Genomic DNA, 214162 nt, shown 5'->3' with positions numbered 1-214162 from the left:
CGGTGCGTCCGGCAGCGCGCATCCACTTGCCGGTGCCCCCTTGACTCTCTGCATGACCTGGCAACACTTGAATGCATCGCCTGTTTCAATAACTTCATGCTGGGCAGGAGGCGCATGGACCGCCGCAAACTCATTCTGAACGCTGCGCAACTGGGCGCTGGCCTGGTCATGGCGCCGCTGCTGACCGTCGCTGCTGCGATGGCGCAATCCCCATCCAGTCCCGCGAAAGGGTCCGCCATGACGCCCGCTCAACGAAGCGCCGGACGAAAGTCCCGCATCTTCATCACCGGCTCGTCCGATGGTCTCGGCCATGCCGCGGCGCGGACGCTGCTCGGCGACGGGCATGAGGTGGTGGTGCACGTTCGCTCGCAGGCCCGGCTGCCCGCCGTCAGGGAGCTTGTGGAGCAGGGTGCCATCGCAACCATCGGCGATCTTTCCGACCTGGCGCAGACACGTGACCTGGCCCGGCAGGTCAACGCCATTGGCACGATGGACGCCGTGATTCATAACGCGGGGATCCTGTCCGGGCCCGGCGTTCTGGTCGTGAACGTCGTCGCGCCGTACCTGCTGACGGCACTGATCCGGCGGCCCAGGCGGCTGATCTACCTGAGCAGCAGCATGCACAAGGGTGGCCGGGCTAGTCTTGACGGCATCGACTGGTCCGGGCGTAGCGGGACAGCTGCCTATTCGGAAAGCAAGCTTTTTATCACCACCCTGGCGGCAGCCGTGGCGCGGCTGTGGCCCGACGTGTACAGCAACGCAGTCGATCCCGGCTGGGTTCCCACCAAGATGGGTGGCGCGAATGCGCCAGACGACCTTCGACAGGGACACCTGACCCAGGAGTGGCTGGCGACCAGCAACGATCCGCGGGCGCTGACCAGCGGAGGGTATTGGTACCACCAGCGGCTGCAGCAGCCGCACGCCGTCGTCCACGACACGAAATTTCAGGACCGGCTGCTGGGCGAACTGGCCCGCGTGACAGGAACAAGACTGGTCTGATGCCTTTGGGTTTATATCCTGGAAACAGCTGAGATCACAGCGTTCAAGATATCAAAACAACCCTCCAAGTCAGGAAGGCCACGAGCTACGCTGCAGCTACTCACTCGCCCCTTCCTGTCATGACCGCCCAACCCCACACCACTTTCGAGACAATCCGCTACGCCGTGTCCGACGGCGTTGCCACCATTACGCTGCACCGGCCGGAAAAAATGAACGCGTTCAATCCGCGGATGGCCGACGAACTGATCGCAGCGTTCGATGCCACCGACGCCGATGACGACGTCCGCGCCGTGATCGTCACCGGCAGCGGCCGTGCCTTCTGCGCCGGTGCCGATCTCTCCACCGGCGGCGCCACGTTCGACTACGAGAAGCGCTACGGCACCGCGCGCGACGCCATCAAGCGCGACAACGGTGGCCGCCTGACGGTGCGCATCTTCCGCAGCCTGAAGCCGGTCATTGCCGCAGTGAATGGCGCCGCAGTCGGTGTGGGCGTCACGATGCAGCTGCCGATGGATATTCGCATTGCCTCAGCCGACGCCAAGTTCGGGCTGGTGTTTGCCCGGCGCGGCATCACCCCGGAGGCCGCGTCATCATGGTTCCTGCCGCGCGTGGTGGGCGTGTCGACAGCGCTGGAGTGGTGCTATTCCGGGCGCGTGTTTGGCGCGCAGGAAGCGCTCGAACGGGGGCTGGTGCGCTCGCTGCACGCACCCGAGGCGCTGCTGCCGGCGGCTAATGCCATTGCCAGGGAGATCGCGGACAACGCGGCGCCCGTGTCTGTGGCGGTGACCCGCCAGATGATCTGGCGCATGGCCGGGGCCGCGCATCCGATGGAGGCGCACCAGATGGACAGCCGCGCGATCCAGTCGCGCGGCCAGTCCGCGGATGCCAGGGAAGGCATCGCCAGCTTTTTGGAAAAGCGTCCGGCGCAGTTCCCGGACCGGGTGTCGGCCCAGATGCCGGATTTCTTTGACTGGCAGGGCGAACCGGATTTCGAGTGAGCCGCCGGACAAAACGAGGAGACGACGAGATGAACGTCATCCGCAGGGTCTCATCGTGCCGGGGCCGCCGGCGGGGGGCACCGACATCCTCGCCCGGCTACTGGCCGAGCAGTTGTCCAAGGCGTTCGGCAAGCCGTTCGTGATCGAGAACAAAGCGGGCGCCAACGGCATGATCGGCAGCGAGACGGTTGCCCATGCAGCGCCGGACGGGCACACGCTGGTGTTTTCCTACGCCGGAGCGATGGTCGTCAATCCGTCGCTCTACGTTCGCGCTGGATTCGCTCAAGAGCTTCGAGCCGGTCGCGCAGATCGGATCCTTCGGCAACCTGCTCGTGGTTTCACCCGCGCTGCCGGTGCATGACCTGCGGGAGCCGGCCGACGAGCGTATGGTGAAGATCTCGGGCGCGAAGGCGCAATAGCCGCGCCAAACCACGGGAAAAACAGGCCGCAGGCGGTTTCCGCCTGCGGCCTGTTTCTGTCAATAGCCGTTCAGCGCGGCCCAGCGGGCCCCGTGGAAATGGGTATCGCCAAAGAGCTCCTGGACGGTGCGGACGCGTTTCATATACAGGCCGATATCGAGTTCATCGGTCATGCCGATGCCGCCATGCATCTGCACACCCTCCTGCACCGCCAGCGTTGCCGTGGCACCGGCCCGGGCCTTGGCGGCCGACACCGTGGCGCGGGCGTCGGCGGCGGCGCCGTCCAGCTGCTGCTGGCAGTGCAGCACCAGCGCGCGGGTCAGCTCGATCTCGGTGAACAGCGCCGCGGCGCGATGCTGCAGTGCCTGGTATTCGCCGATGATCCGACCGAACTGCCGGCGTTCCTTCAGGTACGCCAGCGTGCGGGCAAAGGCTTCGTCGGCGATGCCCGTCAGCTCGGCCGCCAGTGCCGAGCGCGCTACGTCGAGCGTTTCTTCCAGGGCCGCCCAGCCCGCGCCGGCCTCTGCAATCAATGCGTCAGCGCCGACGCGCACCTTGTCGAAGCCGATGCGCGCGGCGTTGCGGGCGTCGACCATCGCGGTCCGCTCGATGCGGATGCCGGGCGTGTCGTGGTCGACCAGGAACAATGCGATGCCGGCGACGTCATCCGCCCCGGCGATGCGGGCAGCCACGATCAGGGTGTCGGCCACGTGGCCGTCGACCACGAACAGCTTGTTGCCGTCCAGCACGAAATCACTGTCGGTGCGCGTGGCCCGCAGCGCCATCCGGCGCGGCTGATGGCGGGCATGCTCGTCCACCGCCAGTGCCATCAGCCTGGTGCCCGCGGCGATGCCCGGAAGGAGGGACTGCTTCTGCGCTTCGCTGCCGTGCCGCGCGATCAGATGAGCGGCGACGACGGAGGTGGAGAAGAACGGTGTTGCCGCCAGCGTGCGGCCGATCGCTTCCATGATGATGCCGGCTTCGACCATGCCGAGCCCACTGCCGCCGTAGGCTTCCGGCACCAGCACGCCAGCGAAGCCGAGTTCGGCGAACTGCCGCCACAGGTCGCGCGAGAAGCCGGTCTCATCGCGGCTGTCGCGCAGCTTGCGCAGTTGCGCGGTGGGCGCCTGCTCGCGCAGGAACCCCAGCGCGCTGTCGCGCAACATTTCCTGTTCGTCGTTCAAGACCAATGCGATTGCCATTGCCTTTGTTCCTTTCTTGTCGCCCGCGCCGCTCAGGCGCGGGGCAGGCCAAGCAGGCGCTTGGCGATGATGTTGAGTTGTACCTCGGTGGTGCCGCCTTCGATCGAATTGGCCTTGGTGCGCAACCAGCCGCGCGCGAGCTTGCCTTCGTTGCTGCGCGCGCCCTCCCATTCCAGGGCATCACTGCCGCCGGCGCTCATCAGCAGTTCGTAGCGGCGCTTGTTCAGCTCGGCGCCGTAGTACTTCAGGACCGAAGAGAAGGCGGCCAGCCCGCCTTGTCCGGCCAGTTCGGCCGCGCGTCTGCGCAGGCAGGCGAAGGCCGCCTCGTCGATCTCGAAGCTGGCAACTTGCGCGCGCAGCATCGGATCGTCCAGTTCGCCGAGCGCATTCAGGCCGATGCCGGCCACCGCCGTGGCGCCAAGAGGCCGGTCGGTGCTGCCGACGGCACCCGCTGCATTGCCACCGATCATCTCGCGCTCATGCGTCAGCAGGTATTTCGCGATCTCCCAACCGGCATTGATCTCGCCGACGAGGTTGGATTTCGCCACGCGCACATTGTCGAAGAACGTCTCGCAGAACGGCGACTTGCCGGAGATCAGCGTGATCGGACGCGTCTGTACGCCGGGCGTCTCCATGTCGAACAGGATGAAGCTGATGCCGGTGTGCTTGCGCGAGGTAAAGTCCGTGCGCACCAGGCAGAAGATCCAGTCGGACTTGTCGGCGTAAGAGGTCCAGATCTTCTGGCCGTTGACCAGGAAGTGGTCGCCCAGGTCGTCGGCACGGGTCTGCAGGGCAGCCAGGTCGGAGCCGGCGTTGGGTTCGGAGTAGCCCTGGCACCAGCGTATCTCGCCGCGCGCGATGCACGGCAAGTGCTCGCGCTTCTGCGCTTCGGTGCCGTACTTGAGCAGGGCCGGGCCGAGCATCGAGATGCCGAAGCTCTTCAGCGGCGCGCGGCAGTTGAGCGCGGCCATTTCCTCGCGCAGCACCTGCGCCTGGGCGCGGGTGAGGCCGCCGCCGCCGTATTCGTGCGGCCATTCGGGCACGGTCCAGCCACGCTCTGCCATGCGCACCAGCCACTGGCGTTGCGCCTCGGACTGGAAGCGGAACTTGCGTCCGCCCCAGCAGAGGTCTTCGTCGCTGCGCATCGGCTCACGCATTTCCGGCGGGCAGTTCGCCTCAAGCCAGGCCCTTGTTTCCTGGCGGAATTCAGTCAGGTCTTCCAAACTATCTCCTCGTTGCTGCGGCTATCGGAATGGGTGGCGGTGCTAGCGCATGCCGAGCCGTGCTTCCAGCTCTTGCACAAGCGCGACCAGTCGTGGCGCTGCCTCGCGTTCCAGGGCGGAAAACGTCTTCTGCTGCGCGGGGATGGCGCAATTGACGACGAACAGCCGCCCGTCGAGCGCGCGCGACAGCGGCACGGCGAAGGCGTAGACGTCCTCGCGCCACTCTGCGCGGCAACTGCAGAACCCGTTCTGCTCGAGAGCGCCGCGGATGCGCGCAAACTGCGCGGCAAAGCGCGCATAGCCTTCGGGGTCGGCCAGCTTCAGGCGGTTGAGGGTCTCGTCGCGTTCGCGCACGGGTGCGCGGCAGAGCCAGGCGCGGCCTATTGCGGTGGTCAGGATCGGCAGCGTCGCGCCGATATCCGGCGTGTAGCGGAGCCGGTCGGTGGAGCGTGCGGTTTCCACGTAGACCATGCTGATGCGGTCGCGGAGGCCCAGGGATACCGCACCGCCAAGCTCGTTCGCCAGCGCTTTCATCAGCGGTTGGGCGATCTGGCGCACGTGCATGCCTGCCAGCAGCGAATAACCGGCCGTCAGCACCGCGGCGCCCAGCCGGTACTTGCCTTGCGCGGCGTCGCGGCGCAGGTAGCCGAGCGTGGTCAGCGTGTGCGTCAGGCGTGCCACGGTCGGCCGGGACAGGCCGGTGCGCTCGGCGAAGTCCTTGTTGCCCAGCAGGGATTCGCCCACGCGGTAGGCAAGCAGGATGTCGATGCCGCGCGCCAGCGTGGTCGCGAACTGCGGGTCGCGCGCCTGGCCGGCGTCGTCGTCGGCGAAGCCGGGAAGTTCGGGGCGTGCAGTCATGGCGCCGCCATCTCCGATTCGATCTCGCGCACCATGCGCACCAGCAGCGGCCCCATCTCGCGCTCGAGCTTGCGCGGCGTCATGCGGGCGCGCGGGACGCCGCAGTTGAAGACCAGGAACTCCCCCTCGGTCTCGACGCGCAGGGGCACGGCAACGCCATGGACGTCCTGCAGCCAGCTGGCCTCGCAGACGCAGTAGCCATGGGCCGCAAAGGTCTCGCTGGACAGCGCCAGCGCTTCCTTGTGGCGCGTCCACTGGTCCGGTGCTTCCTTGCGGATGGCAGCGATCACGTCGTCGCGCAGCGCCGCCGGTGCCTGGCACAGCCACGCGCGTCCCATCGCAGTCGCCAGCATCGGCAGCGCGCCGCCGATATCGGGGCGGAATCCGCTCGATTCATGGCCCCTGCTGGTTTCCACGTACACCATCCGGGTGCCGTCGCGCATGCCGAGCGATACCGAGCCGCCGACGCGGTCGGCCAGCTGCGCCATGCGTGGCCGGGCCAGCTGGCGCACGGTCAGGCTGGCGAGCAGCGGATAGCCTAGCGACAGCGCGGTCGAGCCAAGCCGGTAGCGGCGCAGGTCGGCGTCGTACAGCAACAGGCCCCGCGCGGCCAGCGTGTAGGTCAGCCGGCTGACCGTCGCCTTGGACAGGCCGGTGCGATCCGACAGCGCCTTGTTGCTGAGCGCGCCGTCGCCAAGGCCGAAGCACTGCAGCAAGGCGAGGCCGTGCGCAAGCGTCGTGGCGAAATCTGGGTCTGGATGGTGGGGGCGCGCAGACATAAGCCGTATCCGGCACGTACGTTGATGTCGGAATTCATCATAGCGCCGGGAGCGCGCTTTGCGTCAGGGTGTCGTTCAAGATATCGAAACACAGGCCCATGTTCCTGCTTCCTCTTGATAGCCTGAACCTGCCCCAACGCTGCGCCGCAGCGGCGGCTTCAAGGAGTAAGAACCATGACCAGAGAGCGAGGGTTTTCCCTGGCGCTTGGCGCCATATCGGCGCTTGCGGGAGCAAGTGTCGATGCTGTGACCGCCGGCTGTTCCGCCTGTACGTGGAATACCGGCATGGATCAACTTGCGCTCGCCAGCTGCACGATGGCGCTGGCAGCGCAATAACGGCGGGCCATCATGACGCGTTTCCTCGCCTACCGCCTGCATGCCAGGGACACCGGCGCGCGCCCCGACGGCCGCATCACCGAGCTCACCTTCGCCGACTTGCCGCCCGGCGAGGTGCTGATCCGCGTTGCGTACTCCAGTGTCAATTACAAGGACGCGCTGGCGGCTGCCGGCCGCAACGCGATCATCCGGCAGTATCCGCGCACGGGCGGCATCGACCTCGCGGGCCACGTCGCGGCGTCGGACGATCCGCGCTTTCGCGAGGGCGATGCGGTGATCGTGCATGGCTTTGGCATCGGCGTCGATCATGACGGTGGCCATGCGCAATACGCCCGCGTGCGCGCCGACTGGGTGATGCCGCTTCCCGCCGGCCTGACCCTGCTCGAAGCCAGCACCCTCGGCGTGGCCGGCTACACCGCCGCGCTGGCCCTGCACTGGATGGAACACAACGGCCTGGCGCCGGACCACGGGCCGGTTCTGGTAAGCGGCGCCTCCGGCGGCGTCGGCAGCGTTGCCGTCGATATCCTCAGCACTCGCGGCTATGAGGTTTGCGCCATGAGCGGCAAGGAGGGGGAGCACACCTACCTGCGCGAGCTTGGTGCGAGCAGCGTGATCGCGCCGGAGGTCGCGGCGCAACGCGGCAAGCCCCTGGAGACCGCGCGCTGGGCCGGGGCCGTGGACGCCGTCGGCGGTCCGGTGCTGGCCTGGCTGCTGCGCACGATGCAGCCGGATGGCGTGATCGCGAGCTTTGGCAATGCGGCCGGTCCGGAACTGGATGCCACCGTGCTCCCCTTCATCCTGCGCGGCGTGCGCCTGCTCGGCATCAATGCCAACAGCCCGATGGCGCTGCGCCAGCGGGTCTGGGCCAAGCTGGCGGCGGAGTATCGTCCGCGCAGGCTCGCCAGCATCGGCCAGGTCATCGGGCTGCAGGAGCTTCCCGAGGCGATGGACCGGATGCTGTCGCGCGGCACGCGCGGCAGGGTGGTGGTCCGCATGGCTGACTGATCTCGTTCAGCCGGCGGTGCGCGTCGCGGACGGTGATGACTCCGACTCCGCTCGCGCCAGAGGCGGGCTGGCGCCATCGCGCGCAGTCCCGCCGTCGTCCCTGCATCGGCAGGCTGCGTACCCTTAGAACACCTGGCGCACGCCCGCCGTCACGCCAACCATGTTTTTCTGGCCGGCCATGGAAAGCGGCAGCACCGTATTTGCTCATCTTGCCGGGCTGCCCCGTGACGGCCGCAGGCCGCCAGATATCGGCGCCGAGTTGCGGCCCGGGGGTTGGAAGCTGTAGACGATCGCCGAAGCAGTGCGGAGCGCGAAGTGACCAATCCGCGACGACGGCCTTCCTTTGCACGTCAAATCCGGTTAGATCGGTTGTCGAAAAGATTCACTTCCCCCACACCCGCGTCGCTGCAAGCATGAATGGATGCCTTGCAATCACCGCCGGTGCATTCCCCGAACGGGGACCGCATCGGCGTTGCCGCTATTCAGCCCCCGGGAGGTCCCACATGGTGCGCATCGCGATCGTGAGCTTGATGGCGTTTTCTCTGGCGGCGTGCGGCACGGCACCGCCGGCTGCCGAGCCCCGTACCGTCAGCACGGCGCCGCCTGGCCCAGGTACACCTGCGCCTGCCAGCCAGGCAGCACCCGCGGCGAAAACCGTGGCGAACCCGGTGGACCCCGCCGCGGTCCAGGCGCTGCGCGACATGGGCAGCTACCTGCAGACACTGAAGCAGTTCCAGGTCGTGGCAGATGTGTCCGGCGAACGGGTGCTCACGGATGGACAAAAGCTGCTGCACACGGCCAGCGCGAAACTGGACGTGCAGCGGCCGGACAAGCTGCGCGCGCAGATGCGCAGCGCGCGCTCGGCGCGCGACCTGATGTACGACGGCAAGACCGTCGTCATGTACATGCCGGAGCAGAAGTATTACTCCAGGGCGCCATTCAACGGCAATCTCGCCGAACTGGTCGAACGCCTGCGGCAGCGCTTTGGCGTGGAAATTCCCATGGCCGACCTGTTCCTCTGGGGAACCCCCCGCGCACCGCTGGACAGCATCAGTTCGGCAATGAATGCCGGCCAGGACATCGTCGAAGGCACGCTCTGCGATCACTATGCCTTCCGCCAGGGCGATATCGACTGGCAGGTCTGGATCGCCACCGGGTCCCGTCCGCTACCGCGCAAGCTTGTGATCACGAACCGCACCGATGAGGCGCGGCCGCAGTCGCTGACATTGATCCGCTGGAATCTCACGCCGCGCCTGGCGGAATCGGCCTTTACGTTTACGGCGCCTGCCGGGGCCACCTTGGCAGAGTTCGTGCCCCTGAAAACCCAGTGAAGGAGGTGCCATGAGACATTCCCTCGCAAAGCACTGCGCCCGGTGTGTCGCCGCCGTCGGACTGGCGAGCGCCCTCTGCATGCCCACTGCTGAGGCACGACCTGGAGGCGGTGGGGGGCACGGAGGCGGCGCCCGCGCCGCGGCGCACGGTGGCGGGGCTGGTGGCGTCGCGGCTGGCGGCCGCCATGTCAACAACCAGCGAGCGGATGCGCGCACCAACAATGTACGCAGTACCAGCGTCAACAGTGTGCAGGCCAACCGCAATGTCAACGTCAACTCGAACCGCAATGTGAACGTGAACGTCGAAGGCGGCTGCTGTCACGGTGGCTGGGACAACGACTATCACCCGATAGCGACGGCAGCCGCCGTCACCGCGACCGTCGCCGTGACCTCGGCAGTGGTGGGGTCGATGGTGCGTTCAGTGCCGCCGAACTGTGTGCCGGTCAACTATGGCGGCATGGTGTACCAGCAATGCGGCGGGACCTGGTACCAGCCGCAGGGCGCGCAGTATGTCGTGGTGAATGCGCCGTATTAGTAACGGCGGCGTTTCTCGCGTCTGGTGTCTTGTGATCCGTCGTGCCCTCGACCAGCGATTTTGTGGTGTTCCGGCATACGTACTTTCACCTAATGCTGCATTGCGACAATTCCTTTGCTACAATCAGGGAAAACCCCATAAGGGTAATCCCGAAAGGAAGGACGCCATGAACACTCAATCCGATATCAAGCTGACCGATCAACTGGAACGCCAACTCATCGAGCGCGAGCTCGGCACCCAAAGCCTGGGCTTTGCCCACGACGTCAAGCGCGCCATCGCCGCCGTGCAGTCGGTGATCGAGCGCCTGCAGACCCAGGCCCGCAAGGCCAAGGTGGTCTACGCCAACGGCTGATTGCTGGCAACGGCAGTACGGTAGTTGCGGCCCGTCAGGGCTGCGTTGAAGAACCGGCCATACGTGCGCCCGCCCGGGTGAAACGCGGCCGGTTTTGTTTTGCCTGCGGACGTTGGGGTGCTTTGTGAGTAACTCTCACAAAGCTTGCCAGCGCTTTTCGTTTTGCCGCGGCGGCGGTCACGGCTATCTTCAATGCCTTCACCGAACACCGTCCGCCCCATGTCCCCGCTTGTCCTGCTGTGCCTGTTGATCACCTATGTGGTCTGGGGCACGACCTACCTGGCGATCCGCTTTACGCTGGAGAGCTTTCCGCCGCTGTTCATGATGGGCACGCGCTTCCTGTGCGCGGGCCTGCTGCTGGCCGCGTGGCTGGCATGGCGGGGCACGCCGATGCCGTCGGCGCGGCAGCTGCGCCATTGCGCGGTGCCGGCGTTGTTTCTGCTGGTGGGCGGCATGGGTCTGACTGCGATTGCCGAGCAGACCATTTCCTCTGGCGCCACGACGGTGATGATCGGGTCGATGCCGATCTTCGCGCTGATCTGGGGGGCGTGCTTCGGCAACCGGCCGAAGTGGTATGAGTATGTGGCGATCGCGATCGGCAGCGCGGGCATCCTGGTGCTGACCGCGGGCGCGGAGTTCCGGGTCAGTACCGGCGGTGTGGTGGCGCTGCTGCTGGCGGTGGCAAGCTGGTCGTTCGGCTCGCAGCTGGCGCGCCGGCTGGACCTGCCGCCCGGCGCGGCGGCGTTTGCGGCGGAGATGGTGATCGGCGGCGCGGTGCTGATGGCGCTGTCGTTGCTGAAGCAGGAGCCGTGGCCGTCTTCGGTCAGCGCGCAGGCCGGCTGGGCCTGGGTCTACCTGGTGGTGGCGGGATCGCTGGTGGCGTTCTCGGCTTACATGTACCTGGTTTCGACGGTCAGCCAGACGCTGGCGGCAAGCTATGTCTACGTGAACCCGCCGGTGGCGCTGGCCATGGGCGCATGGCTGGGCGGCGAGCAGATCGCGCCGCAGACGCTGGGGGCGGTGGTGCTGATCCTGGCGGCGCTCGTCGTGCTGAGCCTGGGCACGCTGCGCACGGCGCGGACCCAGGCGGCCTGAGGGCGCCGCGCGGTTGGGCGGGCCTCAGCTCCCCGACTGTTCCTGGATCCACAGCGACAACCGCACCTTGTAGGCCTGCTGGATATGCCGGCGCGCGATCTGCTCGGCCAGCGCCGGGTCGCGCTGTTCCAGCGCTTCCACCAGCGAGATATGTTCTTCGTACGAGCTGCGCGCGCGTCCCGGCACCGCCAGCGTGGTGCGCCCGAGCAGCGCCATCGACTCATGCAGCGAGCGCAGCGTCTTCAGCAGGTAGCGGTTGTGGGCGCAGCGGTGCAGGGTTTCATGGAACAGCCGGTTGTTCAGCGCGAGCCGGTCGGGGTCGTCGGCGATGGCGAGGTCGCGCTCGACGATATCGCGCAGCAGCGAGATCTCGACATCGGTGGCATGGCGCGCGGCCAGCGCGGCGGCGGTGCCTTCGAGCACTTCGCGCATCACGTACAGCTCGCTGACCATGCTGGCGTCGAGCTGCGTCACCATCATGCCGCGGTTGGGCTCGTTGACGACCAGGCCCTCGGATTCCAGCCTGGACAGCGCTTCACGCACCGGCGTGCGCGACAAGCCCAGCGATTCGGCCAGTTCCACCTCGCGCAGCCGGGTGCCGGGGGAAAGCTGGCCGGCCTGGATGGCGGCGCGCAGCTGCTGGTAGGCGCGCTCCGAGCGCGGGAGCGATGCAGCCTGGCCGCTCTCGGCGGCGCCGGCGAACTCTTGAGAAATCATGTGAGGCTGGCGGATGCAGTGGAACTGTCGTAGCCAGCCATCATACCCGCTCGCGCACGCCTGACATCACCGCGTCGCAATAAGGTGTAAAGGGGCCGGCGCGGCGCCAGCCCCGCGGGCCGGGGCGTCAGCCCGCCGGCGACTGGAACGGGTGGTACTGGTACAGCCAGGTCTCCGACAGCGGCTTGCCGTTCAGCCGCAGGAACAGGCGCACGTCGACCGGCTGGGTGCCTTCGGTGGTCAGGTCGAACTGGGCGCGCCAGTGCCCGGCCACGCCGTTGGGCACGGCTTCGGTGAAGACATAGGAAAAGGTGCCGCGCGAGGCGGTCAGCACCGCTTCGGGTTTGACGCCGAAGGGCAGCTTCTCCAGCGGCGCGCCCTTGAACTCGACCATGAACTTGCGCACGCCCTTGGGCCGCGGCTGGCCGGGCTGGCCGCCATTGCCCAGCCGCGTGGCCACGCAGCGCGCCAGCGGCGACGGGTAGGGCTCGTCGGCGGCCCAGTGCAGCCGGTAGCGCAGGCGGTAGGTGTTGCCGGCCTTGGCCGGCGCCTTGGGCACCCACATGGCGACGATGTTGTCGTGGATCTCGTCGTCGGTGCGCAGCTCCACCAGCTGCACCGAACCCGCGCCCCAGCCGTCGCGCGGCTCGACCCACAGGCTGGGACGGCGGTCATAGTTGACGCCGTCCTGGTAGTGGTCGAACAGGCGGTCGCGCTGCAGCAGCCCGAAGCCCTTGGGGTTGTCGTCGGAGAAGGCCGAAGCCGTGGTCTGCGGCGGGTTGTTCAGCGGGCGCCAGATATGCTCGCCGGCGCCATTCCACAGCGCCAGGCCGTCGGAGTCATGCACTTCGGGGCGCCAGTCGACCGCGGTGCCCTTGATGCTTTCCGAGAACCAGTACATCGACGTCAGCGGCGCCAGCCCCAGCCGCGCCACGTCCTTGCGCAGGAACAGCACGCACTCCACGTCCATGATCACGGCCTTGCCACGCTGCATGACGAAGCGGTAGGCGCCGGAGATGCTGGGCCCATCGAGCAGCGCGTAGACCGTGACGGTGTCGCTGTTGCCCTCGGGGGTTTCGAACCAGAAGTGGGTGAAGGCGGGGAATTCTTCCTGCTTGCCCGCCTCCGCCACGTCGATGGCGATGCCGCGCGCGGACAGGCCGTACTGGTACAGCTCGCCGATGGCGCGGAAATACGAGGCGCCGAGGAAGGCGACCCAGTCGTTCTTGCGCCAGTCGCGGGTCTTCTGGTCGCCCAGGCGGCTTTCCTGGAAGCGGAAGCCGGCAAAGCCGCTGCCCGGCGGCAGCTTGTGCGCGGGGCTGTCGGCCGGCATGTCGAAGTAGGCATCGTCATAGACGATCTCGCGGGCCTTGCCGGTGCCGCCCTTGGCGCGTTCGATCACATGCATGCGCACCGGCGAGCGGAAATAGGTGCCGAGGTGGAAGAACGTGACCGGGAACTGGCCGGGACCGCTGGCAAAGAGCGCGTCCTCGGTGCGGAAGCGGATCTTGCCGTGGGCGTCGTAGTCGATGCGCGACAGCACGTCCGCGGGCGGCGCGGGCGGCGGCGCGTAAGGCTTGCCAGCCAGCGCGCGGGCGCGCTCGATCAGGGCGTCGAAGCCGAACGGCTGGGCCTCGCCTAGCTTGATCCGGCCGGCTGCCAGCACCGATGGGGTAATGCCGAGCGCGGCAAGGGCGGCAGAGGCGGTGGCGGAGACCAGCAGGGTTCGGCGGTTCATCATGTGGTGAAAGCGTCCTTTTATTGTCCGGGATTGTGCAGAACTGTAAAAGACGCCGGCGCCGCGGAAAAGTTCGGACACCCTCTGTTACAGCGCGTGGCTGCCGCGCCTCATTGCAGCTCGCCCGCCTCTCGTCCTGCGCGGCGTTGCCGGCGCCGCTGCCGCGCCAGCATGTTCAGGCCCTCGACCGCGGCCGAGAACGCCATCGCCGTATAGATGTAGCCCTTGGGCACGTGCGTGCCGAGGCCTTCGGCGATCAGCGTCATGCCGATCATCATCAGGAAGGCCAGCGCCAGCATCACGATGGTGGGGTTGCGGTTGATGAAGTTGGCCAGCGGCGTCGCCGCGAACAGCATCGCCATCACCGCGGCGATGACGGCCACGAACATGATCTGCACATGCTCGGTCATGCCGACCGCGGTGATGATGCTGTCGATCGAGAACACCAGGTCCAGCACCAGGATCTGGCCGATGGCCGAAGCAAAGCTCTGCACCGCCTTGCCGGTGCCGCCTTCCTCGCCTTCTTCGGCGGCGGTGACGTGGTGGTGGATTTCGCGCGTGGCCTTCCAGACCAGGAACGCGCCGCCGCCGATCAGGATCAGGTCGCGCCACGACAGGCCGTGGCCCAGCACGGTGAACAGCGGCTGGGTCAGCGTGACGATGAAGGCGATGGTCGCCAGCAGGCCCAGGCGCATCAGCAGTGCCAGGCTGATGCCGATCTTGCGGGCTTTCTCCCGCATCTCGATGGGCAGCTTGTTGGTCAGGATCGAGATAAAGATCAGGTTGTCGATCCCCAGCACGATTTCCATGGCCACCAGCGTGGCCAGTGCCGCCCACGCGGCGGGGTCCTGCAGCAATGCCAACGACGCTTCCATGAGGGCTCCGAAGGGATGGGAGGGCGCATGCAGGCTTCATGTTAGCGCAGCGTCGCTTGGCCGCGCAGCCTGACACAGAAAGATAAAGGCGGGTTCGACGGGGCGGCGATGCAGGTTGCTATGTACTGGCATGGAATATAGTATGTGATATATCAAAAGATCCAATCGAGCCATCAAGGAGGCAGCATATGAAAGTCTGTATCTACGGCGCCGGTGCCATCGGCGGCTATGTCGGGGCGCAGCTGGCGCGTGCGGGGGCCGAGGTCAGCTTCGTCGCGCGCGGCCCCCACCTTGCGGCGATGCAGGAGCACGGCGTCAAGCTGCTGATCGACGGCGACGAGCGGGTGGCGCAGGTGCGCTGCACCAGCGATCCACGCGAACTCGGGCACCAGGACTATGTGTTCATCACCCTCAAGGCGCATTCGGTGCCCGGCGTGGTGGACCAGATGCAGCCGCTGCTGGGGCCGGACACCGCGATCGTGACCGGCGTCAACGGCATTCCTTACTGGTATTTCTACAAGCACGGCGGCGACCTGGCCGGGCGCACGCTGGAGAGCGTCGATCCCGGCGGGCGCCAGTGGCAGCGCCTCGGGCCGGAGCGCGCCATCGGCTGCGTGGTCTATCCGGCCGCCGAGATCGTTGCGCCGGGCGTGATCAAGCATGTTTACGGCAAGAAGTTTCCACTGGGCGAGCCTGACGGCAGCCGCTCTGCCCGCGTGACCCGGCTCAGCGAAATGATGATGGCCGCCGACCTCGACGCCCCCGTGCGCGACAACATCCGTGACGAGATCTGGCTCAAGCTGTGGGGCAACCTGTGCTTCAACCCGATCAGCGCGCTGACCCACGCTACGCTGGACGTCATCACCGCCGACCCCGCCACGCGCGCGCTGTCGCGCCAGATGATGGTGGAGGCGCAGGGCATCGCAGAACGCTTCGGCGTGAAGTTCCGGGTCGACGTGGAGCGGCGCATCGACGGCGCCGGCGCCGTGGGTGCGCACAAGACCTCGATGCTGCAGGACCTGGAGGCGGGGCGCGCCATGGAAATCGACCCGCTGCTGACGGTGGTGCAGGAAATGGGCCGGCTCGTGGGCGAGCCGACGCCGATGTGCGACGCCGTGTTGGGGCTGATCAAGCAGCGCGACGCGATGGCGAAGCTTGCCGCCTGAGGAGCAGGGGGACGCCACCGGGTCGGGCGTCCCCGGAGGCGCGAGCCGGGCATGCGGCGTGCTTGCCCGGCTCGCGAAGTCGTAAGGCAGGGCGATTGTGATATACCATATACGACAGGCCGCGCACCGCTTTTGTGCCGATGCATGTGGACTGCGCATCGTTTGATGCGATTTCATAATGGGTCAGGCGTTTTTGCTAAGCTGTGCAGCAATGCGGAGGGCTGCCATTCCGGCCGCCCGGCCGCCGGTCTCACACGAGCACATTCATGTCTGCGCAAAGCCAATCCATCGTCCAGCCCAACGGGCTGGCCCTGTCGGTACAACCGATCAACGCCGGCGCCAGCCTGCGCGACCAGGCCTACGCCATGTTGCGGCAGGCCATCGCCGACGCCGACATCTACCAGTCGCGCGACGAGATCCGGCTGGATGAGCGGGTGCTGAGCGAGGCCATGGGCGTGAGCCGCACGCCGATCCGCGAGGCCATGACGCTGCTGGAGCAGGAAGGCTTCCTGCGCACCGTGCCGCGGCGGGGCATCTACATCATGCGCAAGACCAAGCGCGAGATCGTCGAGATGATCCAGATGTGGGCCGCGCTGGAAAGCATGGCGGCACGGCTGGCCACCGAGAACGCCACCGATGCCGAGATCGCGCAGCTGCGCAGCATGTTCGACAGCTTCCGCGACTCCACCCCGGCCGAGCATATCGAAGAGTATTCCGACGCCAATATCGCGTTCCACCAGGCGATCGTGCAGCTGTCCAAGTCGCAGATCATCATGGACACGATCCGCAATATCTTTATCCACGTGCGCGCGATCCGGAAGATGACCATCTCGCAGAGCGACCGTGCGGCGCGCTCGATCGTCGATCACCTGCGCATCATCGAGGCGCTGGAGAAGCGGGATACCGAACTGGCGGAGCGGCTGGTGCGGCAGCATTCGCTGGACCTTGCCGACTACGTCGAGAAGCACTGCGATTTCCTCGATTGAAACGGTCAGGGCAGGGCGCAGCAGACGGCGGACTTCGGTCCGCCGTTTTGCTTTTTGGGCCCGCATCGGGCTATGCCGCGTCATTTCGCTAAATGGTGTGTGATATATCAATGTGAAAACGGCGATCCGGCTTTATGCCATGCAGGTGGTGAAATAACGCGCTCTTATGCCGTGAAGGACCAGACAAGCGCCCCACTGTTGCGCCGCATCGTCGATATTTGCAGCCGAAGCGCCAAACTCCTCTTGCTCTCTTCTGATATATCACATACCGTATGTCATCAGAGACTACAAATAGCGGAAGAGAGGAGACCTTCGCAATGGAAACCAAAGCCCTGCAAGGTGTGCGCATCCTGGACATGACCCACGTCCAGGCGGGCCCGTCGGCAACGCAGTTGATGGCGTGGCTGGGCGCGGACGTGATCAAGGTGGAGATGCCGGGACGCGGCGACATCACGCGCAGCCAGCTGCGTGACGTGCCGAACGCCGACAGCCTGTACTTCACCATGCTCAACTCCAACAAGCGCAGCCTGACGCTGAATATGAAGACGCCGGAAGGCAAGGCGCTGCTCGAAGACCTGGTCCAGCGCAGCGACGTGCTGATCGAGAACTTCGGCCCCGGCGTGCTGGCGCGCGCGGGCTTCGACTGGGACCACTTGCAGGACCTGAACCCGCGGCTGGTCTATGCCTCGATCAAGGGCTTCGGCCCGGGCCCGTACGCGGACTGCAAGGCCTACGAGAACGTGGCGCAGTGCATGGGCGGCTCGGCTTCGACCACCGGCGAGGCCGATGGCGTGCCCACCGTGACCGGCGCGCAGATCGGCGACTCCGGCACCGGCGTGCATGCCGTGGTCGGCATCCTGGCCGCGCTGCTGCAGCGCGAGCACACCGGCCGCGGCCAGCGCGTGGAAGTGGCGATGCAGGACGCGGTGCTGAACCTGTGCCGGGTCAAGCTGCGCGACCAGCAGCGCCTGGCCAACGGCCCGCTGCGCGAATATCCCAACCAGGAATTCGGCGACCACGTGCCGCGCGCGGGCAACGCCTCGGGCGGCGGGCAGCCGGGCGCCGCGCTGCGCTGCGCGCCGGGCGGACCCAACGACTATGTCTACGTCATCATCCAGCCGCAGGGCTGGGAGCCGCTGATGCGCCTGTGCGGGCGCGAGGACCTGATCACCAATCCGGACTACGCCACGCCCGAAGCGCGGCTGAAGCACCTGGCCGACTGCTTCGCCGTGATCGAGAAATGGACGCGCGGCATCAGCAAGTTCGAGGTGATGGCGGCGCTCAACGAGGTCGACGTGCCGTGCGGCCCGATCCTGTCGATGAAGGACCTGATCGAGGACGAGTCGCTGTACCAGCGCGGCTACCTGGTCGAGCTGGAGCACCCGCAGCGCGGCAACTACGTGCAGCTGGGGTGCCCGATCATGCTGTCGGCGTCGCCGGTGCAGGTCGAGCGCTCGCCGCTGCTGGGCGAGCACACCGAAGAGATTCTCGAGTGGCTGGGACGCACGCCCGCGCAGATCGCCGCGATGAAGCTGGCCGGCGCGGTATGAGGCCCGGCTGAGGCCATTCCCGCGCACGCGGGAATGACCCCTGACGGCGCGTGCCGTCTGGCCTTCCCTTTCTCCAAGATTCCCGCAAACCGATATCGGCGCAGGCGGGCCTCGCTTTGCCTGCGCAAGGAGCAAGCTGTGCAAACCTGGATCCGTTTTCGCCGCGCCGACGGCAGCATCGGCCATGGCCGCATCGATGAAGCCGACCACAACCGCGTCATCGAATATGACGGCGACGGCTTCGACAATCCCAGCCCCACCGGCGCCGTGCACGACCGCGCCGCGCTGACACTGCTCGCACCGTGCGTGCCGGGCAAGGTGGTGGCGCTGTGGAACAACTTCCATGCGCTCGCGCGCAAGCTGGAAAAGCCGGTGCCGACGCACCCGCTGTTCCTGATCAAGCCGGCGTCGTCGCTGGCCGGTCCCAACGACGCCGTGCAGCGCCCCAAGAGCTACGACGGCAAGATCGTCTACGAGGGCGAGCTGGGCATCGTCATCGGCAAGAAGGCGCGCAACGTGACGGTGGCGCAGGCCGGCGCCCATATCTTCGGCTACACCATCGTCAACGACGTGACCGCGGCCGAGCTGATCACGGCCGATCCCAATTTCCCGCAGTGGACCCGCGCCAAGGGCTTCGACACCTTCGGCTGCATCGGCCCGGCCATCGTCACCGGCTTCAACTGGAAGACCGCCAGCGTGGTCACGCGGCTGGACGGCGTCGAGCGGCAGAACTACCCGCTGTCGGACATGATCTTCTCGCCCGAGGAACAGGTCAGCCGGATCTCGCAGGACCTGACGCTGATGCCGGGCGACGTGATTGCCGTCGGCACCTCGCTCGGCGTGGGGTCGATGAAGGACGGCGCGGTGGTCGAGGTGTCGATCGCCGGCATCGGTTCGCTGGTCAACCACGTGCGCGGCTGAGCCGGCGCCCGACTCTTTTCCTGAAACGGTGAATGCCATGCCAATGACGATCGGTGTGCCGCGCGAGGTCCACCCGGGCGAGCGGCGCGTTGCCGCCACCCCGGAATCGGTCAGGGAACTGCTCAAGCTCGGCTACCAGGTGGTGGTGGAGACCGGCGCGGGCCAGGAGGCTTCGTTCTCGGACGACGATTACCGTGCCGCCGGCGCCGCCATTGTCGACGCGGCCAGCCTGTGGGCCTCGGTCGACGTGGTGGCCAAGGTGCGCCCGCCGCAGGTCCACCCCAGCCTGGGCGTGGAAGAAGCGGCGCTGCTGAAGAAGCATGCCACGCTGATCGGCTTCGTCTGGCCGGCGCAGCAGATGCCGATGCTGGAGCGCCTGGCGCAGCGCGGCGCCACGGTGCTGGCAATGGACTGCGTGCCGCGCATCTCGCGCGCGCAGAAGCTGGACGCGCTCAGCTCGATGGCCAATATGGCCGGCTACCGAGCGGTGATCGAAGCCGCGCACGCCTTCGGGCGGCCCTTCGCCGGCCAGATCACCGCCGCCGGCAAGATTCCGCCGGCGCGCGTGCTGGTGATCGGCGCGGGCGTGGCGGGGCTGGCGGCGATCGGCGCGGCGCGCAGCCTGGGCGCGGTGGTGCGCGCCTTCGATACGCGGCCGGTGGTGCGCCAGCAGATCGAGAGCCTGGGCGCGGAGTTCCTGACCGTCGAGATCGACGAAGACGGCAGCGGCAGCGGCGGCTACGCCAGGGAAATGAGCCCGGCCTTTATCGAAGCGGAGATGCGGCTGTTTGCCGGGCAGGCGCGCGAGGTCGACATCATCATCACCACCGCGCTGATCCCGGGCAAGCCGGCGCCGAAGCTGCTCGAGGCCGGCACCGTCGGGCTGATGCGCGCCGGCAGCGTGGTGGTCGACCTGGCCGCCGAGCAGGGCGGCAACTGCGTGCTGACCGTGCCGGGCGAAAGCGTGCGCCGCGACGGCGTCACCATCATCGGCTACACCGACCTGCCCAGCCGCATGGCGGCGCAGGCCAGCCAGCTCTATGCCACCAATATCTGCCACCTGCTGAGCGAACTGACGCCGGGCAAGGACGGCCAGCTGGTGGTCGACATGGCTGACGAAATGATCCGCGGCGCGACCGTGCTGCACCAGGGCGCGGTGACCTGGCCACCACCGCCGCTGACCGTCGCGGTGCCGCAGCAGCAGGCGCCGGCGGAGGTGCCGGTGCCGGCCGAAGCCGCGCCGCCGCGCAGCCGCACCGGCACGGCGCTGGTTGCGCTGGCGCTGGCGGCCGCCGCGTTGCTGGCGCTGGGCGCGGTCGCGCCGCCGGCCTTCATGGCGCATTTCACGGTGTTCGTGCTCGCCATCTTCGTCGGCTACCAGGTGGTGTGGAACGTCACCGCCGCGCTGCACACGCCGCTGATGAGCGTGACCAATGCCATCAGCGGGATCATCGTGGTGGGGGCGCTGGTGCAGCTGGGCAAGCCGTCGCTGCTGACGGCGGTGATCGCGGGCTGCGCGGTGCTGGTGGCCACCATCAATATCGCCGGCGGCTTCCTGGTGACGCAGCGCATGCTGAAGATGTTCCAGCGAGACTAAGGCCAGGGAGACAACCATGCCATCCGGAATCAGCAATATCGCTTACCTCGCCGCGAGCGCGCTGTTTATCCTCAGCCTGAGCGGGCTGAGCCATCCCGCCACCGCCCGGCGCGGCAACATGCTCGGCATCGCCGGCATGGTGATCGCGGTCATGACCACGGTGCTGGCGGGCAGCCCCGACGGCATCGCCATCATCATCGTCGCGATGGTGGTGGGAGGCATTGCCGGCGCGGTGCTGGCCCGGCGCGTCGAGATGACGCAGATGCCGCAGCTGGTGGCGGTGCTGCACAGCTTCGTCGGCCTGGCCGCGGTGCTGGTCGGCTACGCCAGCTACCTGCAGCCGGCCACGCTGGCCGGCGCCGAGAAGGCGATCCATGAGGTCGAAACGTACCTTGGCATCCTGATCGGCGCGGTCACCTTCACCGGGTCGATCATCGCCTTCCTCAAGCTGCAGGGCACCATGGGCGGCAAGCCGATGCTGCTGCCGGGGCGCCACGTGCTCAACGCCGGCGCGCTGGTGGTGTGCGTGTGGCTGGGCTATGCCTTCCTGTCCGCGCCGGACCCGCAGCAGGGGCTGGTGCCGCTGGCGGCGATGACGGTGATCGCGCTGCTGGTCGGCGCGCACCTGGTGCTGGCCATCGGCGGCGCCGACATGCCGGTGGTGGTGTCGATGCTGAACAGCTACTCCGGCTGGGCGGCGGCGGCGACCGGCTTCATGCTCGGCAACGACCTGCTGATCATCACCGGCGCGCTGGTGGGGTCGAGCGGCGCCATCCTCAGCTTCATCATGTGCAAGGCAATGAACCGCAAGTTCCTGGCGGTGATCCTCGGCGGCTTCGGCGCGGTGCAGGCGCAGGGCGCGGCGACCGAGCAGGGCGAGGTGCTGCCGGTATCGAGCGAGGAAGTCAGCAGCCTGCTCAAGGACGCCAGCGAGGTCATCATCGTGCCGGGCTACGGCATGGCGGTGGCGCAGGCGCAGGGGACCATCAGCGAGATCGCGCGGCGCTTGCGGGCGCAGGGCGTCAACGTGCGCTTCGGCATTCACCCGGTAGCGGGCCGCCTGCCGGGGCACATGAACGTGCTGCTGGCCGAGGCGCGCGTGCCGTACGACATCGTGCTGGAGATGGAAGAGATCAACGACGACTTCGAGAAGGCCGACGTGGTGCTGGTGGTCGGCGCCAACGACATCGTCAACCCGGGCGCGCTGGAAGACCCCGCCAGCCCGATTGCCGGCATGCCGGTGCTGGAAGTGTGGAAGGCCAAGACCGTGGTGGTGTCCAAGCGCAGCATGGCGGCGGGCTACGCCGGCGTGGACAACCCGTTGTTCTACAAGGACAACACGCGCATGTGGTTTGGCGATGCCAAGGGCAGTGTCGATGCGCTGTTGCGGCAGTTGGAGGAAGCACCGGCCTGAATCGTGTCGAGGCCGAATGGCAGTCCTGTAAAAACGATGTATGTGATATATCTAGAGCCAGAATTCGACGTTTGAGTCGCTTTCGGATCTAGGAGCGGCATTCGTGCGAAATGCGCATAAATGGCTGGGATTGAGCATTTGCGCTGATTTGAACGCAGATACGGCCACGTTTGCTGCGGTGCACTGACGAAAGTTGGTGGCGGAGATGGAAAATTGCTTGCCGTTCTCTGATATATCACATACCGTATGTCATCAAGACCGGTCGATCCGAACCGGCGCAGACCCAGGCAGGGCACAGCCCCCGCGCACCACGAACAGAAGTCCAACCAGGAGACCAAGCATGTCGGAAGTCGTAGCGAAACGGGCCCACAGCACTCCCGCGGCAGCCTGAACCAGAAAAATTCCCACCCCAGTCAATTTGCATAGAAGGAAGCAACCATGGCAGAAGTCGGAAACGAGCTGCAGCGTCACGCCGCGGAAGCACATCAGGCCCAGACCGATGGGTTTCATCTGGTCATCGACGCGCTGAAGCTGAACGGCATCGAAAACATCTACGGCCTGCCCGGCATTCCGGTCACCGATCTGGCCCGTCTGGCGCAGGCCAACGGCATGCGCGTCATCAGCTTCCGCCACGAGCAGAACGCGGGCAACGCCGCGGCGATCGCGGGCTTTCTGACGCAGAAGCCGGGCGTCTGCCTGACCGTCTCCGCGCCGGGCTTCCTCAACGGGCTGACGGCGCTGGCGCATGCCACCACCAACTGCTTCCCGATGATCCTGATCAGCGGCTCGAGCGAGCGCGAGATCGTCGACCTGCAGCAGGGCGACTACGAAGAGATGGACCAGCTGGCCATCGCCCGCCCGCACGCCAAGGCCGCGTTCCGCGTGCTGCATGCGGAAGACATCGGCGTCGGCGTCGCGCGTGCGATTCGCGCCGCGGTGTCGGGCCGTCCGGGCGGCGTGTACCTGGACCTGCCGGCCAAGCTGCTGGGCCAGTCGCTGGAAGCCGAGAAGGGCAAGCAGTCGCTGATCAAGGTGGTGGACCCGGCGCCGCGGCAGCTGCCCGCGCCGGACTCGGTCGACCGCGCTGTCGCGCTGCTGAAGAGCGCGAAGCGGCCGCTGATCCTGATCGGCAAGGGCGCCGCCTACGCCCGCGCCGAGGCGGACCTGCGCGCGCTGGTCGAGAAGACCGGCATTCCGTACCTGCCGATGTCGATGGCCAAGGGCTTGCTGCCCGATACCCATCCGCAATCGGCCTCGGCCGCGCGCTCGTACGTGCTGGCCGAAGCCGACGTGGTGCTGCTGGTCGGGGCCCGCCTGAACTGGCTGCTGTCGCACGGCAAGGGCAAGACCTGGGGCAAGCCCAAGCAGTTCATCCAGGTCGACATCGCGCCGACCGAGATGGACAGCAACGTCGCCATCGCCGCGCCGGTTGTCGGTGACATCGGCTCGTGCGTCGCGGCGCTGCTCGACAAGGTCGGCAATGACTTCGCCAAACCGGGCGCCGAATGGCTGAACGCGGTGGCGGACCGCAGGGACACCAACCTGGCGAAGATGGCCGAGACCCTGGCCAGGGCCAGGGAAGCCGCGCCGATGAACTTCCACGGTGCGCTGGGCGTGCTGAAGGAGGTGGTCAGGGCCAACCCGGGCATCTCGTTTGTCAACGAAGGCGCCAACACGCTCGACTACGCCCGCGCCGTGATCGACATGTATGAACCGCGCAAGCGCCTGGACGTGGGCACCTGGGGCGTGATGGGCGTGGGCATGGGCTATGCGGTGGCCGCGGCGGTCGAGACCGGCAAGCCGGTGCTGGCGCTGTGCGGCGACAGTGCGTTCGGTTTTTCGGGCATGGAAGTCGAGACCATCTGCCGCTACAACCTGCCGGTCTGCATCGTCATCTTCAACAACAACGGCGTCTACAAGGGCATCGACAAGAACCCCACCGGCGGCACCGACCCGGCGGTCACGACCTTCGTCCCGGGCGCGCGCTACGACAAGATGATGGAAGCGTTCGGTGGGGTCGGAGCCAACGTCACCACGCCGGCGGAACTGGAAGCGGCGGTCAACGAAGCGCTGCGCTCGGGCAAGCCGACGCTGGTCAACGCCGTGATCGACCCCGCCGCCGGCACCGAAAGCGGCCGCCTGACCAACCTGAATCCGCAAAGCTCGGCCAAGAAGTAATTCACCCGAATTTCTCCCCCTAATCCAATAGGAGACGAACGTGAACCTCCCACTCAACGGCATCAAGATCATCGACTTCACGCACGTCCAGGCGGGTCCCGCCTGCACCCAGCTGCTGGCATGGTTCGGCGCCGACGTGATCAAGGTCGAGCGCCCCGGGTCCGGCGACGTGACGCGCACCCAGCTGCGCGACATCCCGGATGTCGATGCGCTGTACTTCACCATGCTCAACTCCAACAAGCGCAGCCTGACGCTGGATACCAAGAAGCCGGAAGGCAAGAAGATCCTGGAGCAGCTGATCCGCGAATCGGACGTGCTGGTCGAGAACTTCGGCCCGGGCGCGCTGGACCGCATGGGTTTCTCGTGGGAACGCATCAACGAGCTGAATCCGAAGATGATCGTGGCTTCGGTCAAGGGCTTCAGCGACGGCCACCACTATGAAGACCTGAAGGTCTACGAGAACGTGGCGCAGTGCGCCGGCGGCGCGGCCTCGACCACCGGCTTCTGGGACGGCCCGCCGACCGTGTCCGCCGCGGCGCTGGGCGATTCCAACACCGGCATGCACCTGGCGATCGGTATCCTGACCGCGCTGATCGGCCGCGACAAGACCGGCAAGGGCCAGAAGGTGGCGGTGTCGATGCAGGATGCGGTACTGAACCTGTGCCGGGTCAAGCTGCGCGACCAGCAGCGCCTGGACCGCCTGGGCTACCTGGAAGAGTACCCGCAGTACCCGCACGGCACCTTCAGCGACGTGGTGCCGCGCGGCGGCAACGCCGGCGGCGGCGGCCAGCCGGGCTGGGTGCTGAAGTGCAAGGGCTGGGAAACCGATCCCAACGCCTATATCTACTTCACCATCCAGGGCCATGCCTGGGAGCCGATCTGCAAGGCACTGGGCAAGCCGGAATGGATTACCGATCCGAACTACGCCACCGCCAAGGCACGCCAGCCGCATATCTTCGATATCTTCAACACCATCGAAGAGTGGCTGGCCGACAAGACCAAGTACGAGGCGGTCGACATCCTGCGCAAGTTCGATATCCCGTGCTCGCCGGTGCTGTCGATGAAGGAAATCGCCGCCGATCCGTCGCTGCGCGCCAGCGGCAGCATCACCGAGGTGCCGCACAAGGAGCGCGGCACCTACCTGACGGTGGGCAGCCCGATCAAGTTCTCCGACCTGAAGCCGGAGATCACCGGGTCGCCGCTGCTGGGCGAGCATAGCGAAGAGGTGCTGGCCGGCCTGGGCTACGGTGCGGAAGACATCAAGCGCCTGCGCGAGGCCCAGGTGATCTGACGCAGTGCCGGCACCCGTGCCGGCGCCAGCGCCGGGGCCGCGCGCACAGCGGGCTCCGGCGTTTTTGCTTGTGGCGCCGCGATGTGGCACGCTACCTTGATGGCACCGGCGTGCCCCGGCCGGCCGCCGTTTGCAGACGACGAGAGGGAATCCCCATGACAGAGCAGATCGACTACGCGCAACTGGTGTCCGCCATCGGCGACGCCATCATCATCTCCGACGCCAAGGGCGCCATCACGCTGTGGAATCCGGCGGCCGAGCGCATGTTCGGCTTCACCCAGGCCGAGGCCATGGGCCAGTCGCTGGACCTGATCATCCCCGAGCGGCTGCGCGGGCGGCACTGGGAAGGTTATGACAAGACCATGGCGACCGGCATCACGCGCTACGGCCATGACCTGCTCAAGGTGCCGGCGGTGGACAAGGACGGCAAGGCCATGTCGATCGCCTTCACCGTGGCGCTGCTCAAGGATGACGCGGGGGCCATCACCGGCATCGTCGCGGTGATCCGCGACGAGACCGTGCGTTTCCAGGAAGAGCGGGCGCTGAAGAAGCGGCTGGTCGAACTGGAGAGCCAGGTCAAGGAGCAAGCCTGAAGCGCCTGCTGCGCGAGTAACCCCGGCACCGTTCCGCTGTGTGTGCGTCGCCCTTTGCTTCGCCCCGCATTAACCCGGCCTTTTCGGTACCAAAAGCATTGACGTGGTACCGAGCGGCCCCTACATTGGGAGCCTGACCAGAACGATTCCAGGGAGACAACATGGCCCGTCAGGCTTCGGCGGCTTCGGTCGTCCACGGCGGTGCGACCGTCGGCCAGCTCTATACCGCGGCGCTGCGCGCGCGGCCTGGCGTACCCGCCGTCGTGGGCGACGACGTCACGCTGAGCTATGAAGCGCTGGCGCAGCAAAGCGCGCGCATCGCACGGCTGTTTGCCGCGCGCGGGCTGGCGCGCCAGGATGTGGTGGCCTTCCTGGTCGGCAATCGCGCCGAGGCCGTCGCGGCCATCATCGCCGCGCAACTGGCCGGACTGAAGGCCGTGTCGCTGCACCCGATGGCGGCGCAGGCGGACCATGCCTTCGTGCTGGAAGACGCGGGCGTGCAGGCGCTGGTGGTCGACAACGCGCGCTTCGGCGAGCGGGCCCGCGCGCTCGCCGCTGGCACCCCGCTGCAGTTGCTGCCGCTGGACGACGGCGAGTTCGGCCCCGGCCTGGCCCGCGCCGCGGCGGCCTTCGACGGCGCCCCCGTGGTCCCCGGCGATGATCCGACCGAGATCAGCAAGCTGTCGTACACCGGCGGCACCACCGGGCGCTCGAAAGGCATCCTGCATACCCACCGCACCTCGGTCACGATGCTGCAGTACATGCTCGCGACCTACGAATGGCCGGCACAGGTGCGCTACCTGGTCACCACGCCGATCTCGCACGCGTCCGGCAGCCTGTTCCTGCCGACGCTGCTGCGCGGCGGCACCATCTACCTGTGCGACAAGTTCAGCCCGGCGGATTTCCTGCGCCGCGTCGCCGAGCACCGCATCAACCTGACCTTCCTGGTACCCACGCAGATCTACGGGCTGCTCGATTGCGACGGTTTGGACACGGCCGACCTGTCCAGCCTGGAACTGGTGCTCTACGGCGCCGCGCCGATCGCACCGGTGCGCCTGGCCGAAGCGCTGCGCCGCATCGGCCCGGTGTTCGGGCAGATCTACGGCCAGGCCGAAGCGCCGATGTGCGTCAGCTACCTGAGCCCGCGCGACCACGACCCGGACCACCCCGAGCGCCTGCGCTCGTGCGGCAAGGTGATCCCGGGCAACCAGGTCCGGCTGCTCGACGCGCAGCTGCGCGAAGTCGCGCCGGGCGAGGTGGGCGAGCTGTGCGTGCGCGGCCCGCTGGTGATGGAGGGCTACCTGAACCGGCCGGAAGAAGACGCCAAAGTCTTTGCCGGCGACTGGCTCCATACCGGCGACATGGCACGCTGCGACAGCGAAGGCTTCCTGTACCTGGTCGACCGCGCCAAGGACATGATCATCAGCGGCGGCTTCAACGTCTACCCGAGCGAAGTCGAGCATTGCCTGGCGCTGCATCCGGCCATCGCCATGTCAGCGGTGATCGGCGTGCCCGACCCCAAGTGGGGCGAGGCCGTGACCGCCGTGGTGGTGGCCCGCCCGGGCACTGCTCTGACCGAGGCCGACGTGATCGCGCACGTGACGCGCCACAAGGGCGTGGTCAACGCCCCCAAGCAGGTTGTGTTCGCCGATGCGCTGCCGCTGACGGCGCTGGGCAAGATCGACCGCAAGGCCATCCGCGGCCGCTACTGGGGCGGCCAGGAGCGGCAGGTGGCCTGAAGCGCCACAGCTACCGCACGGTCCCGCAAGAGGGCCGGCATTCCCGCCTGACCGACCACAATTGGAGGAGACCACCATGGCAAACCACTTGCCGCAACCCAGGGCCATTCGACCAATGCGCGCGCTCCATGCGGTGCGCGCCTGCGTGCTGGCCCTTGGCATCGTCGGCACGTCCGCGCACGCCGCCGACGCGTATCCCACGCGGCCGATCCGGCTGGTGGTGCCGTTCGCGCCGGGCGGCGTGACCGACCTGACCGCTCGGACCTTCGCCAAGTACATGGGCGATGCGCTGGGGCAGCCGCTGGTGGCGGAGAACAAGCCCGGCGCCGGCGCGACCATCGGCGCGAACCTGGTGGCACGTGCGGCGCCGGACGGCTACACGTTGCTGCTCGGCACCAACGTTACCCATGCGATCAACCCACGGCTGATCGCGGCAACGCCCTATGACCCGCTGAAGGACTTCCAGGCTGTCGCGGTATTCGGCTTGAACGGCAATGTGCTGCTGGTCAGCAACAGCTTCCCCGCCAAGACCTTTTCCGAGTTCCTGGCATACGTCAAGGCGCGGCCCGGCAAGGTGAACTACGCGTCGGGCAGCGTCGGCAGCTCCGCGCACCTGGCGGCCGAGCTGCTCAAGCAGGATGTGAAGGGGCTTGAATACACGCACGTGCCCTACGGCGGGCCTTCGGAAGCCATGGCTGCATTGATCGGCGGGCATGTGGACTTCCTGTTCGCCAACATTGGCGCCGCGGTCACGCAGGTGAAATCCGGCAAGGTGCGCGCGCTGGCCGTGACCACCGCGAAACGGGCACCGCAGTTGGCCGACGTTCCCACCATCGCCGAATCCGGCGTGCCCGGTTTCGAGGTGGTCGGCTGGATGGCCGCGTTCGTGCCCAAGGGGACGCAGGCCCCTGTAGTGGCGCGGCTCAACGAGGTCATCAACCAGGCCCAGAAGAACCCGGACCTGCGTACCACGCTGGATGCCGCCGCGCTGATTCCGGTGGTGGCCACGCCCGACGACGCCGGCCGCTTCGTGCAGGACGAGTATGCCAAGTGGGGCCGAGTGATCCGCTCTGCCAATATCCCGCCGCAATAGCGGGGAGGGTGCCGCCGCCCGGGCGCCCGGCTAGGTCTTGCCGGGCGCCGGGCCAGGCCTGCGCAGCAGGCCATTCAGGATGATCTCGTAGAACTCGCTGAAGGCATCCCCCATCTTCAGCCCGGTGTCCTTCAGGAACTGCTGGTTGCGCAGGCGGTGCGCGGCGCCCAGGATGGCCTCGGACACCAGCCGCGGGTTGTGCGCAGCCAGCAGTCCTTGCCGCATGCCGGCCTCGAGCAGGCTTTCCAGCCCGCGCACGCGCGCGAGCTGGTACGCGTCGAACACGGCCCGGCCGCTGTCGATGGCATCGAGGTCGGACAGCGCCGCCTTGCTCAATCCCGAGGTATTCAGCGCGGCGTGCAGGTAGGCCGACACGGCGCGCGCGGCATCGCTCTCGCGGCGCGCGGCGGCGAAGCCGCGCTCCAGGTTGGCCGCCAGCACGTCGCGGCAGATGCCGACGAACAGCGCCTCCTTGGTCGGCGCGATCTCATACAGGCGCCGCCGCGAGCAGCGCAGGCGCTGCGCGATCTCGCCGATGGTCAGCGACGAGACGCCTTCGCTGCACAGCAGGCGTGTCAGTTCCTGGATAAAGTCTTCGTCGGTGCGTCGCGTGGCCATGGAGCGGGCGTGGGGCGGGTGTGCGTCCGGCTGCCGCCGGCGGGTTCGAGCTACGGGCTGGGAGCGGTATGTTACGACGATTCCCGCGCACACGGCAGCACGGCGCGGTCGCGCGTAAAGCTTGCAAGCCGGTACGCCCGCCGCAGCGCCGGAATTACCACGCCGCGCACCGCGTGCGCCGCAGCGAGCGCGCGGCTGCCTTTGCCGCGCGGGAACGATCCTTGCGCTGCGGCAAGTCTGCCGGCACCGCGGTGGTCCGGCCCGTCAGGAGAATGGCGATGGAGCGAGACGGCTGGTTCTGGCGGCGCTGGCGCTGCCATCCCGTGCGCATGGCACTGGGCCTGTTTATCGTCGCCGCGGGCGCCGCATCCATGCTGGCGCGGCTGCTGCCGCCAGCGGTATAGCGGTGCGGGGCGTGCGCTGATGCCGCCAGAACTGGCCGCCGCGCCGCCGGCCTACGCGTGGCGCGACTTCGCGCGCTTTGCCGGACCCGGCTACCTGGTCGCGGTCGGCTACATGGACCCGGGCAACTGGGCCACCGATCTGGCCGGCGGCTCGGCCTACGGCTATCGCCTGCTGTGGGTGGTGGCGATGGCCAGCGCCATGGCCATGCTGCTGCAGGTCATGGCCAGCCGGCTGGGGCTGGTCAGCGGGCTGGACCTGGCGCAGACGTGCCGCCGGCACGCGTCGCCGCTGTCGGCGTGGTCGCAATGGGTGCTGTGCGAGGTGGCGATCTGCGCCGCCGACCTGGCCGAGGTGATCGGCACCGCGATCGCGCTGAACCTGCTGTTCGGGCTGCCGCTGCCCTGGGGCGTGGCGCTGACGGTGCTCGACGTGCTGCTGGTGCTGGTGCTGCAGCAGCGCGGCTACCGGCGGCTGGAGGTCTTTGTCATCAGCATGGTGGTGCTGGTGCTGGGCTGCTTCATGCTGATGATCGCGCTGGCGCAGCCGGCGTGGCCCGACCTGGCGGCGGGCCTGGTGCCGCGCATGGCAGTGCTGGGCGATGCCGGGGCGCTGTATATCGCCACCGGCATCATCGGCGCCACGGTGATGCCGCACAACCTGTACCTGCACTCCGCCGTGGTCAAGACGCGGCTGCCGCATGCGGACCGGCAGGGCACCGAGCGCGCGCTGCGCTATATCGCCTTCGATACGATCACGGCGCTGGCGGTGGCCTTTGTCATCAACAGTGCGATCCTGGTGACCGCCGCGGGCGTGTTCCATGCGGCCGGCCGTACCGATGTCGCGGAAATCCAGGACGCCTATCACCTGCTCAGTCCGCTCACCGGCGCCACCTGGGCCAGCGTGGTGTTCGGCGTCGCGCTGCTGGCGTCGGGGCAGTGCTCGGCCGTGACCGCCACGCTCGCGGGGCAGGTGGTGATGGAAGGCTTTATCCGCACCCGGCTGCCGCCGTGGGCGCGCCGGCTGCTGACGCGCTGCGTGGCGATCGTGCCCGCGCTGGTGGTGGCCATCCTCTTCGCCGAGCGCGGCATGGCGCAGCTGCTGCTGGTCAGCCAGGTCATCCTGAGCCTGCAGTTGCCGTTCGCGGCGATCCCGCTGCTGCGCTTTACCAGCGACCGCAGGCTGATGGGCCGCTACGCCAACTCGCGCACGGTGTTCGTGCTGGCCACGCTGGCCGTCGGCATCATCGTCGCCATGAACGTGGCCATGGTGACGATGACGCTGACGGCCTGGCGGCCGTAGCGGGCGGCTGGCCCGCGTGCGAGTCAGCGCTGCGGGCGCTGCTGCGGGTCATCCGCCTCGGCTTGGCCTGAACCCAGCTCGGCGCCGGTCAGCGGATCGCTCTGCGGATCGGAGGCGCCGCGCATGGCAAAGGCTTCCAGCGTGCCCTGCTGCTCGGCGGGCAGGTCCACCTGCGCGGTGCCGTCGCCGCCGTCGACCGCGGGCGTCGGGGTCTCGACAAAAACAAAATTGCGGTCCGCATTCCAGGGCCCGCGCATGGCCTCGCCCTGCGACATCTTGAAATAGACGTTGGCGAACTGCGGGTCGCCCGGCGTCTTGCCCGGCGGGAAGTTGGGCGTGATCGAGTACAGCGCCTTCTCGAACGACTTCTGGTGCGAGATCTCGCGCGTCATCAGGAAACCCAGCGCCTCCTGCACGCTGGGGTCGTCGGTCACGTTCATCAGCCGCTCGTAGATGATCTTGGCGCGCGCCTCGGCGGCAATGTTGGAGCGCAGGTCGGCGGTGGGCTCGCCGATGGTGTCGACATAGGCCGCGGTCCACGGCACGCCGGCCGAGTTGACCAGCGCCGGCCCGCCGCCGAACAGCACCTGGGTCACGTGGCTGTCGTTGCCGGCGCCTTGCAGCGAGCGGTAGAGCTCGGCCTGCTGGTCCAGCCCTTCCGCCAGTTCACCCTTGGCGCCGCGGTTGAGCATGGCGATGATCGAGCCGATCACCTCCAGGTGGCTCAGCTCCTCCGTGGCGATATCGAGCAGCATGTCCTTGCGGCCGGGGTCTTCCTCGGCCAGGGCCTGCGTGAAGTAGCGGCAGGCCGCGGCCAGTTCGCCCTGCGGGCCGCCAAACTGCTCCAGCAGCAGATTGGCCAGGCCGGGGTCGGGACGCGAAACGCGCACGGTGTACTGCAGTCGCTTGTTGTGCATGAACATGGTGGTCTCTCCGGTTGGGGTGGGCGGGGGCGCGCCGATGCTCAGGTGGGTGGAGGAACGGCGGCCCGGGCCGGGCGCTCGCCGCCGCAACGATCATGCCCGCCCGAGAACTGGCCTGCGGGTGCGCGGTGGCGTGGAGCTTGCACGGCTGGTGTGGCGCGTTGCCGGGGGCAACGCGAAGGGCCGCCCGGCGCGGCGGATACGGTAAAAAGCGGGAGAGCCGTGTGAAAATTACTGGCGCTGCGTGCAGCAGGACGGGCAGGAGCGGAGGACGCGGGGCGGACTCAGGTGGGCCTTCCCGCGCGCCGCAACAGCATCGCTCCCAGCGGCAGCGCCAGCCCGAAGGCCACGTAGACCAGCGCCAGCATGCCGGGCGACAGCCGGCGCTCGAAGCCAGGTGTAAGGCGATGGGGGGTGCACTTCAGGTCGACGAAGCACGCAATGCCGGCTACCGCCAGCCCGCCCAGCACGCGCGCCGGGGCGGCGGGGCGCGCGGCGGGACAGACGGCGCCATGCCTGTTGCCGAAGGCCATGGCGCCTTCGTAGAACGCCGCCCAGAATACCGACATCGCATGATGGATGACGTAGCCCAGCACGGTATGCCGCACCGACGGCCGGTTGGTATGCACCGCCCGTTCGCCCCAGACCCAGTGGCTGACCGCATTGACCGGCGCGAAGGCGCTGCCGCAGTCGACGCTGCCGCCGCAGGCGAGCATGCCGGTGGACAACAGGCTGGCGCAGGTGCCGGAGATCACGGCGCGGCGCAGCACCACCGCCACATCCACCGCGTGCTCGTGCTCGGCGCCAGCGGCTTTATCGGCCGGCACGCCTGCGCCGCCATGCTGGCTGGAGGATTCCATGTGATAGCGGGTGTGCGGCGCGTGCCTGCGCACGATGCACCCGAAGCGCCGCAGCGCGGCCATGCCAGCACGGCAAGCGAATTTCGTGCCGTCGATTTCGCGCGGATGACGGCGGCCGCGGACTGGGCGCCGCTGCTGGCGGACGTCGACGCGGTGGTCAACCTGGTCGGCATTTTTCGCGAGACCGCCACGCAGCGCTTCGACGTGCTGCACCGCGCCGCGCCGCAGGCGCTGTTCGATGCCTGCCAGCGGCAGGGGGTGCGGCTGGTGGTGCAGATGTCGGCGCTGGGTGCCGACGAACACGCGCTGACCGACTTCCATCGCAGCAAGCGCAGCGCCGACCAGCACCTGCTCGGGCTTGGCATCGACGCCGCCGTGCTGCAGCCGTCGCTGGTCTTCGGCGCAGACGGCACCAGCGCGCAGCTGTTCTGCGCGCTGGCGACGCTGCCCTGCCTGGCACTGCCCGGCGGCGGCAGGCAGCCGGTGCAGCCGGTCCATGTCGACGATGTGGCGCAGGCCATCGTGGCCTTGCTGGCGCAATGGGGCGGCGAAGCGCCATGGCGTTGCGGCCGGCTGGCGCTGGTGGGGCCGGCGCCGATGCCGCTGGCCGGCTACCTGGATGCGCTGCGCCATGGCCTGGGTTTGCGCGGCAAGGCCTGGCTGTTGCCGCTGCCGCGCGCGCTGGCCCGGGCGGTGATGCCGCTGGCCGAACGCGCCAGCGGCGGCGTGCTAGGGCGCGATGCGCTGACCATGCTGGAGCAGGGCAACGTGGCCGATCCGTCCGGGCTCGCGCGCGTGCTCGGGCGGCCGCCGCTGGCCGTCACCGCATTCATCCCCCCGGGGCTGCGCAGCGCGTTGCGCGCGCAGGCGCTGCAGCGCTGGATCCATCCGCTGTTGCGCTGGAGCGTGGCGTTCGTGTGGATCGTCACCGCCGCGGTGTCGCTGGGGCTGTACCCGGTGGCCGACAGCTATGCGCTGCTTGCGCGCGCGGGCGTGCCGCCGGCGCTGCAGCCGCTGGCGCTCTATGGCGCGGCGCTGCTCGACCTGGTGTTCGGCGTGCTGTGCGTGCTGCCGCGGCGCCCGCGCTGGCTGTGGCTGGCGCAGATCGCGCTGATCCTGGGCTATACCGCCATCATCAGCGTGCGCCTGCCGGAATTCTGGCTGCATCCCTATGGCCCGCTCAGCAAGAACGTGCCGATGCTGGCCGTGCTGTGGTGGCTGCACCTGACCGAGGAACGGGCATGGACTACGTCACGCTGAAATGGCTGCACATCATGTCGGCCACCTTCCTGTTCGGCACCGGCGTGGGCAGCGCCTTCTACCTGGTCGGCGCGACGCTGACGCGCAATGTCCGCACCGTCGCCGCGACCGCGCGCATGGTGGTGATCGCCGACTGGATCTTCACCGCCTCCACCGCCATCCTGCAGCCGCTGACCGGCTATGCGCTGGTGAAGATGGCCGGGTTCTCGTGGTCGGTGCCGTGGCTGAAGTGGTCGGTGGTGCTTTACGCCATCGCCATTGCCTGCTGGCTGCCGGTGGTCTGGCTGCAGAAGCGCATGCGCGACGTGGCGCTGGAGTGCACCGGCCCTCAGTTGCCGCGCGCTTACTGGCGCCTGTTCTGGTGGTGGTTCGGGCTGGGCTTTCCGGCGCTGTTCTCGTTCCTGGCCATTTTCTACCTGATGGTGGCCAAGGTCAGTTGAACAAAAAACGGCGAGGCCGCGCTAGCGCGCCTCGCCGTGAACCGATCGGGCCCGCTCAGTTGAGGTGGCCGACCGCGCGCAGGTACTCGTTCTTTTTCTCGAAGATCAGCCCGCTGAGGAAGGCGGCGTCGTAGGCGGCCAGCAGGTGAGGGTGGTGTTCCTCGATGTAGCGGGCCACGCGCCCCTTTTCGCATTCGATGCCGCACAGCCATTCATACATGGCGGCGTCCCAGCGAAAGCGCAGTCCCAGTTCGATAAACGCCGCGTTGTAGGCCGCGAGCTGGGTCTCGCGCGGGATCGGCTGGTTGTCGGCACCGACGGTGATGGCGGCGTGGCGGCTTTCCTGCTGGGCGGGGTTCATGCTGGTCTCCTCCGGTGCACGGTGGCGGTTGGGTTGAGACAAGCATAGGGACGGCGGATGATTTACGATAATTAAAGTTTGATAGCGAAACCATAAACGATCGTTTATGCATCGTGGCGGATCAGCCCTGCCACGCCGGTGATGGCCTGGATCAGGTCGGCGCCTTCCTCCATCAGGAACTGCTTGAATGCCAGCGCCACCGGCGGCAGCCGCTTGTTCTTGCGGTGCACCACGTACCAGTTGAGCATCACCGGGAAGCCTTCGATATCGAGCACGGCGAGCTTGCCCGCCTGCAGCTCCAGGCCGACGGTATGGGCCGACAGGAAGGCGATGCCCATATTCGCGATCACGGCCTGCTTGATGGTCTCGGTGCTCTTGATCTCCATCGCGATGCGCATATTCGACAGCCGGCCGGCAAAGCCTTCCTGCATCGAGTTCCAGGTGTCCGAGCCCTTCTCGCGCGAGACAAAGGCTTCGTCGGCCAGCTCGGCAAGCGGGATATCGCGCACGCCCACCAGCGGGTGGCTGGGCGCGGCGACGATCACGTAGGGGTGCGGGGCAAAGGCCTCGTTGACGGTGTCCATGCCCTCGGGCGGGCGCACCATCACGGCCAGGTCGGTCAGGTTGCCGGCCAGCTGGTGCAGCAGTTCCTCGCGGTTGTGCACGGCCAGGTTCAGCGTCACGCCCTCGTGGCGGTCCATGAACTCGGCCAGCAGCCGCGGGAAGAAGTAATCGCCAGCGCTGATCACCGCGACATTGAGGCGGCCGCCCGAGATGCCCTTGAGTTGCGACATGGCGTCCTCGGCTTCGCGGAACTGCTGGATGATGCTGCGGCTGTAATGCAGCATTTCATGGCCCGCCGGCGTCAGGTAGATCTTCTTGCCGAGCTGCTCGAACAGCGGCAGCCCCACGTGGTGCTCCAGTTGCCGCACCTGGGTCGACACCGCGGGCTGGGTCAGGTGCAGTTCCTCGGCGGCGCGGGAAAAGCTCATATGGCGGGCAACGGTCTCGAAGACCTTCAGCTGCCGCAGCGTGGCGTTCTTCATCCGATCTTCATCCCTTGCTCGACCTATAAACGATCCGCTATACAAACGATAAAAAACTTTATGCAGTGCTGATCTTAGATTCAAGTAGCATCAATCGTCAGATTTCCATGTCCCGCCCGAATCCGGCACTCCGGCAGCGCAGGAGCCAGCCGCTGGCCATCCCGATGGCCCATAACAACGATGGCTGCCCACAGCCACGACCATACCAAGGAGACTACCGTGACCGGACCGAACGCAGCCGTGGCTGCCCCCCGGCGCCATGCCGTGCCTGAAGACAGGCCTCGCCTCAGCCGTGCAGTTGCGGGGCAGGGGAGCAGGCCATGAATATCTCGCTGCCGCAACTGAAGGCCTTTGCCGCCGTGGCGCGGCACAAGAGCTTTACCCGCGCCGCGGTGGAACTGGGCCTGACGCAGTCGGCGGTCAGCCGCAGCGTGCGCGAACTGGAAGAAGAGATCGACCAGCGGCTGTTCGACCGCACCACGCGCCAGGTGGAGCTGACCGACGCGGGCCAGCACCTGTCGCAGCGCATCTGCCACCTGATCGAGGAAGTGGAGCAGACCTTGCGCGACAGCCAGAGCGCCAGCCGGCCCTGCCAGGGCCTGGTGCAGATCGCGTCGGACCCGGTGCTGAGTTCGATGTCGCTGCCGACCTGGCTTGCCGGGTGCCGCCAGGCGTGGCCGGCGATCGACATCCACCTGAAGGACCGTTCGCAGGAATCGGTGCTGCAGAGCGTGCGCAGCGGCGAGGTCGATTTCGGCATCGCCACCGATCCGCGCGCCGGCGATGACTTGTACTGCGAGCCATTGTGTGTCGATGACTATCACGCCGTGCTGCCCGCCAGGCACCCGCTGGCCCAGCACGATACCGTAGGGTGGGGGGATTTGTGCGATGCCAGCGTGCTGACGCTGGACCAGCAATGCGGCATGCAGCCCGCGGTCGAAAGGGCGCTCAGCAGCTACCACGTGCGCGCGGGCTCGCTGCAGTTGCTGGGCCATTTTGCCGCGGTGTTCGGCATGGTGGCGCTGGGACTGGGCATCGGCGTGGTGCCGTCGCGGGCGCAGGCCGGCGGCATGCATCCGGCCGCCGTGATGCGGCCGCTGCGGCCACAGGTGACATCGACCGTGATGCTGGTGCGGCGCAAGAGCCGCTCGCTCAAGCCCAACGCGGCCGCGATCTGGGACGCCTTGCGCGGGCAGGAGTACCAGGAGCCGCCGATGCGCCGCCGCGAACCCACGGCGGCATGACCCCGGGGGCCTGCAGCCTGTATGTTGGATTAGTGCAAAACCTCTACTGATATATTACATACAGGATATTTACACATAGTGCGGCGCAGCATATAATGAAAACTCCTGATCACAACGCTACTGGAGTTTTCAAATGGAAGTCGCTCTTCTCGTCGCCCTTGGCTTGGCCCTGATCGCTGTCGGTGTGGGCGTGACCACGCTGCTGGCCACGCGCCTGCCCATGGATGTGCTGGTCACCGCGCAGGACCATGGCCGCTTCGCCGGCCTGGGCTCGGACCAGCAACGCGACGGCGCGGGCCGCGCCAGCGCCTCGCGCATCGTGCCGGCTGCCGGTGAACTGGCCTATGCCTGATTCCGGCCGGCGCGCGGCGCTTTCGCGCTGAAGCGCGCCTCTGGCAAGGGCTGTAGCGGCCGGCATCCCTTGCGACCTTCACGGCAAGCACGGCCGCCACCTCCTTCCCTCCTGCTGTTCACTGGCTGTTTGCTGGCTGGTTTGCCGGCTGTTCCGCAGCGACATCCCTCCAGCGCTTCGCGCGCATCCCCGCTGCGCCAGCTCACGCGTGCTCCCGCGCTCCCTCGCAAGCCCTGGCTAGCGCCACGAAGCCTTGTTCAGATGACCCCCCAGACATTCATGTCTGCATCTAGGGACTTTCCCCAACCGATCGTTTTCCCGGTTTTTCGATAGCGCGATCCCCGGCATGCTTGCGGTTGCCGTGCGTCGGCCGATTGATCCGCCGACGTACGCCAACTGCTTGATTTCCAAAGACTCCGGATGCTGGCGGAGCCGCCTTTGATGCTTCCCGCGCAACAGTCGCGGGCGATGTGAGGCGATTCCGGCACCAGGTAACGCGGCCGGATGCTGCACAGCCGCGACGAATACGCTTGACTTACCTGATATATCACATACCGTATAGCACTAGAACGGCTCAGCTGTTCTTCGACCGAGAGTCACGCAGAGGCGTCTTCAGGCGCCCATCTTCCACCTTGGCGGTTCGCCGCTATAAGGAGACATCATGGAATTGCAGCAGACGGAGTCCACGTCGCGCTTTGCGTCGCCGTGGGTGCAACTGGTATTCGGCGTGATCTGCATGGCGATGATCGCCAACATGCAATATGGCTGGACCCTGTTCGTCAACCCGATCGACGACAAATATGGCTGGGGTCGCACCGCGATCCAGGTAGCCTTCACCATCTTCGTTGTTACCGAAACCTGGCTGGTGCCGATCGAAGGCTACCTGGTCGACAAGTACGGCCCGCGCCCGGTGGTGGTGGGTGGCGGCCTGCTGTGCGCGGTGGCCTGGGCGCTGAATTCGGTGGCATCGTCGCTGCCCATGCTTTACTTCGCAGCGGCCATCGGCGGCCTGGGCGCCGGCGCGGTGTATGGCACGTGCGTGGGCAATGCGCTGAAGTGGTTCCCCAATCGCCGCGGGCTGGCGGCGGGGATCACCGCGGCCGGCTTCGGTGCCGGCTCGGCGCTGACCGTGGTGCCGATCGCCAACATGATCAAGACCTCGGGCTATGAGGCGGCGTTCCTGTGGTTCGGGCTGGGCCAGGGGCTGGTGGTGTTCATCCTGGGCATGGCCCTGTACCCGCCGTCGGCCAGGATCCTCAGCGAGGTCAAGACCACGCTGAAGGCTGCCGCCACCTACAACGCGTCGCCGCGCGAGGTGCTGAAGTCGCCGATCTTCTGGGTCATGTACGCGATGTTCGTGATGATGGCCGCCGGCGGCCTGATGGCCACCGCGCAGCTGGGCCCGATCGCCAAGGACTTCGGCCTGCACGAAGCGCCCATCTCCATCCTCGGCCTGACCCTGCCGGCGCTGACCTTCGCGCTGACCATCGACCGCGTGCTCAATGGCCTGACGCGTCCGTTCTTCGGCTGGATCTCGGACCATATCGGGCGCGAGCGCACCATGTTCTTTGCGTTCGGCGTCGAGGCCGTCGGCATCCTGCTGCTGTCGAAGTACGGCTACCATCCGGTTGCCTTCGTGATCCTGACCGGCGTCGTGTTCTTCGCCTGGGGCGAGATCTACAGCCTGTTCCCGGCCACCTGCGGCGACACCTTCGGGCCCAAGTTTGCCGCCACCAACGCGGGCCTGCTGTACACCGCCAAGGGCACGGCCGCCTTGCTGGTGCCGTTCTCCAGCGTGATCACGGCCGCCACCGGCAGCTGGCATGCGGTCTTCATGGTGGCCTCCGGCATGGCGGCACTGACCGCGGTGATGGCGCTGTTCGTGCTCAAGCCGATGCGCGAGGCGCATGTGCGCAAGTACGTGCATGCCAACACCGCGGCGCCGATGGGCTATCGTACCGTGCCTGAAGACCTGACCTGATGAAGAAAGCAGCACGGCGCCCACCGGCGCTGGCAGTACCCGGACGCGTGCGGCTGCGATGCCTGCACAGCCGCCGCGCCCGGTAGCACAATACGACAACAACAAGGCACGACAGGAGGGTGGCCCGCCGGCCCCTTCCTGATCGCCCACCGCAACCCCACAAACAACATCCAGGCACGCCATGAACCAGGTTGTCATTCCCCTCGAGGCGACGGGGCTCGGCCGGCAGCGCAAGCGCCGCCAGCCCAAGGGCCGGCAGGTCGACGCGGCCGCGCTGGCCGAAGTGCGCGTGGCGCTGGGCGAGATGCCGCGCCGGCGCGACCTGCTGATCGAGCACCTGCACTGCATCAACGACCGCTACGGCCAGCTCGCCATGCCGCACCTGGTGGCGCTGGCCAGCGAGCTGCGCCTGTCGATGACCGAGGTCTACGAGGTCGCCACCTTCTACCACCACTTCGACGTGGTGCGCGAGGACGCCGACGGCCAGATCGCGCCGCCGCCCGCGCTGACCGTGCGCGTGTGCGAAGGCATTGCCTGCGAGCTGGCCGGCGCGCAGGCCCTGATCGACAAGCTGCCGGCGCTGCTCGGCACCGAGGTGCGCGTGGTCGCCGCGCCCTGCATCGGCCGCTGCGAGAAGGCGCCCGCGGCGCTGGTCGGACAGAACCCGGTCGATGCCGCGACCGCCGAGGCCATCGGCGCCGCGGTGCAGGCCGGGGCGGTGCGCCATGCGCCCGAACCCTATATCGACTACGACGCCTACCGCCGCGACGGTGGCTATGCCCTGCTGAAGTCCCTGGCCAGCGGCGCCCTGGACCCGGCCGCGGTGCTGGCCACGATGGAGGATTCCGGCCTGCGCGGCCTGGGCGGCGCGGGCTTCCCGACCGGGCGCAAATGGCGCATCGTGCGCGGCGAGGCCGCGCCCCGGCTGATGGCCATCAATATCGACGAGGGCGAGCCCGGCACCTTCAAGGACCGCGTCTACCTGGAACGCGATCCGCACCGCTTCCTCGAAGGCATGCTGGTCGCGGCGCACGTGGTCGACGTGGCGGCGATCTACATCTACCTGCGCGACGAATATGCCGGCTGCCGCGCGCTGCTCACCGAAGCCTTGCAGCAGCTGCAGCAGGACCCGCCGGTCCCGGGGCTGCCGCGCATCGAGCTGCGCCGCGGCGCGGGCGCGTATATCTGCGGCGAAGAATCGGCCATGATCGAATCGATCGAAGGCAAGCGCGGCATGCCGCGGCTGCGCCCGCCCTATGTGGCGCAGGTGGGGCTGTTCGGCCGGCCCACGCTGGAGCACAACTTCGAAACCCTGTACTGGGTGCGCGACATCATCGAGAAGGGCGCCGGCTGGTTTGCCGCGCAGGGGCGCAACGGGCGCAAGGGGCTGCGCTCGTTCTCGGTCTCGGGCCGCGTGAAACGCCCCGGCGTGCACCTGGCGCCGGCGGGCATCACGGTGCGCGAGCTGATCGACGAATACTGCGGCGGCATGCTCGACGGCCATGCATTCTACGGCTACCTGCCCGGCGGCGCGTCGGGCGGCATCCTGCCGGCGGCGCTGGGCAATATCCCGCTGGACTTCGACACGCTGCAGCCCTATGGCTGCTTTATCGGCTCGGCCGCGATCGTGATCCTGTCCGACCACGACAGCGCCACGCAGGCGGCGCGCAACCTGATGCACTTCTTCAAGCACGAGTCGTGCGGGCAATGCACGCCGTGCCGCAGCGGCACGGCCAAGACGCTCGACCTGATCCGCCAGCCCAAGTGGGACCTGGCCGCGCTGGACGACCTGTCCGCGGTGATGCGCGACGCCTCGATCTGCGGCCTGGGACAAGCCGCGCCGAACCCGGTCGACTGCGTGATCAAGTACTTCCCGCACGAACTGGCCTGATGCCGCCCGAGCCTGAGAGACAGACATGAATGCACTGACCCGCGCCGAACGCGCGCTAGTCGAATCCGCCGAGCCGGCCGTCACCTTCACCCTCAATGGCCGCGAGGTAAGCGCGCAGCCCGGCGAAAGCCTGCTGAAAGTGGCGCAGCGCGAAGGCTTCGACGTGCCGCACCTGTGCTACAAGGACGGCCTCGAGCCCGCCGGCAACTGCCGCGCCTGCATGGTCGAGATCCAGGGCGAGCGCGTGCTGGCCCCGTCCTGCTGCCGCTATCCGGCCGCCGGCATGCAGGTGCAGACCGAATCCGAGCGCGCCCGCCGCGCCCAGCGCACCGTGCTGGAACTGCTGCAGTCGGACATGCCGGAGACCGACTACACCCGCCACAACGAACTGGACCAATGGGCGGCCAGGCTGGAGGTCGGCAAGCCCCGCTTCGCGCCGCGCGAACGCGTGGCGGCAGACCTGTCGCACCCGGCGATCGCGGTCAACCTGGATGCCTGCATCCAGTGCACCCGCTGCCTGCGCGCGTGCCGCGACGAACAGGTCAACGACGTGATCGGGCTGGCGCTGCGCGGCGACGACGCCCGCATCGTGTTCGACATGGACGACCCGATGGGCGCCTCCACCTGCGTCGCCTGCGGCGAATGCGTGCAGGCGTGCCCGACCGGCGCGCTGATGCCCGCGCGCGATGCCGCGCTGGCGGTGCCCGACAAGCAGGTGGAATCGGTGTGCCCGTACTGCGGCGTCGGCTGCCAGCTGACCTACAACGTCAAGGACAACCGCATCCTGTTCGTGGAAGGGCGCGATGGCCCGGCCAATCACCAGCGCCTTTGCGTGAAGGGCCGGTATGGCTTTGACTACGTCCAGCATCCGCAGCGGCTGACGGTGCCGCTGGTGCGCCGCGACGGCGTGCCGAAGCACGGCGATTTCGTCATGGACCCGGACCACGTGATGGACGTGTTCCGCGAAGCCACCTGGGAAGAGGCGCTGGCGCTGGCCGGCGGCAAGCTCGCGCAGATCCGCGACACCCATGGCAAGCGTGCGCTGGCCGGGTTTGGCTCGGCCAAGGGCAGCAATGAAGAGGCCTACCTGTTCCAGAAGCTGGTGCGCACCGGCTTCGGCAGCAACAACGTCGACCACTGCACGCGGCTGTGCCATGCCTCGTCGGTGGCGGCGCTGCTGGAAGGGATCGGCTCCGGCGCGGTGTCGAACCCGGTGATGGATGTCGACAAGGCCGAAGTGGTGATCGTGATCGGCGCCAACCCGACCGTGAACCATCCGGTCGCGGCCAGCTGGATCAAGAACGCCGTCAAGAACGGCACCAGGCTGATCGTGGCCGACCCGCGCCGCTCGGACCTGGCGCGCTTTGCCTGGCGCTTCCTGCAGTTCAAGCCCGATGCCGACGTCGCGCTGCTCAACGCGATGATGCATGTGATCGTCAACGAAGGCCTGGTCGATCGCGACTTCATCGACAGCCGCACCATCGGCTTCGACGAACTGCAGCGCAACGTGGCCGCCTACAGCCCCGAGCTGATGGCGCCGATCTGCGGCATCGACGCTGAAACCATCCGCGAGGTGGCGCGCGCCTATGCCACCTCGAAGGCTTCGATGATCCTGTGGGGCATGGGCGTGTCGCAGCACGTGCATGGCACCGACAACGCGCGCTGCCTGATCGCGCTGGCGCTGATGACCGGGCAGATCGGCCGGCCCGGCACCGGCCTGCATCCGCTGCGCGGCCAGAACAACGTGCAGGGCGCCTCCGACGCTGGCCTGATCCCGATGATGTACCCGGACTACCGGCGCGTCGACGACCCGCTGGCGATCGCCAGCTTCGAGGCGCTGTGGGGCATGCCGCTGGACCGCCAGCCGGGCCTGACCGTGGTCGAGGTGATGCAGGCGATCGAGCGTGGCGAGGTGCGCGGCATGTACATCATGGGCGAGAACCCGGCGATGTCCGATCCCGACGCCGAGCATGCGCGTGAAGCACTGGCATCGCTCGACCACCTGGTGGTGCAGGATATCTTCCTGACCGAGACGGCATACCTGGCGGACGTGGTGCTGCCGGCCTCGGCCTTCCCGGAAAAGACCGGCACCTTCACCAACACCGACCGCACCGTGCAGCTCGGCCGGCAGGCGCTGGACCCGCCGGGACAGGCGCGCCAGGACCTGTGGATCATCCAGCAGATGGCGGCGCAGCTGGGGCTGGACTGGCACTACACCGGCGTCGCCGACGTGTTCGACGAGATGCGCCTGGCCATGCCCAGCATCGGCGGCGTGACCTGGGAGCGGCTGGAGCGCGAGCACGCGGTGACCTACCCGTGCAAGGAAGAGGGCGACCCGGGCGAGCCGGTGATCTTCACGGACAGCTTCCCGACCGCGACCGGGCGGGGGCGCTTTGTCCCCGCCGACATCATCCCGGCCGCGGAGCGTCCCGATGCGGATTACCCGATGGTGCTGATCACCGGGCGCCAGCTGGAACACTGGCATACCGGCAGCATGACGCGGCGCGCAGGGGTGCTCGATGCAATCGAGCCGGACCCGGTGGCGCTGGTGCATCCACTGGATCTGGATGCACTCGGCGGCAAGCCAGGGGACGTGGTCACGCTGTCGTCGCGGCGCGGCGAGGTCACGCTGTATGCGCGCGCCGATGCCGGCACGCCGCGCGGCGCCGTGTTCGTGCCGTTCTGCTACTACGAGGCGGCGATCAACAAGCTGACCAACGCGGCGCTGGACCCGTTCGGCAAGATTCCGGAGTTCAAGTATTGCGCGATCCGGATGACAGCGGGCGGAGCCGCGCCGGTGCAGTCCAGCTATGGCGGCGGGCAGATACTGGAGCCGGCTTCCGCGTAACCAAGGAACGGTGGTGTTTCGCAGCGCAGGCGGGACACCACCTCAGCCTCAGTAATTCATCGTCACGTTAGCGGCGGTGGTGTCCTCGGTGAGAGTCAACCATGTCGAACCTGGCGGCGGCACCCGCTCACATGGTGTCGTCGCGATCCTCGATCACCGAAATATCCCAGCACGAGATAAACAGCGCGGCAATCAGCGGACCTATCACAAAGCCGTTGATGCCAAACACCGACATGCCGCCCAGCGTCGATATCAGCACCACCCAGTCCGGCAGCTTGGTGTCCTTGCCGACGAGGATGGGCCGGAGCACGTTGTCCACGGCGCCAATGACCAGGGTGCCGATGGCAATGAGCGCAATCCCTTTCCAGACCGGGCCCGCCAGCAGGAAATAGATCGCGGCGGGGCCCCAGACCAGCGCAGCGCCAACGGCCGGCAGCAGCGACAGGAACGCCATCAGCGTGCCCCACAGCAACGCACCGTTGATGCCCAGCAGCAGGAAAGCCAGGCCGCCCAGAACGCCCTGGACCACCGCCACGACCACGTTGCCCTTGACCGTGGCGCGGACCACGGTGGTGAACCGGCCGACCAGGCGGCGGGTGTGCGCGTCGCTCAGCGGCATGGCCTCGCGCAAGCGGTGGGAAATCACCGCACCGTCGCGCAGCAGGAAAAACACCAGGTACAGCATGACGCCGAGGCCGACGGCGAACTGCAGCGTGTTCTGGCCGATGGCGACGGCCTGCGCCGCCATGAACTGGCTGATGCGGGCGGCACCTTCGGTCAGCTTCGCCTGCAACCCCGCCACGTCGGCCAGTCCGATTTCATTCAGCCAGGCCTCGACCGAGGCCGGCAGGGCCTGCACGGCGGTCTGGAAGTATTGCCCGAAGTCCCATTTGCCGGTCCGGATCTGCTGGTAGGCAAAGGCCGCTTCCTGCGCGAGCGTGGCAATCATCAGAAACACCGGGACAATCGCCATCAGCACGCAGACCAGCAGCGTGGTCAGCGCTGCCAGGTTTTCCCGGTTGCCGAATCGCACCGTCAGCCTGCGCTGCATGGGATGAAACAGGATGGCCAGGATCGTGCCCCAGAGAATCGCGCTGTAGAAGGGCAGCAGTATCCAGATGAACGCAATGCTGACGGCGACCAGCAGGACGTAGAAACCTTTCAGATTGCGCATCGGGTTGTCCGTGAGTAGATCCGCCCAGGAACGATGCCGATGGAGCCTTGCAATTACCCGTCGGCGTTTGCGGTAGCGTTTGCGGTAGTGTTTGCGGCAGCGTTGCCGAAGGCGTTGCGCTGCAGGATCTGGTGATCCCTGCCATGGATCAGCAAGTCTACCTTGGCACGCCGGGCCTTCTCCATGCCGGTGGCGATCGCATGCGCCATCGACGTGAATCGCTGCTGGTTGCCGCTGCGTCCTTCGGCTTCGACGGCCCACCCGTTATGAGTCGGCACGACATGGATATTCTTGCCTGGCATGACACTCTCCGGAAGTTGGCAGTATGAGTGTCAGTGTTGTGCCGCCGTGCAGATATCGGGCGCCGTCTGACAAAACCGTCGGATTTCCGGAAGAACAAAGCCGTCCTGCAGCGACAACGCCCGCCGGGCGCCATGGCGGGCGTTCCTGGTGACAAGGACAGTGCGAAGGCGGCTCAGCTCAGCTTGCCGATAATCGCCTGCATCTCGTCGACATTGAAGGCGCGCAGCGTTTGCGTGCGCACGTTGCCCAGCGCGCCGACCGCCAGGCCGAACGCGGTCATGCTGGCATCATCCTGGGCCTCGACGGTCAGCACGATGTCGTATTTGCCCAGGGTCCAGTAGATGTCTTTCATCTGCACCCCGAAGCGCGCGCCCATCTCGCGCACCGCGGCGGCGCGCTTGGTGGTGTCCTTGACGGCACGGATGCCCTGGTCGGTGAAGCTGGCTAGCACGATATAGCGGGTCATGGCGGGATCTCCGGTAAGGATCGATCGATCGCCGTCCCGGCTGCGCGCACGCGACCGATCGCAGCAAGCCGGGGCAGTGGTTCAGGGTCTCCCGGTGCGACACCAGGGGCTCCTGAGCAACCCCATACCGACGCATATCGCGCGCCAGACGGCGTGGCGGGCCGCATTGCGGCAGATGGCGCGGGGCGGGCCGCGCGGCGCGGTCCGATGTGTACCAGCTTTGGTACAGCCGGCCCGGTGCTCAGTCGGACCACGGCCGCCGTTGTCGGGAAAACGACGATCCAAGCCGTCCTGCAATTGCGCAATTAACCGCCATGACCGGCCTCCGTCCACCCACGCGCTGCGCGCGCGGCAGGCTGGCAAGTCGAGGTGGGCGAAGCGAGGTGGGCGAAGCGAGGTGGGCGAAGCGAGGTGGCGAAGGCGCGCGGGCGACCGCGCGCGCCGGGGCTACCGGCCAGGGCCGGGATAGCCGTAGCCGCGCGGGGCCAGCCAGCGCCACAGCCGCTCTCGCCATGCGCCGCGTATGGAACCAGCCGCGGGCTTGCAGCGCGTGACATGCAGCGACGCGGCGGTGATCGCATACAGCTCGATGTGGCCGGTATCGGACAAGGTAACGCACTCGCTCGCCGTCAGCGCCGTGTCCTTCGGATCGCCATCGCGAATCAGCCACAACTCACCCGCGGTGCAGCGTACCGCCACCTGTTCGCCGGGGCCGGCGACAAGGCGCAGCGAGCTGCGGGCGGGCAGGGTGGCGGTCATATCGTTGCTGACCAGGTACATGATGGTCTCCCGGCTCAGGCCACGGCCAGGCCGGCCGGTGCCGGCACCTGCCCGTGGTGGGTTTGCGGCCGGACGAAGCCGGCGATGCGCTGGATCACCGCGGGATCGCGCAGCAGGCGGCGATGGCCGAGGCCCGTGGTGGTCTCCAGCCGGGCGCCCGGCCAGGCGCCGGCGATGGCCGCGCCGTCTTCCCAGCGCACTTCCTTGTCGTCGCGGTCATGGATCACCAGCGTCGGCGGCACCGGGCGCGTGCGGCCCAGGTCCGGCACATTGAACGCCGACCATGGCATGCCGAGCCAGCGCTCGCTGCGGCGCTGCATGCGGGCCAGCACTGCGGGCGCCACGCCCAGTTGCCACGCCAGCGCGGCGCATGCGGCGCGCATGTCGGCGGGCGCGCCCAGCAGCACCGCGGCGCTTGCCGGCAGGCCTTCGCGCAGCGCCAGCGCGGCCGCCGCGCCGCCCAGCGAATGCGCCACCACGGCGTGGACCGGGCCGGCGTGCCACGCTGCCGCCAGCAACGAGCGCGACATCTCGAGCACGGAAGTCTGCGCGGCGCCGCGCGCGCCGGCATCGGAGGCGCCATGCGACAGCGCATCGAAGGCGACCACCCGCATGCCTGCTGCCAGCAGGCCATCGATCACCGCATGCCACTGGCCCGCATGGCCGCCCCAGCCGTGGGCGAGCAGCACCACCGGACCTGCGTTGCCCCAGCGGTAGACGCGCACGCGCCGGCTGGGCCCATGGCCGGTCACCAGCGCCCAGTCGGCCCGCGCACCGTCTAGCACGTGCCGGGCGGCGGACGTGGCGGCGGCCCGCGGCGGGCAGAACCAGATGCGCTCGAGCCGGCGTGCCGTCGCCGCCGGCATCAGCACGCTGCCGGCTTGCCAGCGCAGGCGCTGCAGGCCCGTCAGGGCGCGCTGCAAGGTGCCGTCGCCGCTGGCGGTCGGCGCCGCATCGATGGTGCGTAAGGCCTTCGCCGCAGGGGCGGGCGAAGGGGAAACCGGGGAAGGAGAAGAGACTGCTTGCGTCACGACCTGCACCTCCAATGGATTCTGGATTGCGCGGCGTCATCGGGACCGGCCTGGCCGGAGGCGTCTCGCGCTTCTTAAAAGACCGACCAGTCGTGCTTTTTTCGGTACAAAAAAAGCCCGCCGGAGCGGTTTGCTGCCCGCCGGCGGGATAGCGCCGGCGCCGATGTCATGTCCTCACGGGATGGGGTGCGCCGGCAGCGGCGCGTGCCACCAGCGCCGCAAAGGCATGCCGTGCCATCGCTTCCGCATCCTGCCGCCCCAGCAGCTTGAACGACTGCTGGAACGCCATGCCGATGCCGGACAGCTCGAAGGCGAACTGGCGCGGGTCGACGTGCGCGCCGAACTGGCCTTCTTCGATGGCGTCCCCGACCACGCGCGCGATGGTGCTGTGCCAGTCCTTCAGCGACTGCACCACCAGGTCGCGAATCGAGCCGGGCCGGTCGCGGTATTCCTGCCCCAGCGCGGTAAACAGGCACCGTCCCTGCGTCACCGTGCCGCCCAGCCATTCCAGGTAGCCTTCGAACAGCGCCCGCAGGCGCGGCATGCCGCGCGGCTGGCGCATCGCCGGCCGGATCACGATGTCGCCGAAACGCTCTACCGCCAGGTCCAGCACCGCCTGCTGCAGCATCTCCTTGGACTTGAAGTGCGCATACAGGCCGCTCTTGGACATATTGGTGTCGGCCGCCAGCGTGGCCAGCGACAACTGCTCGAAGCCGACCTTGGCGGCGGCGTCCAGCGCCTGCTCGATGATGGCTTTGCGGGTGAGGTGTCCTTTCTGCATGCAGCGAGAATAGCACGACCGGTCGGTTTGTCAACGAAACCGGATGCATGGTAGTTGCCCGGACTTGCGTTGTTGTGCTCGCGCGGCCATAACGTCATATAGCTATGCATGTGACGTCAACGCAAACTGAGGGGGTCCGTTACTGTCAAGGCGGCACGAAGGCGTTGTGCACTGTCCGACGCTTGGATGGACGCCTTCCGGTTGATGCCGGCGCAAGTTGACGGGCCAGCAAGAAATCTGCACAAAGTGTTTCGGCGGTTACATACGGAACGCTTTGCGTGCTCTATACTCGAATGCACGTCCGCGCACTTTTTTTCACTGGTGACTGGAGACCGACATGAACAGTACAGCCGTGCCGAGAGGCGCTAGCGAACCGTTCCGGCAATTGCGGGCGCTGCGCCGCGCGCGCAAGCTCAAGCAGGAGGACGTTGCCCGCAAGGCGGGCATTTCCCGGGAAGCCTACCTACGGGCAGAATCCGGCCAGGCCGACCCGCGCATGTCGACCTTCCTGGCCGCCTGCGAGGCACTGGGCCTGGAAGTGGTGCTGGCGCCGCAACACCTTGCCGCCGACGTCAACGCTTTCATTGCCAGCCGCAACGGCGGCGTGACCGCTGCCTCGATGGCCGGCCAGCCCGCCGGCAGCGCGCCGGCACCGGCCGCGGCGCCGGCATCCGGCGGTGGCTTCGGCCCCGGTACCGGCGAGGGCCACAAACCGGTCTGATCGGGCTTCTGCCGGGCCGGCCCCATGCCTTGCGGGCCGGCCAGGCAGTTGGCCCTCCAGGCCACCCTCAGCAACCGGCGCGTGCCTTGGGTGCGCGCCGGGCCACTGTTGTCCGGAGAGCCGTTTCGCCCCTGGACAGCCATGACGCCGCAGGCCTGACTGCCTGAGCCGGCGCTTTCCACCTTTCCTTCCTTTTGCCGGTTCTGGCGCACGCGCCAGCGGCATCCTGCAATTTCCCGATTCGCGGCCTACAACTGCAAGAGCGCCGAAGTGCGGCCCGCTCGCATTTGCGGTTTGACACGTCCAGTGCCGATCATTACGATATGGTAAATTCATTGCACAATACGTAATTCATGCGCCGTGCGGCCAGCGCTGCGCTGATGGACCCACCCGGAGACGCAAGAGAACACCATGGACCTCACGCATACCCAGCTTGCCGAGCACGGCTATATGTCCGGCTTCGCCAACGAATTTGCCACCGAGGCACTGCCCGGCGCGCTGCCGGTGGGCCAGAACTCGCCGCAGCGCGCGCCCTATGGCCTGTATGCCGAGCAGCTGTCGGGCACGGCGTTCACGGCGCCGCGCGCGCACAACCGCCGCGCGTGGCTGTACCGCATCCGCCCGGCGGCGATGCACAAGCCGTTCACCCTGATCGAACAGTCGCGTTTCCTGAGCCGCTTCGACCAGGTGCCGCCGTCGCCGAACCAGATGCGCTGGAGCCCGCCGGCCATGCCGTCGGTGCCGACCGACTTCGTCGACGGCATCGTCACCATGGCCGGCAATGGCGGCCCGGAAGCGATGACCGGCTGCGGCATCCACCTGTACCTGGCCAACCGCCCGATGCAGGACCGCTTTTTCTACAACGCCGACGGCGAGATGCTGATCGTGCCGTAGCAGGGCAGGCTGCTGATGGTGACCGAGCTGGGCCGGCTCGAAGTCGAGCCGCACGAGATCGTGGTGATCCCGCGCGGCGTGCGCTTCCGCGTGGAGCTGCCCGATGGCGAGGCGCGCGGCTATATCTGCGAGAACTACGGCGCGCTGTTCCGGCTGCCTGACCTGGGCGTGATCGGCTCGAACGGGCTGGCCAACCCGCGCGACTTCCTGACGCCGGTGGCGGGCTACGAAGACCGCGAAGGCGCGTTCGAGCTGGTCGCCAAGTTCCAGGGCAACCTGTGGCGCGCCGACATCGGCCATTCGCCGCTCGACGTCGTGGCCTGGCATGGCAACTACGCCCCGTACAAATACGATCTGCGCCGCTTCAACACCATCGGCTCGATCAGCTTCGACCATCCGGATCCGTCGATCTTCCTGGTGCTGCAGTCGCCGTCGGATACGCCGGGCGTCGACACCATCGACTTCGTCATCTTCGGCCCGCGCTGGCTGGCCATGCAGGACTCGTTCCGCCCGCCCTGGTTCCACCGCAATATCGCCAGCGAATTCATGGGCCTGATCTCCGGCGTCTATGACGCCAAGGCCGAGGGCTTCGCGCCCGGCGGCGCCAGCCTGCACAACTGCATGAGCGGCCACGGCCCGGATGCGGAGACCTTCGAGAAGGCCAGCGCCGCCGACACCTCGACGCCGCACCACATCGAAAACACCATGGCGTTCATGTTCGAAACGCCGGGCGTGATCCGGCCCACGCCGTACGCCGCGCAATCGGCTTCGCTGCAGCAGGAGTACTACACCTGCTGGCAAGGCCTGAAGAAGCATTTCAACCCGAACACCCGCTGATCCCGGGCGCCTGGCCCTCCTGGTTTCCTCCTCTCCTGCTTGCGGGAGAGGGGCCGAGGGAGAAGGCAGGCGCTCGCCAGGCGTGACGCGTCACCGCATGTGACAAGTGCCACCAAAATTTTCGGAGTATCCCGATGACCGCCCCCCAGACCAGCTGGATCGACAGCGCCAACGACGGCAAGACCCATTTCCCGCTGCAGAACCTGCCGTACGGCGTGTTTTCCACCAAAGGCCAGGCGCCGCGTGTCGGCGTTGCCATCGGCGACCAGGTGCTGGACCTCGCCGCACTGGACCAGGCAGGCCTGCTGCCTGAAGCAGCCCGGGGCAGCTTTGCCGCGGCCAGCCTGAACCGCTTCATCGCGCTGGGCCAGCCGGTCTGGACCGAAACGCGCCGGCGCCTGACCGCACTGCTGTCCGGGGCCGACGCCGCGTTGCGCGACAACGCTGCCTTGCGCGACCGGGCGCTGGTGCCGATGCCGGCCGCGGCACTGCACCTGCCGGTCGAGATCCCGGGCTACACCGACTTCTATTCGTCGAAGGAGCACGCGACCAACGTCGGCCGCATGTTCCGCGATCCGGACAATGCGCTGCTGCCGAACTGGCTGGAGATTCCCATCGGCTACAACGGCCGCGCCAGCTCGGTGGTGGTGAGCGGCACGCCGCTGCACCGGCCCAACGGCCAGATCAAGCTGCCGAACGAGGCCCGCCCGGTGTTCGGCGCCTGCCGCAAGCTGGATTTCGAGCTGGAGATGGGCTTTATCGTCGGCAAGCCGTCGGCCCTGGGCGAGCCCGTCAGCACTGCCGACGCGCCGGCGCATATGTTCGGCATGGTGCTGCTCAACGACTGGAGCGCGCGCGATATCCAGCAATGGGAATACGTGCCGCTGGGCCCGTTCAACAGCAAGACCTTCGGCACCTCGATCTCGCCGTGGGTGGTCACCATGGAAGCGCTCGAGCCGTTCCGCCGCGACAATCCCGCGCAATCGCCCGAGCCGCTGCCTTACCTGCGGCAACAGGGCAGGAACGCCTACGACATCGCGCTGGAAGTCGCGCTGCAGCCCGAAGGCGCGGCCGCGCCCAGCACCATCTGCCGCACCAACTTCAAGGCGATGTACTGGACCATGGCGCAGCAGCTGGCGCACCACACCGTGTCGGGCTGCAACGTGCGCGTGGGCGACCTGATGGGCTCGGGCACGATCAGCGGCACCACGCCGGACTCCTACGGCAGCCTGCTCGAGCTGACCCGCAACGGCGCCGAGCCGCTGACGCTGGCCGATGGCAGCCAGCGCGGCTTCCTGCAGGACGGCGACGACGTGATCATGACCGGCTATTGCCAGGGCGACGGCTATCGCGTCGGCTTCGGTACGGTGTCGGGCAAGATCCTGCCGGCGCGCTGAGGCGCCGAGGCGCCGCGGGCGCTTCAGCCCGCGCTATCGCCTACCGCGGCGGCATCCAGGATGACCGCCGCGCGCCCTGACAGCAGCGTACGTCCCGCGGCGCTGACGACAAAGGCGTAGAGCACGGTGGCACCTTCGCCGCTGATGCGTTCTGCCGAGATCTCCAGCGGCGCCGCGATATCGTCGAGCCGTTCCACCTGCAGCACCAGCTTGCGCACGCTGGCAAGATAGCCGGTGCGGGGGCGCTGCCGCGCGCCCTCTGCCAGCAGCGCACCATGCACGGCCATCGCCTGCGCGGCATATTCGATGCCGCACGTCGCCGCCAGCCGGCCCTGCGCGCGCAGCGGATTGTCCGCCTGCGTGTGGCTGGTGGCCGTGCAGCGAACCGATGCCGCATCCCATTCGACGACACCATCGAGCAGGCACATGCTGCCCTGATGCGGAATGCGCGCCGCGATCCAGGCGCGGTCCCTGGTCGCTTCAGGCATGGGCCTGGCTGCCTAGGCTGGTGACGTCGGCTTCGATGCGCAGCGTGTCCAGATAATCCAGCACCACCGTGCCGTTCTCCGCGCGCGCGATGGCGGCGAGCAGCGGCAGCACGCGCGCGGCCGGGGCCGACTTGCGCAGCGCTTCCAGCGCGGCGTCCGGCATTACGCTGGCCGGCGCCGGCGTCAGCGCCACAGAGAGGCGCGCCAGCGAGCGCGCGCCCGGCTGCGGCGTGAGCAGCAGGGCCACGCCGAACGGGTCGGGAATCGGCCTGCAGCTGTGCAGCGGCTCCGGGTAGCCGGTGTCATAGGCAATCAGCAGGCAGGGCTCTGCATCGGCGGTGGCCTGCAGCACGGCTTCCAGCAGCCCCGCGCCGAAGCTGCCGTCCATCGCGCACAGCACGTTCGAGGCACGCATCGCTCCGGCGGCGATTGACCAGTAGCCGGCGGTCGCGTTGTGCACCGAGTTGTGGAAGCGCGTGGGCGACATCAGCGGCTCGGGCTGCGCCAGCGCTTCGCAGATGGCATGGAAGTTGTGGCCATCGCTGCTGGACGAGGTAAAGATGGTCGGCAGTTGCGCGGCATCGCAGCCACTGGCCGCCACCGCCTGCTGGCCCACGCCCAGCGCCAGCCGCACGGTGGGTCCGGTGCGGCGGCGCTCGGCCGGGGGCAGGCCGGCGGGCAGCGGCAGTTCGGTGGCCGCGTGCGCGTAGGGCGCGCGCCCTGCGAGCACGGCGCTGGCTTGCTGCCAGCCGCTCAGGCCGGGGCCGAGCAGGCCGATGCTTTCGATATAGACGGGCTGCGGCATGGCGCTGGCTCAGTAAGACACCGCGTCCGCACGGGCGAACAGCAGGCTGCAGTTGGACCCGCCGAAGCCGAACGCATTGCTCATCGCATAGCGCAACGGCGTGTCCTGGTTGGCGAGCTGGTAGTTCACGCGCAGCGCGGGGTCTACGTGCGTGGTGTTGATGCCGGCCGGCACCAGGCCATGACGCAGCGCCAGCGCGCAGATCACCGCCTCGAGCGCGCCGGCCGCGCCGAGCGCATGGCCGGTGGCGCCCTTGGTCGAGCTGCACGGCGTGCCGGGCAGCACCGCGGCCATGGCCAGCGCTTCGGCGGCGTCGTTGCTGCGCGTGGCAGTGCCGTGCAGGTTGACGTAGCCGACCTGCGCCGGCGCGATGCCCGCGCCGGTCAGCGCCTGCGCCATCGCCATGCGCGCGCCGAGCCCTTGCGGGTGTGGCGTCGACATATGATGGGCGTCGCTCGATTCGCCGATGCCGGCGAGCAGGATGGCATCGTCCGCCACCGCGCCGCTCACGCGTTCGAGCAGGCCGAACACCGCGCCTTCGCCGATCGAGATGCCGTTGCGCGCCACGTCGTAGGGCCGGCACGGCTGGCGCGACAACAACTCCAGCGCATTGAAGCCATACAGCGTGGTGTGGCACAGCGAATCCACGCCGCCCACCACGGCCGCGTCGATCAGCCCGGCTTCCAGCATGCGCCGCGCCGAGCTGAACACCTTGGCCCCCGACGAACACGCCGACGACACCGCCGCCGCAGGCCCTGACAGGCCCAGCTGCTGCCGCAGGAATGCCGGCAGCGAGTAGGGATTGTGCGTGCCGCCGTAGTGGAAGTCCGGCGGCAGCGCGCCGCTGGCCGGGTCGCGCTGGCGGTAGCCCAGTTCCGTTTGCAGCACGCCCGCGGTGCTGGTGCCGAGAAAGACACCAATGCGGTGGGCGCCGTAGCGTGCCGCCGCCTCGCGCACCCGTGCGGCAAAGCCGTCCTGCTGCAGGGCCAGCTGCGCCAGCCGGTTGTTGCGGCAGTCGAACACGGCTAATTCGGCCGGCAGCGTGACGGCGTCGACGCCGGCCACTTCGCCGACATAGGTATCGAGGGCGACGTCGCCGAACTGGCACGGCGCCAGCCCGCCGCGCTGCGCGCGCAGCGCCGCCAGCGTGGCATCGATGCCGGCGCCGAGGCAGCTGGTGGCCGTGAAATGCGAGAACAGGAGCGGGGACACAGCTTCGGTGAGGGGAATGGGAGGATTCTCGGAAGGCAGCGCCAATTGTAACAAGCCGCGGCGCCTCAGCCCGGCGGCACCACGGCGCGCAGCGTCACGCAGCGCAGGCCGGCCAGGTCGATGGCGTCCAGCACGCCCGGCAGCACGGTGGTGCAGTGGGGCCGGCCGGCCGGATCCAGGCCGGGGTTGCCGTCGTGCAGCAGCAGGATGTCGCGCCCGGCCAGCCGGCCGGCCAGGCGCTGCGCCACGCGCGCGGCGTTGTTGCCGCTGCGGGTATCGAAGCCGCGCCGGGTCCAGGCCGCCAGCTGCAGCCCGAGCCGGCACAGCACCGGCTCCAGGAAGGGGTTGCGCAGTCCCGCCGGGGCACGGAAGAAGCGCGGCGCCTGGCCGGTGATCTGCGCCAGCACCTGCTGCGCGGCGGCGATTTCGCGCTGGATGCGCGCGGGCCCGAACAGCGAGAAATGCAGCCGGTGGGACATGCTGTGGTTTTCCACGGCATGGCCGCGGCGCACGATCTCGCGCACCAGTGCGGGATGCGCCGCGGCGCGCTCGCCGATGCAGAAAAACGTCGCGCTGGCGCCGTGCTGGTCGAGCAGGTCGAGCACCCGCGGCGTCACCGCCGGGTTGGGGCCATCGTCGAAGGTCAGCGCCACGCAGCCTTCGGCCGACGGCGGCAGGCGCAGCAGGTTGGGCCCGAGCCAGGTGCTGCGCGGCCACAGGCCGGCCGCGCACATCGCCGCATGGGTCGCGCCGATGCCGGCCACGGCCCAGCCCAGGCCCTGCGGGTAAGCGAGCATCGCCCCGACCGCGCCCACATGCACGGCGGCAGCGCCATAAAGCAGCGGGCTCGGGCGCCACGGCCGGCTGGGGTAGTGCGCGGGCAGCGGCGCGCCCGGTGCGGATAGCGGCTTCATGTTGCACTCCCGGCCGTCCCTGGTGCCGGGGACGAGGCCCCGGGCGCGAGGATGGCCGAAAACCACAGCGCCAGCACGGCGCCGGGGCCTACCGTCAGCCCGAAGGCCTGCAGCAGCGGCAGGCTCGACAGCGCCAGCAGGCCGAACGCGGCGACCGTGGTCAGGTTGGCCAGCAGCAGCGACACCAGCGTGTGCGGCGAAGCGCCAGCCGCCTGGCCATCCGCTGCCGGGCCATTAAAGAATAGCGCGTAGTTGGAGCCGACCGCGGCCAGCAGCAACAGGCCCACCAGGTGCAGCAGCGTCAGCGGCTGGCCCAGCGCCGCCAGCCCGCCCAGCACCACCACCGCCGCGGCGGCCAGCGGCAGCACCGTGGCCAGCACCCGCCTCGGCGAGCGCAGCGCCACCGCCAGCAGGGCGATGATCGCCAGCAGTCCGGCCAGCGACAGCAGCAAGGCCTCGCGCAGGTAGCCGGCGTAGAGCCGGTCCGATTCGCCCTTCAGATCGACGAACAGGGTATCGGGCACGCCGGCGCGCTGGATCGCGGCACGCACCGCGGCGCTGTCGACGCCGTCGGCGGCGCTGGCCTGGTCTGGCGCATGCACGGGCGCGCGCAGCGGCAGCGTCGCGCTCCAGCGGCCGTTGCGCTGCACCAGCAGCGCGTCGACCGCCAGCGCCATCGACGTGCCGCGCAGGCTCTCGCGCTGCAGCAGCGGCCCGGTGCGGGCCGCTTCGGCCTGTGCCAGGAAGGGCGCGAACACCGAGGCGCGCACCGGCTGCGCGGCGATGGCGGACTGCAGGCGCTGCGCCAGCACATCGGGCGGCGGCAGGCTGGCCTGGCGCTCGCGTTGCGTGGCGGCGCTGGGCAGGTAGCGCGCCGGGCTCTCGTAGCCGCCGATAAAGTTCTGCGCCACCAGCGGCTCCAGCTCATGCGCCACGCGCTCCGCGCCCTGCAGCACGGATTCCTGGTCCGGCCCCGACACCACCACCAGGTAGCGCACGTCCGGCGCGCCCAGGTTTTCGCGCAACGAGGTGTCCAGGGCCTGGTCGCTCGCCGATACCGGGCTCAGCGCCTGCAGTTCCCGGCCCCACAGCGTGCCGCGGTGCAGGGCCAGCACCACGCAGGCACCCACGACCAGCAGCAGCACCAGCCAGCGCAGCCGGTGCGCGCGCGCCGTCAGCCATTGCAGCTTGCGGCCCAGCGGGGCGACGTCGCGCAGCTGCAGCGTGGCCGGCACCAGTTGCGGCAGCACGAAGCGCGTCACCAGCGCGGCGGTGACCAGTCCGGCAATCGAATACAGGCCGAGCTGCGCCAGCCCCGGAAAGCCCGACAGCAGCAGCGACGCAAAGCCGCACACCGAAGTCAGCACCCCCAGCCGCACCGTCGGCCAGAAGCCGCCAAGCCACGCGCGCTCGTCGCGCCGGCCCTGGCGCGTGTACTGCGCGGACTGCACGAACAGGTAGATCGAATAGTCGACCGCCTCGCCGATCAGCGTGGTGCCGAAGCCCAGCGTCAGGCCATGCACGGCACCGCCGAAGCCCAGGCTGACCGCGGCGATGCCCGCCAGCGCGCCGCTCAGCACGGGCACCAGCCCCAGCACCAGCAGCGGCACCGAGCGGTACACCGCCAGCAGCAGCGTGACGATGATGGCGAGCCCGATGGTCGAGAGCCGCTCGACATCGTGCCGGATGGTGTCGCGCGCCTTGACCGAGAACACGCCGGGGCCCGTCATCACCAGCTGGTAAGGGCCGCCGGCGTTGGCGCTGGCAAAGGCTTGCTGCACGGCCGCCATCGCCGCTGCCTGCGCATCGGTATCCGAGCCCGCGCCGGCGGTCTGCGCCAGCAGCAGCGCGCGCTTGCCGTCGCGCGAGGCCCATGCGCCGGCGTGCATCGGCACGCGCTGGCCGGCATCGAGCTGCGCCAGCATCGCCGCGACCTCGCCGGTGGGGTCGCGCGGCAGCAATGACTTGGTAAAGAGGCCCGCCGAGGAGGCCAGCAGCGCGAACGAGTCATTCACCGCCTGGGCCAGCCCGTGTTCGCTGAAACGCTCCGGCGTGACCGCGGGACTGAGCAGGTAACGATGCGCGAAGACGTATTCGCGGTCCGCCGCCTGGTTGACCGGCTCGCCGTTCTGCACCGACGCGAAGCGCGGATCGCCGCGCAGCTGCGCCGCCATCGCGCGCGAGACGCGGGCGCGGCCATCGGCGTCGCCGCCTTCGATGCCGACCAGGATCAGGCGCGATACCAGCCCGTCGCGCAGCTGGTCCACCAGCAACTGCTGCTCGGCGCTGGGCAGCCGCGGCAGGAAGGCGGACAGGTCGGCGGTGAAGGTGGTGCGGCTGACCACGGCGGCGCAGGCCAGCAAGGCCAGCACCCACAACGCCAGCGCCAGGCGGCGCGGTGCCGCGCTCATCGGCTCGGCGCCGGCCGGATCTTCATCACCGAGCGGTCACCGTCGGCCTGCCGGATCTCGATCTGGTCCAGCGCATCCTGACGGCCCGCGATGCGCACCTGGCTGACCGCCGCGGCCATGCGCGAATCCGCCGGGGTTAGCGTCAGCGTCCAGCGGCCGGCACGGCCCTCGACGGCGAGCTTGTAGTAGCGCTCCAGCGCATCGCGGTTGCCGGCCAGCGTGGCGCGGATGCTCTCGATAAAGGCGGCGATCTCGGGGTAATTCTGCAGCGGCATGGTGTAGCGCTTGCCGTCGCGCTCGATGGTCAGCATGTCGCCGTCCAGCACCAGGTTTTCCGGCTTGGGCGAGAGCGTGCGCTTTTCCAGGTGGTCGGGCGCGGTGAAGCGCAGTTCGCCCGAGGACTGCACCGGCTTGTCGAGCAGCGCCAGGTACTTGGTCTCGGTGAACAGCACGCGCCCGGACTTGCGCTGCGCCAGCGTCGACATCAGCTGGTCGACGCCGAACGCGGCGGTGGTGGGTGCAGGGGCGGCCGATGTAGCCGCGCCGGCAAGCGGTGCCAGCGCAAGCAGCGCGCTCGCCAGCAGCGCGGACAACGGGTAGCGGAAGGGACGCGCGGAGAAAAACATCAGTGGCGGCTCACGGGTCAGGGCTCGTTCCCCGGCGGCGGCTGCTCGGACAGCGGCGGGCCGGCGTGCCAGAAGTCATAGAAGTTGAACCAGTTGTACGGGGCGCTGCGGCAGAACCGCTCCAGCAGCTGCACGTAGTCAGCCAGCGCCGCCTGCACCGCGCTTTCGCGCTGGCCGCGCGCGGTCTCGGTGAAGTCCGCCAGCGGCACGAAGTGGACGTCGTAGCGGTTGCCGCCGCGGTACAGGCCGGTGATGAAGAACACCGGCCGCCGCAGCATCGCCGCCATGCGCAGCGGGCCGGTGGGGAAGCCGGTCGGCGCGCCCAGGAAGCTGCATTGCTGCACCGGGTCGGTGGCGCGCTGCGACAGCGTGCGGTCGGCCAGCATGCCGATCATATAGCCCCGGTCCAGGTAGTCGCGCACGCGCAGCATGGTGTCGAAGCGGCCCAGCGCGATCACGTCCTGGCGCATCGCCGGGTTGATCGACTGCAGCACGTCGTTGAGCTTGTGCGCGTTCTCTTCGTACATGGTGATCGCGACCTCCATGTCCGGGTGGCGCCGTCCCAGCGCGCGCACCACCTCGAAGCTGCCCAGGTGCGCGCCCAGCAGGATGGCGCCGCGCCCGCGCGCCATCGCGGCTTCGAGCAGGTGCTCGCCATGCAGGCGGATGTCGAACAGGTCGAAGCGGCCGTTGAGCAGGTAGATGCGGTCGTGGATGGTCGAGGCGAAGGTGAACACGTGGCGGTAGCCGTCGCTCCAGCTGGCCGGGCGTCCGAGCACGCGGTCCAGGTATGCACGCGAGGCATGGCGGGCCGCCGGCGCGAACAGCATGAAGTAGGCGGCAATGCCTCGCAGCACCACGCGCCCGGCGGGCCGGCCCAGCGCCAGCGAGATCCACGTCATGACGCGCAGCAGCGTGATGCTGCCGCGCTCTTCGCGGCTGGACCATTCCGCGTCCAGCGGCGCCTGGCGCCGCCACAGCCAGCTCAGCATGGCGCGGCTCCGCGTACCTGCAGCGTGCCGCTGGCGACATCGCGCCCGGCGCTGCGCAGCGTGAAGCGGATGGTGTGGTCGCCATCGGCTGCCGGCTCGGCCTGGTGCAGCACCTCCACGCGCTCGCCCGGGCGCACCGGGCTCAGGAACTTCAGCATGCTGGCCTGCGCGACGGCAAGCGGGCGGCCCAGCGCAGTCCCGAGCGCCAGCACGGCATGGTCCAGCAGCACCACGCCCGGCACGATCGGATGGCCCGGGAAGTGGCCGGCCATGGCCGGGTGGCCGGCATCGATGACAAAGCCCGGCGGCGGCGCGGGAGGGCGGTCCTGCGCGCCGGACAGGGTTGCCACCAGCGCGGCCAGCGCTTCGCGCGGCAGCTTGCCGGCGGCGTTGCGCGGCAGGCGCTCGGCAAAGTACAGGGGCCGCGGCATGAAGGCCGGATCGATCCGTTCGCGCAGCGCCTGCTGCAGCCGGGCCGGCGTCTGGCCCGGGGCTACCACCACGGCCACCAGCCGCACCACGTGTCCCTGCGTGTCGCCTTCATGCGCGTCGTCGGGCATGAAGAAGGCGCCGTCGCGCACGCCGTCGATGGCGGTGAGCTGGTGATTCAGGTAAGCCAGCGAAGTCCGCTTGCCGGCGATATTGAGCAGGTCGGCCTTGCGCCCATGGAGCAGGAAGCGCTGCGCGTCGAGCGGGACGATCGCGTCGCCCAGCGGCACCGGCTGCTCGATATGGCCGCCCTCGGCCCAGGTTTCGGTATCGCCATCGGTGGCGCTGGCGCGCGCTTGCAGGCGCACCCCTGGCACCAGTGTCCACGTCTCTTCCTGTGCGGTGCGGCGGGTGGCCAGCTGGCCGGTCTCGGTGCTGCCGTAGATTTCGCACAGCGGCGCGGCGAACAGCGCCTCGGTCTCGGCGGCCAGCTGGCGGCCGAGCGGAGCGGTGGCGCACAGCACCAGGTCCGCCGCGGGCATGGCCAGCCCGGATTGCACCAGCGTGCGCAGGTGCACCGGCGAGCTGACCAGCGCGCGCGGCGCCGGCACCGCGGCCAGCGCCGCGCTGACATCGGCCGGGTAGAACGCCGGCGCGGCCACCAGCGCCGCGCCGCCCTGCAGCACCAGCATCACGGTGGCTTCCAGGCCGAACATATGCTGCGGCGGCACCGTGCCGGCCAGCGTCCAGGCGCGCCCGTCGAGCAGGCCGAGCCGTTGCGCCGCGGCGCGCGCGCAGCGCGCCATGGCGCCCCAGGTCTTGCGATGCGGCACCGGCGTGCCGGTCGATCCGGAGGTGAACACGTAGGCCATGACCTGCGCCGCCGGGATCTGCGGGATCTTGATGGGGCCGTCTGCGCCAGTGGCCGCCAGGCCGTCGTGGTAGTGCAGCGCCGGCATCCCGGACACGGCATCGGGCTGGTCGTGCAGGCAGAACGCATCGGGCGCGAACGCCAGCAGCTGGCGCACCGTCTCGGGCGTGTGCGACGGCGGCAGCAGCGTGGCCTTGCCCGCCAGCAGCGCCGCGCACAGGCCGACGGTAAAGCGGTAGCGGTCGCTGCAGGCGTTGAACACATGGCCGCCGGCGGGCAGCGCGGCTGCCAGGCGGGCGGCGTCGGCCAGGAACTGCCTCACGGTGACCGGCCGTCCGTGCACCCACGCAACGATGTCGTCGGGCGCGGCGTGGGCAACGAGGGGGAGCGTGGTCATGGACGGAGCCTGTGCTGGTCTTGCGCGATGCCGGGGCCGGATGGCGGCGCCTTAGCGCGGCAACCCGGCGTGAGCTGCACGGGCCGCCATGAGCGCGCGATAGCCATGCACCGCGTCGAGCAGGCCGCCGTGGCGCATGTCCGGAAACGCGATGCGGCGGTACACCGCCTCGCCCGCGAACATCAGCGCGATCAGCAGCGGCGTGGCCAGGTTGGCGAAGCTGGACCAGGCCGCCACCGGCGCCAGCACGAACAGCAACGTCGAGACGCCGACCATGGCCGCGAAGAACAGCGTCCAGGCCTGGGTCACGCGCACCGTGTAGCGCGCATGCGCGGCAGACAGCGTGCCATGGATGGCCGTGGCGATCTGCGTGCACAGCGGGGTGTGGCCGCGGCGCAGGCTGAGCGCGAACATCGCGCCCAGCGCGGCATTGGCGCCCGCGTGCTGCAGGTAGTAGGTCCAGCCGAAATGGCCGGCCAGCGGCGCGCGCCACAGCCACAGGGCGGCGCACGCGGCCAGCAGCGCCAGCAGGGCGGGGATACGCCCGGCCAGCCGGCGGCAGCCAAGAAAGCCGATCAGCAGGAACGGCGCCGCGCCGAGCCACAGCGCGGCCACTTCGGCGCCCGGCTGGTGGGCCGCGCGATGCAGCGCCGATTCGTAGGCCACGAAGCCCGCCACCGCGCCGATCCAGGCATGGCGCCGCCACGACGGGGCGGCGGCGTCCGGCGCGGGCAGGACACCGGCGGCGGCAGGAGGGAAGCGGTCAACGGGCTGGCTCGAAGGCATCTTGTGGAGCTTGGTGTGTTGCGTAAGGCGCTTGGCCTGCGGCGCGCCGGAATGGCGCAGGCGGCAAGCGAGGCGAACGCTTTATACCCCAAAAGACCCTCCGGACGCGATCATGATTCCCCAATAGGTTGTTGATGTTGTTACTAAACTTCTCTCGACTGGTCCGGGAATGCCCCGTTTGATAGCATTCGGGTGCCCGACGCCCACACCGGGATTGACCCGCCCCGGCACGGGCGGCGCAGCGGCGTTCCAGCCATCTAGCAACATGACCGAACTCGAAACCGAACTTGCCCGCCTGATCCTCGACGAACTCGACATCGCCGAACTGCGGCTGGAGGACATCAACGCCGCCACGCCGCTCTATGGCGAGGGCTTCGGGCTGGATTCCATCGACATTCTCGAGATCGCCCTGCTGGTATCGCGCAAGTACGGCGTCGAGCTGCGCTCGGACAATCCCGACAACAAGACCATCTTCACCTCACTGGGCAGCCTGGCCGCCTACCTGGCGCAACACCGCACGCGCTAGCCCAGCCACCATTCCCTTCAGCCCGGACAGGATCACGACATGCCGCAGCAAGCCACGCCCGCGCCGGCGCTGGTGGCAGGCGGCGCCGAGCCTTCGGCGACCCACCTGGTGCTGATCCCCAGCTATAACCCCGGCGTACGGCTGCATGAGGTGCTGCGCGGCGCGCGCGCGGCCTGGACCCCGGTGTGGGTGGTGGTCGACGGCAGCACCGACGGCAGCGCGCAGTGGCTGCAGGCGCAGGCCGCCACCGACCCCGGGCTGCAGGTGCTGGTGCTGCCTGCCAACCAGGGCAAGGGCGCCGCGGTGCTGCACGGCATCGAGCGGGCCGCGGCGGCCGGCTACACCCATGTGCTGGTGATGGACTCCGACGGCCAGCATCCGGCGCACCTGATCCCGGAATTCATGTCGGTATCGCAGCGCGACCCCGGCGCGATGGTGCTGGGCCGCCCGCGCTTCGACGCCAGTGCCCCGCGCGAGCGGGTGTACTGGCGCCGCATGTCGAATTTCTGGGTCGACGTGGAGACGCTGTGGGCCGGGATCGGCGATTCGCTGTTCGGCTTCCGCGTCTACCCGATCGCCCCATTGCGGGCCGTGATGCAGCATAGCCGCTGGATGCGGCGCTTCGATTTCGATCCGGAGGTGGCGGTGCGGCTGTGCTGGCGCGGCGTGCGCCCCGTCAACGTCGACGCCCCGGTACGCTACTTCGATCGGCAGCAGGGCGGGGTCTCTCACTTCCGCTACCTGCGCGACAACCTGCTGCTGACCGGCATGCACCTGCGGCTGCTGGCCGGCCTGGTGGTGCGCCTGCCGCTGCTGCTGTGGCGCCGCTTGCGCCGGCCGGCCCGTCACACCCCGTAGACCCAGGCGAAAACGAACCAGGCCGCACGCAGCGGCCTGGTTGCCCGTCAGCGGTTCGGCGGTCAGTCGCCCAGCTCGTGGCCGATCACACCACCCACCACGGCGCCGCCGATGGTGCCCGCGGCACTGCCGTCGGTCAGTTCATGCCCGGCGACACCGCCGGCCACCGCGCCCGCCGCGGTACAGCCGGCCAGCGCCATGCTTGCGCCTATCAGAAGCGCGCCTGCGAGTTTCCACATGATGTTCTCCTGTGCCGGGCCTGCGCGCCAACAGCAGCGGGCAGGGCCCTCATGCGTCCACTGTAGGCGTGTGACGCGACGCGGCCCTTCCGTGCGGCGCCGATTGCCCTGTAGGAATAGGACGACGGCCCGGGTGGCGCGGCCGTGGCCTCAGCCCTTGCCGCCGTGCTGGCGCAGCCGCTTGATCAGCGACGAGGTGTCCGCGCGGCCACATCCCATCTGCTGCAGGTCGGCATAGAACTGGTCCACCAGCGCCGTGACCGGCAGGCCCGCGCCGTTGCGGCGGGCTTCGTCCAGGCACAGGCCAAGGTCCTTGCGCATCCAGTCCACCGCGAAGCCGAAGTCGAACTTGTTGTCGAGCATGGTGGGGCCGCGGTTCTCGAGCTGCCAGGAACCGGCCGCGCCCTTGCTGATGACGTCGAGCACCAGCGGCATGTCCAGGCCCGCGCGCTCGCCGAAGGCGATCGCTTCGGACAGGCCCTGGATCAGGCCGGCGATGCTGATCTGGTTGACCATCTTGGCCAGCTGCCCCGCGCCGGATTCGCCGATGCGGGTTACGGCGCGCGCATAGGCCGCGATGACCGGCTCGGCCCGCGCAAAGGCCTCGGCGTCGCCGCCGCACATGATGGTCAGGATGCCTTTTTCCGCGCCCACTTCGCCGCCGGAGACCGGGGCGTCGACAAAGTGCAGGCCGCGTTCGCCGGCCGCGGCGTAGAGCTCGCGCGCGACGTTGGCGCTGGCGGTGGTGTGGTCGACAAAGATGCAACCGCTGGGCGCGCCGAAGAAGGCGCCGTCGCGGCCGGTCAGCACCGCGCGCAGGTCGTCGTCGTTGCCGACGCAGGAGCAGACCACCTGCGCCTCGCGCACGGCCTGCGCGGGGGTGGCGGCGGCCTTGCCGCCGAACCGTTCCACCCAGGCCTGGGCCTTGGCGGCGGTGCGGTTATAGACCGTGACCTCGTGGCCTTTGGCGGCGAGGTGGCCGGCCATATGAAAACCCATGACGCCCAGTCCGAGGAATGCGACACGCATGCTGCTGCTCCGTTGCTTGTTTGATGTTCGGGATCGGTGAAGCGCCGCGCGGGTCCCGCGACGCTGGTCCGGGGAGTATACGGCCCGGGTGGCGCCCCGGACAGATACAGAGCCGCCGGCGGCGGGGCATGACAGCCAGCGCGGCGTGTGGAGGTCCTGACAAGTCACAGGCGGGTCAGAACCCGCCTACGCCAGCATCCGCCCTTGTCCTATCCCTCGGGGCGCGCACGCTGCCTACATTGAACTCAGGTTGCACCTCCGAAGGAGCCGACTCATGTCATTCGCGCTATATCTCATCGGCCTGCTGGTCCTGGTGGGCGGCATTGCCTGGGGCCTGTCGACGGCCGGGCTGGCGCCGGTCTATATCGGCATTGCCTGCCTGATCGTGCTCGGTATCGGCATCATGGCGGCCGTCTCGCGTACCCGCACCAAGGACCCCTCCTGACGCCTTTCCTTGCGGGTCCGGCACGGCGCCGGGCCCGCCCGCCTGTTCCGTCACGCCGCGCAGGGGCGGGCGTACCAGGCTGGCGTTCCACGCCTGCTGGATCACCTGGGCGATCTGGTTGAACGCTTCCTTCGAAATCACCGCCTCTTCGCGCATCGTTTCCAGCGACAACTTGCCCCGCCGCAGCGCGAACAGCATCAGCAGGCGCCGCTCCAGCGCCTCGGTATAGTCGCCGAATCTCGCGCGCATGTCGGCCAGGCCTGCCGCGGCCGCCTGCGAGCGGTCTTCCAGCACCCCGTCGAGCACCGTCGCCATGCGCGCGCCGAACACCGGCGTCAGCATCGAGCGGTTGTAGCGGCGCAGCCGGTCCAGCACGGTCTGGCGGCAGATCAGCAGCTCGAAGCGGTCGGCCAGCGCGCGCGCCAGCGGGCGGTCGATGCCGAGCCGGCGGTGCAGGAACAGCGCCACCTTGAAGCCCAGGTGATAGTCCAGGATATGCCGCGCCGCGCGGTTGTAGCCGATGCGCCCCTGCTCGCGCGCCGCGTCGATCATCTGCGCGGTGTTGCGCATCATCGCGTCGAGGTTGGCCACCGAGATCACGCCGTCGCCGTACTCGGGAATCAGCTCGCGCTCGCGCGTGGCCAGCGTGACCAGGCCGATGCTGAGCCGGTCGCGTTCGGACAGCGCGGTGTCGAAATCGAATTCCGCCGAACCCAGCTCGATGCCGCGCCGGTATTGCTGCGCCGCGTCGCGCGCGATGGCAGGGGGCAGGTCGAACGAATCGGCCACGCGCGCCAGCATCGCCTCGACTTCTTCGGTGGACAGGCGGATTGCCTGCAGCTGCAGCGCCCGCTCCTGCGGCGAAAGCTGGTCCAGGCCGAGCCGGTGGATCAGCGCGCGCAGCGTGGTGCCGTTGAGCAGCAGGCTTACCAGCACGAAGCCGGTCGCCAGGATGGCGACAAAATGCCGCGTTTCGTAGGGCAGGTCGCTGTTCTCGGCGATGCCCAGCGCCAGCACCAGCGTCACCGCGCCGCGCAGCCCGCCCCAGGCGATGGCCAGCTTGAAGGCGCCGTCGATGGGCGCGCTCAGCCGCAGCCACGACAGCAGCGGCAGCAGCCCGAACAGCGTCGCCAGCCGCGCCGCCAGCGCCGCTACCACCAGTGCCAGCAGCAGCCAGCCATGATGGCCGGTCACGCCTGCCAGCATCGACGGCACGCGCACGGCGGCCAGCAGGAACACCACCGCGCCGGCAATCCCGGCGAACTGCTCCCACATCATGCGCAGGTGGCGCCAGTTGGCCGGCGCCAGCCGCGTGGGCCCCAGCGCGCTGACCATCAGGCCCGCGCACACCACGGCGACCACGCCCGACACGCCCAGCAACTGCTCGGCCAGCAGGTAGAGCGGGTAGGGCAGCGCCAGCGTCAGCGCGCTTTCCGCCATGGCCAGGCCGGCCAGCCGTGGCAGCAGGTCCGACACCAGCCGGCCGGCCAGCGCGCCGCACAGCACCCCGCCGACAAAGGCCCACGCCAGTTCGCGCAGGCCCGCCGCCAGCGTCGCCTGCGCGCCATGGCCGGTCAGCATCGCCACCAGCACGCCGACGATGGCGATCGCGGCGGCGTCGTTGAGCAGGCTTTCGCCCTCCACCAGCCGGATCAGCCGCGCCGGCGCGCCCACGTCGCGGAAGATCGCGATCACCGCGGCCGGGTCGGTGGTGGCGACCACCGCGCCCAGCAGCAGGCACACCGCCAGCGGCATGCCGCTGGCCGCCGCCGTGGCCACGCCGATCACACCGGTGGCGACCACCACGGCCACCACCGCCAGCAGCAGGATCGGCGCCGCGTCCGGCAGCATGCTGCGCACGTCGGCGGTCAGCGCGGCGTGGAACAGCAGCGGCGGCAGGAAGATCCACAGGTAGGCCTCGGGCGGCAGGGCCGGGTCGATCAGCGGATGCAGGAAGTGGTAGGCAAAGTCGGGGTGGGCCGCGTCGATGGCGACATAGCCCGCGCCGATGGCAATGCCGATGGCCGACAGCAGCGTGGATTCCGGCAGCACCAGCCGTGCCGCGGCCACCTGCACCACGGCGACGATGGCCAGCAGCGCGCCGGCCAGCACCAGGATATCGACGATGATGCTCATGCGCCGGCCTCCGGTGCCGCCGCCGCCGTCGGCGTTACCAGCGGCGGGCTCGCCAGCCGCGCGCGCACGGCCGCGGCCAGTTCGGCCGCCGCCGGCGACAGGCTGCGGTTGCGCGCGGTGACCAGGCCGATCGAGCGCTCGGTGACCGGCGCGGTCAGCAGCCGTTCGACGATGCCGGGCTGGCGCACGGTGCCCGCCGCGATTTCCGGCAGCGCGGCCACGCCGAAGCCGCATTCGACCATGGCGGCGATGGTGGCCAGGCGTTCGGCCTCGAACACCGGCTGGAAGCGGATGCGGTTCTGCAGGAAGGCCCACTCCGCGTACTGGCGCACGCTGCTGGGATGGGTCATCGACACATGCGGCGCGTCGGCGGTATCGGCCCAGCGCAGCGGGCCGGGGCTGCGCGCCAGCGGGTGCGCAGACGGGATCAGCAGCACGAAGCGGTCCGACAGCAACGGCTCGTAGTGCAGGTCGGCCTGCTGCGGGTTGGCGGCGGTCAGCGCGAAATCCACATCGCCGGCGCGGACCAGGTCGAAAGCCGGCCCGGACAGGGTATCGAACACCTTCAGCGCCACCTCGGGCCGTGCCTGGTGGTAGGCCATCAGCACGCGCGGCAGCACCCGCGCCGCCAGCGACGGCAGCGCGGCCACCGCCACCTGGCCGCGCTCGGCGCTGGCGATGCCGGTCACGGCGTCGATGGCGCCGCGGAACGCCGCCTGCAGCAGCGCGGCCTGCTGCATGAAGACCTGGCCCGCCGCGGTCAGGCGCACGGTGCGGGTGGTGCGGTCGAACAGGCGCACGCCCAGCGCTTCCTCGATGCGCAGGATCTGCGTGGACAGCGCGGATTGCGACAGGTGCAGCTGGCCGGCGGCCTGGCGGAAGTTCAGCGTGCGGCCCAGCACCAGCGTGGTTTCGATGTCGCGCATCGACAGGTTGATGTGCATGGCAGAAGCGGTCCGGCCGCATGCGTGGCCGGACTGTCAAGGCGATTGATCTGGTTTGGCGATCATTTTATCCAGAGATTCGACTTCTTCAATCAAAGCGGATTCTCTACACTGGCGCGATGCCAGGAGAAACCATGCCGAACGCCAGCCCCAGCCCAGCCTCCACGCCCGCCATCCTGAGCCGGCCGGGCGCCGCCCATGCCGTGGTGGTGGGCGGCGGCACCATGGGCGCCGATGTCGCCGTGGTGCTGACCCGTGCGCTGTGCCGCACCACCGTCGTCGAACCCGATGCCGGGCGCGCCGGCGGATTGCCAGCACGCGTGCGCGCCAACCTCGCAGCGATCGGCCGCGAAGCCGGCGCGGAGCGGCTCACAGTGGCCGCGACGCTCGACGCCGTGGACTGGTCATCGGTCGACCTGGTGATCGAATGCATTCCCGAGCAACTGGCGCTGAAGCAGGCGCTCTTTGCCGAACTGGTGACGCGCGCGCGCCCGGACACGGTGCTGGCCAGCAACAGCTCCAGCTTCCCGATCAGCGCGATCGGCGCAGGACTCGCCACGCGTGCGCGCATGCTCGGCCTGCATTTCTTCATGCCGGCGCACCTGGTGCCGCTGGTGGAGGTGGTGATGGGCGATGCCAGCGAAGAAAGCTGCGCCGACGCGCTGGCTGCCTTCATGCGCCGCTGCGGCATGGTGGCCGTGAAGGTGCGCAAGGACCTGCCGGGCTTCCTCGCCAACCGGCTCCAGCATGCGCTGTCGCGCGAGGCCTTCAGCCTGATCGACCGCGGCATTGCCTCGCCCGAGGACGTCGATGCGGCGGTGCGCTTCGGCTTCGGCTTCCGCTTCCTGGCGGCGGGGCCGGTGCTGCAGCGCGACCACGCCGGCATCGACGTGCATGCCGCGGCCGGCGCCACCATGTACCCGACCTTCTGCAACGACGACCATCCCGCGCGCTGCCTGTCCGAGCGCGCCGCCGACGGCCGCCACGGCATGAAACGCGGCGAAGGCTTCTATGCGTGGACGCCTGACACGATCGCCGCCGAGCGCGCGCGCTATGACCACCTGCTGCGCGCCGGCCTGGCGCTGATTGCCCCCGAACTACCCGAGATCGAACCATGAACCCCACCCCATCCCAGGCTGGCCCGCAGCGCGCGGCGCTGGCCGATTCGCCGCTGATCGTCACCGTGGCGCCCAACGGCGCCTACAAGCGCGCCAGCGACCATCCCGCGGTGCCGCTGACCGCCGCGGCGCTGGCGGCGGAAGCGCGTGCCTGCCTCGATGCCGGCGCCGCCATGATGCACATGCACGTGCGCGACGCCGAGGGCCGCCATTCGCTTGATGTGCAGACCTACCGCGACGCCCTGGCGGCGGTCAGGCAGGCGGTGGGCGACGCGCTGCTGGTGCAGGTGACCAGCGAGGCCGCCGGCGTGTACCAGGCCGCCGAGCAGATGGCGATGGTGCGCGCGCTGCGCCCCGAGGCGGTCTCGGTCGGCCTGCGCGAGGTGGCGGTTCCCGAGATCGCGGACAGCGAGCTGGCGGCGTTCTTCGCCTGGCTGGCGCGCGAACGCGTGCTGACGCAGGTGATCCTGTACGACGCGGCCGACGTACGGCGCTGGCAGCGCATGCGCGAGCGCGGCATGGTGCCGCCGGGCGCGTGGTCGGTGCTGTATGTGCTGGGACGCTATTCGGCGGGACAGGTGTCGTCGCCGCACGACCTGCTGCCGTTCCTGCAGGCGGCCGAGGGCGGCGATGCGCTGCCGTGGGCCATCTGCGCGTTCGGGCGCGAGGAAAATGCCTGCGTCACCGCGGCGGCCGCGTTTGGCGGCCATGTGCGGGTGGGCTTCGAGAACAACCTGCTGTTGCGCGACGGCAGCCGTGCGCCCGGCAACCATGCGCTGGTGGCGCAGGCGGTGCAGGGCGGGCTGACGCTGGGGCGGCCGATCGCGGATGCGGCCGATGCGCGCCGCATCTACGGCGAGGTGCGCTGAGTCAGGCGGGCCGGGTCAGCCGCGTTGAGTCAGGTGCGCTGAGTCAGGCGCGCTGGCGCGGCACCATCAGGCGCCGTCGCTGAAGCTGTCGCGCGGGCCGTTGGGATTGTGGGCACCATCGGCGAACGGATTGCGCGCGCCGGTTGCGGTGTGCGCGCCGTCGGTAAAGCTGCTGCGCGTGCCGGTGGCGGCGTTGGCACCGTCGGTGAACGGGCTGCGCGAGCTGGTCACGCTGTGCGCGCCATCGCTGAACGGATCGACGCTGCGTGGCGCGGCTTGCGCGGCGCCGGCAACGCCGGCAATAAGGGCGGTGGCGACAAAGACTTGCCTGAGTGCATGCATGGATCGCTTCTCCGTAAGGTTGCCGGCCCGGGATGGGCGGCGGTGTGGCTAGTCTAGGAGGCGCCCACCCACACGAGCATGACCGCAACATGACATTGGCGTCATCCGGCGCGCCGTAGCCGGCACTGCATGCACGCCGCAGACGCTGCCGCCGGGCAAAGGCTGTAGAATCATGGCTGTCCGACCGGCCTGCGGTTCCATCGCCGGTTTTTCATTGCCCGCGGAAATGCAGCGGGCCTCTCACAAGAGTCATGTCCGAGTCTGATTCAGCCAAACTCGCTGCGGTGGCGTGGATCCGCGAGCAAATGGACCGTCATGCCCTGACCCTCGACGACCTCGTCGAGGCCGGATGCTTCGACTACGTTCCGGTTTCGTCCGCGGGCGCCGACGAACCTGCCCCAGCGGCGGTCCCCGCCGCGGCGCCGAAGGCCGCGGGCGCGCGTCCGCTGTACCGCAATGCCCTGGGGCAGAGCTGGGACGGGCAGGGCGAGTATCCTGACTGGCTGCAGCGGGCGGTCAACGCCGGGCAGTCGATCGAATTCTTCCGCGTCGATTAAGTCCCGCCTGAGCCGCGCGCTCAGCAGTGCGTGGGCAGCAGCCGCAAGACGGGCAGCATCGGCAGGATGCCGGTGAATGCCGCCGGCGTGGCCATCGGCGCCACATGCGCGCGGTGCACGAACACCTCGGCGGGAAGCTCGCGCAGCACGTTCGAAGCGGCGGGCGGCAAGGCGGTGTCAGCGGTGCTGTCCTGGGGCGCATCCGGCTCGCCCAGCTGCAATGGCGCGCCGTCGCCGGCCGGCTCGGCCATCACGCGCACGGCGCTGCCGCAACCTGCGTCGCCGTCCAGCGACGCTTCCGCCGCCAGCTTGGCCGCGACATGCCGGTCCGGCAGCGACAGGCCAGCCGCCTGCACCGCGCCGCACAGCGGGGTTGCCGCCGCGGCAGTGCCCGCAGCGGGCAGCGCAAGCAGGGCAAGAGACAGCAACAAGGAGCTAGACAGGCGTTTCATCGCAGCGAAACCGGCAGAATGGAAGACGATGCGCGCGAGTAGTCGCGCGCAGGGGAGGTGAGCGCGCATTCTACCGGTGTTTTGCCTGGCCATGCCGTGGCAACGCGCTGGCATGGCGATGACATTTCTGCAATCTTTACCCATTTGCCGCCATCCTCGGCTAGCGTTACGCCATGGCGGCACTGGGCCGCCGGAAAGTGACTGAATCATGCGTATCCTGATTGTCGAGGACGAACCCAAGGCGGGCGACTACCTGCACAAGGGGCTGACCGAATCCGGCTTCGTGGTGGACCTGGCGCGCGACGGCGCGGACGGCCTGGCCCACGCGCGCGAGCATCCCTATGACCTGATCGTGCTGGACGTGATGCTGCCTGGCCTGGATGGCTGGGAGGTGCTGCGCGAACTGCGCCGCGAGCGCGACACGCCGGTGCTGTTCCTGACCGCGCGCGATGAATTGTCGGACCGCCTCAAGGGCCTGGAGCTCGGCGCCGACGACTACATGGTCAAGCCCTTCGCCTTTGCCGAGCTGGTGCTGCGCATCCGCACCATCCTGCGCCGCGGGCCGCTGCGCGAGAGCGAGTTCATCGAAGTGGCCGACCTGCAGATCGATGCCATCCGCCGCCGCGTGGTGCGCGCCGGCCAGAAGATCGACCTGACCTCGAAGGAGTTCGCGCTGCTGTACCTGCTGGCGCGCCGGCGCGGTGAAGTGCTGTCGCGCTCGCTGATCGCCTCGCAGGTGTGGGACGTCAATTTCGACAGCAACACCAATGTGGTCGACGTGTCGATCCGGCGCCTGCGCGCCAAGGTCGACGACCCGTTCCCGCGCAAGCTGATTCATACGCGCCGCGGCATGGGCTATGTGCTGGACGACGGCGATGAGCGGGTGCACGACGCATGATGCGGCTGCCGTCTTCGCTCACCACGCGGCTGGCGCTGGCGTACGGGCTGGCCACCGCGGCGATCCTGGCCAGCGTGGCGGCGTACCTGTCGAGCGCGCTGTCGGCCCAGCTCGAAGGACGCGATGAAAGCGAGCTGGTGGGCGAGGTGCTGCTGGTGCGCCACCTGCTGCGCGAGGTGCGCAGCGAAGCCGAGATCCGTGCCGATACCCACCGCTTTGCCGATATCGCGATGGGCCACGAGGGCCTGATCCTGGTGGTGCGCACGCGCCAGGGCGAGCCGCTGGTCACGCTGAACCCGCGCAACGAGACCGTGCCGCCGCTGCGCGTGCTGCCGGCCACCACGCAGCCCGAGAAAAGCATGCTGCAGACCTGGCGCCCCAGGAACGGCGTGCCCTCGCGCGGCATTGCCGCGCTCGGCCAGCTGGGCGACTCGGACAAGGCCGTGGAAATCGTGGTGCTGCGCGATGCCGGCTATCGCGTCGCGCTGATCCGCGACTATCGCCACCAGCTGCTGTGGGCCACGCTGTGCGGGGCCGCGGTGGCGGCCGGGCTGGGCTTTGCGCTGGCGCGGCGCGCGCTGCGGCCGCTGCGGCGCATGGCCGCCGACGCCGCCGCGGTGACCACCAGCCGCCTGGCCACGCGGCTCGATGTCGGCAGCGCGCCGGCGGAGCTGCGCGAGCTGGCGGCCGCGCTCAACGACATGCTGGCGCGGCTGCAGGACAGCTTTTCAAGGCTGTCCGAGTTCTCGGCCGACCTGGCCCACGACTTCCGCACGCCGATCAGCAACCTGATCGGCCAGACCCAGGTCACGCTGGCGCAAAGCCGCAATACCGCCGAGTATGAGGCGCTGCTCGAGTCCAACCTGGAGGAATACGAGCGCCTGGCCCGCATGATCGAGAACATGCTGTTCCTGGCGCGTGCCGACCACGCGCAGGTGGCGCTGGACGTGCGCACGCTCGACGCGCGTGAAGAACTCGACAAGATGGCCGAGTACTTCGAAGCGGTGGCGGCGGACCGCGACGTCGCGCTGACGGTCTCCGGCTCCGCCCCGGTGCAGGCCGACCAGACGCTGCTGCGGCGCGCGGTGACCAACCTGCTCGACAACGCGTTGCGCCATGCGCCGGCGGGCAGCACGGTGCGGGTCGACGTGGCGCGCGTGGCCGCCGCGTCCGGCACCGGCACCGGCGCCGGCACCGGCATCCGCGTCAGCAACGCGGGCCCGGCGATTCCGCCGGAGACGCTGCCGCACATCTTCGGCCGCTTCTACCGTGCCGATCCGTCGCGGCGCAACTCTGCGGCATCGACCGGGCTGGGGCTGGCCATCGTCGACACCATCATGCGGCTGCATGGCGGCAGCGTGACGGTGCGCAGCGCTGACGGACTGACCGTGTTCACGCTGCAGTTCCCGGCCGAGCCGATGCCGGTGCCGGCGGCCGCCACCCCCGCCGCCGTGTCCTGAAGCCGTCCTTGCACTGGCCCCGCGCGCGCGCATAATGGCGCGCGTACCGGGCGCGTACCGGGCGCGTACCGGGCGCGTCCGGCGCCGGAGCGCCCGGCGGTTCGAGGTCATGCAACCCGATGGACAACCAGGAGAGCAACATGCAGGTGCAACCCTATCTGGATTTCGGCGGCCGCTTCGACGAGGCGGTGGCCTTTTACGGCAAGGTGCTGGGTGCGCAGGTCACGTTTGCGATGCGCTACAAGGAAGCGCCGCCGGACCAGGGCATGGCGGTGCCCGATGACTGGAAAGACAAGGTGATGCACGCCAACCTCCAGATTGGCGAGAACCAGGTGATGGCCTCCGATGGCCGTCCCGGAGAGCGCCCGGCCTTCAGCGGCTTCAGCCTGTCGGTCGGCGGGGTCAGCCGCGACGAGGGCCGGCGCATCTTCGAAGGCCTGAGCGAGGGCGGCCAGGTGGTGGTGCCGTACCAGAAGACCTTCTGGGCCGAAGGCTTCGGCATGCTGGTGGACCGCTTCGGCATGTCGTGGATGGTCAACTGCGAGCACTAGCGGCCCGCGGTGGCCCAGGCGGCCTCTGCGGCATCAAGCCCCGGGCCGCTTGACTCTGTAGCCACTACAGGGTCTTCAATGTCATCAGGTCAAACCAGCGGGAACAACAAGACATGGCTCGCACGTCATCTGAAGACGCTCTTCCACACGATCACGCCGCAAAGCACGGGGCGCATGGCGACAGCCATGCGCACGACCACGCGCATCACGGTCACGATCACCACGGTCACGATCATCACCACGCCCACGCCCCGGAACCGGCGCCGGCCGCATGTTGCGGCGGCGGGTGCGCGTCCACCGTCGCGCTGACGCCGGCGGCACCGGTCGAGGTCCCGGCCGGCGCCAGCACCGCGGCGTGGCGCATCGACGCCATGGATTGCCCCACCGAAGAAACGCTGATCCGCAACAAGCTGGGCGGCATGGCCGGCATCGCCGCGCTGGAATTCAACCTGATCCAGCGCGTGCTGACGGTGCACCATACGCTGCCGTCGGCCGAGCCGGTGGCAAAGGCCATCGAAAGCCTGGGCATGCGGCCGGTTCCGCTCAGCGCCGAAGCCGCGCAGCAAGTCTTGCCCGAAACGACCGCGCGCAAGCCGTGGTGGCCGCTGGCGCTGGCCGGCGTGGCCGCGCTGGGGGCCGAGGCGACGGAATGGCTGGGCCTGGGGCTGCCGTGGCTGCCGGCGCTGCTGGCACTGGCCGCGGTGGCGCTGGGCGGGCTGACCACCTACCGCAAGGGCTGGATCGCGCTGCGCAACGGCAACCTGAACATCAACGCGCTGATGAGCATCGCCGTGACCGGCGCGCTGCTGCTGCGCCAGTGGCCCGAAGCGGCGATGGTGATGGTGCTGTTCGCGCTGGCCGAGCGCATCGAGGCGGCGTCGCTGGACCGGGCGCGCAATGCCATCCGCGGCCTGATGGCGATGGCGCCCGAGCAGGCCACTGTGCGCCGCGCCGATGGCAGCTGGCAGACCGTGCCGGCCGCCGGCGTCGCCGTCGGCACGCTGGTGCGCCTGCGCCCGGGCGAGCGCGTGGCGCTCGACGGCAAGGTCGTGCGCGGCCAGTCGGCGCTGGACCAGGCGCCCATCACCGGCGAAAGCGTGCCGGTCGACAAGGCCGAGGGCGATGCGCTCTACGCGGGCTCGATCAACCAGTCCGGCGAGCTCGAGTACACCGTGACCGCGCCCGCCAGCGACTCGACGCTGGCGCGCATCATCCACGCCGTCGAGGCCGCGCAGGGCAGCCGTGCGCCCACGCAGCGCTTTGTCGACCAGTTCGCGCGCATCTACACGCCCACGGTGTTCGCGATCGCGCTGGCGGTCGCGGTGGTGCCGCCGCTGGTGGCCGGCGGCGGCTGGGTGGACTGGATCTACAAGGCGCTGGTGCTGCTGGTGATTGCCTGCCCGTGCGCGCTGGTGATCTCTACCCCCGTCACCATCGTCAGCGGGCTGGCCGCGGCCGCGCGGCGCGGCATCCTGGTCAAGGGCGGGGTCTACCTGGAGCAGGGCCGCGAGCTGGCCTGGGTGGCGCTGGACAAGACCGGCACCATCACGCACGGCAAGCCCGCGCAGACCGACCATGCGCTGCTGGCCGACGATGTCCCGCAGGCGCGCGCCATTGCCGTCAGCCTGGCGGCGCGCTCGGACCATCCGGTGTCGCGCGCGGTGGCCACGGCGGCGCAGGCAGACGGCATCGCCACGCTGCCGGTGGAGGCGTTCGAGGCGCTGCCGGGGCGCGGTACGCGCGGCACGGTGCAGGGCGTCGAATACCAGCTCGGCAACCACCGGCTGGTGCACGAACTGGGCGCGTGCTCGCCGGCGCTGGAAGCGCGGCTGGAAGCGCTGGAGCGCGCCGGCAAGACCGTGGTGCTGCTGGCGCGGGTGGATGGCCAGGGCGCGGCCACGGCGCTGGCGCTGTTCGCGGTGGCCGATACCGTGCGCGACACCAGCCGGCAGGCGATTGCCGAGCTGCATGCGCTGGGCGTCAAGACGCTGATGCTGTCCGGCGATAACCCGCACACGGCACAGGCGATCGCGGCGCAGGTCGGCATCGACGAAGCGCGCGGCAACCAGTTGCCGCAGGACAAGGCCGATGCCATCGCCGCGCTGGCCGACGCGGCCCATGCCCGCGGCGGCCGCATCGGCATGGTCGGCGACGGCATCAACGACGCCCCGGCGCTGGCGCGCGCCGATGTCGGCTTCGCCATGGGCGCCGCCGGCACCGACACCGCCATCGAAACCGCCGACGTGGCGCTGATGGACGACGACCTGCGCAAGATCCCGGCCTTCGTCCGGCTGTCGCGCCGCACCGCGAGCATCCTCAGGCAGAACATCGCGCTGGCGCTGGGCATCAAGGCCGTGTTCCTGGTGCTGACGGTGCTGGGGATGGGGACGATGTGGATGGCGGTGTTCGCCGATATGGGGGCGAGCTTGCTGGTGGTGTTCAATGGGTTGCGGGTGGGGGCGCGGCGCGGGGGGTAGGCTACCGAGTCATAAAAACCCGCTCGGTTTGCTCCCCTCTCCCGCTTGCGGGAGAGGGGCAGGGGGTGAGGGCAGGCGCTGGCATACCACAGGTCTCAACTTCGTGGATACGCCCGGCCCTCACCCCAACCCTCTCCCGCAAGCGGGAGAGGGAGCACGCAATCGGTATTCGGGTCGATGCGTCAGCCCAACTGCGGCTGCACAATCAACTCCCCGCTCCGCCCCGGAATCTCCCCCCACGTCACCGGCAGCCGCGGCAGCGCCGCGCAATCCAGCCCGCGATACCACGCCCCCATCGACACCAGCTCGTGCCCCTGCGCACGCCATCCCGCCAGCAGCCGTTCGAACACCGGTGCCAGCTTGCCGCCTTCCAGCTCGGCATGCAGCGTGAACACATGGTCGCGCGTGCCTTCGGTCAGCTTCAGCAGGGCCGTGTGGACGTTGTCCTCGGTCAGGCCGTCGGTGCCGATCAGCTCGTCCAGCGTCGGCAGCGTGGTCGGCATCTGCACATGCCGGCAGGGCACGCCGCCGATGGTGGGGATATAGGGCGCGCTGCCGCGGCCGTCTGACGCGTAGGCCATGCCCCAGATATCGATCTGGCGGAAGGCGGCCTCGTTCATCTGCCAGCCGGCCGCGCCGTGCGTGGCCGGGGGCTCGCCGAAGATCTCGCGAAAGCGCGCGAAGGCGCGCTGCATCTGGTCGCGGGTCCACGCGGTATCGCGCGCGCGCACGTTGTCCTGCCAGTAGACGTGGTCCCAGGTATGGATGCCGCATTCGTGCCCGGCGGCGCGCGCCGCGCGCATCTCGGCGGCGCCCTTGCGGCCGATGTCCGGGCCGGGCAGCAGCACGCCGTACATCAGCGTGCGCAGGCCGTAGTTCGACACCACCGAGGTGCGCGATACCTTCTGCAGGAAGCCGCGGCGGAACACCCGCCGCAGCGCCCAGCCGGTATGGTCCGGACCCAGGCTGAACAGGAAGGTGGCCTGCGCCTGCGCGGCCGCCAGCATCGACAGCAGCCGGGGCACGCCCTGGCGCGTGCCGCGCAGCGTGTCGACGTCAACCTTCAGGGCAATGCGTGCCATGTGCGATATGCGCTCAGTTGCCGGAATCGACCAGCGTGCGGGCCTCGACCACCTTGCCCCGGTACGCCTCGAAGATGCGGCGCAGCGCCGCTTCCATCGTGATCTCGGGCTTCCAGCCCAGTTCCTCGATGGTGTTGTCGATCTTCGGCACGCGGTGCTGCACGTCCTGGTAGCCCTTGCCGTAGAACTCGCCCGACGAGGTCTCGACGATCTGCGTCTTGCGCGCTTGCTGCGCGTATTCCGGGTAGTCGGCGGCCATCGTCAGCATCATCTCGGCGAGCTCGCGCACCGAGTGGATATTGCCCGGGTTGCCGATGTTGTAGATCTTGCCGCTGGCCACGCCGCCCGGATTCTCGATGATTCGCATCAGCGCGTTGATGCCGTCGGCGATGTCGGCGAAGGCCCGCTGCTGCGCGCCGCCGTCGACCAGCCGGATCGGTTCGCCGCGCACGATATGGCCGAGGAACTGCGTCACCACCCGCGACGAGCCTTCCTTCGATTCGAAGATCGAGTCCAGCCCCGCGCCGATCCAGTTGAACGGGCGGAACAGCGTGTAGTTCAACCCTTGCTCCATGCCGTAGGCGTGGATCACGCGGTCCATCAGCTGCTTGGAGCAGGCGTAGATCCAGCGCGGCTTGTTGATCGGGCCGTAGACCAGCGGCGAGGCCTCGGGGTCGAATTCTTCATCGCTGCACATGCCGTAGACCTCGGAGGTCGACGGGAACACCAGGTGCTTGCGGTACTTGACCGCGGCGCGCACGATCGGCAGGTTGGCCTCGAAGTCCAGCTCGAACACGCGCAGCGGCTGGCGCACGTAGGTGGCCGGGGTTGCGATGGCGACCAGCGGCAGCACCGCGTCGCACTTGCGGATGTTGTACTCGATCCACTCCTTGTTGATGGTGATGTCGCCCTCAAAGAAGTGCATGCGCGGGTGGTCGACGAGGTCGCCCAGGCGGTCCGTGTTCATGTCCATGCCGTAGACCTCCCACGGCGTGGTTTCCAGGATACGGCGCGTCAGGTGGTGGCCGATGAAGCCGTTGACGCCGAGAATCAGGACCTTTTTCATCGGTTTCCCTCGTTGGACTGTTCGGGTTGGAGATGCCTGGCAAGCGCCTGCGGCGTGACGGCCGAGCCGTCCTGTGCCAGCAGCTGCGTGACGAGCACCAGGCCGCCGTCGCCGCACAGGCCGACCACATCGCCGTCGCGCACCTGCAGGCCGGTGGCCGCGCCGGCGGGCACCAGCGGTGCGGCGCCCGGCAACGGCCGGCGCGCCTGCGCCACGATGAAGCGCTGCCCGTTGATCTCGGTGAACGCGCCGGGGTAGGGCGGCGCGACCGCGCGGATCAGGTTGTAGACCTCGGCGGCGGGGCGGTTCCAGTCGATGCGGCCGTCCTCGGGCCTGCGCCCCGCGTAGTAGCTGCCTTCGGCCAGCCGGTTCGGGCTGCGGGGCGTTTGTCCCGCCATCATCGCCGGCAGCGCGCGCCACAGCGTCTGCTCCGCCGCCACGGTGACCTTGTCGAACACCTGGCCGGCGGTATCGTCGGGCAGGATCGGCACGGCGGTCTGGCCGACGATATCGCCGGCGTCCGGCTTGGCTTCCATCACGTGCAGCGTGGCGCCGGTCTCGGTCTCGCCGTGCAGCACTGCCCAGTTGACCGGCACGCGGCCGCGGTACTTCGGCAGCAGCGAGCCGTGCATGTTGAACGCGCCCGCCGGTGCCAGCGCCAGCACGCCGGCGGGGATCATGGCGCGATAGTAGAACGAGAAGATGACATCCGGCTGTGCGTCGCGCACGGCCTGTTCGATGGCGGGATCGGCCGGGTCCTCGCCGTAGACGAAGGGAATGCCCAGCTCGGTGGCGGTGTCCGCGACGCGGCGGAACCAGATGTTCTCGTCGGGCCGGTCGCGGTGGGTGATCACCAGCGCCACGTCCACGCCGCGCGCATGCAGCACGCGCAGGCAGCGGTCGCCGACATTGTGGTAGGCAAAGACAACCGCGCGCATCATGGCTCCACGCCGGTGCGGACCGGGGCGGCCTCGAGCACGGCCTTGATGCGGTAGCGCGGGCGATCGCGCACCTCCTGGTAGATGCGGCCGACGTATTCGCCCAGCAGGCCCACCCCGAACAGCAGGATGCCGATCAGGAAGAAGTTCATGGCGAACAGCGTGAACACGCCCTGCACTTCGGATCCCAGCAGGAAACGCCGCACCAGCAGCACCACGAACAGCACGCCGGACAGCAGCGACAGCATGGTGCCGATGGCCGAGAACCACTGCAGCGGCACGATCGAGAAGCCGGTGACCAGGTCGAAATTCAGGCGGATCAGCTGGTACAGCGAGTACTTCGATTCGCCCGCGTGGCGCTGCTCGTGGCCGACCTCGATCTCGACCGGGTTCGAGGCAAAGGTATACGCCAGCGCGGGGATGAAGGTGTTGACCTCGCGGCACGCGTTGATGGTGTCGATCACGCTGCGGTCATAGGCGCGCAGCATGCAGCCCTGGTCGGTCATGCGGATCTTGGTGATGCGCTCGCGCAGCCGGTTCATCGCGCGCGAGGCGTAGCGGCGGAACGCGGTGTCGTTGCGCTGGCGGCGGATGGTGCCGACGTAGTCGTGGCCGGCGCGCATGGTCTCGACCAGGCGCGGGATTTCCTCGGGGGGATTCTGCAGGTCCGCGTCCAGCGTGATCACGATCTTGCCGCGGGTGTGCTCGAAGCCAGCCAGGATCGCCATGTGCTGGCCGAAGTTGCCATTGAACAGCACCACCCGGGTCACGTCCGGGCGCTTGTGGAACTGCGCCGCCAGCAGCTGCGCCGAGCGGTCGACGCTGCCGTCGTTGATGAAGATGACCTCGTAGCTGTCACCGAGGCCATCCAGTGCCGGATAGAGGCGGTCGAACAGGGCTTGCAGCCCGTCTTCTTCGTTGTAGACCGGAATCACGACCGAGACTTGCACCGGGCTCATTGGGAAAGACGTTTGCATGTTTCGCTGAGGGTTGCGCAGACCCGCTCCACGTCAGAGGCTTGCATCGCCGGGAACAGCGGCAGCGTGACGATGCCGCGCCCGATGCGTTCGGCGTGCGGCAGCATGCCTTCGCGCCAGCCGAGCGAGCGGTAGTAGGTGAAAAGATGGACTGGCGGATAGTGCACGCCGGTGCCGATGCCGCGCTCGCGCATGGCTTCCATGAGCTTGTGGCGCGCCTGCGCCGGGCCGCCCTGCATGCGCGCGGTGGGCAGCACCACCTGGAACATGTGCCAGTTGGTGGTGGCCGCGTGCGGGTCCAGCGCCTGCGGCAATTCGATGCCGAGGGCCTGCAGGCCGCTGTCGGCGGCGCAGCGGAAGTAGGTGTCCGCCAGTTCGGCGCGGCGCGCGGTGATGGCGTCGAGTCGCTCCAGCTGGGCCAGGCCGACCGCGGCGTTGACGTCGGTCAGGTTGAACTTGCCGCCGGGCTCTTCGACATCCATGCCGTCCATGCCGGTGCGGATCACGCCCTGCAGCCGCAGGCGCTCGGCGCGCACGGCCTCTTCGGGCGTGTTCATCACCAGGCAGCCGCCTTCGATGGTGGTGATGTTCTTGTTGGCCTGGAAGCTGAAGCTGACCAGGTCGCCGAAGGCGCCGATGCGCCGGCCGCGCCAGCGCGAGTCGATCGCCTGGGCCGCGTCTTCGATCACGCGCAGGTTGTGCTTCGCGGCAATGGCGTACAGGCGCTCCATGTCGACCGGCAGGCCGGACAGGTAAACCGGCATGATGGCGCGCGTGCGCGGCGTGATGGCGGCCTCGACCGCGTCGAGGTCGAGGTTGCGCGTGCGCGGGTCGATGTCGACGAACACCGGCTTCGCGCCCACGGCCACCACCACGTTGGCGGTGGCGACCCACGTGATCGGCGTGGTGATGACCTCGTCGCCGGGACAGATGCCGGCGATGCGCAGCGCGATCTCCATGGTCGCCGAGCCGTTGGCGAAGGTGCGCACCGGGCGCCCGCCGAACAGGTCCGACAGCGCGGCCTCGAAGGCCTGCATCTTCGGTCCGGAGGTGATCCAGCCCGAGGCCAGCACCTTGCCGACTTCGGCAATGGCGGCGGCGTCGATCTCGGGCCGCACAAACGGCAGGAAGGGGGGAGCGGATGCGGTCATGGCAGGCGAAAGAGGCAGCGGCGGTCAGGCCTGGCGAAGGCGCGGGCAGCCTTCAGGAGCGGGCGATCAGAAAGACGCCCGCCAGTATCAGCAGGATGCCGGCGACGCGCAAGGGGCCGATGATCTCGCCGAACAGCCACCAGGCCGCGAGCGCATTGACCACGTAACCCAGCGACAGCATCGGATAGGCGATCGACACATCGACGCGCGACAGGCCCACGATCCAGACGCCCACGCTGACCACGTACAGCGTGAGGCCGGCCAGCACCGGCCATTGTGTCAGCACGCGCAGCGCAGTGACCAGCAGCGTGCCGCGATCCAGCGTGATGGCGCCGACGGCGTTGACGCCGGCCTTGAGCAACAGCTGCGCCGCCGCATTGAGCAGCACGCCGGTCAGGATGAAAGCAAAGGTGGAAAGCGTCATGGCAAGGCGGTTGGCGGATTACTGTGCTTGCGTCTGTACGGGCTGTGCAGGCTGTGCGGGCAGGGCGAAATTGGCCACGGCCACGCGCCGGCGGTCGCCGGCGATCTTGTGCATCGGCACGCCGCGCGCGGACAGCGCGTCGTAGGTTTGCGGCGCCATGATCGCCACCGCGCGCTGGCCGTCCTGCCAGCGCACAATGAACTGGTCGAGGCTCGGAATCCACTTCTGCGGCTCCTGCCTGACGCCGAACTCGAGTTCGTCGGGATGCTCGACCAGGATCGTGGTGCGGCGCAGGTAGAACGGCAGCGTGTGGTCCAGCATCCGCACGCTGTACAGCGGCATGTCCGGCTTCAGCACGGCGCCGATCGCGGGCGCCAGGTCCGCGCCGGAACTGGGCCGGCCCATGACCTCGTGGGCCCGCAGTCCCACCGTGGCGCACAGGAACATCGCCACGGCATAGGCAACCACGCTGGCGAACACCCCGCGCGTGCGCAGCAGCCGGCGTGCCAGCAGCGCGCCGCCCAGCATCACGGCAAAGGCGATGGCGAGCCATTCGGCGAAATCACGATACACCGCATTGGGCGTGCCCGGTTTTTCCATCATGCCGACGAACGGGATCGCGATCAGCCCGATCGCGCCGAGCGCGATCATGGCATCGACCTGCCAGCGCCACGCGCGTTCCGTGGTGGTATCCAGCGCCACGCCGGCGAGCAGCGCCAGCGCCGGGAAGATCGGCACGATATAGCCCGGCAGCTTGGAACCTGACAGGCTGAAGAAGACAAAGATCGCCACCGCCCACAGTGCGGCCAGCAGCGCCGGCTGGAACGGGCGCGGGGCGTTGCCGCGCGCCACGCCGGCGCGCTCGCGCACCGCCTGCCACATCTGCGGCACCAGGCCCAGCCACGGCAGGAAACCGGCCAGCAGCAGCGGCACGAAGAACCAGAGCGAGCCCTCGCGGTGGTGCACGTTGGAGGTGTAGCGCTGCCAGTGCTCGTGGATAAAGAAGAAGCGCAGGAACTCAGGGTTGCGTTCGGCCATCAGCCAGAACCACGGCACCGTGACCGCCAGCAGCACCGCGATGCCGGCCGGCAGATGCAGGCGGCACCACAGCTTCCAGTCGCGCGTCGCCAGCGTGTAGACCACCAGCACCAGCCCGGGCAGGGCCAGCCCGACCAGTCCCTTGACCAGCACCGCCACGCCCATGGCGGCCCAGCAGGCCAGCATCCAGTTGCGCCGCGCCGCCGGCGTGGCCGCGGGATGCTGGGCCAGCAGCATGCAGGCCAGCACGCAGGCCATGGCGCCGGACAGCGTCATGTCGAGCGAATTGAAGTGCCCGGCGACATTCCACATCGGCGCCGACACCAGCACCAGCCCGGTCAGCACCGCCACGCGGCAGCCGTACCAGCGCGCCGCGGCCAGCATCGACACGCCGATGCCCAGCATGCCGGACAGCGCCACGCACAGGCGCGCCTGCCAGTCGCCGACCCCGAAGACGGTGTAGGCCAGCGCCGTCACCCACAGGTGGAAGGGCGGTTTTTCGAAATACTTGAGTTCGTGGTAGCGGATCGTGACCCAGTCGCCGGTGGCGACCATCTCGCGGGCAATCTCGGCGTAGCGGCCTTCATCGGAGCGCAGCAGGTGGCGCATGTCCAGGGTTCCGAACCAGACCAGCAGGATCAGCAGGCTGACCAGCATGACGGTGCTTGCGGTGGCTCCGATGGACGGCGCGGCAAGCCGCGGGGTCGATGAACTACGCATGGATCTCCTGGAAAAGCGCGGCGGACCAGGTCTCGGGCGACGCGCGTTGACGGCGAAGCCATCACAACGCAGAGCCGGGCCTGGCGGTGGACACCGGACGAGCATGTCGACGCGAGCGCACTGCAGGAACACCGTGACCGCCAGGCGCCTGGGACGCCACAACCGCTGGAATACGCGAGGCGCGCAATGGTAGCACGGCGGCCAAGTCACTCCGGCCGATGGCAGAAGGGCTCACAGCGCCAGTTCTGCGAGGGATGAGGTGTATAAGGCATATGCAGCCAGGTGAACCGTCGATGGCTCGCGCCCTCCGTCGCCGGGATGTCCGTTAGACCGCCGAAGGCGTGAAATGACCAGTTACATGCGCAACAAAAACGCGATAATTCCGATGTCGGTCAGTGGACGGCATGGCCGGCACTGATTCGGGGGGCGGGACTATTCAGACGGGGATCGATGTGAAGACAGAGGTTCGGCAGAGCCGGCGGGCCGGCCCGGCAGCGTGTACCGCGCTGACGGTTGGACTATCCGTGGCGCTGGGCGCGGTGCAGCCCGCCAGCGCACAGGGCATGGCGGTGCTGCCGGGCACCGGCGGGGTCGCCCAGGCGGCGGCCAGCCAGGCGCAGGCCGCCGCCGCGGCGGTGCTGTGCAACGCGCCGTGGTTTCGCTCCGGATCGCATGTGCAGATGGAAGGCGACGGCGTGATGCCGATGTCGATCAAGATGACGCTGCGCGACGTGGTGCGCAGCCCGTCCGGCTGTCGCGCCCAGCTCGAGGTCACCTCCAAGTCGGCGCTGTCGGCGCTGATGGGTCCGCCGGTGATTACCAACCAGGTCCACGAGGTGGTGATCGAGCGCAGTGCGCCCGACGCGCAGACCAGCATCGAAAGCCAGCATGCCGTGATCAACGCGCGCGCCCGCTATGCCCGCATGTATGGCGAGGCGGCGTTCCGCGGCAAGGGGGTGTTCAACTACGCCGGCCTGGACCTGCGCGAGGGCACCATGCTGGAAGGGGAAATGTTCAGCTCCAGCGTCTCGCTGAAGGTCTATCCGCTGGGGTCCGACGAAGCGGTCAGCACCATGGACGCGCAGCGCGCGACCATCCATATCGGCTCGCGCCACGTGGGCAAGCTGCAGATGGTCGATACCCTGATGGGGCGCAAGGAATGCCAGCCGATTTCCTACGACAAGCGCACCTCGCTGGGGCCGCTGATGATCGGTGGCGAACTGGTGCAGGTCGAGCCGACCGTGATGCACGTCACCGACTGGTACTGCCCGGCCGAGGCCTTCGTGCTGCGCACCGAGGTGCGCCAGGACGACAAGGTGCAGCGCGTCGACGTCACCGCGCTGGAGCGCGATACGCAGGCGCCGTAGCCACGGCGCCTGCGCGGGACAAAAAAACCCGCCGCGGCGGGTTTTCCTGTATCCGGCGGCAGCCGGTCAGCTGGCCGCCGGAGCGGGGGTGGCTTTCTTCTTGCTGCTCTTGTTGTTCTTTTTCTTGGTGCCTTGCTTGGCCGGCTTCTTGTCGGCGGCCGGCGCGGCAGGGTCGGCCAGGTCGGTGCGGGTGCTCTTGTTCGCGCCCTGGCTGTACGGGTCGAACTTGTCGCCGGCCTTGGCTCCCTGGCTGTACGGGTCGAACTTCTCACCCGACTTGGCTCCCTGGGAATACGGATCGAACTGCTGCTTGCCGCCGGTTTGTGCCTGCACGGCCAGCGATGCGGCGCCAAGGCAGAGTGCGATCGCGGTCGCGACGAACTTGTTCATGGTTTCTCCTGAGATATGCCGCCGTCGGGCGGTCGTGTCTATGGCCTGCCCTGCACAGGGATGGCTCGGGCCAGTGTCGCCAACATCATTGACGACTGTCAACTTGGGGCTTGCCCGGCGCGGCACCTCATGGAAACCCTGAATTGCGGCGCCAGCGCGATTGCGCCTTGCGCCGCCGGCACGCCTTATTCGGTGACCGCGTCGGACGGATGCTTCCAGGCCGCGCGCACTTCGCCCGACGGCGCCAGCGCCAGGTTGATGCCGCGGCTGCCGATGGGCTGCTGGAACCAGCGCTGCTGCAGCGCCGTGACCTCGGCGCCGGCGAAGGTGGTGGCCAGGGTCTGGTCGACCAGGCGCTTCCATTCCGGATCGGCCTTGGACAGCATCAGCGCGTTCTGCTCGACGGACAGCGCCGGTCCCACGATGACATATTGCGAGGGATCCTTGGCGCGCGCGCGCAGGCCGGCCAGCAGCACGTCGTCCATCACGAAGGCCTGGGCCCGGCCCGACTCCAGCAGCAGGAACGATTCGCCGTGGTCCTTGGCGTAGACGTCGTGATAGCCGTACTGGCCCTTGAGGCGGCGCACGTGGCGGTCGCCGGTCGAGCCCGCGCTGGTGACCACGGTCTTGCCGCGCAGGTCGCCGAAGCTGCGGATGCCCGAGTCGGCCCGCACCAGCATGCGCACCGTCGACACATAGTGCGAGACGCTGAATGCGACCTGCTTCTGGCGTTCGAGCGAGTTGGTGTTGGGCGCGCAATCCAGGTCGACCAGCCCGTTCACCACGGCCGGGATGCGGTTCTGCGGCGTCAGCGGCATCCAGCGCACCTTCAGGTCCTTCAGGCCCAGCTTCTGGCGCGCCGCCTCGGCCGCGCGCAGGCACAGGTCGACGGCATAGCCGGCGGGCTGGCCCTTGTCGTCGGCAAACGAGAACGGCAGCGCGGATTCACGGTAGCCCAGCACGATGGTGCCGGCGTCGCGGATCTTGTCGAGCACCGGGCTCTGGGCGCGCGCCGCTGCCGGGGCCAGCAGGGCGGCGGAGGCGGCGCAGGCGAGCAGGATGGCCGCGAGCGGGCGGCGGGCGCGGGAAAGGCGGGCGGGCAGGGCAAAGGCAGACATGCAGGGAAAGGGGGAAAGCAGCCGGCAACGCGGCAAAGGCGCTAGGGTATACCCCAGTCAGGGTGGGGTGAAGGACATTCTGGTCATAAGCAAATTCTGAGGGCCGGCAGCGACGCGGAAGCTGGCATCTCCCAAGCCCTGCGCGCATGCGGCGCCGGCATGGCTGGCCGACGCATTGCTCATGGCGGGGCCCGCTGCCGGTCACGACAATGGAATGGCCCACAGGAGCCTTTCATGTCATGCACTCTTTCCCTGGAAGCGGAATGCCTGGGCCTGCGACTGCGCGCCGGCACCGAACTGATCTGCCGCGGCGGCAAGCTGTGGCTGACCTTCGAGGTGCCGGGACGGCCGTCGCCGGATGTGTTGCTGGCGCCGGGCGAGCGCCATCGCCTGCACGCCGACGCCGAGGTGTTTGTCGCGGCGCTGTACGGCGCCGGCCCGGCGCTGTGCCGGATCGAGGCGCCATCGGGCCGGGCCGGGCCGCTGTGCTTCAGCTGGCTGCGGGGTGTGCGGGGTGCGGGGGCGTCATGACCGTGCGCGCGGCTTCCTCGCAGATCCACTGCGCCACGCGCCTGACGTCCGCGCGCGGCTGCGCGGCGGCCTGGATCAGCCAGTACGCATTCGGGCTTGGCGGTGCCTGCCGTGCGGTCGGCACCAGTGCCAGCTGGCCGCCGTCGACCAGCGGCCGCACCAGTTCGAGCCGCCCCAGCGCGACCCCTTGGCCCGCCAGCGCCGCCTGGATGACCTGGTCATACTGGTTGAAGCGCAGCATGCCGCGCTGGCTGGCCTGGCGCAGGTCGCGCGGGGCCAGCCAGCTGCGCCATTGCAGCCACGGGCGCGGATCGTCGAATTCCAGCAGCGGCAGCTGCAGCAGCGCATCGCCGTGCGGCCCGGGCGCCGCCAGCAGCGACGGATGCGCGATCGGGGCGATGTGTTCGCCGAACAGGCGCACGGCATCGGGCGGCGCCGCGGCGTCGCGGCAGTAGCGCACCGCGAGGTCGATGCCCTCTTCGCGCAGGTCGCTGATGCGGTTGCTGGCCGACAGGCGCACGTCCAGATGCGGGTGGGCTTTCTGCAGGCTGCCCAGCCGCGGCAGCAGCCACAGGCCGGTCACGCCGATGCTGGCGGTGACGGTGACCGGCTGCCGGCCCTCGCTGCGGCGCACCTCGGCCACCACGTCCTGCAGTTGCTGCAGCGCGCTGTCGGCGCTGCGAAACAAGCGTTCGCCCTCGGCGGTGAAGGCCACGCCGCGATGCTTGCGCACGAACAGCTGCACCTTCAGCTGCGTCTCCAGCGCATGGATCTGGCGGCTCACCGCCGACTGCGTCAGGCACAGGTCGTCGGCCGCCTGCGTAATGCTCATGCGCCGGCCGACCGCGACGAAGCCCTTGAGCAGGTCGAGCGAAAACAGGCGAACCAGCGGAACGGACATGCAAAGGCCTCCGGTCGGACGGGCGATGACGCCATTACAGCACGGTCCGGGGAGCTCTTGCCATGCGTGTTGCGCATGGCAGAGCGACCGAAAGATCGTTTGAAGGAAGGCGCGCCGTCGCTTGCAATAGAGCCATCGCGCCTGCGGGCGCCAGGCTTCGGCAAGGGGCTGCCATGACTTTCCATCCGCTGCAATCGACCGGGTCCAGCGCCTTGCGCGGGCTTGCCGCGCCCTGGTGGCGCCAACTCTGGGTGCTGGTGCTGGCGGGTGGCCTGCTGATGGGGCTGGCGCTGGGCGTGCGCCACGTGCAAGGCCTGTTCATGTTGCCCATCATTGCCGAGCGCGGCTGGACCCGCGAGACCTTTGCCTTTGCCATGGCGGTGCAGAACCTGGCGTGGGGGCTGGCGCAGCCCTTCACCGGCATGCTGGCCGACCGCCATGGCTCGTGGAAGGTCATGGCGGGCGGGCTGGCGCTGTATGCCGCCGGGCTCTGTGGGATGACGCAGGCGCATACGCCGGCGGCGCTGGTGTGGTCGGCGGGCCTTTGCATCGGCGTTGCCTTGTCGGGCACCACCTTCGGCGTGGTCTACGGCGCGCTCAGCCGGATGACCGGCGCCGCGCAGCGCAGCCGCGCGCTGGGGCTGGCCGGCGCCGTCGGCGGCATCGCCCAGTTTGCGCTGGTGCCGGGCGCACAGGCGCTGCTGGCCGGGACGGGGTGGGCGGGGGCGCTGCTGCTGCTTGCCGTGGCGCTGGCCGTGCTGTTGCCACTGGCGCTGCCATTCCAGGACCGCGGCGAAGCAGCACCGGACCCCCGCGCGCCGGACCAGGCGGGGGGCCAGCCGTTGCGCGCCGCAGTGCGCGAGGCCTTCGGCCATTCCGGCTTCTGGCTGCTCAACCTGGGTTTTCTTGCGTGCGGCTTCCAGCTTGCCTTCATCGCCAGCCACTTGCCGGCGTATCTGCTGGACCGCGGCATGCGTCCGGCCGACGGCTTGGCCGCGCTTGCCATCATCGCGCTGGCCAATGTCGCCGGCGTCTATGTGTGCGGGCTGATGGGCGGGCGTCACAGCAAGAAGTACCTGCTCGCCGGCATCTACCTTGCGCGCACCGCGGTGATGGCGCTGTTCCTGCTGCTGCCGCTGGGCCCGGCAACGCTGTACGCCTTCAGTGCCGCGATGGGGTTCCTGTGGCTGGGCACGGTGCCGCTGACCAACGGCATCCTGGCGCAGGTGTTCGGCGTGCGCTATCTCGCCACGTTGTTCGGCTTTGTGTTCCTGGGCCACCAGCTCGGCTCTTTCCTGGGCGTGTGGCTGGGCGGGCTGGTTTTCGAGCTGACCCGCTCGTACGACGCGGTCTGGTATGGCGCCATGGCGCTGGGCATCGTTGCCGCGGCGCTGCATTCGCCGATAGACGACCGCCAGATCGTCCGCAGCGGTCTGGCGCCGGCACGGTCATGAAGCCCGGCATACCCGCGCTCGGCGCCTGGCTGTCGGTGCTCGGCCTGGCCGCGCTGTGCGCCGTGGCGCTGGCGGCGTGGCTGGATCCGGCCCACGCCCAGGCCTGGATCGCGCTGATGGCGTTGTGCCAGTAGCCCGCCATCGGGCAACAAGTCTGGCGACTGTGTAACCAATCCGAAAAATGTATGTGTTGCGGCACATTGAGCCAGGGCATAGGGGGTAGAATCGCGCCTTCCGTGCCCTTTGCGTCCCCATAACAATGAGCCCCCGTCCGTCGCGCCTGCCGTGCATCGACGCCCTGAAAGCCGTCAGCTCGCAACTGATTGTCCTGCACCACCTCGCCTTCTATGGACCGATGTCCGACACCGCGTACCGGCTGGCGCCGGGGCTGGTGGACTGGCTCTATGACTACGCCCGCATCGCGGTGCAGGTGTTCCTGGTGGTCAGCGGCTTCCTGGCGGCGCGCAGCCTGGCGCCGAACGGACGGCTCGAGACCCGCCAGCACCCGCTGTCGATGCTGTGGCGCCGCTACCAGAAGCTGGTGGTGCCGTTCGCCGCGGCGCTCCTGCTGAGCATGGCCGGCGCCGCCGTGGCGCGGCACTGGATGGCGCATGACTCGATCCCGGCGTCGCCCACGCCGGGCCAGTTCCTCGCGCACCTGACGCTGCTGCATGACATCCTCGACGTCGACGCGCTGTCGGCCGGGGTCTGGTACGTGGCCATCGACCTGCAATTGTTCGCGCTGCTGCTGGGCACGCTGTGGGCCGCCCGCGCGGTGTCGCGGGGCAGCGCGCGCGCGGGCGTTGCCGTCAGCATCGGCCTGGTGGCGCTGGCGGCGGTCGCGTCGCTGTTCTGGTTCAACCGGGATGCCGCGTGGGATGTCTGGGCGGTGTACTTCTTCGGCGCCTACGGCATGGGCACGCTGGCCTACTGGGCGTCAGCGCCGGGCCGGCCGCTGCTGCCGCTGCTGCTGATCGGCGCGGTGGCGCTGGCCGCGCTGGTGCTGGACTTCCGGCTGCGCATCGCCGTGGCGCTGGCCACCGCGCTGCTGCTGGCGCTGGCGCGCCGCGGCGAATGGCTGGAACGCTGGCCGCGGGCGCGCGTGGTGGGCTACTTCGGGCGGATTTCCTATTCCGTGTTCCTGGTCCATTTCCCGGTGTGCCTGGTGGTCAATGCGCTGGTGTCGCACCTGGCCCCGGGGCAGCCGGTGCTGAACGCGCTTGGCATGGCGGCGGCGTGGGCCCTCAGCAATGTGGCGGGTGCCGTGTTCTACCGCTTCGTCGAAAGCGCGCAGCCGCTCGCGGCACTGCGCGGGATGCTGGGCGGACGCGGCGACGCGGCAGGCGAATCGGGCCCCGGGTCGGCAAGCCGTCCGACCATGTAACCCTTGCAAGCATCGGCGCGCGGCACTACCGCGATCGTCCGCCGGTTGCGTGGCAGCGCGCGGCATCCGGATGGTGCGTGCGCGCCGCCGTCGTGGTGCCGCCGGCACGCCGGGCGGGCATGGCTTTGCCGCGGACTTGCGTTGGGCGCCACACACAGCGGTGCAAAACTGGCGTAAACGGGCATTGGGCGATGGCACAAAGGTTGCCTAGTATGGAATCGTAAACCTGACCAATTGGTCAGGATTCCATCGGCCACCGAGGGTGCCATGTCCGACCATATCGTCCTGACTTCGCACGCGCGCCGCGACAAGCCGGCCGAGCCGATCCACTGGGGCGCCCCGACCGCCGCCGAACGTGGACCGGTCATCGCCAGCCTGGGCAACCCGGCGCAGCGCAACGTGATCGGCACCCATGCCGGCGCCTACGCCATCTACCGGGCGCTGGCGGTCGCCTCCGGAACGCTGCAGCGCGACCATCGCCCCGACCTGACCGACACCGCGCCGGCCGAGGCCATCGGCCCCCATCCGCAGTGGGGCGATCCGGACAAGATCGTTTCGCTCGACCCCTGGGGCCACCTGGTTTCCAGCGTCTTTGCCGACCGCATCGCCGCCGGCGTCGATATCCGCCCGACCATCGCCGTGACCCGCGCGCACATCAATATGCCGGAGCTGGTCTCGGCCATCGCCGCGGGCCGGCTCAAGCCGGACGGCAACCTCTTGCATGCCAATGGCGACGTGCGCGTGACCAAGGCGGCGGTCGATCCGGTGTGGTACCTGCCCGGCATGGCGGCGCGTTTCGGCATCAAGGAAAACGTGCTGCGCCGCAGCCTGTTCGAGCAGACCGGCGGCATGTTCCCGGAACTGGTGACGCGGCCGGACCTGAAGGTATTTTTGCCGCCGATCGGCGGCATGACGCTGTATTTCTTCGGCGATGTCAGCCAGCTGGGCAGGCCCGAGACCCGCGTGGCCTGCCGCGTGCACGATGAATGCAACGGATCGGATGTGTTCGGGTCAGACATCTGTACCTGCCGGCCCTACCTGGCACACGGCATCGAGGTGTGCATCGAGATGGCGCAGCAGGGCGGGGTCGGGCTGGTGGTCTACAACCGCAAGGAGGGGCGCGCGCTGGGCGAGGTGACCAAGTTCCTGGTCTACAACGCCCGCAAGCGCCAGGTCGGCGGCGACCGCGCCGAAACCTATTTTGCCCGTACCGAATGCGTGGCGGGCGTGCAGGACATGCGTTTCCAGGAGCTGATGCCGGATGTGTTCCATTGGCTGGGCATCCGCCGCATCGACCGCTGGGCGTCGATGAGCAATATGAAGCATGGCGCGCTGGTGGCGCAGGGCATCGAGGTGGTCGAGCAGGTAGCGATCCCCGAGGCGCTGATCCCCGCCGACGCCCGTGTCGAGATCGACGCCAAGGTGGCCGCCGGCTACTTCACGCACTACACGCCGCCGGATGCGAACGAACTGGCCCTGGCAAAGGGCAGGGGGTTGAACGAATGACGATGTATCCCGAGGACCGCGGCGCCGGCAACGGGCGCGATGGCAACGGCTGGCTGAACCCGGTGCCGGAAGGGCACCCCGCTGCGGCGCTGCTGTGCGCCGAGGCGGTGCGCACCCATTGCGCGGCGGTCACCGAACACGTGGCCAGCGGCGCGTCCGAACTCTTCACCTGGCACCCGGACCGCGTGCATGCGATTGCCGATTACGTCGCCAGCACCATCCGGCAGCGCTACCCGGACCTGCAGGTGCCTTACCACAGCCGCTGGCGCCATTTCGAAAGCGGCGGCGTCGACCAGCGCGCGGACCGCTGGCAGGTGCTGTGCGAGCGCGCCGCGCTGAGCGGGCCCGAACACCGCGAGGAGCGCGCCCGCATCGGCATCGACCTGGTAATTCCCAGCGTGCTGCTCGACGCGGGCGCGGGCCCGGAGTGGCGCTACCGCGACCCGGGCAGCGACCTTGTTCTGACACGCTCCGAAGGACTGGGCGCGGCCAGCTTCGACCTGTTCGCGCGCGGCGGCTTTTCCGCGGCGCCGGGCGACCCGCTGCGCGCGGATGCCGAACGCCTGCAGCGCATCGACGCCGACAGCATTGCCCACGCCTTCCAGGTCGCGCAGCACAATCCGCTGGTGGGGCTGGAAGGCCGCGCCGGGCTGCTGCGCCGGCTGGGCGAGGTGATGCAGGCGACCCCGGCGCTGTTTGGCCGGCCGGCGCGGCTGGGCAATCTCTATGACTACCTGAAGGCGCACGCCGTCGGCGGCGACCTCGATGCCAGCTTCCTGCTGCGCACTTTGCTGGTCGGGCTGGGGCCGGTGTGGCCGGGGCGGATCGTGCTCGAGGGCGTGTCGCTGGGCGACTGCTGGCGCCATCCGGCGGCGCCGGGCGGGCTGGTGCCGTTCCACAAGCTGACCCAGTGGCTGACCTATTCGCTGCTGGAGCCGCTGGAAGACGCCGGCCTGACCGTGACCGGGCTGGATGCGCTGACCGGCCTGCCCGAATACCGCAACGGCGGCCTGCTGTACGACTTCGAGCTGATGGTGCCGCGCGATCCCGGCTTTGCCGCCGAGCCGCATGCGGTGGACGAGCCCGTCATCGTCGAATGGCGCGCGCTGACCGTCAGCGGGCTGGACCTGGTCGCCGATGGCGTGCGCCAGGCGCTGGGCCTTGACGAAGCGCAATTCCCGCTGGCGCGCGTGCTGGAAGGCGGCACCTGGGCCGCGGGACGGCGCATCGCCGCCAAGCGGCGCCCCGGCGGCGCGCCGCCGTTTGCCATCACCAGCGACGGCACGGTGTTCTGAACGCGCCGCCCGCGCCGCGGGCGGCGTTCCCGGCACGGATGGCTTGTGCAACGTGGCATCAGGAGCGTCACCATGAACGACATGTCCGCTGTTCCCGCAGTCGAGCCCGGCGCGCCGGATTCCGCCGACCCTGCCAGCCTGTCCGGCGTGATGGTGGTCGACCACCCGCTGGTGCAGCACAAGGTCACGCTGGTGCGCAGCGAAGAGACCACCACCGACAACTTCCGCCGCCTGGTGCGCGAGATCAGCCAGCTGCTGACCTACGAAGCCACGCGCGACCTGGCGATGGAAACCGTCGCGATTCGCACGCCGATCGCGGCCACGCAGTCGCGCGTGCTGTCGGGCAAGAAGCTGTGCCTGGTGTCGATCCTGCGCGCGGGCAACGGCTTTCTCGACGGCATGCTCGACCTGCTGCCGGCGGCGCGTGTCGGCCACATCGGCCTGTACCGCGACCCCGAGACGCTCGAGCCGATCGAGTATTACTTCAAGATGCCCGAGGACATCCACGAACGCATGGTGATCGTGGTCGATCCGATGCTGGCCACCGGCAATTCGGCGATCGCCGCGCTGAACCGGCTCAGGGAGGCCGGCGTCACCACCATGAAGTACGTGTGCCTGATCGCGTCGCGCCCCGGCCTGCGCGCGCTGCGCGCCGCGCATCCGGACGTCGGCATCGTTACCGCGGCCATCGACGAGACGCTCAACGAGCACGGCTATATCGTGCCCGGCCTGGGCGATGCCGGCGACCGCCTGTACGGCACGCGCTGATGGACTCGCGCGCCGCGCTTGCGCCGACGCTGCGTACGCCGCCGCTGCGCGAGGCGGGCGGGCGCATCCGGCAGGAGAACCAGGCCATGATCCTGCGCGCGGCCGAGCACGTGTTTGCGCGTGCCGGGTTTGCCGGCGCCACCATGGCCGAGATCGCCATGCGCGCGGGGGTGCCCAAGTCGAACCTGCACTACTACTTCCGCACCAAGCAGGCGCTGTACCGCGCGGTGCTGGCGCACACGCTGCAGCTGTGGTTGTCGGAGGCCGACGTGATCCGCGCCGAGCTGCCGCCGCAGGTCGCGCTGGAGCAGTACATCCGCGCCAAGATGCGGCTGTCGGCCAGCCATCCGGATGCGTCGCGGGTGTTCGCCAACGAGCTGCTGCACGGCGCGCCCGAGATCGGCGAGGTGCTGCGCCACGCCCTGCGCGAACTGGTGTCGCGCAAGGCCGCGGTGGTGCAGCAGTGGATCGACCGCGGCCAGATGGCGCCGGTCGATCCGCAGCACCTGTTCTTCACCATCTGGGCCGCCACGCAGACCTATGCGGACTTTGAATCGCAGGTCTGCGCGGTGCTGGGTATCAGCCGCCTGCAGCCGCAGGACTATGCGCACGCCACCGAGCACGTGGTGGTGATGCTGCTGCGCGGCTGCGGCCTGGCGCCCGTACCGCTGGCCTGAGCCCTGCACGATACCGGATAGCCCGACACCACCCATGCTCGACCTGATCCTGCGGCATTGCAGCCTGCCCGACGGGCGCACCGGCATCGATATCGGCATTGCCGGCGGCCGCATCGCCGCCGTGGAGCCGGCCCTGGCCGCGCGCGCTGGCGAAGAGATCGACGCCGCCGGCCAGCTGGTGACGCCGCCGTTCGTCGACGCGCACTTCCATATGGATTCCACGCTGTCGTACGGGCTGCCGCGCGTGAACCAGTCGGGCACGCTGCTGGAAGGCATTGCGCTGTGGGGCGAGCTCAAGCCGCTGCTGACGCAGGACGCCATCGTCGAGCGCGCGCTGGCCTATTGCGACTGGGCCGTGGCGCGCGGGCTGCTGGCGATCCGCTCGCATGTGGACGTGTGCGATCCGCGCCTGCTGGCGGTCGAGGCGCTGCTGCACGTGCGCGAACGCGTGCGGCCCTACCTGGACCTGCAACTGGTGGCGTTCCCGCAGGACGGCGTGCTGCGCGCGCCTGGCGCGCTCGCCAGCCTGAAGAGCTCGCTGGACCTGGGGGTCGACGTGGTCGGCGGCATCCCGCATTTCGAGCGCACCATGGCGCAGGGCGCGGAGTCGGTGCGGCTGCTGTGCGAGCTGGCGGCCGATCGCGGCCTGCGCGTCGACATGCATTGCGATGAAAGCGACGATCCGCTGTCGCGCCATATCGAGACCCTGGCCAGCGAAACCGTGCGGCTGGGCCTGCAGGGCAGGGTGGCGGGATCGCACCTGACCTCGATGCATTCGATGGACAACTACTACGTGTCCAAGCTGATCCCGCTGATGCGCGAGGCCGGCGTGGCGGCGATCGCCAATCCGCTGATCAACATCACGCTGCAGGGGCGGCACGATACCTACCCGCGGCGCCGCGGCATGACGCGGGTGCCCGAGCTGATGGCGGCCGGCGTGCCGGTCGCGTTCGGCCACGATTGCGTGATGGACCCGTGGTACGGCCTCGGCTCCGGCGACATGCTGGAAGTGGCGCACATGGGCCTGCACGTGGCGCAGATGACGGGGCAGGAGGCGATGCGCGCGTGCTTCGACGCGGTGACGGCGGCGCCGGCGAGCATCCTGGGGCTGGACGGCTATGGCCTGGCGCCCGGCTGCCGCGCCGACCTGGTGCTGCTGCAGGCGCGCGACCCGGTCGAGGCGATCCGGCTGCGCAGCACGCGCCTGCGCGTGCTGCGCGCCGGCAAGACCATCGCCACCACGCCGGCGGCGACCGCGGCGCTGGCGCTGCCCGGCCGCCCGGCGCAGGTGGATTTCCTGCGCGGCGGCGGTGCGGCATAGCGTGCACAAAGTTTTTTGCGGAAGGGTGTTGACAGCGCTGGGGGCGCTCGGCATAATTTCTTTCTTCGCATCGCAGCAGCAATGCAGCGAAACGAAGCCCAGATGGCGGAATTGGTAGACGCACTAGGTTCAGGTCCTAGCGGTGGCAACACTGTGGAGGTTCGAGTCCTCTTCTGGGCACCAAAATTCGGAAAGGCTCGCGCAAGCGAGCCTTTCTTCGTTTACGTCAATCCGGACGGGAACGGGCAATGACAAGACGGTCCGCGCAAGCGGGCTTTTTTTTGCCTGTCGTGCTCAGCGCCCCGGCATCCCTTCCAGGTCCTGCGCCTCGCGCACGCAGTTGCGGCCTTCCGCCTTGGCGCGGTACATCGCCGCATCGGCCGCGCCGAACAGGCGCTGCCAGTGTGCCGCGCCGCCATGGCCGACGGCCACGCCGAAGCTCGCGGTCACGCCAAGCTGCGTGGTGCCGGACAGGTAGACCGGCCGCGATGCAATGGCCGCGCGCAGCGTTTCGGCCAGCGCGGCGGCTGCGCCGGGCCGGCCGTGCGGCAGCCACAGCGCGAACTCCTCGCCGCCAAAGCGTGCCAGCACGCCCTCGGCCGGCACCAGCGCGCGCATCTGCGCGGCGATGTTGCGCAACACCTGGTCGCCGGCGGCGTGGCCGTGGCGGTCATTGATCTGCTTGAAGCGGTCGACGTCGATCAGCACCAGGCTGGCGCTCTCGTGCGCCCCGTACCGGGTTGCGACCAGCTCCAGCGCGCGCCGGTTCAGCAGGCCGGTCAGGCTGTCGGTGCGGGCCTGCTGCTCCAGCTGTGCGGTCAGCGCGGCGCGCTCGCGCAGCTTGCGCCGCAGGATGTCGATGGCATCGAACAGGCGCCGCATCTCGGCGGCCTGGCCGGGGCGCATGGCCTGCACGGCATCGTGCGGGTGGCCCCGGTCCTCGGCCAGCGCGATCACCTCCGCCCGCGCGCGCAGCAGCGGCAGGAACACCGCGCGCCGCGCGAACACCAGCATGTAGCCCAGTATCGCCAGGATCAGCGCCGACGTGCCGCACGCGGCCGCGAGCCGGCGCAGCGCGCGCTCGCGCGTGCTGGTGAAATGCGCCACCACTTCGTCCAGGAACACGCTGCGCAGCCGCTCAAGCGGCTCCAGCGTGGGCACGTAGCGGTTGGTCAGTTCGGTGGGCGTCATCGAGTAGTTGCCCGAGATGCGCCCCTGCGCGACCAGGCTGTCGACCATGGCAACGCCGCGGCCGAAGAACTGGTGGCCGGCGTCGGCATACGCCTGCTCCAGCGCGGGCGCGGCGCCGAACATGTTGTACGCCGGCCCGGCCAGCTGCCACAGCTCCAGCAGCCGTCCGCGCGAGCGCGTCGCATCGACCAGGCTGCGCACCGGGATCGGCTGGCGCGCCGCCACCGGTGCCATGATCTGCGACGCCATGCGCCCGGCGTACTCGCGCAGGTCGCCCAGCATCTTGCCGGTGAGGGCGGGGGCGGCAAGCCCGTCATCGCAAACGGAAAGCTCGCGCACCTGCCAGGCGATGGCCGGCTGCAGCGCGTCGACGACCTCGAACATGCTTTCGATGGCATGGCGGATCTCGTCCATGTCACGCTGCTGCGGCGGGCGCGCGGCCAGTTCGTCGATCTCGGTGCGCGCGCGCGCCAGGCGCTCGCGCACGCGCTCGATCATCAGCGGCGGCAGGTGGTGGCTGTGCAGGCCGAAGGGAGCGGGCGGCGGCGCGGCCAGCCGCGCCAGCGCGGCGTCGCTGCGCGCGCGGAACGCCTGCAGGCGCTCGCGCGCCGCACTGTGCGGCGACGGCGGCTCGCCCAGCACGCTGTTGGCCGGGCCGCGTTCGGCGGACAGCGTATTGGCGGCGTCCAGCACCTCGCGGTACGCCGAGATGTCGTACAGGTTCTGCCGCGCCGTGGCGAAGTCGCCGTACGAGCCGGCGATCACCAGGGCGGCCAGCACCACCGTGCAGAGGCCGCCCACCGCGGTGGCCATCGACAGCTTGCGCTGCAGGCTGCGGCGCGGCGCGCTGCCGGGGCTCATGGCAGTGCCATGGTCGGGATCAGGCCGTCGGGCGCGTTGCCGCAGGGCCATGCTGTCTCGACCCGGCAGCCAGCGGCCGGGCCATGCGTGGAAATTTTGTCATTGCCGACATTATTGTCGAAAAGGCTGCGGCGGCTGTCCAAATCTTCTGCAATTTGCGCCAGCCACGCCGGCCTTCGGAGCTGTTCCGCAACGGCCTGCGGGCGCGCGCCGCCACACATTCGCGGCTAACGCTGGCGGGGCATTTGACCTATGCTCAAGCTCATCGGGCAGGCTCTTATAACGTCCCGAAGGTGGTTGCCATGACTGTGGTCTTGTCATCATCGAGAGAGAGGGAGGCGGGGACGAACCCCGGATGGCACGGCTGTGCCGCGCATCCCGGCATCGTCCACCATCACCTGCATTACTGCGCCATCCTGGCCATGCTGTTGTGTGCGCTGGCCCACGCAGACGAAGCCTTGCCGGAGTTCCACGACGCTGCCGGCGCTGCCCCGCCGCTGCAGGCCAGCCTGGCGCTGCCGGAGCTGGCAGAAGCGGCGCAGGGTCCCGATCAACTCGCCGAAGGCTCCGAGCCAAGCGGCTGGATGGTCCAGCCCCTGGAGCCGGTCGTCGTCGAATACGCGGCGGCGCCGCAGTCATCCCCCTCTGCTTCCCTCCTGACGCGCGCCACGGGCGCCGGGCCCGATGACGATGCCCCGGGCCTTGCCGCCACGGACCGCGACAGCGCGGCCACGTCGGAACGTGCGCGCCGGGTGTCGCTGCATCTCGATGACATCACCACCGCCAGCGGCTTTGCCGACAGCCGCGTGCGCACCATGGCGCTGGCCATGGATGCGGTGGTGCCGCGCGCGGGCGGGCTGACCATCCAGCCGCGCGTGCAGCTGGCCTACCAGCCCGGCACCAGCGCTGATCCGAACATGTTGTCGCAAGCCATGCCTGGCGATGCCAGCGCGACCGGCATCGGCGTGCGCCTGTACGGCGCGCAGCCGACGCGGCTGGCGGGCATCTATCCGTTCGTCGAGGCTGACTGGTGGCAGGAAAGCCGCAAGCAGGTCATCAATATCAACGGCACCAAGATCGATGCCGACCTGCTGCGCGGACTGTTCTCGTTCAATATCGGTGCGCATGGCAATACCAAGACCGGTGTGAAGCTGTGGTTCAAGGTCCGCGCGGGGCGCAACCCGAGCGGAACCGTCGGGGCGCGGTATCGGTGGTAGGGATTCGCAGGGGTGGTGGGGGCAGTGGCGCGCAACAGGCGCGCAGCAATGGAAAAAGGGCTTCCGTTTCCGGAAGCCCTTTTTCTTTCTGCATAGGTGGCGCGGCTGGCAGGATTCGAACCCACGACCCCTTGGTTCGTAGCCAAGTACTCTATCCAACTGAGCTACAGCCGCACACGAGAGGCGCAATTGTATCGCAATTATTGGTTTGCGCAAGCCCCCCGCCGAAAAATCTTCAATGCCGCCGCCGGCGTCAGCCCGCCGCTTCCGACCAGATGCCGTCCGCCTCGCGCGCCTTGCCTTCGTCGCGCAGCTTGATCAGGTGCGCAAGCAGCGAGCGCTGCGCCACCGGGTGCATGCGCGGCGGCACATCGTCATAGACGCGCAGCACCAGCTCGCCAAGCGCGGCAGGACCGAGTTCGCGCAGCGCGCCGGCCACCTTGGCCTCGCGCTGCAGGCGGTGGCGCACCAGGATGCGGATGGCGTCCTGCGGGCGCGCGATCAGGAAACCGTGCCCCGGCGCCAGCCACTCCAGGTCTTCTTCCTGCAGCGCCGCGAGCGAGTCGAGGTAGGCGCGCATGTCGCCATCGGGCGGGCCGATCACGACCGTCGATCCCTGCATCACGTGGTCGCCGGTGAAGAGAGTCTTTTCTTCTTCCAGCAGGTAGCAGAGATGGTTGGACGCATGGCCGGGGGTGTGGCATACGCGCAGCGTGCAGTCTTCGGCCAGGGCCAGGCGCTCGCCGTGCACCAGTTCGCGCTGCGGCGCGAAGCTGGGGTCCTGCCACGGGCCGGCGGGGGCGGCGCGTCCCAGCACGGTGGCACCGGTGGCGGCCTGCAGCGCCGCCGCCGCGGGCGAATGGTCCAGGTGCGTGTGCGTGGCGAGAATCCAGCGGATCGGGCCGGGCGCGGCTTCCAGGATGGCGCGCACATGCTCGCCGTCGTCCGGGCCCGGATCGATCACGGCCCATTCGTTGCGCGCGCCGCCGCCGACCAGGTAGGTGTTGGTGCCCGGGCCGGTCATTACGCTGCCATTGTTGGCCGTGACGCGCCACACCCGTTCGGACAACTGCACCGGCACGCCGGGTGCAAGTTCGTAGCGGCCGTGCACCTTGCCGTCGGGATCGATGCGGCCGATCTCGGCGTAGCACGGCTCGTTCGGCATCACCGGTCGCACCCCAGCCGCGCCGGTGGCGAGCCGCGGCATGATGCAGGCGATGCCGCGCAACTGCGAGAAATAGGCAAAGCAGGCGGCGGCGGTCTCGAACTGCGCGATCGAGCCCAGCGTGCGGCGCGTGACATGCATCATCGGCAGGCCGCTGGCCGGGTCGGCCGCCTCGGCCGGGCGCACCCAGCGGTGCTCGACGATCTCGGTGCCGTCGGGCACGGCAAGCTGGCCTTCGGGTGCGACCGCGACGAAGAAGCGGGTATCGAAACGCTTGGGCAGGCCGGGCGGCGTCAGCCAGTAGCTGTGATAGGCAAGGCGGTCCGCCGCCAGGCGCAGGCCCAGTTGCTCGCAGGCGTGGGCCAATCCCGGGCCGCCGCGCTGCACGGCCTCGCGCAGCAGCGCCTGCTGCGCGGTGTCCAGCTCGTGCGGCGCGCGCAGGCGCCCCTGGTGGTCGCAGGCGAACAGCAGGCCGGCCTCTTCAAAGCACTCGCGCACCGCGGCGAGGTAGAAGTCCAGGCCGCTGGCCGGCAGGCCCAGGCGTTCGCTGGCGAGCACGTCATCGAGGCCGTGGGCGTGCGGGTGCAGGTGCCGGTCTTGCGCATCGAGGGTGCCGCCGGGGAAAACATAAGCGCCGCTGCTGCGGTCGTTGGCGCGTTCGACGCGGCGCACCAGCAGCACTTCCATGCCGGCGGGCGCGTCGCGCACCACCAGCAGGCTGGCGGCCGTGCGCAGCAGCGGCGTGGGGTTGGCGGGGCGGTTGCCGCTTGTCTCTGTGGTTGTCATTGTGTCGGCATCGTGGGTTGTACGTGAGGCGCGCCGGGGGCAGGGCGGGGCACGCCGCGTGCGCTAGTTTAGCCGCGTTCGCGGATTCGAAAGTCCGGGGAATCCCGGCGCCGCGGCGGCCGCCACGGTGACCCCGGGCTTGCGGCGCGGGTGGGCGGGCTTTGGCTTTTCCGGCCGCAGGCAGTAACCTGATAGCTCCGCTTCACTTTCCGGAGCGCCACGCCGGCGTTCCTACCGGAGGAGGTCCGCGTGATCCGAGCTTCTTACCTGTGCCTGCCGGTTGCGTGCCTGCTGGCGGCCTGCGAGACGCCGCCGCAACTGGCGCCGCGCCCGGTGCCGCCGCCCGCCACCCGCATCACCGTCGACCCCCAGGCCATGTCCCGCGCGGCCTCCGCGGCCTGCGAGCCCGCGGTGGCGGAAGCCCTGCAGCGACGCTACCCGCAGCCGGGCAGCGTGATGCTGATGGCCGACCGCGAGCAGTACTACCAGCGTCCCAACGCGCAGACCTCGGTCAACGGCGAAGGCGTGTTCGAGCCCGACAACAGCGAATCAGCGATCGGCTTCCACTACGTCTGCCTGTACAACGCGCGCACCGGCAAGGTCGACGATGTCCAGATGCGGTACTGAACCGCGCCGGCGCCGTGCCGGAACGGCTTGACGGCAAAGTTTCGCGGCGTGGCTTATCATGCACGCATTTGCCATCGCGGCTTGCCATAGGTGTGCCTGCGCGCTTTCCCCGCCTTCGTGGAATTGACAGGCCGGCAGCGCGCGGACAAGATGCGACGGACAGATGCGCCTTCGGGACGACATGCCGGCAGTCATAGCCGCAATGCCCGGAGAACACGCAAGAACTTTGGGAATCGGGGTCATGAAGCCTATCTTTCGTCAACTGGCGGGCGCGGTCACGCTCGCCGTCATGCTGTCCGGCTGCGCCACCGCGCCTGACTATGCCGGCAACCCGGCCGCCGCCGAACAGCCGCCCTCCGACCAGGCCATGAAGGCCTTGTCCGCCGAGGTCTTCACCTTTGCCTATCCGATGGTGCTGATGGACGTGACGCGCGAGCTGATGACGCTGCGCACGCCCGCCAACACCTTCAGCCACAAGCGCACCTTCCCGGATGCCACCTTCACCGAGGTGGTCAGCCCCAATGCCGACACGCTGTACTCGTCGGCGTGGCTGGACCTGTCGCGCGAGCCGGTGATCCTGTCCGTGCCCGATACGCGCGGGCGTTATTACCTGATGCCGTTGATGGATGCGTGGACCAACGTGTTCGCCGCACCGGGCAAGCGCACCACCGGCACGCGCCGCGGCAACTTCGCCATCACCGGTCCGGACTGGCGCGGCACGCTGCCCAAGGGCATGCAGGAGATCCGCTCGCCCACCTCGATGGTCTGGCTGATCGGCCGCACGCAAGCCAGCGGCAAGCAGGACTTCCCCGCGGTGCACCGGCTGCAGGACCAGTACCGGCTGACGCCGCTGTCGGCCTGGGGCGGCGGCCGCCGCGTGCCGGACAAGGCCGCGCCGCGGCCCGCGCTCGATCCCGACAGCGCCCCGGTGGAGCAGGTGGCAGCCATGGACGCGCAGGCGTTCTTCTCGCGCTTTGCCGCACTGCTGCCGGCCAACCCGCCGGCGCCGGCCGACAGCGCCATGGTCGAGAAGATGCGCCGCATGGGCATCCGCCCCGGCGTGCCGTTCAAGACCACGGTGATGGAGCCGTCCACCGCGCGGGCGGTGCAGGAGGGCGCCACCGCCGCGCTGGCGGCGATCGAGCAGGCCGCGCGCAAGGGCAACGCCGACGCCGGCAACGGCTGGGTCATGCATCGCGACCTCGGCACCTACGGCACCAGCTATGGCCGCCGCGCGGTCACCGCGTGGGTGGGGCTCGGCGCCAACCTGCCGGAGGATGCGATCTACGCCTCCACCCGCACCGATGCCAATGGCAAGCCGCTGCAGGGCGGGGCGCGTTACGTGCTGCACTTCGACAAGCACCAGCTGCCGCCGGCGCGCGCGTTCTGGTCGCTGACGCTGTACAACGAGCGCCAGGCCTTCGTGCCGAACCCGATCCAGCGCTATGCCATCGGCAGCCGCGACCGCCTGCGCTACAACCGCGACGGCTCGCTCGATATCTACATCCAGCATGAGCGCCCGGCCGGCGCCAGGGCGGCCAACTGGCTGCCGGCGCCGCCCGATGGCCTGAACATGATGCTGCGCGCGTACTGGCCGGAACAGGCGCTGCTGGACGGCACCTGGATGCCGCCGCCGGTGATGCGGGTGAACTGATCCGCCAGGCGCTGGCAGGCAAACAGGCCGCATGCCCCGACGGGCATGCGGCCTGTTCTTTTACGTGGCGCCGGCCGGCTGGTCAGTGCGCGTGCGTGGCGCAGGCGGTGCAGGCGCCGGCCGCGTGCGGCACCGGCGCGGCCACGGTCGCGCCCGTGCGCTCGACGCGCTTCCATGCCGCGACCTCCGGCGCCGACAGGCGCTGGCGCAGCGCGCGCGCCGCACTGACCATGTTGGCCAGCGCCGCTTCGGTTTCCTCCCAGCCGCGCGTCTTCAGGCCGCAGTCCGGGTTGACCCACAGCCGCTGCGGCGGCACCACCTCGCAGGCGCGATCGAGCAGCCGCTCCATCGCCTGCACCGACGGCACGCGCGGCGAGTGGATGTCATAGACGCCCGGCCCGATCTCGTTGGGGTAGTCGAAGTCGCCGAAGCCCTCCAGCAATTCCATTGCCGAGCGCGAGGTCTCGATGGTGATCACGTCCGCGTCCAGCGCCGCGATCGCGGGCAGGATGTCGTTGAACTCGGCATAGCACATATGCGTGTGGATCTGGGTCTGGTCCTGCACGCCGCTGGCCGACAGGCGGAACGCGGTCACGGCCCAGTCCAGGTAGGCGTCCCAGTCGGCGCGGCGCAGCGGCAGCCCTTCGCGCAGCGCCGGTTCATCGATCTGGATCACGCGGATGCCGGCCTGCTCCAGGTCGCACACCTCGTCGCGGATCGCCAGCGCGAGCTGGCGCGCGGTGGTGGCGCGCGGCTGGTCGTCGCGCACGAAGGACCACTGCAGCATGGTGATGGGGCCGGTCAGCATGCCCTTCATCGGCCGCTCGGTCAGCGACTGCGCGTAGCGGGCGGTGTCGACCGTCATCGGTTCCGGGCGGTACACGTCGCCGTAGATCACCGGCGGCTTGACGCAGCGCGAGCCGTAGCTCTGCACCCAGCCGTTCTCGGTAAAGCCATAGCCGCACAACTGCTCGCCGAAGTATTCGACCATGTCGTTGCGCTCGGCCTCGCCGTGCACCAGCACGTCCAGCCCCAGCGCTTCCTGCTTGCGCACTGCCAGCGCGATCTCGGCGCGGATGCGCTCCAGGTATTCCAGCGCGCCGATCTCGCCGCGCTTGAAGGCGGCCCGGGTCTGGCGGATTGCCGCGGTCTGCGGGAACGAGCCGATCGTGGTGGTCGGCAACAGCGGCAGCGCCAGCGCCGCGCGCTGGCGCTCGATGCGCTCGGCGAAGGGGCTGGCGCGTCGGGCCATCGCGTCGTTCACGCCGGCCAGGCGCTGCTGCACGCGCGGGTTGACCACGCGCCGCGAGGCCCGGCGCGACGCCTGTGCGGCGTCCGATGCGGCCAGGGCGTCGGCGACGGCCGCGTCGCCATGGTCCAGTGCGCGGGCCAGCACCGACAGCTCGTCCAGCTTTTCCGTGGCGAAGGCGAGCCAGGACTTCAGCTCGGCATCGAGCCGCGCCTCCTGTGCCAGCGACACCGGCACATGCAGCAGCGAGCACGACGGCGCCAGCCACAGGCGCTCGCCCAGCGCGCCGTGCAGCGGGCGCAGCAGGGCCAGCACGCGGCGCAGGTCGGTGCGCCAGATATTGCGGCCGTCGATCACGCCCAGCGACAGCACCGCATGCCCGGGCAGCGCGGCCTGCCACGCCGCCAGTTGCGCGGGGGCGCGCACCAGGTCGATATGGAAGCCGTCGACCGGCAGCGCGGCCGCGCGCTGCGCATGGTCGGCGGCGGTGTCGAAATAGGTCGCCAGCAGCAGCTTCGGAGCGGCTGGCTGACCGCCCTCGCGCAGCGCGGCGTAGGCGGTGTCGAAGGCGTCCAGCCAGGCCGGTTCCAGGTCCAGGCACAGCGCCGGCTCGTCGATCTGCACCCATTCGATGCCGCGCGCCTGCAGCTGGGCAAGGATGCGGCGATACGCGTGCAGCAGCCGCGGCAGCAGCGACAGGCGGTCGAAGCCGGGCACATGGCTCTTGGACAGCCACAGGTAGGTGACGGGGCCGATCAGCGCCGGACGGGCGCGCAGCCCCAGCGCCAGCGCTTCATCGGTTTCCTCGAAGAACCATTGCGGTCCGCCGTCGAAGGTGGTGTCGGCGTCCAGCTCGGGGACCAGGTAGTGGTAGTTGGTGTCGAACCACTTGGTCATTTCCATCGCCGGCTGCTCGCGGTTGCCGCGGGCCAGTTCGAAATACTGCGCCAGCGTCAGTTGCGCCGGATCGAAGTCGAAGCGGCGCGGCAGCGCGCCCAGCAGCGCGGTCAGGCTCAGCATCTGGTCGTACCAGGCAAAGTCGCCGGTGGCGACGGTATCCAGGCCGCGCCCGGCCTGCAGTTGCCAGTGGCGGCGCCGCAGCTCGGCGCCGACTGCGCGCAGTTCGGTCTCGCTGCGTTCGCCGCGCCAGAACGCTTCCTGCGCGAATTTGAGTTCCCGGCGTTCGCCGATGCGGGGAAAGCCGAGGATATGGGTGCGTGCCATGGTCTTGCTCCGGTAGAGGTCTGGCGCACAGTGTCGGTTTGCCCATAAAATGAATCAAGCGACAAGTTTTAAACAACGTATGAATCCATTTCATATTAAGCGGGGAAGGTGGCACCGCGGAGGCCAGGCATGATCGAAGTCCGCCATTTGCGTTCACTGGTGGCGATTGCCGAGTCGGGCAAGCTGGCCAGCGCGGCCGAGCGCGTCCATGTCAGCCAGTCAGCGCTGTCGCACCAGATCAAGGCGATCGAGGCGCACTACGGCGTGCCGCTGTTCGACCGCACGCGCCAGGGCCTGCGCTTCACGCCGGCGGGCGAGCGCCTGCTGGCGCTGGCGCGCGAGGTGCTGGCCGCGGTCAGCGCGGCCGACCGCGATATCGAACGGCTCAAGGGCGACACCCGCGGCGAGCTGCGCGTGGTGCTGGAATGCCATACCTGCTTTGACTGGCTGATGCCGGTGATGGACGAATTCCGGCGGCGCTGGCCCGAAGTGGAAGTGGACCTGGTCGCCGGCTTCCATGCCGACCCGATCGCGCTGCTGCGCAACGGCCGCGCCGACATGGTGATCGGCTCGCAGCCGGCGGCGCGGCGCGGGCTGGAGGTGGCGCCGCTGTTCCGCTTCGAGATCCTGGCGGTCATCGCCAACGAACACCGGCTGCGCAACAAGCGCCGCATCGAAGCCGCCGACCTTGCCGGCGAAACCCTGATTACCTACCCGGTGCCCGAGTCGCGCATCGACCTGATCCGCGAGGTGCTCGAACCCGCCGGCATCCACCTGGAGCGGCGCACCGCCGAGCTGACGGTGGCGGTGCTGCAACTGGTGGCGAGCCGCCGCGGCGTCGCGGCGCTGCCCAACTGGGGCGTGAAGAACTATGTCGACCACGACTACGTGCTGGCCAAGCGCATCGGCGCCCGGGGGCTGTGGAGCGAACTCTACGCGACCGTGCCGGCGGCGATGGCGCGGCGGCCCTACGTGGCGGATTTCGTCGCGATCGTGCGCGATACCTGCGCGGCGCAGCTCGACGGGATCGAGTTGCTGGCAGCGGCAGCGTAGGCTGGTCCGCTCAGGCGGTCAGCATCAGCGCGGCGGCGCCGTTGCAGCGGGTGGCCGCGCGCGGCGCCGGTTCTGCCACCGTGTCGTCGTCGGGATCCTCCACGTCCGCGACCAGCAGCTCCACGTCGAAGCCGTTATCGAGCCGGCGCAGGAACAGCCACAGCAGGCCGGCGTCGTCTGCCGTCAGCGTCGCATGCATGACGGCCTGCGGGGCGGTGTCGAAGCGCAACTGCTGCGGCGCCAGGCCGGTACGGCGCGCATTGGCCAGCACCCATTCCATGGCGCCGAACAGGTCGGCGGGGGCGAGACGCAAAGAAAGGCGCAAGGTGGGGAGCGGGCGGGTGGCTGGCATGTGTCGTTTCCGGCAGTCGATCTATGCAGGTAAATTTACCAGCCGTGACGCAGAATTGGCTTTCTAATTCTCTCCATACACGCGTCAATATCAGGAGAATCATCCTGTTCTGATAGAATTTGAGGGAGATTATTCTTGGAAGATGGTATTCGATGGCACAGTCGCCCAAACTCGATGACACCGACCGCCGCATCCTGCGCGAACTGCGGCGCGACGGCCGCCTGTCCAATGCGCGCCTGGCGGAGCAGGTGGGACTGTCGGCCACGCCGTGCTGGAACCGCGTGCGGGCGCTGGAAGAGAGCGGGGTGATAGAAGGCTACGCCGCGCTACTGAACCAGAAGGCGCTGGGCTTGCCCGACACCGTGCTGATCGAAGTCACGCTGGAGCGGCACGACGACGACATGCTGTACCGCTTCGGCAAGGCGCTGGCAGAACTGCCGGAGGTGATGGAGGCCTACCTGCTGACCGGCGAATACGATTACCTGATCAAGGTTGCGGTGGCCGGCACGCAGGGCTATGAGGAGTTCCTGCGGCACAAGCTCTACAAGCTGCCGGGCCTGCGTCACAGCCATTCGACCTTCGTGCTGCGCACGCTCAAGCGCGAGACTTCGGTAGAGCCGTGATCAGGCGGTCCTGAGCACTTCGGCGGTGGTATTGCGCAGCGCACGCAGGGCCTCGTTGCACTGTTGCGGCGTGGTGGGATGCACCAGCACCGCCCAGCGGCCATGCTGAACCGCCTCGCGCACCGGCGTGATCACCAGCTGGTGGTCCGGCCGTGCCGTCATCAAGCCGGCCAGCAGCATGCCGAACATCACCCCGAGGAAAAGCGCCGCGCCCGCCGCCAGGCCCGGGCTCTGCATCACCGCATCGACTTCCTGCCGGTGCAGGATGCCGACCACGGCGAGGCCGACCACGGCGCCCAGCGCCGCCATGATCAGGTGCGAGCGCACCGCGGTGTGAACGATGCCGTCGTTTTCCGGCTCGAGCTTGCGGCCGAAATGCGCCTCGTAGGGGTGTACCAGCCGCACTTGCCCGCGCTTCAGGTGGGCCTCGTAACAGACGCGCTCGGCGGCGTTGCTTGCCGCCAGCTTGGTGTCGAACAGCGCCGCGATCTTGGTGCTGGCTGCCTCGGCGTTGAGTGGATTGTCGGTCATGGCGAACTCCTGCTGCGGCCGTGCCCGGGTGGGCGTTGCGCACTGTCTCCCCGCCTGCCGGAGGAACGGCCCGTGGCCTGTAAACCGAGTCTAGAGATTCGTTTGAAGCGGTTGCATAAGTGGACTGCGCCTGCGCTTGTAGGATTTGGCCGACCACCCCCGACGCCAGCGCTGGCGGGGAATTTCAGCGCGAACGCCCGATTCCGCTCATAATGTCGGCGGTGCCGGGCTGCGCCCCCGCCTTTTGACCAAGAATTCCGGTATGAATGACACAGAAATTGAGCTGATCGACTCGGCACGGCTGCCGACGCGGTTCGGCGACTTCACGGCGCACGCCTTCAAAGGCGCCGATTCAGGCATCGAGCACCTGGCCCTCAGCGTGGGCGATGTGTCGGGCGACAACGTCCTGATCCGCCTGCATTCCGAATGCCTGACCGGTGACGTGTTCGGCTCTTGCCGCTGCGATTGCGGCCCGCAGCTCGAACTCGCCATGGAAAAGATCGCCGCCGAGGGCCGCGGCATCCTGCTGTACCTGCGCGGCCACGAAGGCCGCGGCATCGGCCTGGCCGAAAAGATCCGCGCCTACCGCCTGCAGGATGGCGGGCTCGACACCGTCGACGCCAACCTGGCCCTGGGCCAGGCCATCGACGCCCGCAACTACGCCTTTGCCGCGGACCTGCTGCACCAGTGGGGCGTCAGGTCGGTGCGCCTGATGAGCAATAACCCGCTGAAAGCCGCCGCGCTCGAGAAGGCCGGCATTACCGTCTCGGAGCAACTGCGCCACATCGTGCCGTCCAACGCCGAGAACGAGAAATACCTGGCGACCAAGCGTACGCGGATGGGGCATTTGCTGGATTGAACGTTGCCCGCCGGATTTCGTGCGGGCTTTTTCGCGGCCATTTAGTTGCTAGCGGAAACTATTGCTCATAGAATCTAACGGCCGTCGAACCTTTCCTTATGTCCGCTGACGCTCCCACCCACTCCATCCTCGAATTCATGTCATTCCGCCTGAACCGGCTCTGCGAAATGACCAAGGATTCGGCCTCCGGCTTCTATGAGCGCGAGTTCGGCATCGGCTTGCGGGAATTGCGTGTGCTGCGTTTCGCCGGGCTGGAGCCGGGCCTGACGCTGACGCGGTTGATCGAGCTGGCGCTGCTGGAAAAAACGGTGACATCGAAGCTGGTCACCGCGCTGGCTAAGCGCGGCCTGTTGCGCCGGGAAGTTGGCGAGGCGGATGCCCGGCAGCTGAATCTCTACCTGACGCCGGCCGGCGAAGCCCTGGTGGCGCAGACCTACCAGCGCGGCGACATGCTGGAGAAGATGTTCCTGTCGGTGCTGACCCAGGCGGAAGTGCAGACACTGGACCGCTGCATCGACAAGCTCACCGCAGCACTGATCGCGCACCAGCAAGGCGCGGGGGCATCGACTGACTGAGAAGAGGGCGGCAATACCTGACCAAAAAAATAGATGCAAGGAGACAGCATGTCGTTGAAGCCCCATTGGAAATCCTCGCGGCCATGGCGCCGCCTCGCCGGCGTGGCGCTGGTGCTGGCGAGCGTGCCGGCGTGGAGCCAGCCCGCCGCCAGTGCAGCCAGCGCGGCGCCCGCGCCCGCCGCAGCAGCGACCACGGTCGCGGCGGCACTGGCCACCGACCCGAACGTGCTGGGCTGGATGGAGGGCTTTCCGCCGCCGCCGGACAAGCTGATCACGCATGTGCCGGGGGGCAACAGATTTCCGCGCAACCGCTGGCTGTTTTCGCACGTGCGCGAGCTGGTGCCGACCGCATCGGTATGGCGCGGACCCGGCCCGGCCAGCGCGCTGCCGCGCGCGGAACAGCCCATCGGCGCGATCCCGTTCACCGATGCCGACGGTGCGCGCCGCACCTTCGACGAGATGCTGGCGTTGACCTATACCGACGGCATCCTGGTGATGCACAAGGGCAAGGTCATCTACGAGCGCTATTTCGGCGCGCTCGACAGCCATACGCCGCATATCGCGATGTCGGTGACGAAGTCGTTCGTCGGCACGCTGGCGGCCATGCTGGCGGCGGAGGGCAAGCTGGACCCGGCCGCGCCGGTGACGCGCTACCTGCCGGAGATGGCCGGCACCGCCTACGGCGATGCCACGGTGCGGCAGGTGATGGACATGACCATCGGCGTGCGCTATTCCGAGGACTATGCCGATCCCAAGGCCGAGGTCTGGGACTACGCGCGCGCCGGCGGCATGCTGGCCCGCCCGGCGAACTACAACGGTCCCGGCACGTTCTACGACTTCCTGAAGACGCTGCAGAAGGACGGCAGCCACGATGCCGCGTTCGCCTACAAGACTGTCAATGCCGAGGTGCTGGCGTGGATCGTGCGCCGCGCCTCTGGCCAGTCGCTGGCGAAGCTGCTGTCGGAGCGGATCTGGCAGCCGATGGGCGCGGAGCAGGACGCGTATTTCACCGTCGACAGCATCGGCACCGAATCCGGCGGCGGCGGCCTGAACACCACGCTGCGCGATCTCGCGCGCTTTGGCGAGACCATCCGCGGCAACGGGCGCTTCAACGGCAAGCAGATCATCCCGGCGTCAGTCGTCGCCGATATCCGCCGCGGCGGCAGCCGCGAGCACTTTGCCAGGTCTGGCAGCGCGTCGGTGTTGCCGGGCTGGAGCTACCGCGACATGTGGTGGGTCTCGCACGACAGCCACGGCATGTTCCAGGCCGCCGGCATCCACGGCCAGCGCATCTACATCGATCCGCAAGCCGAGCTGACCATCGTGCGGTACGCCTCGCATCCGGTGGCCGGCAACGGCGCCAACAACGCGATCACGTTCCGGGCCTTCAGGGCGGTGGCGGAAGCGTTGTCGCGATAGTGATCGCACCCGCCATCGCCGGGTAGCAGCCGGCTACGCTGACGGAAGTTCGTGGTCCATGCCTTCGCGCGGGACCACTTCCGCGGCAATGCGCTCGCCATGGTCTCGCTGCGCGACTTTCAGGTCATAAGAGACCTGCAGATTCATCCACGATCGCGCGTCTCCACCGAAGTATCGTGCCAGGCGCAGCGCAGTGTCCGGCGTGATGCCGCGCTGCTCGCGCACGATCTCGTTGATGCGGGCCGGCGTGACGCGCAGCGCCAGTGCCAGCGCATTGGCGCTCATGTCCAGCGGCACGAGGTACTCCTCGCGCAGGATTTCGCCCGGGTGAACGGGGCGCATGCCATTCTCGAATCGAGCCATATTCAATCCCTCAGTGGTAATCCAGCATTTCGACGGCTGCAGGGCCGTCATGCGTCCAGATGAAACAGATCCGCCATTGCGCATTGACGCGAATGCTGAAGCGCCCGTTGCGATCGCCGCGCAGCATTTCCAGCCGGTTGCCCGGGGGAGAGCGCAGCGATTCCAGCGTGGCTGCATCGTCCAGCATGGCCAGTTTTCGCTCGGCAACCCGGTGGCAACTGGCGAAACGCCGAACGTAACGCCCTGCAAACAGGGCAGCGGTGTCGGTACATCTGAATGACTGGATCATATCGTATATCGGTAATCGATAAATAGCAATACTACGAAACCCTCGAAGGGCGAGATCGACCGGCGCAGAGGCCATCAAAACCCATCGTGAATCCGCCCGCACCGTCAGTTGTCTCATTCACCTCGAGGCAATCGATACGAATTCCTTTCCGACCTGATAGACTGTATGGATGTACAGTGGTCCGGGGCGTGTCCCGGCATTCCCTTAACGTCCTGACCCGAAAGAGAAACCGTGTCGAGCAAGCAGCTAATCCGCATTCGCGGCGCCCGCCAGCACAACCTCAAGGATGTCGATCTCGACCTGCGTCCCGGCGAGATGACCGTGGTGACGGGGCCTTCCGGCTCCGGCAAGTCCAGCCTGGTGTTCGACACGCTCTATGCGGAGGGCCAGCGCCGCTACGTCGAGACCTTCAGCGCCTACGCCCGCCAGTTCCTGGACCGGATGGACCGGCCGCAGGTGGAGCGCGTCGATGGCGTGCCGCCGGCCATTGCCATCGACCAGACCAACCCGGTGCGCAGCTCGCGTTCGACGGTCGGCACGATGACGGAGCTGAACGACCACCTGAAGCTGCTGTACGCGCGCGCGGCGGAGTTGTTCGACAAGCAGACCGCGCAGCCGGTGCGGCATGACTCGCCCGAAACCATCTATGCCGAACTGGTCGCGCGCACCGCCGCGGGCCAGCCGCACCATGACGCGCGGCTGGTGGTGACCTTCCCGGTGGAGCTGCCCGAATCGGCCACCGACGAGGAAGTCCAGCAATGGCTGTCGGTCAGCGGCTATACGCGCGTGCAGGCGCAGCGCGTGGTGCCGTCGCCCACCGGCGCGCGCAAGCTGCTCGACGTGGTCGCGGACCGCTTCCGCATCGGCAATGCCGAGAAGGTCCGCGTGGTCGAGGCCATCGAAGCCTCGCTCAGGCGGGGCGGCGGGCGCGTCAACATCTACGTGCTGACGGACGGCGACGACGGCCCGGTCTGGCGCTATTCCACCGGCCTGCACAGCCCGGACAGCGACCTGCGCTATGCCGACCCGCAGCCCGCGCTGTTTTCGTTCAACTCCGCCTACGGCGCCTGCGAGACCTGCCGCGGCTTCGGCCGCGTGATCGGCGTCGACCTTGGCCTGGTGATTCCCGACGCGCGCAAGACGCTGCGCGGCGGCGCGATCAAGCCGATGCAGACGCCGGCGTGGAAGGAGTGCCAGGACGACCTGATGCGCTATGCCGGCAAGGCCGGCATCCCGCGCGACACGCCGTGGTCGGAGCTGACCGAGGCCGAGCGCGACTGGGTCATCCATGGCTCGCCGGACTGGAACGGGCAGTGGAACAAGCAGTGGTACGGCGTGATGCGGTTCTTCAGCTACCTCGAGTCGAAGGCCTACAAGATGCACATCCGCGTGCTGCTGTCGAAGTACCGCAGCTACACGCCGTGCGAAACCTGCGGCGGCGCGCGGCTGAAGACCGAGTCATTGCTGTGGCGCCTGGGCTCGAAGGACAACGCCGACGCCGTGCTGGCGCCGCCGCGCCGCTTCCTGCCGCGCGGCGTGGACTGGGACCGCGCGCAGCTGGAGGCCTTGCCGGGCCTGACCGTGCACGACCTGATGCTGCTGCCGATCGAGCGGATCCGCCGCTTCTTCGATGCGCTGTCGCTGCCCAGCGTGATGCTCGACGATGCGCTCAAGCTGCTGCTGGCCGAGGTGCGCACGCGCCTGAAGTACCTGTGCGACGTGGGCCTGGGCTACCTGACGCTGGACCGCCAGAGCCGCACGCTGTCCGGCGGCGAGGTGCAGCGCATCAACCTGACCACGGCGCTGGGCACATCGCTGGTCAACACGCTGTTCGTGCTGGACGAGCCCAGCATCGGCCTGCACCCGCGCGACCTGAACCGCATCGTCGAGGCCATGCACCGGCTGCGCGACGCCGGCAATACGCTGGTGGTGGTCGAGCATGACCCCTCGGTGATGCTGGCCGCCGACCGCCTGATCGACATGGGCCCCGGCCCCGGCGAGCGCGGCGGCAACATCATCTTCGACGGCACCCCGGCGGATATCCGTAATGCCGGCACGCTGACCGGCGACTACCTGGGCGGACGCCGGCGCGTCGCCGATGCCTCGCACTGGCAGCGCCGGCCGGTCGATGGCACGCAGCCGCGCATCGTGCTGGCGGGCGCGACCGAGCACAACCTGCAGGACGTCACGGTCGAGATCCCGCTGCAGCGGCTGGTGTGCGTGACCGGTGTGTCCGGCTCGGGCAAGTCCACGCTGCTGCAGGACGTGCTGTATCCCGCCATGGCGCGGCATTTCGGCAAGGCCACCGAGGCGCCGGGCGCGTTCCGTGAACTGACCGGCGCGGACCTGGTCGACGACGTGGTCTTCGTCGACCAGTCGCCGATCGGCAAGACCGCGCGTTCGAACCCGGCCAGCTATGTCGGCGCATTCGACGAGATCCGCAAGCTCTTTGCCAAGGCGCCGCTGGCGCTGCAGCGCAGCTATACCGCGGGCACCTTCAGCTTCAACTCCGGCGACGGGCGCTGCCCGACCTGCGGCGGCTCGGGCTTCGAGCATGTCGAGATGCAGTTCCTCAGCGATGTCTACCTGCGCTGCCCGGACTGCGACGGCACCCGCTACCGCCCCGAAGTGCTGGAGGTGAAGATCGAGCGCGCCGCACCCGGCCAGCCGCCACGCCTGCTCAGCATCGCCGACGTGCTGGAGCTCACCGTCAGCGAGGCCGCGGCCTGCTTTGCCGGCGACGCGGCCGTGCTGCGCGTGCTGCAGCCGATTGTCGATGTCGGCCTGGAATACATGAAGCTGGGGCAGCCGGTGCCGACGCTGTCGGGCGGCGAGGCGCAGCGGCTGAAGCTGGCCGGCTTCCTCGCCGAAGCCGCGCAGTCGACGCCGTCGCGCACCCGCGCCAGCACCATGCCGCGCCGGCTGTTCATGTTCGACGAGCCCACCACGGGCCTGCATTTCGACGATATCGCCAAGCTGATGCAGGCCTTCGGCAAGCTGCTCGATGGCGGCCACTCGCTGATCGTGATCGAGCACAACCTGGACGTGATCCGCGCCGCGGACTGGCTGATCGACCTGGGTCCCGAGGGCGGCGACGCGGGCGGGCGCGTGGTCTGCAGCGGCACGCCCGAGGACGTGAAGCGCTGCCGCGAATCGCATACCGGCCAGGCGCTGATCCACTATGACGCGGCGCTCGGCGAAGCCGGCACGCTGGCCGCCGAACGCGCCGAGACCGAAGGCGTGCCGCTGCAGGCCGCGCTGCAGGCGCGGCGCGCGCGCCGCGAGGTGGAGGGAGAGGGCGTGGTGCGCATCGTCAATGCGCACGAGCACAACCTGAAGGCGCTCAACGTCGATATCCCGCACGGCAAGTTCAACGTGGTCACCGGCGTGTCGGGTTCCGGCAAATCGACGCTGGCGTTCGACATCCTGTTCCACGAGGGCCAGCGCCGTTACCTCGAATCGCTCAACGCCTATGCGCGCTCGATCGTGCAGCCCGCGGGCCGGCCCGAGGTGGATGCGGTCTATGGCATCCCGCCCACGGTGGCGATCGAGCAGCGGCTGTCGCGCGGCGGCCGCAAGAGCACCGTCGCGACCACCTCCGAGGTCTGGCACTTCCTGCGCCTGCTGTACGTCAAGCTGGGCATCCAGCACTGCGTGCACGACGGCGCGCCGGTGACGTCGCAGAGCCCGGAATCGATCGCCGCCCAGCTGCTGCGCGACCATCGCGGCCAGCACGTGGGGCTGCTCGCGCCGCTGGTGGTCAACCGCAAGGGCGTCTACACGGACCTGGCCAAGTGGGCCAAGGCGCGCGGCAACACGCACCTGCGCGTCGACGGCGAATTCCTGCCGGTGGACCCGTGGCCGCGGCTGGACCGCTTCCGCGAGCACACCATCGAGCTGCCGGTGGGCGACCTGGTGGTGTCCGCCGACAACGAGGCCGAACTGCGCGCACTGCTGGCGCAGGCGCTGGAGGCCGGCAAGGGCGTGATGCACCTGCTGGCGCCGCTGGACGGACTCGACCATGCCATGCACAACGGCGGCACCGCGCACGTGGGCGCGATCAAGGTGTTCTCGACCCGGCGTGCCTGCCCGCAATGCGGCACCAGCTATCCGGAGCTGGACCCGCGCATGTTCTCGTACAACAGCAAGCACGGCTGGTGCACCACCTGCGTCGGCACCGGGCTGGCACTGACGCGCGAGCAGCGCGCCGCCTTCGACGACACCGTGCTGGCCGATGACAACCGTGGCCGCGAGCAGAGCCTGCCGTCGGAAGAGCAGGAGCCCGAAGGCGTGGTCGACACGCCGTGCCCCGACTGCCACGGCACGCGCCTGAACCCGGTGGCGCGCGCCGTGACCTTCGACCAGAACGCGATCGTCGACGTGGCCCGGTGGACCGTGTCGGATACCCGCCGCTGGGTCGACGGCCTGCGCCTGACAGGGCGCGATGCCGAGATCGCGCGCGACGTGGTCAGCGAGATCGGCAGCCGGTTGCAGTTCCTGGAAGAAGTGGGGCTGGGCTACCTCAGCCTGGACCGCGCCGCGCCCAGCCTGTCCGGCGGCGAGGCGCAGCGCATCCGCCTGGCGGCGCAGCTCGGCAGCAACCTGCAGGGGGTCTGCTACGTGCTGGACGAGCCTACCATCGGCCTGCATCCGCGCGACAACCAGATCCTGCTGGATGCGCTGCGCAAGCTGGGCGACAAGGGCAACACGCTGGTGGTGGTGGAGCATGACGAAGACACCATCCGCCGCGCCGACCATATCATCGATATCGGCCCAGGCGCGGGCAAGCGCGGCGGCACGCTGGTGGCGCAGGGCGGCGTGGCCGAGCTGGCCGCTGCGGCGGCATCGACCACCGGCAAGTTCCTGGCCAACCCCATCATCCATCCGCTGCAGCCGCGGCGCACGGTCAGGCCGGGCGCCGCGGGCAAGCCGGCGGAGCCGCCGCAATGGCTGACGGTGCATGGCGCGTCGCTGCACAACCTGCGCAACGTGACCGCGCGCATTCCGCTGTCGCGGCTGGTGGCGATCACCGGCGTGTCCGGCTCGGGCAAGTCCACGCTGGCGCGCGATGTGCTGATGACCAACCTGCTCGACGCGGTAGGACGTTCGGTGCTGTCGTCGCCCGCAACCCGGCGCGCGCGCAATGCCGTCAAGGACGAGAGGGGGGCGGCGAAGGCCGCCGCCAGGAAGCCGCTCGAGGTCCGGCACAACTGGCATGGCTGCGATGCCGTTACCGGCTGGGAATCGATCGACCGCGTGCTGGAAGTGGACCAGACCCCGATCGGCAAGACCCCGCGCTCTTGCCCGGCCACCTATATCGGCGTGTGGGACACCATCCGCCGGCTGTTCGCCGATACGCTGGAAGCGCGCGCGCGCGGCTACACCGCATCGCGCTTTTCGTTCAACACCGGCGACGGGCGCTGCCCGGCGTGCGAAGGGCAGGGCGTGCGCACCATCGGCATGAGCTTCCTGCCTGACGTGAAGGTGCCGTGCGACATCTGCCACGGGCAGCGCTTCAACCCCGAGACCCTGGCCGTGACGTGGCGCGGCAAGAATATCGGCGAAGTGCTGACCATGGAGATCGACGAGGCGGTGGCATTCTTCTCGGCGATGTCGAACATCGCCCATCCGCTGCAGCTGATGCAGGACGTGGGGCTGGGCTACCTGACGCTGGGCCAGCCTTCGCCGACGCTGTCCGGCGGCGAGGCGCAGCGCATCAAGCTGGTCACCGAGCTGAGCAAGGTGCGCGACGACATCACGCGGCGCGGCCAGAAGGCCCCGCACACGCTGTACGTGCTCGACGAACCCACCGTGGGCCTGCACATGGCCGACGTGGCGCGCCTGATCCGCGTGCTGCACCGGCTTACCGACGGCGGCCACAGCGTGGTGGTGATCGAGCATGACCTCGACGTGATTGCCGAGGCCGACTGGATCATCGATCTCGGCCCCGAAGGTGGCGCGGGCGGCGGCACCATTGTCGGTGCCGCCGATCCCGAGGCGCTGTCGCGCAACCGCGCCAGCCATACGGGGGCGGCGCTGGTGCCGGTACTGGCGCGCGGCAATGCCGAGGCAGGCAAGGTGGGCATCGCCTGAGGCAAGCGGGGCCACGCGAAAGGCGTACGGGCACGCCTTTCGCTTGCCCATGGTTACTGGCGCGCACATCGCGCCCTAACGGAGGTAACCATGAAGCATATCCGCACCAGCCAACTCCTCGCTGCCCTCGCCGTGGCAGCGGCCGCCATTCCCGCCATGGCGCAGACACCGGGTACGCCGCGCGGCTCTTACGACCCGTATTCGCAGGGCGCGCGCAGCACTGACAAGTTCGACCCTTACACGCAGGGCGCCAACGCGCCCACGCGTACTGATCTTGCCCCGACGGCACCGGCCACCGCGCCGGAAGCGCAACCGTCGACCATGCCGGCGCAGCCTGGCATGCCTGGCACTACCACGCAGCGCACGCCGGACCCGTATACGGAAGGCGCCCGCTGGGAAAGCCCTGACCTGGGCCGCCGCATCGGCAAGCCCAGCCAGTTCCTCGACGGGGCCTGAGGACCGCGCTTTACAGACCCTGATCGAGACCGGCCATGCGAATGCAACCGGACTTACCGTCCCTTGTAAATCCTGCCCACGCACGTGAGCCCGGCGACACCCGGGACGTGGCCGCGGCGCCGGCGGCGCTGCACTGTCCGCCGACGCGCGCGGCGGGCCTGGCCCAGATGACGGTGGTCAGCTACAACATCCACCGTGCCGTCGGCACCGACCGCCGCTATCGACCGGACCGGATCGCCGCGGTGCTGGCAGAACTCGACGCCGATATCGTTGCGCTGCAGGAGGTGGAATCGGGCAGCAGCAACGACCATACGCTGGAATACCTGGCCGGGCATACCGGCATGCACGTGGTGTCGGGCTTTACGCGGGTGCGCGGCAGCGTCGATTACGGCAATGCGCTGCTGACGCGCTTCGCCCCCGAGGCGGTGAACCAGATCGACCTGACCGTCAAGGGCTGCGAGCCGCGCGGCGCCATCGACGCGACCGTGGCCTGCACCGCCTCGGGCTGCGCCAATCCGCTGCGCGTGATTGCCACGCACCTGGGCCTGCGCCCCGGCGAGCGCCGCCACCAGGTGCAGCAGCTGTTGAACTACGTCGCCACCGCGCCCCCGTTGCCGACCATCCTGCTAGGCGACGTCAACGAATGGTTCTTGTGGGGCCGGCCGCTGCGCTGGCTGCATGCCTATTTCGAGCACACCCCGCACACGGCGACGTTTCCATCGCGGCTGCCGCTGTTTGCGCTGGACCGGATCTGGGTGTCGCCGCGCGCGCACCTGGTGTCGGTGGCCAGCCACCGCTCGCCGCTGGCGCGCGTGGCATCGGATCACCTGCCGCTGGTGGCCTGTTTCGAGCTGCCGGAGGGCGGATGGGACGAGCGGCGTACCAGCGCGCGTGCGAAGGAGGATTTCAATGAAACACCGTGACAACGATTACCTGCGCAGGCGGCCCGATCACCAGTACGGCAGCAACGAGCAAGGCTACAGCGGCATTCCCGCGCAGGCGCGCAACCGCAGGCAACGCAACCTGACCGCGGGACGCTATGGCAATACCGCGGAGCGCCTGCCGCGCGATGAAACCCGCCCGTTCGAAGCCGATGAAAGCTGGTACGGCGTGGTGGAGTCATGGCGCTGGGGGCCCGGGCCGGAACCCTGGGACGAAGCCCGCTACGAGGATGAATGGTCGCGGCGGCGCCGCGCGCCGTATGGCGAAGAGCGCTGGGCGGCGGGCCGGGGCGACTGGTACGGCGGGCCTGCGGGCCCGCGCTACCGAGGCCCGCGCAGTTCCGGCGGCTATGGTGCGCAAGACTGGGACGAACCGGCGTACCGGCGCAGCGGCCCGAAGAATTATCGCCGCGGCGACGACCGTATCCACGACGAAGTCTGCGACCGGCTCGCGCATGCGCAGGAACTCGACGTCAGCGAAGTGACGGTGCGGGTGCAGGACGGCCTGGTCACGCTGGAAGGACACGTCGGCGATCGCCGCAGCAAGTACGACATCGAGGACATTGCCGAGCGCGTGTTCGGCGTGCAGGACGTCATCAACCATATCCACGTACGGCCCTACGGCATCCTGGCGTCCGAATGACCCATGACGGCTCCGCGCGCAACCGTGCCCGGAGCCGCCTTTCCCGCTCTGATTGCCCTGGTTCAACCCGGCCGTGGCGCCCGCGGCGGGTTCTCTTCACGCTCGTCGGTGCGGTCGGCCTTGTCGACCGGCACTTCGGCGGGCAGGTCTTCGGCCGCGTGCACTACCTCGTCGGCAATCTCTTCCTCAGGGGTTTCCTCTTCTTCCGGCCGGTGCGCGTCTTCGTCGCGCTGCTCGATCTCGTTTTCGATATCGTTGGTTTCCTGCTCGAGGTCAGGGTCGAGCGTGCTGGGGATATTGCCGGCGTCGGCACGCGCCGCGCCGGTGGCGGTGTTCTCGCGCGAACGGCGCCGGCCTGACGCGGCCTGCGCGCCTTCGCGCCGGCCCGCTGGCTGGCTGCCCACGCGATCGGGGCGGATGCCGGCATGCCGGGTCGGGCCGGTACGTACGGTCTTGCTCATCATGCCTCCTGAACGATCAGTAGTTCTCGACCGGCGGCTCGCTTTCCTCCGGCTTGCCACCGGGGCGCTTGACCGAGGGCGGCTCGCCGTTCTCGTCGGGGATGTCGTGCTCGCGCTCGACATCGTGGCGCCGGTCGCGTCCCGGCTTGCCGCGCTCGTGCTCGGTGTCCGGGCCGCCCTTGTGCGGGTCGCGGGGCTCGCTGCGGCGGCGGGTAGTGTCGTGGTCGGGCTGGCGATGGGTGCTCATCACGTCTCCATCAAGGGTGGCATGGCGCTGCCGGTCGAACGACGGGTCAGTCGGTGCCGGCGCGCAGTTCATCCGATACCGCGCTGACGCCGCGCACGGAACGCGCCAGTTCCATGGCCATCGTACGCTGTTTGTCGTCGCGCACGGTGCCTTCCAGCTTGACCACGCCGTCCGTGGTCGAAACCCGGATCTTGCCGGGATCCAGCGTGCGCGCATTGGCCAGGCGCGCCTGGACCTCGGCGGTGATGGCGCGGTCGCTGGCGGCCGCGGTGTCGCGCGGCGCGGCGGTGCGGCCGGTGGAAGAGGGCGCCGCGGGCGCGTCGGTGGCGGCCGCCGCGGCCGGCAGCGGGGCAGCCATGGCCATCACGGCCAGCGGCAGCGCCAGGCCGGCGATGCGTGAGCGTGAGCGTGCGGTCATAGGGGCCTCCTGTCCATGCTGGCGGACCTGCGGTTCGGCCCGCACCTGCCATCTTGCCTGCAAGCTCCGTTCCCGCCAGCGCGCGCGCCCGGGCCCTGGGGCCGGCGGGCACGCGCTGCGCAGCGCCGCCGGCTGTGCGCCACGCGGCGCTGCTGACAGCGTGGCGCGGTGCCGTATGCGCCGTAGTTTTTACAGGCGCTGCAGAAACTGCACGGCGCGCGTGGCGGGGCCGGCGCAGTGCGCTGGCGGCCGCGCGCAAGGCTTCGGCGCGGCGCCTGGCGTGCCGCTTGCGTTCCGTCCTGTGCTGGCGTGCGGTCCTGTCTATAGTGAAGGAAATGCTGGCAATAACTGGCGTGCGGCAGGTGCCGGCGAGCACCCGCAACGCCGGCCTTCCCGCCGCGGCGCAGCTTGCCGCCGTGTGCTGCCGGGCCCGACAGCGGGGGAGCGTATCAGCCGTTGCGAGGAAGCTATGAACCTAGCCAGCATTCTGTCCACCGTGGTCCTGGCCTCGTCGGTATCGGTGTCGTCGGCACCGGTCGAGCGCCAGCTGCTTGCGATCACGCCTTCGGACTTCGCCCAGCGTTTCAACACCGTCGCGCAGGACACCGGTTCCGGCCTGGCGCTGCCCAGCTTCAAGGTCAAGCCGGGATGGCACCGGGCCGCGCCCAGTTCCGGGGTTTCGGTGCTGGTGCGCGCCAGCCGCGCCGGCTACAACATCGATGAAGTGGTGGTGGTGTGCCGCGAGGTCGAACGCTGCTTCCTGACCATCTGCACCGCCGCGCTTGCCATCGACGACAGCGTCAACCCGATGCTGCTGCAGCGCTTTATCGTCGCACGCATCGCCACCGAACTGGGCGAGGTCGGCCTGGTGATGTCGGGGCTCGCGTACATCGTGGTCACGCCCAAGGAAGACGACTACGTGGCCGTGGTGATCCGGCCCTACCAGCCGCAGGAACGCAGCGCCTCGCCGACACAGGCGTCGCGCGGGCCCTTCGCGCCGGTCGTATTGCGCTCGACGGCGCCGCCGCACTCCTGACCCGCAGCGTCACGGTTCGCGCAGCAGCAGCGCGACCGGCAGGCCGCCCAGCACTTCGCGCAGCCGCAGCCGCCCCATGGGGGCGTCAATGACGTGGCCGGTCAGGGCATCGGTCCAGCGGCTGCGCTGCGGCGCGCCGACGTTGAGCGTGGTATCCCCCCACGCCGCTTGCGGAATGCGCGGCATGGCGGGGTCGACGCGCGCGGCGGCCAGGCGGGTCACCACGGTGATGGCCTGGCGCCCGCCGGCGCTGCGCGCGAACGCGAGCACCTGCGGCACCAGCGCCCCCTGCGCGGCCAGCATGCTGTACTGGCCGTCGGCGAACAGCGCCGGATGCGCGCGGCGCACCGCCAGCACCTGTCGCACCAGCTGCTGCTTGATGCGGCCGTCGCGCCAGTGCGCCAGCCAGTGGGCCCAGCCCGCGCTGCAGCTCAGCCGGGCCTGCAGCGCGGCATAGTCCGGCTGGCGCCGGTTGTCGGGATCGACCAGGCTCAGGTCCCAGTCTTCGCAGCCCTGGTAGCGGTCAGGGATGCCGGGCGCGGTCAGCTGCACCAGCACCTGCGCCAGGCTGTTGGCCGCGCCGGCCGCGGCAATGCGCTGGGCGAACCTGCCGATCTGCGCCAGCACGCCGCCATCCCCGCCCACGGCAAGGCCGCGCAGGAAGGCCTCGCACGCGGCTTCGTAGTCAAGGTCGGGGCAGGTCCAGTTGCCATGGCGCTTGGCTTCGCGGATGGCCTTGCGTTGCCACGCGCCAACGCGATCGAGCAAGGGCGCGGCGGCGCCGGCATCGTCGCCCAGGTGCAGGTCCTCCATCGGCCAGGCGCCCACCAGGGTCTGGTACAGCATCAGCCGGTCGCCGGCGTCGGGCGCTTGCGGCAAGGTGGCGCGCAGCGATGCCGAGGTGGCTTCCCACGCGGCCACCGCATCGGCCCAGGCATCCGGCACCTCGCTCAGCACCGCCAGGCGCATGCGCGCGTCTTCGCCGCGCTTGTGGTCGTGCGTGGCCGTGGCCAGCATGGCGTAGGGGCAGGCCAGGCGCCGCGCCGCCATGCGGGCGTGGAACTGCGCCGGCGGCATCGCCAGCCGGGCCGGATCGCTGCCGACTTCATTGCGCGACAGCAGCCGGCCGTAGCGGTAGAACGCGGTGTCCTCGCCGGCCTTGGCCGCCAGCGCGGGCATCAGCTGCTGCAGCCGGCGGCGCAGCGCGCCGGTCTCGCTGTCGGCCGGCGCGGCGGTGCGCAGGCAGCCGCCGATAAAGGCCAGCGCCACCGCTTCGTCGGGCGCCAGGCCGGCGCGCGCGGCCTGCATGGCCTGCTCGAGCATGGCGTCATCGGCAAGCGCCGCGGCGGCATCGCGTGCGTCGGGGCGCGCATCGAAGTAGCTGCGATACACCGGCACCGCCGCCATCAGCGCGGCCAGCGCGCGCCGCAGCGCCGCGCGGGTCAGGTCGCGCGTGCCGGGCTCGCGCTCGGCGCAGTCGCGCAGGCACGCGGCGGCGCCTTCGAATTCCGTCACCAGGTGCCGCTCCAGCACCTGGTGCCGCGCGGCCTCGACATGCGCGGCAAAGGCGCGCGCATCGCCGCCGACCGTCGCCCACAGCGCATCCAGCGCGGGCTCGCCGCTGCCGTCATGCAGCACCGCGGCCACTTCATCCATGAAGTCATAGCCGGTGGTGCCATGCACCTGCCAGTCCGGCGCCAGGCGCTCGCGCGGGCCCAGGATCTTTTCGACCACCAGCCACGGGCGCTCCAGCCGCAGCGTGGGCGGTCGCGCTGCGGCATGGCGGTCCAGTTCGGCGCGCAGCCGGCGGCAGTAGCCGGCGGGGTCGGCCAGGCCGTCGACATGGTCGACGCGCACGCCGTCGATCCAGCCTTCACGCAGCAGGCGCAGCACCAGGGCATGCACTGCATCGAACACCCGCTCGTCTTCCTCGCGCACGCCGACCAGGTCGCTGATCTCGAAGAAGCGGCGCCAGTTCTGCGCGGCGGCCGCGGTGCGCCACCACGCCAGCCGGTAGTGCTGGCGTTCCAGCAAGGCATGGAGCCGGCCGCGGCCATCGGCGTGCGTGGCGTCGTACCAGGCCGGGCCGTCGCGCTCGGCTTCGGCGTCGATGCTGCCCGGCGCCAGCGGCAGCGTGTGGTCGAAATAGCGCAGGTGCGCGGGAACGCCGTTGCAGGCCGGGACCCAGCGCAGTTCGCCGGCGACCACGGTGTCCCAGTACGACTGGCCCAGGACCGGCAGCAGCACCTTGCCGTGCAGCGCCGCGTCGCGCGGGGTCCAGTCGATGTCGAAGGTCGCCGCGTGCGGGCTGCCGCGCCCATGCGCCAGCACGTCGCGCCACCAGGCGTTGTGGGTGGGATCGGCCGCCATATGGTTGGGCACGATGTCGACGATCAGGCCAAGGCCGGCGTCACGGGCGCGCGCGGCCAGCGCTTTCAGTCCCGGCTCGCCGCCAAGTTCGGCGCGCACGGCGGTGAAGTCGGTGACGTCATAGCCATGGGTGGAGCCCGGCCGCGCGCCGCAGATCGGCGAAAGGTAAAGGTGGCTGACCCCCAGCGCGGCGTAGTAGCCGACCACGGCGGCGGCATCGGCAAAGGTGAAGCCCGGGTGCAGCTGCAGCCGGGCCGTCGCGCGCGGCAGGGCTTGCGGCGCGCCGTCAGTCATCATCGCGCGCGTGCCGCGGCGGGCTCGCACACGGTGGCCACGCAGCAGCGCTGCGGCAGCAGCCCAGCCGACAGGGCCGCGGCGGCGCCGGCGCAGCTCTCATGCAGCGCGCTGCTGCGGTCATTGCACGGACGCGTGCATGGCACGGCTTCGCTGCCCAGGTTCAGCCACAGGCTCAGTTCCATGCCGTCCATCAGCCGCCAGCGCGCGCACAGCGCCGCCGGCCCCAGCACATCGACGCCGGCGCTCTGGCAGCCGGGCAGGCGGTGCAGCAGTTCGCGGCGCCGCACGGCGAGCAGCTCGCGGTAGTACGGGGTCCAGTCGCCGTCATCGTCGAAGCGCGGGCGCGACGCTTCGAACGTGGCCGGGTCGTTGGGATCGGGAATGGACGCCGCGCGAGCGTCATCGCGGAACGCGGCGGTGGCGGCGAATTCGCGCCGGCGTCCGTCGCGCACGGCGCGGGCCAGCTCGGGCGGATGGCTGGTGAAATACAGGAACGGCTGCGCGGCGCCGGTCTCCTCGCCCATGAACACCAGCGGCACCTGCGGGCTCAGCAACTGCAAGGCGATCGCCGCGCGCAGCGCGTCGCGGTCGGCCAGCTGCACCAGCCGCTCGCCGAAGGCGCGGTTGCCGGTCTGGTCGTGGTTCTGCAGGAAGCAGACAAAGGCCGTGGGCGGCAGGTGCGCGCTGGGCTGGCCGCGCCGCACGCCGTCCGCCACCGCGGGCGCGGCGGCCGAGCGGAACGCCGACCGTTCTCCCTGGTAGGCAAAGCCTTCGCCCAGCACGCGCGCAAGGTGGCGCAGCGCGGGCAGGCCGCGGCCGGCGGGCGCGCTGTCGCCCTCACTGTCATTGCCGGTATCGAGCGCCGCGGTGTAGTCGCGGTAATAGCCATCGTCTTCGCCGGTCAGCAGCACGTGCAGCGCGTGATGGGCGTCGTCGTTCCACTGCGCGTCGTAGCCCGCGGCCAGCAGCGTGGCGTCGTTGTGGTCGTTCTCCAGCACCAGGTGCAGATGGCGATGGGCGCGATCGCCGTTGGCGAGCGCGGTGCGCAGTTCGCCCGGCAGCGCCGCCAGCCAGCCTTCGTCCTCGATGGCATGCACCGCGTCCAGCCGCAGGCCGTCGAAGCGGAACTGCTCGAGCCAGTAGCGCGCGTTCTCGGTAAAGAAGCGCCGCACTTGCGGCCGGCGGAAATCGATGGCCGGTCCCCATGGCGTCTGGCGGTCCGCGCGGAAGAAGGCGCTGGCATAGCGGTGCAGGTAGTTGCCTTCGGGGCCGAAGTGGTTGTAGACCACGTCCAGCAGCACCATCATGCCCAGCTGGTGGGCGTGGTCGACCAGTGCGCGCAGTTCGTCCGGCGTGCCATAGCCGGACTCCGGCGCGAACGGCAGCACGCCGTCATAGCCCCAGTTGCGCGCGCCGGGAAATTCCGCGACCGGCATCAGCTCGACCGCGGTGAAGCCCAGCGCGGCCAGCCGCGGCAATTGCCGCGCCGCGCCCGCATAGCCGCCGCACAGGCCGACGTGCAGTTCATAGACGATGGCCTCGTGCCAGGGGCGGCCGCGCCAGTCCGGACAGGTCCAGGCAAAGGCTGCGGCGGGATCGCGGGCCGGCACGATGCTGGGGCCGTGAACGTCGTCGGCCTGCCAGCGCGAGGCCGGGTCCGGCACGGTGGTGCCGTCGTCGAGCCGGAACCAGTAGCGCGCCCCCTCGCAGCCGGGCACGATGGCCTCGAACCAGCCGTTGGGCGTGCACGCCATGGCCACCGGCCCCAGCCCGGCGACTTCCACGCGCACCGCCTGCCCCTGCTCGGCCGCGTCGGGCGCCCACAGGCGGAAGCGTACGCGCCCGTCCGGCAACCAGGCCGGGCCGAACAGGTAATCCTGCGCGGCTTCGTCGTTGGAGCAGGGGGCCGATGCCGACGGCGCGGCAAAGCTGTCGAACGGGGCCAGCCGCGGCATGGCGGAGCGGGAGCCGGGAGCGAGGAGAAAGGGGTCGGGGTTCAAGTTCGGCTCCTGCCTGCAGCGGGAATTGGGTCCTTGCGCAATGCGAACTCCATGCCAGCAGAACGACGCATTGGCGGCGGCGCCGGCGAGCCCGCAGCGCGCCGCGACGCGGGCTTAGTTACCTGTGGCATTGTAGAAACTACCCTGCGCTTTGCGCCCATGCCGTCGGCGCACAACCGTTGCGCGCCTCAGGCGGCGCGCGGCCCGCTGACGCCGGCCTCCACCTGCCCCGGCGCGCCGCTGGCGCGGTGCAGCAGCCGCACCGGCACCGGCGCGACGTGCCAGATCCGCTCGCAATATTCGCGGATGGCGCGGTCCGAGGAAAAACGCCCGGAGCGCGCGCACGACAGCACCGACATGCGCTGCCAGCGCGCCTGGTCGGCAAACGCGGCCGAGACCTGCTGCTGGCAATCGATATAAGAGGCGAAGTCCGCCATCAGCAGGTAGGGGTCGTGCCCGCGCTGCGGCTCGAACAGCGGCCGGAACAGCCCGGGCTCGCCGCGCGAGAAGAAGCCCTGCTGGACCAGGTCGATCACGGCGCGCAGTTGCGGATTGCTGTGGTAATACGCCGCCGGGTCGTAGCCGCTGTCGCGCAGCGCGTAGACCTCGGGCGCGGTCAGGCCGAAGGGGAAGAAGTTGTCGTGGCCCACCGCTTCGCGCAGTTCGATGTTGGCGCCGTCCATGGTGCCGATATTCAGCGCGCCATTCATCGCGAACTTCATGTTGCCGGTGCCGGAGGCCTCCTTGCCGGCCAGCGAGATCTGCTCGGCCAGGTCCGCCGCCGGGTAGATGCGCTGGCCGTAGGTGACGTTGAAGTTGGGCAGGAACACCACCTTCAGCCGGTCGCGCACCTGCGGGTCGCGGTTGACCACGTCGGCCACCGAGGTGATAAAGCGGATCATCAGCTTGGCATAAGCGTAGCCGGGCGCCGCCTTGCCGCCGAACAGGAAGGTGCGCGGCTGCACCTGCGCGCCGGGGTCGGACTTGATGCGGTGGTACAGCGCAATCACATGCAGCACCGCCAGGTGCTGGCGCTTGTATTCGTGGATGCGCTTGACCATCACGTCGAACATCGACGACGGGTCGATCACCACGCCGGTGGTGTCGCGCACCAGTTGCGCCAGGTCGGCCTTGTTGGCCAGCCGCGCAGCCTGCCACGCATCGCGGAAGCCGGCGTCGTCGGCATACGGCTCGAGCGCGCGCAACCGCTCCAGGTCCGAGATCCAGCCATCGCCGATCGCGTCCGAGACCAGCCGCGTCAGCCGCGGGTTGGACAGCGCCAGCCAGCGCCGCGGCGTCACGCCGTTGGTGATGCTGGTGAACTTCTCGGGCCACATCTCGTAGAAGTCCTTGAGCACGTCCTCGCGCATCAGGCGCGAGTGCAGCTCGGCCACGCCATTGATGGCATGGCTGCCCACGCACGCCAGGTTGGCCATGCGCACATGGCGCTGGCCATGCTCGTCGATCAGCGACAGCCGCGCCAGCCGCGATTCGTCGCCGTAGAAGCGGATCCGCACCTCGTCCAGGAAGCGCGCGTTGATTTCCAGGATGATTTCCAGGTGGCGCGGCAGCACCCGGCCGAACAGCGGCAGCGGCCACTGCTCCAGCGCCTCGGGCAGCAGCGTGTGGTTGGTATAGGCGAAGGCGTTCTGCGTGATCTGCCAGGCCTCGTTCCAGGGCAAGTCATGCTCGTCGACCAGCAGCCGCATCAGTTCGGCGATGCCGACGGCGGGGTGGGTGTCGTTGAGCTGCACCGCGAACTTCTCATGGAAGCGCGTGACCGGGATGCCGTCGACCGCGAGCAGCCGCAGCATGTCCTGCAGCGAGCAGGCGACAAAGAAATACTGCTGCTCCAGCCGCAGTTCCTTGCCCTGCGTGGTTTCGTCGTTGGGGTAGAGCACCTTGGTCAGGTTCTCGGAGGTGACCTTCTTGCTGACCGCGCCCAGGTAGTCGCCGCGGTTGAAGGTATGGAAGTCGAACGCCTCAGTCGCGTCCGCGCGCCACAGCCGCAGCGTGTTCACGGTATTGACGCGGTAGCCCAGGATCGGCGAATCGAACGGCACGCCGACCACGGTCTTGGCCGGCACCCAGCGCACGCGGTAGTGGCCGCGGTCGTCGGTGTAGTGCTCGGTATGCCCGCCCAGGCGCACCTGCACCGCCCATTCGGAGCGCTGGATCTCCCACGGGTTGCCGTTGCGCAGCCAGGTATCGGTCTTCTCCACCTGCATGCCGTCCATGATGATCTGCTGGAAGATGCCGTACTCGTAGCGGATGCCATAGCCGAGCGCAGGGATCTCCAGCGTCGCCAGCGAATCCATGAAGCACGCCGCCAGCCGGCCCAGGCCGCCGTTGCCCAGGCCGGGCTCGACCTCCTGGTCCAGGATGCGGTCGAGGTCCAGCCCGGCCGCATCCATGGCCTCGTTCACTTCGTCGAAGATGCCCAGGTTGATCAGGTTGTTGCCCAGGTGCGGGCCCATCAGGAATTCGGCGGAAAGATAGGCCACGGTGCGCGACGGCTGGCCCAGGTAGGCTTCGGCGGTGCTGATCCAGCGCTGCACCAGCCGGTCGCGCACGGTATGCGCGGCGGCCTGGTAGAGGTCGTTCTGGCTGGCGTGCCCGGGCAGCTTGCCCTGGGTGTGGAACACGTGGTCGAGAAAGGCCTGGCGCAGGCTGGCGCCGGACAGGGCGGTGCGGGTGTCATCGGCATGCTCGGGCCGGATGGCTTCGTTCATGGCGGGGCTCCTGCGCTTGGGGGTGGGTCAAGCTTAGTGGATCGGACGAGAGTTGCAGGCGCGATTCGCGCGTCGGTTCCGGACACGGCACATTGGCGGCGCGCGGGCGTCATGCGCGCCCGGCCGGATGGCGTGCGCCGTGGCGGCCGCGGCGCCACGCGTCGGCACGCGCGCGCAGCGCCGGCGTGTCGAACCACGCACGCACGTCGGCATCGAGGCGGCGCTGCCAGTTGGGGTGGACGCTGGTGGTGCCGGGCAGGTTGGGCTGCTCGACCTCGCCCAGCAGGTCTTCCACCGGCAGCAGGCGCAGGGCGGTGGGCGCGGTGCCCACCCAGGCGAGCACGGCGTCAAGCGGCGCATGGTCCGGTGCAGGCACCGCGCCGCGGCACAGCCCGGCGTCGCACAGCGCCTGCCATAGCGCCACGCGCTCGCGCGCGCGCCCGGCCTGCGCCTGCGCGAGGGTTTCGCCGGGCGCCAGCAGTTGCAGCCGGTCGCGCCACGCCAGGTCCTGGCCTGCCCACCAGCCGGCGACGGTGGGCAGGTCATGCGTGGTGGTGGTGGCGACGGCGTCCGCGGGCCAGGCCTGCGGCGGCAGGAAGGCCGCTGCATCCGCTTCGTGGCCGGATACGTCGCCGGCATCTGCCGGTGCCTCCTGCCGCGCAGGCGCTTCGCGCTGGAACCACAGCACGTCGATGCCTAGCACGCCGCGCGCCGACAGTGCCGCATTCAGCTCCGGCGGCACCGTGCCGAGGTTCTCGCCGATGATGATGGCGCGATGCCGCCACGACTCCAGCGCCACCAGCCGCAGCAGGTCCTCCAGCGGATAGCGCAGGTAGGCGCCGTCGCTGGCGGGCGCGCCGGCCGGCACCAGCCACATGCGCGCCAGGCCCAGCACGTGGTCGATGCGCAGTCCGCCGGCGTGGCACAGGTTGGCGCGCAGCATTTCGAGGAACGCCGCGTAGCCGTGCCGGCGCAGCCCGCGCGGCGAGAACACCGCCACGCCCCAGTCCTGGCCGAGCGGGTTGTACAGGTCGGGCGGCGCGCCGGCATGGAAGCCGGCCAGCGTTTCGGGCTGGCGCGTCCAGGCCTGGCTGCCGCCGGGGTCGGCGCCGACCGCGAGGTCGCGGATCAGGCCGACCGCCATGCCGGCGTTCCGCGCCGTGCGCTGCGCCCGCGCCAGGCCATCGTCAGCCAGCCATTGCAGGAAGGCATGGAAGGCCACGTCGTCCGCGTGCGCCTGTGCGAAGGCGGCTACCGCGGCATCCGCGGGCGAGCGCAGCGTGACCGGCCAGCAGCGCCAGTCCGGCGCGGCATGGTGGTTGGTGCCGTTGGCGCTGTCGCAAAGCCGTTGGGCCTGGATCGCCTCATAGCAGGCATGCGCATGCAGCGCCGTGCCGCCGCGCGCGCGAAAGGCGGCGCAGTGGTCCAGCGCCGCGCGCGGCAGCAGCGTTTCGCGGCGCTGCCACAGCCAGCGCAGCATGGCGTAGCGCAGCGGCGCCAGCGCGATCCAGTCGATCTCGCGGCGGGCGTCCAGGGCCCGCAGCGTGTCGCCCGCGCCCAGGCCGGCGATGGCGGCATCGACTGCCGCCTGGCCGAACACCGCGGCGGGGTCGGCATAGAGCGGGTTCAGGAACAGCCGGCTGGAAGGCGCATAGGGGCTGTAGCGCTCGGGCAGCGCGGCGAAGGGTGCGTGCAGCGGGTTGATCGCGATGGCGTCGGCGCCCGCGCGCGCGGCGCCGGTGCAGGTGTCGGCCAGCGCGGTCAGGTCGCCCATGCCGCAGGGCGCGCCGCGCCGCAGGCTGTAGAGCTGCACCGCCAGGCCCCACGGCGGCGTGCGCGCAGCGCCGGCCTCGGCGCCGCGGCCGGCATGCCGCAGCGCATCGGCTACGCCGTAGCAGCGCCGCGGCGCTACCGCCAGCGTGGTATGGCCATCGCCCAGGTCCAGCCGGTGGTAGCCGCAGACATCGACGGCGGGCAACTGCATCAGCCCGGGATCGGCACCGGCGCCGCGCACCGCGGTACCGGTGATGATCGCGCCGTCTTCCAGCGTCAGCCGGTAGGCGCGCTGCGGCAGGGTATGCGGCCACGGCACCGCCACCGGCTGGCCGCGCTCCGCGGTGACCAGCGGCGGCAGCGCATGGGCCGCGTCGTCGGCGGCCAGCCACGCGTGCGAGGCGGCACACTGGCCGGGGGTGGCGCAGGGCAGGCCCAGCCCGTCCAGCACGCGCCGCAGCGCCGCGTCGCTGACGGTGCGGGGCTGGTCCCAGGCATCGGTCCAGTGCGGCTGCAGGCCCGCGCGCAGCGCCAGGGCCTGCAGCGGCGAGGGCGCGTCATTGCGGCTCATGCCTGGTCCCCGGGCGCGGTGGGGGCCTGCGCCGACAGCAGCACCAGCGAATGCGCGGCAACCGCCTGGGCCTCCTGCACGGGCACGCCAGCCAGCTCGGCGTCGCTGGCATCGGGCCGGCTGCTGTCGAACAGCAGGGTCCAGGACAACGCGGGCTCGGGCAGCTGGAAGGCGGCATCGCTGTCGCCGGCGTTGAGCAGCAGCAGCGTGACCTGCACCGCGCGCGCGTCCTCCGGCGCGGTGTCCGCCAGCGAGCCCAGCGTCGGGCGCTCCGGCTGCGGCGGAGTGGCCGCGCGGCGCAGCGCGATGGTGCGGATTTCCGGGTCGGCCCATTCTTCCGGCGTGGGCGGCTTGCCGTCGGTATCGAACCAGGCGATGTCGGCAATTCCCGGGGCCAGTTCTTCGCGCCCGTGGGCAAAGCGGTCGCCGCTCAGCGCATAGAGCCGGCGGCGCAGCGCCAGCAGCCGGCGCACCATGCGCTGCAGCGGCTGCGCGGCGGGCGTCTGCGCCTGGGTCCAGTCCAGCCACGACAGCTCGTTGTCCTGGCAATAGGCGTTGTTGTTGCCGTGCTGGCTGCGTCCCCATTCGTCGCCGGCGGTCAGCATCGGCGTGCCTTGCGCCAGCAGCAGCGTGGCCATCAGCGCCTGCGCCACGCGGTTGCGGCGCAGCATGATCTCGGGGTCGTCGGTGGGGCCTTCGACGCTGCCGTCCGGGCTCCAGTTTGCGCTGGCGTTGTCGTCGGTGCCGTCGCGGTTGTCTTCGCCGTTGGCTTCGTTGTGCTTGCTGCTGTAGCTGACCAGGTCGGCCAGCGTGAAGCCGTCGTGCGCGGTGATGAAGTTGATGCTGGCCCACGGGCGCCGGTGGCGGCGGTCGAACAGGTCGGCCGACGCCGCCAGCCGTGCCGCCATCTCGCCGCGGTGGCCGGCGTCGCCGCGCCAGAAGCGGCGGCTGACATCGCGGAACTTGTCGTTCCATTCGGCAAAGCCGGGCGGGTGGTTGCCCAGCTGGTAGCCGCCGGGGCCCAGGTCCCAGGGCTCGGAGATCAGCTTGACGCGGCTCAGCACCGGGTCCTGCATCAGTGCATCGAAGAACCCGGAGCCGGCGTCGAAGCCGTTGCCTTCGCGCCCCAGCGTGCTGCCCAGGTCGAAGCGGAAGCCGTCGACGTGGTAGCACTGCACCCAGTAGCGCAGCGAATCCATCACCATCTGCAGCACGCGCGGATGCGACAAGTTGAGCGTGTTGCCGCAGCCGGTATCGTTGATGTAGTGGCGCTCGTCGCCGGGCATCAGCCGGTAGTAGCTGGCGTTGTCGAGTCCGCGCCACGACACCGTCGGCCCCAGCTCGTTGCCTTCGCAGGTGTGGTTGTAGACCACGTCCAGGATCACTTCGATGCCGGCGGCGTGCAGCCGCCGCATCGCCACCTTGCACTCCTGCAGCTGCCCGGTGCCGAGGTAGGCCGGCTCGGGGGCGAAGTACGACAGCGTGTTGTAGCCCCAGTAGTTGCGCAGGCCGCGCTCCAGCAGGAAGCGGTCCTGCAGGATGGCATGCACCGGCAGCAGCTCGACGGTGGTGACGCCCAGCTGCACCAGGTGGTCGACAAAGCGCGGGTCGCACAGCGCGGCAAAGGTGCCGCGCAAGTTGGGCAGCAGGTCGTCGCGCAGCATCGACAGGCCGCGCAGGTGGGCCTCGTAGATGATGGTGGAGGGCCAGGGCACGGCCGGCGGGCGGTCGTCGCCCCAGTGGAAGCTCTCGTCGACCACCACCGCCTTGGGCATGGTGGGGGCGCTGTCGCGGCGGTCCGGCGTGAGATCGGCGCGCGCGCTTTGCAGGCGGTAGCCGAACAGCGCGTCGGACCAGCGCACCGGTCCGCTCAGCTGGCGCGCGTACGGGTCCAGCAGCAGCTTGTGCGGGTTGAAGCGGTGCCCATGGGCGGGGTCGTAGGGGCCATGCGCGCGATAGCCATACAGCGTGCCCAGCGCCGCGTTGGGCAGGTAGCCATGCCAGATCTCGTCGGTGCACTCCGGCAGCGGCAGCCGGGCCAGTTCCTTGCGGCCGTTGTCGGAGAACAGGCACAGGTCGATGCGCGAGGCGTTGGCCGAGAACACCGCGAAATTGACCCCCAGCCCGTCCCAGTGGGCGCCCAGCGGAAACGGCTTGCCGGGCAGCAGCCGGTCAGCGAACTGGCGCGTCATGTCGCGGCGCCTTCGGTGCCGCCACCGTGGTCGAAGCGCAGCACCAGCGTGGCCAGCGGCGGCAGCGTCAGCGTCAGCGATGCCGGCTGCGCGTGCGAAGGCACCTCGACCGCCGCCACCGCGCCGCCGTTGCCGACGTTGCTGCCGCCGTACACGGCGGCATCGGTATTCAGGCATTCGCGCCAGGCGCCGGCATAAGGCACGCCGACGCGGTAGCCGTAGCGCGGCACCGGCGTCATGTTGGCCACCGCCAGCACCACCTCGCGGCTGTCCGGCCCGGCGCGGCGCAGCCACGCGAACACGCTGTTGTGGTTGTCGTCGCCGACCACCCACTGGAAGCCGTCCGGGCTGTGGTCGCACGCATGCAGCGCGGGCAGCTCGCGGTAGAGCCGGTTCAGGTCGCGCACCAGCGTATGCATGCCGCGGTGCATGGGCTGGTCGAGCAGCGGCCAGTCCAGCTCGGCGTCGTGGTTCCATTCCTGCCACTGCGCCAGCTCGCCGCCCATGAACAGCAGCTTCTTGCCCGGATGCGCCCACATGAAGCCGTAGTACGCGCGCAGGCCGGCAAAGCGCTGCCAGTCGTCGCCGGGGACCTTGCCGATCATCGAGCCCTTGCCGTGCACCACCTCGTCGTGCGACAGCGGCAGCACGAAGGCCTCGGACCACGCGTAGACCAGGCCGAAGGTCATGTTCTGGTGGTGCCAGGCGCGGTGGACCGGCTCATGCGCCAGGTAACGCAGGGTGTCGTGCATCCAGCCCATATTCCATTTGAAGTCGAAGCCCAGCCCGCCGCTGGCGACGCTGGCGGTCACGCCGGGCCACGCGGTGGACTCTTCGGCGATGGTGAGCGCCCCCGGGCAGCGTTCGTGCACCACCGCGTTGAGTTCGCGCAGGAAGTCCACCGCCTCGAGGTTCTCGCGGCCGCCGAAGCGGTTCGGCACCCACTGGCCCGGCTCGCGGCTGTAGTCGCGGTACAGCATCGAGGCGACGGCGTCGACGCGCAGGCCGTCGGCGTGGAAGTGCTCGAGCCAGTGCAGCGCGCCGGCCAGCAGGAAGCCGCGCACTTCGTTGCGGCCGAGGTTGTAGATCAGCGTGTTCCAGTCCTGGTGGAAGCCCTCGCGCGGGTCCTTGTGCTCGTACAGCGCGGTGCCGTCGAACTGCGCCAGCCCGTGCGGATCGGTGGGGAAGTGCGCCGGCACCCAGTCCAGGATCACGCCGAGGCCGGCCTGGTGGCAGCGGTCGATGAACGCGGCGAAGGCCTGCGGCGGTCCCAGCCGCGCGGTGGGCGCATACAGCGACAGCGGCTGGTAGCCCCACGAGCCGCCGAACGGGTGCTCGGTGATGGGCAGCAGTTCGATATGGGTGAAGCCGAGTTCCTGCACGTACGGGATCATCCGCTCGGCCAGCACGTCCCAGCCATGCTGTGTGTCGTTGGCCGCGCGCAGCCACGACAGCACGTGCACCTCGTAGACCGACATCGGCGTGGTGTACGGGTCTAGCTGCTGGCGGCGCGCCATCCAGTCGGCATCGTGCCAGGTGAATGGCGGCGCGCCCTGGCCGGGACCGGCCACCACCGAGGCGGTGGCGGGCGGCGGCTCGGTGGCCAGCGCGAGCGGATCGGCCTTGTCGGGCAGCTCGGTGCCGTGCGGGTCGAGCAGGTCGTACTTGTAGCGGCTGCCCGGCTGCGCGCCGAGCGCGGCGGGGACGAACAGCTCCCAGATACCGCTGGGATGGCGCAGCCGCATCGGATGCCGCGCCGGATGCCAGCCGTTGAAGTCGGCAATCACCGAGACCCGCCGCGCATTGGGCGCCCACACCGCGAAGCGCACGCCGTCGATGCCGTCGACGCGCTGGCACTGCGCGCCCAGGCAGGCGCCCAGCTCGAAGTGCCGTCCCTCGGCGATCAGGTGCAGGTCCAGTTCGCCCAGCAGCAGGCCGAAGGCGTAGGGGTCCGCGCTGCACTGCTCGGTGCCGTCGGACCATTGCACGCGCAGGCGATAGGCCGCGGCGCCGGTGCCGGCCGGGCGCGGCAGCCGGGCGGCGAACACGCCGCCGCCATGCAGCCGCTCCATCTGCGCCAGCGGCGCGCCATCCGCATCGGCCAGCTGCACCGACGCCGCCCCGGGCAGGCAGGCGCGCACCAGCGTGGCATCGCCATCGGGGTGCGGTCCCAGCACGCCGAACGGGTCGGGGTGGCGGCCGCCCAGCAGGGCATCGAGCTCATGGCCGGGCAGCTGGCCTGGCGGCTTGTCGGCGTGCGTGGTGCCGGTGCTGCCAGCGGGGCTCATGCCGGTGCTCCGGTCGGCGCCAGCTTGCGCAGCAGGCGTGCCAGCCCGCTGGCCGGCAGGTCGATCCACGTGACGCGGTTGGCGGCTTCGTATTCGACTTCATACGCCGCGCGTTCCAGCAGGAACAGGTCGAGCAGCGGCTGCAGCTGGTCTGGCGCGACCCATGGCACCGGGGCGGCTTCCATGTGCTGGCGGTAGCAGTTCAGGAAGGCATCGTTGGCGGTGCTGCGAAAGCGCTCCAGCAGCACCGCGCGCCGTTCGGCCAGCTGCGGCGGCAGTTCGCTGTGGGTGCGTTCGCTGCGGTCGGTGCCGACCGTGGCCGCGGCATAGTCGAGCGAGCGCAGCAGTCCCGCCACGTCGCGCAGCGGCGAGGTCTTGCGCCGGCGCCAGTCCAGCGGCAGGCCGGGCTCGCCTTCGAAGTCGACCAGGTAGGTGTCGTTCTGCGCGATCAGCACCTGGCCCAGGTGGAAGTCGCCGTGGATGCGGGTCTGCAGGCTGCCCGGCGCCGCGGCGGCGAGTTGTTCGACCAGCGCGGGCAGCGCAGTGCGCGCGGCCATCAGAGTTTGCACATCGGCCTCGAAGGCCGGACCGGCCGGCTCGGCGCCGGGCCGCGATTGCAGCCGGCTGATGGCGCGCTGCAGCGCCTCCATGGCCTGCCCGGCCCAGGCACGCGCATCGTCCTCGCTGGCCGGCACTGGCGCGAAGGCGTCGTCTTCGGTGGGGCGTGCCAGCACCGCGTGCAGTTCGGCCAGCCGGCGCCCCAGCGTGCCAGCCAGCGCGGCGTAGCCGTTCATGGCCTCGGCGAACTCGTCCTCGCTCTCCTGCGACGGCAGCGCGTCGTCGATGGCGCGGCCCAGGTAGTCCAGGGTCCAGTCCCAGCCGTTGCCCTGGTTCAGGATATAGCCCTGCAGCAGCATCATGGTATGCGGCACGCCGTCGGGCCCGGTGCGCACCACCTCGCCCAGCAGCGCGGCGGCGTGCGCATAGCCCTGCGCGGTCAGGTAGCGCGTCATCTCGGCTTCCGGGTGGATCCCGCCCGAGAGCCGGCGCACCAGCTTGAGCACGGCGGTGTTGTTGTACGACAGCGAGCTGTTGGACTGCTCGGCCGACATGTACTCGATCGGGTCGCGCTCCAGTTCCAGCGCGGCCAGCCCGGGTTCGGCGCGGAAGTGGATCACGTCGTGCCCGGCATGCATCTGCAAGTCGTTGCGCAAGGCGCGCACCACCTCGCGCGCGAACGGTTCGATCACGAAGCCGTCGGTGGCCAGCCCCACGCGGCTGCCCTGGCGCACGCGCGCCATCGACAGACCGTGCGCCAGCTGCGAGACCCCGTCGGCGCTTTCGCGGTCCCACAGGATGCCCACCGGCAGCTGGTAGCGCTCGGTGCGCCCGGGCAGCGCTACCTCGACCTCGCCCAGGTAGATGTCCTCGCCGCTGCCGCCGCGAGTGAACGGCAGCAGGTAGGCCAGCGCGACGCGCTCGATGCGCTCGTGCTTGGCGCCGAACCAGCGGCGCCGGCCGATGTAGTGGGGCAGCACTTCGCTGGCCATCAGCCGGCGCGAGGCCTCGGTCAGTTCGGGCCGGCCGGTGTTCTGCATCACAAGGGTGATCTGGTCTGGCATTTGTTCGGGCGCCTCCACGTGCCACGACGGCGGCTGCGCCTCGTCGCTCAGCACGAACCAGTAAAAGCCGTAGGGCGGCAGCGTCAGCAGGTAGGTCAGCGTGCCGATGGCGGGGAACGGCGTGGCGCCCATCATCTCCACCGGCACGCGGCCGTTGAAGGCGGACAGGTCCAGCTCCACCGCCTGCGGCGCGCGCGACAGGTTGGCCACGCACAGGATGTGCTCGCCCTCGAACTCGCGCAGGTACGCCAGGATCTTGCGGTTGCCGGGAAAGAGAAAACGCAGCGTGCCGCGGCCGAAGGCGCGGTGCTTGCGGCGCAGCGCGAGCATGCGCCGCATCCAGTTCAGCAGCGAATGCGGGTCGCGCGCCTGGGCCTCGACATTGACTGCCTCGTAGCCATAGAGCGGGCCCTGCAGCGGCGGCAGCACCAGGCGCTCGGGATCGGCATGCGAGAAGCCGCCGTTGCGGTCGGGCGACCACTGCATTGGCGTGCGCACGCCGTCGCGGTCGCCCAGGTGGATGTTGTCGCCCATGCCGATCTCGTCGCCGTAGTAGATCACCGGCGTGCCCGGCATCGAGAACAGCAGGCTGTTCATCAGCTCGATGCGGCGGCGGTCGCGTTCCATCAGCGGCGCCAGCCGGCGGCGGATGCCCAGGTTGATGCGCGCGCGCCGGTCGGTGGCGTAGACCTCCCACAGGTAGTCGCGCTCGCTGCTGGTCACCATCTCCAGCGTCAGTTCGTCATGGTTGCGCAGGAAGATCGCCCACTGGCAGTTGGGCGGCACCTCAGGGGTCTGGCGCATGATGTCGGTGATCGGGAAGCGGTCTTCGCGGGCGATGGCCATGTACATGCGCGGCATCAGCGGGAAGTGGAACGCCATGTGGCATTCGTCGCCTTCGGGGTCGGGGCCGGTCAGGCCGAAGTACTGCTGCGCGTCTTCCGGCCACATATTGGCCTCGGCCAGCAGCATGCGGCCGGGGAAATGCTGGTCCAGGTGCGAACGGATGCTGCGGATCACGGCATGCGTCTCCGGCAGGTTCTCGTTGCTGGTGCCCTCGCGCTCGACCAGGTAGGGCACGGCGTCCAGGCGCAGGCCGTCGACGCCCATGTCCAGCCAGAAGCGCATCACCGACAGCACCTCGTTGAGCACCTGCGGGTTGTCGAAGTTCAGGTCCGGCTGGTGCGAGTAGAAGCGGTGCCAGAAATACGCGCCCGCCACCGGGTCCCAGCTCCAGTTGGATTTCTCGGTATCGCAGAAAATGATGCGCGTGCCGGCGTAGGCCTGGTCATGGTCGGACCACACGTAGTAGCGGCGCGCCGCGGAGCCGGGCTTGGCCTTGCGCGCGCGCTGGAACCAAGGGTGCTGGTCCGAGGTGTGGTTGATCACCAGCTCGGTGATCACACGCAGGCCGCGCGCGTGCGCCGCGGCGATAAAGCGCCGCGCATCGGCCAGCGTGCCGTAGTCGGGGTGGACGTTGCGGTAGTCGGCGATGTCATAGCCGTCGTCGCGGCGCGGTGACGGATAGAACGGCAGCAGCCAGACCGTGTCGACGCCCAGGTTGACCAGGTAGTCGAGCTTGCCGAGCAGCCCGGTGAAGTCGCCCACGCCATCGCCGTTGGCGTCGAAGAAGGACTTGATGTGCAGCTGGTAGATGACCGCATCCTTGTACCAGAGCGGATCGGCGTTGAGCAGGGCGGCGCTGGCGGTTTCGGTAAGGCGTTTCATCCGTGTCTCCACGTATGCCGGTCAGGCGCCGTGCGGGTCGGTCGAAACCGGCACGGCAGGCGGGCGCGGGGCGGGACGTTCCAGCGGCTGCACGTGCCAGACCGCGAACGGCAGCTGCGCCGGGTCGAGCCGGATGCGCTGGTGCTTGCCGCGCAGCTCGAAGCGCTGGCCGCGCATCAGGTCCTGCACCGCGATGCCGGCCTGGTCGGGCAGGCCCCATTCCCACAGCGGGATTTCGATATCGGCATCGTGCGCGGTGCGCGGATCCAGGTTGACCGCCGCCAGCAGCACGTCGTCGCCGAACAGGTAATCGGTGCCCGGCACGAAGCGCGCGAACCACAGCACCGCGTCGCTGCCGGCATGGTAGAAGCGCAGCCCCAGGTGGTTCTGCAGCGCGGGGTGGCCGGCGCGGATCTCGTTGAGCCGCGAGATCTCGGCGACGATATTGCCCGGCTGCTGCCAGTCGCGCACGCGCAGCTGGTATTTCTCGGAATCCAGGTATTCCTCGCGCACCTTGCCGTCGAGCACGAAGGGCGCGCTCTCGCACAACTCGAAGCCGCTGTACATGCCCCACAGCCCGGACAGCAGCGTTGCCAGCGCCGCGCGGATCAGGAATGCGGGGCGGCCGCCGTGATGCAGGAAGTAGGGGTTGATGTCCGGCGTGTTGACGAAGAAGTGCGGGCGGAAGAAGTCGCGCAGCGGGCCCTGCGTCAGCTCGGTCAGGTACTCGGTCAGCTCCCACTTGGTGTTGCGCCAGGTGAAGTAGGTGTACGACTGGCTGAAGCCCAGCTTGGCCAGCCGCGCCATCATCTTCGGCCGGGTGAAGGCCTCGGCCAGGAAGATGGTGTCGGGGTGGCGCGCGCGCACGTCGGCGATCATCCATTCCCAGAACGGCAGCGGCTTGGTGTGCGGGTTGTCGACGCGGAAGATGCGGATGCCGTGGTCGGCCCAGAACATCACCACGTCGCGCAGCGCCTGCCACAGCGCGGCACCGGCCGGCGGCGCGGCATAGAAGTCGACGTTGACGATGTCCTCGTACTTCTTCGGCGGGTTCTCGGCGTAGCGCAGCGAGCCGTCGGGCCGGTGCGCGAACCACTCCGGGTGGTCCTTCAGCCACGGATGGTCGGGCGAGCACTGGATCGCGAAGTCCAGCGCCAGCTCCAGCCCGTGCGCCGCGGCGGCGTCGATCAGCCGGCTGAAATCCTCGAGCGTGCCCAGCTCCGGATGCAGCGCATCGTGGCCGCCTTCGGTGCCGCCGATGGCATAGGGGCTGCCGGGGTCGCCCGGCTCGCTGCGCAGGCTGTTGTTGCGGCCCTTGCGATGGGTGCGCCCGATCGGGTGGATCGGCGGGAAGTACAGCACGTCGAAGCCCATCGCGCGGATCGCGGGCAGGCGCGCGATAACGTCGTCGAAGGTGCCATGGCGCTGCGCGTCGTTGCTCTGCGAGCGCGGAAAGAGTTCATACCAGCTGGCAAAGCGCGCGGCCAGCCGGTCGGCCTCGACCGGCATCGCCACCGGATGGCGCGACGCGAACGGGCGACCGGCGGGGGTCTGCATCACCGCGTGCATGGCCGCGGCGGTGCGCTCGGACAGCAGCAGTTGCAGGCGCCGTTCGTCATCGCCGGCGGCGGCGGTCAGCTCGTCGACGATGGCGGACAGTTCGCTGTCGGCGGCGGTGTTCTGGCTGTCCTTCTTGCCGGACTTCCTGCCGTTGCCCGCTTTGCCGTTGCCGGGTTTGCCATTGCCGCCGGGCCGCAGCAGCGCATCGGCCACCAGCCGCGCGCCTTCCTCGGTCTCGAGCGAGACATCGAGCCCCGCCGCGCGCTTCTTGCCGATCTCGTCGAGCCAGCTGGCGAAGGTGTCGCGCCAGGCCTCGACCGTGAATTCATGCCGGCCCAGCGCCACGAGCGGGAAGCTGCCTTGCCAGCGGTCATTGCCGCCTTGCTGCATCGGCGTTTCGCGCCAGTCGGTCTCGCCCGGCGCGCGCCACAGCACCGCGGCGGCAAGCTTGTCGTGGCCATCCATCCAGATATCGGCGCTGACGACGACGCGTTCGCCGACCACGCGGCGCACCGCGAAGCGGCCGGCGTCGCAGGCGGGTTCGACCCGTTCGATGGCGATGCGCGGCGCCTCCATGGCGGCCACCACGCTGCCCAGGCCGGTCGCCGCGAGGGTCTCGTGGCCATGCGGCGCGGTCGCGTCGGCACGCGGCATGCCGGGCCGGGTCAGCGGCACCGGCGGCACTTCGTACAGGCGGATATCCGCCGGCGCCAGCGTGATGCTGGACAGCGCGTCGAGCCGGCTGGTGCCGTCGAGCGTGCCGCCCGGGCCGCCCGCTGCCGGTTCCAGGCGGGCGCTGGCATGCGGCATGGCGCTGAGCACCCGGTCGGCGCCGAGGCTGGCCGGTTCCATCGGATCGGGATTGAGCACCACCGCCAGCGCCGGGCCGCCGTCGGGCACGGCCGGGTCATCGCGGCGCGGCGCGGCATCGGTCCCGTTGCAATGGCCGTCGGGGGCGGGCAGGCGCGCCAGAACGGTCAGCGGCGCGTCGGGGCCGCTCAGCAGGCGCACCGCCAGCGCGGGCGCCGGGTCGCGCGCGGCCAGCCAGGTATTGGCCTCGAGCACTTCATGCGTGATGTCGTAGGGCACGCCGTCAGGTGCGTGGCCGTCCGGCGCCAGCGGGTCGCGCGCCTGTGTGCCGCCGGTTTCGAATCCGGCCGGCACCAGGATGCCGTCGCCGATTGCCGCGGCCGTCCACAGGGCACGCCGCGCGCTGAGCGCGTCGTGGCGCGCGGGCGCCAGTGCCGGCGCAGCGAGCACGCGGCCAAGGCGGCGCAGCCGCGCCATTTCCTCGGTCAGCCAGGCGCTGCGGTAGTCCCACCACGGCAGCGAGCAGAAGGCGCCGTCGAAGCCGGCGGGCACCAGTTCTTCCACCTGCGCCGGCGTGAGCCCCGGGGTCCAGGCCAGGAAGCGCGGCGTGCCGCGCGCCTGTTGCGGCACCGCATCGCCGCGCAAGGTGGCCAGCAGCGCGGTCCAGCACCTGCCGGGCACGCGCGCCGGCGCGCGGCAGCAGAAGCCGGCCGCGCCGGCGGCCCACGCCATGCGCAGCCGCGCCGCCCACCATTGCACCAGCGCTTCGGCGATATGCCGGTCATGCCAGCGCAGGCGGGTGCCGGGGATGTGGTTGTCGGTCTCGTGCGGCGCGAACGCGGGTGCCGCGGTATCGATCCAGGCGGCATCGGGAAGGTCGTCGGTCCCGGCGGCGCCATCCGCCATATAGCGGTCCAGCGAAATATCGAGCAGCGGGGCCAGGCCGTGCCTGGCGCACGCCGCGAGCGTGTCGTCCTCAGGCAGGTGCGGCCAGCCGCCGATCAATACGTGGTCGAACCCCAGCGCCGCCACGCGCTGCAGCGCGTGCTGATCGGCTTCGGGCGTTCCGGTCAGGTCGATCTGGCAGATCCGCACATGTCCTCCCGGTGTTTCGCTCCGGCGGAGCAACAAAAATCCCGGAGCGGCGCCTTGCGGCCAGCCGCCGGGATGGCTCTGCCATGCGAAGTGCGTGCCAGCGCGCCCGCGCGCAGCAACGGGCGGGTTCGGCCAGGCGCCGCAAGGGCGTACGGCGCGGCAAGGCATGTGCGGATTAGGCTACCTCTTGTAAAAACTACTGGTGGCCGCCGCGCCGATGGAAATAACGCGCAGGGCCGCGCGCCGGTTGCAGGCAGGTGCCTTCCCGGTATGTTTCTTGCCCCTGTGAGCCCATGCGTGCCATGGCCGGCACGATGGCAAGCCATCAAAAAGGGGACCCATGGATCAGTGGCTGGAGGCGGCGCAATGGCCGGCAATGGTGGTGACGGTACTGGCGACCTGGCTGGTCGGTTCGCGTTCGATCGCGCGGCGGCGCGCCGGCTTCTGGGTGTTCCTGGCCAGCAACCTGCTGTGGATTGCATGGGGCTGGCACGGCGATGCCCATGCGCTGATCGTGCTGCAGCTGGCGCTGATCGCGATGAACCTGCGCGGCATGCGCGAGGCCCGCAAGGCGTGGCAGGCCGCCGCGCGGCACGCCTTCGCGGCAACTGGCGCCGCGCCGGCCGAGCCGCTATCCTTGGACCAGTCCGGCATGCGCCGCATGCCCGGCGCCAACGCGCAGCCGCCGGCTCCCGCCGGCTCCGATCGCTGACTTCACGGTCCGCCCGCGGACCAGGGCAGGTGTGCCATGGCGAAGAAAAAGATCCTGTTGCTCAACGCACTGATCGCAGCCTCGCGCGAGGGCGAAATTGGCTGCCGCCGCGCCGCCACCGCCGCGGCCAACCCCCATCTCAAGTCCGTGCTGACCAGCCGCGCCAATGCGTTTGCCCAGGCCGCGCATGAACTGCAGGCCTGCCTGCTCGACCTGGGCGAGGTGCCTGCCAGTGGCCTCGCCCCCGCGGCCCCCGCGGCAGCCGGGATCGGCAAGCACCGTTCCGACCGATCCATCGTGCAGGCGATCAGCAAGCGCGAGCACGCCGTGCAGCGGCGCTATGCGCGCGCGCTGCGCACCCATGTGCTGGGCTCGCGCGTGCGCGCCGTGGTGCGCCGCCAGTATCGCGGCGTGCAGGTGAACCACGAACTGTTCCGGGTGCTGCGCGAGCAGTACCGCGTGCCGCAAGCGCGGCCGTAGCCCGGCGCGCATCGGACCACGGCGCTGCCATGCCGGCTGACCTCCCTGCCTTCGAACACGCTGCCCGGCTCGTGCTGATGTACGGGCTGGTGCCGCTGTGGCTGCTGGCGGGCGTGGGCGACTGGCTGTGCCACCGGGCCACGCAGATCGAACGCAATGCCGGCGTCACCGAATCGCTGCTGCACATGCTGATGCTGGCCGAAGTGGGCCTGCCGCTGCTGCTGGTGCTGTTCCTGGAGGTCAACGCGCTGGTGATCGCGGTGGTGCTGGCGGCGCTGGTCATTCATGAGGCCACCGCGTGGTGGGACGTGCATTACGCCAGCAGGCGCCGCCATATCGCGCCGGTCGAGCAGCATATGCACAGCCTGCTGGAAGTGCTGCCGCTGGCGGCGGCGTCATATGTGGTGGTGCTGCACTGGGACCAGTTTCTCGCCCTGTTCGGGCGCGGCAGCGAACCGGCGCGGATGGCGCTGGAATGGAAGGCGCAGGCGCTGCCGCCGGCCTATCTGGCCGGCCTGCTGGTGGCCGTGGTGCTGCTGGCCGGGCTGCCTTACCTGGAAGAGCTATGGCGCTGCGTGCGCTGGCGCCGGCGTGAGCGCGAGGCCCTGCTGGCGCAGGCCACGCGGGCCATGCGCGGCGGCGGCTAGCGTGCCGCGACGCCCATCAAGCTGATGTTCCCATCCGCTTGCCGGCGCCGCGGATGACCCGCCGGCGCGCACGGCGCGCGGCAGGTTGCGGGCGGTACGGTGCTTACTGCTTCGGCGCCGGATCCGGCGAATCCCCCTTGGGCCCGCTCGGTGCATCGGCGGTCGGTGCGGCGGGCGCGCCTTGCTCGCGCGGCTTCTTGCTGCGCGCGCTGTTCGACGCCTTGTCCGACTTGGACTTGGACTTCTTCATGGTGTCCTTGGCGCCGGGGGCGGAAGCGGCGCCCATGTCGGTAGCGGCCGGCTGGTTGCGCGACGCCGGCGGGGAACCTTCGATCGGCGGCACGCTGGGGTTCGGCACATTCGGCGACGCCGGGGCTTGTTGGGCAAAGGCCGGCAGGCAGAGCGCGGTGCCGACGACCAGTGCCGTGGTAGCGAGAGTGCGTTTCATGATGGTCTCCATTGCAAGACTACGTCGGTCGGGCCCAGGGCCCTCGGGGTTGCCGGCGTGCCGTTTCGGCGCGCCGGCGGCTCATGCGCGTTCATGCGCGTTCAGGCGCGCGGGCCGTGTCCTTGCCCGCGCCGCGCCAGTTCGTGGTAATGGCAGATGCGCGCCAGGGCCCAGTCGGCCGCGGCTTCGCGCACGGCGTTGCGCGCGCCGGCAAAGCGGCGGGTTTCGGTAAAGGCCTCGATCCCGGCCACGTGCGACACCACGTCGTGCACGGCATGGCCATGGCGGCGGAACACCCAGGCAAAGCACTGCGTGCCGGCGGGGATATCGCCATCGCCGCCGCCATCGGCAACGCCGGTGTTGGCGATCGCCAGGTCCGCGCCGGTCAGTTGCATGGCGCCGCGCGCCATCGCCAGCGAGACCGCCTCGCTGGTCAGTCCATGGCGCCGGATGGTCTCGGGCGGGACATGCAGCAGCTGCTCCTTGGCCGACGGCGAGTAGGCCACGATCGCGCAGCGCAACACGTCGCCGCAGCCGGGCACTTCAGCGATGCGCGAGGCGATCAGGCCCGCGGTACAGGATTCCGCCGTGACCACGTGCAGGCCATGGCGCAGCAGATAGCGCGCGATGCCGACGTTGTTGCTGCTGCTGTCGCTGCCATGGCTCATCGCAATCACTTGCCTGTTCTCCATTGCGGTATCCGCAGTCGGTTTCCCGCCAGGGCGGCAGGTTCCGTGCCAGCATCGCGCCTGCCGCGCGCGCTGCGCCGCAGGGAGCGCGCGCCGGCTGGCGGCAGCGACCGGGGCAAATGCGGGGAAAAATGTACATGCAGCGCCGGAGCGCGCCTGTAAAACCTGCGCGCCGCGCGCGGCATCGCACTTTGCGCGGGCGGTGGCGCTCATCTTGCATGTCCGGTGCGCAACGACCTGTACGGAGACCGCCATGCCCGAGCAGCCGCCGAAGCCCCCCACGCCCCCCACGCCCCCCGACCGGCCCGCGCACGATGCACCGCGCGCGCCGCGCCACGCCGGCGACCCCGAGGACGTGCGCAAGGGCCAGGTAACCAGCCCGCTGCCGCGTGAAGTCTTTCGCCAGCGCTTCCTGGCGCGCTTTACCGATCCGGCCTACCGGGGCGAGGACGAAGCGCTGGACCGCATCGAGCGCATTGCGTGGGACGCCTATACCGAAAGCCGCAAGGCGCCGCTCACGCACAAGGCCGGCGCCGGCTATGCCGACCCGGATTACGACCTCTCCGACGAATGGCGCGCCGCCAGCGAGGCGGTGCGCGTGGCCCAGCAGCGCCAGGCCGATCCCGCCACGCGCTCGCGCGTGCTGCTGGTGTGCGCGGCCTCGCGCAACGACTACACCTGTCCGGGCGAGATGTCGAAATCGTGGCGCCTGGCCGGGCGCGCGCGCGAACGGCTGGAAGCGCAGGGCATCGAGGTCGACCTGCTCGACCTGAGCCACCTGACCTCCGATGCGCACCTGCATATCCATCCGTGCAAGGGCTGCGTATCGACCGCCATGCCGCTGTGCCACTGGCCGTGCAGCTGCTATCCCAACCACGCGCTGGGCCAGGTCAATGACTGGATGAACGAGATCTACCCGCGCTGGGCCGCCTGCCACGGCGTGCTGATCGTCACGCCGGTGTACTGGTACCAGGCCAGCAGCCCGCTCAAGCTGATGATGGACCGGCTCGTCTGCGCCGATGGCGGCAACCCCGATCCCACCACCACGCACGGCAAGGACGTGCCGCGCGCCAAGGCGATCGAGCTGTCGGGCTGGGACTATCCCAAGCACCTGGCCGGGCGCGCCTACGGGCTGGTGGTGCATGGCGACGTCGCCGGCATCGAAGGCGTGCGCCGCGCGCTGTCGGACTGGCTGGACTGGATGGGACTGATCGATGCCGGCGCCCAGGCGCGGCTGGACCGGTATATCGGCTACTACGAGCCTTATGCCACCAGCCACGTCGCGCTCGACCGCGATACCGGCGTGCAGGGCGAAGTCGACAACGTGGCGCGCGCGCTGGCGTGCGCGGTCGGGCAGCTGCGCCATGGCCAGCTGCGCACGGCGGACCACGGCCTGGTGCCGCCGCGGCAGAAGTAGCGTAACGGACCGAGGCAAGAACGGAGGCAACCATGGATCGCAGAGACAACTGGCGCGGCCGCCCATGGCACGAGAGTGGCGTGCCCGAGGCCGATATGCGCAGCCACTACGTAGGCGCCTATGGGGTCTATGACTATGACCAGCCGGTCGACCCCGGCGAGTTTGGCGGCCGCGGTGGCGGCGAATGGCGGCCCCATGACACCCAGGCGCCGCCACCGCGAAGCATGACCGACCCCTACCGCCAGTTCACCGGCTACAACGAGCGCATGGACCTCTACCGCGGCGGCACGGAGCACCGGCGGCCGGTCGGGCCGCGCAACTACCAGCGCAGCGACGAACGCATCCTGGAAGACCTGTGCGAGCAACTGACGCGCAGCGGCCGGCTGGACCTGAACGAGGTGGAGGTGCGGGTCGAGCAGGGCGTGGTCACGCTGGAGGGCAGCGTGCCGGACCGGCACCAGAAGTACCGCATCGAGGATATCGCCGACGAGGTCTTCGGCGTCAGGGACCTCGTCAACCACTTGCGCGTGGCCAGGCCGGCGCCGTCGCAGGCCCATCCCGGCCATGGCATGCGCATGTACTGAGGCCGCGGCGCGGAGACCCTGCCCATGGCCGATTCCCTGAAGACCGGCAACCCGCGCGGCAACGCCGCCGGCGCCGCGGACACCGCGTTGCAGGCATCGCTGTGCGCGCGCCTGTGGGAGACCGGGCTCGACGTCAGCGAGATTGCGCTGGACGTGGCGCAGGGCCGCATCACGCTGCGCGGCGCGATCGGCAGCGCCGCTGACCGCGACGCGGTCGAGGCCTGCGTGCGCGCCAGTGCCGGCGTGCGCGACGTCGTCAACCACATCGAGGTCGCGCCTGACCGCACCGGAAGCTGAAGCGCTGGCATGGGTTTCGCGACGGCGCCAGTTCCGGCCGCCGCGGCACGCCCGCACGCCGCGCGCCGTTCACGAGGAAGGAGACTGCCATGAGACACACTGCGATCCTTGCGCTGGCCGCGCTGCTGAGCGTGCCCGCGTGGGCCCAGACCACCACCACGCGCCCTGGCGCCGACACGCGTGCGCCGGGCACGTCGGCCTCGGATGTCATGCCGGGCCAGGGCGACACGCGCCGCGCCACGCCCGCCACGCCGGCCACGCCCGCCACCCCGGGCGGCGCCGGCACCCGCGCCACGCCGGCCACGCCCGCCACGCCGGCCAGCCCGGCCGTCAACGAGGGGCCGCAGTCGCCGCAACGGTACGACTATCCGGCGTCGGAACCGAAGGCGCCCAAGAGCCGCAAATAACCACTGGCAAGCGCCTCAGAGGCCGGAGGGCCAGGTCTCGGGGGCGCCCGGGGCAGGCGCCGCCGGCAACGCCGGGACCGCGCTGCTGCGGTCGAACCACGCCAGCACGTCGAACTGCCGTGGCAGGACGGCGCGCGCGTAGTGGCTCTGCAGTTCGGTCTCGGGGCGATAGATCACGCCGATGAAGCGCTCCTGCCGCGCCGGCATCAGCAATTCACGCAACTCGGCGTGCAAGGCGCTGCCGGCAGCGTCGCGCAGGTCGGTCCAGCCCTGCGCATGGCCGGCCGCATGGAACAGGTGTTCGTAGCTGTCGGGCCGTGCGGGACGCACCTGCTTGATTTCCATGGGCCCGTCCCAGGACGTTGCGGCGGCCACGGTGCCGTCATAGGTGCTGAAGCCGACCAGCGCGGCCCCGTCGCCGTAGGCTTCGCGGCATAGCTGGCCGATATTGAGCTGGCCCTGGCTGCCGCCCATCTCGGTGTGCGCAGCATCCCCGATATGCGAGTTGTGCGCCCACACCACGGCGCGCGCTTGCGGCCCATGGGCGTGCAGCAGTTGCGCCAGGGTGTCGAACATATGCGTGTCGCGCAGGTTCCAGCTGTCGTCGCTGCCGTGGTACATGACGCGGTAGTAGCGTTCGGCCGAGGCCACCAGGCGCGCATTCTGCGCGGCATCGAGGAATTCATCGTGCCCGTCGCGCGCATAGGCCAGGCGCTTGTCGAGCAAGGCCTGCAGCTGCTCGACCACCGCGTCCTCGCAGTCGGCATGGGTGCCGTGGAGCACCGCGCGGCCATAGCGCGCCGGATCGCGCCGCCACGGTTCCAGGCAGCCGTAGCGTTCGCGCGCGGCCTGCGCGGCCTGCGGATCGACGCCTTCCAGGTAGGCCAGCACCGCCGCCATCGAGGCGCCGAGGCTGTAGATATCGAGCCCGAAGAAGCCGGCGCGCCGCGCCGGCGCGAGCGCGGCATTGTGCGCGTGCAGCCAGCGGATAAAGCGCGCTACCTCGAGATTGCGCCACATCCAGACCGGGAAGCGCGTAAAGGCGGCGCCGGGGGATTCGGCGGACTGCGGCGAGCGCCCGCGCACGTGGCGGTCCACCGCCGCGGCGTCCGGCCAGTCTGCTTCCACCGCGATGATGCGGTAGCCGTGCCGGGCCACCAGATGTGCGGTCAGTGCGGCGCGGGCGTGATAGAACTCGGCGGTGCCGTGCGTGCATTCGCCGAGCAGCACCACGCGGTGGCCGGCGAGCCGGTCGGCCAGCGCCGCGGCGCCGTTGGCGAAGGCGCCGGTGAAGGGATCCTGCGCGGCGTGATCCACCGCGGGCCACGGCACGGTCGCGGCCGCGATCGCGGCCACGGCGTGCGGGTCGGCCCGGGCTTGTGGCATGGTGGCGCGGACTGCCGGCAGCGTGCCGGCGTCCTCAGCGTTGCGGCAGGAACCGCGGGTCAGCCGTGAATGGCGCGGGGATCGTGGCCGAAGCTGTTGCGCGAGCGGATCTGGCCGTCGCGGCCGTGGATCAGCAGTTCGACATGCTCGCGCTGGGCCTGCGTGGTGCCGGCGGCGACCGCTTCTTCCTGCGTGGCGTGGTGCGATTCGGCGTAGCGTGCGCCTTCGTGGATGACGTCCCAGCCTTCGTCGTGCGGAACGACGTGTATGTTGCTGCCCATGTCGGGTCTCCTCGGATATCGGTCCTTTTATTGTGGTCGATCTGCGCGCGCTGTCTATCCGGCGGCGTCTGACAGGAGCGAAGCGCTTCCGGTTCCACTTTCCGATGGAAATCCCTGGTTATTTGTGCGGCCTCTTGTAAGCTGGACTTGGATCGCAATCAGAGGAGCGGACCATGCGAGCAAGATTTGCCAGGGGGCTGACGCAGTCGCCGGTGACCGTGGTGGCCCGGGCGTTCGACGGAGAAGCGGTGCGCACTCCCCAGGTGGGCGACCTGGTGACGGTGTATAGCCAGGACCAGGACACCGAATTCAATATCCGGCTGTGCGAGGCCGTGGAGCCCGGCCGCTGGCGCGGCGTGGTCTACGCCATCGGCCGCGGACAGGACGTGCTGGTCACCGCCGAAGGGCTGGAGATCGACGATGTGGTCGAGGTGATGCGCGAGGAAATCGCCTCCGTGATTCCCTGCGGCCGATCCCACTGAACGCCGCACCCGTCGGGTGCGGACCATCCGGTATTGCAGTTGCCCGTGGCCGGGTTCATGCCGGCCGCGCGGGCGGTTTCGGCACGCCCAGCCACATCGCCAGGCCGCTTGCCAGCAGCAGCGCCGCCAGCAGGTAGAGGGCATGGTCGAGGCTGCCGGTGCGGGTCTTGATCTGTCCGATCACCCACGGGCTGACAATGCCGCTGGTGATGCCGATGCTGCTGATAAAGGCGATGCCGGCGGCGGTGCCGGCCCCGGGCAGGTAGCCCGGCGGCAGCGCCCAGAACACCGGCAGCGCGGCAAAGATCAGCACCGCCGCCACCGACAGGATAGCCAGCATCGCGGCCAGCCCCGGCAGCGGCAAGGTCAGCGCCGCCAGCGCCAGCGCGCCGCCCGCGGTGCACAGCAGGAAATGGCGATGGCGCTCGCCGGTGCGGTCGGAGTGGCGCGCGATCACGATCAGGCCGACCGCGCCCACCGCGTTGGGCACCACCGAATACAGGCTGACCGACATCACGTCGGTGACGCCGAAATCCCGGATCATCAGCGGCATCCAGAAGCTGAGCGCGAGCGAGCCGCAGGTCAGCGAAAAATAGATAAAGGCGAACAGGTACACGCGCGGGTTGCGCAACACCTGGCGCAGCGCGTGCAGCGAATGGCCGCCGGCCTGCGTGTGCGCGGCGGTGTCGCGCAGCAGGTGGGCGCGTTCGCGCTCGCTCAGCCAGCCGGCCTGCTGCGGCCCGTCGACCAGCAGGCGCCCGGCGGCCAGCCCCAGCAGCACCGCCGGCGCGCCTTCGATCGCGAACATCCACTTCCAGCCCTGCAGGCCCAGCACGCCGGCCATGTCGCGCATGATCCAGCCCGACACCAGCCCGCCCAGCACGCCCGCCACCGCTACGCCGGCAAAGAAGATTGCCATCACCGCGGCACGCCGGCGCGCGGGGAACCAGTAGGTCAGGTACAGCACGATGCCGGGAAAGAAGCCGGCCTCGAACACGCCCAGCAGGAAGCGCAGCGTGTAGAACTGCGCGGGCGTCGAGACCGCCATCATCGCCACCGACGCCACGCCCCACAGCACCATGATGCGGGTGAAGGTGCGGCGCGCGCCGAAGCGCGCCAGCAGCATGTTGCTCGGCACCTCGCACAGCACGTAGCCGACGTAGAACACGGCGGCGCCGAGGCCGTACATGGCGTCGCTGAAGCCCAGGTCGTGCTTCATCTGCAGCTGGGCGAAGCCGATGTTGATGCGGTCCAGGAACGACACCACGTAGCAGACGAACAGGAAAGGGATGATGCGCAGCCAGACCTTGCGGTAGAGCGCGTCCTCGTCGCGCGTGGCCAGTGTTGCCGGAGCCGCGGGGGCTGCGGGGGCCGGGGCGGGGCGCGCCAGGCTGGATAGGGACGAAAGCTCCCCTGAGACCGGATGGCTCATCGATGTTGTCTCCGTGCGGTGGTGGCTGCGGCGGCAGGCAGCCGGGCGGATGCCGCCAGCGGGCCGCGTCTGGTGCGCGTTGGCCCGCGATGTCTTGAAGAGAGGCGCGTGGCGCGGACCCGGCCGCGCCCGCGCCGCGCGATCCGGTCAGGCCGGCGTCGTCTCCGTGCTGGCGACGACGCCCGCGCGCGCTGCGGCCATCGCCGCCAGCAGCACGTCGTGGTCGCCGATATGGTTGGCCAGCAGCAGGATCAGCTGCGCGTTGGCGGCCTGGCTCTGGGCTTCGTCGAGGTCGCGATGCATCTCGATCAGCGCTTCGTAGAAGTCGTCGGGCCGCGCCAGGTTGGGCTGGGTGTTGAGCAGATTGGGCATGGCTATCTCCGTGGGGCAGGGCTGGCGCCGTGTCGATCAGGCGGCCATGCGGCCGGGCTGCGGCGCGCGCAGGTCGGCGCCGGTGGCGCGTGCCAGCGCGGCGCGGATCGCGGCGGGGTCGGGACGGTGCCAGCGCGCGCAGACATGCTGGTCGGGGCGGACCAGGTAGCAGGTGCCCGGCGCGGCGCCGTAGCGCGCCGCCGCCAGGCCTTCGTCGTCGCGCAGCACGGTGGCGTGGGTGCAGGTCATGGGCGGCTGCGCGGCGTCGGTGACATAGACCAGCTGCAGCGGTGCGCCGGCCTGCTTCAGTGCGGCCAGCTCGGCCAGCGTGGCGGCATCGGTGGTCTCCGGATTGCCGAACACCAGCAAGGTGAAATCGCCGCCGAGGTACGACAGCAGCCAGCCCGCGCCCTCCGCACCGGACACCGGCGCATCGCAGCAGACCGCGCCGGGCACCAGGTTGCCGGCGGCATCCGGCGCGGCGTCATCGGTGTTCAGCGGCGAGCCATGCAGCACCGCCGGCACCGACAGCCGGCCGCTGTTCACCAGCGCGCGCGCGAACGCATGGCGCCGGGACAGTGCCAGCACCGCGTCGCGGAACACGCGGCTGGCCGCGCTCTTGGGCGTGATGAAGTCGGTCGAGCGAGTGGAGTTGCGGATGTTCTCGTCGGCGGCGAATTCGCGCTCGCTGGCGTAGGTGTCGAGCAGCCGGTCGCAGGCACGGCCCTGCAGCACGTAGGCCAGTTTCCACGCCAGGTTCTCGGCGTCCTGGACACCGCTGTTGGCGCCGCGCGCGCCGAACGGCGAGACCCCGTGCGCGGCATCGCCGGCGAACAGGATATTGCCGTGGCGGAAGCTGTCCATGCGCTGGCACGAGAAGGTGTAGACGCTGACCCACTCCAGCTCGAACTTTACGTCCTTGCCCAGCAGCGCCTGCACCCGCGGGATCACGCGCTCGGGCGATTTCTCCAGCACCGGGTCGGCGTCCCAGCCGAGCTGGAAGTCGATGCGCCAGACGTTGTCAGGTTGACGGTGCAGCAGCACCGACTGGTGGGGGTGGAACGGCGGGTCGAACCAGAACCAGCGTTCGGCGGGGAAATCCGCCTCCATTTTCACGTCGGCAATCAGGAAGCGGTCGCGGAAGGTCCGGCCCTTGCTGTCCAGGCCCAGCAGCTTGCGCATCGGGCTGCGCGAGCCGTCGGCGGCGACCACGTAGCGCGCGGCCAGCGGGTAGCAGCCGTCGGGGGTCTCGACCGTCAGCACCACGCCGGCGTCGCTGCCGCGCGTTTCCACGCCGACCACCTTGTTGTGCCAGCGGATCTCGATATTCGACAGCGCCTGCGCGCGCTCCAGCAGGTAGCCTTCCAGGTAGTACTGCTGCAGGTTGATGAAGGCCGGGCGGCGGTGGCCGCTGTCGGGCAGCAGGTCGAAGCTGTAGACCTGCTCGTCGCGCAGGAACACCCGGCCGACATGCCAGCGCACGCCCTTGTCGACCATGCGCTCGCCGCAGCCCAGGCGATCGAAGATATCCAGTGTGCGCTTGGAAAAACAGATCGCGCGCGAACCCGTGGACAGGGTGCAGTCGTCGTCCACCAGCACCACGCGCACGCCGCGTTGCGCCAGGTCGATGGCGGTGGCCAGCCCGACCGGGCCGGCCCCGACCACCACCACCGGATGCACCGCCGCGGGCGCGGCCTCAGCGGATTGCCCGGCGCGCTGCTGTTCCGCGCAGGGCTGGTATGCGAACGACAGCCGCTGGTAGTCGATGCTGCTCATGCTTGTGTCTCCTCCACCTGTAAAGCTCTGTTGTGCGATGGCTTGCTGGTGTGCCGGCGTCAGTCCTGCAGCGCGGCCCACATTTCCTGGTCGCGCTGCGCGGTCCAGATGCGCGGATGGCGCATGCCGCTGGCCTCGTCATAGGCGCGCGACACATCGAAGGGCAGGCAGTGCTCGTAGATAAAGACGTGGCCGAACTTGGGGTCCATGGCGCGGCGCGTATGCGCCATCGCCGCCTTCAGGTCGAGCTTTTCCGCCACCGCTTCCTGGCCGGACTTGAACAGCGTGGTGACGAAGTCCTTGGTGTAGGCAATGCCCTTCTTCACGTCTTCGGGCGTGGTCAGCGCGGGGCCGCGGCCGGGCACCAGCTTCTCGGGGTTCAGCGCCTGCAGCGCATCCAGCGTGGCGGGCCATTCGGCCAGTTGCGCGTCGCCGCAGTAGCAGGCGGCGTCGTACTCGACCAGGTCGCCCGAGAACAGCACCTTCTGCTGCGGCAGCCAGACCACCGTGTCGCCCTTGGTGTGGCCCGAGCCCAGGTGGGCGATGCGCACTTCCAGCTTGCCCAGGAACAGGGTGATCTCTTTTTCGAACACCAGCGTCGGCCAGGTCAGGCCGGGCACCGTCTCCACGCCGGCGAACAGGCGCGGGAAGCGTTCGATCTCGGACTTCATGTCGGCCTCGCCGCGCTCGACGATCATCTCGTAGGTGCCGCGGCTGGCGATGACCTGCTGCGCGCCCTCGGCAAAGTAGGCCGATGCGCCGAGCACGCGCACGGCGTGGTAGTGCGACAGCACCACGTACTTGATCGGCTTGTCGGTGATGGTGCGGATGCGCGCGATCAGGTCCTGCGCCATCGCGGGGGTGGCCGTGGTGTCGACGATCAGCACGCCGTCGTCGCCGATGACGACGCCGGAGTTGGGATCGCCCTCGGCGGTATAGGCCCACGCGTTGTCGGACAGCTGGGTGAAGGTGATCTGCTTGGCTTCCAGGTCGGCCTGCGATGCGAATGCCTTGGACATGGCGTCTTTTCCTTTTGTGGGAGGGCAGGACGGCAAGCCCGGGGGAGGCCCGGTGATGCACGCGGCATGGCGCTGGCTGTCTCGCCCCCGTTCGTATGGATTTCCGGTTGTGGCACGGCGGGTCTGCCGTGTCGCGACGGGGTAATGCCATCTTAGGAAAGGTCGTTGAATTAATCAATAGCGAAATGATTCGTCTATGACAAATAATTGGATCGACCCGGATGGTCGCATCGAAGCTGGGGTAAACCCGCATGCGGGCGAATCGGGGAGACGTTCGATTAATATCCGGGTTTTCCGATCTCACAGGACGCGAATGGCCAGACCCAGGGCGGCAACGCCGGCGGCGCGTGCCGACAAGGCGCAGCGCGGCATCCAGAGCGTGGAGGTGGGCGCGCGCCTGCTCGCGGCGCTGGCCGCGGCGCGCGTGCCGATGCCGCTGGCGGCGCTGGCCGACGCCGCGCAACTGGCGCCGGCGCAGGCGCATGCCTATCTGGTCAGCCTGGCGCGGCTGGGCCTGATCAAGCGCGACCACCTGTCCGGCCGCTACGAGCCCGGACCGCTGTCGCTGCGCCTGGGCCTGCTGCACCTGGAGCAGGACGCCGCCTGGCGCGCCGCACTGCCGCGCGCCGACGCGCTGGCACAGGCGCTGGGCTGCAGCGTGGCGATCTGCCTGGCCGGGCCGCAGGGGCCGACCATCGTGCGCTATGTGCCGGCCAGCGCGCCGCTGCACGTCAACCTGCACGTGGGCACGGTGATGGCGCTGGCCGCCACCGCCACCGGCCGCGTGTTCTGCGCGTTCCAGCCGCCGGCGCAGTGGCAGCCGTTGTGGCACGCGCAGCAGCCGGACGCCACCAAGGCGGACCTGGCCGCGTTCAGCGCCAGGCTGGCGGAAATCCGCGCGCGCGGCATCGAGCGCAGCATCGATGCGCCCAGCCCCGCGGTCAGCAGCCTCAGCGTGCCGGTGCTGGACGGCGCCGGCGCGCTGCGGCTGGTGCTGACGCTGGTGGGATCGACCGGCGCCATCGATGTCGACTGGCACGGCGCGGCGGCGCGGGCGCTGCTGGCGGCGGGCGCGCAGATCGGCGCGGCGCTGCGCGAACCGGGCGGTGACCCGGCATGAGCAAAGTGAGCGACGTGAAAGACGTGAAAGACGTGAGCGAAACCCCGCCGGACCTCGACGGCGGCAAGCCGCAGCGCGGCATCCAGTCGCTCGACAGCACCGGCCAGCTGCTCGGCGCGCTGGTGGCCGCGGGGCGGCCGCTGCCGCTGCGCGACCTGGCGCTGGCCGCGGGCATGCCGGCGGCGAAGGCGTTCCCGCACCTGGTCAGCCTGCAGAAGACCGGGCTGCTGGCGCGCGATGCCGCCGGCAACTACGTGTGCGGGCCGCTGGCGCTGGAACTGGGGCTGATCGCGCTGCAGCGCTTGTCGCCGACGCGCGAGGCCGAACCGGAAGTGATCGAGCTGGCCGGAAGCACGGGCCTGAGCGTGGCCATGGCGGTGCTGGGGCCGCTGGGGCCGACCGTGGTGCGGCTGGAGGAGTCGGCGCGGCCGCAGCATGTGAGCCTGCGCGTGGGCACGGTGCTGTCGCTGGTCCACACCGCCATCGGCCGCACCGTGGCGGCGCACCTGCCGGCCAACGTGCTGGCGGGACTGCTGCAGAACGATGCGCTGCGCATGGCGGGCGCGGCCGCAGACAAGGTGTTCGGGCCCGGCGGCAAGCTGGCGCCGTCCTACGCCGCGCGGCTGGCGCAGGTGCGCGCGGCGCGCATCGACCATGCGCTGAGCCACCCGGTGCCGGGCATCGACACGCTGGCCGCACCGGTGTTCGACCACACCGGCAGCCTGGCGCTGGTGATCGCGGTGATGGGCTCCAGCGGCAGCTTCGACAGCAGCACCGAAGGCGCCACCGCCGCGCTGGTGCGGCAGGCGGCGGCGCGGCTGTCGTGGCGCTTCGGCGCGCCGGATGCGGCCTGAGGCCAGCCGTCAGTTATCCAGCTTGATATTGGCGGACTTGATCAGCCCGTCCCACTTGTCGTACTGCGCGCGGATATAGCTGCCGAACTGCGCCGGCGTTGCCGGGAACGGCACTGTGCCCTGGCTGGCCAGCTTGCCGGCCAGGTCCGGCTGCTTCAGCGCGGCGACGATTTCGCCGTTGAGGCGGTCGATCACGGCCTTGGGCGTGCCCGCCGGCGCGGCCACGCCGAACCACGCGGTCAGTTCGTAGCCGGGCACGCCGGCGGCGGCCAGCGTGGGCACGCCGGGCAGCTGGTCGGACGGCTTCTGCGTGGTCACCGCCAGCGCGCGCACGCGCTTGTCGCGGATATACGGCAGCGCCGTCGAGACGCTGTCGAACATCATGGTGATGCGCCCGCCGATCAGGTCGGTCATCGACGCGGCGCTGCCCTTGTACGGAATATGCGTGATGTTCACACCGGCCAGGTGCGTGAACAGCTCGCCCGCCAGGTGCGACGACGAGCCGTTGCCGAACGAGCCGTAGGTCAGCCTGCCGGGCTCCTTGCGCGCCAGCGCCAGCAGTTCCGGCACGGTGCGCGCGGGCACGCTCGGATGCACCACCAGCACGTTAGGCAGGTAGGCCACCGATGCCACCGGCGCGAAGTCCCGGAGCGGGTCGTAGCCGGGCTTGTCATAGAGGCTCTTGTTCACCGCCAGCGAGCCGAAGGTGCCGAACAGCAGCGTATAGCCGTCGGCCGGCGCGCGCGCCACGGCGATCGCCGCCAGGTTGCCGCCGGCGCCGGGACGGTTGTCGATCACCACCGGCTGCTGCAGCCGCGCCGACAGCGCGTTGCCGATCTCGCGCGCCAGCAGGTCGGTGGCCCCGCCCGGCGGGAACGGCACCACCAGCCGCACCGGCTTGTCGGGGTAGTCCGCCAGCGCGGTGCCGGCGGCCATCGCCGCGCATGCAAACAGCAGCCCTGTGGCCGCACGCCTGATCCAACCCTGCATCGCTGTCTCCTTTCTGTGTCTGTTGCGATGGAACGGGCGTCAGTGTGTCGCAGCGGCGCGGCGCGCGGGTTCGGGATTGGCGAAGGCCGGGTTCGGGCCCGGCGGGCCCGGCGGTCAGTCTGGCTGGCGCAGCTGCGCGATGGTGCCGAACAGGGTTTCCAGCTCCACCGGCTTGACCAGGTGCGCATCGAAGCCGGCCGCCTCGGTATGCTGGCGGTCGGCCGGCTGGCCGAAGCCGGTCAGCGCGACGAAGCGGGTGGCTTCGGTGCCGGCGACGCCGCGCATGGCGCGCACCACTTCATAGCCGTCCATGCCGGGCATGGCCAGGTCGATCAGCGCGATATGCGGGCGGCAGCGCGGCGCCACGTGCAGGGCTTCGGCGCCGTCGTAGGCAATGGTGACCTCGTGGCCGCACATCTCGAGCAGCATCGCCAGGCTGTCGGCGGCGTCGCGGTTGTCGTCGACCAGCAGGATGCGCTGTACCCGCACCTCGGGCCTGGCCGGGTCGGCCGGCGGCGCGGCGGCGCCGTGCGGGCTGTCGGACTGGCGCGCGGCCGGCAGCGGCAGGCGTACCGTGAAGGTGCTGCCCAGGCCCGGCCCGGCACTGCTGGCGGCGATGGTGCCGCCGTGCAGCTCCACCAGCGAGCGGCACAGCGACAGGCCGATGCCCAGCCCGCCATGGACATCGGTGCCGGGCCGGCTTTCCTGCACGAACAGCTGGAAGATTTCCTCAATGGCATGCGGCGAGATGCCGCGGCCCTGGTCGGTGACGCGCACTTCGAGGGTACGGTGCTGCACGGCGGTGGTGATCGTCACCACCGTGCCGGGCGGTGAGAACTTCGACGCATTGAGCACCAGGTTTTGCATCACCTGCACCAGCCGGGTCTTGTCCGCATCCATGCGCAGGGTGCCGGACCAGCCCTGCAGGTCCACGCGCTGGGCCTTGGCGTCGAGCGCCGGGCGCGCGCCCTCCAGCGCCAGCGCAATGATCTCGTTGAAATCGACCGGCGCGGTGCGCAGCTCGATCCGGCCGGAGGTGATGCGCCCGATATCGAGCAGGTCGTCCACCAGCCGGCTCAGGTGCGTCACCTGGCGCTCGATCAGGGCCAGGCTCTGGTTGGCCAGCGCGCCGTCGCCGGGTGCCAGCCGCATCGCGGTCAGCGCGCTGCGCACCGGCGCCAGCGGATTGCGCAGCTCGTGCGAAAGCGTGGCGAGGAATTCGTTCAGGCGCTGGCTGGAGCGTTCCAGTTCCTCGCGGCGGCGGCGTTCGCTCATGTCGCGCGTGACCTTGGCAAAGCCGCGCAGCGCGCGGGCATCGTCGTAGACGGCGGTCAGCGTGACATTGGCCCAGAACAGCGAGCCGTCCTTGCGCACGCGCCAGCCCTCGTCCTCGATGCGCCCGGCGCGGCGGGCCAGGTCCAGGTGCCGCGCCGGCTTGCCCGCGGCGAGGTCTTCCTGCGGATAGAACAGCGAGAAATGGCGGCCGATGATCTCGTCGCGGCGGTAGCCCTTGATATACGACGCGCCCGCATTCCAGCTGACGATATGGCCGCCCCGATCGAGCATGAAGATCGCGTAGTCCTTGACGCCCTCGACCAGCAGGCGCAGCGATTCTTCGCTCTGGCGCAGCGCCTCGGCGGCGCGGCGCTGCTCGGTCAGGTCGCGCGTGACCTTGCCGAAGCCGATCAGCCGGCCGTCGGGGTCGCGCAAGGCGGTGATGACGACGTTGGCCCAGAAGCGGCTGCCGTCCTTGCGCACGCGCCAGCCCTCGTCCTCGAAGCGGCCCAGTTCGGCGGCCGCCTTCAGCTCGGCGTCGGGCCAGCGCCGCGCCACCGCGTCGGGCGTATAGAACTGCGAGAAATGCTTGCCCAGGATCTCCTCGCGCCGGTACCCCTTGATGCGGGCCGCGCCCTTGTTCCAGCTCGAGACATGGCCGTCCACGTCGAGCGTGAAGATGGCGTAGTCCTGGACGGATTCCACCAGCGTCCGGTAGGGCGTATCCGCGGCGTTCGGGTGGTCCGGGCCGCCGGCCTGGAGGGGATGGGCCAGGGAGCTGTCGGCGTTTCCGGCCAGGGGTTGCGGATCGTCGGGGCGTCTTGTCATGGAATGGGTAGGGCGACGTGCCGTGTGCCGGCGCATCCTGTCCTGATCGTGCGGTAAGGATACCCCTGCTTGTGCCTGGCTGGCACCCGCGCGGCCCGTCAAGTGCTGCACGGACGTCCCCGGCGCTCCGGCGCAAGCCAAGCTCAGACGCTTCCCTGCCGAGAATCAGAATGTACGGATTGTCCGGCCGGGGCGGCTCCCTAGAATGGACGCACGAGGTTCCCCGGGTCTCCGGTCCCGCAGCCGTCCCGCAGCCGTCCCACAGCCGTCCCACAGCGCCGATGACACAGTCCGATGATCGCCTGCCGCAGCGCGAAGCCATGCCGTGCAGCACCTGCTGCCAGATGGCCGGCGCCTGCCCGGACTGCGCGCCGGGCGGACGCGGCGCGGCCGGCACCGAAGCGTCCCAGCGCATGGTCCGCCTGCGCAAGGGCGAGTTCCTGTACCTGATGGGCGATCCCGTGACATCGGTCTATGCCATCCGGGTCGGGTCGATCAAAACCCATGTCACCACCGAAGACGGACGCACCCAGGTGGTCGCCTTCCACTTTCCCGGCGACATGGTCGGGCTGGACAGCCTGGTGCGCCCGCGCTATGCGTCGTACGCCACCGCGCTCGAAGACACCAAGCTGTGCCTGTTCAGCGCGGACACGCTGCGCCTGGCCGCGGCCACGCTTGCGCCGCTCGGCAGGCAGTTGCTGCTGGCGCTGGACGGCCAGCTGCAGCGCGCGCGGGCGGTGCAGACCATGCTGGCGCTGATGACCGCCGAAGAACGGCTGGTGACCTTCCTGCTGTGGCTGGCCGACAGCTTCGCGTTGCGCGGCTTTTCCTCGTCGGCCTTCGTCCTGCGCATGAGCCGCGAGGAAATCGGCAGCTATGTCGGCCTGACGCTGGAAACGGTCAGCCGGCAGTTCTCGCGGCTGGCGGAATGCGGCCTGATCACGGTACGGCACCGCACCATCACGCTGCTCGACAAGCCCGCGCTGCGGGCCATTGCCGCGCGCCCGATGATCCTTGCCAACGCGCCGGCGCCGCGCTGGCCCGTGGCCGGCGGCGCATCGGCACAGGCGCAGGGCTGACATGGAACCCGCCAGTCCAGCCGGCGCATGCGCTTCGGACTTGCACCGGCAACCGGACGCGGACAGCCTGCGGCAGGTCGAGGCGCTGAACCTGTCCTACCTGCTGCTGGTACAGCGGCTGATGCGCGAGAACGAGGCCGAGGCGCTGTTCCGGCTCGGCCTTGACCGCGAAGCGGGCCGCCTGCTGGCCGCGCTGACCGCGCCGCAGGTCGTGGCGCTGGCGCGCTGCGGGCAGGTGAGGTACCGCTTCCGGCTGGAGGACAGCCTGCTGGTGGCCTCGCTGACCGGGGCCGAGCCGCCGCACGCGCTGCAAGGCATGCATGCCGCCATCGTGATGGCATCGCGGTGCGATTGATACATGACTTCTGCAATCGGAGGGTATATGACGGGCAATGCGATGACGCATGTCGAGCTGAAGCGGATGACCATGGCCGCAGACCGCCGCGGCGGTTGGCTGCCCCAGGTCGAGCGCACCGAGATCGCCGGTACGCTGCAGATGCAGGACATCGTCCAGGCCCTCGGCGCCGAGGCCGCCGAGCAGTGCTGCATCGAAGCCGGACTGGAAACACTGGCCATGGCGGGACACCCGCCGGTGCGGGCGGTGGTCTCGGTGGTCTCGGCGGGCCAGGGCCGGCAGCCGGCGCTGGACTTCTATGTCGACGCCGGCATCCAGGCGTGCTGCGCGCTCGACCGCACGCTGCAGCAGGCCATCGCCAGCCGCTTCACCAGCGTGCTGCCGCCGGGGCTGACGGTGTCGGTGCTGCCGCTGGCGGTCTATGCGGGGGAGTGCGGCGGGCAGGAGCCAGCGCCCGAGGCGCAGGACTGGGGGGATTGCGCGCGCGGGCTGCTGTCCGGCGGCGAGATGCACCGGCGGCTCGCGGTCGTGTGCGCCTACCTGTCGGTGCTCCAGGACGCGCAGGGCCTTGCCGAGCGGCTCGGCTACCTGCAGCAGAACCTGCTGGACCAGGGCCAGGAGGCGCTGTCCTGGCGCCTGCGGCGGCACCGCAGCGTGGAGGGACGCGCGCTGGCGCAGGCGCTCGAAGGGCTGTCGCGCGCTGCCGACGGGGCGCTGTATGAACTCGGCACCCGCTACAGCCGGGCGCGGGCCAGTTACCAGATCGAACAGATGCAGCAGGTGCACGACCAGATCGCGCGCTTTCGGGACAGCTGCCGGCTGGCGCCGCCGCAGCCCGGCCCCCGGCCCGCCGTCGGCACGGCGGGCTGAGGGACCTCTGGATCAGATGCCGGCCATGCAGGTGTACTTGATCACCAGGTAATCGTCGATGCCGTAATGCGAGCCCTCGCGGCCGACGCCCGATTGCTTGACGCCGCCGAACGGCGCGACCTCGTTCGAGATCAGGCCGGTGTTGACACCGACCATGCCGTACTCCAGCCGTTCCGAGACGCGCCAGACCCGGCCCAGGTCGCGCGCATAGAAGTAGCTGGCCAGGCCGAACTCGGTATCGTTGGCCATGGCGACCACGTCGTCCTCGGTGTCGAAGCGGAACAGCGGCGCCAGCGGGCCGAAGGTTTCCTCGCGCGCGACCAGCATGCCGGGCGCAACGTCCGCCAGCACGGTCGGCTGGAAGAAGGAATGCCCGAGCGCGTGGCGCTGGCCGCCCTGCAGCAGGCGGGCGCCCTTGCCGAGTGCGTCGGCGATATGCTCTTCCACCTTGGCCACCGCCTTGTCGTCGATCAGCGGGCCGATGCGCACGCCGTCGTCCATGCCGTTGCCCACCTTAAGCGCCGCCACCGCCGCCACCAGCTTCTGCGCGAACGCCTCGTACACGCCGGACTGCACGTAGATGCGGTTGGCGCAGACGCAGGTCTGGCCGGCGTTGCGGTATTTGGAGACGATCGCGCCTTCGACGGCGGCGTCGAGGTCGGCATCGTCGAACACGATAAAGGGCGCGTTGCCGCCCAGTTCCATCGACACCTTCTTGATGGTGGCGGCGGTCTGCGCCATCAGCTGGCGTCCGACTTCGGTCGAGCCGGTGAAGGTCAGCTTGCGCACCAGCGGGTTGCTGCTCATCTCGCCGCCGATCGCGCTGGCCGAGCCGGTCACTACCGACAGCACCCCGGCAGGGATGCCGGCGCGCTCGGCCAGCGCCACCAGCGCCAGCGCCGTCAGCGGCGTCTGCGAGGCGGGTTTGAGCACCATGGTGCAGCCGACCGCCAGCGCCGGGCCCGCCTTGCGGGTGATCATGGCGGCGGGGAAATTCCACGGCGTGATCGCGGCGCAGACCCCGACCGGTTCCTTCGTTACCACGATGCGCTGGTTGCTGACCGGGGCGGGGATGGTATCGCCATAGACCCGCTTGCCTTCCTCGGCAAACCATTCGATGAACGAGGCCGCGTAGGCGATCTCGCCGCGCGCCTCGGCAATGGGCTTGCCTTGCTCCGCGGTCATGATGCGGGCCAGGTCTTCCTGGTTCGCCATGATCAGCTCGAACCATTTGCGCAGCAGCGCCGAGCGTTCCTTGGCGGTGCGCGCGCGCCACGCCGGCAGCGCGCGATTGGCGGCCTCGATGGCCTGGCGGGTTTCGTCGGCGCCCAGCTGCGGCACCTGGCCGACGCGCTCGCCGGTGGCGGGGTTGGTCACGTCGATGCGGCGCTCGCCATCGATCCAGCGGCCGTCGATCAAGCACTGCTGCCGCAGCAGCGAGGAGTCCTGGAGGTTCAGCATGGTTGTCTCGGTGTATGCCGGCTGTGGTGCCGGGGTTTTATCGTTAAGCCGGAGACAACGATTGTAATCCTGCTACCTGGGGGTGGTCCCGGAAGGTGCCCTGGCGGCCGGCACCTCGATGCCCCAGTCGCCGCATTCGAGCCAGTCATCGCCCAGCAGTTCGATGGGATGCTGGGTGCGGCTGGAGCCATTGCCGCAGCGCATGGCATCGACCGGGCAGTATTTGTCGCAGCCCCAGCAGATGCGCTCGGGATGGCTGGGGTAGAGGGGAAATTTCTTGGCCATGATGGCCCATTATGTCGACGCAGCCGGTGCCCGATCTTGCGCGGGATCAAGGCGGCAGCAGCCGCGCCGTGACGGCGGATCAGCGCCAGCCGTCGGCGTCCAGGCGCGTCCAGCGGTCGGGCGCTTCGCCGTCGTCGGACGCGAGCAGCAGTGTCTCGCCGCAGTGGCCGCAGCGGTACACGAAGGCATTCTGGCCGCTCGCCATGCGCAGCGTCGCCGATATCGCCAGCCGCGGATGCGGCGGCATATGGCCGGGGCGGTCCAGCTGCGACTCGCACAGGTCGCATAGAGACATGGTGGTTTTCCTCCGCGCGAATCGCCGTGCCCCGTAATGCTGTGGTGCAGCATTCGCAGGTTCAGTATAGCGGCGCCGTTGCGCTGCGACAGGTGCGCGAACGCACGTTACTCGCCAAGGAACTCGGCCACCACTTCCATGCCTTCAATGTGATCCGCCACCACCTTGGCGATGGTGATCAGCGGAATCGCGAGCAGCATCCCCCACACGCCCCACAGCCACGTGAACAGCAGCAGTGCCACGAACACCGCCACGGCGTTCATGCGCGCCATGCGGCCGGTCATCCAGGTGGTGATGACCGAGCCGATCAGCGTCGCGATCAGCAATGACCCGCCGGCGGCCGCGGCGGCCATGCCGAGCGTGCCGAACTGCATGAACGTCACCACGCCCAGGCACACGGCAATCGCCAGCGCGCCGAAGTAAGGCACCAGGTGCAGTGCCGCCGCCGCGATCGACCAGCTGCCGGCGTTGTCGACGCCAAGCCATTTCAGCAGCAGCCAGGTGCAGACCCCCAGGCCGGCGTTGGTCACCACCAGCATGCCCATATAGCGGCGGATCGAGCGGTTGACCTCGTCCAGCATGTGCACGCTGATCTTCTTCTCCGAGATCGTGGTGCCCACCATCTTGATGAACTTGCGCTTGAAGGTATCGCCCGCCAGCATCAGGAAATACAGCAGGAACACCACCACCACCGCCTGCGCCGCCATGGTGAAGACGCTGACCGAGCCCGCCAGCAGCATGTTGTTGATCTGGCCCGCCGACTGTTCCACCACCACCTGGGTGCCGCGCGCCGGCGGCGGCTGGCCGGCGCCGCTGAGCACGGTGGCGGCGCGGCGGATCTTCTGCCACATCGAATCGTCGCCGCTGAGCAGCGCACCGACGGAACGCGACAGCTTGCCGGCCACTTCCGGCAGGCTGTTGACCATCGACTCGACCTGGCCCTGCAGCAGGTAGGCGCCGCTGAGCAGAGCGGCGATCAGCGCCAGCAGCACGATGGTGCTGGCCGGCGCGCGCGGCAGCCCCAGCCGCTGCAGCGCGCACACCAGCGGGTCGAGCAGGTAGGCCATCACCACCGCGATCACCACCGGCACCAGGAAGTCGCGCGCCACATGCACGGCGTACAGCGAGAACAGCACCGCCAGCACCATCAGCGCGGTGCTGGCGCGATGCAGCGCACCGGCGACGGCGACGTCGGTCAGCAGCGCCGGCGCGGGCGCGGACGGTTCGGCGCTGGCCCCCGCGGGGTGGCCATCGTCTGCGAGTCGGGGGACGGGCTGCGCGGGCGACAGCCTCGGGGCGCTGGGATCGGGAACGGTCGACATAGCCGGGCGCTTCGGCAAAAGGCCTGGCGCTACCCTCGAAGATAGAGCGTGCCGGCCGCCCGTGGCTGTCGGACGCCGCCGCCTGCGGATGTCAGACAAGCGCGGCAGCGCGTGCGCATGCGCCGCACAAACGACACCGCCCGGCGGCCAGCAGGGCGCTGGCGGCCGGGCGGTGCGTGGCCAGGCGGAGCGGGTTCAGCCGGTCACGGTCTTGGTCTCGAGGAACTCGGCGATGCCTTCGGGGCCATACTCGCGGCCGTTGCCTGACGTCTTGTAGCCGCCGAACGGCGCGGCGAGGTCCATCATCGCGCCATTGATGCGCACGCTGCCGGCGCGCAACCGCGCTGCCAGCCTGCGCGCACGCGCCGGGTCGGACGAGGCCACATAGGCGGCCAGGCCGAAGTCGGTGTCGTTGGCGATCGCCACGGCTTCTTCTTCGGTGTCGTACGGCAACAGGCACAGCACCGGCCCGAAGATTTCCTCGCGCGCGATGGCCATGTCGTTGCGCACATCGGCAAAGACGGTGGGGCGGGCATAGAAGCCGCGCGCCAGGCCGTCGGGGCGGCCCGGGCCGCCGGCAGCAAGCCGCGCGCCTTCCTCGATGCCGACGCCGATCAGCCGCTGCACCTTGTCATACTGGCCGCGGTTGGAAATCGGGCCCATCCTGGTCTCCGGATCGGACGGATCGCCGACCTTCACTGCATTGGCCACCGCCGCCGCGATCTGCACCGCTTCCTCGTAGCGCGCACGCGGCACCAGCACGCGCGTGGGCGCCACGCAGGTCTGGCCCGAATTGACCATACACTGCGCCACCGCGCTGGTCACCGCGGCCTGCAGGTCGGCGTCGTCCAGCACGATCAGCGGCGACTTGCCGCCCAGTTCCTGCGCCACGCGCTTGACCGTGGGGGCGGCGCTGATCGCCACCTCGACGCCGGCGCGGGTCGAGCCGGTGATCGACACCATGTCGACCTCGCGATGCGCCGACAGCGCGGCGCCGACCACGCGGCCCTCGCCAAAGATCATGTTGAACACCCCCGGCGGCGTGCCGGCGGCATCCATGATCTCGGCAAAGATCCGCGCATCGAGCGGCGCGATCTCCGATGGCTTGAGCACCACGGTGCAGCCGGCCGCCAGCGCCGGCGCCACCTTGGCCGCGATCTGGTTCAGCGGCCAGTTCCACGGCGTGATCAGCGCGGCCACGCCGATGGCTTCGCGCAGCACATGGCTCTTGCCGCGCTGGCTTTCAAAGGCGAAGTCGCGCAGTGCCTGCAGCGTGGCCTGCAGCTGCGCCAGCCCGATCGGCGCCTGCAGGTTGGTGGCCAGCGTGATGGGTGCGCCGATCTCCTGGCGCACCGCCTGCGCCAGGTCGGCCATGCGCGCCTGGTAGGCGGCGATGATGCGCTCGAGCAGCGCGATGCGGGTTTCGCGGGTGGACACCGACCACGCCGGGAAGGCCGCGCGCGCTGCAGCCACGGCGCGGTCCACGTCCGCGGCGGTGCCCATGGCGAGCGTGCCCGCGACCGCTTCGGTGGCCGGGTCGATGATGTCGGCCCGGGTGGCGCCCGCTGCGGGCGGCACCCACTGGCCGTTGATATAGAACTTGTCGACGCTATGCATGCCGGTTGCCTCGATGGGTTGGCGTTCGGTCAGACCGGACGGTCGCCGATGATGGTGGCGCGGTTCATGTGGCGCACCGCGGGGAAGTAGTCCTGCACGGCGTAGTGCTGGGTCGAGCGGTTGTCCCACAGCGCGATCGTGTCCGCTTGCCAGCGCAGCCGCACCTGGTACTCGGGCGCGGCGGCCTGGCGGTACAGGTACTGCAGCAGGTCCAGCTCGGCCGGGCGGAAGTCGGAGCCGAAGCGATACGGCTGTTCCTTGGTGAAGTTGGCGAAATGCGTGGTGAAGGCCTCGTTGATAAACAGGATCTTCTCGCCGGTTTCCGGATGGGTGCGCACCACCGGGTGCACCATCGGCGGATACTTGGCACGCATCTCGGCGTACTTTTCCTCGCTAAGCGCCACGCCGAATGCGGGCATGGCGTCGTGCACGGCCCTGAGGCTGGCGATGCGGTCCTTGATCTCCTGCGGCAGGTTGTCGTAGGCCGCGGCCATGTTGACCCAGATGGTGTCGCCGCCCACCTCCGGGCACTCCAGGCAGCGCAGCATCGAGCCCATCGACGGGATCTCGCGCCACGACACATCGGAGTGGTACAGGTTCTCGCGGCCGCGGGTCTTGTCGTTGCGGCCGAACACCACCAGTTCCGGATGCTCCGGATGGTTGTTGAACATCGGGTGGACTTCCAGCTCGCCGAAGCGCCGCGCCACGGCAACGTGCTGGGCCGGCGTGATGGCCTGCTTGCGGAAGAACAGCACCTTGTACTTCAGCAGCGCGCGGCGCAGCGAGAGGTAGGTGTCGTGGTCCAGGTCCTCGCGGAAATCGATGCCCTCGATTTCCGCGCCGATGGTCGGCGTGCAGCGGCGCACGGAGAACGGGAAGGGCGCCTGCTCCAGCTCGCGGTAGGCTTGCGGGCTGATGGTTGCGGGTGCGGTGGCTTGCATGGGGGTCTCCTTGGTTGTGTTGTGCCAATGCAGAGGGGTTCAGCGGTGCGCGGCCCTGATCAGGTCCGCGGCCTTTTCGCCGATCATGATGGCCGGCGCGTTGGTGTTGCCGCCGATCAGCGTCGGCATGATCGAGGCGTCGGCGACGCGCAGGCCCTGCACGCCGCGCACGCGCAGTTCCGGGTCGACCACCGCCATGGGGTCGACGCCCATCTTGCAGGTGCCGACCGGGTGGTAGACGGTATCGGCATGGTTGCGCACGAAGTCCTGGATCGCCGCCTCGTTGCTGCTGTCGGGCCCGAACGCGTCGGTCAGCACTTCGCGACCGCCATGCTGCGCCAGCGCCGGCTGGGCGAAGATGCGGCGAATCGCGCGGACGCCCTCGACCATGCCGGCCATGTCTTCCTCGGCCGAAAGAAAGCGCGGGTCGATCAGCGGCGCCTCGCGCGTGTCCGCGCTGCGCAGCCGCACGTGGCCGCGGCTTTTCGGGCGCAGCACGCAGGCATGGCAGGAGTAGCCGTGGCCAAGATTGCCCAGGTTGCGGTTGCCCAGCAGCGCCACCGCGAAGTGCAGCTGCACGTCGGGAATCTCCAGTTCCGGGCGGCTGCGCAGGAACGCGCCGGCCTCGGCGATATTGGACGTCACCATGCCGGTGCGGGTGCGGCGGTAGCGCATTACCTCGCGCGCGAGCCGCAGCATGCCGCGGCCGGTCTTGCCGAACAGCTCGGTGGTCTGCAGCTGCTTGTTGACGATGATGTCGAGGTGGTCCTGCAGGTTCTCGCCCACGCCCGGCAGGTCGTGGACCACGTCGACGCCGACCTCGCGCAGGTGCGCGGACGGGCCGATGCCGGAGGCCAGCAGCAGTTGGGGGGAATTGAAGGTGCCGCCGCTGACCACGATCTCGCGCCGTGCGCGCAGCACCTGCACCGTGCCGCCGCGGACCACCTCGACGCCGCTCGCGCGCTTGCCGTCGAACACGATGCGCAGCGCCTGCGTATCGGTCAGCACCGACAGCCCGCGGCGGCCGCCGTTCAGCGCGGTGTCGGCGGCATTGCCGCCGTGCAGGTAGGCGCGCGCGGTGTTCCAGCGCTCGCCGTTGCGTTGTGTCACCTGGTACAGGCCCGCGCCCTCCTGGGTGGGTCCGTTGAAGTCGTCGTTGCGCGGCAGCCCCGCCTGCAGCGCGGCCTCGACGAAGCGTTGCGCGAACGGGTTGGGCGAGCGCAGGTCGCTCACGTGCAGCGGCCCGTCGTGGCCATGCAGCGCGTCTTGCTGCGCGCCCAGGCGCGGGTTGCGCTCGCTGCGGCGGAAGTAGGGCAGCACGTCGTCGAAGCCCCAGCCGCGGCAACCCAGCGCGGCCCAGTCGTCATAGTCGCGCCGGTGGCCGCGGATATAGACCATGCCGTTGATCGACGAGCTGCCGCCCAGGCCGCGCCCGCGCGGCTGGTAGGAACGGCGCCCGTTCAGCCCCGGCTGCGGCTCGGTGTAGTAGGCGTAGTTGCGCGGCCCGGCCCTGGGCACCACCGCGGCGATGCCGACCGGCGCCCAGATCGCGTAGTGGTGGTCATGCGGCCCCGCCTCGAGCAGCGCCACGGTGGCGCCGGCGTCCTCGGCCAGGCGCGCGGCGACGGCGCAACCCGCCGATCCCGCGCCGATGACGATGTAGTCGAACTCCGCCGGCGCACTGGCGGTGTGATTTGCCCTGGTATCCAATTGCGTTGTCTCCTCGGTGGCCAGCAAGCGGTGATGGGGCGGGGCGCGGGGCCAGCTGGTGACGACGGATACTGCCATTACCTGTTATAACAGGTCAATAGGTTAAGACGATACCTGTCATGATAGGTATAATCCGCCGCACTGAAATCGGAGCCGCCCGCCGGGGCGGGACATACGTGGCGCTGCCCAGGTTCAAAGAGATCGAAAGCGAGATTCGCCAGCGAATCGCCAGCAATACATGGGGCCCGGGCGCCAAGCTGCCGTCCGAGGCCGAGCTGATGGCCGAATTCGGCGTGAGCCGGATCACCGTGCGGCAGGCCTTGTCCGGCCTGCACAACGCCGGCCTCATCGAGAAAGTGAACGGCAAGGGCAGCTTCGTCACGCGGCCGGCCGACACCCCGAGCCTGGGCGCGCTCACCGGCTTCTATGAGACCGGGCGGGCCCGCGGCCAGCTGGCCTACGGCAAGATCGCATCGGTGCGCCTGTTGCGGGCGCCTCCGCATGTGGCCGCAGCGCTGAGCCTGCAGCCCGGTGAAAAGGTGCTGGGCGTGGCCACGGTGCGCTACTGGGACGACGTGGCGGTTGCATACTTCAACCTGATGGGGCCCGAGCCGCTGATGCGCCGCCTGGTGCAGGAAGATGTCGAGACCAACGACGCCATGGCGCTGTTCGAAAGCCGGCTGGGGTATCGCTTTCGCGACGTGGCGATGGAGGCCAGCGCCATCGCGGCGCCCGCCGACGTGGCCCGCAAGCTCGGCATCGACGAAGGGCTGCCGCTGCTGCGGCTGCGCTGCACGCCGTACGACATCGAAGGCACGCCGCTGTTCTGCGCCGACCTGCTGTTCCGCCCCGACCGCTATGCCTACAAGTGGACGCTGACGCGCTAGCGCACCGCAAACGCGCCCCGACCGGCTTGCCACAGGTACCCGCACGGTAACTTTTACCGGCTGCGCGCACTTCTTACCGCGGGCCGGGCGCGCTGCGGTGCGTGCCGGCTTCGCCGCCGCGCTGCACTCGTCCGTCCCCAATCTGGTACGTCAGTTGCGTCTTCTCGAGCGCAGCGGCGCCATCGGCGCCTCGCCGGCAGGCCGGGCCATGCAGCTAGGCTTGCCGCCAACCTGCCAGATGGAGGAAAACATGAAAACACCGAAAACACCCTTGCGCATCGGCACAGCCTTGCTCGCCCTCGGCATCCTGGCGGGTTGCACCGCCACGGGCAGCACCACCGGCTCGGGCTCGCTGTCCGGATCGGGTTCGGTGACGGAACAGAACCGCAGCCGCAGCGCGCCTGGCGGCAGCACGTCCACCGGCACCTCCGGCGCGACCAGCACTACCAGCCCGGGCGGCACTTCGAGCGGCAGCAGCGGCGCCGCCAGCGGCTCCGGCACCGCCCGCTGACAGCGAACCAGCCGCCCGCGCCAGCACGGGCGGCTGCGTTCTGCTGCGCTGCGCCTAGCGGTCGCGGCCGGTATTGACGCGTTCGTCGCGCCGTGCCGGCACGATACCCTCATCGGCCAGCCGTTGCTGCAGGTCGTTGTTGGCCACGTATTTGAAATCCTTGCCGATCTCCCGGGTGACCACGTCGGTGACGCCAGGCGGCAGGGTCTTGCGCAACAGCCCCAGGAAGCGCGGCGCCGCAATCAGCGCCAGTTCGTCGAAGCGCTGCTTGTTGCGCGCATCGCCAAGGTAATCCGCCACGCGTCGGGCAAACAGCTGCGCCTCTTGGTGCAGCTCGTCCTCGCCCGCCGAAGACGTGACGGTCGACGGTCCGACCTGGTGGGCGCCGGGATGGCCCGCGTCGCCCTGGACGGCAGCCTGGCCGCGGCGGCCATAGGCGTCGCGGCGCAGGTCGGCGCGGTCGGCATGCGCGGCGGCGTCGGTGATCTCCTCGACGACCTCCAGCGGGGCGCTGTCGCCATGCGAGGCAAAAATGCGGGCGACGGATTCGTCCGCTACCAGGATCCAGATGTTCTTCATGATCGCTCCGGTTGCCGGCCCGAACACAGGGCCCTCCAGCCCTTGTTGCAAGGGATACGCCATCCGGTCCGCCGCCCTGCCATGGCCGCAGGCGGCGGCGCGCGCGGCCTGACATGCCGGGCGCGGCACACGGTTGCAGTATCGACAGGCACACCGTGCAAGTTTTTCAGGCAAGCGGCGCTGGCCGCGCCGGGCGCGAGCGGCGGCGATGCGGTTACCAGACCCCGAAGAACACGCCGGCCTGCTTGTACACATTGGTCTTGGCCGCGACTTCCTCGTTGGTCGCCGTCACGCGCGGCTTGAGCGTGCAGAACCAGTCCAGCAGGCGCAGCCGCATGGCGCTGCGCACCGCTTCATGGCCGGGGTCGGCGCCAAGATCGAAGTACTCCTGCGGATCGTTCTGCAGGTCGAACAGCTGCGGCCGGAAGCCCTGCCAGTGCACGTACTTCCAGCGCGCGTCGCGCACCATCCAGGCCCGGCATTCGCCGGGATGGCGGCCCAGCGCCACGCGCGCGCCGCGGTAGGCATAGTCCAGCTCCGAGACCACCGCGTCGCGCCAGGCGCCCGCACCCTCGCGCGCGGCCGCGCGCGTCAGGTCCAGCAGCGAGCGGCCCTCGACGCGGTGGTCGGCGGGCGGCAGGCCCAGCGCATCGAGCACCGTCGGCACCACGTCGACCGCGCTGACCAGGCTGGCCTGCGCGGTGCCGCGCGTGGCATCGGCCTGCGGCGACGGGTCGTAGACGATCAGCGGGATGTTCTGCACGGTGTCGTAGAACTGCTCCTTTTCCCCCAGCCAGTGGTCGCCGAGGAAATCGCCATGGTCAGCGGTGAAGACGATCAGCGTGTCGTCCCAGCGCCCCAGGCGCTCCAGCTGTTCCCACAGCAGCCCCAGCCGGTCGTCGATCTGCTGGATCAGGCCCTGGTAGGCCGGGCGCACCGTATCCGAGACCTCGGCGCGCATGAAGTTGGCGCATTCCTCCTGGGTGCGATAGGCCGACAGCACCGGGTGCGGGTCTGCCAGTTCGGCATCGTGGCGCTGCAGCGGCAGGCAGTCGTCGAGCGTATACGCGGCGTGGTACGGTGCGGGCGCGAGATAGGGCCAGTGCGGCTTGACCAGCGACAGGTGCAGCACCCACGGGTCGTCGCCGCGCGCCGCGATGTACTGCATGGCCTGGCCGACGGTGTAGGCGGTCTCGGAATGCGGCTCGGCCACGCGCGCGGGCAGCCCGGCATTGCGCATGTGCCAGCCCGAGACGATCTCGCCGCGCGCGTTCTCGGCGCTGATCACGTAGTCGGTCCAGGGGTCGGCGCTGTCATAGCCTTGCTGGCGCAGCCAGTCGGCATAGGCGCTGCGCGGCTCGGCGTGATGGCCGTCATGGCGGTCGACTTCCGTGAAGTGGCCGCTGCGCAGCAGCGTTTCCAGTTCCGTGCCGCCGTCCAGGTGCAGCCGCTTCAGGTTGGCGTTGTCCGGCATCACATGGGTCTTGCCCGCCAGCGCCAGCGCGCGGCCGCTGTCCTTCAGGTACTCGCCCAGCGTGATTTCGCCGACCGACAGCGGCACGCGGTTCCAGGTAGCGCCATGGCTGCTGACGTAGCGCCCGGTGTAAAAGCTCATGCGGCTGGGGCCGCAGACGCCGGAGGTCACATAGGCGCGGTCGAAGCGCACGCCGCGCGCGGCCAGTGCATCGATATGGCGCGTGCGCAGCGTCGGGTGCCCGTAGCAACCAAGATGGTCGCGCCGCAGCTGGTCGCACATGATGAAGAGGGTATTGCGGATGGTCATGGCCGGAAGGTAGCGGGAAGCGGGTTGGAGCGCATCAGTCGCCGGTATAGCCGGACGCCTTGACCACCGGCGCCCACCTGGCGGCGTCGGCCTTCAGCACCCCGGCGAAAGCATCGGCGGGGCCGGTGGCGGGTTCGAGCCCGAGCTTCAGGAACTTGTCGCGCACGTCGGGCGACTGCACCGCCTTGACGATGGCGGCGTTGAGCCGGTCGAGCGCCGCGCGCGGCGTGCCGGCGGGCGCCAGCACCCCATAGCGGCCTTCGCCCTCGATGCCCTTGTAGCCGAGTTCCGTGAAGGTCGGCACGTCAGGCAGCGCCACTGAACGGTGCGTGCCGGAGGTGGCCAGCACGCGGATCTTGCCGGCGCGGTGCATCTCGGTCAGGTCGGCCAGGGTATCGACCGACGCCGGCACCTGCCCGCCGACCAGTGCGCTCATCAGCGGCGCCGAGCCGTTGAACGGCACGTGCAGCATGTCGATGCCCACCTGCTTGCCGATCATCAGCCCGAAGAAATGCGGAATGCTGCCGAGCGCTGGCGACGCGTAGGAGTTGTTCTGCGCACCGGCCTTGAGCCAGGCCACGTAATCCTTCAGCGTGCGCGCGGGACTGCCCGGGCCGGTGGCCAGCGCCAGCTGGAAATTGGCGGCCTGCGCCACCGGCGTGAAATCGCGCTGGATATCGTAGTTCAGCTTGCGGTAGACCAGCGGCGCGATCGTCATGACCGCCGAGTTGGCCACCACCAGCGTATTGCCGTCTGCCGGCTGCGTGCGCGCGTAGTCCATCACCAGGCGCCCGCCCGCGCCGGGCTTGTTCTCGATCACCACGGTCTGGTTCAGGGTCTCGCGCAGCTTGTCGCCCACCAGGCGCGCGGCCAGGTCGGCGGTGCCGCCGGCGGGGTAGCCCACCAGGATGCGCAGCGGCCGCTCCGACTGCGCGCCGGCGGGCGCGGACCAGGCCGCGGCGGCGGCCAGCAGGCAGGCGGCAAGGCGGGGAAGGAAGTTGCGGGGGTTCACGGTGTCTCCTGTCTGTTTTGCGCCGGCAGCCGGCATGGACGGGAAGCTAGCACCCGTCGATATAATTGACAAAGTCAACTAAATCGCGGGTGTGGCATGGCACACGACAAGGGCGGCGGCCGCCTGCAGCGGCCGCAGCGGCTGGCCGACTTCATCAACTACCGGGTCTATCACCTGAACCGCGTCGCGCTGGGCGCGGCCGCGCTGCACCTGCGCGCGCGGGCAGGCGTGACGCGGCGCGAATGGCGCATGATTTCCTTCCTGGGCGAGCAGCCCGGCACGCGGCTGACCGAACTGGCGGACAGCGCGGGCCTGGACAAGGTGCTGGCCAGCCGCGCCGTCCATGCGCTGGTGGAGCGCGGACTGGTGCGCCGCGAAACGCGCGCGCAGGACCGGCGCGCCGCCGCCTTCACGCTGACCGAGGCAGGCGAATCGGTCTACCGCGCCGCCTTTGCGCAGGCGCGCGACTTCAATACGCAGCTGGCCGCCTGCCTGACGGCCGAAGAGGCACGCGTCATGTCGCGCTGCCTGGACAAGCTGCAGGCCCGCGCCAGCGCCATGCTGGCCGACGCCCAGGCCTTGCCGCAGCCGGCGGGCGAGGCGCCGGCGTGGGAGCTGCAGCGGGTGTGGCGCGCACAGAAAGGGTAGGGCCGCGCCGCGCGCGGCCGGCTACGTGCCCGCTGATCCCGTGCCCTGTCCCTCGGCAAACGCCACCGCCGCCTCCAGCAGCCAGCTGCGCAGATGCTGCATGGCATGGCTCATCGGGCGGGTATCGGGCAGGACCAGGTAATAGGCGCTGGTGGAACGCAGCGAGCGCGCCACGGGGCTCACCAGTTGCCCGCTCGCCAGATACTCTTCGACCAGGAAGCGCGGCACCAGCCCGATCCCCAGCCCGGCCCGCGCCGCGGCGATGACCATGCTGTGGTGGTCGAAGCGGGCCCCGCGCATGGCGTTGACGTCGTCGATGCCGGCCGCCTCCATCCATTGCTTCCAGCCGAAGCTGCGCGTGGCCAGGTGCAGCAGCGGCGCATGCGCGATGTCGTGCGCGTCGATGCGCTTCTTGCGGCCGAACAACGCCGGGTGGCACACCGCGACGGATTCCTCGCCGAACAGCAGATCGGCCCGCGCGCCCGGATAGACCGCTTCGCCGAAGTGGACCGCCGCGTCGTACGGCGTGCCGTCGAACAGGAAGACGTCGGACTGGGCGCTGATATTGACCACGACCTTCGGGTGCCGCGCGTAGAACTCGGGCAGCCGCGGGATCAGCCATTCGACGGCGAGCGTCGGCACGCACGCCAGCTCGACGGTGCCGCCGGCGCCTTCATGCGCCATCACCTCCAGCGTGTCGCGCTGCAGCTTGCGCAGCATCTCGCGCACCTGGACGCTGTAGAGCGCGCCGGCCGCGGTCAGCGTGATGCGCTGGTTGGCGCGGTGAAACAGCTGCACGCCGAGCAGGCTTTCCAGCGCGGCAATCTGGCGCGACACCGCGCTTTCCGTGATGAACAGGTCAGCGGCGGCGCGGCGCAGGTTCAGGTGCAGCGCGGCCGCTTCAAAGGCGCGCAGGCTGGACAGGCTGGGAAGGCGTTGCCGCATGGCGGGGGAGAGAGGGCGTAGTTGATGACATAAAGTCATCATCCTATACCGAAATCTCGCTTGAACCGGCGAACTTGATGAGAAATGATTCAGCCCTGGTCCCGCGGCCCCACCATCGCGGCACCGCCATAACGACAACCATCAGGTAGACAGGAAAACAACAATGAAACGCTTGTTCAGCGCGCTGGCCGCCGGCACTTTCGCCTTTGGCATGACCCTATCCGGCATCGCCGCCGCCGAGGATTTCCCCGCCAAGCCCGTGCGCATCATCGTGCCGTACCCGCCGGGCGGCACCACCGACATGGTCGCGCGGCTGGTCGGCGAGCGGCTCGCGCTGCAATGGAAGCAACCGGTGCTGGTGGAGAACCGCCCCGGCGCGGGCGGCATCGTCGGCACCGGCGTCGCCGCCAAGTCCACCGCCGACGGCTATACGCTGCTGATGGGCTCGGTGGGCGAGTTCGGCATCAACCCCACGCTGTACAAGAAGCTGCCCTATGACGCCGTTGCGGATTTCGCGCCGGTGGCGATGGTCGCGCGCGTGCCCAACGTGGTGGTGCTGTCGCCGGCCTTTGCCGAGCGCGCGCAGGTGCAGACGCTGGCGGAGTTCATCGCCTACCTGAAGGCCAACCCGAAGCGCGTCAACATGGCGTCGGCGGGCAACGGCACGTCGACGCACCTGGCCGGCGAGCTGTTCCAGCGCATGACCGGCACCGAGATGAGCCATGTCGCCTACAAGGGCAGCAGCCCGGCGATTGCCGATCTGATGGGCGGCAGCGTCGACGTGATGTTCGACAACCTGCCGGCGTCGCTGCCGTTCGTCCGCTCCGGCAAGCTCAAGGCGCTGGCGGTGACCACGCCGGCGCGCTCGTCGGCGCTGCCCAATGTGCCGACCGTGGCGGCGGCCGGGCCGGTGCCGGGCTTCGACGCCAGCCCGTGGTTCGGCCTGCTGGCGCCGCGCGGCGTGTCCAGCGCGGTGGCGCAGAAGATCAGCCAGGACCTGGCGCGCGCGCTCGGCGATCCCGCCGTGCAGGCGCGCATGCGCGACCTGGGCGCGGAACCCGCGCCGGGCACCCCCGAAGCCTTCGCCGAAGTGCTGAAGAAAGACCGCCAGAAGTGGGGCGAGATCGTGCGCCTGTCCGGCGCCTCGGTGGACTGAAAACCGTCATTGATTCCTCTTCCGTCAGCAAGACCTCCCTGCATCATGAGCAATAACATCAAGCAACTCGTTTCCCTGCACCTTGGCGCCAGCGGCGCCGACCGCCTGTCCGCGCTGGTGAGCGCGCCCGCGCAGCTGCCGGCTGGCGCGGCCGGGCGCCCGTCGCGCGCGGAGATCGCCCATGCGCTGAACCTGGTGCTGTTCGCCGGCATCCTGGAGCGCGTGCCGACCGGCAAGGCCTACACCGACGACGTGGCGGCAGCCGGCGGCAAGGTCCACTTCGACCATGGCGCGCTGCGCACCGTGCGCTGGGCTGACCACGGCGCGCTGCCCGCCGGCGAGGCCGCTTTCACGCGCATCCTGCGCCCGCTGGGCTACCGGCTCAACGGCACCTACCCGCTCGACCGGATCGGCATGACCGGCCGCTCGTACGCGCATGAAGACGCGCCGGAAGAGATCGCGCAGTTCTTCGTCAGCGAACTGCATCCGGAGCGCTTCAGCGCAGGTTTCCAGCAGGCGGTCAGCCGCGTGCTCGAGACTTCGGTCGATCCGCTGACGCCGCGCGCGCAGGCGCTGCTGTGGGAACTCGAGCGTGAAGGTGCGTTGCCGCTGGCCGAAGCCGGCGAGCTGATCGGTGCGCTGGCGCGCTGCTTCGAGCGCCAGCACGCGACGCCGCGGCTGGAGGACTATGAGGCCCTGCTGGCCGAATCGGCCGAGATGGCGTGGATCGCCACCGAGGGCAATGCCTTCAACCACGCCACCGACCGCGTCGAAGACGTGTTCGCGCTGGCCGAGACGCAGAAGCGCCTGGGTCGCCCGATCAAGGACAAGGTGGAAGTGTCGCGCAGCGGCCGCGTGCGCCAGACCGCGTTCCGCGCCGACCCGGTGCGCCGCGCCTTCGTCGGTGCGGATGGCGTTGAGGTGGAGCGCGAGGTGCCTGGCTCGTTCTACGAGTTCATCACGCGCGACCGCTACGTCGATGACGCGCAGGCGGTCACGCGCACCGACCTGGGCTTCGACGCCGGCAATGCGCAGGGCATCTTCAAGATGACCGCCGCGGCATGCTGAGGCCCACCCGACCATGAGCGCCGCCTACCCGTTCGTCCCCGCGCTGCGCGAGCCGGAAGGCTCGCCGATCCGCGAGCTGTTCAAGTACCTGTCGGATCCGCAGATGATCTCGTTCGCGGGCGGCTACCCGTCCGCGGCGCTGTTCGATGCCGAAGGCATCGGCGCCGCGTCGGCACAGGCGCTGCGCGAGCGGCCCGCCGAATGCCTGCAGTACGGCGCCACCGAAGGCGCGCCGGCGCTGCGCGACGCGCTGGCGGCACTGATGGCGGAGCGCGGTGCCGCCGTGACGCGGGACCAACTGCTCGTCACCAGCGGTTCGCAGCAGGGTTTCGATTTCCTGGTGCGCGCGCTGGTCGAGCCCGGCAGCGTGGTGCTGGTCGAGGAGCCGACCTATTCGGCGACGCTGCAGGCGCTGCGGCTGGCGGGCGCCGACGTGCGCGGCGTGCCGTCCGATGAGGACGGCATGGACGTCGACGCGCTGGCGGCAATGCTGGCCGACGGCGCGGTGCGCCCGCGGCTGATCTACACGGTGCCGACCTTCGCCAACCCCACCGGCGCCACGCTGTCCCGCGCGCGCCGGCTGCGCCTGCTGGAACTGGCGGCGCGGCACCAGGTGGTGCTGGTCGAGGACGATCCCTACGGCGCGCTGAGCTTCGACGGCGCTGCGCCGCCGTCGTTGCTGGCGCTGAGCGAACAGGTTCCCGGCGCGCGTGCGTGGCTGGTGCACCTGGCCAGCCTGTCGAAGACGCTGGCGCCGGGGCTGCGCATCGGCTGGATGGTGGCCGCGCCGGAGATCATCCGCCGCGCCGTGATTGCCAAGCAGGTATCGGACCTGTGCACGCCGCCGTGGCTGCAGCTTACGGTCACGCAATACCTGGCGGATGGCCGCCTGCCCGCGCAGGTGGTGCGCGAGATCGCGTTCTACCGCGACCAGCGCGACCGGCTGGCCGAGGCGCTGCAGCGCGCCTTCGGCGACCGCATCCGCTTCGCCTTGCCTGCCGGCGGCATGTTCCTGTGGGCCTCGCTTGAGGGCATCGGCGATGCCGCCGCGCTGCTGCCGCATGCCATCGCGGAAAAGGTGTTGTTCGTCCCCGGGGCCGGCTTCTATGCGCAGCGCCGCGCACGGCCTGCGTTCCGGCTGTCGTTTGCCGGCACGGCCCCGCAGCAGATCACCGAAGGCGTGGCGCGGCTGGCGCGTGCCGCAGCGCGGCTCGACGCGGCCGGGTAACACCACCGCGACCACCGCGGGCACCCGACTCGAGCCGGTTCCGGCTCGATCGACTCAATCGACTCAATCGGACTCGTCCTCGCCTGCCGGCAGCATCCGGCCGCGCCGCGGCATTTCGGAGTCGAGCACCAGGCGGCCGTGGACCCGGCCGTTCATGCGCGTGACGTAATGGGTGCACTCCTCCATATGCGCCGACATCAGCGCGCGTACTGTCTCGGCGTCGCGCTGGCGTGCGGCCTCGACGATGCGCTTGTGGAACTTGACGTTGGCCGCGCCGAATTTTTCATGCTCGCAGGCCGGGGTGTCGTTGCCGAACACCACCAGCTGGCGAATCATCTCGTTGATCAGCTCGCATGAGAACCGCAGCATCGGGTTGGGATTGGCCGCGGCCAGGATGTCGTGGAAGGTCAGGTCTTCCTGGCGCTGGTCCAGCAGCGGCGTCGCGGCGGCGGCCGAGGCCGGGTCGCACAGGTCGATGGTGCGTTCCAGCGCCCTGAAATCGTCGTCGGTGAGATGCGGCACCGCGCCGGCGGCAAGCTCCGGCTCCAGCAGCCGCCGCACGGTATAGACGTCTGCAATGCCGACGTCCTTGAAGAACAGGTAGTTCTGCATCAGCTGGAAGGTGCGGTCCAGCGGCACTTCGACAATCGTGCCGCCGCCTGCCGGCCCGGTGCTGACCCGGATCAGGCCCTGCACCTCCAGCGACTTGAGTGCCTCGCGGATGGTGCTCTTGCTGACCGAGAACATCTGCTGCAGCTTGACCTCGTGCGGCAGCTTGTCGCCCGGGCGCAGGTTGCGCTGCGTGATCAGCCGCTTGAGTTCTTCCGCCACCAGGTCCGCGCGCTTCTGCTTGCGGATCTCGAAGGCCCCGGTCTTGCCTTCCCGAAACGTCGCCATTGCTCTTTCCTTGTCATGCGCCCGGGCCATCCAGGCTTGAGCGCTTGCATTCTAGCCACGCGCGGCTGCGGTCTGCGGGCGCCGCTGGCTTGCCCCGTCTTCGTGCATGCGGACCGTTCGCGCACCGCTGCGGCACCGCATTGTCCCGCCGTCGCCGCCATGCAAGGCATCCCCCCGCGGTCCGCGAAGAGGGTGCGTAAACCCTGATCTTCCCTTTGTTGACAACGCTTCCGGCCGACTCCTAAGATGATTCTATTCTATTTATACGTATAAATAGAATAAACAGGTTCGATTCTTGCTCGGGCAGTGTCGGCGCCGGGCGAAAGTCACCAGCATGTCGGGGAGACGGTGCAGCGCCAGCCCAAGGCGTTGGCCAGACTTTCGCCCCGTGCAGCCCGATCCCCACATAACGAGGAGTGAGCCTTGAATCGTCGTGACCTGCTGAAACTGGCGGCGCTGTCCGCCGTCCCCACCTCCCTGATCCATGGCCGCAGCGCCCTTGCCGCGGGCGAGGCACTGGAATTCGGCTGCCCGGTGCCGATGTCGGGCGCCTTCGCCGCCAACGGCAAATTCGCCGACCTGGGCATGCGGCTCGCCGTCGACCAGTACGGCCAGGTGCTGGGCCGGCCGCTGCGCTACAGCGTGCTCGACACAGAAGGCAAGCCCGCCACCGCGGTGCGCAAGGTGCAGGAGCTGGCGCAGCAGAAGGCGGCGCGCTATTTCGCCGGCGGCATCCTGTCGTCCGAATCGCTGGCGATGGGCAAGGAGGCGGAAAAATTCGGCGGCGTGTTCGTCACCACCGCCGGGGCCGACGAGATCACCGGCAAGGACTGCAACCGCGCCACGTTCCGCTGGTCGGTGCCGACCTTCGGCGCGATCGAGCGCACCGTGCGGCCGCTGATCGAATCGATGCCCAAGGCGAAACGCTGGTACACCATCACGCCTCAATACGTGTTCGGCGACGGGCTGCTGTCGGCGGCGAAGGCGATCTTCAAGGAGAAGGGCATCGAGCACGTCGGCAACAGCTACCACGCCCTGACCGAGAAGGAATTCAGCGGCTACCTGACCAATGCGCTGGCGGCCAAGCCCGACGTGCTGCTGATCCTGAACTTCGGCTCGCAGTCCGCCGATACGCTGCGCCAGGCCGTCAGCTTCGGCATGAAGAAGAACACCACCATCCTGCTGGCATGGGCTTCGGGACTGGAGCAATTCGAATCGCTCGGCGCCGACCTGTGCGAAGGCGTTTATTTCGGCGCGCAGTACTGGCACGGCGTGGATACGCCGCTGAACCGCGAGCTGGTCAAGCGCAGCCACGACAAGTTCAAGGCCAATCCCAACTACAGCCTGGCGGGCTCGTACATCTGCACCAAGATCATGCTGGACGGCATGATCAAGGCCGGCAGCGCCGACCCGAAGGCCGTAATCGCCGCGCTCGAAGGCATGAAGTACGAGGGCCTGACCGGGCCGGAGGAAATCCGCGCCGCCGACCACCAGGTGCTGAAGAACTACTACCTGCTCAAGGGCAAGGCCAAGGCGCGCATGAAGGACAAGGACGACTACGCCGAGATCGTCAGCGTCGGCAAGGCCTTCCTGCCGGTCGACCAGACCCAGTGCAAGATGGCCTGACGCGCTGACATTACCGGGCTGACGCCCCGGCGATTCACACACTGAAGCACACCGAAGCACCAGGCCGCGCGGGCTCGCGCGGCGTGGCGGCTTCCTACATCCGTACGACTCATGAACGTCTATCTGTTGCAGGTGATCAACGGCGTCGGCATAGGCATGCTCTACTTCCTGCTGGCGGTAGGGCTGTCGATCGTGTTCGGCCTGTTGCGCTTCGTCAATTTCGCGCATGGCGCGTTCTATGCGCTGGGTGCCTACCTTTGCTTCCAGGCGCTGCAGTTCGGCATGAACTTCTGGATGGCGCTGGTGCTGGCGCCGGTCATCATCGGCGCGCTGGCCTGGCTGACCGAGAAGCTCATGCTGCGCCACGTCTATGCGCAGCCGCACGAGTTCCACATCCTGGTCACGGTGGGCCTGGCGCTGGCGATCCAGGAACTCATCATCGTCGGCTGGGGGCCGCTCGGCGTTGACGTGCCGCCGCCGGACGCGCTGCAGGGCGTGGTGATGTGGGGCGACTTTATCTATCCCAAGTACCGGCTGTTCGTGATCGGCTTTGCCGGCCTGCTGGCCCTCGCCCTGTGGTGGCTGCTGGAAGGCACGCGGCTGGGCAGCGCGGTGCGAGCGGGCAGCGAATCGACCGAGATGGTGTCGCTGCTCGGCATCAACGTGTTCCGCCTGTTCAGCCTGATGTTCGCGCTGGGCGCCGCCACCGCGGCGATCGCCGGCGTGCTGGCCGCGCCGATCCGCGGCGCCGAGCCGTTCATGGGGGTCGAGGCGCTGGGCGTGGCCTTTATCGTGGTCGTGGTGGGGGGCATGGGCAGCTTCACCGGCGCGCTGGTGGGCGGCCTGCTGGTGGGAGTGGTGCAGAGCCTGATGAGCACGCTGTGGCCCGAAGGCGCGCGGCTGATGATCTATGTCGCCATGGCCGCGGTGTTGCTGCTGCGTCCGCATGGCTTGCTGGGGAGGGGATGATGGCTATGCAAAGACAATGGCTCTTGCGCTACCGCTTCTGGTGGCTGGCACTCGGCGTCACGCTGCTGCTGCCGCTGACCATGCGCTCCGGCACGCTCGCCACCGAAGTGCTGATCTACGCGATGGCTGCGATGGCGTGCAACCTGCTGCTCGGCTACACCGGCCTGCTGTCGTTCGGCCAGGGCATCTTCTTCGGGCTGGGCAGCTATGCGGTGGGGCTGGCGCTGACGCGCGCCAGCCTGCCGATGCCGCTGGCGCTGCTGCTGGCGATCGCGATCGGCGCGGCCGCCGCGGCGCTGGTGGGCTGGTTTGCGATCCGCCAGCGCGGCACCTACTTCGTGATGCTGACGCTGGCGTTCGCGCAGATGTTCTACTTCCTCGCCTATACCGCGCCCGGCATCACCGGCGGCGACAACGGCCTGCTCGACATCCCGCGTCCGCCGCTGTCCGTGGCGGGGCATGCGCTGGTGCCGCTGGCGTCGCCATGGCAGTTCTATGGCTTTGTCGCGGTGCTGTTCCTGGCGGTGTTCCTGGCGGTGCTGCGCGTGACCGGGTCCGTGCTGGGCCGCACGCTGCTGGCGATCCGCGACAACGAGGAGCGCGCGCTGGCGGTCGGCTACAACGTCAAGGCGTTCAAGCTGCTGGCCTTCATGGTTTCCGGCGCGGTCACCGGGCTGGCCGGCGCGCTGCACGCCATGCTGACCGGCATCGCGCCGCTGACCAATATCGACTACCACGCCAGCGAGATGATCCTGGTGATGACCGTGATCGGCGGCACCGGCAATATCTTCGCGTCGGTGCTGGGCGCCGCTTTCTATGTGCTGCTGGCGGACTGGCTGTCGACGCTGTGGCCGCGCTGGCTGATGCTGCTCGGCTTCCTGCTGATCGCGGTCAGCCTGTTCATGCAGCGCGGGCTGTGGGGACTTGGGGCCACGGTATGGGAGCGTCTGCGCGGCCTGCGCCGCGCGCCAGTCACGCAGGAGGAACGCGCATGAGCACCGCCACCACCCCGATTCTTGAAGCCACGGGCATCGTCAAGCAGTACGGCAAGTTCATGGCGCTGGGCGGCGTCGACCTGCGCGTGATGCCGGGCACGATCCATTCGGTGATCGGCCCCAACGGCGCCGGCAAGACCACGCTGTTCCACATGCTGACCGGCACCAAGGAAGTCAGCGCCGGCCGCATCGTCTTCGACGGCAAGGACGTCACGGCGGAAGCCGATTACCAGCGCGTGCAGCGCGGCATTGCGCGTTCGTTCCAGGTCACCAGCCTGTTCCCGAACCTGGCGGTGCGCGAGAACCTGCGCCTGGCCGCGCTGGGCACGTCGCCGCGCAAGGCCATGAGCGCATGGCGCTTGCCGGTGGGCGAACTGGCCTGCGGCGAGGTGGTCGACCAGGTGCTGGAGCGCCTGGAACTGACGCGCGTTGCCGACAGCGCCGCGGGAGCGCTGTCGCACGGCCAGCAGCGGCGCCTGGAGGTCGGCATGGCGCTGGCCGCGCGGCCGCGCGCGATCTTCCTGGACGAGCCCACCTCGGGCATGGGCGTCGATGACCTGGGCGCGATGAAGCGGCTGATCCGCGGGCTGGCGCAGGACCACACCGTCGTGCTGATCGAGCACAACATGGACATCGTCATGGATATCTCGGACACCGTCACCGTGATGCAGCAAGGCAAGGTGCTGATGGAAGGGCCGCCCGCGGCGGTGCGCGGCGACCCGCGCGTGCGCGCGGCCTATCTCGGCAACATGATTACCGGAGGCAAGGGATGATGCTCGACGTACAAGAGGTGCACGGCTACTACGGCAAGAGCCATGTGCTGCAAGGCGTGTCGCTGGCGGTCGGCGAAGGCGAACTGGTGACGCTGCTGGGTCGAAACGGCGCTGGCAAGTCGACCACGCTCAAGGCCATCGCCGGCGTGGTTTCGCCGCGCGGCGGGCGCGTCATGTTCCGCGGCAAGGACGTTGCCGGCATGGCGCCGCACCGGATTGCCGCCGAAGGCCTGTGCCTGGTGCCCGAGCACCGCGGCATCTTCAGGCTGCTGACGGTGGAAGAAAACCTCAAGCTGGCCGCGCGCCGCGATTCGCCGTGGCAGCTGCAGGACATCTACCGCATCTTCCCGCGCCTGCGCGAGCGGCGCGGCAACGGCGGCGCGCAGCTGTCCGGCGGCGAACAGCAGATGCTCGCGATCGGGCGCGCCATGATGAATCACCCGCGCCTGCTGATGCTCGACGAGCCGGTCGAAGGGCTGGCCCCGGTGATCGTGGAAGAGATCGTGGCGCAGCTCAGGATGATCAAGGCGGCGGGCGTGCCGATCCTGCTGGTCGAGCAGAACCTCGAGGTGTGCACGCAGCTGGCCGACCGCCACGTGATCATCGAGCAGGGCAGGGTGGTCTACAGCGGCAGCAACGACGCGTTCCGTGCCGATGAGGCGGTCAAGGACCGCTATCTGGGCGTCGGCCTGGCGGCCTGAACCGAGATGAGGAATGACATGACGACTTTGCAAGCTGCGCGCGCGGCAGCGGCCGCTGCCGGCGCGCGCACTGACCTGCGCATCGATGGCCAGCGCCTGTGGGACACCCTGATGCGCCTGGCCGCCATCGGCGCCACGCCCAAGGGCGGCGTATGCCGGCTGGCGCTGACCGAGCTGGACCGCCAGGGCCGCGACTTCTTTATCGCCGAGGCCACGGCGGCCGGATGCACCATCCGCGTCGATGCCCTCGGCAATCTCTTCGCGCGCCGCGCCGGGCGCGATGATGCCCTGCCGCCGGTGATGACCGGCAGCCATATCGACACGCAGCCCACCGGCGGCAAGTTCGACGGCAACTACGGCGTGTTCGCGGGCATCGAGGTGCTGCGCACGCTGGCTGATGCCGGCATCGTCACCGATGCCCCGCTCGAGGTCGCGGTCTGGACCAACGAGGAAGGCTCGCGCTTCGTGCCGGTGATGATGGGCTCGGGCGCGTTCGTCGGCGAGTTCGAGCTGGCGGACGTGCTGCAGCAGCGCGACCGCGATGGCATCAGCGTCGGGCAGGCGCTGCAGGCCATCGGCTATGCCGGGCCGGAGCCGGTCGGCGGGCGTGCGGTCGGCGCCTACTTTGAAGCGCATATCGAGCAAGGGCCGGTGCTGGAGGCCAACGACACCACCATCGGCGTGGTCAGCGGCGCGCTCGGCCAGCGCTGGTACGACGTGGTGCTGACCGGGATGGAAGCGCATGCGGGGCCCACGCCGATGGCGCTGCGCAAGGATGCGCTGCTGGCGGCTTCGGAGCTGGTGGCCATGGTCAACCGCATCGCGCTCGATCATCCCCCGCACGGCCGCGGCACGGTGGGTTGCCTGGCCGTGCATCCCGATTCGCGCAACGTCATTCCCGGCAAGGTGGCGATGACGGTGGACCTGCGCGCCGGCGACGACACCGTGCTGTCGGCGATGGACGCCGCGCTGCGCGCGCAGGTTGCGGCACTGGCGGCGCGCAGCGGCATCGACATCGACCTGCGGCAGGTGGTGTACTTCCCGCCGCAGCCGTTCGATGCGCGGCTGGTCGAGGCGGTGCGCAGCGGCGCGAAGCGGCTCGGCCATTCCGCCATGGACGTGATCAGCGGCGCCGGCCATGACGCGGTCTACCTGGCCCGCGTCGCCCCGGCGGCGATGATTTTCGTGCCGTGCAAGGACGGCATCAGCCACAACGAAATCGAAGACGCGCGGCCCGAGCACCTGGAAGCCGGCTGCAACGTGCTGCTGCACGCCATGCTCGGCGCCGCCACGCGGCCATGACACTGGAACGGACTGCCCGATGAAGATCCTCATTGCCCGGCTCAATCACGAGACCAATACCTTTTCACCGGTGCCGACGCCGCTGGCTGCGTTCACGCCGACTTATGGCGACGCCGCCTGTCGCGCCGCCAGGGGCACCCGCACCGCGGCGGCCGCCTTCATCGACCTTGCCGAGGCCGCCGGCGCCGAGATCGTGGTGCCGGTGATCGCCGCGGCCAACCCGAGCGGCCGCGTCGCCGCCGATGCCTACACGCACCTGTGCGACACCATCATCGCCGCCGCCGAAGGCTGCGATGCGGTGATGCTCGACCTGCATGGCGCAATGGTGGCCGAGAACAGCGATGACGGCGAAGGCGACCTGCTGCGGCGCCTGCGCACCGTGCTGCCGCATGCGCCGGTCGCGGTCGCGCTGGACCTGCACGGCAATATCACGCAGACGCTGGTTGACCATGCCGACATCGCGGTCAGCTTCAAGACCTATCCGCACGTGGACATGTATGAAACCGGCGCACACGCGGGACGGCTGCTGCTGGACATGGTTACCGGGCGCGTGCGCCCGGTGATGGCGTGGCGGCGCCCGCCGCTGATCACGCACACGCTGCGCAGCCGTACCGACGAAGGCGCCATGCAGCGCGCCGTGGCCCTGGCGCGCGAGGCCGAACGGGACGGCATGCTGGCAGTATCGGTGCTGGCGGGCTTCGGCCTGGCCGATATCGCCGCGCCCTGCCTGAGCGTGATCGTGGTCAGCGACGGCGACCCGGCCAGGGCCGACGAGGTCGCCAGCCGGATCGCCGCGCAAGCGTGGGCCGAGCGCGATGGCTTTGCCTACCACGCGGAGCCGCTGGCCAGCTCGATCGCGCGCGCCGCGCAGCTTGCGGATAGCTCCGACGGCGCGGCAAGCGGACCGGTGCTGCTGCTCGACCATGGCGACAACTGCATGTCCGGCGGCACCTGCGACAACATGGCGGTGCTGCACGAGGCGCTGGCGCAGGGACTGACCGGCATCGCGGTCGGGCCGGTGTGCGACCCGGAGGCGGTGGCAGCGCTGGTGGATGCCGGCGTCGGCGCCAGCATCACGCTGCCGGTCGGCGACAAGGTGGCGTTGCCGCAGCTGGAGATCTATCCGGAAAGCAGGCCGCTGACCGGCAAGGTCGCGGCGATCAGCGACGGCGAGTACACCATCACCGGGCCGACCTACACCGGGCAGCGCATCCGCATGGGGCGCACCGCCTTGCTCGATATCGGCGCGGCGCAGGTGATCGTGACCGAGACCCCGCAAGAGCACTGGGACCTGGGCATCTTCACCCATATCGGCATCGATCCGCATCGGGCCAGGTTCCTGCTGCTGAAGTCGCGCATGTACTGCCGGCCGGTGTTCGTGCCGATCGCCAGGGCGGTGGTGGAGTGCGATGGGGAAGGGGTCACCAGTTCGCGGTATGAGCGGTTTCCGTTTCGGAAGGTGAGCAGGCCGGTTTATCCGTTGGATGATGTGGCTGTGTGGCAGGGGTGAGGGCGGTTTGTACGGGGGGATGCGGTTGACTTCGTTGATGCGCCGGCCCTCTCCCCCGGCCCCTCTCCCGCAAGCGGGAGAGGGGAGAAAACCGGCAGCGGCATCATTGCCTCGAGCTTTCCAATTCGCGCTTGGGTACTCCCTCTCCCGCTTGCGGGAGAGGGTTGGGGTGAGGGCGGGGAGCGTCATACGAAGTGAAGGCTGTCGCAATTGCCACCGCCGGCCCTCACCCCCGGCCCCTCTCCCGCAAGCGGGAGAGGGGAGCAAAACAAGCGGGAGCCACTCCAGGCAGACAGCCTTGCTCACCCCCGCACCGCCGCCTCCCGCACCCACTGCGCAAACCGCCGTATCAACCCCTGCTTGGGATTATCCCCGCGCCAGACGATGTAGCAGTTATGGCTGGCAGGAAAGCTGGCCGCCAGCGGCTGCACCAGCCGCCCCGCGGCGATGGCCTCGCGCGCCAGCAACGCACGCGTCAGCGCGAGCCCCATGCCACTGGCCGCCGCTTCGATCAGCAGCGCGCGGCAGTCGAACACGATGCCGTCTTCCGGCTCATCCAGTACCACCCCCGCCGCAGCCCCCCACTGCGACCAGCGGAAGCGTGCGTGCCGCAGCCGCGCCAGGTGCGCAGCGTCGGCCGCGGTCATGCCGGCGTGCCGCTGGGCGAAGGCGGGGCTGCACACCGCGATGATGTCGTCGTCCAGCAGCTTCAGGCACTGGTAGCCGGTAAAGGGCGCGGGCCCGTAGCGCAGGCTGACGTCCAGGTCCGACCGGGCAAAGTCGGGGTCCTCGGTGCTGGCGGCGATGGACAGGTCCAGGCCGGGCAGCGCCTCGCGCAGTTGCGGCAGCCGGGGCACCAGCCACGCGGCGGCCAGTTCGGGACTGACATTGACATGCAGCGACTGCCGTTCGCGCGCGCGCCGCTCGGCCGCGCCGGCCAGCGACAGCTCCACCGCGCGCAGCGCGCGGTCGAGGTCGTCGGCGAGTTCGCGGCCGGCGGCGGTCAGCTCCAGTTGCCGGCCGGCGCGCAGGAACAGGGTGCAGCCAAGCTGTGACTCCAGCGCACGGATATGCCGGCTGATTGCGCCATGCGTCACGCACAGGGCATCGGCGGCGCGCGTCATGCTGCCCGTGCGCGCGGTGGCGGCAAAGGCCTGCAGCACTTGCATCGAAGGGAGCCTGCGGATCATGGCTGTGATCTTGCCTCACAGGTGATGGCAAAACAAGTCGATTGTCCTGCCATGCCGCGCGGCCGATACTGGCCCGCACCGAACCGGCCGCTGCGAAGCCGGTGCGCAACGAGGAGACCCCCATGAAACTGCAGTTGAAGATCAACGGCAAGCGCCACGCCGTCGATGCCGAACGCGACATGCCCCTGCTGTGGGTGCTGCGCGATTACCTCGGCTATACCGGCACCAAGTTCGGCTGCGGGGCCGGCCTGTGCGGGGCCTGCACCGTGCATGTCGACGGCAAGGCCGTGCGCGCCTGCATCACGCCTGTCGGCACCGTCGCGCGTGCCGACATTACTACCATCGAAGGATTGTCGGCCGACAATTCGCACCCGGTCCAGCGCGCGTGGATTGCCGAGCAGGTGCCGCAGTGCGGCTATTGCCAGTCGGGCATGATCATGGCCGCGTGCGCCTGGCTGAAGGACAACCCGTCGCCGCGGCCGGAGGATATCCGCGCCGGCATCACCAACCTGTGCCGCTGCGGCACCTACCCGCGCATCGAGCGCGCCATCCTGCGCGCGGCCACCGCGCAGAACGCGGGCGATCCCAAGGGGAGGGCGTCATCGTGAGCCATCCGCACGCAAGCCGCCGCCGTTTCCTGCAGGCCGCCGGCGCCGTGCCCGCGGCGCTGGTGCTGGGCTTCCACCTGCCGCTGGCGAAGGCCGCCGACGCCAGCGCGCCCGCGCGCGACCCGGACGACATCAACGCGTGGCTGCGCATCGATGCCGACGGCGGCGTGACCATCATGGTGCCGTCGGCCGAGCTGGGCCAGGGCGTGATGACTTCCGCCCCGATGCTGATTGCCGAAGAACTCGACTGCGACTGGCGCCAGGTGCGCGCCGAACTGGCGCCGACCGACCCGGTCTACAACAACCGCATGTTCAAGGTGCAGGCGACCGCCAGCAGCACCTCGGCGCGGTGGTCGTTCGAGCCGCTGCGCCGCATCGGCGCCACCGCGCGCGAGATGCTGCGCGAGGCCGCCGCGCAAGGCTGGGGCGTACCGGTGGCGCAGTGCCGCGCGGTGCAGGGCGTGGTGCGGCATGAGGCCAGCGGGCGTGCGCTGGGCTACGGTGCGCTCGCCGCGCGCGCGGCCACGCTGCCGCGCCCGTCCAGCGTCACGCTGAAGGACCCGCGCGACTGGAAGCTGCTGGGCCGCCCGACGGACCGGCTCGATATTCCGCTGAAGACTTGCGGCGCGGCGGTATTCGGCGTCGACGTCAAGGTGCCGCGCATGCTGGTGGGGTCGGTGATGGCGTGCCCGGCCTTCGGCGGCAGGCTGCGCCGGGTCGATGCGCGGCCGGCGCTGGCGCTGCGCGGGGTGCGGCGCGTGGTGCCGCTGGACGATGCCGTGGTGGTGCTGGCCGACAGCTACTGGACCGCGCGCAAGGGCCTGGCCGCGCTGCGGCCCGACTGGCAGCTGCCGCCGGGCGAACCGGTTGGCGACGCGGCGCTGATGGCCGGCTACCGCGACGCCGCGCGCGGCGCTTCGTCGGTGGCGCTGCGCCACGGCGATGCGGAAGCGCAGATGCAAGGCGCGCAGGCCTACACCGCTGAATACGAAGTGCCGTACCTCGCGCACGCCACCATGGAGCCGATGAACGCCACCGCCGACGTGCGCGCCGACCGCGCCGAGATCTGGGGCCCGACCCAGGTTTGCGGCGAGATCGCGCAGCGGCTGTCGGGCGTGCTGGGCCTGCCCGCCGAACGCATCGTTGTGCATGGGACCTTCGTCGGCGGCGGCTTTGGCCGGCGCGAGGAGTTCGATGTTTTTGTCCAGGCCGCACTGGCGTCGAAGGCCGCGGGTCAGCCGGTCAAGCTGATCTGGTCGCGCGAGGAAGACATCCAGCATGATTTCTACCGCCCGGCGGCGGCGGCGCGCTTCAGCGCGGTGCTGGCGCCGGACGCGGCCGGCATCCGCGCGCTGGAGGCGCGCCTGGCCTGCTCGTCGATCTATGTCCGCAACTTCCCGGACCGGGTCAAGGGCGGGGTCGACCCCAAGTCGGTCGAAGGGGTGGTGGACCTGCCTTACGCGCTGCCCCATCTGTCCGTGCGCCACGCCATGGTCAATACCGCCGTGCCGGTCGGCTTCTGGCGCGGCGTGGGCTATACGCAGAACGCGTTCTTCGCCGAGAGCTTCATCGATGAGCTGGCCCATCACGCCGGCGCCGATCCGCTGCAGTTCCGGCTGCGCCTGCTGGCCGACCGTCCGCGTCCGGCGCGCCTGCTGCAGCGCCTGGCGCAGCACGTCGGCTGGGGCCACGCGCCGGCCGGGCGCTTCCACGGCGTGGCGCTGTCGCAGGCGTGGGGATCGCTGTGCGCCACGGTGGTGGAGCTGTCGGTGCAGGGCCAGCGCATCACGCTGCACCGCATCGTCAATGCCATCGACTGCGGCACCGTGATCAACCCCGCCACGGTCGAGCGCCAGCTCGAAGGCGCCAGCATCTGGGGCCTGAGCGCGGCGCTGTCGGGCGCGATCACCATTGCCGACGGACGCGTGCAGCAATCCAACTTCCACGACTACCCGCTGTTGCGGCTGGCCCAGACGCCGCGCTTCGAGGCAGTGCTGGCGCCCGGCGGCGAGCGCATCGGCGGCGTGGGCGAATCGGCGGTGCCGACGCTGGCGCCGGCGCTGGCCAATGCGCTGTTTGCCGCCACCGGCCAGCGTATCCGCTCGCTGCCGCTGGCGCGGCATGGGTTCGAGCTGGCGTAGCCGGGCGCCGGCGCGTGCGCAAGTGATGCCGCTGCCACGGTCGCCGGCGCGGCGCTGTGTGTCATGCCGCGCACGCCAACCTACGCTGCCAGCCCGGTTCTTCCCTACACTGGATCATGGCGCCTTGCCGCCACCGAAGGGAAAACACCTATGTCGCCCGCGCCTGTCCAAGCCAAGCCCGTGGCGCTGGCCTTGCAAGGCGGCGGCATGCATGGCGCCTTCACCTGGGGCGTGCTGGACCGCCTGCTGGAGGATGGCCGGCTGCAGATCGAAGGCGTCAGCGCCACCAGCGCCGGCGCCATGAACGGCACGGTGCTGGCTTATGGCCTGATGCAGGGCGGCAGCGCAGGCGCGCGCCAGGCGCTGCATGACTTCTGGCAGGGCATCGCCCACTCGGCGCAGCGCTTCAACCCGTTGCGCTGGCTGCCGTGGTTCAAGGGCAGCCATACGCTGGGGCTGAACCATTCCCCGCTGTACGCGATGGCCGACATCACGCTGCGGCTGCTGTCGCCCTACCAGTTCAATCCCGGCAATGCCAACCCGCTGCGCGACGTGCTGCTCGGCCAGGTGGATTTCGCGGCGCTGCGCGAGCGTTGCCCGATCCGGCTGTACCTGTGCGCGACCAATATCGAGACCAGCCGCATCCGCATCTTTGCGCAGGAAGACCTGAGCGTCGACGCGGTGCTGGCCTCGGCCTGCGTGCCGACGCTGTTCCAGGCGGTCCGCATCGACGGCCAGCACTACTGGGACGGCGGCTATGTCGGCAACCCGGCGATCTTTCCGCTGATCTATCACTGCCAGACCCACGATGTCGTGATCGTCCACATCAACCCGATCGTGCGCCGCGGCGTGCCGACCACGGCGGCGGAGATCCTGAACCGCGTCAACGAGGTCAGCTTCAACTCGTCGCTGATGCGCGAGATGCGCGCGATCGGCTTCGTCACCACGCTGATCCAGCAAGGCAAGATCGACCGCAACGAGATGAAGGAGATGTGGATCCATTCGATCCGCTCGGACGAGACCATGGCCGCGCTCGGTGTCTCGACCAAGTACAACGCCGACTGGGACTTCCTGTGCGCGCTGCGCGACAAGGGCCGGGAAGCCGCCAGCGCCTGGCTGGAGCGCAACTATGACTGCGTGGGCCAGCGCTCGAGCGTCGATATCACCGGCGAATTCCTGTAGGCGCCGGCTGCGCCAGCCGCCACGCCAGGTTGGCGCGCGCCTGCGCCTCATAGCGCGACTGGAACAGGTCGGTGGCATAGATGCGGGGACTGTCCAGCAGGCGCTGCAGGAAGGCCCGCTCGGCGGCGTCGTAGGCGGCATCGTCCAGGTCGGTGCGCTCGGCGCGCAGGCGCGCGCCGTTGTCCTCGAAGCGCGCGCGGCTGTATCCCAGCGCGGCCAGGTCGATGTCGGCGGTGAAGCGCCCGGCCAGGCTGGCCGGCACGTCGGCGTGCGTGGTTTCCAGGATCAGCGCGGCAACGCGCCCGGCGGCGGTGACGGTGCCGGCCGACCAGTGCCGCAGCCACGCGGCGCTGCGCGCTTCGTTGTCGGCGGCGCCGGGCACGTAGATGACGTCATGGCACCACAGCGCCAGTTCGACGTCGGCGGCATCCGGTATCGCGCTGCGGGCCCAGTCGAGGTCCTGCAGGCAGCGGCGCACATGGTCCAGCGTATGGTAGTGCCGCGCCGGCTCGCTGTAGCAGCGCGCCAGGTCGGCATACGCATCCGCCGCGCGGGTGCCGCCCGCCAGGGTCCAGAGCGCGACAAAGCGCTCCTGCAGCGGGCAGGCGGGGGCGGTGCTCATGCGCGCGCGGGGCCCGTGTCGCGGGCCGGGTGCCCCGCGAGTTCGGCAAGCAGTGCCTGTGCCTGCAGCCAGTCGGCGCTATCGGTGCCCTCGCTGAAGCTGCCGTGCACGCGCGCCAGCATCTCGCGCGCGGCGTCGCCCTTGCCCTGCCGCTGCCACAGCCGGGCCAGGCTGAGCGCGGCCAGCAGTTCCAGCGGCCTGGCACCCTGGCCGTGCGCAACCGCCAGCGCGTGCTGGTAGCAGGCCTCGGCTTCATGGATGACGGCGGCGCCGGCATCCGGTCCGGCCAGCTGCAGCAGCATGTCGCCCCGCAGCCGGCAGACCGCGGCTTCATCGAGCCGTTCGCCGGTCTCTTCCACCATGGCCTGCGCGCGCGTCAGCACATCCAGCGCCGCGGCCGGCTGGCCGGCCTTGCCGCAGGCCTGCGCCAGCATCGCCAGCAGGTTCGGCATGCCGAGCTCGCCGCCGGTGGCCTCGTAGGCGGCCAGGCCGCGCCGCATCAGCGCGATGCCTTCCTCGTGGCTGCCCTGCTCGGACAACGCCCAGCCCTGCAGCACGGTGCCCCATGCCAGGTAGATCGGGAAGCCCTGCTCGCAGGAAATGGCAATGGCGGCTTCCGCATACTCCCTGGCCTGCGCGGGATCCCGGCGCCACCGGTACTGTTCCGCGGCAAACACGAGGCACAGCGCCAGGTTGTACGCATCCGGGCGCGCGCGGGCCAGCGCCAGCGCCTCGCGGCTGCGCGCCAGGGCCTGGTCGGCAAAGCCCTGGTACCACAGGATCCACGCCAGCGTGCTGGTGGCATGGACCATCGGGTCGCGGCCGTAGCCAGTCAGGAAGTCGTAGGCGGAATGCTCGGGGTGCGGCACGGCCAGCACCGCCTCCATATGCGCGCGCGCCTCTTCCAGCAGGCCCAGGCGGAACAGCGTGGCGCCCAGCGCGCGATGGCCTTCGGCGAGCTGCTTGGGCTTTTGCGACTCGGTGGCAAGCGCCAGCAGGCGCCGGGCCAGCGGCAGCGACACCTGGTATTGCGCGCGCAGCTGGTAGAACGCCCACATGCCCAGCTGCGCCGAGAACACATAGGGCGTCTGCCGGCCTTGCTCGCACAGCGACATCGCGCGCCGGTAATTCGCCTCGACTTCCGGCGAGGCCTGGCCGCGCGCCGCGATCAGCGCGGGCCCCAGCGTCAGCAGCAGCGTCAGCTCCAGGCGCGCGCGCTCGGTGCTGTCGGGCTGGCGCTTGAGCAGGCTGATGGCCTCGCTGAGATGCCGGATCGCTTCCTCCTGCGCGGAACGCTGCAGCGCCTGCTGGCCGGCGCAGTGCAGGTACTCGACCGCCTTCGGCACGTTGCCGCTGTGGCTGTAGTGGTGGGCCAGTTCGCTGCAATAGTCCTTGAGCCGGCCGTGGAACATCGCCTCGATCGCCTGCGCGGAGCTTTCATGCAGCGCGCTGCGGCGCTCGGTCAGCAGCGAGCTGCCGGCCACCTCCTGGGTCAGCGCGTGCTTGAAGGCGTACTCCACTTCGGGGAAGGCCGGGCGTTCGTAGATGAAATCGGCGCTCTGCAGGTCGCGCAGCAGCGGATGGAGCCGCGCTTCCGGCAGGCCGGTGACGCGCAGCACCAGGCCCAGCGGAAACTCCTTGCCGATCACGGCGAGGGTCTGCAGCAGTTCTTTCTGCGCCAGCGGCAGCCGGTCGATACGGGCGGCCAGCACCCCCTGCACGGTGGTGGGGATGTGCAGCAGCGTCGGCGCCTTCTCGATGCGGTAGCTGCCGGGCTGGCCCAGCAGCGCGCCTTCCTCGGCCAGGGTCTGGACCACTTCCTCCATGAAGAAGGGATTGCCTTCGGTCTTGTCGAGGATCAGCCGCTTCAGCGGTACCAGGCTGGGATCGTCGCCGAGCAGCGCGGTCAGCAGTTCCTGCGCCTCGGCCTGTCCCAGCGGCTGCAGCCGCAGTTGCGAGTAATAACCGCCGGCGTCCCAGCGATGGCTGTACTCCGGCCGGTAGTTCACCAGCAGCACGATGCGCGCGCCGGGCACATGGTCGACCAGCATGTTGAGGAAGGCCTCGGTCTCGCCGTCCAGCCATTGCAGGTCCTCGAAGATGACCTCCAGCGGCTGGTTCTGGCTTTCGCGGACCAGCAGCCGCGCAATCGCGTCGAAGGTGCGCTGGCGCCGCAGCGCCGGGTCCATGGTCGGCAGCGGCGAGTCGGGCTCGACCACGCCGAGCAGGTAGAGCAGGTAGGGCAGGTGCTCTTCCAGCGAGCGGTCCAGCGTCAGCAGCCTGCCGGTCACCTTCTCGCGGCAGGCGCGGTCGCCGTCGTGCGCGGTGATCTGGAAATAGTTCTTCAGCATCTCGATCAGCGGCAGGTAGGCAAAGGCCTTGCCGTGCGACACCGAGAACGTCTCCAGCGCCAGGCAGCCCTGCTGCGACCTGACCTTGAATTCATGGAACAGCCGCGACTTGCCGACGCCGGCCTCGCCGACCACCGCGACGATGCGCCCATGGCCGGACTTGGCCTGCTCCAGCGCCGCGTTCAGGTGCGCAAGCTCGTCCTGGCGCCCGACAAAGCGCGCCAGGCCGCGATGCGCGGCCACCTGCAGCCGCGTGCGCAAGGCCCCGGGGCCGATCACCTCGTACACCGCCAGCGGCTCGCGCACGCCCTTCACGCTGGTGGTGCCCAGCGCCGTGAACTCGAAATAGCCTTCGGTCAGCTTGTGGGTCGACTCGCTCACCAGGATCGACGCCGGCGTGGCAATGCCCTCCATGCGCGAGGCGATATGGATGGTACGCCCGACCGGATCGTAGTCGGTGTGCAGGTCGTCCTTGCGGATCGAACGCACCACCACTTCGCCGGTATGGATGCCGATGCGCACCTGCAGCGGAATGCCTTGCTCCAGGCGCACGCGGTCGCTGTGCCGGTGCATTGCATCCTGCATCCGCAGCGCGGCGTACAGCGCGCGCAGCGCGTGGTCCTCGTGCGCGATGGGCGCGCCGAACAGCGCCAGGATGCCGTCGCCCAGAAACTTGGCGACATAGCCCTCGTAGTGGTGGACCGCCTCCATCATCAGCGTCACCACCGGATCGATCAGCCGGCGCGCGTCCTCCGGGTCCAGGTCCTGGGTCAGCGCGGTGGAACCGGCCATGTCGGCAAACAGCGCGGTGATGGTCTTGCGCTCGCCGGCGGTCTCGCCGCGGGCTTCCATCGCCGCCTGCTCGGCCAGGATGCGCCCGGCAAGGTGCGGCGGGGTGTAGTGGACCGGCGCCGGGCTGTCCTGGCGCGGCGCGGCGGGCCCTGCCGCGGCGGGCGCGTCCGGCAGGCCGACGCCGCAGACGCGGCAGAACCGCGCTGCAGCGGTGGCCTCGGCCCCGCATTGCGGGCAGACGCGGACAAGCCGCGCCCCGCACGCCTCACAGAAGTTGGCGCCAGCAAGGTTGCCGAAGCCGCATTGGCTGCAGCGCATGTCGCCTCCCGGCCGTCGTTGCCAGCTTGACGGTACCTATGTGTCGGTACCTAAGCCTATTACAGGCGGGATAGCGGGAGGTGGCAAGGCGGGTCGGATGTGGCGGGGCTGCGCCGCGGCCGCCGTAGTGCTTTAGGGGGATATGCTGCCACCGACATAGCAGGGCAATATCGGCCCTGTCCGAAATGCGCCCGTCCGCACCCAGGAAAGCCCGCCCGCCAGGTCCAACCCGCGGGCGCTTTCTTTTAGGAGAGCCGCGAAGCGATAGCGCGAATCATTCGCGTTTGATCGGCCGCTGCCGGTAGCGCTCGATATCGAACTATCAAAAGAAAAAGGAGTGAGACCGTGCCTGCCCACCAGTCGCCAGTTCACCGCCTTGCGCCTGCACACCCCAACGGTCCCCCTTTACACCCCAACGGTCCCCCTTTGTCGCTCGCCCCCGGTCTGGGCGTGCCGTTTGAAACAGACGCGAAGCCCGCGCCCACCGGGCCGGAACAGGCTGCGCTGGCGCTTTGTGCCCGCTATTGCCCGCTTGCCGACGTGGGTCCGCCGTTCGGCGCCGAAACGCTGGTATGGCGGGGCAGCGCCTACGTCTATGTCTTTGGCTGGGACAGCGGCGGCAGGCGCCGCCTGTTCGAGGTGTTCCGGCAGCAGCGGGACGCGCTGGAGCCCGTGCTGGCATTCCAGTATCCCGTTCCGCTGCGCAAGCTGTTCCGCCACGATCTGGATCCGCTGTACCACGACCGACGCTGACATCCAGCGCAGGGGCCGTGGCAAGCAGGGTGGTCGCCGCTACTTGCCAAGGTGCCGCGCAACGGCTGCCGATACTTCGGCGGCATCCTGGTAGTTCCGCTCGGGTATGCCCAGCAGGGCATCCACGATCGCGTCATCCGCGTTGTTGTCGCGCGCGGTAGAAACCAACGCGCCACGCGTTGCGGGATAGTCCAGCCCGCGCAGCGCCTGATCAAGGGCGGCCGGATCCCATCGATCCATGCGCGGATTGCCGTGCGGACGCTTGTCATTTGCCATGGCTGATCTCCTGTGAATTGCGTCGAATGCGTGCGATGGTTCCGCTCCGGAATCAACGGCGCATGCTCCAGACCCAGCGCAAGCGCTGCGCTCTGATTTCCTGACGTCCAGCAAACGCAAGGCATATGCCATGGCGAAAATCCGCCTCCCGCCGTTGCTGCGTCTTCCACGCAGCACTTCACCGCCTGCGCTGTCCGCATATACCCTGAATTGACGGTAAAGTTTATGTGCGTAAAATTAAATTCATAACTATGAATAATGGCAGGCGCCACCCTAGCTGCCGGCCCTGCTTCCAACCACCGCCATTCAGGAGACACCCCCGATGAAACCAAACCTGCGCCGCCGCCTGATGCTGTGCGCCGCCGTGCTGGGCGCCATGCCCGCGCTGGCCTGGAGCGATACCTACCCCAGCAAGCCGATCCGCATGGTGGTGCCATTCGCCCCCGGCGGCGCCACCGACGTGGTGGCGCGGCTGATCTCGCAGAAGCTGGGCGAGGCGCTGAAGCAGTCGGTGGTGGTGGAGAACCGTCCCGGCGCCAACGGCATCATCGGCACCGACGTGGTGGCGCGCGCGGCGCCCGACGGCTATACGCTGCTGCTCAACTCGGCCGGCGCGCAGACGCTCAGCCCGGTGCTGTACAAGGCCGGCTATGAGCCGCTGAAGAGCTTCGCGCCGATCTCGCAGATCAGCAATATCGGCTTCGTGATGGTGGTGCACCCGTCGGTCCCGGCCAGGACCGTGCAGGAGTTCGTGGCGCTGGCCAAGGCGAAATCCCGACCGCTGAGCCTGTCGGCCGGCAGCAGCATGATCGAGCTGATCGGGGCCACCTTCAAGAGCGCGGCGGGCACTCCCGACGTGGTCAGCGTGTCGTACCGCGGCACCGGCCCGCAGATGCAGGCGGTGGTCGCGGGCGAGGTCGACATGACCATCGACCCGTTCAACGGCATGGCGATGATCAAGGCCGGCAAGCTGCGCCCGCTGGCGGTGTTCGCGTCCAAGCGCTCGCCCGCGCTGCCGGACGTGCCGACCATGCAGGAAGCCGGTTTCGACGGCATGGCGTTCAACTCGTGGGCCGGACTGCTGGCGCCGGCCGGCACGCCGAAGGAAATCGTCACGCGGCTGAACCAGGAAATGAACCGCATCCTGGCGCAGCCCGACATCAAGCAACGGCTGGCCGCGATCGACTATGACGTGATGGGCGGCACCCCGGAACAGTTCGCCGCGGTCATTGCCGAGGACGCGGCAAGGTGGGCGAAGATCGTCAAGGACACCAACTACAAGGCGGGCTCCTGAGCCTTCACGAGGCGGCCGTCGCCTGCCGCACCAGCCAGTTGCGGAAGGCGCGCGCCGCGGCCGGTTCCATGCGGTCGCGCGGCCATACCGCGTAGTAGCCGCCGCCCAGGCTGGCGCTGGCGTCGCAGGCGCGCACCAGCAGGCCGTCGCGCAGGCAGGCGTCGATCATGTGGCGCCAGCCGAGCGCGATGCCCTGGCCTTCCATGGCCAGCTGCAGCAGGATCGGATACTGGTTCGAGGTCAGCACGTTGCGCGGCGTGGCATCGGGCAGTCCCTGGTGGGCCAGCCAGGTCTGCCACGACATCCACTGGCGCTGGCCGTCGTCGAGCATCAGCAGGGTCTCGCCGGCCAGGTCGGACGGCGCCAGCGTGCGCCCGCCGAGATAGCCCGGCGTGCAGACCGGGAACACTTCCTCGCCGTACAACCGGCGCGCGGCCAGCCCGGGCGGCGGTCCTTCGCGCAGGTAGTACAGGCCGATGTCGAACTCCGCCGGCGACAGCGCCGACAGGCTGTCGTTGACGGTCAGGCGCAGCTGGATCTCGGGGTGGGCGGCGCGGAACGACGCCAGCCGCGGCGTCAGCCACAGCACCGCGACGCCGCTGGAGCACGCCACCGTCAGCGCGGTGTGGCTGCGCACCTTCATCACGTCTTCGGTGGCCTCGGCGCAGCCGACCAGCAGGCGCTGCACCACCTCGGCATAGCGTTGCCCGCTGACGGTCAGGCGCAGCGCGCGCGGCTCGCGGATAAACAGCTTGCGCCCCAGGAAGCGTTCCAGCTGCGCCACCTGGCGGCTGATCGCGCTCTGCGTCAGGTGCAGTTCGGCCGCGGCGCGGGTAAAGCTGCCGTGCCGCATCGCGGCTTCAAAGGCGACCAGGTTGGGCAGGGGCGGGAGCGGGGAAATGCGCATGGGGGCGTCCGGGCCGGAGATGCCGCCATGATAGACCGCCGGCATGTGTCGGCGGATGGAGCGGGCCGCCCGCGGCATCGGGCGGGCGGCAGCCGGCTCAGCCGGCGCGGCGGTGGATGCGGCCCGCCTGCATCACCACGCTCAGCCGTTCGCCCTGGCCGGCGATCAGGCTGATGTCGGCGAGCGGGTTGCCGTCGACCAGCAGCAGGTCGGCCAGCGCGCCGGCGCGCGTGGTGCCCAGTTCGCCTTCGCGCTGCAATATGGCCGCGGCGATCGAGGTGGCCGAGCGGATCGCTTCCAGGTTGCCCAGCAGTTCGGCGCGGATGCGGAATTCGTCGGCCTGGTAATCGTGCATCTCGCCGAGCAGGTCCGATCCATATCCCATCGGCACGCCGGCATCGGCATAAATGCGCAGCGAGTCGCGGCCGGCCTGGCGCACGGTCTCGATCTTGGCGACCGATTCGGGCGGCAGGCCCAGGCGGGCGCCGTCGCGCGCCAGCGCGTCGTAGGTGACCAGCGTCGGCACGACGAAGGCGCCGTGGCGGCGCATCTCGTCGGCGGCGGCGCGGTCGACCAGGTTGCCATGCTCGATGGTGCGCACGCCGCAGCGTACCGCGCGCGTGATGGCGCGGCCGGTGTAGGCGTGGGCCATCACGTAGGTCTGCGCGGCCTCGGCCTCGGCCACGATGGCGCGGATTTCGTCCTCGCTGTACTGGGTGTTGCCGATCGGGTCGGTCGGCGACGCCACGCCGCCCGACGCCATGATCTTGATCTGGGTCGCGCCCTTCTGGATTTCCTCGCGCACCGCCAGCCGCACCGCGTCCACGCCATCGGCCACGCGCGCAATGGCGCCGGCGCGGAAGGCGCACGAGCACGGCTCGAGCACATCGGAGCGCGGGCGGAAGTCGCCATGCCCGCCGGTCTGCGACAGCGCCTTGCCCGAGGCAAAGATGCGCGGGCCCGGCACCAGCCCGGTGGCGACCGCCTGCGACAGGCCCCAGTCGGCGCCGCCGGCATCGCGCACCGTGGTAAAGCCGCGCTCCAGCATGCGCTGCATGATCGGCAGGGCGCGGATCGCCACCAGCACATTGGGCTGCACCGCGTTCAGGCCGAGGTTGGCCAGCGACGCCAGCACGTGCACGTGGCAGTCGATCAGGCCGGGCATCACGGTCTTGCCGCGCGCGTCGATGCGCTGGGCGTGGGGCGCATCGATGGCGGGCCCGACCGCGGCGATGCGCTCGCCTTCGACCAGCACGTCGTGGCCGCGCAGCAGCTCGCCCGTGCCGGGTTCGAGCACGTCGCCGCCGTGGAAAAGGATCTGGGTGTTCTGGGACATGTCAGCGTGATTGCAGGTAGGAAGGTTCGCGCACGAAGCGGGTGCCGACCAGGCTGATGGCGGCGGCGATCATCACGTAGATGGCCGGCGCCATGCTGCTGCCGGTGGTGGCGATCAGCCAGGTGATGATGAACGAGGCAAAGCCGCCGAAGATCGTCACCGCGAAGTTGTAGGCCACCGACAGGCCGGTCGACAGCACGCGCGCCGGGAACAGCTCGGAGAAGGCCGCCAGGATCGGGCCGGTGTAGGTGGCGATCAGCACCCCGAACACCAGCTGGAACACCAGCAGCGAGGCCAGGCCCGGCACGTGGTTGATATACGCGAACATGGGCCAGGCCAGCACCAGGATCAGCAGCGCCGAGCCGCTCAGCAGCACGCGCCGGCCGATGCGGTCCGCCAGCAGCCCCACCAGCGGCGCGAACACCATGATGGCGCAGCCGCCCGCCATGCCGGCGACAAAGCCGTCGGCCTGCGGCACCTTCAGCACCTTGACCGCGTAGGTCGGCATGTAGAACAGCAGCACATAGGTGCACACGGTCCACAGGATCACCATCGAGAAGCTGGCCAGCGTTTCGCGCGGATAGGCCTGGAAGATTTCCTTCAGCGGCGAATCGGCGCGCTCGGCGGTGTCGCGGAAGGCCGGGGTCTCGTCCAGGTGGTGGCGGATGTAGTAGCCCACCGGGCCGATCACGATGCCGAGCAGGAACGGCAGGCGCCAGCCCCAGCTGTTGAGCGCCTGCTGGCTCAGCGAGCTGGTGACGAAGGTGCCCACCGCGGCGCCCAACAGCACCGCCACGCCGATGCTGGCCTGGATCCAGCTGGAGTAGTAGGCGCGCTGGCGCGCCGGCGCGTATTCGGTCAGGAAGGCGGTGGCGCCGCCCATTTCGCCACCGGCGGAGAAGCCTTGCATCAGCCGCGCCACCACGATCAGCAGCGGCGCAAAGATGCCGATCTGCTCATAGGTGGGGGCAATCCCGATCAGCGTGGTGCCCAGCGCCATCAGCAGGATGGTCAGCGACAGCGCCGCCTTGCGCCCGACGCGGTCGGCGTAGACGCCCAGCACGATGCCGCCCACCGGCCGCATGAAGAAGCCCACGCCGAAGGTGGCCACGGCCAGCAGCAGCGAGCTGAGGTCGTTGCCGGTGGGGAAGAACAGCCGGGCGATGATGACCGCGAAGAAGCTGTACACGGTGAAATCGAACCACTCCAGGCCGTTGCCGATCACCGTGGCGATGATGGCGCGGCGGCGCTGGCTGGGCTGGATGGCGGGCGCCGCCTGGGTCGGCGGCGTGTAGGGCGCGCTCGTTGGCGCGGCGCTGTTTGGCATGGGGCTTCCTCCTCTGTGGCAGCTGCCGGGGCACGGACCGGGCGCTTGCTTCTCGCACCGGCCTGGCAGATGGTGCCGACGATGTTAGGAGAGGGTGGTTCGCCAGCGGTAGCGATATCTCCGCATGCAGCCATGCGCGTGGCGCATGGATCGGGTTGACCGCACCATGGGCCGGGATTACACTGCGCCCCGTTCTTCCCAACGGAGCTATCCGTGGACAGTTGTCCCAGTCCTTCGCGCGCAACGGGAGTTGCCCCGGCCGCGCCGGCGCGCTGAGAAACTGCGGTCTTTTCGCTGCAGTGCCGCCGCCCGGCGCTGCATGCCCCACGCGGCCAGGCCCACGCCTGTGCCCGCCGGTGCCAGACCTCCCTTGCTGACTTTCGATGTGTTGTCATGGCCCGCGCGTATCGTCGCCGGGCATATGGCGGTATTTGCTCAGGAGGTTGCCATGGTGTGGCACCAGTTCTTCGTGCGCCTGGCCGCGCTGGCCATCGTCGCCGCGGCGTGCCGGCCGGCGCTGGCGGCGCGCCCGCTGATCACGGACGATGCCCGCATCGTCGATCCCAAGGCCTGCCAGCTGGAATCGTGGATGCAGTTCCAGTCCGGCGGCAATGAGCTGTGGGCGCTGCCCGGCTGCAATCCCACCGGCAACCTGGAACTGACGCTGGGCGGTTCGCTGCAGCGCGTCGATGGCGGCTGGGACGGCACCAACGTGCAGTTCCAGGCCAAGACGCTGCTCAAGCCGCTGGAAACCAATGGCTACGGCATCGCGCTGTCGGGCGGGGTGATCCATCATCCCGATGCCGAGCCCGGCAAGGTGCTGGGCAACCTGTATGTCAACGTGCCGGTGTCGTTCTCGTTCGCCGACGACCGCTTCGTCGCGCACCTGAACCTGGGCGCCAACCGCGACACCGGCAACCGCCAGACCCGCATGACCTGGGGCGCGGGCACCGAGACCCAGCTGCACCCGCGCGTGTTCCTGATCGCCGAGACCTTCGGCGAGAACCGCGGCAAGCCGTCGTTCCAGGCCGGCTTTCGCTTCTGGGTGGTGCAGGACCGGGTGCAGGTCGACACCACCTACGGCAATGTGTTCGGCGGCGGCACCGGCGCGCGCTTCTTTACGGTGGGCCTGCGCCTGCTGTCGCCGGCGTTCCTGCCGTAGCGGGCCGCTGCCGGCTTGCGCTGCGGGCGCGGGCGGCGAGTGCCGTTCGCCGCCCCGCGGGAGTCCCCTTACTGCGTTGACTTCGACATCTGCGTGGCGAAGTACCCGCCCGTACCGGTGCTGGCAATCATGATCAGCGTGCGCACATAGCGCGTGCTGCTGTTCACGATGATTTCGCCGTTGGCCGGCATCAGCCGCAGCGCGGCAAGGCCGTTGTGCGGGATGCCGGTCGACAGCGAGCAGCCGGTAGTGCCGGGTTGCGTAGAGACCTGGGCGACCATGCGGACCGTATACATGTTCCTGGCCGATCCGGGGGTGGCCAGCGTCGCCGTGCCCTGCAGGTCGCAGACGAGGGTGCCGTTGGTATGGGTGCCGGTGACATGGCCCGCGTCGTCGATCTGCAAGGCGAAACCGCTCTGCTTCCAGCTGCCGGCGATCGCGGCCTGGTCCACGGCGAGCGCATTGGACGCATCGTAGGTGCCCGACAGCTCGTTGGCATCGGTGGCCGGCGGAATGACGAAGCTGCCATCGAGGCGCTGGCCCGGGGTAATGGTGCCGCTCCCGGTGACCGGCATGGCGAGCCCGGTTTCATACAGGCTGCCAGGGCCCAGCGTCCAGGTCGAACCCGAGAACTGGAACGTGCCTCCCAGCACGCCCAGCACTCGCGGTTGCACGAACGTTCCGTCGGGGCCGACCAGCGTGGTCGTCCTGAAGCTGACCCAGATCCCTTCGCTGCCGTTGCCGACCGCGGCGGTCGAGCCCGCTTGCGGAGCGTTCAGGCTGGGCAGCAGCTCGCCCGAGGGTTCGGGTACGGGCGCGGGCGCTGGTTCGGGCGACGGCGCCGGCGAAGGCGTGGGTGCCGGTGCGGGTGCCGGAGCCGGAGCCGGCGCCGGCTGGTTGCCGGATGGCGGCGTCTGTGGCGCCGCGTTGCCTGTGCCGTCATCGCCGCCGCCACAGGCGGCCAGCAAAGCGATGGCCGACAGCAGGGCTGCCGGCGTGACCAGTTGTCTCATTGGATTTCACCTCAGGATGGGGGACGGTCGTGGCCGTCCCGTTGCTCGGGCGCCGGCGGCTTCCCGCGCCACGCAGGGCTGGAACACGCGGGAAACGCCGGCCGAGTCAAGCTAGAGATCCAATGCACACCGGTAAATCAGCGCAATCCTAAAATTGCTTCAGTACTTGCGGCGCCACAGCGCCAGGCCGGCCTCATTCCGGCAACGCCCCCGCCTGCCGCAGCGCCGCGCGCGCGATCTCCATCCGCGCCTTGGCATGTTCCGGTCGCAGCAGGTCCAGGTTGAGCGCGAACAGGTAGTCGTCGTCGCCGCGCTCGACCCAGCCCACCAGCCAGCCCACCGCCGGCCTGGCCGAGTCGGCCCAGCCGGTCTTGCCGTGCAGGGTGTAGGCGGCGGTGCGCTCCAGCACCGTGATGTCGTCCACGGCGTTGAAGGTGGCGGGCGAGAACGGCAGGGTGCGCTGCACCAGGCCCTTCAGGAAATCGATCTGCTGGTAGGCGCTGATCTGCAGCTTGCCGTTCAGCCAGAAGCGGTCCACCGGCCCGGAGCTGTCGGCATTGCCATAGTGCGACGCGCCCAGGTAGCGCTGGTAGGCCGCGCTGCCGACCCGGCGCGCCAGCGCCTGGTAGGCCGGCACGCAGGAGTTGGGCAGGGCCACGCGCAGCGGCACGTCGGCGTTGCAGGTCTCGGGCAGCACCGCCTTGCCGCCGACCAGCCAGACCTTGCCGTCCCACGGCAGCTTGTCATGGTCGACGTCGGCCACCGCGCCGGTCTCGAGGCCGATCATGGAATTCATGATCTTGAAGGTCGATGCCGGCGAGTAGGGCGTGGCGGCGCGCGACGGGTTGTAGGTCAGCATGCGGTCGCGCCGCAGGTCGTAGATCACCATGGTGCCGGTGGTATCGGCCTGGCGGAACAGCGCCGCGGCATCGAGCGGAATTTCCTTGGGTGCGGCCAGCGCGGGCACGTGAGCGGCAAGCAGGCCGAGGCCGAATGCCACCGGCGCCAGCAGACGGGCAAGACGATTGTTCATGGTTGTGCAGGGAAAGTTGATGGAATGACAATCCGGGCCCGGACCGTGATGCGCAGCATAGGAGAGGGCTGGCGCAGCGCCAACCGCGCGCCCTGTAACTTGCGTAACATGGCGGGCATTGCCAGTGCTGCTTCCCTTCGAGCCGATGCCCGCGTCGCCTGCCCTGATCCATATCGATGTGTCGAGCCCCTACCGCGTCGACGGCCAGTCCGCCCGCTACCAGTCGGTCTGGCTGCTCGCGCGCATCTGGCATGCGCATCGCAGCGCAGAGGGCATGGTCAGCGCCGCCGCGGTACGCGGCGCCTTTCCCGCGGCGGCCAACCTGCGCATGCTGGTGTCGCGCGCGTTTGCCGATTTCGCGCGCTGGGGCATCGTGGTGGGGTGGGGCGCGGACCGCGCGCGCGACCCCGCCGCGGCCAACCCGGCGCAGCGCAGCCGCGGGCCGTTCTGGCTGGCGCCGGCCAGTGCGCGCCGGCTGCGCTTCGTCGCCAACGGGCGCACACTGGGCCCGGTTGCGCTGGCGCGGCATTTCGGCTTCGATGCCGGCGCGCGCCCCACGCCGCCGGGGCGGCGCGACGGCACCGGCTACGTGATGCGCGACATGGCCTTCTGGAGTGAACTGACCCAGGCCATGCGCAGCGCGCAGGATGGCCATGCGGGCGCGCACGGCTTCGCCGTGGCCGAGTCATTCGGTGCGGCGCGGCGGCTGGCCGGCGATGGCTTCCAGCAGGCCTTGTCGCTGCTGAAGGAAAGCCAGGCGTGGCGCCGCTGCGGGCGCCTCGACCAGAGCCGCGCCGCGCTGCGGCGATTCGACCGGCTGGCGCAGGCGGCTGACGCAGGTGCGGCAACGCCGGCGTTCCAGGCCATGGCGCAGGTGGTGCGCGCGTGGGAGCGCTATACGCGCGGCGACGGCGAGGGCGCGCGCGCCGGGCTGGAACGCCTGCACGCCGATGCGGAACTGCGCCTGGTGGTGCGCTACAACCCGCGCGTGCGCTTCGAGGTGCTGAACCTGGAAGCGCTGCTGCACAAGGCCGATGCCATGCGCGCCGCGCACGCGGCCGCGCCCACCGCGCCCATCGCCGCGCAACGGGCGCTGGACGCTTTTTCCGGCGCGTTGCAGGCCGCTTACGAGGCCGATTCGGTCGATGCCGTGCAGCATGCCGCGGCCAATATCGGGCTGAGCCTGTGGCTGTTCTGGCGCCATGGCCTGATCGATGCCGGGCGCAGCCTGTCTGCCGGCGATGTGCAACGGCAGGCGATGCGCTGGCTGGGGCTGTCGGAATGGATCTGCGACCGTTTCGGCGTGGGCGGCGGCACGGCGTGGAATGCGATCTTCCTGCTGCGCATCGCGCGCGGCAGCTGCGGTCCCGATGCGCCGCCGCTGGCCCGCCCGGCCAGCGCCAGCGACAGCATGGCGATGTTCCGCCGCCAGCGGCCGCTTTCGGTGGCCGACGCGGTCGATGCGCTGCGGCCGTTCCATGCGCCGTTTGCGCCGGCCCGCGGCTTCGTGCGCTGGTCGGCGGTGGCCGCCTTTGCACTGGAAGACCACGACGCCGGCCACGTCAGGCTGGCGCCGCTGCAGCTGGCCAACCTGCTGCTGGAATCGGCGTGGTACCTGACCCATGAGCAGGGCGCTACCGCCGCAGCGTGCGCCGCGGTGGAGCGGCTCGCCCTGCAGCTGCCCGCGCTGCGCCCTGCGGAGCGGGCCTTCTTTGCGGCGGAGCTGCGCGCGCTGCCGCCGGCATTGCGCGATGCCGCTGCGGAAGCGGTGCGGCACGGGGGCAAGGGCGCGTGACGGACGACCTGACTGGCCGATGTGGCCGTTGGCTGGGTCAGAAGCGGGCACCGCTTACTGGTTCTTCATCGCCTCGGCCAGCCGCGCAATGATCTCGCCCTCACTTTGGAAGGCCTTTTTCGCATAGGCGGCGTATTGCTCGGGATTCATGTAGTTGGTGACCATGCCGTACTGGCGCGTCACGTTCAGCAGCTTCGGGTCCTTGAGCGCGTTGCGGAAGGCCTCGTCGAGCCGCTTCACTACCGCGGGCTTCATGTTCGCCGGGCCGATGATTCCGAACGGGGAATTCGACCACACCGGATAGCCAATCTCCTTCAGCGTCGGTGCGTCAGGGAAGTCCGCGGCGCGCTTTTCCGACAGAGTCGCCAGTACCCGCATCTGCCCGTTCTGCACATAGGGCAGCAGCGTGTTCGACAGCACGGCTACATCGGACGAGCCACTCAACAGCGCGGTAATGGCCTCGGCGTCGCCCTTGTACGGCACGTGGGTCCAGTTCGATTGCGATACCCGCGCCAGTTCTGAAATGGTCAGATGCTGGCTGCCGTAGATGCCGGTGGTGCCATAGCTGATGCCTCTTTTGCTTGCCTTCGCATCGGCGATCAACTCCTGCATGGTCTGCCACTTGGCGTCCTTTTTCACCGCCACCGCGAAGTTGTAGTCCGCGATCATCGAGATATACGTCAGGTCCTTGAGCGGGTCATAGCGCATCTTCTGCACGTGCGGCAGGCGGAAGATCACTACGGGCGCCATGCTGAGCGTGTACCCGTCCGGCTCGGTACTCCCCATCTGCTTGGCGCCCAGCGTGCCACTGACACCGGGCTTGTTCTCGACCACGATCGGCTGGCCCAGCTCACGGCTGGCCGCGTCAGCAAGTGCGCGCGCCACTTGGTCGGTGACGCCACCAGCGCCATAAGGAACGATGAGCCGGATCGGGCGGGTCGGGAAATCGCCGGCAGCCTGCGCCTGCGTGCCAAGCGATGCCGTCAGCGACAGGCCGGTCGCGGCCAGCGCGACGCGGAAGAAGCGACGTCGTTGCATGAGGGTTGTCTCCTACCTGGTTTGTCCGCCGGATCTGTCATGCCCGGTCTGCGAGGTTGTCTGCGCAGTATGACAATGTCGCCAGGGGGGCGGCTATCAGGAGTCGGTGGATAACGCTGACTTATCCATCGATTTCATGGCACGCATGCGCAGGCTGCATGCCTGGGGATAACGCGCAGAAGAGCGGCAGCTCATCCCGGAGCGGCAGCCCATTTCCTTGTGCAGCATTTCCCAAGGAATGCCGGGCTGCTGGACGAAAAGAATGCCGGTGAGCACGGCCCGGTCGTCCAGCGGCTTGCGCCCGGGATAGCGGGCGCGCCGAGCTTTCGGTGGCAGCAGCAGTGGCTGGATGAGCGGCCACAGGTCGTCGTCGACTATCGGTTTGGCGATGGTGTTGGTGCTTCTCAGTCGAACAGCTCGTGCCAGATGCTCTTCTTCCGATAGTGCTTCTGCTCGCGCTCGTAGTAGCGGTCGCGGTCTCCGTGGCCGCGCTGGTAGCCCTGCTGCGGCGGTGCGCCGTGGCCCGGTGCCTGCTGCTGTGGCGGTTGCTGCATGGGGGCTTGCTGCACCGGCGCTGCCGCCGCCGAGCGCTCCAGGATCTTGTCGAGTTCGCCCCGGTCCAGCCAGACGCCGCGGCACTTGGGGCAGTAATCGATCTCGATGCCCTGGCGTTCGGACATCACGAGTTGGGTTTGCGGGCACACCGGACAGTCCATGGGTTCTCCTGTTGCAATGAAAACGGTCCAGGTATGACCGGCCCCCGCGCCGATGGTTCGGCAAGTGCGGAAGTGGTGTGCAGGGCCCTTGCAGCGGTGCAGCGGACGGCGTGGGCGGGAATTCGCGCGCCGGGCTGCCGTCGAAGGCATATGGCTGCGTCGCGTCTTGCCAACCCTCTGCTCGTGTTGTTCCGCCGGCTTGCGTGGCTGGCGCTGTGGGTGGTCATGGCCTGGCTGGCCTGGCCCTGGCTGCAGCCGCCGCTGGAGCGTGCCATCTACGCGGCGCGCCTGTCCGCGCGGCCGGCGCCAGCGGCGCTGCCGGTGCCGGTTGCAGGCGTCGCGTCGCGGGCGTTGCGTGATACCTGGCACGGCGCGCGCTCCGGCGGGCGCAAGCACGAGGGCATCGATATCTTCGCGCCGCGCGGCCGCGAAGTGGTGTCGGCCACGGAAGGCATCGTCACGCGCGTGGGCACCAACCAGCTGGGGGGAAACGTGGTGTGGGTGATGGGGCCGGGGCGGCAGCTGCACTACTACGCCCACCTGGACCGGTATGGCGGCGTGCGCGCCGGCGACATCATCGCCGCCGGCACCGTGCTGGGCTATGTGGGGACGACCGGCAATGCGCAGGGCACGCCGCCGCACCTGCACTACGGCATCTATACGGCGCGCGGGGCGATCAATCCATACCCGCTATTGAAGCCATCCGTCGCTGCCGGCGCGCGCTAGCGCAGCCGGCATGACTTCACTTGGTCGCGTTCAGGCGGCCTCGCCGACCGTGCCGTGGCCGGCTTCGTCGGCTGCGGCTTCCTTGCCGCCGGGCAGCAGCAGGTTCAGGATCACCGCCGACAGCGAGCCTACCGTGATGCCGGAGCCGAACACCTCGTGGACAAAGGCCGGCAGCTTCGACAGCAGTTCCGGACGGAAGGTCACGGCCAGGCCGCAGCCGATCGACACTGCCACGATCAGCGTATTGCGCTGCGTGAAGCGCACCGTGCTGAGCATCTGGATGCCGCCGGAGACGATCATCGCGAACATCATCAGGCCAGCGCCGCCGAGCACCGGCTGCGGAATCGT

At 69.4% G+C, this 214162-nt stretch carries 191 protein-coding genes, 2 tRNA genes and 3 pseudogenes (1 of these 196 only partly in view); 97 read left to right on the top strand and 99 right to left on the bottom strand.

The genetic code is table 11. The features are described from left to right. Positions 1-114 precede the first annotated feature (114 nt). From CBM2594_RS22015 to CBM2594_RS22005, 3 genes are all read left to right on the top strand, one after another. Entirely contained in the window at positions 115-999 is an 885-nt protein-coding gene (locus CBM2594_RS22015; protein ID WP_116359723.1) for an SDR family NAD(P)-dependent oxidoreductase, read from the top strand. 119 nt (positions 1000-1118) lie between these two features. Then, a complete protein-coding gene (locus CBM2594_RS22010; RefSeq protein WP_116358884.1) occupies positions 1119-1997 on the top strand; it encodes a crotonase/enoyl-CoA hydratase family protein in 879 nt (292 codons plus the stop codon). Between the two features lie 55 nt (positions 1998-2052). After that, positions 2053-2358 (top strand): tripartite tricarboxylate transporter substrate-binding protein, encoded by a 306-nt coding sequence (locus CBM2594_RS22005; protein WP_198048187.1) that lies wholly within the window; start codon positions 2053-2055, stop codon positions 2356-2358. A 117-nt stretch (positions 2359-2475) separates the two neighbouring features. Here the strand turns inward: CBM2594_RS22005 and CBM2594_RS22000 are convergent, their stop codons facing one another. The 4 genes from CBM2594_RS22000 to CBM2594_RS21985 are packed head-to-tail and all read right to left on the bottom strand — an operon-like array spanning position 2476 to position 6478. After that, positions 2476-3618: an acyl-CoA dehydrogenase family protein gene (locus CBM2594_RS22000; RefSeq protein WP_232346711.1), complete on the bottom strand. Its 1143-nt coding sequence runs from the start codon at positions 3616-3618 to the stop codon at positions 2476-2478. 32 nt (positions 3619-3650) lie between these two features. Further along, entirely contained in the window at positions 3651-4841 is a 1191-nt protein-coding gene (locus CBM2594_RS21995) for an acyl-CoA dehydrogenase family protein (protein WP_116358882.1), read from the bottom strand. 42 nt (positions 4842-4883) lie between these two features. Further along, positions 4884-5699, bottom strand: a complete 816-nt coding sequence (locus CBM2594_RS21990) for an IclR family transcriptional regulator (protein ID WP_116358881.1) — start codon at positions 5697-5699, stop codon at positions 4884-4886. Then, on the bottom strand, positions 5696-6478 hold the full coding sequence (locus CBM2594_RS21985) for an IclR family transcriptional regulator (RefSeq protein ID WP_116358880.1): 783 nt from the start codon (positions 6476-6478) through the stop codon (positions 5696-5698). Before CBM2594_RS21985 ends, CBM2594_RS21990 begins: the two co-directional genes overlap by 4 nt. Before the next feature lie 348 nt (positions 6479-6826). On the opposite strand from CBM2594_RS21985, the gene CBM2594_RS21980 reads away from it, so the two are divergent. From CBM2594_RS21980 to yedA, 5 genes are all read left to right on the top strand, one after another. Further along, positions 6827-7819 carry an oxidoreductase gene (locus CBM2594_RS21980; RefSeq protein ID WP_116358879.1) on the top strand — a complete coding sequence of 331 codons (993 nt, stop codon included), beginning with the start codon at positions 6827-6829 and terminating at the stop codon, positions 7817-7819. Positions 7820-8322: 503 nt separating this feature from the next. Next, on the top strand, positions 8323-9150 hold the full coding sequence (locus CBM2594_RS21975; RefSeq protein ID WP_116358877.1) for a DUF2092 domain-containing protein: 828 nt from the start codon (positions 8323-8325) through the stop codon (positions 9148-9150). Positions 9151-9160: 10 nt separating this feature from the next. Further along, the gene (locus CBM2594_RS21970; RefSeq protein ID WP_116358876.1) at positions 9161-9685 is read left to right on the top strand and encodes a hypothetical protein; all 525 of its coding nucleotides are present in this window, start codon (positions 9161-9163) and stop codon (positions 9683-9685) included. Between the two features lie 166 nt (positions 9686-9851). Beyond that, positions 9852-10037, top strand: coding sequence for a hypothetical protein (locus tag CBM2594_RS21965; RefSeq protein ID WP_116358875.1), 186 nt, complete (start codon positions 9852-9854; stop codon positions 10035-10037). A 219-nt stretch (positions 10038-10256) separates the two neighbouring features. Continuing rightward, entirely contained in the window at positions 10257-11132 is an 876-nt protein-coding gene (yedA, locus tag CBM2594_RS21960) for a drug/metabolite exporter YedA (protein ID WP_116358874.1), read from the top strand. Between the two features lie 24 nt (positions 11133-11156). Here yedA and CBM2594_RS21955 read toward each other — a convergent pair whose 3' ends face one another. From CBM2594_RS21955 to CBM2594_RS21945, 3 genes are all read right to left on the bottom strand, one after another. After that, a complete protein-coding gene (locus CBM2594_RS21955) occupies positions 11157-11849 on the bottom strand; it encodes a GntR family transcriptional regulator (protein ID WP_116358873.1) in 693 nt (230 codons plus the stop codon). 127 nt (positions 11850-11976) lie between these two features. Then, positions 11977-13590, bottom strand: coding sequence for a glucan biosynthesis protein (locus CBM2594_RS21950; protein WP_116358872.1), 1614 nt, complete (start codon positions 13588-13590; stop codon positions 11977-11979). Between the two features lie 107 nt (positions 13591-13697). Continuing rightward, the gene (locus CBM2594_RS21945; RefSeq protein WP_116358871.1) at positions 13698-14462 is read right to left on the bottom strand and encodes a TerC family protein; all 765 of its coding nucleotides are present in this window, start codon (positions 14460-14462) and stop codon (positions 13698-13700) included. A 188-nt stretch (positions 14463-14650) separates the two neighbouring features. Between CBM2594_RS21945 and CBM2594_RS21940 the strand changes: the two genes are divergently transcribed. The 11 genes from CBM2594_RS21940 (at position 14651) to CBM2594_RS21890 (ending at position 28990) form a co-directional block, all read left to right on the top strand. Continuing rightward, positions 14651-15628 carry a 2-dehydropantoate 2-reductase gene (locus tag CBM2594_RS21940; RefSeq protein WP_116358870.1) on the top strand — a complete coding sequence of 326 codons (978 nt, stop codon included), beginning with the start codon at positions 14651-14653 and terminating at the stop codon, positions 15626-15628. A gap of 266 nt (positions 15629-15894) precedes the next feature. Further along, positions 15895-16614 carry a GntR family transcriptional regulator gene (locus tag CBM2594_RS21935; protein ID WP_116358869.1) on the top strand — a complete coding sequence of 240 codons (720 nt, stop codon included), beginning with the start codon at positions 15895-15897 and terminating at the stop codon, positions 16612-16614. Positions 16615-16931: 317 nt separating this feature from the next. Next, on the top strand, positions 16932-18164 hold the full coding sequence (frc, locus tag CBM2594_RS21930; protein WP_116358868.1) for a formyl-CoA transferase: 1233 nt from the start codon (positions 16932-16934) through the stop codon (positions 18162-18164). Between the two features lie 138 nt (positions 18165-18302). Next, a complete protein-coding gene (locus tag CBM2594_RS21925; RefSeq protein ID WP_116358867.1) occupies positions 18303-19085 on the top strand; it encodes a fumarylacetoacetate hydrolase family protein in 783 nt (260 codons plus the stop codon). A gap of 37 nt (positions 19086-19122) precedes the next feature. Continuing rightward, positions 19123-20682, top strand: coding sequence for a Re/Si-specific NAD(P)(+) transhydrogenase subunit alpha (locus CBM2594_RS21920; protein ID WP_116358866.1), 1560 nt, complete (start codon positions 19123-19125; stop codon positions 20680-20682). A gap of 16 nt (positions 20683-20698) precedes the next feature. Continuing rightward, positions 20699-22096 carry a Re/Si-specific NAD(P)(+) transhydrogenase subunit beta gene (pntB, locus tag CBM2594_RS21915; protein ID WP_116358865.1) on the top strand — a complete coding sequence of 466 codons (1398 nt, stop codon included), beginning with the start codon at positions 20699-20701 and terminating at the stop codon, positions 22094-22096. 438 nt (positions 22097-22534) lie between these two features. After that, positions 22535-24274, top strand: a complete 1740-nt coding sequence (gene oxc, locus CBM2594_RS21910; RefSeq protein ID WP_116358864.1) for an oxalyl-CoA decarboxylase — start codon at positions 22535-22537, stop codon at positions 24272-24274. A 40-nt stretch (positions 24275-24314) separates the two neighbouring features. Continuing rightward, positions 24315-25565, top strand: a complete 1251-nt coding sequence (gene frc, locus CBM2594_RS21905; protein ID WP_116358863.1) for a formyl-CoA transferase — start codon at positions 24315-24317, stop codon at positions 25563-25565. Positions 25566-25720: 155 nt separating this feature from the next. Continuing rightward, the gene (locus CBM2594_RS21900; protein ID WP_116358862.1) at positions 25721-26158 is read left to right on the top strand and encodes a PAS domain-containing protein; all 438 of its coding nucleotides are present in this window, start codon (positions 25721-25723) and stop codon (positions 26156-26158) included. 161 nt (positions 26159-26319) lie between these two features. Then, a complete protein-coding gene (locus CBM2594_RS21895; protein WP_116358861.1) occupies positions 26320-27897 on the top strand; it encodes an AMP-binding protein in 1578 nt (525 codons plus the stop codon). 76 nt (positions 27898-27973) lie between these two features. After that, a complete protein-coding gene (locus CBM2594_RS21890) occupies positions 27974-28990 on the top strand; it encodes a Bug family tripartite tricarboxylate transporter substrate binding protein (protein WP_232346710.1) in 1017 nt (338 codons plus the stop codon). A gap of 30 nt (positions 28991-29020) precedes the next feature. Here the strand turns inward: CBM2594_RS21890 and CBM2594_RS21885 are convergent, their stop codons facing one another. Then, complete coding sequence (locus tag CBM2594_RS21885; protein WP_116358859.1) at positions 29021-29608, bottom strand: TetR/AcrR family transcriptional regulator; 588 nt, start codon at positions 29606-29608, stop codon at positions 29021-29023. A gap of 68 nt (positions 29609-29676) precedes the next feature. Here CBM2594_RS21885 and CBM2594_RS21880 point away from each other — a divergent pair, with 68 nt between their 5' ends. Both CBM2594_RS21880 and CBM2594_RS21875 read left to right on the top strand, forming a co-directional pair. Continuing rightward, complete coding sequence (locus CBM2594_RS21880) at positions 29677-30012, top strand: hypothetical protein (protein ID WP_147310442.1); 336 nt, start codon at positions 29677-29679, stop codon at positions 30010-30012. 19 nt (positions 30013-30031) lie between these two features. After that, a complete protein-coding gene (locus CBM2594_RS21875) occupies positions 30032-31312 on the top strand; it encodes an Nramp family divalent metal transporter (protein WP_116358858.1) in 1281 nt (426 codons plus the stop codon). 23 nt (positions 31313-31335) lie between these two features. On the opposite strand, the gene CBM2594_RS21870 is transcribed toward CBM2594_RS21875, so the two are convergent. Beyond that, a complete protein-coding gene (locus tag CBM2594_RS21870) occupies positions 31336-32235 on the bottom strand; it encodes a manganese catalase family protein (protein ID WP_116358857.1) in 900 nt (299 codons plus the stop codon). A gap of 284 nt (positions 32236-32519) precedes the next feature. Continuing rightward, positions 32520-33095: a hypothetical protein gene (locus CBM2594_RS21865; protein WP_232346709.1), complete on the bottom strand. Its 576-nt coding sequence runs from the start codon at positions 33093-33095 to the stop codon at positions 32520-32522. On the opposite strand from CBM2594_RS21865, the gene CBM2594_RS21860 reads away from it, so the two are divergent. Together CBM2594_RS21860 and CBM2594_RS21855 are read left to right on the top strand one after the other, a co-directional pair. Further along, positions 33075-34355, top strand: a complete 1281-nt coding sequence (locus CBM2594_RS21860) for an SDR family oxidoreductase (RefSeq protein WP_232346708.1) — start codon at positions 33075-33077, stop codon at positions 34353-34355. The two genes, CBM2594_RS21865 and CBM2594_RS21860, sit on opposite strands and share 21 nt — an antisense overlap. Then, on the top strand, positions 34337-34795 hold the full coding sequence (locus CBM2594_RS21855) for a DUF2269 family protein (RefSeq protein WP_116358855.1): 459 nt from the start codon (positions 34337-34339) through the stop codon (positions 34793-34795). Before CBM2594_RS21860 ends, CBM2594_RS21855 begins: the two co-directional genes overlap by 19 nt. Positions 34796-34850: 55 nt before the next feature. Here the strand turns inward: CBM2594_RS21855 and CBM2594_RS21850 are convergent, their stop codons facing one another. Then, a complete protein-coding gene (locus CBM2594_RS21850; RefSeq protein ID WP_012356314.1) occupies positions 34851-35156 on the bottom strand; it encodes a hypothetical protein in 306 nt (101 codons plus the stop codon). A 104-nt stretch (positions 35157-35260) separates the two neighbouring features. Further along, positions 35261-36202 carry a LysR family transcriptional regulator gene (locus CBM2594_RS21845; RefSeq protein ID WP_116358854.1) on the bottom strand — a complete coding sequence of 314 codons (942 nt, stop codon included), beginning with the start codon at positions 36200-36202 and terminating at the stop codon, positions 35261-35263. Positions 36203-36522: 320 nt separating this feature from the next. Between CBM2594_RS21845 and CBM2594_RS21840 the strand changes: the two genes are divergently transcribed. The 5 genes from CBM2594_RS21840 to fdhF all read left to right on the top strand — a co-directional run bounded on the left by CBM2594_RS21840 (position 36523) and on the right by fdhF (position 44518). Further along, positions 36523-37446: a LysR family transcriptional regulator gene (locus tag CBM2594_RS21840; RefSeq protein WP_116358853.1), complete on the top strand. Its 924-nt coding sequence runs from the start codon at positions 36523-36525 to the stop codon at positions 37444-37446. 133 nt (positions 37447-37579) lie between these two features. Then, positions 37580-37798: a hypothetical protein gene (locus CBM2594_RS21835; RefSeq protein WP_116358852.1), complete on the top strand. Its 219-nt coding sequence runs from the start codon at positions 37580-37582 to the stop codon at positions 37796-37798. Between the two features lie 661 nt (positions 37799-38459). Further along, positions 38460-39779: an oxalate/formate MFS antiporter gene (oxlT, locus tag CBM2594_RS21830; RefSeq protein WP_116358851.1), complete on the top strand. Its 1320-nt coding sequence runs from the start codon at positions 38460-38462 to the stop codon at positions 39777-39779. A 181-nt stretch (positions 39780-39960) separates the two neighbouring features. Next, positions 39961-41670 (top strand): NADH-ubiquinone oxidoreductase-F iron-sulfur binding region domain-containing protein, encoded by a 1710-nt coding sequence (locus tag CBM2594_RS21825; RefSeq protein WP_116358850.1) that lies wholly within the window; start codon positions 39961-39963, stop codon positions 41668-41670. 25 nt (positions 41671-41695) lie between these two features. Beyond that, complete coding sequence (gene fdhF / locus CBM2594_RS21820) at positions 41696-44518, top strand: formate dehydrogenase subunit alpha (protein ID WP_116358849.1); 2823 nt, start codon at positions 41696-41698, stop codon at positions 44516-44518. A gap of 127 nt (positions 44519-44645) precedes the next feature. Here the strand turns inward: fdhF and CBM2594_RS21815 are convergent, their stop codons facing one another. From CBM2594_RS21815 to CBM2594_RS21790, 6 genes are all read right to left on the bottom strand, one after another. Beyond that, a complete protein-coding gene (locus tag CBM2594_RS21815) occupies positions 44646-45692 on the bottom strand; it encodes an AI-2E family transporter (protein ID WP_116358848.1) in 1047 nt (348 codons plus the stop codon). Positions 45693-45745: 53 nt separating this feature from the next. Further along, a complete protein-coding gene (locus tag CBM2594_RS21810; RefSeq protein ID WP_116358847.1) occupies positions 45746-45994 on the bottom strand; it encodes a DUF2188 domain-containing protein in 249 nt (82 codons plus the stop codon). A 173-nt stretch (positions 45995-46167) separates the two neighbouring features. Further along, positions 46168-46461, bottom strand: a complete 294-nt coding sequence (locus CBM2594_RS21805) for a GYD domain-containing protein (RefSeq protein WP_116358846.1) — start codon at positions 46459-46461, stop codon at positions 46168-46170. A gap of 447 nt (positions 46462-46908) precedes the next feature. Continuing rightward, positions 46909-47241, bottom strand: a complete 333-nt coding sequence (locus CBM2594_RS21800; RefSeq protein WP_116358845.1) for a DUF2917 domain-containing protein — start codon at positions 47239-47241, stop codon at positions 46909-46911. 14 nt (positions 47242-47255) lie between these two features. Continuing rightward, positions 47256-48272 (bottom strand): alpha/beta fold hydrolase, encoded by a 1017-nt coding sequence (locus CBM2594_RS21795; protein WP_116359720.1) that lies wholly within the window; start codon positions 48270-48272, stop codon positions 47256-47258. A 166-nt stretch (positions 48273-48438) separates the two neighbouring features. Beyond that, positions 48439-49053: a TetR/AcrR family transcriptional regulator gene (locus tag CBM2594_RS21790; RefSeq protein ID WP_116358844.1), complete on the bottom strand. Its 615-nt coding sequence runs from the start codon at positions 49051-49053 to the stop codon at positions 48439-48441. A 337-nt stretch (positions 49054-49390) separates the two neighbouring features. Between CBM2594_RS21790 and CBM2594_RS21785 the strand changes: the two genes are divergently transcribed. The 3 genes and pseudogenes from CBM2594_RS21785 to fahA all read left to right on the top strand — a co-directional run bounded on the left by CBM2594_RS21785 (position 49391) and on the right by fahA (position 52902). Continuing rightward, the gene (locus CBM2594_RS21785; RefSeq protein WP_115713049.1) at positions 49391-49774 is read left to right on the top strand and encodes a helix-turn-helix domain-containing protein; all 384 of its coding nucleotides are present in this window, start codon (positions 49391-49393) and stop codon (positions 49772-49774) included. A gap of 411 nt (positions 49775-50185) precedes the next feature. Continuing rightward, positions 50186-51505, top strand: a pseudogene (gene hmgA, locus CBM2594_RS21780) (homogentisate 1,2-dioxygenase). Positions 51506-51639: 134 nt separating this feature from the next. Next, positions 51640-52902 carry a fumarylacetoacetase gene (gene fahA, locus CBM2594_RS21775; protein ID WP_116358843.1) on the top strand — a complete coding sequence of 421 codons (1263 nt, stop codon included), beginning with the start codon at positions 51640-51642 and terminating at the stop codon, positions 52900-52902. Between the two features lie 23 nt (positions 52903-52925). Here the strand turns inward: fahA and CBM2594_RS21770 are convergent, their stop codons facing one another. The 9 genes from CBM2594_RS21770 to CBM2594_RS21730 all read right to left on the bottom strand — a co-directional run bounded on the left by CBM2594_RS21770 (position 52926) and on the right by CBM2594_RS21730 (position 62833). Further along, positions 52926-53390 carry a hotdog family protein gene (locus tag CBM2594_RS21770; RefSeq protein WP_116358842.1) on the bottom strand — a complete coding sequence of 155 codons (465 nt, stop codon included), beginning with the start codon at positions 53388-53390 and terminating at the stop codon, positions 52926-52928. Next, positions 53383-54195 carry a beta-ketoacyl synthase chain length factor gene (locus tag CBM2594_RS21765; protein WP_116358841.1) on the bottom strand — a complete coding sequence of 271 codons (813 nt, stop codon included), beginning with the start codon at positions 54193-54195 and terminating at the stop codon, positions 53383-53385. Before CBM2594_RS21765 ends, CBM2594_RS21770 begins: the two co-directional genes overlap by 8 nt. Before the next feature lie 9 nt (positions 54196-54204). Then, positions 54205-55407 carry a beta-ketoacyl-ACP synthase gene (locus tag CBM2594_RS21760; RefSeq protein WP_116358840.1) on the bottom strand — a complete coding sequence of 401 codons (1203 nt, stop codon included), beginning with the start codon at positions 55405-55407 and terminating at the stop codon, positions 54205-54207. Positions 55408-55472: 65 nt separating this feature from the next. Next, the gene (locus CBM2594_RS21755) at positions 55473-56321 is read right to left on the bottom strand and encodes a polysaccharide deacetylase family protein (RefSeq protein ID WP_116358839.1); all 849 of its coding nucleotides are present in this window, start codon (positions 56319-56321) and stop codon (positions 55473-55475) included. Continuing rightward, positions 56318-58732, bottom strand: a complete 2415-nt coding sequence (locus CBM2594_RS21750) for an MMPL family transporter (protein ID WP_116358838.1) — start codon at positions 58730-58732, stop codon at positions 56318-56320. Before CBM2594_RS21750 ends, CBM2594_RS21755 begins: the two co-directional genes overlap by 4 nt. Next, a complete protein-coding gene (locus CBM2594_RS21745; protein ID WP_116358837.1) occupies positions 58729-59358 on the bottom strand; it encodes a LolA-related protein in 630 nt (209 codons plus the stop codon). The genes CBM2594_RS21750 and CBM2594_RS21745 overlap by 4 nt, the downstream gene beginning before the upstream one ends. Positions 59359-59375: 17 nt before the next feature. Further along, complete coding sequence (locus tag CBM2594_RS21740) at positions 59376-60350, bottom strand: LpxL/LpxP family acyltransferase (protein WP_116358836.1); 975 nt, start codon at positions 60348-60350, stop codon at positions 59376-59378. Further along, positions 60344-62047, bottom strand: a complete 1704-nt coding sequence (locus CBM2594_RS21735) for an AMP-binding protein (RefSeq protein ID WP_116358835.1) — start codon at positions 62045-62047, stop codon at positions 60344-60346. The genes CBM2594_RS21740 and CBM2594_RS21735 overlap by 7 nt, the downstream gene beginning before the upstream one ends. A 51-nt stretch (positions 62048-62098) precedes the next feature. Further along, positions 62099-62833 (bottom strand): acyl carrier protein, encoded by a 735-nt coding sequence (locus tag CBM2594_RS21730; RefSeq protein ID WP_116358834.1) that lies wholly within the window; start codon positions 62831-62833, stop codon positions 62099-62101. 265 nt (positions 62834-63098) lie between these two features. Here CBM2594_RS21730 and CBM2594_RS21725 point away from each other — a divergent pair, with 265 nt between their 5' ends. Next, on the top strand, positions 63099-63359 hold the full coding sequence (locus CBM2594_RS21725; RefSeq protein WP_116358833.1) for a phosphopantetheine-binding protein: 261 nt from the start codon (positions 63099-63101) through the stop codon (positions 63357-63359). A gap of 39 nt (positions 63360-63398) precedes the next feature. Then, positions 63399-64217 (top strand): glycosyltransferase family 2 protein, encoded by an 819-nt coding sequence (locus CBM2594_RS21720; RefSeq protein ID WP_116358832.1) that lies wholly within the window; start codon positions 63399-63401, stop codon positions 64215-64217. 62 nt (positions 64218-64279) lie between these two features. On the opposite strand, the gene CBM2594_RS21715 is transcribed toward CBM2594_RS21720, so the two are convergent. The 4 genes and pseudogenes from CBM2594_RS21715 to CBM2594_RS21700 form a co-directional block, all read right to left on the bottom strand. After that, entirely contained in the window at positions 64280-64456 is a 177-nt protein-coding gene (locus tag CBM2594_RS21715) for a glycine zipper 2TM domain-containing protein (protein WP_116358831.1), read from the bottom strand. Between the two features lie 150 nt (positions 64457-64606). After that, positions 64607-65494 (bottom strand): annotated as a pseudogene (locus CBM2594_RS21710) (NAD(P)-dependent oxidoreductase); the annotation flags it as partial. Positions 65495-65771: 277 nt separating this feature from the next. Further along, positions 65772-68066, bottom strand: a complete 2295-nt coding sequence (locus tag CBM2594_RS21705; RefSeq protein ID WP_116358829.1) for a cation:proton antiporter — start codon at positions 68064-68066, stop codon at positions 65772-65774. Next, positions 68063-69010 (bottom strand): LysR family transcriptional regulator, encoded by a 948-nt coding sequence (locus tag CBM2594_RS21700; protein ID WP_116358828.1) that lies wholly within the window; start codon positions 69008-69010, stop codon positions 68063-68065. Before CBM2594_RS21700 ends, CBM2594_RS21705 begins: the two co-directional genes overlap by 4 nt. 134 nt (positions 69011-69144) lie before the next feature. On the opposite strand from CBM2594_RS21700, the gene CBM2594_RS21695 reads away from it, so the two are divergent. Both CBM2594_RS21695 and CBM2594_RS21690 read left to right on the top strand, forming a co-directional pair. Then, complete coding sequence (locus tag CBM2594_RS21695; protein ID WP_116358827.1) at positions 69145-70128, top strand: 3-hydroxyacyl-CoA dehydrogenase family protein; 984 nt, start codon at positions 69145-69147, stop codon at positions 70126-70128. Next, positions 70125-70997: a 3-keto-5-aminohexanoate cleavage protein gene (locus CBM2594_RS21690; RefSeq protein WP_116358826.1), complete on the top strand. Its 873-nt coding sequence runs from the start codon at positions 70125-70127 to the stop codon at positions 70995-70997. Before CBM2594_RS21695 ends, CBM2594_RS21690 begins: the two co-directional genes overlap by 4 nt. 66 nt (positions 70998-71063) lie before the next feature. Here CBM2594_RS21690 and CBM2594_RS21685 read toward each other — a convergent pair whose 3' ends face one another. Continuing rightward, positions 71064-71339, bottom strand: coding sequence for a hydroxyquinol 1,2-dioxygenase (locus CBM2594_RS21685; protein ID WP_116358825.1), 276 nt, complete (start codon positions 71337-71339; stop codon positions 71064-71066). Positions 71340-71590: 251 nt separating this feature from the next. Here CBM2594_RS21685 and CBM2594_RS21680 point away from each other — a divergent pair, with 251 nt between their 5' ends. After that, the gene (locus tag CBM2594_RS21680) at positions 71591-71896 is read left to right on the top strand and encodes an H-NS family nucleoid-associated regulatory protein (RefSeq protein ID WP_116358824.1); all 306 of its coding nucleotides are present in this window, start codon (positions 71591-71593) and stop codon (positions 71894-71896) included. Positions 71897-71916: 20 nt separating this feature from the next. Here the strand turns inward: CBM2594_RS21680 and CBM2594_RS21675 are convergent, their stop codons facing one another. Then, on the bottom strand, positions 71917-72348 hold the full coding sequence (locus CBM2594_RS21675; protein WP_116358823.1) for a hypothetical protein: 432 nt from the start codon (positions 72346-72348) through the stop codon (positions 71917-71919). A 208-nt stretch (positions 72349-72556) separates the two neighbouring features. Between CBM2594_RS21675 and CBM2594_RS21670 the strand changes: the two genes are divergently transcribed. The 3 genes from CBM2594_RS21670 (at position 72557) to CBM2594_RS21660 (ending at position 75257) form a co-directional block, all read left to right on the top strand. Continuing rightward, positions 72557-73246, top strand: coding sequence for a heavy metal response regulator transcription factor (locus CBM2594_RS21670; RefSeq protein ID WP_116358822.1), 690 nt, complete (start codon positions 72557-72559; stop codon positions 73244-73246). Further along, entirely contained in the window at positions 73243-74706 is a 1464-nt protein-coding gene (locus CBM2594_RS21665) for a heavy metal sensor histidine kinase (protein WP_116358821.1), read from the top strand. The genes CBM2594_RS21670 and CBM2594_RS21665 overlap by 4 nt, the downstream gene beginning before the upstream one ends. Before the next feature lie 140 nt (positions 74707-74846). Next, positions 74847-75257, top strand: a complete 411-nt coding sequence (locus CBM2594_RS21660; RefSeq protein WP_116359719.1) for a VOC family protein — start codon at positions 74847-74849, stop codon at positions 75255-75257. Between the two features lie 235 nt (positions 75258-75492). Here CBM2594_RS21660 and CBM2594_RS26905 read toward each other — a convergent pair whose 3' ends face one another. Further along, positions 75493-75630 carry a hypothetical protein gene (locus tag CBM2594_RS26905; protein ID WP_232346779.1) on the bottom strand — a complete coding sequence of 46 codons (138 nt, stop codon included), beginning with the start codon at positions 75628-75630 and terminating at the stop codon, positions 75493-75495. Between CBM2594_RS26905 and CBM2594_RS21655 the strand changes: the two genes are divergently transcribed. Further along, positions 75629-77734: a heavy metal translocating P-type ATPase gene (locus CBM2594_RS21655; RefSeq protein ID WP_345775027.1), complete on the top strand. Its 2106-nt coding sequence runs from the start codon at positions 75629-75631 to the stop codon at positions 77732-77734. The genes CBM2594_RS26905 and CBM2594_RS21655 overlap by 2 nt on opposite strands. Positions 77735-77916: 182 nt before the next feature. On the opposite strand, the gene CBM2594_RS21650 is transcribed toward CBM2594_RS21655, so the two are convergent. From CBM2594_RS21650 to CBM2594_RS21620, 7 genes are read right to left on the bottom strand one after another with little or no spacing between them, the layout of a single operon-like run. Continuing rightward, on the bottom strand, positions 77917-78816 hold the full coding sequence (locus CBM2594_RS21650) for a polysaccharide deacetylase family protein (RefSeq protein ID WP_116358819.1): 900 nt from the start codon (positions 78814-78816) through the stop codon (positions 77917-77919). A 13-nt stretch (positions 78817-78829) separates the two neighbouring features. After that, positions 78830-79882 carry a bifunctional UDP-4-keto-pentose/UDP-xylose synthase gene (locus CBM2594_RS21645; RefSeq protein WP_116358818.1) on the bottom strand — a complete coding sequence of 351 codons (1053 nt, stop codon included), beginning with the start codon at positions 79880-79882 and terminating at the stop codon, positions 78830-78832. Further along, positions 79879-80820 carry a formyltransferase gene (locus tag CBM2594_RS21640; RefSeq protein WP_116358817.1) on the bottom strand — a complete coding sequence of 314 codons (942 nt, stop codon included), beginning with the start codon at positions 80818-80820 and terminating at the stop codon, positions 79879-79881. The genes CBM2594_RS21645 and CBM2594_RS21640 overlap by 4 nt, the downstream gene beginning before the upstream one ends. Then, positions 80820-81779, bottom strand: a complete 960-nt coding sequence (locus tag CBM2594_RS21635) for a glycosyltransferase (protein ID WP_373457605.1) — start codon at positions 81777-81779, stop codon at positions 80820-80822. The genes CBM2594_RS21640 and CBM2594_RS21635 overlap by 1 nt, the downstream gene beginning before the upstream one ends. Continuing rightward, complete coding sequence (locus CBM2594_RS21630) at positions 81776-82948, bottom strand: DegT/DnrJ/EryC1/StrS family aminotransferase (RefSeq protein WP_116358815.1); 1173 nt, start codon at positions 82946-82948, stop codon at positions 81776-81778. Before CBM2594_RS21630 ends, CBM2594_RS21635 begins: the two co-directional genes overlap by 4 nt. Before the next feature lie 52 nt (positions 82949-83000). After that, entirely contained in the window at positions 83001-83372 is a 372-nt protein-coding gene (locus tag CBM2594_RS21625; protein WP_012356262.1) for an EamA family transporter, read from the bottom strand. An 18-nt stretch (positions 83373-83390) separates the two neighbouring features. After that, the gene (locus CBM2594_RS21620; protein WP_116358814.1) at positions 83391-85130 is read right to left on the bottom strand and encodes a glycosyltransferase family 39 protein; all 1740 of its coding nucleotides are present in this window, start codon (positions 85128-85130) and stop codon (positions 83391-83393) included. A gap of 452 nt (positions 85131-85582) precedes the next feature. Between CBM2594_RS21620 and CBM2594_RS21615 the strand changes: the two genes are divergently transcribed. Further along, positions 85583-86497, top strand: a complete 915-nt coding sequence (locus CBM2594_RS21615) for a hypothetical protein (RefSeq protein ID WP_373457604.1) — start codon at positions 85583-85585, stop codon at positions 86495-86497. A gap of 66 nt (positions 86498-86563) precedes the next feature. Here CBM2594_RS21615 and CBM2594_RS21610 read toward each other — a convergent pair whose 3' ends face one another. Together CBM2594_RS21610 and CBM2594_RS21605 are read right to left on the bottom strand one after the other, a co-directional pair. Further along, entirely contained in the window at positions 86564-86887 is a 324-nt protein-coding gene (locus CBM2594_RS21610) for an amino acid ABC transporter permease (RefSeq protein ID WP_116358813.1), read from the bottom strand. A 185-nt stretch (positions 86888-87072) separates the two neighbouring features. Continuing rightward, the gene (locus CBM2594_RS21605) at positions 87073-88005 is read right to left on the bottom strand and encodes an amino acid ABC transporter substrate-binding protein (RefSeq protein ID WP_116358812.1); all 933 of its coding nucleotides are present in this window, start codon (positions 88003-88005) and stop codon (positions 87073-87075) included. Between the two features lie 234 nt (positions 88006-88239). On the opposite strand from CBM2594_RS21605, the gene CBM2594_RS21600 reads away from it, so the two are divergent. After that, positions 88240-88536 (top strand): DUF2917 domain-containing protein, encoded by a 297-nt coding sequence (locus CBM2594_RS21600; RefSeq protein ID WP_116358811.1) that lies wholly within the window; start codon positions 88240-88242, stop codon positions 88534-88536. Here CBM2594_RS21600 and CBM2594_RS21595 read toward each other — a convergent pair. Next, positions 88496-89437 carry a LysR substrate-binding domain-containing protein gene (locus tag CBM2594_RS21595; RefSeq protein ID WP_116358810.1) on the bottom strand — a complete coding sequence of 314 codons (942 nt, stop codon included), beginning with the start codon at positions 89435-89437 and terminating at the stop codon, positions 88496-88498. The genes CBM2594_RS21600 and CBM2594_RS21595 overlap by 41 nt on opposite strands. 173 nt (positions 89438-89610) lie before the next feature. Between CBM2594_RS21595 and CBM2594_RS21590 the strand changes: the two genes are divergently transcribed. From CBM2594_RS21590 to CBM2594_RS21550, 9 genes are all read left to right on the top strand, one after another. After that, on the top strand, positions 89611-90891 hold the full coding sequence (locus CBM2594_RS21590) for an MFS transporter (RefSeq protein WP_116358809.1): 1281 nt from the start codon (positions 89611-89613) through the stop codon (positions 90889-90891). After that, positions 90888-91025 (top strand): hypothetical protein, encoded by a 138-nt coding sequence (locus CBM2594_RS21585; RefSeq protein WP_174078669.1) that lies wholly within the window; start codon positions 90888-90890, stop codon positions 91023-91025. The genes CBM2594_RS21590 and CBM2594_RS21585 overlap by 4 nt, the downstream gene beginning before the upstream one ends. A gap of 125 nt (positions 91026-91150) precedes the next feature. Further along, positions 91151-92275: an acyltransferase family protein gene (locus tag CBM2594_RS21580; protein ID WP_116358808.1), complete on the top strand. Its 1125-nt coding sequence runs from the start codon at positions 91151-91153 to the stop codon at positions 92273-92275. Between the two features lie 267 nt (positions 92276-92542). Beyond that, positions 92543-93781, top strand: coding sequence for a GTP cyclohydrolase II (locus CBM2594_RS21575; protein ID WP_116358807.1), 1239 nt, complete (start codon positions 92543-92545; stop codon positions 93779-93781). Further along, on the top strand, positions 93778-95076 hold the full coding sequence (locus CBM2594_RS21570) for a URC4/urg3 family protein (protein ID WP_116358806.1): 1299 nt from the start codon (positions 93778-93780) through the stop codon (positions 95074-95076). The genes CBM2594_RS21575 and CBM2594_RS21570 overlap by 4 nt, the downstream gene beginning before the upstream one ends. Before the next feature lie 72 nt (positions 95077-95148). After that, positions 95149-95844: a uracil phosphoribosyltransferase gene (gene upp, locus CBM2594_RS21565; RefSeq protein ID WP_116358805.1), complete on the top strand. Its 696-nt coding sequence runs from the start codon at positions 95149-95151 to the stop codon at positions 95842-95844. Further along, the gene (locus CBM2594_RS21560; protein WP_116358804.1) at positions 95844-96521 is read left to right on the top strand and encodes a TetR/AcrR family transcriptional regulator; all 678 of its coding nucleotides are present in this window, start codon (positions 95844-95846) and stop codon (positions 96519-96521) included. The genes upp and CBM2594_RS21560 overlap by 1 nt, the downstream gene beginning before the upstream one ends. Positions 96522-96555: 34 nt before the next feature. After that, positions 96556-97842, top strand: a complete 1287-nt coding sequence (locus CBM2594_RS21555; protein WP_116358803.1) for an amidohydrolase family protein — start codon at positions 96556-96558, stop codon at positions 97840-97842. Between the two features lie 96 nt (positions 97843-97938). Continuing rightward, positions 97939-98025: transfer RNA gene (locus CBM2594_RS21550), tRNA-Leu, on the top strand. Positions 98026-98136: 111 nt separating this feature from the next. Here the strand turns inward: CBM2594_RS21550 and CBM2594_RS21545 are convergent. Continuing rightward, a complete protein-coding gene (locus CBM2594_RS21545; protein WP_232346707.1) occupies positions 98137-99894 on the bottom strand; it encodes a GGDEF domain-containing protein in 1758 nt (585 codons plus the stop codon). Positions 99895-99977: 83 nt separating this feature from the next. Between CBM2594_RS21545 and CBM2594_RS21540 the strand changes: the two genes are divergently transcribed. Next, positions 99978-101111, top strand: coding sequence for a hydrolase (locus CBM2594_RS21540; RefSeq protein ID WP_232346706.1), 1134 nt, complete (start codon positions 99978-99980; stop codon positions 101109-101111). 97 nt (positions 101112-101208) lie between these two features. Here CBM2594_RS21540 and CBM2594_RS21535 read toward each other — a convergent pair. Then, positions 101209-101285: transfer RNA gene (locus CBM2594_RS21535), tRNA-Arg, on the bottom strand. A 79-nt stretch (positions 101286-101364) separates the two neighbouring features. Beyond that, the gene (locus tag CBM2594_RS21530; RefSeq protein WP_116358800.1) at positions 101365-103062 is read right to left on the bottom strand and encodes an MBL fold metallo-hydrolase; all 1698 of its coding nucleotides are present in this window, start codon (positions 103060-103062) and stop codon (positions 101365-101367) included. 249 nt (positions 103063-103311) lie between these two features. Between CBM2594_RS21530 and CBM2594_RS21525 the strand changes: the two genes are divergently transcribed. Both CBM2594_RS21525 and CBM2594_RS21520 read left to right on the top strand, forming a co-directional pair. After that, positions 103312-103689: a short-chain fatty acid transporter gene (locus tag CBM2594_RS21525; RefSeq protein WP_116358799.1), complete on the top strand. Its 378-nt coding sequence runs from the start codon at positions 103312-103314 to the stop codon at positions 103687-103689. Between the two features lie 241 nt (positions 103690-103930). Continuing rightward, positions 103931-105343 (top strand): DUF1254 domain-containing protein, encoded by a 1413-nt coding sequence (locus CBM2594_RS21520; protein WP_116358798.1) that lies wholly within the window; start codon positions 103931-103933, stop codon positions 105341-105343. Between the two features lie 82 nt (positions 105344-105425). Here the strand turns inward: CBM2594_RS21520 and metE are convergent, their stop codons facing one another. Continuing rightward, entirely contained in the window at positions 105426-107816 is a 2391-nt protein-coding gene (gene metE / locus CBM2594_RS21515) for a 5-methyltetrahydropteroyltriglutamate--homocysteine S-methyltransferase (protein WP_116358797.1), read from the bottom strand. 129 nt (positions 107817-107945) lie between these two features. On the opposite strand from metE, the gene CBM2594_RS21510 reads away from it, so the two are divergent. Further along, complete coding sequence (locus CBM2594_RS21510) at positions 107946-108869, top strand: LysR family transcriptional regulator (protein WP_116358796.1); 924 nt, start codon at positions 107946-107948, stop codon at positions 108867-108869. A gap of 10 nt (positions 108870-108879) precedes the next feature. On the opposite strand, the gene CBM2594_RS21505 is transcribed toward CBM2594_RS21510, so the two are convergent. Beyond that, positions 108880-109221, bottom strand: a complete 342-nt coding sequence (locus CBM2594_RS21505) for an AsnC family transcriptional regulator (protein ID WP_116358795.1) — start codon at positions 109219-109221, stop codon at positions 108880-108882. 152 nt (positions 109222-109373) lie between these two features. Between CBM2594_RS21505 and CBM2594_RS21500 the strand changes: the two genes are divergently transcribed. After that, positions 109374-109844 carry an Lrp/AsnC family transcriptional regulator gene (locus tag CBM2594_RS21500; protein ID WP_116358794.1) on the top strand — a complete coding sequence of 157 codons (471 nt, stop codon included), beginning with the start codon at positions 109374-109376 and terminating at the stop codon, positions 109842-109844. On the opposite strand, the gene CBM2594_RS21495 is transcribed toward CBM2594_RS21500, so the two are convergent. Further along, positions 109845-110375 (bottom strand): riboflavin biosynthesis protein RibA, encoded by a 531-nt coding sequence (locus tag CBM2594_RS21495; protein WP_116358793.1) that lies wholly within the window; start codon positions 110373-110375, stop codon positions 109845-109847. It lies immediately after the preceding gene. A gap of 262 nt (positions 110376-110637) precedes the next feature. On the opposite strand from CBM2594_RS21495, the gene ribA reads away from it, so the two are divergent. The 3 genes from ribA to CBM2594_RS21480 all read left to right on the top strand — a co-directional run bounded on the left by ribA (position 110638) and on the right by CBM2594_RS21480 (position 113228). Next, entirely contained in the window at positions 110638-111234 is a 597-nt protein-coding gene (gene ribA / locus CBM2594_RS21490) for a GTP cyclohydrolase II (RefSeq protein WP_116358792.1), read from the top strand. Between the two features lie 98 nt (positions 111235-111332). Next, entirely contained in the window at positions 111333-111809 is a 477-nt protein-coding gene (locus CBM2594_RS21485) for a MarR family winged helix-turn-helix transcriptional regulator (protein ID WP_116358791.1), read from the top strand. Between the two features lie 48 nt (positions 111810-111857). Beyond that, positions 111858-113228, top strand: coding sequence for a serine hydrolase domain-containing protein (locus tag CBM2594_RS21480; protein WP_116358790.1), 1371 nt, complete (start codon positions 111858-111860; stop codon positions 113226-113228). A gap of 33 nt (positions 113229-113261) precedes the next feature. Here the strand turns inward: CBM2594_RS21480 and CBM2594_RS21475 are convergent, their stop codons facing one another. Both CBM2594_RS21475 and CBM2594_RS21470 read right to left on the bottom strand, forming a co-directional pair. Next, positions 113262-113591 carry a HigA family addiction module antitoxin gene (locus tag CBM2594_RS21475; RefSeq protein ID WP_116358789.1) on the bottom strand — a complete coding sequence of 110 codons (330 nt, stop codon included), beginning with the start codon at positions 113589-113591 and terminating at the stop codon, positions 113262-113264. 10 nt (positions 113592-113601) lie between these two features. Next, the gene (locus CBM2594_RS21470) at positions 113602-113880 is read right to left on the bottom strand and encodes a type II toxin-antitoxin system RelE/ParE family toxin (protein WP_116358788.1); all 279 of its coding nucleotides are present in this window, start codon (positions 113878-113880) and stop codon (positions 113602-113604) included. 231 nt (positions 113881-114111) lie between these two features. On the opposite strand from CBM2594_RS21470, the gene uvrA reads away from it, so the two are divergent. The 4 genes from uvrA (at position 114112) to CBM2594_RS21450 (ending at position 122013) form a co-directional block, all read left to right on the top strand. Continuing rightward, entirely contained in the window at positions 114112-119973 is a 5862-nt protein-coding gene (gene uvrA, locus CBM2594_RS21465; protein WP_116358787.1) for an excinuclease ABC subunit UvrA, read from the top strand. A gap of 90 nt (positions 119974-120063) precedes the next feature. Then, positions 120064-120429 carry an endonuclease gene (locus CBM2594_RS21460; protein WP_116358786.1) on the top strand — a complete coding sequence of 122 codons (366 nt, stop codon included), beginning with the start codon at positions 120064-120066 and terminating at the stop codon, positions 120427-120429. Positions 120430-120464: 35 nt separating this feature from the next. Continuing rightward, positions 120465-121352 carry an endonuclease/exonuclease/phosphatase family protein gene (locus CBM2594_RS21455; protein ID WP_116358785.1) on the top strand — a complete coding sequence of 296 codons (888 nt, stop codon included), beginning with the start codon at positions 120465-120467 and terminating at the stop codon, positions 121350-121352. Next, positions 121339-122013, top strand: coding sequence for a BON domain-containing protein (locus CBM2594_RS21450; RefSeq protein ID WP_116358784.1), 675 nt, complete (start codon positions 121339-121341; stop codon positions 122011-122013). Before CBM2594_RS21455 ends, CBM2594_RS21450 begins: the two co-directional genes overlap by 14 nt. Before the next feature lie 62 nt (positions 122014-122075). On the opposite strand, the gene CBM2594_RS21445 is transcribed toward CBM2594_RS21450, so the two are convergent. The 3 genes from CBM2594_RS21445 to CBM2594_RS21435 are packed head-to-tail and all read right to left on the bottom strand — an operon-like array spanning position 122076 to position 123139. Continuing rightward, complete coding sequence (locus CBM2594_RS21445; protein WP_116358783.1) at positions 122076-122474, bottom strand: hypothetical protein; 399 nt, start codon at positions 122472-122474, stop codon at positions 122076-122078. A 16-nt stretch (positions 122475-122490) separates the two neighbouring features. Then, positions 122491-122721, bottom strand: a complete 231-nt coding sequence (locus CBM2594_RS21440) for a hypothetical protein (RefSeq protein WP_092315677.1) — start codon at positions 122719-122721, stop codon at positions 122491-122493. 46 nt (positions 122722-122767) lie between these two features. Then, a complete protein-coding gene (locus CBM2594_RS21435; RefSeq protein ID WP_116358782.1) occupies positions 122768-123139 on the bottom strand; it encodes a BON domain-containing protein in 372 nt (123 codons plus the stop codon). A 469-nt stretch (positions 123140-123608) separates the two neighbouring features. Here CBM2594_RS21435 and CBM2594_RS21430 point away from each other — a divergent pair, with 469 nt between their 5' ends. Continuing rightward, entirely contained in the window at positions 123609-124175 is a 567-nt protein-coding gene (locus CBM2594_RS21430) for a malto-oligosyltrehalose synthase (RefSeq protein WP_116358781.1), read from the top strand. A 9-nt stretch (positions 124176-124184) separates the two neighbouring features. On the opposite strand, the gene treY is transcribed toward CBM2594_RS21430, so the two are convergent. From treY to CBM2594_RS21390, 8 genes are all read right to left on the bottom strand, one after another. Then, positions 124185-126842, bottom strand: coding sequence for a malto-oligosyltrehalose synthase (gene treY, locus CBM2594_RS21425; RefSeq protein WP_116358780.1), 2658 nt, complete (start codon positions 126840-126842; stop codon positions 124185-124187). Further along, positions 126839-128842 carry a malto-oligosyltrehalose trehalohydrolase gene (locus CBM2594_RS21420; protein ID WP_116358779.1) on the bottom strand — a complete coding sequence of 668 codons (2004 nt, stop codon included), beginning with the start codon at positions 128840-128842 and terminating at the stop codon, positions 126839-126841. Before CBM2594_RS21420 ends, treY begins: the two co-directional genes overlap by 4 nt. 188 nt (positions 128843-129030) lie before the next feature. After that, a complete protein-coding gene (locus tag CBM2594_RS21415) occupies positions 129031-131574 on the bottom strand; it encodes a glycogen/starch/alpha-glucan phosphorylase (protein WP_116358778.1) in 2544 nt (847 codons plus the stop codon). A gap of 109 nt (positions 131575-131683) precedes the next feature. Continuing rightward, entirely contained in the window at positions 131684-133918 is a 2235-nt protein-coding gene (gene malQ, locus CBM2594_RS21410) for a 4-alpha-glucanotransferase (protein ID WP_116358777.1), read from the bottom strand. Beyond that, positions 133915-136110, bottom strand: coding sequence for a glycogen debranching protein GlgX (gene glgX, locus CBM2594_RS21405; RefSeq protein WP_116358776.1), 2196 nt, complete (start codon positions 136108-136110; stop codon positions 133915-133917). The genes malQ and glgX overlap by 4 nt, the downstream gene beginning before the upstream one ends. Then, entirely contained in the window at positions 136107-138398 is a 2292-nt protein-coding gene (gene glgB / locus CBM2594_RS21400) for a 1,4-alpha-glucan branching protein GlgB (protein ID WP_116358775.1), read from the bottom strand. Before glgB ends, glgX begins: the two co-directional genes overlap by 4 nt. Further along, positions 138395-141748, bottom strand: coding sequence for a maltose alpha-D-glucosyltransferase (treS, locus tag CBM2594_RS21395; RefSeq protein ID WP_116358774.1), 3354 nt, complete (start codon positions 141746-141748; stop codon positions 138395-138397). The genes glgB and treS overlap by 4 nt, the downstream gene beginning before the upstream one ends. Positions 141749-141769: 21 nt before the next feature. Further along, positions 141770-145213: an alpha-1,4-glucan--maltose-1-phosphate maltosyltransferase gene (locus CBM2594_RS21390; RefSeq protein ID WP_116358773.1), complete on the bottom strand. Its 3444-nt coding sequence runs from the start codon at positions 145211-145213 to the stop codon at positions 141770-141772. 340 nt (positions 145214-145553) lie between these two features. Between CBM2594_RS21390 and CBM2594_RS21385 the strand changes: the two genes are divergently transcribed. The 3 genes from CBM2594_RS21385 to CBM2594_RS21375 are packed head-to-tail and all read left to right on the top strand — an operon-like array spanning position 145554 to position 147052. Further along, positions 145554-145925, top strand: coding sequence for a hypothetical protein (locus CBM2594_RS21385; protein WP_116358772.1), 372 nt, complete (start codon positions 145554-145556; stop codon positions 145923-145925). A gap of 36 nt (positions 145926-145961) precedes the next feature. Continuing rightward, complete coding sequence (locus tag CBM2594_RS21380) at positions 145962-146405, top strand: PA2169 family four-helix-bundle protein (RefSeq protein WP_116358771.1); 444 nt, start codon at positions 145962-145964, stop codon at positions 146403-146405. A 29-nt stretch (positions 146406-146434) separates the two neighbouring features. Continuing rightward, positions 146435-147052, top strand: coding sequence for a diguanylate cyclase (locus CBM2594_RS21375; RefSeq protein WP_116358770.1), 618 nt, complete (start codon positions 146435-146437; stop codon positions 147050-147052). Between the two features lie 103 nt (positions 147053-147155). Here CBM2594_RS21375 and CBM2594_RS21370 read toward each other — a convergent pair whose 3' ends face one another. Continuing rightward, positions 147156-147500, bottom strand: a complete 345-nt coding sequence (locus CBM2594_RS21370; RefSeq protein WP_116358769.1) for a hypothetical protein — start codon at positions 147498-147500, stop codon at positions 147156-147158. A gap of 101 nt (positions 147501-147601) precedes the next feature. Next, the gene (locus CBM2594_RS21365; RefSeq protein ID WP_116359717.1) at positions 147602-148168 is read right to left on the bottom strand and encodes a nicotinamide-nucleotide amidohydrolase family protein; all 567 of its coding nucleotides are present in this window, start codon (positions 148166-148168) and stop codon (positions 147602-147604) included. A gap of 274 nt (positions 148169-148442) precedes the next feature. Here CBM2594_RS21365 and CBM2594_RS21360 point away from each other — a divergent pair, with 274 nt between their 5' ends. From CBM2594_RS21360 to CBM2594_RS21345, 4 genes are all read left to right on the top strand, one after another. Beyond that, positions 148443-149606 carry a flavodoxin family protein gene (locus CBM2594_RS21360; protein WP_198048186.1) on the top strand — a complete coding sequence of 388 codons (1164 nt, stop codon included), beginning with the start codon at positions 148443-148445 and terminating at the stop codon, positions 149604-149606. 32 nt (positions 149607-149638) lie between these two features. Further along, the gene (locus tag CBM2594_RS21355) at positions 149639-150190 is read left to right on the top strand and encodes a BON domain-containing protein (RefSeq protein WP_116358768.1); all 552 of its coding nucleotides are present in this window, start codon (positions 149639-149641) and stop codon (positions 150188-150190) included. Between the two features lie 24 nt (positions 150191-150214). Beyond that, on the top strand, positions 150215-150487 hold the full coding sequence (locus CBM2594_RS21350; protein WP_116358767.1) for a BON domain-containing protein: 273 nt from the start codon (positions 150215-150217) through the stop codon (positions 150485-150487). 89 nt (positions 150488-150576) lie between these two features. Then, positions 150577-150894, top strand: a complete 318-nt coding sequence (locus CBM2594_RS21345) for a hypothetical protein (protein ID WP_116358766.1) — start codon at positions 150577-150579, stop codon at positions 150892-150894. Positions 150895-150909: 15 nt separating this feature from the next. Here CBM2594_RS21345 and CBM2594_RS21340 read toward each other — a convergent pair whose 3' ends face one another. Together CBM2594_RS21340 and CBM2594_RS21335 are read right to left on the bottom strand one after the other, a co-directional pair. After that, on the bottom strand, positions 150910-152280 hold the full coding sequence (locus tag CBM2594_RS21340) for an erythromycin esterase family protein (RefSeq protein WP_116358765.1): 1371 nt from the start codon (positions 152278-152280) through the stop codon (positions 150910-150912). Positions 152281-152339: 59 nt separating this feature from the next. After that, the gene (locus tag CBM2594_RS21335) at positions 152340-152561 is read right to left on the bottom strand and encodes a DUF2188 domain-containing protein (RefSeq protein WP_116358764.1); all 222 of its coding nucleotides are present in this window, start codon (positions 152559-152561) and stop codon (positions 152340-152342) included. A gap of 173 nt (positions 152562-152734) precedes the next feature. Here CBM2594_RS21335 and CBM2594_RS21330 point away from each other — a divergent pair, with 173 nt between their 5' ends. Further along, positions 152735-153043, top strand: a complete 309-nt coding sequence (locus CBM2594_RS21330) for a hypothetical protein (RefSeq protein ID WP_010814535.1) — start codon at positions 152735-152737, stop codon at positions 153041-153043. Positions 153044-153098: 55 nt separating this feature from the next. On the opposite strand, the gene CBM2594_RS21325 is transcribed toward CBM2594_RS21330, so the two are convergent. From CBM2594_RS21325 to CBM2594_RS21310, 4 genes are all read right to left on the bottom strand, one after another. Continuing rightward, complete coding sequence (locus CBM2594_RS21325) at positions 153099-154475, bottom strand: MFS transporter (protein ID WP_116358763.1); 1377 nt, start codon at positions 154473-154475, stop codon at positions 153099-153101. A 147-nt stretch (positions 154476-154622) separates the two neighbouring features. After that, the gene (locus tag CBM2594_RS21320) at positions 154623-154847 is read right to left on the bottom strand and encodes a DUF2783 domain-containing protein (protein ID WP_116358762.1); all 225 of its coding nucleotides are present in this window, start codon (positions 154845-154847) and stop codon (positions 154623-154625) included. A gap of 36 nt (positions 154848-154883) precedes the next feature. Then, on the bottom strand, positions 154884-156623 hold the full coding sequence (locus CBM2594_RS21315) for an FAD-dependent oxidoreductase (protein WP_116358761.1): 1740 nt from the start codon (positions 156621-156623) through the stop codon (positions 154884-154886). 59 nt (positions 156624-156682) lie between these two features. Next, positions 156683-157642, bottom strand: a complete 960-nt coding sequence (locus tag CBM2594_RS21310) for an MBL fold metallo-hydrolase (RefSeq protein WP_116358760.1) — start codon at positions 157640-157642, stop codon at positions 156683-156685. 313 nt (positions 157643-157955) lie between these two features. Here CBM2594_RS21310 and CBM2594_RS21305 point away from each other — a divergent pair, with 313 nt between their 5' ends. After that, complete coding sequence (locus CBM2594_RS21305; protein WP_116358759.1) at positions 157956-158762, top strand: IclR family transcriptional regulator; 807 nt, start codon at positions 157956-157958, stop codon at positions 158760-158762. Then, positions 158759-159616, top strand: a complete 858-nt coding sequence (locus CBM2594_RS21300) for an IclR family transcriptional regulator (RefSeq protein WP_116358758.1) — start codon at positions 158759-158761, stop codon at positions 159614-159616. The genes CBM2594_RS21305 and CBM2594_RS21300 overlap by 4 nt, the downstream gene beginning before the upstream one ends. 9 nt (positions 159617-159625) lie before the next feature. On the opposite strand, the gene CBM2594_RS21295 is transcribed toward CBM2594_RS21300, so the two are convergent. Together CBM2594_RS21295 and CBM2594_RS21290 are read right to left on the bottom strand one after the other, a co-directional pair. After that, positions 159626-160606, bottom strand: coding sequence for a tripartite tricarboxylate transporter substrate binding protein (locus CBM2594_RS21295; protein ID WP_116358757.1), 981 nt, complete (start codon positions 160604-160606; stop codon positions 159626-159628). Between the two features lie 114 nt (positions 160607-160720). After that, on the bottom strand, positions 160721-162709 hold the full coding sequence (locus CBM2594_RS21290; RefSeq protein WP_116358756.1) for a PAS domain-containing hybrid sensor histidine kinase/response regulator: 1989 nt from the start codon (positions 162707-162709) through the stop codon (positions 160721-160723). Positions 162710-162990: 281 nt separating this feature from the next. Here CBM2594_RS21290 and CBM2594_RS21285 point away from each other — a divergent pair, with 281 nt between their 5' ends. The 3 genes from CBM2594_RS21285 to CBM2594_RS21275 are packed head-to-tail and all read left to right on the top strand — an operon-like array spanning position 162991 to position 165013. Then, positions 162991-163788 (top strand): helix-turn-helix domain-containing protein, encoded by a 798-nt coding sequence (locus CBM2594_RS21285; RefSeq protein ID WP_116358755.1) that lies wholly within the window; start codon positions 162991-162993, stop codon positions 163786-163788. Between the two features lies 1 nt (position 163789). Beyond that, on the top strand, positions 163790-164143 hold the full coding sequence (gene flhD / locus CBM2594_RS21280; protein WP_116358754.1) for a flagellar transcriptional regulator FlhD: 354 nt from the start codon (positions 163790-163792) through the stop codon (positions 164141-164143). A 3-nt stretch (positions 164144-164146) separates the two neighbouring features. Continuing rightward, on the top strand, positions 164147-165013 hold the full coding sequence (locus CBM2594_RS21275) for a hypothetical protein (protein ID WP_232346705.1): 867 nt from the start codon (positions 164147-164149) through the stop codon (positions 165011-165013). A gap of 12 nt (positions 165014-165025) precedes the next feature. Here CBM2594_RS21275 and gabD read toward each other — a convergent pair whose 3' ends face one another. From gabD to CBM2594_RS21240, 7 genes are all read right to left on the bottom strand, one after another. Continuing rightward, positions 165026-166474, bottom strand: coding sequence for an NADP-dependent succinate-semialdehyde dehydrogenase (gabD, locus tag CBM2594_RS21270; RefSeq protein ID WP_116358752.1), 1449 nt, complete (start codon positions 166472-166474; stop codon positions 165026-165028). A gap of 72 nt (positions 166475-166546) precedes the next feature. After that, a complete protein-coding gene (locus tag CBM2594_RS21265; protein ID WP_116358751.1) occupies positions 166547-166759 on the bottom strand; it encodes a DUF3079 domain-containing protein in 213 nt (70 codons plus the stop codon). 79 nt (positions 166760-166838) lie between these two features. Then, positions 166839-167054: a hypothetical protein gene (locus tag CBM2594_RS21260; RefSeq protein ID WP_116358750.1), complete on the bottom strand. Its 216-nt coding sequence runs from the start codon at positions 167052-167054 to the stop codon at positions 166839-166841. A gap of 107 nt (positions 167055-167161) precedes the next feature. After that, complete coding sequence (locus tag CBM2594_RS21255; protein WP_116358749.1) at positions 167162-168376, bottom strand: AI-2E family transporter; 1215 nt, start codon at positions 168374-168376, stop codon at positions 167162-167164. A gap of 195 nt (positions 168377-168571) precedes the next feature. Continuing rightward, a complete protein-coding gene (locus tag CBM2594_RS21250) occupies positions 168572-169993 on the bottom strand; it encodes an aldehyde dehydrogenase family protein (protein ID WP_116358748.1) in 1422 nt (473 codons plus the stop codon). A gap of 29 nt (positions 169994-170022) precedes the next feature. Then, a complete protein-coding gene (locus CBM2594_RS21245) occupies positions 170023-170934 on the bottom strand; it encodes a TauD/TfdA dioxygenase family protein (RefSeq protein ID WP_116358747.1) in 912 nt (303 codons plus the stop codon). Positions 170935-170973: 39 nt separating this feature from the next. Next, complete coding sequence (locus CBM2594_RS21240) at positions 170974-172644, bottom strand: GMC family oxidoreductase N-terminal domain-containing protein (RefSeq protein WP_116358746.1); 1671 nt, start codon at positions 172642-172644, stop codon at positions 170974-170976. A gap of 176 nt (positions 172645-172820) precedes the next feature. Between CBM2594_RS21240 and CBM2594_RS21235 the strand changes: the two genes are divergently transcribed. Then, entirely contained in the window at positions 172821-173531 is a 711-nt protein-coding gene (locus tag CBM2594_RS21235; protein ID WP_116358745.1) for a UTRA domain-containing protein, read from the top strand. 150 nt (positions 173532-173681) lie between these two features. On the opposite strand, the gene CBM2594_RS21230 is transcribed toward CBM2594_RS21235, so the two are convergent. From CBM2594_RS21230 to CBM2594_RS21215, 4 genes are all read right to left on the bottom strand, one after another. Continuing rightward, positions 173682-174032: a hypothetical protein gene (locus CBM2594_RS21230; RefSeq protein ID WP_232346704.1), complete on the bottom strand. Its 351-nt coding sequence runs from the start codon at positions 174030-174032 to the stop codon at positions 173682-173684. Positions 174033-174096: 64 nt separating this feature from the next. Then, entirely contained in the window at positions 174097-174621 is a 525-nt protein-coding gene (locus tag CBM2594_RS21225) for a host attachment protein (protein WP_116358744.1), read from the bottom strand. A gap of 214 nt (positions 174622-174835) precedes the next feature. Beyond that, on the bottom strand, positions 174836-176404 hold the full coding sequence (locus CBM2594_RS21220) for a sulfatase-like hydrolase/transferase (RefSeq protein WP_116358743.1): 1569 nt from the start codon (positions 176402-176404) through the stop codon (positions 174836-174838). Positions 176405-176438: 34 nt separating this feature from the next. After that, positions 176439-177416 (bottom strand): Bug family tripartite tricarboxylate transporter substrate binding protein, encoded by a 978-nt coding sequence (locus CBM2594_RS21215; RefSeq protein WP_116358742.1) that lies wholly within the window; start codon positions 177414-177416, stop codon positions 176439-176441. Between the two features lie 96 nt (positions 177417-177512). On the opposite strand from CBM2594_RS21215, the gene CBM2594_RS21210 reads away from it, so the two are divergent. Beyond that, on the top strand, positions 177513-178064 hold the full coding sequence (locus tag CBM2594_RS21210) for a MarR family winged helix-turn-helix transcriptional regulator (RefSeq protein WP_116358741.1): 552 nt from the start codon (positions 177513-177515) through the stop codon (positions 178062-178064). Positions 178065-178085: 21 nt separating this feature from the next. On the opposite strand, the gene CBM2594_RS21205 is transcribed toward CBM2594_RS21210, so the two are convergent. Then, complete coding sequence (locus tag CBM2594_RS21205) at positions 178086-179009, bottom strand: LysR substrate-binding domain-containing protein (RefSeq protein ID WP_116358740.1); 924 nt, start codon at positions 179007-179009, stop codon at positions 178086-178088. A gap of 163 nt (positions 179010-179172) precedes the next feature. Here CBM2594_RS21205 and CBM2594_RS21200 point away from each other — a divergent pair, with 163 nt between their 5' ends. Genes CBM2594_RS21200 through CBM2594_RS21190 form a run of 3 tightly spaced genes read left to right on the top strand, consistent with a single transcriptional unit; the run spans position 179173 to position 182461 of the window. Further along, positions 179173-180165: a Bug family tripartite tricarboxylate transporter substrate binding protein gene (locus tag CBM2594_RS21200; RefSeq protein ID WP_116358739.1), complete on the top strand. Its 993-nt coding sequence runs from the start codon at positions 179173-179175 to the stop codon at positions 180163-180165. Positions 180166-180210: 45 nt separating this feature from the next. Then, entirely contained in the window at positions 180211-181233 is a 1023-nt protein-coding gene (locus CBM2594_RS21195) for a DUF1338 domain-containing protein (RefSeq protein ID WP_116358738.1), read from the top strand. A gap of 13 nt (positions 181234-181246) precedes the next feature. Beyond that, on the top strand, positions 181247-182461 hold the full coding sequence (locus CBM2594_RS21190; protein ID WP_116358737.1) for an aminotransferase-like domain-containing protein: 1215 nt from the start codon (positions 181247-181249) through the stop codon (positions 182459-182461). A gap of 63 nt (positions 182462-182524) precedes the next feature. Here CBM2594_RS21190 and CBM2594_RS21185 read toward each other — a convergent pair whose 3' ends face one another. After that, on the bottom strand, positions 182525-183358 hold the full coding sequence (locus CBM2594_RS21185) for a FadR/GntR family transcriptional regulator (protein ID WP_116358736.1): 834 nt from the start codon (positions 183356-183358) through the stop codon (positions 182525-182527). 423 nt (positions 183359-183781) lie between these two features. Between CBM2594_RS21185 and CBM2594_RS21180 the strand changes: the two genes are divergently transcribed. The 7 genes from CBM2594_RS21180 (at position 183782) to CBM2594_RS21150 (ending at position 191234) form a co-directional block, all read left to right on the top strand. Next, positions 183782-184984 carry an ABC transporter substrate-binding protein gene (locus CBM2594_RS21180; RefSeq protein WP_116358735.1) on the top strand — a complete coding sequence of 401 codons (1203 nt, stop codon included), beginning with the start codon at positions 183782-183784 and terminating at the stop codon, positions 184982-184984. A 111-nt stretch (positions 184985-185095) separates the two neighbouring features. Then, a complete protein-coding gene (locus CBM2594_RS21175) occupies positions 185096-185953 on the top strand; it encodes a branched-chain amino acid ABC transporter permease (protein ID WP_116358734.1) in 858 nt (285 codons plus the stop codon). Then, on the top strand, positions 185953-186948 hold the full coding sequence (locus tag CBM2594_RS21170) for a branched-chain amino acid ABC transporter permease (protein ID WP_116359714.1): 996 nt from the start codon (positions 185953-185955) through the stop codon (positions 186946-186948). The genes CBM2594_RS21175 and CBM2594_RS21170 overlap by 1 nt, the downstream gene beginning before the upstream one ends. After that, positions 186945-187721 (top strand): ABC transporter ATP-binding protein, encoded by a 777-nt coding sequence (locus CBM2594_RS21165; protein ID WP_116358733.1) that lies wholly within the window; start codon positions 186945-186947, stop codon positions 187719-187721. Before CBM2594_RS21170 ends, CBM2594_RS21165 begins: the two co-directional genes overlap by 4 nt. Continuing rightward, positions 187718-188422: an ABC transporter ATP-binding protein gene (locus CBM2594_RS21160; protein WP_116358732.1), complete on the top strand. Its 705-nt coding sequence runs from the start codon at positions 187718-187720 to the stop codon at positions 188420-188422. Before CBM2594_RS21165 ends, CBM2594_RS21160 begins: the two co-directional genes overlap by 4 nt. Before the next feature lie 18 nt (positions 188423-188440). After that, positions 188441-189724, top strand: coding sequence for a Zn-dependent hydrolase (locus CBM2594_RS21155; RefSeq protein ID WP_116358731.1), 1284 nt, complete (start codon positions 188441-188443; stop codon positions 189722-189724). Between the two features lie 19 nt (positions 189725-189743). Beyond that, a complete protein-coding gene (locus tag CBM2594_RS21150) occupies positions 189744-191234 on the top strand; it encodes a M81 family metallopeptidase (RefSeq protein ID WP_116358730.1) in 1491 nt (496 codons plus the stop codon). Between the two features lie 302 nt (positions 191235-191536). Here the strand turns inward: CBM2594_RS21150 and CBM2594_RS21145 are convergent, their stop codons facing one another. Then, positions 191537-192424 (bottom strand): LysR substrate-binding domain-containing protein, encoded by an 888-nt coding sequence (locus CBM2594_RS21145; protein WP_116358729.1) that lies wholly within the window; start codon positions 192422-192424, stop codon positions 191537-191539. A gap of 122 nt (positions 192425-192546) precedes the next feature. Between CBM2594_RS21145 and CBM2594_RS21140 the strand changes: the two genes are divergently transcribed. From CBM2594_RS21140 to CBM2594_RS21130, 3 genes are all read left to right on the top strand, one after another. Continuing rightward, positions 192547-193032, top strand: coding sequence for a (2Fe-2S)-binding protein (locus tag CBM2594_RS21140; protein ID WP_116358728.1), 486 nt, complete (start codon positions 192547-192549; stop codon positions 193030-193032). After that, the gene (locus CBM2594_RS21135; RefSeq protein WP_116358727.1) at positions 193029-195173 is read left to right on the top strand and encodes a xanthine dehydrogenase family protein molybdopterin-binding subunit; all 2145 of its coding nucleotides are present in this window, start codon (positions 193029-193031) and stop codon (positions 195171-195173) included. Before CBM2594_RS21140 ends, CBM2594_RS21135 begins: the two co-directional genes overlap by 4 nt. Before the next feature lie 150 nt (positions 195174-195323). Next, a complete protein-coding gene (locus tag CBM2594_RS21130; RefSeq protein ID WP_116358726.1) occupies positions 195324-196355 on the top strand; it encodes a patatin-like phospholipase family protein in 1032 nt (343 codons plus the stop codon). On the opposite strand, the gene CBM2594_RS21125 is transcribed toward CBM2594_RS21130, so the two are convergent. Both CBM2594_RS21125 and CBM2594_RS21120 read right to left on the bottom strand, forming a co-directional pair. Beyond that, entirely contained in the window at positions 196336-196977 is a 642-nt protein-coding gene (locus CBM2594_RS21125) for an HD domain-containing protein (protein WP_116358725.1), read from the bottom strand. The two genes, CBM2594_RS21130 and CBM2594_RS21125, sit on opposite strands and share 20 nt — an antisense overlap. Further along, entirely contained in the window at positions 196974-200438 is a 3465-nt protein-coding gene (locus CBM2594_RS21120; RefSeq protein WP_116358724.1) for an adenylate/guanylate cyclase domain-containing protein, read from the bottom strand. Before CBM2594_RS21120 ends, CBM2594_RS21125 begins: the two co-directional genes overlap by 4 nt. A gap of 426 nt (positions 200439-200864) precedes the next feature. On the opposite strand from CBM2594_RS21120, the gene CBM2594_RS21115 reads away from it, so the two are divergent. Then, complete coding sequence (locus tag CBM2594_RS21115; RefSeq protein WP_147310441.1) at positions 200865-201191, top strand: hypothetical protein; 327 nt, start codon at positions 200865-200867, stop codon at positions 201189-201191. 39 nt (positions 201192-201230) lie between these two features. Here the strand turns inward: CBM2594_RS21115 and CBM2594_RS21110 are convergent, their stop codons facing one another. Beyond that, entirely contained in the window at positions 201231-201467 is a 237-nt protein-coding gene (locus tag CBM2594_RS21110; RefSeq protein ID WP_116358722.1) for a DUF2795 domain-containing protein, read from the bottom strand. Between the two features lie 322 nt (positions 201468-201789). On the opposite strand from CBM2594_RS21110, the gene CBM2594_RS21105 reads away from it, so the two are divergent. Further along, on the top strand, positions 201790-202761 hold the full coding sequence (locus CBM2594_RS21105; RefSeq protein ID WP_116358721.1) for a Bug family tripartite tricarboxylate transporter substrate binding protein: 972 nt from the start codon (positions 201790-201792) through the stop codon (positions 202759-202761). Between the two features lie 4 nt (positions 202762-202765). Here the strand turns inward: CBM2594_RS21105 and CBM2594_RS21100 are convergent, their stop codons facing one another. From CBM2594_RS21100 to CBM2594_RS21090, 3 genes are all read right to left on the bottom strand, one after another. Then, a complete protein-coding gene (locus tag CBM2594_RS21100; protein ID WP_116359713.1) occupies positions 202766-203668 on the bottom strand; it encodes a LysR substrate-binding domain-containing protein in 903 nt (300 codons plus the stop codon). 97 nt (positions 203669-203765) lie between these two features. After that, a complete protein-coding gene (locus CBM2594_RS21095) occupies positions 203766-205004 on the bottom strand; it encodes a metal-dependent hydrolase family protein (protein WP_116358720.1) in 1239 nt (412 codons plus the stop codon). Position 205005: 1 nt separating this feature from the next. Continuing rightward, entirely contained in the window at positions 205006-206331 is a 1326-nt protein-coding gene (locus tag CBM2594_RS21090) for an MFS transporter (protein ID WP_116358719.1), read from the bottom strand. A gap of 448 nt (positions 206332-206779) precedes the next feature. On the opposite strand from CBM2594_RS21090, the gene CBM2594_RS21085 reads away from it, so the two are divergent. Next, positions 206780-207493, top strand: coding sequence for a hypothetical protein (locus tag CBM2594_RS21085; RefSeq protein WP_092315823.1), 714 nt, complete (start codon positions 206780-206782; stop codon positions 207491-207493). Positions 207494-207561: 68 nt separating this feature from the next. On the opposite strand, the gene CBM2594_RS21080 is transcribed toward CBM2594_RS21085, so the two are convergent. Both CBM2594_RS21080 and blaOXA read right to left on the bottom strand, forming a co-directional pair. After that, positions 207562-208506 carry a hypothetical protein gene (locus tag CBM2594_RS21080; protein WP_198048185.1) on the bottom strand — a complete coding sequence of 315 codons (945 nt, stop codon included), beginning with the start codon at positions 208504-208506 and terminating at the stop codon, positions 207562-207564. Between the two features lie 193 nt (positions 208507-208699). Further along, the gene (blaOXA, locus tag CBM2594_RS21075; protein ID WP_116358718.1) at positions 208700-209539 is read right to left on the bottom strand and encodes an OXA-1206 family carbapenem-hydrolyzing class D beta-lactamase; all 840 of its coding nucleotides are present in this window, start codon (positions 209537-209539) and stop codon (positions 208700-208702) included. A gap of 145 nt (positions 209540-209684) precedes the next feature. Between blaOXA and CBM2594_RS21070 the strand changes: the two genes are divergently transcribed. Beyond that, complete coding sequence (locus CBM2594_RS21070) at positions 209685-211334, top strand: hypothetical protein (protein ID WP_116359711.1); 1650 nt, start codon at positions 209685-209687, stop codon at positions 211332-211334. Between the two features lie 54 nt (positions 211335-211388). Here the strand turns inward: CBM2594_RS21070 and CBM2594_RS21065 are convergent, their stop codons facing one another. From CBM2594_RS21065 to CBM2594_RS21055, 3 genes and pseudogenes are all read right to left on the bottom strand, one after another. After that, on the bottom strand, positions 211389-212372 hold the full coding sequence (locus CBM2594_RS21065; protein ID WP_116358717.1) for a tripartite tricarboxylate transporter substrate binding protein: 984 nt from the start codon (positions 212370-212372) through the stop codon (positions 211389-211391). A gap of 186 nt (positions 212373-212558) precedes the next feature. Beyond that, a pseudogene (locus tag CBM2594_RS21060) lies at positions 212559-212762 on the bottom strand (transposase); the annotation flags it as partial. A 14-nt stretch (positions 212763-212776) separates the two neighbouring features. Further along, complete coding sequence (locus CBM2594_RS21055) at positions 212777-213088, bottom strand: TFIIB-type zinc ribbon-containing protein (RefSeq protein WP_116358716.1); 312 nt, start codon at positions 213086-213088, stop codon at positions 212777-212779. Between the two features lie 150 nt (positions 213089-213238). Between CBM2594_RS21055 and CBM2594_RS21050 the strand changes: the two genes are divergently transcribed. After that, positions 213239-213814, top strand: a complete 576-nt coding sequence (locus tag CBM2594_RS21050) for a M23 family metallopeptidase (RefSeq protein ID WP_116358715.1) — start codon at positions 213239-213241, stop codon at positions 213812-213814. Positions 213815-213844: 30 nt separating this feature from the next. Here CBM2594_RS21050 and CBM2594_RS21045 read toward each other — a convergent pair whose 3' ends face one another. Next, a protein-coding gene (locus tag CBM2594_RS21045) for a nucleobase:cation symporter-2 family protein (RefSeq protein WP_116358714.1) crosses the window boundary here: on the bottom strand, positions 213845-214162 show its 3' portion. The gene runs 1014 nt beyond the window's last position; 318 of the gene's 1332 nt are visible here — the last part of the coding sequence; the start codon falls outside the window, past its right edge; its stop codon occupies positions 213845-213847.

The sequence above is a fragment of the Cupriavidus taiwanensis genome (assembly GCF_900249755.1).
Classification (GTDB): domain Bacteria; phylum Pseudomonadota; class Gammaproteobacteria; order Burkholderiales; family Burkholderiaceae; genus Cupriavidus; species Cupriavidus taiwanensis_D.
This window is presented reverse-complemented; position numbering and strand designations above follow the sequence as displayed.

Excerpts from the sequence above, each read along its gene's own strand:
- CBM2594_RS22015 (WP_116359723.1), top strand. The coding sequence starts at position 115 with ATGGACCGCCGCAAACTCATTCTGAACGCTGCGCAACTGGGCGCTGGC.
- CBM2594_RS22010 (WP_116358884.1), top strand. The coding sequence starts at position 1,119 with ATGACCGCCCAACCCCACACCACTTTCGAGACAATCCGCTACGCCGTG.
- CBM2594_RS22000 (WP_232346711.1), bottom strand. The coding sequence starts at position 3,618 with ATGGCAATCGCATTGGTCTTGAACGACGAACAGGAAATGTTGCGCGAC.
- CBM2594_RS21990 (WP_116358881.1), bottom strand. The coding sequence starts at position 5,699 with ATGACTGCACGCCCCGAACTTCCCGGCTTCGCCGACGACGACGCCGGC.
- CBM2594_RS21985 (WP_116358880.1), bottom strand. The coding sequence starts at position 6,478 with ATGTCTGCGCGCCCCCACCATCCAGACCCAGATTTCGCCACGACGCTT.
- CBM2594_RS21980 (WP_116358879.1), top strand. The coding sequence starts at position 6,827 with ATGACGCGTTTCCTCGCCTACCGCCTGCATGCCAGGGACACCGGCGCG.
- CBM2594_RS21975 (WP_116358877.1), top strand. The coding sequence starts at position 8,323 with ATGGTGCGCATCGCGATCGTGAGCTTGATGGCGTTTTCTCTGGCGGCG.
- CBM2594_RS21970 (WP_116358876.1), top strand. The coding sequence starts at position 9,161 with ATGAGACATTCCCTCGCAAAGCACTGCGCCCGGTGTGTCGCCGCCGTC.
- CBM2594_RS21965 (WP_116358875.1), top strand. The coding sequence starts at position 9,852 with ATGAACACTCAATCCGATATCAAGCTGACCGATCAACTGGAACGCCAA.
- yedA (WP_116358874.1), top strand. The coding sequence starts at position 10,257 with ATGTCCCCGCTTGTCCTGCTGTGCCTGTTGATCACCTATGTGGTCTGG.
- CBM2594_RS21955 (WP_116358873.1), bottom strand. The coding sequence starts at position 11,849 with ATGATTTCTCAAGAGTTCGCCGGCGCCGCCGAGAGCGGCCAGGCTGCA.
- CBM2594_RS21950 (WP_116358872.1), bottom strand. The coding sequence starts at position 13,590 with ATGATGAACCGCCGAACCCTGCTGGTCTCCGCCACCGCCTCTGCCGCC.
- CBM2594_RS21945 (WP_116358871.1), bottom strand. The coding sequence starts at position 14,462 with ATGGAAGCGTCGTTGGCATTGCTGCAGGACCCCGCCGCGTGGGCGGCA.
- CBM2594_RS21940 (WP_116358870.1), top strand. The coding sequence starts at position 14,651 with ATGAAAGTCTGTATCTACGGCGCCGGTGCCATCGGCGGCTATGTCGGG.
- CBM2594_RS21935 (WP_116358869.1), top strand. The coding sequence starts at position 15,895 with ATGTCTGCGCAAAGCCAATCCATCGTCCAGCCCAACGGGCTGGCCCTG.
- frc (WP_116358868.1), top strand. The coding sequence starts at position 16,932 with ATGGAAACCAAAGCCCTGCAAGGTGTGCGCATCCTGGACATGACCCAC.
- CBM2594_RS21920 (WP_116358866.1), top strand. The coding sequence starts at position 19,123 with ATGCCAATGACGATCGGTGTGCCGCGCGAGGTCCACCCGGGCGAGCGG.
- pntB (WP_116358865.1), top strand. The coding sequence starts at position 20,699 with ATGCCATCCGGAATCAGCAATATCGCTTACCTCGCCGCGAGCGCGCTG.
- oxc (WP_116358864.1), top strand. The coding sequence starts at position 22,535 with ATGGCAGAAGTCGGAAACGAGCTGCAGCGTCACGCCGCGGAAGCACAT.
- CBM2594_RS21900 (WP_116358862.1), top strand. The coding sequence starts at position 25,721 with ATGACAGAGCAGATCGACTACGCGCAACTGGTGTCCGCCATCGGCGAC.
- CBM2594_RS21895 (WP_116358861.1), top strand. The coding sequence starts at position 26,320 with ATGGCCCGTCAGGCTTCGGCGGCTTCGGTCGTCCACGGCGGTGCGACC.
- CBM2594_RS21890 (WP_232346710.1), top strand. The coding sequence starts at position 27,974 with ATGGCAAACCACTTGCCGCAACCCAGGGCCATTCGACCAATGCGCGCG.
- CBM2594_RS21885 (WP_116358859.1), bottom strand. The coding sequence starts at position 29,608 with ATGGCCACGCGACGCACCGACGAAGACTTTATCCAGGAACTGACACGC.
- CBM2594_RS21880 (WP_147310442.1), top strand. The coding sequence starts at position 29,677 with ATGTTACGACGATTCCCGCGCACACGGCAGCACGGCGCGGTCGCGCGT.
- CBM2594_RS21875 (WP_116358858.1), top strand. The coding sequence starts at position 30,032 with ATGCCGCCAGAACTGGCCGCCGCGCCGCCGGCCTACGCGTGGCGCGAC.
- CBM2594_RS21870 (WP_116358857.1), bottom strand. The coding sequence starts at position 32,235 with ATGTTCATGCACAACAAGCGACTGCAGTACACCGTGCGCGTTTCGCGT.
- CBM2594_RS21860 (WP_232346708.1), top strand. The coding sequence starts at position 33,075 with ATGCTGGCTGGAGGATTCCATGTGATAGCGGGTGTGCGGCGCGTGCCT.
- CBM2594_RS21865 (WP_232346709.1), bottom strand. The coding sequence starts at position 33,095 with ATGGAATCCTCCAGCCAGCATGGCGGCGCAGGCGTGCCGGCCGATAAA.
- CBM2594_RS21855 (WP_116358855.1), top strand. The coding sequence starts at position 34,337 with ATGGACTACGTCACGCTGAAATGGCTGCACATCATGTCGGCCACCTTC.
- CBM2594_RS21850 (WP_012356314.1), bottom strand. The coding sequence starts at position 35,156 with ATGAACCCCGCCCAGCAGGAAAGCCGCCACGCCGCCATCACCGTCGGT.
- CBM2594_RS21845 (WP_116358854.1), bottom strand. The coding sequence starts at position 36,202 with ATGAAGAACGCCACGCTGCGGCAGCTGAAGGTCTTCGAGACCGTTGCC.
- CBM2594_RS21840 (WP_116358853.1), top strand. The coding sequence starts at position 36,523 with ATGAATATCTCGCTGCCGCAACTGAAGGCCTTTGCCGCCGTGGCGCGG.
- CBM2594_RS21835 (WP_116358852.1), top strand. The coding sequence starts at position 37,580 with ATGGAAGTCGCTCTTCTCGTCGCCCTTGGCTTGGCCCTGATCGCTGTC.
- oxlT (WP_116358851.1), top strand. The coding sequence starts at position 38,460 with ATGGAATTGCAGCAGACGGAGTCCACGTCGCGCTTTGCGTCGCCGTGG.
- CBM2594_RS21825 (WP_116358850.1), top strand. The coding sequence starts at position 39,961 with ATGAACCAGGTTGTCATTCCCCTCGAGGCGACGGGGCTCGGCCGGCAG.
- fdhF (WP_116358849.1), top strand. The coding sequence starts at position 41,696 with ATGAATGCACTGACCCGCGCCGAACGCGCGCTAGTCGAATCCGCCGAG.
- CBM2594_RS21815 (WP_116358848.1), bottom strand. The coding sequence starts at position 45,692 with ATGCGCAATCTGAAAGGTTTCTACGTCCTGCTGGTCGCCGTCAGCATT.
- CBM2594_RS21810 (WP_116358847.1), bottom strand. The coding sequence starts at position 45,994 with ATGCCAGGCAAGAATATCCATGTCGTGCCGACTCATAACGGGTGGGCC.
- CBM2594_RS21805 (WP_116358846.1), bottom strand. The coding sequence starts at position 46,461 with ATGACCCGCTATATCGTGCTAGCCAGCTTCACCGACCAGGGCATCCGT.
- CBM2594_RS21800 (WP_116358845.1), bottom strand. The coding sequence starts at position 47,241 with ATGTACCTGGTCAGCAACGATATGACCGCCACCCTGCCCGCCCGCAGC.
- CBM2594_RS21790 (WP_116358844.1), bottom strand. The coding sequence starts at position 49,053 with ATGCAGAAAGGACACCTCACCCGCAAAGCCATCATCGAGCAGGCGCTG.
- CBM2594_RS21785 (WP_115713049.1), top strand. The coding sequence starts at position 49,391 with ATGAACAGTACAGCCGTGCCGAGAGGCGCTAGCGAACCGTTCCGGCAA.
- fahA (WP_116358843.1), top strand. The coding sequence starts at position 51,640 with ATGACCGCCCCCCAGACCAGCTGGATCGACAGCGCCAACGACGGCAAG.
- CBM2594_RS21770 (WP_116358842.1), bottom strand. The coding sequence starts at position 53,390 with ATGCCTGAAGCGACCAGGGACCGCGCCTGGATCGCGGCGCGCATTCCG.
- CBM2594_RS21765 (WP_116358841.1), bottom strand. The coding sequence starts at position 54,195 with ATGCCGCAGCCCGTCTATATCGAAAGCATCGGCCTGCTCGGCCCCGGC.
- CBM2594_RS21755 (WP_116358839.1), bottom strand. The coding sequence starts at position 56,321 with ATGAAGCCGCTATCCGCACCGGGCGCGCCGCTGCCCGCGCACTACCCC.
- CBM2594_RS21750 (WP_116358838.1), bottom strand. The coding sequence starts at position 58,732 with ATGAGCGCGGCACCGCGCCGCCTGGCGCTGGCGTTGTGGGTGCTGGCC.
- CBM2594_RS21745 (WP_116358837.1), bottom strand. The coding sequence starts at position 59,358 with ATGTTTTTCTCCGCGCGTCCCTTCCGCTACCCGTTGTCCGCGCTGCTG.
- CBM2594_RS21740 (WP_116358836.1), bottom strand. The coding sequence starts at position 60,350 with ATGCTGAGCTGGCTGTGGCGGCGCCAGGCGCCGCTGGACGCGGAATGG.
- CBM2594_RS21735 (WP_116358835.1), bottom strand. The coding sequence starts at position 62,047 with ATGACCACGCTCCCCCTCGTTGCCCACGCCGCGCCCGACGACATCGTT.
- CBM2594_RS21730 (WP_116358834.1), bottom strand. The coding sequence starts at position 62,833 with ATGCCTTCGAGCCAGCCCGTTGACCGCTTCCCTCCTGCCGCCGCCGGT.
- CBM2594_RS21725 (WP_116358833.1), top strand. The coding sequence starts at position 63,099 with ATGACCGAACTCGAAACCGAACTTGCCCGCCTGATCCTCGACGAACTC.
- CBM2594_RS21720 (WP_116358832.1), top strand. The coding sequence starts at position 63,399 with ATGCCGCAGCAAGCCACGCCCGCGCCGGCGCTGGTGGCAGGCGGCGCC.
- CBM2594_RS21715 (WP_116358831.1), bottom strand. The coding sequence starts at position 64,456 with ATGTGGAAACTCGCAGGCGCGCTTCTGATAGGCGCAAGCATGGCGCTG.
- CBM2594_RS21705 (WP_116358829.1), bottom strand. The coding sequence starts at position 68,066 with ATGAGCATCATCGTCGATATCCTGGTGCTGGCCGGCGCGCTGCTGGCC.
- CBM2594_RS21700 (WP_116358828.1), bottom strand. The coding sequence starts at position 69,010 with ATGCACATCAACCTGTCGATGCGCGACATCGAAACCACGCTGGTGCTG.
- CBM2594_RS21695 (WP_116358827.1), top strand. The coding sequence starts at position 69,145 with ATGCCGAACGCCAGCCCCAGCCCAGCCTCCACGCCCGCCATCCTGAGC.
- CBM2594_RS21690 (WP_116358826.1), top strand. The coding sequence starts at position 70,125 with ATGAACCCCACCCCATCCCAGGCTGGCCCGCAGCGCGCGGCGCTGGCC.
- CBM2594_RS21685 (WP_116358825.1), bottom strand. The coding sequence starts at position 71,339 with ATGCATGCACTCAGGCAAGTCTTTGTCGCCACCGCCCTTATTGCCGGC.
- CBM2594_RS21680 (WP_116358824.1), top strand. The coding sequence starts at position 71,591 with ATGTCCGAGTCTGATTCAGCCAAACTCGCTGCGGTGGCGTGGATCCGC.
- CBM2594_RS21675 (WP_116358823.1), bottom strand. The coding sequence starts at position 72,348 with ATGAAACGCCTGTCTAGCTCCTTGTTGCTGTCTCTTGCCCTGCTTGCG.
- CBM2594_RS21670 (WP_116358822.1), top strand. The coding sequence starts at position 72,557 with ATGCGTATCCTGATTGTCGAGGACGAACCCAAGGCGGGCGACTACCTG.
- CBM2594_RS21665 (WP_116358821.1), top strand. The coding sequence starts at position 73,243 with ATGATGCGGCTGCCGTCTTCGCTCACCACGCGGCTGGCGCTGGCGTAC.
- CBM2594_RS21660 (WP_116359719.1), top strand. The coding sequence starts at position 74,847 with ATGCAGGTGCAACCCTATCTGGATTTCGGCGGCCGCTTCGACGAGGCG.
- CBM2594_RS21655 (WP_345775027.1), top strand. The coding sequence starts at position 75,629 with ATGGATTGCCCCACCGAAGAAACGCTGATCCGCAACAAGCTGGGCGGC.
- CBM2594_RS26905 (WP_232346779.1), bottom strand. The coding sequence starts at position 75,630 with ATGGCGTCGATGCGCCACGCCGCGGTGCTGGCGCCGGCCGGGACCTCG.
- CBM2594_RS21650 (WP_116358819.1), bottom strand. The coding sequence starts at position 78,816 with ATGGCACGCATTGCCCTGAAGGTTGACGTCGACACGCTGCGCGGCACG.
- CBM2594_RS21645 (WP_116358818.1), bottom strand. The coding sequence starts at position 79,882 with ATGAAAAAGGTCCTGATTCTCGGCGTCAACGGCTTCATCGGCCACCAC.
- CBM2594_RS21640 (WP_116358817.1), bottom strand. The coding sequence starts at position 80,820 with ATGCGCGCGGTTGTCTTTGCCTACCACAATGTCGGCGACCGCTGCCTG.
- CBM2594_RS21635 (WP_373457605.1), bottom strand. The coding sequence starts at position 81,779 with ATGAGCCCGGTGCAAGTCTCGGTCGTGATTCCGGTCTACAACGAAGAA.
- CBM2594_RS21630 (WP_116358815.1), bottom strand. The coding sequence starts at position 82,948 with ATGACCGCATCCGCTCCCCCCTTCCTGCCGTTTGTGCGGCCCGAGATC.
- CBM2594_RS21625 (WP_012356262.1), bottom strand. The coding sequence starts at position 83,372 with ATGACGCTTTCCACCTTTGCTTTCATCCTGACCGGCGTGCTGCTCAAT.
- CBM2594_RS21620 (WP_116358814.1), bottom strand. The coding sequence starts at position 85,130 with ATGCGTAGTTCATCGACCCCGCGGCTTGCCGCGCCGTCCATCGGAGCC.
- CBM2594_RS21610 (WP_116358813.1), bottom strand. The coding sequence starts at position 86,887 with ATGAACAAGTTCGTCGCGACCGCGATCGCACTCTGCCTTGGCGCCGCA.
- CBM2594_RS21605 (WP_116358812.1), bottom strand. The coding sequence starts at position 88,005 with ATGTCTGCCTTTGCCCTGCCCGCCCGCCTTTCCCGCGCCCGCCGCCCG.
- CBM2594_RS21600 (WP_116358811.1), top strand. The coding sequence starts at position 88,240 with ATGTCATGCACTCTTTCCCTGGAAGCGGAATGCCTGGGCCTGCGACTG.
- CBM2594_RS21595 (WP_116358810.1), bottom strand. The coding sequence starts at position 89,437 with ATGTCCGTTCCGCTGGTTCGCCTGTTTTCGCTCGACCTGCTCAAGGGC.
- CBM2594_RS21590 (WP_116358809.1), top strand. The coding sequence starts at position 89,611 with ATGACTTTCCATCCGCTGCAATCGACCGGGTCCAGCGCCTTGCGCGGG.
- CBM2594_RS21585 (WP_174078669.1), top strand. The coding sequence starts at position 90,888 with ATGAAGCCCGGCATACCCGCGCTCGGCGCCTGGCTGTCGGTGCTCGGC.
- CBM2594_RS21580 (WP_116358808.1), top strand. The coding sequence starts at position 91,151 with ATGAGCCCCCGTCCGTCGCGCCTGCCGTGCATCGACGCCCTGAAAGCC.
- CBM2594_RS21575 (WP_116358807.1), top strand. The coding sequence starts at position 92,543 with ATGTCCGACCATATCGTCCTGACTTCGCACGCGCGCCGCGACAAGCCG.
- CBM2594_RS21570 (WP_116358806.1), top strand. The coding sequence starts at position 93,778 with ATGACGATGTATCCCGAGGACCGCGGCGCCGGCAACGGGCGCGATGGC.
- upp (WP_116358805.1), top strand. The coding sequence starts at position 95,149 with ATGAACGACATGTCCGCTGTTCCCGCAGTCGAGCCCGGCGCGCCGGAT.
- CBM2594_RS21560 (WP_116358804.1), top strand. The coding sequence starts at position 95,844 with ATGGACTCGCGCGCCGCGCTTGCGCCGACGCTGCGTACGCCGCCGCTG.
- CBM2594_RS21555 (WP_116358803.1), top strand. The coding sequence starts at position 96,556 with ATGCTCGACCTGATCCTGCGGCATTGCAGCCTGCCCGACGGGCGCACC.
- CBM2594_RS21545 (WP_232346707.1), bottom strand. The coding sequence starts at position 99,894 with ATGAGCCCCGGCAGCGCGCCGCGCCGCAGCCTGCAGCGCAAGCTGTCG.
- CBM2594_RS21540 (WP_232346706.1), top strand. The coding sequence starts at position 99,978 with ATGCGTGGAAATTTTGTCATTGCCGACATTATTGTCGAAAAGGCTGCG.
- CBM2594_RS21530 (WP_116358800.1), bottom strand. The coding sequence starts at position 103,062 with ATGACAACCACAGAGACAAGCGGCAACCGCCCCGCCAACCCCACGCCG.
- CBM2594_RS21520 (WP_116358798.1), top strand. The coding sequence starts at position 103,931 with ATGAAGCCTATCTTTCGTCAACTGGCGGGCGCGGTCACGCTCGCCGTC.
- metE (WP_116358797.1), bottom strand. The coding sequence starts at position 107,816 with ATGGCACGCACCCATATCCTCGGCTTTCCCCGCATCGGCGAACGCCGG.
- CBM2594_RS21510 (WP_116358796.1), top strand. The coding sequence starts at position 107,946 with ATGATCGAAGTCCGCCATTTGCGTTCACTGGTGGCGATTGCCGAGTCG.
- CBM2594_RS21505 (WP_116358795.1), bottom strand. The coding sequence starts at position 109,221 with ATGCCAGCCACCCGCCCGCTCCCCACCTTGCGCCTTTCTTTGCGTCTC.
- CBM2594_RS21500 (WP_116358794.1), top strand. The coding sequence starts at position 109,374 with ATGGCACAGTCGCCCAAACTCGATGACACCGACCGCCGCATCCTGCGC.
- CBM2594_RS21495 (WP_116358793.1), bottom strand. The coding sequence starts at position 110,375 with ATGACCGACAATCCACTCAACGCCGAGGCAGCCAGCACCAAGATCGCG.
- ribA (WP_116358792.1), top strand. The coding sequence starts at position 110,638 with ATGAATGACACAGAAATTGAGCTGATCGACTCGGCACGGCTGCCGACG.
- CBM2594_RS21485 (WP_116358791.1), top strand. The coding sequence starts at position 111,333 with ATGTCCGCTGACGCTCCCACCCACTCCATCCTCGAATTCATGTCATTC.
- CBM2594_RS21480 (WP_116358790.1), top strand. The coding sequence starts at position 111,858 with ATGTCGTTGAAGCCCCATTGGAAATCCTCGCGGCCATGGCGCCGCCTC.
- CBM2594_RS21475 (WP_116358789.1), bottom strand. The coding sequence starts at position 113,591 with ATGGCTCGATTCGAGAATGGCATGCGCCCCGTTCACCCGGGCGAAATC.
- CBM2594_RS21470 (WP_116358788.1), bottom strand. The coding sequence starts at position 113,880 with ATGATCCAGTCATTCAGATGTACCGACACCGCTGCCCTGTTTGCAGGG.
- CBM2594_RS21460 (WP_116358786.1), top strand. The coding sequence starts at position 120,064 with ATGAAGCATATCCGCACCAGCCAACTCCTCGCTGCCCTCGCCGTGGCA.
- CBM2594_RS21455 (WP_116358785.1), top strand. The coding sequence starts at position 120,465 with ATGCGAATGCAACCGGACTTACCGTCCCTTGTAAATCCTGCCCACGCA.
- CBM2594_RS21450 (WP_116358784.1), top strand. The coding sequence starts at position 121,339 with ATGAAACACCGTGACAACGATTACCTGCGCAGGCGGCCCGATCACCAG.
- CBM2594_RS21445 (WP_116358783.1), bottom strand. The coding sequence starts at position 122,474 with ATGAGCAAGACCGTACGTACCGGCCCGACCCGGCATGCCGGCATCCGC.
- CBM2594_RS21440 (WP_092315677.1), bottom strand. The coding sequence starts at position 122,721 with ATGAGCACCCATCGCCAGCCCGACCACGACACTACCCGCCGCCGCAGC.
- CBM2594_RS21435 (WP_116358782.1), bottom strand. The coding sequence starts at position 123,139 with ATGACCGCACGCTCACGCTCACGCATCGCCGGCCTGGCGCTGCCGCTG.
- CBM2594_RS21430 (WP_116358781.1), top strand. The coding sequence starts at position 123,609 with ATGAACCTAGCCAGCATTCTGTCCACCGTGGTCCTGGCCTCGTCGGTA.
- treY (WP_116358780.1), bottom strand. The coding sequence starts at position 126,842 with ATGATGACTGACGGCGCGCCGCAAGCCCTGCCGCGCGCGACGGCCCGG.
- CBM2594_RS21415 (WP_116358778.1), bottom strand. The coding sequence starts at position 131,574 with ATGAACGAAGCCATCCGGCCCGAGCATGCCGATGACACCCGCACCGCC.
- malQ (WP_116358777.1), bottom strand. The coding sequence starts at position 133,918 with ATGAGCCGCAATGACGCGCCCTCGCCGCTGCAGGCCCTGGCGCTGCGC.
- glgX (WP_116358776.1), bottom strand. The coding sequence starts at position 136,110 with ATGACGCGCCAGTTCGCTGACCGGCTGCTGCCCGGCAAGCCGTTTCCG.
- glgB (WP_116358775.1), bottom strand. The coding sequence starts at position 138,398 with ATGAGCCCCGCTGGCAGCACCGGCACCACGCACGCCGACAAGCCGCCA.
- treS (WP_116358774.1), bottom strand. The coding sequence starts at position 141,748 with ATGAAACGCCTTACCGAAACCGCCAGCGCCGCCCTGCTCAACGCCGAT.
- CBM2594_RS21385 (WP_116358772.1), top strand. The coding sequence starts at position 145,554 with ATGGATCAGTGGCTGGAGGCGGCGCAATGGCCGGCAATGGTGGTGACG.
- CBM2594_RS21380 (WP_116358771.1), top strand. The coding sequence starts at position 145,962 with ATGGCGAAGAAAAAGATCCTGTTGCTCAACGCACTGATCGCAGCCTCG.
- CBM2594_RS21375 (WP_116358770.1), top strand. The coding sequence starts at position 146,435 with ATGCCGGCTGACCTCCCTGCCTTCGAACACGCTGCCCGGCTCGTGCTG.
- CBM2594_RS21370 (WP_116358769.1), bottom strand. The coding sequence starts at position 147,500 with ATGAAACGCACTCTCGCTACCACGGCACTGGTCGTCGGCACCGCGCTC.
- CBM2594_RS21365 (WP_116359717.1), bottom strand. The coding sequence starts at position 148,168 with ATGAGCCATGGCAGCGACAGCAGCAGCAACAACGTCGGCATCGCGCGC.
- CBM2594_RS21360 (WP_198048186.1), top strand. The coding sequence starts at position 148,443 with ATGCCCGAGCAGCCGCCGAAGCCCCCCACGCCCCCCACGCCCCCCGAC.
- CBM2594_RS21355 (WP_116358768.1), top strand. The coding sequence starts at position 149,639 with ATGGATCGCAGAGACAACTGGCGCGGCCGCCCATGGCACGAGAGTGGC.
- CBM2594_RS21350 (WP_116358767.1), top strand. The coding sequence starts at position 150,215 with ATGGCCGATTCCCTGAAGACCGGCAACCCGCGCGGCAACGCCGCCGGC.
- CBM2594_RS21345 (WP_116358766.1), top strand. The coding sequence starts at position 150,577 with ATGAGACACACTGCGATCCTTGCGCTGGCCGCGCTGCTGAGCGTGCCC.
- CBM2594_RS21340 (WP_116358765.1), bottom strand. The coding sequence starts at position 152,280 with ATGCCACAAGCCCGGGCCGACCCGCACGCCGTGGCCGCGATCGCGGCC.
- CBM2594_RS21335 (WP_116358764.1), bottom strand. The coding sequence starts at position 152,561 with ATGGGCAGCAACATACACGTCGTTCCGCACGACGAAGGCTGGGACGTC.
- CBM2594_RS21330 (WP_010814535.1), top strand. The coding sequence starts at position 152,735 with ATGCGAGCAAGATTTGCCAGGGGGCTGACGCAGTCGCCGGTGACCGTG.
- CBM2594_RS21325 (WP_116358763.1), bottom strand. The coding sequence starts at position 154,475 with ATGAGCCATCCGGTCTCAGGGGAGCTTTCGTCCCTATCCAGCCTGGCG.
- CBM2594_RS21320 (WP_116358762.1), bottom strand. The coding sequence starts at position 154,847 with ATGCCCAATCTGCTCAACACCCAGCCCAACCTGGCGCGGCCCGACGAC.
- CBM2594_RS21315 (WP_116358761.1), bottom strand. The coding sequence starts at position 156,623 with ATGAGCAGCATCGACTACCAGCGGCTGTCGTTCGCATACCAGCCCTGC.
- CBM2594_RS21310 (WP_116358760.1), bottom strand. The coding sequence starts at position 157,642 with ATGTCCAAGGCATTCGCATCGCAGGCCGACCTGGAAGCCAAGCAGATC.
- CBM2594_RS21305 (WP_116358759.1), top strand. The coding sequence starts at position 157,956 with ATGGCCAGACCCAGGGCGGCAACGCCGGCGGCGCGTGCCGACAAGGCG.
- CBM2594_RS21300 (WP_116358758.1), top strand. The coding sequence starts at position 158,759 with ATGAGCAAAGTGAGCGACGTGAAAGACGTGAAAGACGTGAGCGAAACC.
- CBM2594_RS21295 (WP_116358757.1), bottom strand. The coding sequence starts at position 160,606 with ATGCAGGGTTGGATCAGGCGTGCGGCCACAGGGCTGCTGTTTGCATGC.
- CBM2594_RS21290 (WP_116358756.1), bottom strand. The coding sequence starts at position 162,709 with ATGACAAGACGCCCCGACGATCCGCAACCCCTGGCCGGAAACGCCGAC.
- CBM2594_RS21285 (WP_116358755.1), top strand. The coding sequence starts at position 162,991 with ATGACACAGTCCGATGATCGCCTGCCGCAGCGCGAAGCCATGCCGTGC.
- flhD (WP_116358754.1), top strand. The coding sequence starts at position 163,790 with ATGGAACCCGCCAGTCCAGCCGGCGCATGCGCTTCGGACTTGCACCGG.
- CBM2594_RS21275 (WP_232346705.1), top strand. The coding sequence starts at position 164,147 with ATGACTTCTGCAATCGGAGGGTATATGACGGGCAATGCGATGACGCAT.
- gabD (WP_116358752.1), bottom strand. The coding sequence starts at position 166,474 with ATGCTGAACCTCCAGGACTCCTCGCTGCTGCGGCAGCAGTGCTTGATC.
- CBM2594_RS21265 (WP_116358751.1), bottom strand. The coding sequence starts at position 166,759 with ATGGCCAAGAAATTTCCCCTCTACCCCAGCCATCCCGAGCGCATCTGC.
- CBM2594_RS21260 (WP_116358750.1), bottom strand. The coding sequence starts at position 167,054 with ATGTCTCTATGCGACCTGTGCGAGTCGCAGCTGGACCGCCCCGGCCAT.
- CBM2594_RS21255 (WP_116358749.1), bottom strand. The coding sequence starts at position 168,376 with ATGTCGACCGTTCCCGATCCCAGCGCCCCGAGGCTGTCGCCCGCGCAG.
- CBM2594_RS21250 (WP_116358748.1), bottom strand. The coding sequence starts at position 169,993 with ATGCATAGCGTCGACAAGTTCTATATCAACGGCCAGTGGGTGCCGCCC.
- CBM2594_RS21245 (WP_116358747.1), bottom strand. The coding sequence starts at position 170,934 with ATGCAAGCCACCGCACCCGCAACCATCAGCCCGCAAGCCTACCGCGAG.
- CBM2594_RS21225 (WP_116358744.1), bottom strand. The coding sequence starts at position 174,621 with ATGAAGAACATCTGGATCCTGGTAGCGGACGAATCCGTCGCCCGCATT.
- CBM2594_RS21220 (WP_116358743.1), bottom strand. The coding sequence starts at position 176,404 with ATGACCATCCGCAATACCCTCTTCATCATGTGCGACCAGCTGCGGCGC.
- CBM2594_RS21210 (WP_116358741.1), top strand. The coding sequence starts at position 177,513 with ATGGCACACGACAAGGGCGGCGGCCGCCTGCAGCGGCCGCAGCGGCTG.
- CBM2594_RS21205 (WP_116358740.1), bottom strand. The coding sequence starts at position 179,009 with ATGCGGCAACGCCTTCCCAGCCTGTCCAGCCTGCGCGCCTTTGAAGCG.
- CBM2594_RS21200 (WP_116358739.1), top strand. The coding sequence starts at position 179,173 with ATGAAACGCTTGTTCAGCGCGCTGGCCGCCGGCACTTTCGCCTTTGGC.
- CBM2594_RS21195 (WP_116358738.1), top strand. The coding sequence starts at position 180,211 with ATGAGCAATAACATCAAGCAACTCGTTTCCCTGCACCTTGGCGCCAGC.
- CBM2594_RS21190 (WP_116358737.1), top strand. The coding sequence starts at position 181,247 with ATGAGCGCCGCCTACCCGTTCGTCCCCGCGCTGCGCGAGCCGGAAGGC.
- CBM2594_RS21185 (WP_116358736.1), bottom strand. The coding sequence starts at position 183,358 with ATGGCGACGTTTCGGGAAGGCAAGACCGGGGCCTTCGAGATCCGCAAG.
- CBM2594_RS21175 (WP_116358734.1), top strand. The coding sequence starts at position 185,096 with ATGAACGTCTATCTGTTGCAGGTGATCAACGGCGTCGGCATAGGCATG.
- CBM2594_RS21170 (WP_116359714.1), top strand. The coding sequence starts at position 185,953 with ATGGCTATGCAAAGACAATGGCTCTTGCGCTACCGCTTCTGGTGGCTG.
- CBM2594_RS21165 (WP_116358733.1), top strand. The coding sequence starts at position 186,945 with ATGAGCACCGCCACCACCCCGATTCTTGAAGCCACGGGCATCGTCAAG.
- CBM2594_RS21160 (WP_116358732.1), top strand. The coding sequence starts at position 187,718 with ATGATGCTCGACGTACAAGAGGTGCACGGCTACTACGGCAAGAGCCAT.
- CBM2594_RS21155 (WP_116358731.1), top strand. The coding sequence starts at position 188,441 with ATGACGACTTTGCAAGCTGCGCGCGCGGCAGCGGCCGCTGCCGGCGCG.
- CBM2594_RS21150 (WP_116358730.1), top strand. The coding sequence starts at position 189,744 with ATGAAGATCCTCATTGCCCGGCTCAATCACGAGACCAATACCTTTTCA.
- CBM2594_RS21145 (WP_116358729.1), bottom strand. The coding sequence starts at position 192,424 with ATGATCCGCAGGCTCCCTTCGATGCAAGTGCTGCAGGCCTTTGCCGCC.
- CBM2594_RS21140 (WP_116358728.1), top strand. The coding sequence starts at position 192,547 with ATGAAACTGCAGTTGAAGATCAACGGCAAGCGCCACGCCGTCGATGCC.
- CBM2594_RS21130 (WP_116358726.1), top strand. The coding sequence starts at position 195,324 with ATGTCGCCCGCGCCTGTCCAAGCCAAGCCCGTGGCGCTGGCCTTGCAA.
- CBM2594_RS21125 (WP_116358725.1), bottom strand. The coding sequence starts at position 196,977 with ATGAGCACCGCCCCCGCCTGCCCGCTGCAGGAGCGCTTTGTCGCGCTC.
- CBM2594_RS21120 (WP_116358724.1), bottom strand. The coding sequence starts at position 200,438 with ATGCGCTGCAGCCAATGCGGCTTCGGCAACCTTGCTGGCGCCAACTTC.
- CBM2594_RS21110 (WP_116358722.1), bottom strand. The coding sequence starts at position 201,467 with ATGGCAAATGACAAGCGTCCGCACGGCAATCCGCGCATGGATCGATGG.
- CBM2594_RS21105 (WP_116358721.1), top strand. The coding sequence starts at position 201,790 with ATGAAACCAAACCTGCGCCGCCGCCTGATGCTGTGCGCCGCCGTGCTG.
- CBM2594_RS21100 (WP_116359713.1), bottom strand. The coding sequence starts at position 203,668 with ATGCGCATTTCCCCGCTCCCGCCCCTGCCCAACCTGGTCGCCTTTGAA.
- CBM2594_RS21095 (WP_116358720.1), bottom strand. The coding sequence starts at position 205,004 with ATGTCCCAGAACACCCAGATCCTTTTCCACGGCGGCGACGTGCTCGAA.
- CBM2594_RS21090 (WP_116358719.1), bottom strand. The coding sequence starts at position 206,331 with ATGCCAAACAGCGCCGCGCCAACGAGCGCGCCCTACACGCCGCCGACC.
- CBM2594_RS21085 (WP_092315823.1), top strand. The coding sequence starts at position 206,780 with ATGGTGTGGCACCAGTTCTTCGTGCGCCTGGCCGCGCTGGCCATCGTC.
- CBM2594_RS21080 (WP_198048185.1), bottom strand. The coding sequence starts at position 208,506 with ATGAGACAACTGGTCACGCCGGCAGCCCTGCTGTCGGCCATCGCTTTG.
- blaOXA (WP_116358718.1), bottom strand. The coding sequence starts at position 209,539 with ATGAACAATCGTCTTGCCCGTCTGCTGGCGCCGGTGGCATTCGGCCTC.
- CBM2594_RS21070 (WP_116359711.1), top strand. The coding sequence starts at position 209,685 with ATGCCCGCGTCGCCTGCCCTGATCCATATCGATGTGTCGAGCCCCTAC.
- CBM2594_RS21065 (WP_116358717.1), bottom strand. The coding sequence starts at position 212,372 with ATGCAACGACGTCGCTTCTTCCGCGTCGCGCTGGCCGCGACCGGCCTG.
- CBM2594_RS21055 (WP_116358716.1), bottom strand. The coding sequence starts at position 213,088 with ATGGACTGTCCGGTGTGCCCGCAAACCCAACTCGTGATGTCCGAACGC.
- CBM2594_RS21050 (WP_116358715.1), top strand. The coding sequence starts at position 213,239 with ATGGCTGCGTCGCGTCTTGCCAACCCTCTGCTCGTGTTGTTCCGCCGG.